Annotated in this window: 200 protein-coding genes, 1 tRNA gene and 1 pseudogene (2 of these 202 only partly in view); 116 read left to right on the top strand and 86 right to left on the bottom strand. The window is 41.9% G+C overall.

Annotated features, from left to right (window positions below):
• The 10 genes from tatA to H1A14_RS01190 form a co-directional block, all read left to right on the top strand.
• Nucleotides 1-141: the 3' portion of a twin-arginine translocase TatA/TatE family subunit gene (tatA, locus tag H1A14_RS01235; protein ID WP_194774380.1), read on the top strand. 63 nt of this gene lie to the left of the window's left edge; the window shows 141 of its 204 coding nt (coding positions 64-204); its start codon lies off the left edge, out of view; its stop codon occupies nucleotides 139-141.
• An 11-nt stretch (nucleotides 142-152) separates the two neighbouring features.
• Nucleotides 153-1,580, top strand: a complete 1,428-nt coding sequence (gene gatA / locus H1A14_RS01230; RefSeq protein WP_194774379.1) for an Asp-tRNA(Asn)/Glu-tRNA(Gln) amidotransferase subunit GatA — start codon at nucleotides 153-155, stop codon at nucleotides 1,578-1,580.
• A gap of 7 nt (nucleotides 1,581-1,587) precedes the next feature.
• A complete protein-coding gene (locus tag H1A14_RS01225) occupies nucleotides 1,588-3,030 on the top strand; it encodes a lytic transglycosylase domain-containing protein (protein ID WP_194774378.1) in 1,443 nt (480 codons plus the stop codon).
• Nucleotides 3,031-3,104: 74 nt separating this feature from the next.
• Entirely contained in the window at nucleotides 3,105-4,214 is a 1,110-nt protein-coding gene (locus H1A14_RS01220; protein WP_194774377.1) for a DUF4837 family protein, read from the top strand.
• 24 nt (nucleotides 4,215-4,238) lie between these two features.
• Entirely contained in the window at nucleotides 4,239-6,503 is a 2,265-nt protein-coding gene (locus tag H1A14_RS01215; protein WP_194774376.1) for an NADP-dependent malic enzyme, read from the top strand.
• A 3-nt stretch (nucleotides 6,504-6,506) separates the two neighbouring features.
• Nucleotides 6,507-7,106: a Holliday junction branch migration protein RuvA gene (gene ruvA, locus H1A14_RS01210; protein WP_194774375.1), complete on the top strand. Its 600-nt coding sequence runs from the start codon at nucleotides 6,507-6,509 to the stop codon at nucleotides 7,104-7,106.
• Nucleotides 7,107-7,182: 76 nt separating this feature from the next.
• Nucleotides 7,183-14,298 (top strand): T9SS outer membrane translocon Sov/SprA, encoded by a 7,116-nt coding sequence (gene sov / locus H1A14_RS01205; RefSeq protein ID WP_194774374.1) that lies wholly within the window; start codon nucleotides 7,183-7,185, stop codon nucleotides 14,296-14,298.
• 57 nt (nucleotides 14,299-14,355) lie between these two features.
• On the top strand, nucleotides 14,356-14,733 hold the full coding sequence (gcvH, locus tag H1A14_RS01200) for a glycine cleavage system protein GcvH (protein WP_194774373.1): 378 nt from the start codon (nucleotides 14,356-14,358) through the stop codon (nucleotides 14,731-14,733).
• Between the two features lie 7 nt (nucleotides 14,734-14,740).
• Nucleotides 14,741-15,127 carry a VanZ family protein gene (locus H1A14_RS01195; protein ID WP_317174838.1) on the top strand — a complete coding sequence of 129 codons (387 nt, stop codon included), beginning with the start codon at nucleotides 14,741-14,743 and terminating at the stop codon, nucleotides 15,125-15,127.
• Between the two features lie 59 nt (nucleotides 15,128-15,186).
• On the top strand, nucleotides 15,187-15,861 hold the full coding sequence (locus tag H1A14_RS01190; RefSeq protein ID WP_194774372.1) for an energy transducer TonB: 675 nt from the start codon (nucleotides 15,187-15,189) through the stop codon (nucleotides 15,859-15,861).
• A 221-nt stretch (nucleotides 15,862-16,082) separates the two neighbouring features.
• On the opposite strand, the gene H1A14_RS01185 is transcribed toward H1A14_RS01190, so the two are convergent.
• Nucleotides 16,083-16,226: a hypothetical protein gene (locus H1A14_RS01185; protein ID WP_194774371.1), complete on the bottom strand. Its 144-nt coding sequence runs from the start codon at nucleotides 16,224-16,226 to the stop codon at nucleotides 16,083-16,085.
• A gap of 303 nt (nucleotides 16,227-16,529) precedes the next feature.
• Between H1A14_RS01185 and H1A14_RS01180 the strand changes: the two genes are divergently transcribed.
• A complete protein-coding gene (locus tag H1A14_RS01180; RefSeq protein WP_194774370.1) occupies nucleotides 16,530-17,195 on the top strand; it encodes an energy transducer TonB in 666 nt (221 codons plus the stop codon).
• 10 nt (nucleotides 17,196-17,205) lie between these two features.
• On the opposite strand, the gene H1A14_RS01175 is transcribed toward H1A14_RS01180, so the two are convergent.
• The 3 genes from H1A14_RS01175 to H1A14_RS01165 are packed head-to-tail and all read right to left on the bottom strand — an operon-like array spanning nucleotide 17,206 to nucleotide 22,601.
• Nucleotides 17,206-18,084, bottom strand: a complete 879-nt coding sequence (locus H1A14_RS01175) for a YicC/YloC family endoribonuclease (RefSeq protein WP_194774369.1) — start codon at nucleotides 18,082-18,084, stop codon at nucleotides 17,206-17,208.
• A 24-nt stretch (nucleotides 18,085-18,108) separates the two neighbouring features.
• Entirely contained in the window at nucleotides 18,109-21,528 is a 3,420-nt protein-coding gene (locus H1A14_RS01170; RefSeq protein WP_194774368.1) for a TolB-like translocation protein, read from the bottom strand.
• Nucleotides 21,529-21,548: 20 nt separating this feature from the next.
• The gene (locus tag H1A14_RS01165) at nucleotides 21,549-22,601 is read right to left on the bottom strand and encodes an NAD(P)/FAD-dependent oxidoreductase (protein WP_194774367.1); all 1,053 of its coding nucleotides are present in this window, start codon (nucleotides 22,599-22,601) and stop codon (nucleotides 21,549-21,551) included.
• A 58-nt stretch (nucleotides 22,602-22,659) separates the two neighbouring features.
• Here H1A14_RS01165 and H1A14_RS01160 point away from each other — a divergent pair, with 58 nt between their 5' ends.
• From H1A14_RS01160 to H1A14_RS01140, 5 genes are read left to right on the top strand one after another with little or no spacing between them, the layout of a single operon-like run.
• A complete protein-coding gene (locus tag H1A14_RS01160) occupies nucleotides 22,660-23,313 on the top strand; it encodes an MBL fold metallo-hydrolase (protein ID WP_194774366.1) in 654 nt (217 codons plus the stop codon).
• On the top strand, nucleotides 23,310-24,005 hold the full coding sequence (gene pssA, locus H1A14_RS01155) for a CDP-diacylglycerol--serine O-phosphatidyltransferase (protein ID WP_194774365.1): 696 nt from the start codon (nucleotides 23,310-23,312) through the stop codon (nucleotides 24,003-24,005). Before H1A14_RS01160 ends, pssA begins: the two co-directional genes overlap by 4 nt.
• Entirely contained in the window at nucleotides 23,998-27,264 is a 3,267-nt protein-coding gene (porU, locus tag H1A14_RS01150) for a type IX secretion system sortase PorU (protein WP_194774364.1), read from the top strand. The genes pssA and porU overlap by 8 nt, the downstream gene beginning before the upstream one ends.
• Nucleotides 27,261-28,493: a type IX secretion system outer membrane channel protein PorV gene (gene porV / locus H1A14_RS01145; protein ID WP_194774363.1), complete on the top strand. Its 1,233-nt coding sequence runs from the start codon at nucleotides 27,261-27,263 to the stop codon at nucleotides 28,491-28,493. Before porU ends, porV begins: the two co-directional genes overlap by 4 nt.
• A complete protein-coding gene (locus H1A14_RS01140) occupies nucleotides 28,493-29,758 on the top strand; it encodes a M16 family metallopeptidase (protein WP_228527486.1) in 1,266 nt (421 codons plus the stop codon). Before porV ends, H1A14_RS01140 begins: the two co-directional genes overlap by 1 nt.
• Here the strand turns inward: H1A14_RS01140 and H1A14_RS01135 are convergent.
• Together H1A14_RS01135 and H1A14_RS01130 are read right to left on the bottom strand one after the other, a co-directional pair.
• Complete coding sequence (locus tag H1A14_RS01135; RefSeq protein ID WP_194774362.1) at nucleotides 29,736-30,701, bottom strand: glycosyltransferase; 966 nt, start codon at nucleotides 30,699-30,701, stop codon at nucleotides 29,736-29,738. The genes H1A14_RS01140 and H1A14_RS01135 overlap by 23 nt on opposite strands.
• A gap of 16 nt (nucleotides 30,702-30,717) precedes the next feature.
• Nucleotides 30,718-31,629 carry a GNAT family N-acetyltransferase gene (locus H1A14_RS01130; protein ID WP_194774361.1) on the bottom strand — a complete coding sequence of 304 codons (912 nt, stop codon included), beginning with the start codon at nucleotides 31,627-31,629 and terminating at the stop codon, nucleotides 30,718-30,720.
• A 358-nt stretch (nucleotides 31,630-31,987) separates the two neighbouring features.
• On the opposite strand from H1A14_RS01130, the gene H1A14_RS01125 reads away from it, so the two are divergent.
• The gene (locus tag H1A14_RS01125) at nucleotides 31,988-32,620 is read left to right on the top strand and encodes an IMPACT family protein (protein WP_194774360.1); all 633 of its coding nucleotides are present in this window, start codon (nucleotides 31,988-31,990) and stop codon (nucleotides 32,618-32,620) included.
• Here the strand turns inward: H1A14_RS01125 and H1A14_RS01120 are convergent.
• From H1A14_RS01120 to H1A14_RS01110, 3 genes are read right to left on the bottom strand one after another with little or no spacing between them, the layout of a single operon-like run.
• On the bottom strand, nucleotides 32,571-33,182 hold the full coding sequence (locus H1A14_RS01120; protein WP_194774359.1) for a 3'-5' exonuclease: 612 nt from the start codon (nucleotides 33,180-33,182) through the stop codon (nucleotides 32,571-32,573). The two genes, H1A14_RS01125 and H1A14_RS01120, sit on opposite strands and share 50 nt — an antisense overlap.
• Nucleotides 33,179-34,660 (bottom strand): Na+/H+ antiporter NhaC, encoded by a 1,482-nt coding sequence (nhaC, locus tag H1A14_RS01115; RefSeq protein WP_194774358.1) that lies wholly within the window; start codon nucleotides 34,658-34,660, stop codon nucleotides 33,179-33,181. The genes H1A14_RS01120 and nhaC overlap by 4 nt, the downstream gene beginning before the upstream one ends.
• Before the next feature lie 51 nt (nucleotides 34,661-34,711).
• Nucleotides 34,712-35,836, bottom strand: a complete 1,125-nt coding sequence (locus H1A14_RS01110; RefSeq protein ID WP_194774357.1) for an NAD(P)/FAD-dependent oxidoreductase — start codon at nucleotides 35,834-35,836, stop codon at nucleotides 34,712-34,714.
• A gap of 102 nt (nucleotides 35,837-35,938) precedes the next feature.
• On the opposite strand from H1A14_RS01110, the gene H1A14_RS01105 reads away from it, so the two are divergent.
• Both H1A14_RS01105 and H1A14_RS01100 read left to right on the top strand, forming a co-directional pair.
• Nucleotides 35,939-36,418, top strand: a complete 480-nt coding sequence (locus H1A14_RS01105) for an Mpo1 family 2-hydroxy fatty acid dioxygenase (protein WP_194774850.1) — start codon at nucleotides 35,939-35,941, stop codon at nucleotides 36,416-36,418.
• Between the two features lie 84 nt (nucleotides 36,419-36,502).
• Entirely contained in the window at nucleotides 36,503-38,521 is a 2,019-nt protein-coding gene (locus H1A14_RS01100; RefSeq protein ID WP_194774356.1) for a cation:proton antiporter domain-containing protein, read from the top strand.
• On the opposite strand, the gene H1A14_RS01095 is transcribed toward H1A14_RS01100, so the two are convergent.
• Entirely contained in the window at nucleotides 38,518-40,800 is a 2,283-nt protein-coding gene (locus H1A14_RS01095) for a patatin-like phospholipase family protein (RefSeq protein ID WP_194774355.1), read from the bottom strand. The two genes, H1A14_RS01100 and H1A14_RS01095, sit on opposite strands and share 4 nt — an antisense overlap.
• Before the next feature lie 159 nt (nucleotides 40,801-40,959).
• On the opposite strand from H1A14_RS01095, the gene H1A14_RS01090 reads away from it, so the two are divergent.
• Nucleotides 40,960-41,478, top strand: a complete 519-nt coding sequence (locus H1A14_RS01090) for a DUF4494 domain-containing protein (protein ID WP_194774354.1) — start codon at nucleotides 40,960-40,962, stop codon at nucleotides 41,476-41,478.
• 44 nt (nucleotides 41,479-41,522) lie between these two features.
• Here H1A14_RS01090 and H1A14_RS01085 read toward each other — a convergent pair whose 3' ends face one another.
• Nucleotides 41,523-42,113: an HD domain-containing protein gene (locus tag H1A14_RS01085; protein WP_194774353.1), complete on the bottom strand. Its 591-nt coding sequence runs from the start codon at nucleotides 42,111-42,113 to the stop codon at nucleotides 41,523-41,525.
• A gap of 92 nt (nucleotides 42,114-42,205) precedes the next feature.
• On the opposite strand from H1A14_RS01085, the gene H1A14_RS01080 reads away from it, so the two are divergent.
• The 15 genes from H1A14_RS01080 (at nucleotide 42,206) to H1A14_RS01010 (ending at nucleotide 61,285) form a co-directional block, all read left to right on the top strand.
• Entirely contained in the window at nucleotides 42,206-43,561 is a 1,356-nt protein-coding gene (locus H1A14_RS01080; protein ID WP_317174848.1) for a sugar porter family MFS transporter, read from the top strand.
• Complete coding sequence (locus tag H1A14_RS01075) at nucleotides 43,554-44,438, top strand: carbohydrate kinase family protein (protein ID WP_194774351.1); 885 nt, start codon at nucleotides 43,554-43,556, stop codon at nucleotides 44,436-44,438. The genes H1A14_RS01080 and H1A14_RS01075 overlap by 8 nt, the downstream gene beginning before the upstream one ends.
• Before the next feature lie 176 nt (nucleotides 44,439-44,614).
• A complete protein-coding gene (locus tag H1A14_RS01070) occupies nucleotides 44,615-45,463 on the top strand; it encodes a UDP-2,3-diacylglucosamine diphosphatase (protein WP_194774350.1) in 849 nt (282 codons plus the stop codon).
• A gap of 5 nt (nucleotides 45,464-45,468) precedes the next feature.
• Nucleotides 45,469-46,590 carry a glycosyltransferase family protein gene (locus tag H1A14_RS01065; RefSeq protein ID WP_194774349.1) on the top strand — a complete coding sequence of 374 codons (1,122 nt, stop codon included), beginning with the start codon at nucleotides 45,469-45,471 and terminating at the stop codon, nucleotides 46,588-46,590.
• 251 nt (nucleotides 46,591-46,841) lie between these two features.
• Nucleotides 46,842-49,511, top strand: coding sequence for an MGH1-like glycoside hydrolase domain-containing protein (locus tag H1A14_RS01060; RefSeq protein ID WP_194774348.1), 2,670 nt, complete (start codon nucleotides 46,842-46,844; stop codon nucleotides 49,509-49,511).
• Nucleotides 49,486-50,085 carry a ribonuclease HII gene (locus tag H1A14_RS01055; RefSeq protein ID WP_194774347.1) on the top strand — a complete coding sequence of 200 codons (600 nt, stop codon included), beginning with the start codon at nucleotides 49,486-49,488 and terminating at the stop codon, nucleotides 50,083-50,085. The genes H1A14_RS01060 and H1A14_RS01055 overlap by 26 nt, the downstream gene beginning before the upstream one ends.
• Nucleotides 50,086-50,331: 246 nt before the next feature.
• The gene (locus tag H1A14_RS01050; RefSeq protein WP_194774346.1) at nucleotides 50,332-51,756 is read left to right on the top strand and encodes a circularly permuted type 2 ATP-grasp protein; all 1,425 of its coding nucleotides are present in this window, start codon (nucleotides 50,332-50,334) and stop codon (nucleotides 51,754-51,756) included.
• A 14-nt stretch (nucleotides 51,757-51,770) separates the two neighbouring features.
• Nucleotides 51,771-52,754: an alpha-E domain-containing protein gene (locus H1A14_RS01045; RefSeq protein ID WP_194774345.1), complete on the top strand. Its 984-nt coding sequence runs from the start codon at nucleotides 51,771-51,773 to the stop codon at nucleotides 52,752-52,754.
• Entirely contained in the window at nucleotides 52,751-53,503 is a 753-nt protein-coding gene (locus H1A14_RS01040) for a peptidase (protein WP_194774344.1), read from the top strand. Before H1A14_RS01045 ends, H1A14_RS01040 begins: the two co-directional genes overlap by 4 nt.
• Nucleotides 53,500-54,357 carry a transglutaminase family protein gene (locus H1A14_RS01035; RefSeq protein WP_228527485.1) on the top strand — a complete coding sequence of 286 codons (858 nt, stop codon included), beginning with the start codon at nucleotides 53,500-53,502 and terminating at the stop codon, nucleotides 54,355-54,357. Before H1A14_RS01040 ends, H1A14_RS01035 begins: the two co-directional genes overlap by 4 nt.
• 167 nt (nucleotides 54,358-54,524) lie before the next feature.
• Nucleotides 54,525-55,784: a metallophosphoesterase gene (locus H1A14_RS01030; RefSeq protein WP_194774343.1), complete on the top strand. Its 1,260-nt coding sequence runs from the start codon at nucleotides 54,525-54,527 to the stop codon at nucleotides 55,782-55,784.
• A gap of 447 nt (nucleotides 55,785-56,231) precedes the next feature.
• On the top strand, nucleotides 56,232-57,275 hold the full coding sequence (locus H1A14_RS01025) for an alpha/beta hydrolase (RefSeq protein WP_194774342.1): 1,044 nt from the start codon (nucleotides 56,232-56,234) through the stop codon (nucleotides 57,273-57,275).
• 11 nt (nucleotides 57,276-57,286) lie between these two features.
• On the top strand, nucleotides 57,287-58,897 hold the full coding sequence (locus H1A14_RS01020; RefSeq protein WP_194774341.1) for an amidohydrolase family protein: 1,611 nt from the start codon (nucleotides 57,287-57,289) through the stop codon (nucleotides 58,895-58,897).
• A 159-nt stretch (nucleotides 58,898-59,056) separates the two neighbouring features.
• Nucleotides 59,057-60,409 (top strand): hypothetical protein, encoded by a 1,353-nt coding sequence (locus H1A14_RS01015; protein WP_194774340.1) that lies wholly within the window; start codon nucleotides 59,057-59,059, stop codon nucleotides 60,407-60,409.
• A 393-nt stretch (nucleotides 60,410-60,802) separates the two neighbouring features.
• Nucleotides 60,803-61,285: a YybH family protein gene (locus H1A14_RS01010; protein ID WP_194774339.1), complete on the top strand. Its 483-nt coding sequence runs from the start codon at nucleotides 60,803-60,805 to the stop codon at nucleotides 61,283-61,285.
• A gap of 6 nt (nucleotides 61,286-61,291) precedes the next feature.
• Here H1A14_RS01010 and H1A14_RS01005 read toward each other — a convergent pair whose 3' ends face one another.
• From H1A14_RS01005 to H1A14_RS00990, 4 genes are all read right to left on the bottom strand, one after another.
• Nucleotides 61,292-61,513, bottom strand: coding sequence for a hypothetical protein (locus H1A14_RS01005; RefSeq protein ID WP_194774338.1), 222 nt, complete (start codon nucleotides 61,511-61,513; stop codon nucleotides 61,292-61,294).
• A 74-nt stretch (nucleotides 61,514-61,587) separates the two neighbouring features.
• Nucleotides 61,588-62,016 (bottom strand): DUF4174 domain-containing protein, encoded by a 429-nt coding sequence (locus H1A14_RS01000; RefSeq protein ID WP_194774337.1) that lies wholly within the window; start codon nucleotides 62,014-62,016, stop codon nucleotides 61,588-61,590.
• Between the two features lie 99 nt (nucleotides 62,017-62,115).
• Nucleotides 62,116-64,176: a methionine--tRNA ligase gene (gene metG / locus H1A14_RS00995; RefSeq protein ID WP_194774336.1), complete on the bottom strand. Its 2,061-nt coding sequence runs from the start codon at nucleotides 64,174-64,176 to the stop codon at nucleotides 62,116-62,118.
• A 117-nt stretch (nucleotides 64,177-64,293) separates the two neighbouring features.
• Nucleotides 64,294-65,109 carry a mechanosensitive ion channel family protein gene (locus H1A14_RS00990; RefSeq protein ID WP_194774335.1) on the bottom strand — a complete coding sequence of 272 codons (816 nt, stop codon included), beginning with the start codon at nucleotides 65,107-65,109 and terminating at the stop codon, nucleotides 64,294-64,296.
• Nucleotides 65,110-65,326: 217 nt separating this feature from the next.
• On the opposite strand from H1A14_RS00990, the gene proC reads away from it, so the two are divergent.
• A complete protein-coding gene (proC, locus tag H1A14_RS00985; RefSeq protein ID WP_194774334.1) occupies nucleotides 65,327-66,127 on the top strand; it encodes a pyrroline-5-carboxylate reductase in 801 nt (266 codons plus the stop codon).
• Nucleotides 66,128-66,154: 27 nt separating this feature from the next.
• Here proC and H1A14_RS00980 read toward each other — a convergent pair whose 3' ends face one another.
• Nucleotides 66,155-66,649: a hypothetical protein gene (locus tag H1A14_RS00980; protein ID WP_194774333.1), complete on the bottom strand. Its 495-nt coding sequence runs from the start codon at nucleotides 66,647-66,649 to the stop codon at nucleotides 66,155-66,157.
• 61 nt (nucleotides 66,650-66,710) lie between these two features.
• Nucleotides 66,711-67,289 (bottom strand): hypothetical protein, encoded by a 579-nt coding sequence (locus H1A14_RS00975; RefSeq protein WP_194774332.1) that lies wholly within the window; start codon nucleotides 67,287-67,289, stop codon nucleotides 66,711-66,713.
• A 271-nt stretch (nucleotides 67,290-67,560) separates the two neighbouring features.
• Here H1A14_RS00975 and H1A14_RS00970 point away from each other — a divergent pair, with 271 nt between their 5' ends.
• Nucleotides 67,561-68,133, top strand: a complete 573-nt coding sequence (locus H1A14_RS00970) for a hypothetical protein (protein WP_194774331.1) — start codon at nucleotides 67,561-67,563, stop codon at nucleotides 68,131-68,133.
• A gap of 2 nt (nucleotides 68,134-68,135) precedes the next feature.
• On the opposite strand, the gene H1A14_RS00965 is transcribed toward H1A14_RS00970, so the two are convergent.
• Entirely contained in the window at nucleotides 68,136-69,785 is a 1,650-nt protein-coding gene (locus H1A14_RS00965; protein ID WP_194774330.1) for a M28 family metallopeptidase, read from the bottom strand.
• A 307-nt stretch (nucleotides 69,786-70,092) separates the two neighbouring features.
• Between H1A14_RS00965 and H1A14_RS00960 the strand changes: the two genes are divergently transcribed.
• From H1A14_RS00960 to H1A14_RS00940, 5 genes are all read left to right on the top strand, one after another.
• Nucleotides 70,093-71,136 (top strand): alpha/beta hydrolase, encoded by a 1,044-nt coding sequence (locus tag H1A14_RS00960; protein WP_194774329.1) that lies wholly within the window; start codon nucleotides 70,093-70,095, stop codon nucleotides 71,134-71,136.
• A gap of 558 nt (nucleotides 71,137-71,694) precedes the next feature.
• Entirely contained in the window at nucleotides 71,695-72,618 is a 924-nt protein-coding gene (locus H1A14_RS00955; protein ID WP_194774328.1) for a universal stress protein, read from the top strand.
• Between the two features lie 64 nt (nucleotides 72,619-72,682).
• Nucleotides 72,683-73,231: an RNA polymerase sigma factor gene (locus H1A14_RS00950; RefSeq protein WP_194774327.1), complete on the top strand. Its 549-nt coding sequence runs from the start codon at nucleotides 72,683-72,685 to the stop codon at nucleotides 73,229-73,231.
• Between the two features lie 39 nt (nucleotides 73,232-73,270).
• Complete coding sequence (locus H1A14_RS00945) at nucleotides 73,271-73,636, top strand: hypothetical protein (protein WP_194774326.1); 366 nt, start codon at nucleotides 73,271-73,273, stop codon at nucleotides 73,634-73,636.
• 13 nt (nucleotides 73,637-73,649) lie between these two features.
• Complete coding sequence (locus H1A14_RS00940; RefSeq protein ID WP_194774325.1) at nucleotides 73,650-74,423, top strand: hypothetical protein; 774 nt, start codon at nucleotides 73,650-73,652, stop codon at nucleotides 74,421-74,423.
• Nucleotides 74,424-74,456: 33 nt separating this feature from the next.
• Here the strand turns inward: H1A14_RS00940 and xseB are convergent, their stop codons facing one another.
• From xseB to H1A14_RS00925, 3 genes are read right to left on the bottom strand one after another with little or no spacing between them, the layout of a single operon-like run.
• Nucleotides 74,457-74,663, bottom strand: coding sequence for an exodeoxyribonuclease VII small subunit (gene xseB / locus H1A14_RS00935; protein ID WP_194774324.1), 207 nt, complete (start codon nucleotides 74,661-74,663; stop codon nucleotides 74,457-74,459).
• Nucleotides 74,660-75,973 (bottom strand): exodeoxyribonuclease VII large subunit, encoded by a 1,314-nt coding sequence (xseA, locus tag H1A14_RS00930; RefSeq protein WP_228527484.1) that lies wholly within the window; start codon nucleotides 75,971-75,973, stop codon nucleotides 74,660-74,662. Before xseA ends, xseB begins: the two co-directional genes overlap by 4 nt.
• 23 nt (nucleotides 75,974-75,996) lie before the next feature.
• Nucleotides 75,997-76,629 (bottom strand): TetR/AcrR family transcriptional regulator, encoded by a 633-nt coding sequence (locus tag H1A14_RS00925; protein WP_194774323.1) that lies wholly within the window; start codon nucleotides 76,627-76,629, stop codon nucleotides 75,997-75,999.
• A gap of 171 nt (nucleotides 76,630-76,800) precedes the next feature.
• Between H1A14_RS00925 and ligA the strand changes: the two genes are divergently transcribed.
• From ligA to dapA, 3 genes are read left to right on the top strand one after another with little or no spacing between them, the layout of a single operon-like run.
• Nucleotides 76,801-79,257, top strand: coding sequence for an NAD-dependent DNA ligase LigA (gene ligA, locus H1A14_RS00920; RefSeq protein WP_194774322.1), 2,457 nt, complete (start codon nucleotides 76,801-76,803; stop codon nucleotides 79,255-79,257).
• A gap of 10 nt (nucleotides 79,258-79,267) precedes the next feature.
• On the top strand, nucleotides 79,268-79,786 hold the full coding sequence (locus H1A14_RS00915; protein ID WP_194774321.1) for a DUF6913 domain-containing protein: 519 nt from the start codon (nucleotides 79,268-79,270) through the stop codon (nucleotides 79,784-79,786).
• Nucleotides 79,773-80,633 (top strand): 4-hydroxy-tetrahydrodipicolinate synthase, encoded by an 861-nt coding sequence (gene dapA / locus H1A14_RS00910; RefSeq protein WP_194774320.1) that lies wholly within the window; start codon nucleotides 79,773-79,775, stop codon nucleotides 80,631-80,633. Before H1A14_RS00915 ends, dapA begins: the two co-directional genes overlap by 14 nt.
• Nucleotides 80,634-80,666: 33 nt before the next feature.
• On the opposite strand, the gene H1A14_RS00905 is transcribed toward dapA, so the two are convergent.
• Nucleotides 80,667-80,843 (bottom strand): histone H1, encoded by a 177-nt coding sequence (locus tag H1A14_RS00905; protein WP_194774319.1) that lies wholly within the window; start codon nucleotides 80,841-80,843, stop codon nucleotides 80,667-80,669.
• 98 nt (nucleotides 80,844-80,941) lie between these two features.
• Complete coding sequence (locus tag H1A14_RS00900; protein WP_194774318.1) at nucleotides 80,942-82,192, bottom strand: aminotransferase class I/II-fold pyridoxal phosphate-dependent enzyme; 1,251 nt, start codon at nucleotides 82,190-82,192, stop codon at nucleotides 80,942-80,944.
• Between the two features lie 192 nt (nucleotides 82,193-82,384).
• Here H1A14_RS00900 and accC point away from each other — a divergent pair, with 192 nt between their 5' ends.
• Genes accC through H1A14_RS00885 form a run of 3 tightly spaced genes read left to right on the top strand, consistent with a single transcriptional unit; the run spans nucleotide 82,385 to nucleotide 85,756 of the window.
• Nucleotides 82,385-83,884 carry an acetyl-CoA carboxylase biotin carboxylase subunit gene (accC, locus tag H1A14_RS00895; RefSeq protein WP_194774317.1) on the top strand — a complete coding sequence of 500 codons (1,500 nt, stop codon included), beginning with the start codon at nucleotides 82,385-82,387 and terminating at the stop codon, nucleotides 83,882-83,884.
• Entirely contained in the window at nucleotides 83,884-85,191 is a 1,308-nt protein-coding gene (locus H1A14_RS00890) for a DUF1015 domain-containing protein (protein WP_194774316.1), read from the top strand. Before accC ends, H1A14_RS00890 begins: the two co-directional genes overlap by 1 nt.
• A complete protein-coding gene (locus H1A14_RS00885) occupies nucleotides 85,178-85,756 on the top strand; it encodes a Maf family nucleotide pyrophosphatase (protein ID WP_194774315.1) in 579 nt (192 codons plus the stop codon). The genes H1A14_RS00890 and H1A14_RS00885 overlap by 14 nt, the downstream gene beginning before the upstream one ends.
• Nucleotides 85,757-85,770: 14 nt before the next feature.
• Here H1A14_RS00885 and H1A14_RS00880 read toward each other — a convergent pair whose 3' ends face one another.
• From H1A14_RS00880 to sdaAB, 3 genes are read right to left on the bottom strand one after another with little or no spacing between them, the layout of a single operon-like run.
• A complete protein-coding gene (locus tag H1A14_RS00880) occupies nucleotides 85,771-87,078 on the bottom strand; it encodes an efflux RND transporter periplasmic adaptor subunit (protein ID WP_194774314.1) in 1,308 nt (435 codons plus the stop codon).
• 7 nt (nucleotides 87,079-87,085) lie between these two features.
• Nucleotides 87,086-88,435 (bottom strand): TolC family protein, encoded by a 1,350-nt coding sequence (locus tag H1A14_RS00875; RefSeq protein ID WP_194774313.1) that lies wholly within the window; start codon nucleotides 88,433-88,435, stop codon nucleotides 87,086-87,088.
• 2 nt (nucleotides 88,436-88,437) lie between these two features.
• Nucleotides 88,438-89,115: an L-serine ammonia-lyase, iron-sulfur-dependent subunit beta gene (gene sdaAB, locus H1A14_RS00870; RefSeq protein WP_194774312.1), complete on the bottom strand. Its 678-nt coding sequence runs from the start codon at nucleotides 89,113-89,115 to the stop codon at nucleotides 88,438-88,440.
• A gap of 168 nt (nucleotides 89,116-89,283) precedes the next feature.
• On the opposite strand from sdaAB, the gene H1A14_RS00865 reads away from it, so the two are divergent.
• Together H1A14_RS00865 and H1A14_RS00860 are read left to right on the top strand one after the other, a co-directional pair.
• A complete protein-coding gene (locus tag H1A14_RS00865) occupies nucleotides 89,284-90,105 on the top strand; it encodes an aminotransferase class IV (protein ID WP_194774311.1) in 822 nt (273 codons plus the stop codon).
• Nucleotides 90,106-90,183: 78 nt separating this feature from the next.
• Nucleotides 90,184-90,978 (top strand): thymidylate synthase, encoded by a 795-nt coding sequence (locus H1A14_RS00860; RefSeq protein ID WP_194774310.1) that lies wholly within the window; start codon nucleotides 90,184-90,186, stop codon nucleotides 90,976-90,978.
• A 31-nt stretch (nucleotides 90,979-91,009) separates the two neighbouring features.
• Here the strand turns inward: H1A14_RS00860 and H1A14_RS00855 are convergent, their stop codons facing one another.
• Together H1A14_RS00855 and H1A14_RS00850 are read right to left on the bottom strand one after the other, a co-directional pair.
• On the bottom strand, nucleotides 91,010-91,357 hold the full coding sequence (locus H1A14_RS00855; protein ID WP_228527483.1) for a hypothetical protein: 348 nt from the start codon (nucleotides 91,355-91,357) through the stop codon (nucleotides 91,010-91,012).
• 86 nt (nucleotides 91,358-91,443) lie between these two features.
• Nucleotides 91,444-92,232 (bottom strand): class I SAM-dependent methyltransferase, encoded by a 789-nt coding sequence (locus H1A14_RS00850; RefSeq protein WP_194774309.1) that lies wholly within the window; start codon nucleotides 92,230-92,232, stop codon nucleotides 91,444-91,446.
• A 49-nt stretch (nucleotides 92,233-92,281) separates the two neighbouring features.
• Here H1A14_RS00850 and H1A14_RS00845 point away from each other — a divergent pair, with 49 nt between their 5' ends.
• Together H1A14_RS00845 and rlmB are read left to right on the top strand one after the other, a co-directional pair.
• On the top strand, nucleotides 92,282-93,532 hold the full coding sequence (locus H1A14_RS00845) for a GWxTD domain-containing protein (protein WP_194774308.1): 1,251 nt from the start codon (nucleotides 92,282-92,284) through the stop codon (nucleotides 93,530-93,532).
• Complete coding sequence (rlmB, locus tag H1A14_RS00840; RefSeq protein ID WP_194774307.1) at nucleotides 93,505-94,278, top strand: 23S rRNA (guanosine(2251)-2'-O)-methyltransferase RlmB; 774 nt, start codon at nucleotides 93,505-93,507, stop codon at nucleotides 94,276-94,278. Before H1A14_RS00845 ends, rlmB begins: the two co-directional genes overlap by 28 nt.
• 1,370 nt (nucleotides 94,279-95,648) lie before the next feature.
• Here the strand turns inward: rlmB and H1A14_RS00835 are convergent.
• The 6 genes from H1A14_RS00835 to H1A14_RS00810 form a co-directional block, all read right to left on the bottom strand.
• Complete coding sequence (locus H1A14_RS00835; RefSeq protein WP_194774306.1) at nucleotides 95,649-95,975, bottom strand: hypothetical protein; 327 nt, start codon at nucleotides 95,973-95,975, stop codon at nucleotides 95,649-95,651.
• Nucleotides 95,960-96,340, bottom strand: a complete 381-nt coding sequence (locus H1A14_RS00830; RefSeq protein ID WP_194774305.1) for a hypothetical protein — start codon at nucleotides 96,338-96,340, stop codon at nucleotides 95,960-95,962. Before H1A14_RS00830 ends, H1A14_RS00835 begins: the two co-directional genes overlap by 16 nt.
• 36 nt (nucleotides 96,341-96,376) lie before the next feature.
• Nucleotides 96,377-97,084: a hypothetical protein gene (locus H1A14_RS00825; protein ID WP_194774304.1), complete on the bottom strand. Its 708-nt coding sequence runs from the start codon at nucleotides 97,082-97,084 to the stop codon at nucleotides 96,377-96,379.
• Between the two features lie 93 nt (nucleotides 97,085-97,177).
• Nucleotides 97,178-97,606, bottom strand: a complete 429-nt coding sequence (locus tag H1A14_RS00820; protein WP_194774303.1) for a hypothetical protein — start codon at nucleotides 97,604-97,606, stop codon at nucleotides 97,178-97,180.
• A gap of 328 nt (nucleotides 97,607-97,934) precedes the next feature.
• Nucleotides 97,935-98,615 (bottom strand): hypothetical protein, encoded by a 681-nt coding sequence (locus tag H1A14_RS00815; protein WP_194774302.1) that lies wholly within the window; start codon nucleotides 98,613-98,615, stop codon nucleotides 97,935-97,937.
• Nucleotides 98,616-98,638: 23 nt separating this feature from the next.
• Complete coding sequence (locus tag H1A14_RS00810; RefSeq protein ID WP_262893952.1) at nucleotides 98,639-98,857, bottom strand: hypothetical protein; 219 nt, start codon at nucleotides 98,855-98,857, stop codon at nucleotides 98,639-98,641.
• A gap of 319 nt (nucleotides 98,858-99,176) precedes the next feature.
• On the opposite strand from H1A14_RS00810, the pseudogene H1A14_RS23320 reads away from it, so the two are divergent.
• The 5 genes and pseudogenes from H1A14_RS23320 to H1A14_RS00790 all read left to right on the top strand — a co-directional run.
• A pseudogene (locus H1A14_RS23320) lies at nucleotides 99,177-99,302 on the top strand (helix-turn-helix transcriptional regulator); the annotation flags it as partial.
• Complete coding sequence (locus H1A14_RS23315) at nucleotides 99,303-99,467, top strand: hypothetical protein (protein ID WP_317174837.1); 165 nt, start codon at nucleotides 99,303-99,305, stop codon at nucleotides 99,465-99,467.
• A gap of 10 nt (nucleotides 99,468-99,477) precedes the next feature.
• Complete coding sequence (locus tag H1A14_RS00800) at nucleotides 99,478-99,696, top strand: DUF2683 family protein (RefSeq protein ID WP_194774301.1); 219 nt, start codon at nucleotides 99,478-99,480, stop codon at nucleotides 99,694-99,696.
• Nucleotides 99,693-99,959 carry a Txe/YoeB family addiction module toxin gene (locus tag H1A14_RS00795; RefSeq protein WP_194774300.1) on the top strand — a complete coding sequence of 89 codons (267 nt, stop codon included), beginning with the start codon at nucleotides 99,693-99,695 and terminating at the stop codon, nucleotides 99,957-99,959. The genes H1A14_RS00800 and H1A14_RS00795 overlap by 4 nt, the downstream gene beginning before the upstream one ends.
• A 6-nt stretch (nucleotides 99,960-99,965) precedes the next feature.
• Entirely contained in the window at nucleotides 99,966-100,154 is a 189-nt protein-coding gene (locus H1A14_RS00790; protein WP_194774299.1) for a hypothetical protein, read from the top strand.
• 176 nt (nucleotides 100,155-100,330) lie between these two features.
• On the opposite strand, the gene H1A14_RS00785 is transcribed toward H1A14_RS00790, so the two are convergent.
• Together H1A14_RS00785 and H1A14_RS00780 are read right to left on the bottom strand one after the other, a co-directional pair.
• Nucleotides 100,331-101,449, bottom strand: coding sequence for a DUF4221 family protein (locus H1A14_RS00785; RefSeq protein WP_228527549.1), 1,119 nt, complete (start codon nucleotides 101,447-101,449; stop codon nucleotides 100,331-100,333).
• 110 nt (nucleotides 101,450-101,559) lie between these two features.
• Complete coding sequence (locus H1A14_RS00780) at nucleotides 101,560-101,772, bottom strand: hypothetical protein (protein ID WP_194774297.1); 213 nt, start codon at nucleotides 101,770-101,772, stop codon at nucleotides 101,560-101,562.
• Nucleotides 101,773-101,882: 110 nt separating this feature from the next.
• On the opposite strand from H1A14_RS00780, the gene H1A14_RS00775 reads away from it, so the two are divergent.
• Nucleotides 101,883-102,191: a hypothetical protein gene (locus H1A14_RS00775; protein WP_194774296.1), complete on the top strand. Its 309-nt coding sequence runs from the start codon at nucleotides 101,883-101,885 to the stop codon at nucleotides 102,189-102,191.
• Nucleotides 102,192-102,596: 405 nt separating this feature from the next.
• Here H1A14_RS00775 and H1A14_RS00770 read toward each other — a convergent pair whose 3' ends face one another.
• Complete coding sequence (locus tag H1A14_RS00770) at nucleotides 102,597-103,670, bottom strand: mannose-1-phosphate guanylyltransferase (RefSeq protein WP_194774295.1); 1,074 nt, start codon at nucleotides 103,668-103,670, stop codon at nucleotides 102,597-102,599.
• A gap of 8 nt (nucleotides 103,671-103,678) precedes the next feature.
• Complete coding sequence (locus tag H1A14_RS00765; protein ID WP_194774294.1) at nucleotides 103,679-104,644, bottom strand: KpsF/GutQ family sugar-phosphate isomerase; 966 nt, start codon at nucleotides 104,642-104,644, stop codon at nucleotides 103,679-103,681.
• Between the two features lie 99 nt (nucleotides 104,645-104,743).
• Here H1A14_RS00765 and recQ point away from each other — a divergent pair, with 99 nt between their 5' ends.
• The 4 genes from recQ to H1A14_RS00745 all read left to right on the top strand — a co-directional run bounded on the left by recQ (nucleotide 104,744) and on the right by H1A14_RS00745 (nucleotide 110,127).
• The gene (gene recQ / locus H1A14_RS00760) at nucleotides 104,744-106,921 is read left to right on the top strand and encodes a DNA helicase RecQ (RefSeq protein WP_194774293.1); all 2,178 of its coding nucleotides are present in this window, start codon (nucleotides 104,744-104,746) and stop codon (nucleotides 106,919-106,921) included.
• Nucleotides 106,922-106,936: 15 nt separating this feature from the next.
• Nucleotides 106,937-108,235 (top strand): phosphoribosylamine--glycine ligase, encoded by a 1,299-nt coding sequence (purD, locus tag H1A14_RS00755; protein ID WP_194774292.1) that lies wholly within the window; start codon nucleotides 106,937-106,939, stop codon nucleotides 108,233-108,235.
• Between the two features lie 142 nt (nucleotides 108,236-108,377).
• The gene (locus H1A14_RS00750; protein WP_228527482.1) at nucleotides 108,378-109,670 is read left to right on the top strand and encodes a PSP1 domain-containing protein; all 1,293 of its coding nucleotides are present in this window, start codon (nucleotides 108,378-108,380) and stop codon (nucleotides 109,668-109,670) included.
• Complete coding sequence (locus tag H1A14_RS00745; protein WP_194774290.1) at nucleotides 109,660-110,127, top strand: gliding motility lipoprotein GldH; 468 nt, start codon at nucleotides 109,660-109,662, stop codon at nucleotides 110,125-110,127. The genes H1A14_RS00750 and H1A14_RS00745 overlap by 11 nt, the downstream gene beginning before the upstream one ends.
• Before the next feature lie 3 nt (nucleotides 110,128-110,130).
• On the opposite strand, the gene H1A14_RS00740 is transcribed toward H1A14_RS00745, so the two are convergent.
• Both H1A14_RS00740 and H1A14_RS00735 read right to left on the bottom strand, forming a co-directional pair.
• Nucleotides 110,131-114,111, bottom strand: coding sequence for an AAA domain-containing protein (locus H1A14_RS00740; protein ID WP_194774289.1), 3,981 nt, complete (start codon nucleotides 114,109-114,111; stop codon nucleotides 110,131-110,133).
• A gap of 6 nt (nucleotides 114,112-114,117) precedes the next feature.
• Nucleotides 114,118-114,930: an SDR family oxidoreductase gene (locus H1A14_RS00735; protein WP_194774288.1), complete on the bottom strand. Its 813-nt coding sequence runs from the start codon at nucleotides 114,928-114,930 to the stop codon at nucleotides 114,118-114,120.
• 394 nt (nucleotides 114,931-115,324) lie between these two features.
• Between H1A14_RS00735 and rlmD the strand changes: the two genes are divergently transcribed.
• The 8 genes from rlmD to H1A14_RS00695 all read left to right on the top strand — a co-directional run bounded on the left by rlmD (nucleotide 115,325) and on the right by H1A14_RS00695 (nucleotide 124,214).
• A complete protein-coding gene (rlmD, locus tag H1A14_RS00730; protein WP_194774287.1) occupies nucleotides 115,325-116,731 on the top strand; it encodes a 23S rRNA (uracil(1939)-C(5))-methyltransferase RlmD in 1,407 nt (468 codons plus the stop codon).
• Nucleotides 116,728-117,105 carry a hypothetical protein gene (locus tag H1A14_RS00725; protein WP_194774286.1) on the top strand — a complete coding sequence of 126 codons (378 nt, stop codon included), beginning with the start codon at nucleotides 116,728-116,730 and terminating at the stop codon, nucleotides 117,103-117,105. Before rlmD ends, H1A14_RS00725 begins: the two co-directional genes overlap by 4 nt.
• Nucleotides 117,106-117,687: 582 nt before the next feature.
• The gene (locus H1A14_RS00720; protein ID WP_194774285.1) at nucleotides 117,688-118,638 is read left to right on the top strand and encodes an RraA family protein; all 951 of its coding nucleotides are present in this window, start codon (nucleotides 117,688-117,690) and stop codon (nucleotides 118,636-118,638) included.
• A gap of 37 nt (nucleotides 118,639-118,675) precedes the next feature.
• The gene (locus H1A14_RS00715; RefSeq protein WP_194774284.1) at nucleotides 118,676-119,953 is read left to right on the top strand and encodes a mandelate racemase/muconate lactonizing enzyme family protein; all 1,278 of its coding nucleotides are present in this window, start codon (nucleotides 118,676-118,678) and stop codon (nucleotides 119,951-119,953) included.
• Between the two features lie 150 nt (nucleotides 119,954-120,103).
• Nucleotides 120,104-121,036, top strand: coding sequence for an RraA family protein (locus H1A14_RS00710; RefSeq protein WP_194774283.1), 933 nt, complete (start codon nucleotides 120,104-120,106; stop codon nucleotides 121,034-121,036).
• Between the two features lie 49 nt (nucleotides 121,037-121,085).
• Nucleotides 121,086-122,570 carry a mandelate racemase/muconate lactonizing enzyme family protein gene (locus H1A14_RS00705; RefSeq protein ID WP_194774282.1) on the top strand — a complete coding sequence of 495 codons (1,485 nt, stop codon included), beginning with the start codon at nucleotides 121,086-121,088 and terminating at the stop codon, nucleotides 122,568-122,570.
• A 68-nt stretch (nucleotides 122,571-122,638) separates the two neighbouring features.
• Nucleotides 122,639-123,073, top strand: coding sequence for a nuclear transport factor 2 family protein (locus H1A14_RS00700; protein WP_194774281.1), 435 nt, complete (start codon nucleotides 122,639-122,641; stop codon nucleotides 123,071-123,073).
• Nucleotides 123,074-123,179: 106 nt separating this feature from the next.
• Entirely contained in the window at nucleotides 123,180-124,214 is a 1,035-nt protein-coding gene (locus H1A14_RS00695) for a bile acid:sodium symporter family protein (RefSeq protein ID WP_394355321.1), read from the top strand.
• Between the two features lie 49 nt (nucleotides 124,215-124,263).
• On the opposite strand, the gene thiL is transcribed toward H1A14_RS00695, so the two are convergent.
• Together thiL and mce are read right to left on the bottom strand one after the other, a co-directional pair.
• Nucleotides 124,264-125,292, bottom strand: coding sequence for a thiamine-phosphate kinase (gene thiL / locus H1A14_RS00690; RefSeq protein WP_194774279.1), 1,029 nt, complete (start codon nucleotides 125,290-125,292; stop codon nucleotides 124,264-124,266).
• Between the two features lie 39 nt (nucleotides 125,293-125,331).
• Entirely contained in the window at nucleotides 125,332-125,733 is a 402-nt protein-coding gene (gene mce, locus H1A14_RS00685; RefSeq protein ID WP_194774278.1) for a methylmalonyl-CoA epimerase, read from the bottom strand.
• Between the two features lie 92 nt (nucleotides 125,734-125,825).
• Between mce and H1A14_RS00680 the strand changes: the two genes are divergently transcribed.
• From H1A14_RS00680 to H1A14_RS00645, 8 genes are all read left to right on the top strand, one after another.
• Nucleotides 125,826-126,152 (top strand): HesB/IscA family protein, encoded by a 327-nt coding sequence (locus H1A14_RS00680; RefSeq protein ID WP_194774277.1) that lies wholly within the window; start codon nucleotides 125,826-125,828, stop codon nucleotides 126,150-126,152.
• A gap of 305 nt (nucleotides 126,153-126,457) precedes the next feature.
• Nucleotides 126,458-129,505 carry a SusC/RagA family TonB-linked outer membrane protein gene (locus H1A14_RS00675; protein ID WP_194774276.1) on the top strand — a complete coding sequence of 1,016 codons (3,048 nt, stop codon included), beginning with the start codon at nucleotides 126,458-126,460 and terminating at the stop codon, nucleotides 129,503-129,505.
• An 11-nt stretch (nucleotides 129,506-129,516) separates the two neighbouring features.
• Nucleotides 129,517-130,857, top strand: coding sequence for a RagB/SusD family nutrient uptake outer membrane protein (locus H1A14_RS00670; protein ID WP_194774275.1), 1,341 nt, complete (start codon nucleotides 129,517-129,519; stop codon nucleotides 130,855-130,857).
• 488 nt (nucleotides 130,858-131,345) lie between these two features.
• Entirely contained in the window at nucleotides 131,346-134,408 is a 3,063-nt protein-coding gene (locus H1A14_RS00665) for a SusC/RagA family TonB-linked outer membrane protein (protein WP_228527481.1), read from the top strand.
• 13 nt (nucleotides 134,409-134,421) lie between these two features.
• Nucleotides 134,422-135,795 (top strand): RagB/SusD family nutrient uptake outer membrane protein, encoded by a 1,374-nt coding sequence (locus H1A14_RS00660; protein ID WP_194774274.1) that lies wholly within the window; start codon nucleotides 134,422-134,424, stop codon nucleotides 135,793-135,795.
• 120 nt (nucleotides 135,796-135,915) lie between these two features.
• The gene (gcvT, locus tag H1A14_RS00655) at nucleotides 135,916-137,001 is read left to right on the top strand and encodes a glycine cleavage system aminomethyltransferase GcvT (RefSeq protein WP_194774273.1); all 1,086 of its coding nucleotides are present in this window, start codon (nucleotides 135,916-135,918) and stop codon (nucleotides 136,999-137,001) included.
• Between the two features lie 103 nt (nucleotides 137,002-137,104).
• The gene (locus H1A14_RS00650) at nucleotides 137,105-137,812 is read left to right on the top strand and encodes a 2-phosphosulfolactate phosphatase (RefSeq protein ID WP_194774272.1); all 708 of its coding nucleotides are present in this window, start codon (nucleotides 137,105-137,107) and stop codon (nucleotides 137,810-137,812) included.
• 63 nt (nucleotides 137,813-137,875) lie between these two features.
• Nucleotides 137,876-138,859: a D-alanine--D-alanine ligase gene (locus tag H1A14_RS00645; RefSeq protein ID WP_194774271.1), complete on the top strand. Its 984-nt coding sequence runs from the start codon at nucleotides 137,876-137,878 to the stop codon at nucleotides 138,857-138,859.
• Nucleotides 138,860-139,258: 399 nt separating this feature from the next.
• Here H1A14_RS00645 and mscL read toward each other — a convergent pair whose 3' ends face one another.
• A complete protein-coding gene (gene mscL, locus H1A14_RS00640) occupies nucleotides 139,259-139,675 on the bottom strand; it encodes a large-conductance mechanosensitive channel protein MscL (protein WP_194774270.1) in 417 nt (138 codons plus the stop codon).
• Between the two features lie 429 nt (nucleotides 139,676-140,104).
• On the opposite strand from mscL, the gene H1A14_RS00635 reads away from it, so the two are divergent.
• The gene (locus H1A14_RS00635) at nucleotides 140,105-142,558 is read left to right on the top strand and encodes a zinc-dependent metalloprotease (protein WP_194774269.1); all 2,454 of its coding nucleotides are present in this window, start codon (nucleotides 140,105-140,107) and stop codon (nucleotides 142,556-142,558) included.
• Here H1A14_RS00635 and H1A14_RS00630 read toward each other — a convergent pair.
• From H1A14_RS00630 to aspS, 7 genes are all read right to left on the bottom strand, one after another.
• Nucleotides 142,555-143,118 (bottom strand): DsrE family protein, encoded by a 564-nt coding sequence (locus H1A14_RS00630; RefSeq protein ID WP_228527480.1) that lies wholly within the window; start codon nucleotides 143,116-143,118, stop codon nucleotides 142,555-142,557. The two genes, H1A14_RS00635 and H1A14_RS00630, sit on opposite strands and share 4 nt — an antisense overlap.
• Before the next feature lie 201 nt (nucleotides 143,119-143,319).
• Nucleotides 143,320-143,402 (bottom strand) — tRNA-Leu (locus H1A14_RS00625).
• Nucleotides 143,403-143,473: 71 nt separating this feature from the next.
• Nucleotides 143,474-143,923, bottom strand: a complete 450-nt coding sequence (locus H1A14_RS00620) for a GNAT family N-acetyltransferase (RefSeq protein ID WP_194774268.1) — start codon at nucleotides 143,921-143,923, stop codon at nucleotides 143,474-143,476.
• Nucleotides 143,924-143,932: 9 nt separating this feature from the next.
• The gene (locus tag H1A14_RS00615) at nucleotides 143,933-144,394 is read right to left on the bottom strand and encodes a GNAT family N-acetyltransferase (RefSeq protein WP_194774267.1); all 462 of its coding nucleotides are present in this window, start codon (nucleotides 144,392-144,394) and stop codon (nucleotides 143,933-143,935) included.
• Nucleotides 144,395-144,459: 65 nt separating this feature from the next.
• Complete coding sequence (locus tag H1A14_RS00610; RefSeq protein ID WP_194774266.1) at nucleotides 144,460-144,954, bottom strand: Clp protease ClpB; 495 nt, start codon at nucleotides 144,952-144,954, stop codon at nucleotides 144,460-144,462.
• Between the two features lie 77 nt (nucleotides 144,955-145,031).
• On the bottom strand, nucleotides 145,032-145,406 hold the full coding sequence (locus H1A14_RS00605; protein ID WP_194774265.1) for a hypothetical protein: 375 nt from the start codon (nucleotides 145,404-145,406) through the stop codon (nucleotides 145,032-145,034).
• A 143-nt stretch (nucleotides 145,407-145,549) separates the two neighbouring features.
• Entirely contained in the window at nucleotides 145,550-147,304 is a 1,755-nt protein-coding gene (gene aspS, locus H1A14_RS00600; protein WP_194774264.1) for an aspartate--tRNA ligase, read from the bottom strand.
• A gap of 298 nt (nucleotides 147,305-147,602) precedes the next feature.
• On the opposite strand from aspS, the gene H1A14_RS00595 reads away from it, so the two are divergent.
• Nucleotides 147,603-148,883, top strand: coding sequence for a M23 family metallopeptidase (locus H1A14_RS00595; protein ID WP_194774263.1), 1,281 nt, complete (start codon nucleotides 147,603-147,605; stop codon nucleotides 148,881-148,883).
• A gap of 640 nt (nucleotides 148,884-149,523) precedes the next feature.
• Here the strand turns inward: H1A14_RS00595 and H1A14_RS00590 are convergent.
• Entirely contained in the window at nucleotides 149,524-152,241 is a 2,718-nt protein-coding gene (locus H1A14_RS00590) for an OmpA family protein (protein ID WP_194774262.1), read from the bottom strand.
• A gap of 978 nt (nucleotides 152,242-153,219) precedes the next feature.
• On the opposite strand from H1A14_RS00590, the gene H1A14_RS00585 reads away from it, so the two are divergent.
• The 3 genes from H1A14_RS00585 (at nucleotide 153,220) to H1A14_RS00575 (ending at nucleotide 157,187) form a co-directional block, all read left to right on the top strand.
• Nucleotides 153,220-154,641, top strand: a complete 1,422-nt coding sequence (locus H1A14_RS00585; RefSeq protein ID WP_194774842.1) for an aldehyde dehydrogenase family protein — start codon at nucleotides 153,220-153,222, stop codon at nucleotides 154,639-154,641.
• A 36-nt stretch (nucleotides 154,642-154,677) separates the two neighbouring features.
• Complete coding sequence (locus tag H1A14_RS00580; RefSeq protein WP_228527479.1) at nucleotides 154,678-155,775, top strand: P1 family peptidase; 1,098 nt, start codon at nucleotides 154,678-154,680, stop codon at nucleotides 155,773-155,775.
• 68 nt (nucleotides 155,776-155,843) lie between these two features.
• A complete protein-coding gene (locus H1A14_RS00575) occupies nucleotides 155,844-157,187 on the top strand; it encodes an NAD(P)/FAD-dependent oxidoreductase (RefSeq protein ID WP_194774260.1) in 1,344 nt (447 codons plus the stop codon).
• A 1,119-nt stretch (nucleotides 157,188-158,306) separates the two neighbouring features.
• Here H1A14_RS00575 and H1A14_RS00570 read toward each other — a convergent pair.
• Together H1A14_RS00570 and H1A14_RS00565 are read right to left on the bottom strand one after the other, a co-directional pair.
• Nucleotides 158,307-159,833: a P-loop NTPase family protein gene (locus H1A14_RS00570; RefSeq protein WP_194774259.1), complete on the bottom strand. Its 1,527-nt coding sequence runs from the start codon at nucleotides 159,831-159,833 to the stop codon at nucleotides 158,307-158,309.
• A 1-nt stretch (nucleotide 159,834) separates the two neighbouring features.
• Nucleotides 159,835-160,935, bottom strand: coding sequence for a vWA domain-containing protein (locus tag H1A14_RS00565; RefSeq protein ID WP_194774258.1), 1,101 nt, complete (start codon nucleotides 160,933-160,935; stop codon nucleotides 159,835-159,837).
• A 63-nt stretch (nucleotides 160,936-160,998) separates the two neighbouring features.
• Here H1A14_RS00565 and H1A14_RS00560 point away from each other — a divergent pair, with 63 nt between their 5' ends.
• Nucleotides 160,999-161,211 (top strand): hypothetical protein, encoded by a 213-nt coding sequence (locus H1A14_RS00560; protein WP_194774257.1) that lies wholly within the window; start codon nucleotides 160,999-161,001, stop codon nucleotides 161,209-161,211.
• Here the strand turns inward: H1A14_RS00560 and H1A14_RS00555 are convergent.
• The 3 genes from H1A14_RS00555 to dtd are packed head-to-tail and all read right to left on the bottom strand — an operon-like array spanning nucleotide 161,208 to nucleotide 163,632.
• A complete protein-coding gene (locus H1A14_RS00555) occupies nucleotides 161,208-161,546 on the bottom strand; it encodes a nucleotide pyrophosphohydrolase (RefSeq protein WP_194774256.1) in 339 nt (112 codons plus the stop codon). The two genes, H1A14_RS00560 and H1A14_RS00555, sit on opposite strands and share 4 nt — an antisense overlap.
• A 48-nt stretch (nucleotides 161,547-161,594) precedes the next feature.
• Nucleotides 161,595-163,163: an ATP-binding cassette domain-containing protein gene (locus tag H1A14_RS00550; protein ID WP_194774255.1), complete on the bottom strand. Its 1,569-nt coding sequence runs from the start codon at nucleotides 163,161-163,163 to the stop codon at nucleotides 161,595-161,597.
• Between the two features lie 16 nt (nucleotides 163,164-163,179).
• Nucleotides 163,180-163,632, bottom strand: coding sequence for a D-aminoacyl-tRNA deacylase (gene dtd, locus H1A14_RS00545; protein ID WP_194774254.1), 453 nt, complete (start codon nucleotides 163,630-163,632; stop codon nucleotides 163,180-163,182).
• A gap of 32 nt (nucleotides 163,633-163,664) precedes the next feature.
• Here dtd and H1A14_RS00540 point away from each other — a divergent pair, with 32 nt between their 5' ends.
• The gene (locus H1A14_RS00540; RefSeq protein ID WP_194774253.1) at nucleotides 163,665-164,864 is read left to right on the top strand and encodes a hypothetical protein; all 1,200 of its coding nucleotides are present in this window, start codon (nucleotides 163,665-163,667) and stop codon (nucleotides 164,862-164,864) included.
• Here the strand turns inward: H1A14_RS00540 and H1A14_RS00535 are convergent.
• The 4 genes from H1A14_RS00535 to H1A14_RS00520 all read right to left on the bottom strand — a co-directional run bounded on the left by H1A14_RS00535 (nucleotide 164,830) and on the right by H1A14_RS00520 (nucleotide 167,387).
• The gene (locus H1A14_RS00535; RefSeq protein WP_194774252.1) at nucleotides 164,830-165,549 is read right to left on the bottom strand and encodes an NAD-dependent epimerase/dehydratase family protein; all 720 of its coding nucleotides are present in this window, start codon (nucleotides 165,547-165,549) and stop codon (nucleotides 164,830-164,832) included. The two genes, H1A14_RS00540 and H1A14_RS00535, sit on opposite strands and share 35 nt — an antisense overlap.
• A gap of 230 nt (nucleotides 165,550-165,779) precedes the next feature.
• Nucleotides 165,780-166,403: a thioredoxin family protein gene (locus H1A14_RS00530; RefSeq protein WP_194774251.1), complete on the bottom strand. Its 624-nt coding sequence runs from the start codon at nucleotides 166,401-166,403 to the stop codon at nucleotides 165,780-165,782.
• A 33-nt stretch (nucleotides 166,404-166,436) separates the two neighbouring features.
• Complete coding sequence (locus H1A14_RS00525; RefSeq protein WP_194774250.1) at nucleotides 166,437-166,856, bottom strand: YkvA family protein; 420 nt, start codon at nucleotides 166,854-166,856, stop codon at nucleotides 166,437-166,439.
• A gap of 9 nt (nucleotides 166,857-166,865) precedes the next feature.
• Nucleotides 166,866-167,387: a DUF7935 family protein gene (locus H1A14_RS00520; RefSeq protein WP_194774249.1), complete on the bottom strand. Its 522-nt coding sequence runs from the start codon at nucleotides 167,385-167,387 to the stop codon at nucleotides 166,866-166,868.
• Nucleotides 167,388-167,501: 114 nt separating this feature from the next.
• Here H1A14_RS00520 and H1A14_RS00515 point away from each other — a divergent pair, with 114 nt between their 5' ends.
• On the top strand, nucleotides 167,502-167,825 hold the full coding sequence (locus H1A14_RS00515; protein ID WP_194774248.1) for a HesB/IscA family protein: 324 nt from the start codon (nucleotides 167,502-167,504) through the stop codon (nucleotides 167,823-167,825).
• Nucleotides 167,826-167,841: 16 nt separating this feature from the next.
• Here the strand turns inward: H1A14_RS00515 and H1A14_RS00510 are convergent, their stop codons facing one another.
• Genes H1A14_RS00510 through H1A14_RS00490 form a run of 5 tightly spaced genes read right to left on the bottom strand, consistent with a single transcriptional unit; the run spans nucleotide 167,842 to nucleotide 171,351 of the window.
• A complete protein-coding gene (locus tag H1A14_RS00510; RefSeq protein WP_194774247.1) occupies nucleotides 167,842-168,300 on the bottom strand; it encodes a DUF4268 domain-containing protein in 459 nt (152 codons plus the stop codon).
• Nucleotides 168,301-168,303: 3 nt separating this feature from the next.
• Nucleotides 168,304-169,167 (bottom strand): ChaN family lipoprotein, encoded by an 864-nt coding sequence (locus H1A14_RS00505; RefSeq protein ID WP_194774246.1) that lies wholly within the window; start codon nucleotides 169,165-169,167, stop codon nucleotides 168,304-168,306.
• Complete coding sequence (gene folB, locus H1A14_RS00500; RefSeq protein WP_194774245.1) at nucleotides 169,154-169,525, bottom strand: dihydroneopterin aldolase; 372 nt, start codon at nucleotides 169,523-169,525, stop codon at nucleotides 169,154-169,156. The genes H1A14_RS00505 and folB overlap by 14 nt, the downstream gene beginning before the upstream one ends.
• Nucleotides 169,525-170,439: a DivIVA domain-containing protein gene (locus H1A14_RS00495; protein ID WP_194774244.1), complete on the bottom strand. Its 915-nt coding sequence runs from the start codon at nucleotides 170,437-170,439 to the stop codon at nucleotides 169,525-169,527. The genes folB and H1A14_RS00495 overlap by 1 nt, the downstream gene beginning before the upstream one ends.
• A gap of 3 nt (nucleotides 170,440-170,442) precedes the next feature.
• Entirely contained in the window at nucleotides 170,443-171,351 is a 909-nt protein-coding gene (locus tag H1A14_RS00490) for a WD40 repeat domain-containing protein (protein WP_194774243.1), read from the bottom strand.
• 37 nt (nucleotides 171,352-171,388) lie between these two features.
• Between H1A14_RS00490 and H1A14_RS00485 the strand changes: the two genes are divergently transcribed.
• The gene (locus H1A14_RS00485; protein WP_194774242.1) at nucleotides 171,389-172,018 is read left to right on the top strand and encodes a 4'-phosphopantetheinyl transferase family protein; all 630 of its coding nucleotides are present in this window, start codon (nucleotides 171,389-171,391) and stop codon (nucleotides 172,016-172,018) included.
• Here the strand turns inward: H1A14_RS00485 and H1A14_RS00480 are convergent, their stop codons facing one another.
• Together H1A14_RS00480 and H1A14_RS00475 are read right to left on the bottom strand one after the other, a co-directional pair.
• Nucleotides 172,019-172,867, bottom strand: a complete 849-nt coding sequence (locus H1A14_RS00480; RefSeq protein ID WP_194774241.1) for a transglutaminase-like domain-containing protein — start codon at nucleotides 172,865-172,867, stop codon at nucleotides 172,019-172,021.
• Between the two features lie 252 nt (nucleotides 172,868-173,119).
• Nucleotides 173,120-174,748: an acyl-CoA carboxylase subunit beta gene (locus H1A14_RS00475; RefSeq protein ID WP_194774240.1), complete on the bottom strand. Its 1,629-nt coding sequence runs from the start codon at nucleotides 174,746-174,748 to the stop codon at nucleotides 173,120-173,122.
• A 220-nt stretch (nucleotides 174,749-174,968) separates the two neighbouring features.
• Between H1A14_RS00475 and H1A14_RS23285 the strand changes: the two genes are divergently transcribed.
• Nucleotides 174,969-175,094: a hypothetical protein gene (locus H1A14_RS23285; RefSeq protein ID WP_262893949.1), complete on the top strand. Its 126-nt coding sequence runs from the start codon at nucleotides 174,969-174,971 to the stop codon at nucleotides 175,092-175,094.
• A gap of 6 nt (nucleotides 175,095-175,100) precedes the next feature.
• Here H1A14_RS23285 and H1A14_RS00470 read toward each other — a convergent pair whose 3' ends face one another.
• Nucleotides 175,101-175,901 (bottom strand): N-acetylmuramoyl-L-alanine amidase family protein, encoded by an 801-nt coding sequence (locus H1A14_RS00470; RefSeq protein ID WP_194774239.1) that lies wholly within the window; start codon nucleotides 175,899-175,901, stop codon nucleotides 175,101-175,103.
• Nucleotides 175,902-175,963: 62 nt separating this feature from the next.
• Between H1A14_RS00470 and H1A14_RS00465 the strand changes: the two genes are divergently transcribed.
• A complete protein-coding gene (locus H1A14_RS00465) occupies nucleotides 175,964-178,726 on the top strand; it encodes a putative LPS assembly protein LptD (RefSeq protein ID WP_194774238.1) in 2,763 nt (920 codons plus the stop codon).
• On the opposite strand, the gene H1A14_RS00460 is transcribed toward H1A14_RS00465, so the two are convergent.
• The 3 genes from H1A14_RS00460 to H1A14_RS00450 form a co-directional block, all read right to left on the bottom strand.
• Nucleotides 178,723-179,940: an arginine deiminase gene (locus H1A14_RS00460; RefSeq protein ID WP_194774237.1), complete on the bottom strand. Its 1,218-nt coding sequence runs from the start codon at nucleotides 179,938-179,940 to the stop codon at nucleotides 178,723-178,725. The two genes, H1A14_RS00465 and H1A14_RS00460, sit on opposite strands and share 4 nt — an antisense overlap.
• Before the next feature lie 316 nt (nucleotides 179,941-180,256).
• Nucleotides 180,257-181,975: a lysine--tRNA ligase gene (gene lysS, locus H1A14_RS00455; RefSeq protein WP_194774236.1), complete on the bottom strand. Its 1,719-nt coding sequence runs from the start codon at nucleotides 181,973-181,975 to the stop codon at nucleotides 180,257-180,259.
• Nucleotides 181,976-182,055: 80 nt separating this feature from the next.
• Nucleotides 182,056-183,246 carry a proline dehydrogenase family protein gene (locus tag H1A14_RS00450; RefSeq protein WP_194774235.1) on the bottom strand — a complete coding sequence of 397 codons (1,191 nt, stop codon included), beginning with the start codon at nucleotides 183,244-183,246 and terminating at the stop codon, nucleotides 182,056-182,058.
• A 503-nt stretch (nucleotides 183,247-183,749) separates the two neighbouring features.
• Here H1A14_RS00450 and H1A14_RS00445 point away from each other — a divergent pair.
• From H1A14_RS00445 to H1A14_RS00430, 4 genes are all read left to right on the top strand, one after another.
• Nucleotides 183,750-184,889, top strand: coding sequence for an acyloxyacyl hydrolase (locus H1A14_RS00445; protein ID WP_194774234.1), 1,140 nt, complete (start codon nucleotides 183,750-183,752; stop codon nucleotides 184,887-184,889).
• A 518-nt stretch (nucleotides 184,890-185,407) separates the two neighbouring features.
• Nucleotides 185,408-186,547: a bifunctional 3-deoxy-7-phosphoheptulonate synthase/chorismate mutase type II gene (locus H1A14_RS00440; RefSeq protein WP_194774233.1), complete on the top strand. Its 1,140-nt coding sequence runs from the start codon at nucleotides 185,408-185,410 to the stop codon at nucleotides 186,545-186,547.
• A 130-nt stretch (nucleotides 186,548-186,677) separates the two neighbouring features.
• Nucleotides 186,678-188,459, top strand: a complete 1,782-nt coding sequence (locus tag H1A14_RS00435) for a glycoside hydrolase family 15 protein (RefSeq protein ID WP_194774232.1) — start codon at nucleotides 186,678-186,680, stop codon at nucleotides 188,457-188,459.
• A gap of 124 nt (nucleotides 188,460-188,583) precedes the next feature.
• Complete coding sequence (locus tag H1A14_RS00430) at nucleotides 188,584-189,087, top strand: UpxY family transcription antiterminator (protein ID WP_194774231.1); 504 nt, start codon at nucleotides 188,584-188,586, stop codon at nucleotides 189,085-189,087.
• A gap of 39 nt (nucleotides 189,088-189,126) precedes the next feature.
• On the opposite strand, the gene H1A14_RS00425 is transcribed toward H1A14_RS00430, so the two are convergent.
• From H1A14_RS00425 to rfbA, 4 genes are all read right to left on the bottom strand, one after another.
• The gene (locus H1A14_RS00425; RefSeq protein WP_194774230.1) at nucleotides 189,127-191,295 is read right to left on the bottom strand and encodes a bifunctional alpha,alpha-trehalose-phosphate synthase (UDP-forming)/trehalose-phosphatase; all 2,169 of its coding nucleotides are present in this window, start codon (nucleotides 191,293-191,295) and stop codon (nucleotides 189,127-189,129) included.
• A 218-nt stretch (nucleotides 191,296-191,513) separates the two neighbouring features.
• Nucleotides 191,514-191,885, bottom strand: coding sequence for a hypothetical protein (locus H1A14_RS00420; RefSeq protein WP_194774229.1), 372 nt, complete (start codon nucleotides 191,883-191,885; stop codon nucleotides 191,514-191,516).
• On the bottom strand, nucleotides 191,882-194,311 hold the full coding sequence (locus H1A14_RS00415) for a penicillin acylase family protein (RefSeq protein ID WP_194774228.1): 2,430 nt from the start codon (nucleotides 194,309-194,311) through the stop codon (nucleotides 191,882-191,884). Before H1A14_RS00415 ends, H1A14_RS00420 begins: the two co-directional genes overlap by 4 nt.
• A gap of 135 nt (nucleotides 194,312-194,446) precedes the next feature.
• Nucleotides 194,447-195,307, bottom strand: coding sequence for a glucose-1-phosphate thymidylyltransferase RfbA (gene rfbA, locus H1A14_RS00410; protein ID WP_194774227.1), 861 nt, complete (start codon nucleotides 195,305-195,307; stop codon nucleotides 194,447-194,449).
• A gap of 144 nt (nucleotides 195,308-195,451) precedes the next feature.
• Here rfbA and H1A14_RS00405 point away from each other — a divergent pair, with 144 nt between their 5' ends.
• Complete coding sequence (locus H1A14_RS00405; protein ID WP_194774226.1) at nucleotides 195,452-195,781, top strand: YbjQ family protein; 330 nt, start codon at nucleotides 195,452-195,454, stop codon at nucleotides 195,779-195,781.
• A 1-nt stretch (nucleotide 195,782) separates the two neighbouring features.
• Here the strand turns inward: H1A14_RS00405 and H1A14_RS00400 are convergent, their stop codons facing one another.
• From H1A14_RS00400 to H1A14_RS00390, 3 genes are all read right to left on the bottom strand, one after another.
• Nucleotides 195,783-196,019, bottom strand: coding sequence for a (2Fe-2S) ferredoxin domain-containing protein (locus H1A14_RS00400; protein WP_194774225.1), 237 nt, complete (start codon nucleotides 196,017-196,019; stop codon nucleotides 195,783-195,785).
• A 5-nt stretch (nucleotides 196,020-196,024) separates the two neighbouring features.
• A complete protein-coding gene (locus tag H1A14_RS00395) occupies nucleotides 196,025-197,278 on the bottom strand; it encodes a DUF819 family protein (protein WP_194774224.1) in 1,254 nt (417 codons plus the stop codon).
• An 84-nt stretch (nucleotides 197,279-197,362) separates the two neighbouring features.
• Nucleotides 197,363-197,995, bottom strand: coding sequence for an NUDIX hydrolase (locus H1A14_RS00390; protein WP_194774223.1), 633 nt, complete (start codon nucleotides 197,993-197,995; stop codon nucleotides 197,363-197,365).
• A 357-nt stretch (nucleotides 197,996-198,352) separates the two neighbouring features.
• Between H1A14_RS00390 and aceK the strand changes: the two genes are divergently transcribed.
• Complete coding sequence (gene aceK / locus H1A14_RS00385; protein WP_194774222.1) at nucleotides 198,353-200,080, top strand: bifunctional isocitrate dehydrogenase kinase/phosphatase; 1,728 nt, start codon at nucleotides 198,353-198,355, stop codon at nucleotides 200,078-200,080.
• Nucleotides 200,081-200,167: 87 nt separating this feature from the next.
• On the opposite strand, the gene H1A14_RS00380 is transcribed toward aceK, so the two are convergent.
• Nucleotides 200,168-200,743 (bottom strand): hypothetical protein, encoded by a 576-nt coding sequence (locus H1A14_RS00380; protein WP_194774221.1) that lies wholly within the window; start codon nucleotides 200,741-200,743, stop codon nucleotides 200,168-200,170.
• Between the two features lie 644 nt (nucleotides 200,744-201,387).
• On the opposite strand from H1A14_RS00380, the gene H1A14_RS00375 reads away from it, so the two are divergent.
• The 9 genes from H1A14_RS00375 (at nucleotide 201,388) to H1A14_RS00335 (ending at nucleotide 213,346) form a co-directional block, all read left to right on the top strand.
• Nucleotides 201,388-202,194: a helix-turn-helix domain-containing protein gene (locus H1A14_RS00375; protein ID WP_228527478.1), complete on the top strand. Its 807-nt coding sequence runs from the start codon at nucleotides 201,388-201,390 to the stop codon at nucleotides 202,192-202,194.
• A gap of 120 nt (nucleotides 202,195-202,314) precedes the next feature.
• A complete protein-coding gene (locus H1A14_RS00370; protein ID WP_228527477.1) occupies nucleotides 202,315-204,426 on the top strand; it encodes an alkyl/aryl-sulfatase in 2,112 nt (703 codons plus the stop codon).
• A gap of 316 nt (nucleotides 204,427-204,742) precedes the next feature.
• Complete coding sequence (locus tag H1A14_RS00365) at nucleotides 204,743-205,990, top strand: BamA/TamA family outer membrane protein (RefSeq protein ID WP_194774219.1); 1,248 nt, start codon at nucleotides 204,743-204,745, stop codon at nucleotides 205,988-205,990.
• 151 nt (nucleotides 205,991-206,141) lie between these two features.
• Nucleotides 206,142-206,927, top strand: coding sequence for a DUF2490 domain-containing protein (locus H1A14_RS00360; protein ID WP_228527476.1), 786 nt, complete (start codon nucleotides 206,142-206,144; stop codon nucleotides 206,925-206,927).
• A 167-nt stretch (nucleotides 206,928-207,094) separates the two neighbouring features.
• Nucleotides 207,095-208,261: a helix-turn-helix domain-containing protein gene (locus H1A14_RS00355; RefSeq protein ID WP_194774218.1), complete on the top strand. Its 1,167-nt coding sequence runs from the start codon at nucleotides 207,095-207,097 to the stop codon at nucleotides 208,259-208,261.
• A 342-nt stretch (nucleotides 208,262-208,603) separates the two neighbouring features.
• Nucleotides 208,604-210,388 carry an alkyl sulfatase dimerization domain-containing protein gene (locus H1A14_RS00350; protein ID WP_194774217.1) on the top strand — a complete coding sequence of 595 codons (1,785 nt, stop codon included), beginning with the start codon at nucleotides 208,604-208,606 and terminating at the stop codon, nucleotides 210,386-210,388.
• A gap of 90 nt (nucleotides 210,389-210,478) precedes the next feature.
• Entirely contained in the window at nucleotides 210,479-211,873 is a 1,395-nt protein-coding gene (locus H1A14_RS00345) for a DUF1254 domain-containing protein (RefSeq protein WP_194774216.1), read from the top strand.
• 443 nt (nucleotides 211,874-212,316) lie between these two features.
• Nucleotides 212,317-212,475: a hypothetical protein gene (locus tag H1A14_RS00340; protein WP_194774215.1), complete on the top strand. Its 159-nt coding sequence runs from the start codon at nucleotides 212,317-212,319 to the stop codon at nucleotides 212,473-212,475.
• 253 nt (nucleotides 212,476-212,728) lie between these two features.
• Nucleotides 212,729-213,346: a hypothetical protein gene (locus tag H1A14_RS00335; RefSeq protein ID WP_194774214.1), complete on the top strand. Its 618-nt coding sequence runs from the start codon at nucleotides 212,729-212,731 to the stop codon at nucleotides 213,344-213,346.
• A gap of 87 nt (nucleotides 213,347-213,433) precedes the next feature.
• Here the strand turns inward: H1A14_RS00335 and rpmA are convergent, their stop codons facing one another.
• Nucleotides 213,434-213,694: a 50S ribosomal protein L27 gene (rpmA, locus tag H1A14_RS00330; RefSeq protein ID WP_194774213.1), complete on the bottom strand. Its 261-nt coding sequence runs from the start codon at nucleotides 213,692-213,694 to the stop codon at nucleotides 213,434-213,436.
• A gap of 33 nt (nucleotides 213,695-213,727) precedes the next feature.
• The gene (rplU, locus tag H1A14_RS00325) at nucleotides 213,728-214,039 is read right to left on the bottom strand and encodes a 50S ribosomal protein L21 (protein ID WP_194774212.1); all 312 of its coding nucleotides are present in this window, start codon (nucleotides 214,037-214,039) and stop codon (nucleotides 213,728-213,730) included.
• A gap of 895 nt (nucleotides 214,040-214,934) precedes the next feature.
• On the opposite strand from rplU, the gene H1A14_RS00320 reads away from it, so the two are divergent.
• The 4 genes from H1A14_RS00320 (at nucleotide 214,935) to H1A14_RS00305 (ending at nucleotide 219,747) form a co-directional block, all read left to right on the top strand.
• The gene (locus tag H1A14_RS00320) at nucleotides 214,935-215,915 is read left to right on the top strand and encodes a ribonucleotide-diphosphate reductase subunit beta (protein WP_194774211.1); all 981 of its coding nucleotides are present in this window, start codon (nucleotides 214,935-214,937) and stop codon (nucleotides 215,913-215,915) included.
• A gap of 37 nt (nucleotides 215,916-215,952) precedes the next feature.
• Nucleotides 215,953-218,355, top strand: a complete 2,403-nt coding sequence (locus tag H1A14_RS00315) for a ribonucleoside-diphosphate reductase subunit alpha (RefSeq protein WP_194774210.1) — start codon at nucleotides 215,953-215,955, stop codon at nucleotides 218,353-218,355.
• Between the two features lie 290 nt (nucleotides 218,356-218,645).
• Entirely contained in the window at nucleotides 218,646-219,254 is a 609-nt protein-coding gene (locus H1A14_RS00310) for a hypothetical protein (protein WP_194774209.1), read from the top strand.
• A 1-nt stretch (nucleotide 219,255) separates the two neighbouring features.
• Nucleotides 219,256-219,747 (top strand): DUF1569 domain-containing protein, encoded by a 492-nt coding sequence (locus tag H1A14_RS00305; RefSeq protein WP_194774208.1) that lies wholly within the window; start codon nucleotides 219,256-219,258, stop codon nucleotides 219,745-219,747.
• On the opposite strand, the gene H1A14_RS00300 is transcribed toward H1A14_RS00305, so the two are convergent.
• On the bottom strand, nucleotides 219,744-221,537 hold the full coding sequence (locus H1A14_RS00300) for an ABC transporter ATP-binding protein (RefSeq protein ID WP_194774207.1): 1,794 nt from the start codon (nucleotides 221,535-221,537) through the stop codon (nucleotides 219,744-219,746). The two genes, H1A14_RS00305 and H1A14_RS00300, sit on opposite strands and share 4 nt — an antisense overlap.
• A gap of 144 nt (nucleotides 221,538-221,681) precedes the next feature.
• Here H1A14_RS00300 and H1A14_RS00295 point away from each other — a divergent pair, with 144 nt between their 5' ends.
• The 7 genes from H1A14_RS00295 to coaE all read left to right on the top strand — a co-directional run bounded on the left by H1A14_RS00295 (nucleotide 221,682) and on the right by coaE (nucleotide 226,842).
• Complete coding sequence (locus H1A14_RS00295; RefSeq protein ID WP_194774206.1) at nucleotides 221,682-222,782, top strand: Glu/Leu/Phe/Val family dehydrogenase; 1,101 nt, start codon at nucleotides 221,682-221,684, stop codon at nucleotides 222,780-222,782.
• 118 nt (nucleotides 222,783-222,900) lie between these two features.
• Nucleotides 222,901-224,085 (top strand): transcription antitermination factor NusB, encoded by a 1,185-nt coding sequence (gene nusB / locus H1A14_RS00290; RefSeq protein WP_194774205.1) that lies wholly within the window; start codon nucleotides 222,901-222,903, stop codon nucleotides 224,083-224,085.
• A gap of 11 nt (nucleotides 224,086-224,096) precedes the next feature.
• Complete coding sequence (locus H1A14_RS00285; RefSeq protein ID WP_194774204.1) at nucleotides 224,097-224,399, top strand: YtxH domain-containing protein; 303 nt, start codon at nucleotides 224,097-224,099, stop codon at nucleotides 224,397-224,399.
• Nucleotides 224,400-224,410: 11 nt separating this feature from the next.
• Nucleotides 224,411-224,953, top strand: coding sequence for a DUF1573 domain-containing protein (locus H1A14_RS00280; protein WP_194774203.1), 543 nt, complete (start codon nucleotides 224,411-224,413; stop codon nucleotides 224,951-224,953).
• 2 nt (nucleotides 224,954-224,955) lie between these two features.
• Entirely contained in the window at nucleotides 224,956-225,273 is a 318-nt protein-coding gene (gene yajC / locus H1A14_RS00275) for a preprotein translocase subunit YajC (protein WP_194774202.1), read from the top strand.
• Nucleotides 225,274-225,284: 11 nt separating this feature from the next.
• Complete coding sequence (locus H1A14_RS00270; RefSeq protein WP_194774201.1) at nucleotides 225,285-226,256, top strand: YbbR-like domain-containing protein; 972 nt, start codon at nucleotides 225,285-225,287, stop codon at nucleotides 226,254-226,256.
• A complete protein-coding gene (gene coaE / locus H1A14_RS00265) occupies nucleotides 226,243-226,842 on the top strand; it encodes a dephospho-CoA kinase (protein WP_194774200.1) in 600 nt (199 codons plus the stop codon). The genes H1A14_RS00270 and coaE overlap by 14 nt, the downstream gene beginning before the upstream one ends.
• A 22-nt stretch (nucleotides 226,843-226,864) precedes the next feature.
• Here the strand turns inward: coaE and H1A14_RS00260 are convergent, their stop codons facing one another.
• Together H1A14_RS00260 and H1A14_RS00255 are read right to left on the bottom strand one after the other, a co-directional pair.
• A complete protein-coding gene (locus tag H1A14_RS00260; protein WP_194774199.1) occupies nucleotides 226,865-227,107 on the bottom strand; it encodes a hypothetical protein in 243 nt (80 codons plus the stop codon).
• A complete protein-coding gene (locus tag H1A14_RS00255) occupies nucleotides 227,088-228,086 on the bottom strand; it encodes a tetratricopeptide repeat protein (RefSeq protein ID WP_228527475.1) in 999 nt (332 codons plus the stop codon). The genes H1A14_RS00260 and H1A14_RS00255 overlap by 20 nt, the downstream gene beginning before the upstream one ends.
• A 181-nt stretch (nucleotides 228,087-228,267) precedes the next feature.
• Between H1A14_RS00255 and H1A14_RS00250 the strand changes: the two genes are divergently transcribed.
• Entirely contained in the window at nucleotides 228,268-228,762 is a 495-nt protein-coding gene (locus tag H1A14_RS00250; protein ID WP_194774198.1) for a C40 family peptidase, read from the top strand.
• Nucleotides 228,763-228,853: 91 nt separating this feature from the next.
• On the opposite strand, the gene H1A14_RS00245 is transcribed toward H1A14_RS00250, so the two are convergent.
• The gene (locus tag H1A14_RS00245; protein WP_194774197.1) at nucleotides 228,854-229,477 is read right to left on the bottom strand and encodes an HmuY family protein; all 624 of its coding nucleotides are present in this window, start codon (nucleotides 229,475-229,477) and stop codon (nucleotides 228,854-228,856) included.
• 26 nt (nucleotides 229,478-229,503) lie between these two features.
• Nucleotides 229,504-230,686, bottom strand: partial view of a TonB-dependent receptor plug domain-containing protein gene (locus H1A14_RS00240; protein ID WP_194774196.1) — the 3' portion only. It continues 1,133 nt past the right edge of the window; the window shows 1,183 of its 2,316 coding nt (coding positions 1,134-2,316); its start codon lies beyond the right edge, outside the window; it ends in the stop codon at nucleotides 229,504-229,506.

The raw sequence follows: 230,686 nt of genomic DNA, 5'->3' as shown, positions 1-230,686 counted from the left end.
ATCATTCTCCTATTTGGCGCAAAAAGAATCCCTGAATTGGCGAGAGGATTGGGAAGAGGCATCAGAGAGTTTAGAGATGCTACCAAAGAAATTCAGGAAGATTTGGAAGAGGGTATGAAAGAAAAGAAGAAAAAAGACTAAAAATTCAGAAATTGACAAAGTACCGATCATTTGACGACATCAAGAAATCGCTTGAAAATAAGGAAACGAACTGTCAAGCGATAGTCGAATATTATCTCCAAAACATACAGACGAAGGCGCATCTCAACGCCTTCGTCGAAGTTTATGAGCTTTCCGCCAAACAACAAGCTGAGCGCATAGACCAAAAATTACATTCAGGAAGTGCCGGTAAACTTGCCGGGATGGTGGTTGCCATTAAAGATGTGCTTTGTTACGAAGGACATGGGGCCAACGCTTCCAGTAAAATATTGTCAGGTTTTGAATCTCAATTTTCTGCTACTGCAGTTCAAAAGCTGGTGGATGAGGATGCGATTATCATAGGCCGCCTTAACTGTGATGAATTCGGTATGGGTTCCTCCAACGAGAATTCCGCCCACGGAAAAGTACTGAACGCCATCGACGAAACCCGGGTTCCCGGTGGTTCATCAGGGGGGTCTGCTGTAGCCGTTCAGGCTAACTTATGTACCGTTTCTTTGGGTACCGATACCGGCGGTTCTGTAAGGCAACCGGCTGCTTTCACCGGATTGGTTGGGGTAAAGCCCACTTATTCCAGAGTTTCCCGGTATGGTTTGATTGCCTATGCCTCTTCATTTGATACCATTGGTATTTTTTCTACCAATGTCAAAGACAATGCCCTCGTCATGGAGGTTATCGCAGGTCCCGACGAATTTGACAGCACTGTATCCAGAAAGCCGGTTCCCAATTACTCTGAATTGCTTCATTTTGGCAAGCCTGTTAAAATCGCCTATCTCAAAGAAACATTGGATTCGGAGGCTTTGCAACCCGAGATCAAAAAGCACACCATGGATATTCTTCAAAAACTAAAAAATGAAGGCCATGAAGTGGAACAGGTAAGCTTCCCACTATTGGATTATGTGCTTCCCACTTACTACATATTGACCACTGCTGAGGCAAGTTCCAACCTATCAAGGTTTGACGGGGTCAAATACGGGTACAGAACCCCCAATGCCCACAATTTGGAAAGCATGTATAAGCTGACCCGATCTGAGGGATTCGGAGAAGAAGTAAAGAGAAGGATCATGCTGGGGACTTTTGTATTGAGTGCGAGTTATTATGATGCTTATTTTACCAAAGCCCAAAAAGTAAGGCGCCTGATCAAGGAATTTACGGAGGATTTGTTGGACAAATATGATTACATCATTATGCCAACGACACCAAGTACAGCGTTTAAGTTTGGAGAGCATTCCAATGATCCCGTAGCCATGTACCTGGAGGATTTATTCACGGTTCAGGCCTCTGTATCAGGAGTTCCTGCTATTTCTGTCCCAAACGGCACAGACAAAGACGGATTACCCATCGGTCTTCAGATCATGGCCAATTCGTTTAAAGAGGCAGAACTGTATGCCTTTGCTGATTACATTACCAAACACGTAAATTAAACCCCAAATGAAAACCCCACTGCGAATCAAAAATTTTTTCTTGTCTCTTGCCTTTATGGGTTTGACAGGAACGGTTTTAAGTCAGGATTTGGCGGATTTTGTCAGTTGGGAGAATGAATTGGAAACTTTGATTCCAATTTATGATTTTGAATATATTCCGGATTTCACTTATGCTGAGGTCGAAGCCAGGGTGAAGCAAATGGATTCCGACATGAGTTTTGAGCTCAATGAACGGATTTTTGCCTTTATCAATTATTTTGTGGTCAGAAACCGTTCTTATTCTAAAATGGTTTTGGCCAGAAAAGACACCTATTTTCCCATATTTGAAGAAAATCTGGCAAAACATGAAGTGCCGGATGATCTAAAGTTTTTGGCCATCATTGAGTCAGGACTCAATCCATCCGCCCGTTCAAGGGTAGGCGCCATGGGTTTGTGGCAGTTTATGCCTGCTACCGGAAAGGTATATAATCTTCATGTCACCAAAGAGATGGATTACCGGATGGACCCTGAATTGTCTACTGAAGCTGCCGTCAAATACCTAAAGTCCCTTTATCGTATGTTTGGAGATTGGGAATTGGCTATGGCAGCATACAACTGTGGCCCCGGGAATGTTCGCAAGGCTATCAGAAGGTCTGGCGGAAAGAAGACTTTCTGGGAAATATATGATTACCTGCCTAGGGAAACCAGAAGTTACGTGCCACAATTTCAGGCCATGATGTATGTGTTTCGATATGCAGATGAACATAACCTCATATTGGAAGAGGCCACTTTTCCGATTCGCCATGAGAGAATAAGATTTGATCAGGAAGTAGATCTTGAACGTCTAGCGGAGATTTCAGGCATGTGCATCGAAGACCTTGAGTACCTCAACCCTGCAATTATCAACAGAAAAATTCCAGTCTCTCACCAACAATATGCTCTTCGGGTTCCACTGAAAAAAGCGGCTTTTTTAACTGAAAATATGGACTGGATCACTGATTCCTTGAACATCACCATAGCCAAACCCCTACTGGCAAAAGATGAGATCAAAGCACCAGAACCTATCAAAGAATTTCCCAAAAGTAGCCAATCCAACAAAATCACCTATCGTGTGCAAAGTGGGGATGTTTTGGGAACTATTGCCAGAAAGCATGGCACCACAGTCAATAACCTGATGGCATGGAATGACCTAAGTTCCAATATGATCAAAGTAGGTCAGACTTTGGTCATTTACACCGACCAAAGGGCTGCAACTCACTCAAACAGTCTCGCCTCTAATGAACAGCCTTCTACCGCGTCCAGTGAAACAGCGGCAGTGGAAAACAGTCAAAAAATATACACCGTTCAGCCTGGAGATTCTCTTTGGCTGATCAGCCGAAAACTAAGTGGTGTAACAATCGATCAAATCAAAAAACTGAACAATCTGAACGATAACCGGATAAAACCTGGGCAAAAACTGATTATAGGATAAACTAATTTTTTAATCAAAATTCAAAAAGTTTTCCTAATATTGCCTAAATTGTCAGTTTCAAAACCATCCATATCATGTCAATAAAAAAGCAAAATCTCCCCTTTCTATTTCTTCTTTTGTTTTCTTTCTTTCTGGTTTCCTGCGAAGAGGAGAACGGAGAATCCGCCTCATCCACAAAACCTAAAGCGAGAGGTGCCATTGGTGAAATTGTTCTTGCCATTGATTCCGCAAAATGGAATGGTCCGGTAGGTGAGACTTTAAAAGATATATTTCAGGATGATGTCAAAGGAATTATCCGTGATGAGTCTATCTTTAGTATTCGCCGGGTAGACCCAAGGGCCATGACACGGATTCTTCGCATGGCGACCAACATTGTATTTGTCACTACATTTGACGACAAAAAACCAGGTAGCCAGAACATCAATGCACAATTCAGTGCAGATGCCAAAGAAAAAGCCAGAAATGATCAAAGCCTCTACATGTTACGGAGTGAGGACGAGTTTGCGCGAGGCCAGGAAGTGGTTTATCTGTTTGGCAACACCGAAGAAGAATTGATTGCCAATCTGGAAAAGAATAAAAGTAAAATTCAGAATCTCTTTCAAGTCAGAGAGCGGGAGAGACTTTCCAAAGTCATCCTCAATAGAAAAAACAGCGCAGCAAGGGTTATGGCAAGAGAAAAATTTGGCATTGAGCTCCTCATACCTGCTTCCTATCAACTGGCAAAGGAAGATGATGACTTCATGTGGCTGAGACAACCCACTCCTTCTTCCCAAAAACCTGACTTAAGCATCTTTGTCTACATGACAGATTACAATTCCGAAGAGCAGGTTTTTCCTGAATCCATCATTAGTTTACGCAATTCCATCACAAAAAAACACATTTTTGGGGACCCCGGCCGACCCGATTCTTTTATTGTCATAGAAAATCAAATCCCTCCAGTATTCAATAATTTCAATATTGATGGTAAATTTGCCGTCGAAATGAGGGGCTCATGGAGAACCAACTCTTTGAGTATGGGGGGATCTTTTATTTCCTATGTGGTCATTGATTCGGAAGCCGGCAAACTTTATTTCTTGGATGGCTTTGTATATTACCCCAATGAGTCCCATCGAGAATCATTAAGAGAAATTGAAACCATTTTACTTGCTACTGATATCACCCCAGATTTGGATGTAGCGAGCTGAAAAGATTAACATTTAACCTAAACTATGGCGATTAAAATCAGAAAAGAAGATGCCTTGAATTACCATTCCCAAGGATCACCGGGAAAAATCGAGGTAATTCCCACCAAACCTTTATCAAGTCAGCTTGACCTTGCCTTGGCCTATTCCCCGGGAGTAGCCGAACCTTGCATGGAGATCTATGCAGATAAAGAAAATGTTTACAAATATACTGCGAAAGCCAATTTGGTGGCTGTGATTTCTAACGGGACCGCAGTATTGGGCCTAGGAGATATCGGTCCTGAGGCTTCGAAACCAGTCATGGAGGGAAAAGGAGTCCTTTTTAAAAAATTCGCCGGAATCGATGTGTTTGATATCGAAATCAATGAAAAAGATCCGGACAAGCTGATACAAATCATCAAATCATTGGAACCCACTTTTGGTGGGATCAACCTCGAGGACATCAAAGCCCCTGAATGCTTTATCATCGAGCAGACGCTGAAAAGGGAGATGGATATTCCGGTCATGCACGACGATCAGCATGGAACAGCCATCATTTCTGGTGCAGCCCTGTTGAATGCCTTGGAAATTGTAGGAAAAAGACCTCAGGATATAAAATTGGTCGTCAATGGAGCAGGTGCTTCCGCTTTGGCTTGTACAAGATTTTACTTGTCATTAGGGGTTAGGAAAGAAAACATCGTCATGTGTGACAAAGAAGGTGCTATTAGGGCCGACCGCGAAATTCTAGATGATTTAAAGAGGGAATTTGCCACTTCCGGAGAATGCCGCACACTTACTGATGCCTTGACTGGAGCAGATGTGTTTTTGGGACTTTCCGCAGCGAATGTAGTTACTCAGGATCAATTGAGGCTAATGGCTCCAAATCCCATTGTTTTTGCCTTGGCCAATCCTGATCCGGAAATTTCTTACGAACTGGCCATGGCTGCAAGAAAGGACATCATCATGGCTACCGGGCGCTCCGACCATCCCAACCAAGTCAACAATGTTCTTGGTTTTCCTTATATTTTCCGAGGGGCTTTGGATGTCAGAGCCACTTCAATCAATGAATCCATGAAACTGGCCGCCGCTGAAGCCATAGCCAAATTGGCCAAAGAACCCGTTCCGGAAATTGTCAATAAAGCCTATGGAGATGATAAACTGGGTTTCGGTAGGTTCTATTTAATTCCCAAACCTCTTGATCCCCGTTTGATTACCACCATTGCCCCTGCCGTAGCCAAGGCAGCAATGGAATCTGGCGTAGCCAAGCATCCGATCATGGATTGGGAAGCTTATGAACTCGAGCTACAGGAAAGAATTGGCATTGATCAAAGGCTTATGTCCCGCGTCATTTCCAGGGCGAAGAAAAACCCTAAAAGAGTGGTATTTGCTGAGGCAGACAACATCAAAATACTCAAAGCAGCGCAGATCATTCAAGACGAGAAGATTGCCATCCCTATCTTGCTTGGCAACAGGGAAAAAATCCTGAAACTGGTAGCTGAAAATTCCCTTGACCTACCGGAAATCAACATCATAGACCCATTTGTAGAAAAGGAAAAAGTAAAACAGTTTGGGGAAATCCTTTACAAGGAACGTCAAAGAAAAGGTGTAACACCACAAGAAGGAGAAAAACTCATGCGGGACCGGAATTATTTTGGTGCCATGATGGTCGAATTGGGTGAGGCAGACGCGCTTATCTCAGGGCTGACCAAAGATTACCCCAAGACCATTCTACCTTCCCTTCATGTCATCGGTGTCAAAGAGGGTGTGAATAGAGTTGCTGGTATGTACATCATGAATACGGACAAAGGACCTTACTTCTTCTCTGATACTACTGTCAACGTCAACCCAACTGCCGATCAATTGGTTGAGATCATAGAACTTACCGCCAATGGGGTTAAGTTTTTTGACATAGAGCCCACCATTGCAGTCCTCTCCTATTCCAACTTCGGAAGTGCCAAAGGAGACATCCCTTCCAAAATGGAATTGGCCACGGCCAAAGCCAAAGCTAAATTCCCTGAGCTGGTGATAGAAGGAGAAATGCAGGCAAATGTCGCCATAAATGAAGAAATACAGAAGGAAAGTTATCCTTTCAGTGCTTTGGTAAACAAAAAAGTAAACACCCTGATTTTCCCTGATCTGAGCGCTGGAAACATTGCCTATAAATTATTGTCCGAAATCGGAAATTCGGAAGCTATCGGTCCTATTCTCTTGGGAATGAACAAACCTGTGCATATATTACAACTTGGTAGTTCCATCCGTGAAATTGTCAATATGGTGGCTATCGCAGTCGTTGATGCACAAACCCAAGCTTAAATTATGATCGCATATTTGAAGGGTAAGTTGGTCCATAAAGACCCTACTTTTGTCATAGTAGATATTCATGGAATCGGTTACCAAGTCAAAATTTCCCTTACCACATATTCTAAAATCAAAGATGAGGAGCATATCATGCTCCTCACTTTTCTTCATATCAAGGAGGATGCACATACCCTTTACGGCTTTCATGATGAGAACGAAAGGAAGTTGTTTCTGCTTTTGATAGGTATCAGCGGAGTGGGTCCCAATACAGGCCTAATGATCCTGTCATCACTCAATGCCGGCGAATTGGAAAATGCCATCCTCTATGAAGACCACAATACCATACAGTCCGTCAAAGGAGTAGGTGCCAAAACCGCTCAAAGAATTGTCCTTGAACTAAAGGATAAAATTAAAAAAGACCATTTGTTGGAACCAAGTCAGGGGTCATCCGGCTTTCTGCATACCAACAATAAAATCAAAGAGGAAGCGTTGCAAGCATTGATTACATTAGGTTTTCCAAAGGCTACGGCCGAAAAAAATATACAGACCATTTTAAAGAAAATGGGAGACAATATTACCTTGGAGGCATTAATTAAGGCGTCGTTAAAATCATCCTAATTTAACAGCACGAGTGACAAGCTCAACTCATTCTTATTTTTCTCGGTTAATACTGAAGTACTTTTCATCATCCAAAATGGCTCTTTTGGTGGTGATTTTTTTTATATGCTATTCAAGTGGTGAGGCCCAGGTGGAAACAGACACCTTACCTCCAGTCCTTACAGACACCTTATCTGCCATCCGACTGGATACCTTGACCACCACCAAACTGGATTCCTTGTACAAAAGAAGGATGTTGCCTTCTTTTCTGCTCTGGGATAATTTCAATACCAATCCCCTTTTCCCCAATCAAAATCCACTCTTCAGACCAGTATCGCCATTCATTCTCCCCTCTCCCTATGAACAGCAGTTGGAAGTGGAAGTAGATTCAACTTTCAGGTTTAAAGTGCGCGACGAATTGGACACCTCGGCTTACCAGCCTGATTATTCCTATGATTTTGATGAGTTTTCCAGGATGCAGGAATTGCGTTTGAGACAGGAATACTGGCGCAACCGTTCGAGAGGAATGGACGGGGAAAGCGCTGTAAGCGGACGTGGGCTTTTGCCTCCCATGACAGTAAGTCCAACCTTTGACAGGATTTTCGGGGGAAGCGAGGTGGACATCGTTCCGACTGGTTTTGTCAACCTTGACTTTGGGGGCATTTACAGGAGAATAGATAACCCTACCCTACCCATTCGGCAGCAAAGAAACGGGGGGTTTAATTTTGATCAGCAGATCCAGATGAGTGTCAATGGTACCCTTGGTCAGAAAATGAGGATCGGAGCCAATTTTGACAGCAACAATTCCTTTGATTTTGAAAACCAGCTCAAAGTGGAGTATGCGGGTTTTGAAGAAGACATCATCAAAAGCATTGAAATCGGAAATGTGAGTATGCCTGTTCAAAACAGCCTGATCCAAGGTGCCCAAAATCTGTTTGGTGTCAAGACCCAGTTACAGTTTGGAAAATTATTCGTGACAGCGGTTGCCTCCACCCAAAGAGGTCGGAGGGATGAATTGGTCATAGAGGGTGGCGGTCAGGGGAGGCCTTTTGAAATCCAAGCCTCCGAATACGATGAAAACAGACATTTTTTTCTAGGCCACTTCTTTAGGGACAATTATGAAAGATGGCTGAGGGGTTTACCTCAGGTGTTGTCTGGGGTCAACATTACCCGGGTAGAAGTTTACATCATGAACAGGGCCAACAACACGGAAACCCTTAGGAACTTTGCGGCTTTTATGGATATGGGGGAAGGTCAAAGGATTTTCAAACCTGACAATCCGGCCATCGGAACGGGAGATCCCACAGCCCCAACCTATAATGAAGCCAATAACCTTTTTAGAAACTTAATTTCCAATCCCGCATTTAGGCCTTTTGATGGGGCTTCTTCGGCCATTGAATCAGACCTAAACCTGATTAAAGGGGTGGATTTTGAACAAATCAACGGGGCCAGAAGGCTTGCGCCAACTGAGTTTTTCTTTCATCGTGAATTGGGTTACATCTCCCTCACCCGTAAACTGCAAAATGATGAGGTGGTGGCTGTTTCTTTTGAATACACTTTTAATGGCAGGGCATATAAAGTGGGTGAACTTTCCGAAGACTATCAGAATAGACCGGAAGATGAGATTATCTTCTTGAAGATGCTGCGGCCTGCCAGAATCAATACCCGGATCCCAACTTGGGATTTGATGATGAAAAACGTCTATAATTTCAACGCCAACCAAATCCAGAGGGAAGGTTTCCAACTTCAGGTAATCTACCGGGACGACCGGACGGGCCTGGACAATCCCGCTTTGTTGGAAGGCCAGAATGTGAGAGATGTGCCATTGATCCGGCTTGTGGGACTGGATAACCTTAACCCACAAAATGATCCTGCACCTGATGGTAATTTTGATTTTGTGGAAGGTTTGACCATTTTTCCCGATAGAGGGATGCTCGTATTTCCTGTTTTGGAGCCCTTCGGAAGAACCTTGGAAAACTTTTTCGAGCCCAATGAAGCCAGCTTAGTTGATAAATTTGTTTTTGATACCTTGTATCGGACGACCAAGGCCGATGCCGAATTGGTGACAAGACTCAACAAGTATTTCCTCAAAGGCAGCTTTGTCTCAGGTTCAGCAAGCGAAATCCTATTACCGGGGCTGAATATTTCTGAGGGATCCGTTTTGGTACAGGCAGGCAACATCCCCCTTACGGAGGGGGTGGATTACACCGTCGACTACAACATAGGAAGGGTGGTGATCATCAACGAAGGAATCCTTCAGTCAGGCAAAAGGATTACCATCAGCTTTGAAAAAGCAGATTTGGTTTCCTTTCAGACCCGAAGTTTACTGGGTAGCCGCTTTGACTACATATTCAATGAAAACCTAGCCGTAGGCGGTACCTTTTTGTATCTCAACGAAAGGCCCAATATTACCAGAATTGCTACCGGCAGTGAAACCTTGCGAAATAGTTTGTGGGGGCTCGATGTCAACTATAGCGATGAGTCCCGCTTCCTAACCAAATTGGCAGATGCTTTACCCTTTACCAATACCAAAGAGAAATCCCTTGTACAGTTCAGCGGTGAATTTGCCCAGTTGCTCCCAGGATCTTCCAACCGAGTCAATGGAGAAGAAACATCTTACATCGATGACTTTGAGGCTGCCATCACCCCCTACGGAATGGGCGCTTTTCAAAACTGGAAACTTGGAGCCACACCAAGAACCGATAATGATCAATTTGATTTGAGTTCTATCACCGAGGATAGACTAGGTAATGCCTATAAAAGAGCGAAAGTGGCATGGTATAACATCGACAATATTTTTTACCGTCAGCAAGGTCCGGGGGTGCCAACTAATATCACGACTGAAGACCGTAGAAACCACTACGTGCGTAGTGTGATTCCTCAAGAGATTTTCCCTCAAAGAGACCGTGATGTGATCGTTACTCCTGAACCCCTTTTGGATGTGGCCTATTTCCCGCACGAACGGGGCATGTACAATTACAACCCGGGATTGAATCAGGAAGGGCTACTTCCTGACCCCAAAAGCAACTATGGGGCCATCACCAGGGCCATTACCTCTGAAGTGGATTTTGATAGAACCAACATAGAATACATCGAGTTCTGGTTGATGGATCCCTTTATCTCAGGGGTTAATGGACGGGTCTTGGATGGGATTTTTAATCAAAACAATACCACAGGAGGAAAATTAAGGTTCAATCTGGGAGATATTTCCGAAGACGTGATTCGTGATGGTCGCCATTCCTTTGAAAACGGTCTTCCAGCAGACGGAGATGCCTCCAATGCCTCCCAAAATGAATGGGGAAATATCCCAAGTCAACAGTTTCTTACACCTGCTTTTGACAATTCTGCCGAATCCAGAGAAAACCAAGATGTAGGTTTAGATGGTCTTTCCAGTGAGGCAGAGGCTGTTTTTTTTGCAGAAAGGTTTATCAATCGCTTAAATGTCAATGCTGGGGCATTGCAACAGATAGAAGAAGATCCCTCAGCAGATGATTTTCAATATTATCTTGATGAGCAGTTTGACCAAAATGACATTAAGATCCTGGAAAGATACAAGGGCTTCAATGGGATGGAAGGCAACTCACCGGTAACCTCCAACATCAACCTTCCCTTTACTCCCGCAGGTTCCACCATTCCCGACAATGAGGACCTAAACAACGACAACACCATCAATGAACTGGAAAGCTATTATGAATATGAAATAGATCTGCGCCCCTCTGAAATGGAAGTGGGTAGGAATTATATTGTAGACCGGGTCACTGCCAATGCCAATGGTGAGGAAGTCAACTGGTACCTTTTCAGGATACCTGTAAGAGAACCCGATAGAACGCAGGGAGATATTTCCGGTTTCAAATCCATCCGCTTTATGCGGACTTACCTGACTGATTTTGAGCAGCCGGTGGTATTGAGGATGGCGAAATTCCAATTGGTAGGCAGTCAGTGGCGGGTTTTTCTGGAATCTCTTTATGAGCGTGGGTTCTTTGAAATCCCTGAACCGGACAACTCCAACTTTACAGTAGGTGTAGTCAACATTGAGGAAAACGGGCAGGGTAGCAGCACGCAAAGCCCCTATGTTTTACCTCCAGGCATTGAAAGAGACCGGGACAATACCTCTACTGTAGAAAGGCGATTGAATGAGCAATCTATCAGACTTTGTGTAGATAACCTGGAGGCCAGAGATGCAAGGGCTGTATTTAGAAACACTTCCCAAGATCTGGTTCAATTTGGAAGACTGAAAATGTTTCTGCATGCCGACAGTCAGGATGCGGTAGATGGAGAAATTACAGCCTTTTTAAGAATGGGCACTGATTACACTGACAATTACTACGAAATTGAGGTGCCATTAAAGATCACGCCACCGGGCACCAGGGATCCCCGGCAGATTTGGCCACTGGAAAATGAAATAGACATTGCGATAGACGAAATTGTGGGTGTAAAATCAGAAAGGGACATCAATCAAGTACCCCAAAACCTGCCCTTCACCGTGCAAATCCGACAATACAATGTCACCGTAGTCGGTAGACCTGAATTGAGTTTTATTCAAGGCATGATGATTGGGATCCGAAATCCAGGGTCAACAGGTACCGCGAGCAAATCCATTTGTATCTGGGCCAATGAATTGAGGGTAACTGATTTTAAAAGAAGTTCAGGTTGGGCTGCCAATGCAAGGCTTAATGCCCAGATTGCGGATGTGGCCACTATTTCTACCTCCATCAGGCACAATACCTTCGGCTTTGGAGGACTGGAGACCCGGCTTTCTCAAAGGACCCGAGACGCCACTACCCAATATGATATTTCTGCCAATGTAGCTATGGACAAAATACTTCCTGAAGGTTTGGGAATCAGTATCCCTGTTTACTTGAGTATGGAAAATTCTTCCACCCGACCCCAGTTTGACCCCCTTAATGCAGATGTGCCTTTTGAGGTTGCCCTTACCAAGTTTCAGACCGCAGCAGAAAGGGAAGCCTATGAACAGTTGGTTCTGGATCAGGTCAGGCGGAGGAATATTGCTTTCAACAATGTAAGAAAACTGAGCCGTAATCCAGAGGCAAAAACCAAAATATACAGTCTGGAAAATTTTGCGGTTTCCTATGCCTACGGATCTGTCAGACAAAGTAACATCCGAACGGAGAGCTATGATTTTGAAACTTATCGAGGCAACATTACCTATAGTTTTCAACCCAACCCTGTCATATTGGAGCCATTCAAGGGGGTAGGTTTTTTGGATGGAAAGTATTTACAATTGATCAAGGATCTGAATTTTAATTTTTCACCCGCCAATGTCACCGCCAGGATCGATATGGACAGGCGGTTTTTGCGCTCTCAGTACCGTAATGATCAATTGACCACCTTGGGAGTAGACCCTCTTTTCCAAAAAAGTTTCTTCATCAACAGATTTTACAATCTCAGCTGGGACTTGACCAAAAGTCTGTCTGTAGATTTTGTGAGCAGGGTAAATGCAGTAGTAGATGAACCACAAGGGGACCTGGATACTGAAGCCAAGCGGGATTCGGTAAGGACCAATATTCGCAGATTAGGAAGGACAACGAACTACAACCATTCCCTTGTGGTCAATTATGCCATCCCTTTGGATAAATTACCCTTGACTGATTGGATCAAAGCAGATTTCAGGTACGAAGCCAGTTATGCTTGGTTGACAGGAGCTATAGGTCAGAAGGACACTTTGGGAAATGTCATCCAAAATACCCGCGACCGGACGGTCAATGGAAAGTTGGATTTTGTGCGGCTCTATAACAAAAACAAAAAGCTCAATGCGCTGAATGCACCGAGGAGGCCAACTATCCCCGGAAGAGGTGGGGCAAGCGACGCAGATACCATAGGTACGGGATTTGGAAATGATCTCCTGAAATTTGGAATGATGCTCAAGGAAGTCAACTTTAATTATGGGATAATTGAGGGTACTTTCCTGCCAGGATACATGCCCAATACCCAAATGCTAGGACTAGACAGAAGTTTTCTAAATCCAAGCTTTGGCTTTATTTTTGGAAGCCAAAGCAATGACCTTAGGTTTGGGTTGGCTAACCAAGGCCTTATCGCACCAAGCCCAGAATTGACCCAGTCCTATCGTCAGAACCGGTCAGTTTCCTTAAACATCAACGGCATCCTGGAACCCATCAAGGATTTTAGGATAACTCTCGAAATGAGGAAAAGGGAAACAGGTGAATTTAGTGAGATTTTTAGACGGGAGTCATTGGAAAGTGATGATTATATATCAGTAAATCCCAATAGAATGGGGCTTTACGGTATCACCTTCAATATGATCAGAACCGCCTTTGCCCGGGATGATGCGGATAATAATTCACCCTTATTTCAGAACTTTGAACAATACCGCCAAACCATACAAACCCGTTTGGAGACTGAAAATCCCGGTGGAGATTTCAACATCAACGGACAAACAGTTTTGATTCCAGCCTTTATTGCAGCCTATACAGGAAGGTCGCCTGATGAAGTCAACCTGAATCCTTTTCCCCGTTTTCCCTTACCCAATTGGAGGGTTGAATACAAAGGACTCGCCAGGCTCAAAGGACTTCAGGATGTATTTTCAGTGATCAACCTCACGCACAATTATACATCCACCTATGATGTGACCAATTTCTCCAATTCATTGCTATATCAAGATGGTTTGGAATTGTTTAATCGGATTCAGGATATTCCAAGTGCGTCACTTACCGATGAATTCGGGGCTTTCATCCCTGTTTTTGTGCTCAATCAAGTGGTGATGTCGGAACGATTTGCTCCACTGATAGGTGTAGACATCGTGACCAAAGAAAGAATGAGCATTACTTTCAATTACAATACCGAGAGAAACGTGGGTCTCAATTTTTCGAATGCTCAGGTGACAGAACAGAGTAGCCAGAATTTTGTCTTTGACCTTGGTTATACCAAAGCCGGAGTAAAATTGCCTTTTAAAATTCAAGGAAGACAGGAGGTCCTTGAAAATGACCTTCAAATCAGACTAGCGACCAGTGTCTTGGACACCCGGACCGTTCAACGCAAAATAGAAGAAGTCAACACGGTAACCAATGGTAACCTGAGCATACAACTGCGCCCCACTATAGGATATATAATCAATAAAAACCTCAATCTTCAGATTTATTTTGACCGAACGATCAACGACCCAAGGATTTCCACCTCTTTCAAAAGAGCATCAACGGCCTTTGGAGGTCAATTGAGATTTAATTTAGGTCAATAGTTTTATCCTTAGATGAAAGCTTGTATTTTTGGTCAGCTTTAAAACAAACATTAGAATATGGATTTCCCAAATGAATTAAAATACACCCAAGATCATGAATGGGTAAAGATAGAAGGTAACATTGCCACCATTGGAATCACTGAATTTGCCCAAAAGGAATTGGGAGATATAGTTTATGTGGAGGTGGAAACAGTCGGTGAAAACATAGATAGCGGCGAAGTATTTGGTACAGTGGAGGCAGTCAAAACCGTTTCGGATTTATTTATGCCTATCAGTGGTGAAATTGTAGAATTCAATGAAGAACTCGAAGCATCCCCTGAATTGGTCAATGAGGATCCGTATGGCCAAGGTTGGATGATCAAAGTAAAATTCGATGGGGACTTGCCTGCTGAACTGCTCACTGCTGAAGCCTATTCAGAATTGGTAGGGGCCTAAGGTGTAGGTGAAAAAAACGGTTTTAGCTCTGGCCTGGACCGGAATTCTCCTGTATGCGATGCTTAAGCCTGGCAATGAAATTCCGGATTTCCCGATCTTTGAAGGTTTGGATAAAATAATCCATTTTATCTTGTTTTTTGCACTTACTTTTCTTTGGGCCAGGGTGTTGATAAAAAATAATCCAGAAAACCCGGAATTTTTAAAATTATTTACTACTTTCTTAGTTTTTGGATTTATTTTTGCTATCTTAGTAGAATGGATACAGCAATATGTTCCTTATCGAACTTTTGATGCTTGGGATATTGTTGCTAATGTATTGGGAGGTGCCTGCGGAATTATCTGCTATTATCTCGTAGACAAGCAAAAATCTGCTTGTATAAGTAAAAATAAATAGTTAGAATTGTTACTTAGATTAAGAATTTACGTTAACCTATTATACAAATCAAATTAACCATGGAAGCTAAGAAAACACCAAAAGCTGATCTATCCAAGAGGACAGGAATGTTCATGAATCTTGGGTTATTGGTCAGTGTTGGACTGGTTCTATTTGCTTTTGAGTACAAGTCTTACGATGATCGCGCTCTGAAAGATTTAGGAACAGTCAATGATGATTTTGAGGAGTTGTTGGATATTCCGATTACGGAACAGCCACCACCACCTCCCCCACCTATTGAGCAACCCATCATTCAGGAAATCCCTGATGAAGTTGAAATTGAAGAAAAAATCGAGGTGAATTTCGATGTGGACGTTCAAGAAGAGACGGTCATCAAAGAGGTTGTAATTTCTGATGCTCCTGTAGAAGAAAAAGCTGATGAAATATTTGATGTGGTTGAAAACATGCCTAACCCTCCGGGAGGAATGGAAGGTTGGAACAATTACCTCAGAAAAAACCTGAAGTATCCTACCCAAGCTAGGCGTATGGGTATTGAGGGGACTGTATACGTGGTCTTTGTAGTGAACACTGACGGATCCATTCAAGATGTCGATATCCTCAGAGGTATCGGTGGCGGGTGTGATGAAGAAGCCATGCGTGTAGTTAGGGAAGCTCCGAAATGGGAACCCGGTAAGCAAAGAGGTAAGCCTGTAAGGGTGAAAATGAGATTGCCTATCCGATTTAAATTGAGTTAATATTTGAATTGAAATATATAAGGGGGATTTTATCCCCCTTTTTTTTGCTTAATAGTTTTTTGATTCTATCCTTATTAAATCCTTGATTATCCATGAACTTCAGTGAAATCATTATCCTTGGAATCAATTGTCCCTTGAGAATGCTCTTCCCTTACATTTGAAAGGTCTAAACCTGAATAGCATTAGGCACAACATAAACATGCGATGATTTTTCAGGGATCTTAGCCATTGCCATTTCGTTCAATCTGATCACAATTGAATGTCTCCAAACGTAACCGAAACATCACTCTTAAGGAAAGGATTTTCATTTCTATGTCGATGTTCCTATAAGGGATGGAATAATTTTGTTTCTTAGGGTTAGGCATTCATTGAAAGTTTTTTTACAGGTTTTCAGCCTGATTTGTTCCCTTTCGCCTTCGCACTTTTTTTCAGCTTGGAGCCTGTCCTAAGTTACATATTCATTCCGTATTCCCTATTTTCAATTTTGGGCTTTGATGCCTTTCCCTTTCCCTTTTAAGCTTTCATCTTCGAGCTCATCCCTGTTTCAACCAACTTTTCAGCTTTCAATCCATCGCTTTCAAAAATATTACCTATTAAATTAGTTTAATTGGTTGTATTTGATTACCTTAATGTTTAGTAGATTGATTTCAACTAAAAACAATTCGCATATGGAAACCAAGAAAAATAAAAATCAGGATGTTTACCGATTTAGCAGACTATTTTTTCATATCGGTTTATTTGTGAGTACCCTGTTGGTGCTATTGGCATTTGAATACAAATCAGTGCTTCAAACTGAATTAAAATACTTTGATGGGGCAAATCATTTGATAGATGATTTTTTGATTCAGCCAATTGAATTTTCTACGCCTCCTCCTAAGCCTCAAAAACCTATTGCTGTGAAGCAAGTACCAGATGACATTGTCGTGGATCCTGACATCCCCATCATTGATCAGATCGAAATTTTGGATATAAATACGTCCTTTGTTCCCGATGTGGTTCCGATTATAGAAAAGGCAGATGAAATTATTGATTTTGCCGAAGTCAGTCCTATGCCTGTAGGTGGCATGGAAGCTTGGCACCGGTACCTCCAAAAAAACCTTAAATATCCCAATCAAGCCAAAAAAGCAGGCATTGAAGGAACGGTTTATGTGGTCTTTGTCATCAACAAAGATGGTTCAATTCAGGATATTGAAATACTCAGGGGTATTGGGGGAGGTTGTGATGAAGAAACCTTACGGGTGATCAATGCAGCTCCGAATTGGACACCTGGCCGACAAAGAGGGCAAACTGTTCGGGTAAGGATGCGACTTCCGGTAAGATTTAAATTACAATAAGGGACTTTGATTAGAGAATATTGAGGCTTTGTTCCTTGATTTGCTCCAGTTCATCCTTCATCAAGATGACGTGCCTCTGAATACCGGCATCATTGGCTTTAGAGCCGATGGTGTTGATTTCCCTACCCAACTCCTGTCCGATGAAACCCATTTTTTTACCTTCATTGGAAGCAGCCTTTAAACTCTTCTCCATGTAATCCAAGTGGGTGGAGAGCCTTACGATCTCTTCCGTGATATCCAGTTTTTCAAAATAATAGATCAATTCCTGCTCAAATCGATTTTCATCAAAATCATTTTCTTTCAGAAAATCTGAGAAATTATTTCTGATTCGTTCTTTAATCCGTGTTTTTCGTACTGGTTCTTCTTCTTTGACCCTTTCTAGACTATTCCTGATAACTGATAGGTTTTCTTCAAACTTCGTATAAAGCTTTCTCCCCTCATCCGTACGAAAATCATCGCAGGCTTTCAAAGCTTTTACCAATACTGGTTTCAACTTTTCCCAAGCCTCATCATCTCCTTGTTTTTCACTTACCGAATTGGTCACATTTGGTGACTGAAGTGCCAGTTTAAATATCTCAGAAGAAGTGGCCTGTACAGCACCAGCCATCTCACTGTATTTCTCAAAATAAGACTTAAAAAGTGCCTCATCAATTTGAACCGGGAGCTCAGCGGAAGATTTTCGACTAAATTCTATGGATAGGTGTACTTTTCCACGTTCCAGCTTTTCGCTGACAAGATTCCTTATTTCAATTTCCTTGTCGGAAAATTGTCTGGGTGAACGCAGCGTTAAATCCAAAAATTTTGAGTTGAGTGTTTTGACCTCTACGGCAATTTCATAGACGTCATCTTCGTAATGGGCTATTCCGTAGCCGGTCATGGATTTGATCATGGGGTGGGTTCTTTCAGTTCTCAATTAGAAATTGTACCCCAAAGTTACGTAAAATCTCAAGTCTTCTGTGGTATAGTTCCGAATAGGTCTGGCGACATCAAATTTCACGTAGTAGTTGAACAACACCGTTCTCAATCCACCGCCATAACTTTGCAACCAAGGATTATTAAAATTATTGAGGGTTATGACAAAGGGTGAACCCTCTGTATTGATTACTTCCGTATTTTGGTCATTTACCCTTTCCCATGGGGCTGAATCTGTCCAAGAGGATCCAGCATCATAAAACCCAATCAACTGGAAATTTTTGACAAAATTAGAGGCAATATTTCCTCTGGAAAGGTAAGAGAAAAGCGGTATTCTTAATTCCGCTGTAAAAGTAACCACATTGCTACCTCTGATTTCATCATAGTCATATCCCCTAAGGTCAACAAATTCCGCAAATAAGATATTGGAATTTTCTACGCCCGCGGCATTCCTGACTGGGGAGGCTTCCGGACGATTGGAAGGGGGTTGATAAAATTGATTGAAGAGCCAATTGTCCATGCCTCCTACCAAATAATTTTGGGGATTTCTACCAAAGAAACTTCCAGCAAAAACCCGGGTAGCCAGGGTAATGCTCTTATGGATTTTCTGGTAATTTCTCATATCAAGGTAAAAATTACTAAAAGATCTTTCCCCACGATTTAAACCTTGGTAATGCTGCAATCCCATTTTTCCTTTGAAGCCCTGCTGCATGTAAAGTCCCAATAGGTTTGTTTTATCCACCACCACTTCTGCCCTACCCCCTACATAATTCACATCGAATCGATTTTGTTCTTCTACCGTTCCTCTTAGAATAGAATCAGGATTAAGGTTGAAATACTGCGTTTTGGCTACAAATGGTGCCAAAGAAACCCTGGTATGTACAGTAAGCGGATAGGAAACTTCCGCTTGGGTTTTTGTCAACACATACCTTTGGAAATTAAGGTCACCTTCAGAGAGCTGCAGAACCCTTCTGTCGAACCTTCCCCTGAAATCAAGGCGGTATTTCAAATATTCATATTCAAAGAAAATATCACTCCCAGATCGAAAATCGAGGGTAGTCATGATACCACCCTTAATGGAGTGATTGTCCAAAAGATCGGTCATTTCACCATTCAGCCGAATACCGAATCCCCGTAGAGGATCCACTAGAAATGAAGTATTGAGGCTACTGGTAATGAACTGTGGCATATAACTTCTAGGGGGAGACACTCTTTTCTGCATGCTCTGCCTTCTAAAGGCATCAAGAATATTGCTCCTGCCAGAGGCAGCCTGAAGCGTACTCCTTTCCTGGGTAACAGGTGGAATAGTGTCAAAGACATAATTGTCAGTATCGATGCCACCTTTTCTTTCATACCTTAGATTTTCTGTATTTATAGCTCCTGTAAGTTCCCTTCCAGTAAGACTCTTAGGTGGCGGTATGGTATCAAATACCGATTTAACTTCTTCTTTTGGCTTTGCAGTTACTTCACTTGGAGCGGTTTCAGCCTGTTGAGGCAATTGACCGGTTCTAAGCAAATCATCCAGATTTAACCTTAAAGTGGTATCTACTCTCACGTCCGGAGATGTGGTTGTTTGGGGTCTGGGGATTTCCACCTTTTGTGTCTCAAGCTCCAATCTTCTCGTGGATATTCGTTCACTTAAATCTTTGACCTGAGACAATTGTACCCGTGGTGTGCCGGGTGTAAACTGGTCAACATTGGGGAAACTTTCCATAGCCAATTTCGCCTGTATCCCGTCCCGAAATGAAAATGCCCACATGTTGCGACTTGGTGCATAGTCGAATGCTTCAAGGCTCTTGTTAAAAGCAGAGACCTGACTGGATACGTTGCTCCCCAAATTATACCGCATAACGTTCATGATACCACTTTGATCGCTGAAATAAAGTAGGATATTAGCGTTCATCACCCTAGGGCTGAAATTTTTGCTGTTGCTGTTGGTCAACCGGGTGGTGACTGTAGAATCACCCACATCCAACCTGAAAAGGTTGTAATATTGAGGCAATTCTCGAATGTCCACCACATTCGTCAGAACACTATCTGGAAGTTCTTTAAAATTGGACGCATAGATAATTGTAGAATCATTTAAAAACACAGGTGTGATGTTATCGAAAATATCATTGGTGAGCCTTTTCCCCTGCCCTCTAACATTTAAGGTATAGATATCTCTTCTGCCATTTGCTATGGCCGATAAAACCATATTTCTGCCATTGGGGGCAAAATCCAAATCCATAATCTGGGTAATGTTTCTCAAAAAAATCCTGTCTTGACTACTTCCGTCAATAGCTCTTAACCTTAAAGTAGTCACTCCCCTTGTAAATGTCCCTATAGCCAGATTGAGCGTGTCTTTCCATGCAATTATGGGTGTCGAAAAATTTTCTCTTTGGTCATCCGATCTGTATCCTCCTTTGTAAATAGTCCTTTCCTTTTCTGTCGCTAATTCCCGCACTATTATTCGAAATTTGCCACCATCATTGATGACATAGGCCAGGTGTTTGCTGTCCGGACTGAATTTTACATCATTGATCTTACCAATCCTGTTTTTCGAAGTAGATGTGATGACTTTTTCATCATTGATATCTTTAAAGGTGGTCAAAACCTGGTTGTTTATCCCCGTATAATATGCCCTCCACTGTTCCACAAAGGTTTTGAAATTCAGTCCAATGGTATTGGCAATGCTATTTTCCTCATTTCTATTGATTCGACTAAGGTTGAGGATACTGGATATATATCTTTTTCCATATTTTTCTACAATGAAATTCCATATGGATTGACCCAACATGGCAGCTTCTTCTTCTTTTAGATTGTATAGTTTTGGATTTTTGTTTTCTTTCAAATAATGTCTCACATAATCATCCATTTCCATACTCCAGCCTGAGGCCATGTATTGAGCGGCACCTTCCAAAAACCAATATGGAAAGCTATTGATGAGGTTGGATTGAAAGGCATCTGTAATTGAGGTACCATACACCATCTCCTCTAGGATGGCCTTTGAGGTACCGTAGATCAATTCTCTTTTAAATGTTTCCCAATCACCCGTGTAAGGCACCTCAGCCAATAATTTGGAAAAAAAAGTTTGTCCGTCTATGGTGAAACTGTCTTTGTTCAAATTCAGGTTACTTTCCAACAATTCTTCTCTTGAATTATAGATGAAAATCTTGGGCTTGGTATAGGCTACATAACCAATCAGTTGGGAAAGCCGCTCAAATTCCGCTTCCAAAAAGTCAATGGCCATTCTGGCATTGGCTTGACCGCTGCCATAATAATACACCTCAAAGTTGTTTGAGCTATAAAAAGACCAGTCCATGACTTGATGCTGGATCCTGTTTTTCCCAAACCGCTCCCGGTCAAATTGTCCAAAAACCTGTTGGTTTATAAACATCAGCAAAACTGCTGAAAACAAAACAAGTAGCTTTAACTTCATTCGTTTCGGTAATCTTTCACCTAAATATAACTAAAAAAACGTTTTACATTAACATCCAAAGGGGGTTCCTTATCATTTGTCAGGAGTTCTGTCATTACTTTTGAGTAGTAAGGAGCCAAAGAAACGCCTTTGGCGCCAAAACCATTGAATAAGTAAACGTTTTCATGCTTCGGATGTTTCCCGAGAAAGGGTTTTCTATCTTTTGTAGCGGGGCGAATGCCAAATTCATGCTGGATTAACTTATAATCCTTGTTTTTGATGAGTTTATGGTGTTTTTCCAGTATTTCCATTTTTGCTTTTTCGGATATGCCCTTTTCCAGATCATGCCAGCTGTAAGTGGAGCCAACTTTTACATTCCCATCTGGTAGGGATATTCTGAATACACCCCTATTGATGATTTCGTATGGGGTAAACGACTGTTCAATGGTCAATATTTCACCTTTGACAGGGGCAAAAGGCAAACCATCAAAAAACCCTGACTTCATTGCCCCCAAGCCATTGGCGTAAATTAAGGATTTTGCCCGTATATCGCCATAAGCTACGTATCCTCTTTCAAAATTCAAATTCCGTTCTTCAAACTTTTTCTCTGAAAGCATATTTTTTTGGAGCAACCATTTTGAATAGGTATCTAGGAGTGTATTGAGGTCCAAAAAACCTGAATTTTTCAAAAGGACTCCACCGAAATCATTTTGCACTTCTTCAAAAAGAGGCCGGTCCACAATTTTTTCAATGTAGGGCTCAAAGCCCTTGTCCCCACTGAATCCCATCCATTCGTTAAGCTCTTCCACATTTAGAAATGGTCTGTAAATCGGTCTTTTGTGTAAAAACTGTACCCCTAGCAACTTTTCCAATCCTTCATAAAAGGGCTCAATTACAGGAAACAATTGATCGGCATTCCAGGTCTTGACCATTTTTTTCCCGGTGATCGGATTGTAAAGTCCCGCGGCTACCCGGCTGCTTTTGTTTTCAGCTGGCATGTCGATAAGGTGAACTGTATAGCCCCCTGTGATTAACTGATGGGAAAGTACAGTTCCAGCTAATCCCTGTCCTACAAGCAAAAAATCTACTTCCATGCCCAAATTTAAATTCTTTTGTTGTTATTTTGATGCTTCATTCAAACGAATATATAACATGCTCCGAATCAAGTCCTTTACTTTTAATCCCTTTATGGAAAATACTTTTGTGTTATTTGATGAAAGTAAAGAGGCGCTGATCATCGACCCGGGTTGTTATGAAAAGGAAGAGACCAAAATACTCACGGATTTTATATTGGCAGAAGCCCTTAAGCCTGTCAAATTAATCAATACCCATTGCCACATTGACCATGTATTGGGCAATGCGTTTGTAAAATCTCATTTCAAGTTACCACTCTGGATGCATGCTTTTGAAGTCCCTGTGTTAAAGTCGGTATCAAGTTATGCCTCCAATTATGGATTCCCTGCCTACCAAGACAGTGAGCCTGACTTTTTTTTTAAAGATGGCGATACTTTGAAATTTGGAAATACGACACTTGAGATCCTATGGGTGCCTGGTCATGCCCCGGGACATGTGGTTTTGTATGATGCTGACAGCTTGTCCTGCATTTGTGGTGACACTTTGTTTCAGGGAAGCATAGGTCGCACTGATCTGCCAGGTGGGAATCATGAAACCTTGATAAAAGCCATTAAGGAAAAACTTTTGACATTACCAGAGGAAGTGACCCTGTATCCTGGACATGGAGCTGAAACCACAGTAGGTGCTGAAAAAAAATTTAATCCTTTTGTAGGAGAAAGGGCAAGATTTTGACCATCAAACAACACATCCCCAATTTTTTGACCTGCCTTAATCTGTTGGCTGGGATGATCGGTATATACTATGTGCTTGAGGGTGCCCTACATTGGGGCGCGTATTTTATCATCATCGCTGCCGTGTTTGATTTTCTGGATGGCTTTGTGGCTCGCATTCTAAAAGTTCATTCTGAAATCGGGAAACAATTAGACTCTCTGGCGGATTTAGTGACCTTTGGGGTTTTGCCTTCTTTTATTCTATTTAAAATGTTGGAACAAACTCAGTTGTGGGAATGGTTGCCATTCTTTGGTCTATTCATAGGCATCCAATCTGCACTGAGGTTGGCCAAATTCAATGTGGATACCCGGCAGACGGACCGATTCATCGGTTTGCCCACGCCGGCCAATGCCATGCTGATCTCTACTCTTCCATTTTTGGGTAACGCCATGCCTTTGGTAGGGCAATGGCTTTCAAATCCTTGGTTTTTGCTTGGGCTGACTTTGGTTTTGGGATTGCTTTTGACAGCTGAATTGCCTTTATTGGCCCTGAAATTCAAAGATTATTCCCTCAAAAACAACCTCTTCCGGTTTGCCGTTATTGCCATAGGATTAATGTGCCTGATCATATGGGGTCTAGGAGGGATCCCTTTTCTTATCTTGGCCTATATCCTATTGTCTTTGTTGGAAGGGTTGGTTGTGAAAAATGCTTGAAAAAAATCAAATAGTCATATGGGGATGCTTGATCCTGCTTTTCTTTGGGGCTAGGGCTGAAATCCTAGCACAGGAACAGACTTTCGCTTTCCCAGTGACTGAGGAGGGAGTCTACAAAATCACACTCAACCAAGCCCAACAAATGGGTGCTTCCAACCTTCAGCAAATCAAAATCTTGGGTTATCCCGGCCCATTGCCACAGATTTTATCCGAGTCATCATTTGAATTATTGGAAATCCCTACTCAAATTATACAGAATGAATTGTTTGTTTATCTTACTGGACCTCATACTGCTCAATTCCTAGAAGGTGAACTTATCTACAAACACCATCCATATACAGATACCCTTCATTATTTAATCCAAGTTGAAAATCCATTGAAAAGGGTGTTACCTATTGAAAATGAAGGATTTGAAACCTATCCTAGCCTACTTTACAGGCTTCAATTTCATAAAAATGAAGAATTCAACCTGCTTAACTCCGGAAGAAGGTGGTTTGGGGACAGGATGGGCAATGGCGAAAGAACCAGCCTGACGTTTCAAAAAAGTCATGGGGCCTCGAGGGATTTTTACCTACAGGTTCAGTTGATGGCCCAGTCCTTGGCTTCCAATACTTTTACCAGCAGATTAAATGGGATACAGTTGGCCCAAACTGACATCCCTCCCATTCCCAACAGTACTTATGGAGTCAAAGGAAGGGAAGCTTTGTATGAACAAAAAGGACTTCTTTCTGAAGATTCAGAAAGTTTCAGATTTAAACTCGATTACAGTACAGGCAATTCCAATGGTTATGGTTATTTGGATCATTTGATCATAGGTGAAGGATTTGAGGCAGCTGATCTACCTCAGGGAATCTATTATAATTTATCAGATTTACCTGTAAACATACAGGCGCATGAGGAATTAAAGATCTGGGATATCAGTGATTTTTTCGAGGTCAAAGAGCTGAACCAAAATCAAGGCCATGGCTTAATGATTGAAAAAATTGCAGTTTTCGATCCCAATTCAGTACCAGCTGTTAATTCCATCCAATCGATTAACCTTGGTCTCCGCCAACAAATCCCTTCCGCACAGTTGCTGATTGTCACGGCAAGCAGTCTAAAAAGTCAGGCTACCAGATTGGCCCAACACAAGCAGTCCTTAGGACTTAATACTGCGGTGGTGACACCCGAAGAAATTTATCCTGCATTTGGATATGGAAATCGGGATGTAGTGGCCATCCGTAATTTTATAGCGCAATGCAGGCTACAGAACCCTTCCCTTGAAAATGTGCTGTTCTTCGGCAAAGGCACCTATGATTTCAAAGGACTTAGTGGTGGCAGGCCGAATTTATTGCCCACTTACGCTTCCAGAAACAGTCTAAATCCTTTGACCACTTTCAGCTCGGATGATTTTTTTGGCTTTGTACAATTGGGAGAAGGGGATTGGGAGGAATCCAATGAAGGAGACCATGAATTGAGCTTGGGGATAGGACGCTTGCCGGTCATCAACCTTTCAGAAGCAGCCATCGTGGTAGACAAAATCATTCAGTATGAAAATTTAGAAGTTTTTGAGGAGGACTGGAACAAAAGACTATTGCTCTTTGCGGATGATGGAGATAATAACATCCACCTCAATGATGCCGAAACCCATGCGGACTATCTAAAAAGCCAGCATCCTGAATTGGTTGTCGATAAACTTTATTTGGATGCTTTTGAACAAGTTACCGGGTCTTCCGGACAAACTTCCCCTGAAGCAAAAGCTGCTTTTACACAACATATAGAGGAGGGAACCTTACTGATCAATTACATCGGTCATGGTAACGAAACCACCCTCACAGCTGAAAGGGTCTTTACGGTGGCAGACATAGGGGATTGGTCGCCCAATAAAAAATTACCATTATTTGTGACAGCTACCTGTGAATTTGGTAGGCAAGACAGTCCCTTTCTGAGATCAGGTGCGGAAGAATTACTCATAGTTCCACAAAAAGGGGCGATTGCTGTACTTACCACAGGCAGACCTGTTTTTAGCAGTGTGAATTTTACTTTAAATAAAGCTTTTATAGAAGCCGTATTCAAAAAAGAAGAAGGACAATATCTTTCTTTGGGGGAAATTTTCAAGCAAACCAAAAACAATAGCCTAAGAGGTGTATTGAACAGAAATTTTTCACTCATAGGAGATCCAAGCCTTCGATTGCCATTGCCTGAGTTGAAAATGGAGGCACTGGAAATCAACGATTTAACTTTAGAAATTGAAAGTGATACACTTAAGGCATTGCAGCAGGTATTGATCAAAGGTGCCGTAAAGGATCCTGTGACAGAATTGACAGTGGATCGATTTAATGGGAGTTATGAATTGACTATCCTGGATAAAGCAGGTGAAGTGCGGACCTTAGGTGATGAAAGCAATCCTGCTACTTTTAAGGTAAATGACATCGTACTTTTCCGGGGTCAGGGCACGATAGACAAAGGGATTTTTGAGTCAGAAGCCTTTATTCCCCAAAACATAAATTATACCTTCGGAGAGGGTACTATAAGGATAACTGGCATAGCCGAAAATCAGAAATCCGAGGCATTGGGAGCTCAATTGATTACCATTGGTGGAACTGCACCTAACGTTGTAAAAGACACTCTAGGCCCTGAAATAAGGGTTTTTGTCAATGACAGTATCCAATCGATAAAAAAAATTAACACCCGAACAGCCACTCTGATTGTCAAACTTCGGGATGAAAGCGGCATCAATGTTTCCGGCAACAATTTAGGACAGGATCTTAGCCTTCAGGTTAATGAGGACCAACTCCACATTCTAAACAGGGCCTATACCGCTTTGGACAATGGGTATCGGAATGGCATAGTAATTGTAAAAGTCGAAAACTTAGTAGAAGGGCCCAATCAATTGACGGTTCAGGCCTGGGATAATGTGGGGAATGGAAATCATCATACAATTGAAATCATCGTGGAAGGCAGCCTTACTGCCAGCATCACCCATCACGTGGTTTACCCTAATCCCAGTTCGACAAACAGTACATTTAAATTCACCCATAACAGGCCCGGCGAAAACCTAATTGTACAGCTGCGTGTTTTTTCTTTGGCTGGCAGTGAAATATATAGTTCCAGTAGACGTTATGCAAATGCCCAAACCGAAATTGGGGATTTTGTATGGAATTATTTTGATCACAAAACCAAATTTCCAGTCAAAGGAACGTATATTTACCAATTAGAGCTTATTTCTGAGTCTGATGGCACATTTGATCAAAAAAGCGGCAAACTAATTATTCAATGAAAGTTCATCCTATCATCTCAAAAGGTTCATTTTTTCTGGTAGCACTTACCTGCATCGGACTTACAACCAAAGCACAGAACTCTTCCATCATTTCGGGCCAAGACCCAAACAGGAGAGTCATCACCACAGCAGTCCCTTTTTTAAATTTTGCTCCTGACAGTAGACATTCGGCGATGGGTGATGTAGGAGTAGCGACCACTCCCGATGCCAATTCAGCGCATTGGAATGCAGGAAAGCTAGCATTTATTGACGGAGAAATGGGTTTCTCCCTATCCTATTCACCTTGGCTCGGCAACTTGGTCAACGACATGTCACTGAACTACTTGACCGGTTACAAAAGAATAGATGATGTATCCGCCTTTGGAGTAGATCTTAGGTACTTTAATTTAGGCAATATTGTTGAAACAGGCCTTTTGGGCCAAGAACTTGGGGTATTTACTCCCCGAGAAATCGCCATTGGAGGAACGTATTCGAGAAAATTATCGGAAACACTCGGTTTGGGTATTTCAGCTAGATTCATTCACTCCAACCTCTCCGGTAACCTCAGCAGTGCTAGCGGCAATGAAAGTAGACCAGGCATCAGTGTAGGTACTGATGTGGGGATTTATTATAGAAATGAAATCCTATTGGGAGGAAAAGAAGCGTATTGGTCTTGGGGAGCCACCATCACCAACATTGGTCCAAAAATCACCTACAACAGTGCCGAAGACCTCGATTTTATCCCTACTAATTTCCGCTTGGGAACTGCCTTGCAGATCAATCTTGATGATTTCAACACGCTTACTTTTGCTTTCGATGTCAATAAATTAATGGTACCTACTCCTCCTATTTGGGAATTGAATGAGGATGGTAGCCTCGCCACAGACGATAACGGAAACCCCATTATCGCTCCAGGAGGAGGAAGAGACCCAAATAGGGCATTGATCAACGGTATGTTTACCTCATTTTTCGATGCCCCAGGTGGATTCCAGGAAGAACTTCAGGAATTTATGCTTTCATTTGGTGCCGAATATGATTACAACGACATATTTGCCCTAAGGGGTGGTTATTTCTATGAAAATCCTAATAAAGGAGGAAGAAGGTATTTTACCATGGGAGTAGGCTTAAAGGTACAGCGATTTGGATTCGATTTTTCTTATTTGGTTCCGCAAACCCAAAACCATCCTTTGGCAGAAACATTGCGAGTTTCACTAGCTTATAATATCCCAAGAGACCTCCGAAGAAGATAATGCCGGATAGATCCAAAGCCCCGGAATTTCAGATTCCAGATCACATTGACCTGATTCAACCCCGAAAGTGGACCCTAAAAAATGGGATTCCTCTTTATTATATACAAACTGACACCATCGAGGCCGTCAAGTTGGAGGTGATCTTTCAAACTCCCCTTAAAAAAATCCCTGAAGGAAAGGGGCTTGTTCCCTTCTTTACCCTTCACATGTTGCTGGAAGGTACCCATAACCTTCCATCCGAAGAATTAGACAACTTCTTTGACCATTATGCCTCAGAGGTGGAATTCATTTCCTCGTTTGAGCAGCATGGTTTATCCTTGTTGTGTACTGCAAAGCATTTTAAGGATGTACTTCCTGTCTTTAGGTCTCTTTTTACCGAGGCAGTGTTTCCCAAAAAAGAACTTGACACCAGAAAGGCTCAAAAAAAACTGAGTATTGCCCTCCAATTGGATAAAAACCCTGCAAGAGCCAATCAATTGATTCGGAAAGCGCTTTTCGGGTCTGATCACCCTTTCGGATTCATTGCAAGGGAAGAAGATGTGGATGAAGTTTCTGTTGAGGATTTGAAAACCTTTTATCAGGATAACTTTCTAAATCGTCCGGAGTTGTTTCTTACCGGCCCATTAGGTGATGATCAAGTAACTGAGATCATGAAGGCTTTTGAGGACTTACCTAATCTAGCCGCCCCGATTCATCTGCTTGATTATCAGTTTAATCCGAATGAAAAAATCACTGAAACAAGAGCTAAATCAGTTCAATCAACCATTCGGATCGGCCAGCACTTGATTTCTAAAAAACATCCTGACCACCACGGATTGATGGTTTTTAATACGATTTTAGGCGGCTATTTTGGAAGCCGGCTTATCAGAAACATTCGGGAAGACAAGGGACATACCTATGGCATCTACAGTAGTATAGGCAGCTTGAACCCAACCGATTATTGGCTGGTGATGGCTGATGTTCAAAAAGGCTTTGCTGAGGAGGTCATAGAGGAAGTTTACAAAGAAATAGATCGTTTAAAATCGGAAGCTGTTTCTCACGATGAGTTGGAAACTGTTCGGAATTATATGATTGGACACTTTTTGTCTTCCTTCAGCTCTCCATTTGATTTGATTTCAAGGTTCAAATCCATACACCAACATGGCTTGGATTATAGTTTTTATGAAGAACAGCTTCAGTACATCCGAAAATTTACCCCAGAAGATGTACTTAGGATCGGCCAACAATATTTTAAGGAGAATTTTATTGAAGTGGTTGTGGGCTAGGATCTTTTTTCATCCATGCATAGAAAAAAGAAAGGTCTATCCTGGATTTGGCCCACAACGTATATAGGACCAATTTTGGGTCACTGACTTCAATGGCATTTGCCAAAGCAATAAATTTAAGGGCTACAGCGAAATTGGCGGAAGCTAGGGCATGTTTCAATTCATGCATGACCCTGAACTGTAAGGCTTCGTTTTCCTCCTCTGTTTCATTCATTAGTTTGATTTTCATGCAAACTTTAAAGGTCGACGGTAACATCCTAGAAGTCTTTACCTGGTATTGTTGCTTTGAAAAAGCATTTTGATGCAATCTTTTTTTTACGCCTACAAATTCAGAATAAGCAAAAGGGTGGCTTCTTGCCAATCTTACCAGAATGTCAAAATCCTCATAGACCAAGGTCTCATCATACCCTCCCTCCAACTTCAACGTGGTGCTATCAAAAACCAATGTACTGGTACAGATACAGTTAAATCCCACCAATTCCCGATAAATAAATCCTTTGGGTACAATGTTGTTTTTCTTCCTTTCAGAAAACAGGCCCAAGGCCTCCCCTGTTTCATTGATAAGCATGGCTTGACTTGAATAGGCCTTTGCTTTTGGATTTTCAGAGAAGGAAGCCAATGCATGGTGAAGGTGCCCTTTTAGAAGGATGTCATCACAGGAAAAATCTATTATATATTTTCCTTTACTCAGTGCCAGGGCCTTATTGAAAACCTCACAGTAACTTTGGGATTGATCATAAAACATTTTGGTGATTTTAAAATGCTCTTTATGCAGCCAATACCATGTATTGATCACCTCCCTGCTCTTATCCTTACTGCCATTGTCCACTAAAAAAATTTCCAAGGGATAGAAATCGAGATTGATCAGGCTAGAAAGTGCATCATACACAAATTTTTCCTGGTTAAAACAAATGCATATGATCGAAACCAATGGGTTTTTCATGATACGGATAAATTATTTATCGATCAAAGTAAAATTTCCATGACAGTTTATTGGATTCGGAGTTGGCAAACTTACTTTTAAACCGCATCAAGTTATGGTTGATTTCAGTGGATAAGTCCGAAGAGCCCAAGTCAATGAAATCTACACCCAAATTTTCAGCCAGTTTTAAAACACCAAACATCAAAGCATCACCGGAAAAAGAATGCTGACCCACAGGATTAATGGCAGGTAGGTAATAATATAAACTATTGGAAGTCAGTTTGACACAAAGTACATGGGCGAAAGGTTCCTTAACAGAGGCCAAAGTTATCAGGAAATGCCGGTCAGGATAAGTGCTGATTTGATGGATGAGTTGTTCCTCCTGCACTGAGTAGTCATGCTGTCTCAGTGCCCTCCATTTATGGATTTCCTGTAGAAAATTCAGGTTTTTAATTTGCCCTACCTGCAATTCCCAGCTTAGTTTCTTAAGCTTTCTACCGAATTTCAGTTGATGGTCTGCCACATATCCTTTGATGTATTTTCTGTCATGGATAAATTGATGCAAGAGGATCTGACTTAATTCAAAACCCATCCTATAAAGCACATAGTGAATCATTTCATCGTTTTCTTGATAAGGCTTTGGGGCTTGAACTAAGCTAAAACATCGAATTTTCAATAGGCTGAGTTCCTTTAGAATTAAATCCACAAAGTATTGAAAATACTCTGAGGAGACTTTTTTGTCAATCCAGAAACCGCCAAATGGGGCTGCTGGAAGGGAAATGGCCTCATCGTTTCTGATGGCTAAATACAAGGTGATTTTCAACTTTTTATCCTTGAATAATCTTGCACAATAATATTTATTCTCCTGATCAATCTTCTGATCATGCAAAAAGTAATCGTGCCCGCTCCAATGGGCTGGCTCCCAAAAAAAACTGTACTTCTTAGTCATTGAGGTCTATGGCTATTGCAGGTCGAAAATAAATAAAATGTATCAGCATCAACTGATATTTCACTTAAACTTAACATTGCTTCTAGATTATTCTCAAAAAATTCATATTGGCCAAGAAAATAAGGGGTTTTGGTAAAAAATTATGAATATTTGCTTCCCAATTGTCATTTGATCAATACATTCAGTGCTTACTAATTTTGAACCTACCTTATTTCAAAAAGCCGAGATCCAGACCTTTTTGGGAAAACGGTCAAAAAAGCCAAGAGAATAGGCATCTCACTTATTTGGGAGTATCTATATTAATTTCCTCATTTTTATATTTGCCTTAGGACTTACAGTTTTAACATTACCAAAAAAAATGGAAACGGACACCTATTTGACCCTCAAAAACAACTCAGAAAGCAGCCACAAAGAAAGAGGAAGTAAATTTTTAGGTTTTGCCTATCCAGTCAAAGATGAGGAGGACGTCAAAGAAAAACTTGGCCATCTGAGAAAAAAATACCACGATGCACACCACCACTGCTATGCCTACCTGCTTGGCAAAGACCATGTAGTTTATAGAGCCAATGATGATGGCGAGCCTAACCACTCAGCAGGCGATCCTATTTTAGGGCAAATCAAATCATTCGAACTGACTCAGGTATTGATTGTGGTGGTCAGGTATTTTGGGGGCACCAAATTGGGAGTGGGCGGATTGATACAGGCTTACAGACAGGCGGCACTTGAGACGATTTTGGCAAATGAAATTGTAGAAGCGGTAGAAACACTTCGTCTATCATTCAACTTCGAGTACCCGGATATGAATGAAATCATGAAAATCACCAAAGACGAAGGACTTGAAATTATTCAACAAAAATTCGAAATCACCTGTAGCATGACTCTGAATATTCGAAAAAGCTCAATGGAACAGATTAAAGCTCGGTTATCCAATATAGCCTCCGTTACTTTTTCAAATCATGGAGAAGTTCCTCCAGATAGCCTTCTGCTCTGAGTGCGTAGAAGACCTCGAGGCAGGCCCATGCATCAGTGGCAGCATAGACTTCCTGCTTTTTGCTCAGTTTTTCTGCCTCCCAATTGGAAACTTGTTCAGATTTGGAAATCCTGATTTTCAGTACCATTGCACTTAAATTTCTGACACCTACATTGTGAAATCCTATTTTTTTTAATTCTTCGTTGAGGTCAAAAAAAGCATTGGGATGAAATTGAGGTTTCAATTTTTTAAGTGCTTTCAAGTCATCCCTTACAGCCGCGCCGATTTTTACAATACTGCGGTCTTCCAGTATTTGCCGGATTTGCTCAGGAAAACCCATCTGATTGAGTCGAAAGAGAAAAGCTCTTTCCTCTGTGGCCAACTGAAGCAGTGCGACCTCATGAATCACTCCTTTTTTAAATGAAGGCCTTGTCTCAGTATCAAAACCGATGAACTTTTCTTTGCTTAGTTCTTTTACTGCCTCAAACAGTTGATTTGAGGTTTCAACCAATTCTATGGGACCTTCAAATTGTCCCAAAGGCAATTCGTTGACTTCCGGTTTGGTAATCCTTTTCTGAATCATACCGCAAGTTCTTTTTTGATTTCTTCCATTTCCTCTTGGGAATAGTAGTTGATTCCCAGGTTAAGATAGCCGAACAGGATCGTCATAAATGGACTGATGATGTTAAAAAAACAATAAGGTGCATAGGTCAGGGTGGCGACTCCAAGGACTGAGGCTTGCGTGGCTCCACAGGTATTCCATGGGATCAAGACGGAAGTCACCGTGGCACTGTCTTCGAGTGTCCGGCTGAGATTTTCGCCCTTCAGTCCCTTTTTCTGATAAATATCTGCAAACATTCTTCCGGGAACCAAAATGGCCAAATATTGGTCAGACGTGGTGACGTTGAAAAACATACAAGTTGCCGCAGTGGAAGCAATCAGAGAACCAACAGAATGGACTTTACGGATGATGGCCTGGGCAATGACTTTCAGCATGCCACTTTCCTCCATTATTCCCCCAAACACCATCGCACAAATAATCAGCCAGATGGTATTCAGCATGCCTCTCATTCCACCGGTCACCAACAATTCATTGACCACATCATTGGAAGTAATTATGCTTGTTTCCCCATAAAGGGATTGCATGACCACCATAAATGCATTGTAAGCAAATCCTTTCCCCGTATTTCCTGCTAGTCTTTGAATGATTTCCGGTTGAAAAATGATCGCAAACAACCCTCCCAACAAGGCCCCTGTCAAAAGGGCAGGTACGGCTGGGACTTTTTTGAAAATCATGACCAAAACCACAAGAGGAACCAAAAACAACCAGCCATTGATCTCGAAATTTTCAACGATAATGGAAGAAATTTCTTTGACTTGAACCACAGAACCTACCGCCCCACTGACAAACCCCCATACTCCAAAAATAAGCAGAGCAATAATGATGGAAGGTATGGTAGTTTTGGCCATGTGCCGAATATGTGTGAAAAGATCGGTTCCAGCCATGGCTGGCGCAAGATTGGTAGTATCGGACAAGGGTGACATTTTATCCCCGAAATAAGCGCCCGAGATGATGGCCCCTGCAATGATCCCTTCTTCAAAACCCAAGGCCTTACCTATTCCCAATAGTGCTACGCCCACCGTAGCTACCGTAGTCCAGCTACTGCCGGTGGCAATAGAAACTATTGCACTTACGATACAGGCAGCAATCAGGAATATGGTAGGATTCAGGATCTGAAGTCCATAATAAATCATGGCAGGTACTATGCCACTCAATAACCAGGTACCTGCCAGCGCACCAATCAAAAGAAGGATCAAAATACTGGACATAGCCGAACTTATGCTATTGACTATGCCATCCTGAAGGTGTTCCCATTTGATGTTCAAACGGAAAACAGCGACCAAGCCTGCCACCGCCGATGAAATGATCAGTACCATTTGATTGGAACCTGATAAGCCATCAGTACCGAAAACATTGATGTTGATGGCCAATAAGGCAATGAGGAAGACGATTGGAAATAAAGCTTCTGTAAGCGTAGGCGTACGGTGTTTAGAACCCATGGGTTGTTATCAAAAGATTAAGTAAAATCCGAATTTAGTAATAATTTTTATTTAAAGGGAATCAAATTCCTTTACAAGCTCTTTGGCTACCTGCCAACCTACCGCAACACCCATTCCTCCTAAGCGCACAGCCACCCCCACATTTGGTTTGATCATTTTAACAATTGGAATTTTGCTTTCTCCAAAAGCCATAATACCGGACCAATCCATCTCAAACGCTACCGACTTGCCCGGAAAAATCACTGTATCAGCGAGTTGAATCAGATATTCTTTGATCTTGGATGAAATCCCAAACGCCGTAGTGGACTCTCCGCTAAAATCCACATTTCTACCCCCACCCAACAAAAGTCTGCCATCAATATTTCGGAAGTAAACATAACCTCTGTCAAGATGAAATGTACCTTGCCATGGGAAATTATCTATGGGCTTGCTCAACATAATCATTCCCCTGCCTGGATTTAAATTCAATTCTGGAATCAGGGAATTTGCAAAGGCATTGGTACAGATGGCCATGGCCTCTGCACAAAAAGAAACTTGTCCTTGGGATGAGTTAGCATTTACCTTCACTTCAATAGGTTCCTTGCTCAATTCCACCACCTCTGCCCCAGTTAGTATTTTCACCTGCGCAGCCTGACATTTTTCCCATAATACCTGGATAAATCTGCCAGGATCCAATTGGCCTTCAAACCTGTTGGCTACCATGGATAGAACAGAAGGGCCAAACCCAAATCTTTCCTTCCTTTTTTCAAGGCCAAAAACAGGCTCTTTAAATATCGGCAGTAGCAATTCATTAATCCTGGGAATTTCCTTTAGGTATTTTATTTCTTCATCCCTCAACAGTTCAAATCCACCATGTATTTGAAAATCCAAGGCCTCCTTTCCAAAAATTGCCTTGATCTCCTTCAAGCCCTCAAATCTCCGCCAAACCAGATTCAAAACCTCACTTTCTGTCATATGAATAAGGTCATCGGCGATTTCCGATAAGCTACCAAAACAAGCAAAACCAGCGTTTTTAGTACTTGCTCCACTGGGAAAAAGGCCCCTTTCCAAAACCAATACACTATTTTTCGGAAACTTGGCTTTGTACTGCAGGGCTGTGGACAGCCCGACTATGCCTGCGCCTATCACTAAAAAATCGACTTCCCGAAAGTTCTTTTTTTCCCAATAGCTTAGCATCTTTTTTAAGTTATTCGATAAAATTTCGGGTCTATTTACTAAATTATCCGCTGAATCCGAAGACAAACGCTTTAGAAATCTTTGAAAATAGGACATACCGCCATGAGGAAAATTGACCAACTATTGGCAGAATACGGGGTTAGCCATCAGAATCCCACCAATAAAACCATCCACTGGATCTGTGTTCCGGCTATTTTTTTCAGCATCGTAGGTCTGGTATTCAGTATTCCACAAGGACCTTTGGTCGCATTAGAACCTGTAATGGGCAATTTGGCCAATTGGGCTACTTTGGCCTTGGCGATAGTTTTGGTTTATTATGCTTTCCTCTCCCCTCCATTGGCTTTAGGTATGTTTTTATTTGCTTCACTATGTTTGGCAATTGCAAACTTGATCCACATCCTGTCTCCCATTCCCTTATGGATAGTAAGTTTGGCCATTTTTGTGATTGCATGGATTTTTCAATTTTACGGACATAAAATCGAAGGAAAAAAACCTTCTTTCCTGAAAGACCTGCAATTTTTACTCATCGGCCCAGCCTGGCTGATGCATTTCATTTACAAGCGATTTGGTTTCGCTTATTAACTCCATCAATAATACATTCAGGTCTTTTGAATATCATGTTGTAATTTAGCCGAAAGTCTAACGAACAAAATTCCATCTAATTTTATGTTTTCCATGATCCTAGCAGTCGCTGAATTGCCTTTGTTATCCGATATCGTCGTGATCTTTGGGCTAGCCATGTTGGTGATCCTGCTTTTTATGCGGCTCAAATTGCCTACGATCATAGGATATTTATTTACTGGGGCCATTGCAGGTCCCTATGGATTACAGTTGGTAACAGCCTCTACCGCAGTGGATGTTTTGTCCGAGATTGGGGTAATCCTCCTTTTGTTTGTGATCGGAATGGAATTTTCATTGAAAAACCTGTTGGCCATCAAAAAAGCTGTTTTTATCGGAGGTTCTTTGCAGGTAGTATTGACCATTCTTGTTACCACAATTATCTCTTATTTCTTTGGATTCAATTGGAATATAGCGGTGTTTTTTGGCTTTTTGTTTGCCTTAAGTAGCACAGCAATCGTACTAAAATTACTACAGGAAGCGGGAGAAGTGAACACCATTTCAGGTAGGACAACTCTTGCCATCCTTATTTTTCAGGACGTGATCATTGTTCCATTGATGCTTTTTACCCCTATGCTGGCTGGTGAGACAGACAATATTGCACTTTCGCTTTTGTATCTTGCTTTAAAAGGAGGATTGGTCATACTATTGACCATTGTATTTGCCAAATACATCATTCCTGTATTGCTCTACAGGGTTGTCAAAACCAGAAATCAGGAACTGTTTTTGTTGAGTGTCATTGTCATCTGTTTTGCGGTGGCCTTCGTGACTTCCTTGTTGGGCTTGTCTCTTGGTTTGGGGGCATTTTTGGCTGGACTCATCATCAGTGAATCGGATTACAGCCACCATGCTACTGGCAAGATCCTTCCTTTCAGGGAAGTTTTCCTTAGCTTTTTCTTTGTATCTGTCGGGATGCTGTTTGATGTCACCTTCCTTATCAATCACCTAGTCATAATTATTGGATTGACTTTGCTGACTTTTATCGTGAAGTTCTCCATTATCACTTTTGCGGTCAGGTCCATACAATCCAGTCTGAAGGATGCTTTTGTGGTCGGCTTTTCAATCTTTCAAGTCGGTGAATTTTCATTGTTGCTAGCCAAAGAAGGTTTACGGTATGATTTACTGGACAACAACACGTATCAATATTTCTTGGCTATCTCCATTCTTACCATGGCTGTGACTCCATTTGTCATCAAAAAAAGAGAAAGCCTTTCCTACAAAATGCTGAACCTCCCCCTACCGGATAAACTAAAACCCAAAGTAAAGGATAGTCAGACTTCAGAATTGATCAACTTGGATAAAGATGAACCCAGTGACCACTTGGTCATCATCGGCTATGGCTTGAATGGACGGAATCTTGCGAAAGCTGCCAAAAAGGCAAACATTCAGTATGTCATTATAGAAATGAATCCTGAAACTGTCAGGGAGGAATCTGCTAATGGAGAACCTATCATTTATGGTGATGCAGCCAATGAGACTGTCTTAGAAGCGGTGAATATCCACAAAGCTAGGGTAGCGGTGATCGCCATTTCAAACAATGATGCCACCAAAGGAATCATTGCTCAAATTCGGCATTTTACAAAGAACACCTACATCATCGTCAGAACTCGATATGTCAATGAGATGGAGGCCAACAAGAAGCTTGGGGCAGATGAAGTCATTCCGGAAGAATTTGAAACCAGTATAGAAATTTTCACCAGGGTATTGAGCAAATACCTGGTTCCTAAAGACGAAATCATGGAGTTCACTGAGGAAGTTAGATCCGGGAACTATGGAATGTTCAGGTCGACGTCTTCTGATGGTAAAGACAAGTTTCATTTAGATATTCCAGAAATCAATTTTGTGAGCTTCAAAATTGAAAGAGACATTGGGCCATATATAGAAAAACCCTTGAAAGATATCCACCTTAGACAAGAGACCGGAGTCAACATTGTGGCGATCAAAAGAAACGGAGTGATTTTTTCTGATATTCATGGACATACCAAATTGAAACTTGGCGACATTGTCTATGTGGTAGGCAATCAGGAGGCCCTCAATCAATTTGAAGCCTCCGTAGGTGTAGACTAGTGCTCATGGCTGAAAAGATCCATCAACTTCTGCATGGATCGTCTGTTTGGCTTGCTATTGATATTATCTAGAATGCTTCTTTTCTCCTTGGCAGTCAACCGCCAGTTTAGGGAGGCCCGCTGTATTTCTAAATCCATTACATTTAAGTTCACCTCTCCAGTGTCGGAATCGGATTCAAGATAATCACGGGTATCGTATTCAAACTCAACCCTTGCCAATGGTACTCCTATCGCATCATGCATGAAATTATAAAGAATTTCATTGTCTAAGGTCTGAACCTTATCCCAGTTTGCATAAATGTTCTTGAGTGGAGTAACTATCTTTTCTATTAAAGTGGGTGGCGATTTCTCTTCGATTTCTGTAAACTTTTCTGAATCCCTTATGGTGATCAAAATCACTCCTGAGGTATTTGCTTTGATCCAATCCCTAAATATGTACATAAACCTGCTGGCATCCTTTACTCCGAAATTATCGGACAAACCCGCATCCATGACTTCCATTTGAGGATTGGAGGGCAGTTGAATATTAGGTGTGATAAATGGAAAGGTAGCACCCATTCGAAGGGCACTGATAAACCTAAGGTTGTCTGCATCATGCTCGTCAAAAAAACGTTTGAAGTCAATGGCTTGGCTTTTCTCACTGCTCCCCAGATATCGGTGGATAGAAATACCCATATAACTCATAGAATGTGGGCTGATGAATAATTTTCGACCATCATTGACTATCATCGGGGTGATTGGAAGCATGGGAATCAATGCGTTCCTTTCAGGTTCTTCATAGGCTTTCAGGGGTTTGTCCAAAACCCCCTTGGTATTGAGGTTGAGTTGATTTTCGAATGCAAAGCCCCTGTCCTGAAGATACCTTCTCCCATTGTATTCAAAATACTGGTTCCGGATCAATAAATCATTGACCAAAAGTGTGAATATAATGGGATTGAGGTTATCGGAAGAAATCTGGTCAAGGTAGGTCTTGGAAGTCAGGTCAATGGAGCTATCAGACTGGGCCTGCAAATACAATTCCCTAAAAAAAGCAGCCCCTATCAAGCCTCCCGATGCCCCAGAAATCAATTGGGTGTGGTTGAAAAATTTTCCTTCTGTGGCTATATGGGCCTGTTGAAGCACATTCATGGTCCAAAGGGCCGCCCGCTGCCCACCCCCACTTGTGGTAATGATAACCATTTTTGGAGCCTGTGTTTTGGGGAATTTACCTCTCCAATTGTCCAAGATAGATTTGGTGTTCCGATAATCCTCCAACACGGTATCTGGATGAAGCAATTCATTGAGACGGTTAATGGTATAGATAGCCGGTTCCCTCTCATAATCCAATCCAAAGGCACTATGGGGTCTATTTAAAAAACGGGAACTGGAGACCAGGTTGAATAGGATCAAAGCCAAAAAAACCAATGGCGTGGCCCATTCTCTCAACCAAAAACTGACAGCTCCTACCCCCATTGTTAGAATGGCAAGCAGAAGTGTAGCGCTCATGGCGGCTGGAAATTGCAAAAACACCTTTTCCCTGAAAAATCCCAAGGTCAGTATAAAAATGATCAAGACCATTTGAATCAAAAAAAGATTCAAGTGATTTTGATCAAATACCTTCAGCAACTGATGCCTTTCAAACCGTGATAGATCTTGCCTTACGGGATGCACTTTTAATTTCGCATCCAGATAATACAAAACATTGTCCCGGGTCCTTTTTCTTTCCTGGTACCTTTTGACCACATTGACCCGAGATATCCGGGTCTTCCTCAACTGCTTATCAACCGAATCTGCAAAAAGAATGAAAATATCCTTATTGCTGTATCCAAAATAAAGAAACATCAGTAAGTAACTGATGATACTCCCCGCTGAGAATCCCAATACATATCTGAAAATCACCCAGCTGCTCTCATGGTCATTATCAAGCTGAAAACTGATGAAGGCGTAAAGGTAAATGATATAAAACAAGAGAGGGATTATCCCATTGTTGATGCAAAATTGCAAGAAAGGCCTCCTGACCACCGCCAGAAACTTAAACCGTGCTCCATCCATCATGTAGGTGGTCATGTGAAAGGCCATGGTAAAAACACATAGTCCCACCCCCATCAGGAAAAATCCCAACCAGGACACTTCATTGAGGTATTCGGGATCTAAAAACAGATACGGAATACCTAGCACCCTGCCAAATCCCTGCATGACTGTCACCGTCAACAGGACCCAAATCCCTACCAAGGCAATGTTTTTCCTGAGGTGAAGCAATAACAATTGAATTGGAAAACTAAAAAATATCTTATTCCACATAGGCTGTTTATTCGGGAATTAATATACGCCAATTTTACGGGAAGGATAACATTTTATCAAAAAAATCCAAACCTGGTTTTCCTGCAATTTTCAATAAAATCCATTGGGCCTTTAGCCTTTTCACCTTACCTTCGTGACTCAAAATTAAAAGATGGATGTATGAGAGTTTGGTTTTTATGTAAGGTAAAATATGCCAAAGAAAATGAGCAGGGTTTGCTCAAAAATGTTTCTGAGCAGTATTTGATTGATGCCGTTTCATTTACCGAAGCTGAAGCCCGGATTTATGACATGTTGGGATCAGTGATCAGGGGTGATTTTCAGGTCACCAATATCAGCAAAAGCAACATCGTGGATGTATTTTTCTATGAGGATGTGGACATTTGGCACAAATGTAAAATCACCTATATCGTAGAGGATGCAGACAGTGGCAAAGAAAAAAAGGTCACGCAGTACATGTTGGTTACTGCCCATGATGTAAAGGAAGCCTTTGAAAGGATTTACGAGAGTCTGAACAACATGCTTGTGACCTTTAGGGTGCCGGACGTAAACGAAAGCCCAATTGTAGAGGTGTTTCCTTACGAAAAGGACGAAGAATTGAACCCGCCGATACCAGAGAATCTCAAACCTCTGAGTGAGGTGCAGGTATATGAAAATGAAGAAGAAGAAAGGGGTGAATAGCCCCTTTTTTATTTAGATAAGTCATTTCAAATAGTTCCCCGCCTTTACCGCAGCTGATGATAGATCACGAATTGAATCAATTCATCCAGCGGTATCTTGGCCCGTTCACTGCCGTCTGTAATGTCATCACGGCTTACCTGGGCTGCAAAACTTTTGTCTTTAAGCCTTTTTTTGACTCCCTTTACCTCCATGCCATCATATCCCGTGGGGCGCATCAAGGAATAAGCATGTACAAATCCTGACAATTCATCAAATGCATACAACATTTTATCCATTTCGGTTTGGGGTTCCACTCCAAAATAATCAGGACCATGACTGGCAATTGCCTGTATAATGGTCGGATCCAGTCTTCTTTCCTCCAATTCTTCAATGATAATGCGGCAGTGTTCATCGGGCCATTGATCCCAATCCGCATCATGGAGCAATCCCGCCAAAAACCATTTGTGTTGCTCCTCCACATCATAGCCTTTAGAGGATGCATATGTTTTCATGAGGTGGCCTACTTGCTTCATGTGAAAAATAAGCTTTTCATTTTTGACCCAATCCTGAAGCAATTCCATGGCAGAGGCTTCGCTCATGACATTTCCGGAATTTTCTTTAGATCCGAAGGTGCTTCTGTTCAATAAATGTGTCATAAAGGAAATAAATGGATGGTTGATCAGTAAGATAACAAAATAAAATAATTTTTATTCTTAGTCAAACTCCTTAGATTTAACGATTATACCCAATTCAACCTTCCATGAACAACAAATCTTATGTCATTTTTCTTTCCATTGTAGCGGCCCTTGGTGGTTTTCTTTTTGGATTTGATACTGCTGTGATTTCTGGTGCGGAACGTTACATACAGACCGTCTGGAACTTAAGTGACCTAGAACATGGACTGGCGATTGCCATAGCGTTGTATGGGACTGTAATAGGGGCATTGTTTGCCGGCATCCCAGCCAACAAATATGGCAGAAAAAACACCCTATTGTGGATAGGGATACTGTACTCTGTCTCCGCCTTGGGCTCAGCCATGGCACCGGAAGTCTACACATTTATGTTTTCAAGGTTTATCGGTGGACTGGGAGTAGGCGCCTCATCTGTTGTGGCCCCCATGTATATCAGTGAAATCGCACCCGCCAAGAATCGGGGGGTCTTGGTGGCCTTGTATCAATTCAACATTGTCTTCGGCATATTGATGGCCTATTTTTCCAATTACCTGATTGAAATGGGCTCTTTTCAGGAAAGTTGGCGCTGGATGCTGGGTGTAGAAGCTATTCCTGCTTTGATTTACACAGCTTTAAGCATTAAATTACCGAAAAGTCCAAGATGGCTGATTGCCAAAAAAGATGATTTTGAGAATGCCCGAATCATTCTTACTCGAACAGACCCTGAAGGAGTGGACGAGGCAATAAGGCTTGCCATGGAGGAAAAGAAACTCATGAAAGTAGCCGTGGGATTTGGTGCTCTTTTTCACAAAAAGTACTTCAAGATCACGGCAATGGCCATCTTGATAGCCTTGTTTAACCAGCTTTCTGGCATCAACGCCATCATTTACTTTGCCCCAAGGATATTTGAAATGGCCGGAATCAGTACAGAAAATGCCCTACTTTCCACGATTGGCATTGGCGCGATAAACTTGGTGGCCACCATGTTTGGACTATATCTTATTGACAAGGCGGGTAGGAAAACCCTGATGTACATTGGATCAATTGGCTACATCATTTCCCTGAGCCTGATTTCCTATACCTTTTTTGGAGGAGGGATTCCCACCTCGGTGCTCCCTTATTTTGTCTTTTTCTTCATTGCCTCTCATGCCATCGGACAAGGTTCTGTCATCTGGGTGTTTATTTCAGAAATTTTTCCCAATGAACTCCGGGCTTTTGGTCAATCTTTGGGCTGCTTTACCCATTGGATCTTGGCTGCAGTCATCACCAATGTGTTTCCGTTCTTTGCAAATACTTTTGGTCCAAGCAGTATTTTTGCCTTTTTCGGGGTGATGATGATCCTACAGCTGCTGTGGGTAATCTTTAAAATGCCCGAGACCAAGGGAAGGTCCCTGGAAGAGATTCAACAGGATTTAAAGAAAAGCCATGCTTAAAAAAGTCATCTGTTACGGCGAAATGCTTTGGGACTGCTTTCCTAACAGGGAGGTACCAGGAGGTGCCCCTATGAACGTAGCCCTTCACCTTTCTCAGCTGGGACTGAGTGTAAAAATGATTTCATCGGTTGGAAATGATGCTAAGGGAAGTCAATTGCTTGACTTTATCCGTACATTCCCTGTTGACCTCAGCTTGATACAAAAAGATCCCCAACACCCAACCGGAACCGTGATTGTCAATGACCTGGATCCACAAAATGTGAAATACGAAATCGTTTCCCCTTCAGCCTGGGACAATATTCAGTGGAATCCTGGGCTACAAGAAGCGGTGAGTGAGGCAGATGCGCTGATTTTTGGCAGCTTGGCAGCAAGGTGTGAAACAAGTAGAGAAACACTTCATCACCTGTTGGATACTGACACTTTGAAAATTTTCGACATCAATTTGAGGCCACCCTTTGTGGACATGGATCATCTAAAACCTTTAATAGAAAAAGCAAACATTCTGAAAATCAATGAAGATGAGTTAGACTGGATGGCCGAACACATAGGCCTTAAAGGCTCATGGGAACATATTGCTGAAAAAGTATCGCAACAGTTTGATTTGGCGATGGTCTGCGTGACCTTAGGCAGTAAAGGGGCATTTATTTACAAAAAAGGTGAAATTACCATGCATAGTGGTTTTAAGGTAAAAGTGAAAGATACTGTAGGAGCTGGGGATGCCTTTTTGGGTGGCTTCGTATATGGCTATCTCAATGAAAAGAAGCCCAAAGAGCTTCTGGATTTTGCCTGCGGGTTGGGTGCTTTGGTGGCCAGTAAATCAGGCGGCACGCCTACCTACCACCAAGAGGACATCCATAACATCATTGAAGGTAGATAATTTTTTGTTTTTAAAAGATAAATTTGAAAAAACACCCTTTTTAGGGTCAAATTCCTGTACAATATTAAGGGATTGTGAAGTCATTCCATTCAAAATTGAAAAGAATATTATTTTGTTAATATAGCGTTCATTGCCAATTCATACTGCCGGCTTATCTTTAAAACAAAACTGGTAGATTGAAAACTCACTTCAAAACCATCGTCATTTCAGACGTCCACCTGGGCACCAAAGGTTCAAAAGCCAAAGAAGTAGCCCACTTTCTCAAACAGTATCAATGTGAAAATCTCATCCTCAACGGGGATATCATTGATGGCTGGCAATTGAAAAAATCAGGTTCTTGGAAAAGAAAACACACCCGTTTTTTCAACCGTATCCTCAAAATGATTGACCGGGACAACACAAAGGTCTACTACCTTCGCGGCAACCATGATGATTTTCTGGATCAGATCCTTCCCCTTCAGATCGGTAATCTCTCCATCCTCAATGACATGGTCTATGAGAGCCATGGCAAGAAATTCTTTATCGCACATGGAGATGTCTTTGACAGCATCACCACCAACTTACGTTGGATTGCCTATTTGGGTGATGTGGGCTATACTTTTCTCCTTTGGCTCAACAGACAGGTGAACTACCACAGAAGAAAACGTGGGCTTCCTTACTATTCCCTGTCCCAATATGTAAAGGGAAAGGTGAAATCAGCCGTCTCTTACGTGGACAAATACGAGGAAGAACTGGCGAAAATGGCAAGAGCCAAGGGTTGTGATGGCATCATATGCGGACACATCCATAAAGCCGAAAATCGGGATATTGATGGAATCACCTATCTCAATTCCGGAGATTGGGTGGAAACCATGAGTGCCCTTGCTGAAGATTTTGAAGGCAACTGGCAACTCATATACTACAATGAAATCGATTTTGCCAAAAGGAATACAGACCTGCCTACTGAAGAATTTCCGAGAGAACTGAGAACTGTAGCTTTTAGAAAGCTTGATGATGACTTGGACCTACCCCCTTTTAGATTTTAATCCCCATGAAATTTCTGTTTATCGTGCAGGGGGAAGGCCGTGGACACATGACCCAGGCCATCTCCATGTTTCAGCGGCTCAGCAACCAAGGCCATGAGGTCTTGGCGGTGGTCTTAGGCAAAAGCCAAAGAAGGCAGATTCCTGAATTTGTCCACCGGGAAATCCAATGTCCCATCTACCTGATGGAAAGTCCCAATTTTGTAGCGGACCAAAACCAGAAATCAATACAGATCCGTAAAACCATCTTCCACAACCTGCGGCAGATGCGGAAATTCAAAAAAAGCCTGGACCATATCCATCGATTGGTGCTGCACCATGAACCGGATATCATCTTAAATTTTTATGACCTTTTGGGGGGAATTTATAATGCCCTTTATCGGCCAAAAGCAAAATTTTGGGTAATAGGGCATCAATACCTGATCAAGCACCCCGATTTTATCTTCGCTTCCGGAAGACCTGTTCAAAAAATTCTGTTTATCCTGAATACCCATTTATCGGCCTTGGGTGCAAGCAAGTGGCTGGCCTTGTCTTTTCGTCCCATGGCTACTACAAAAGATAAAAAACTCTTGGTTTTGCCTCCCCTCCTCAGAAAACAAGTCAAACAGCTCTGTCCCAGTGAAGGAGACTTTTACCTCTCCTATGCGGTCAATGCAGGTTATGGGGAAGAAATTCTAAAGTATGCCAGCCTTTATCCCGATTTAAAAGTTGAAGCCTTTTGGGATCATCCAGACCACAAATTGTCCTACAGTCCGATTCCCAACCTCACTTTTCACCCCATTGACGACGTTTTGTTTCTTCAAAAAATGGCGACGTGCAAAGGATTGGTAACCACAGCTGGTTTTGAGTCCATCTGTGAAGCGCTTTATCTCGGAAAGCAAGCCATGATGATCCCTGTCAAAGGCCAGTACGAACAGGCTTGCAATGCTTTGGATGCAGAGGTTTCCGGTGCAGGAATTTCAAATGATAGCTTTGATTTTTGTTTTTTCGAATCATTTTTAAATGAAAACAGGACGATAGATAACGTATTTAAGGATTGGGAAGGACAATTTGAGTTGTTACTTGGAACAGCCATACAAAAAGAAATCCAAGAAACCGGAGTCTTGCAAAAAAGTGTTTCTTTCTCCTAAAACATAAGTTTTTTTCTTTTTGAACTTATTTACTAAGGAAATAGCCTTATTTTTAGAAACAAAAGTTCGTTTTTTAAGGGATTCCACCAGTCCAATTTCAAAATTGCAATCACCCGAATTCCACAAGAATAAACCAATGCAATCGTTTCCGTAAACTTTTTTCATGTTTTTGTAAATCAAAATTGGTTTTAGAAAGTTTAACTTCTGATAAATATTGTAAATTCGGAATTGCTTAACCCCGATTATTGAAGATGAACGTAGAAAGAGAAAGGCTTAAGGAAGACCGTGATTGGGTCAAACATTGGAAAAAATGGGGCCCTTATCTTACCGAACGACAATGGGGAACGGTCCGTGAAGACTATAGCCCTGACGGTTCGGCCTGGGAAAATGTGACGCATGATGACGCTCGCAGCAAGGCTTACCGCTGGGGAGAAGAAGGAATAGGTGGGATCAGTGACCACAAACAAAAGCTCTGCATAGCTTGGGCCTTTTGGAATGGGAAAGACGAAATGATCAAAGAAAGGCTTTTTGGTCTTACCGGCAATCAGGGAAACCATGGGGAAGACGTCAAAGAAGTTTATTTTTACTTAGACGCCACACCCACACATAGCTACATGAAGATGCTTTACAAGTATCCCCAGACTGCATTCCCTTACAAAGAGCTGGTCAGAGAAAATGCGCGCAGAGGCAAAAACGACCCAGAATATGAATTGATCGACACTGGGGTTTTTGACAAGAATGCCTATTTTGATATTTTCCTTGAATATGCCAAAAACGACACAGAAGACATAGTAGGGAAAGCCACCATCCATAACAGAGGCAAAAAAGACGCTCCTCTCTGGGTAATGCCAACGGTATGGTTCAGAAAGACTTGGTTTACTGGGCACGAACCTTTCATGCCTCAACTTACCCAAACTGGAGAAAATACCATCAATGCTTTTTCCCCTAAATCAGGGAACTACCACTTTACTTTTGATGGAAAGCCCGAACTGCTTTTTTGTGACAATGAGACCAATCGGGAAAGATTATATCACATTGAGAATCAAAAAAAATATTTTAAAGATGCTATCAATGATTTCGTTGTTCACGGTAGCAAAAACAACCTGAATCCCAATGGTCTTGGCACCAAATCAGCAGCCTTGTATCAACTGAATGTCCCTGCTGAAGGAAGTGTGGAAGTCACCTTCCGGATGAGACACCAAAGTAACGGTGCTCCATTGGAAGATTGTAATGAAATCATCCAAAAAAGAATTCAGGATGCGGATGAGTTCTATGCTGAAATGCAGGATAGGGTAGATGACAAAGACCTAAAAAACATTCAAAGACAGGCGTATGCCGGTATGCTTTGGAGCAAACAGTTTTACTATTACAATGTCGAAAGATGGCTGGAAGGTGACCCCGGGAGATATGTCCCCCCTGTTTCAAGAAAAAAAGGCAGAAACAACAACTGGAGGCACCTTCAAAATTATGACATCATATCCATGCCAGATAAGTGGGAGTATCCCTGGTATGCGGCCTGGGATCTGGCATTTCATTGTATTCCACTAGCCAGACTGGACCCGGACTTTGCGAAGGAACAGCTTTTGGTATTACTCAATGAGTGGTACATGCACCCTAATGGGCAAATCCCAGCTTATGAATGGAATTTCAATGACGTAAATCCTCCTGTGCATGCTTATGCGGTACAAAGGGTCTATCAAATTGACAAAAAGATGAACGGGGGAAAAGGAGATCAGGAATTTCTTGAACGCTCACTCCATAAATTAATGCTCAATTTTACCTGGTGGGTCAACCAAAAAGACAATGATGGCAAAAACATCTTTGAGGGAGGCTTTCTTGGATTGGATAACATCAGTGTGTTTGACAGAAGCCATGCTGCAAAATACAGTGGTAAACTGGAACAAGCAGATGCCACCTCATGGATGGCCATGTTTTCCCTGAACATGTTGAGAATCTCCCTAGACTTATGTGAATACAACAAGGTTTATCAGTTTACTGCCACTAAGTTTCTGGAGCATTTCCTGTATATAGCCGGAGCTATGTCCAATATTTCAGGAGAAAACATCAGCCTATGGGACGATGAGGAGAATTTTTTCTATGACATTTTCCATCTCAACGGACATGAACCTAAAATGATGAAAGTCAATTCCATTGTGGGTATCATTCCATTGTTTGCTGTGGAACCCATTCGAGAGGAGTTGTTTGAATCGCTGCCGGAATTTAAAAAAAGGCTGGACTTTTTTCTTAAAGAAAAGCCTAAATTGGCTGCCTTGGTTTCATCCTGGATTCAACCTGGCCATGAAAAGCGCAGGTTGTTTTCACTGCTTAGGGGGCACAGGATGAAAAGTATATTGAAAAAAATGCTCGATGAGAGTGAATTCTTGAGTGAATTCGGTGTAAGGTCACTGTCTAAGTATCACGAAAAAAACCCTTACAGCATGAAAATGAACGGGGATACCTACACCGTTAAATACACACCGGCGGAATCCAGTACCAGGATGTTCGGTGGAAATTCCAACTGGAGAGGTCCTATATGGTTTCCCATTAATTATTTGATCATTGAATCCCTTAAAAAGTTTGACTTTTATTATGGGGGAGATTTTTCCATTGAATATCCCACTGGCTCTGGCAAATATGTCACCATCGATATCATAGCTAGAGAGTTGTCGATGCGATGCATCAATATTTTCAAAAAAGACCAGCAAGGTAGGCGACCAGTCTATGCGGATTGTGAAAAGTTCCAGGAAGACCCTCATTTTAAGGACTATATCCTTTTCTATGAGTACTTTGATGGTAATAATGGAAGAGGCTGCGGGGCATCACATCAGACCGGCTGGACGGGCTTGGTGGCAGAAATGATCCATAAATACTACAAAAAACCGGTAGAAAAAGAACATGCTGCTACCCTATTTAGAACTTGATAGACTTGAAGCGGGGTGCGATGAGGTTGGCAGGGGCTGTCTATGTGGGCCTGTGGTGGCTGCAGCAGTCATTTTGCCATCGGATTATGCCAATGAGTTCATCAATGACTCCAAAAAACTAAGCAAGGAGAACAGAATATGGTTGGCGGAAGAAATTAAAAAGCATGCACTTAGCTGGGCAGTCGCACAAAGCGAAGTTGCAGAAATCGACCGGATCAACATTTTAAATGCATCGTTTCTGGCCATGGAAAGGGCTGTTTTGAGTCTTACCGTTAATCCAGAACACTTACTTATTGATGGTAACCGATTCAAGAGTAACCTTAAAATTCCATTTGATTGCATCATCAAAGGAGACAGCAAAATTGCCTCCATCGCAGCTGCTTCAATCTTGGCCAAAGTTCACCGGGATACCATCATGAGTTCTTTGGCAATTAAATATCCTGGATATGGTTGGGAAAGGAACGTGGGCTATCCTACTAAGGAACACCGAAGGGCACTTATGCAAATGGGCGTTACCCCTATCCATAGAAAAAGTTTTAAATTGATTCCCAAACAGTTGGGATTGAACTTCTAAAGTGATTGTTTTTAACCCTCTCATTACTCAATCCACCATGAAAATAATCCGAATTTTTCTATTTTTGAGGTATTTTTTGGTAAATTGAGAATTAAAATAAACCTAGATTCCGGAAGTAGAATTATTTTGAATCAAGAATGCCTAAATTTTGAGGCTTTCCTAACCAAAATCTTGATTTGAAATTCCGGCATTATTTTACTAATTTAAAGAGGTTAGTTTTTAAACAATAAATTGAAGAATCCCCCTATGCAAATTACCAATTATAATATTGAGGGTAACTATGATGAAATGTATTCAGCCGATGGCAGCTGCAGGCCCCACTATGAAAAATTCCAGGCATTTTTAAATAAGGTTCCCAAAAGAAAGCTGGCTCAACTTCAATTTTCGGCCAATAAAACCCAAATGGCCATGGGCATGACTTTCAATGTTTATCATGATAAGCAAGGAGTAGAAAAAATACTACACCTGGACATTATTCCCAGAATCATTCCATCAGATGAATGGCAAAAAGTAGAGGCAGGTTTGAAGCAACGCATCTATGCCTTAAATCTATTTCTTCAAGACATTTACAATGAAGGAAAAATTCTCAAAGACAAGGTCATACCATCTGATCTGATCCTTAAAAGCAAGGATTACCTAAAACCCTGCATAGGTCTGACTCCACCCAAAAACATTTGGTGCCACATTACCGGAACTGATTTGGTCAAGGACAAAGACGGGGAATATTATGTGCTTGAGGATAATCTGCGCTGTCCTTCTGGGGTTTCTTATATGCTGGAAAGCCGGGAAATCATCAAAAGAGCGCATCCAGATTTATTCAATACGCTTGGAGTAAGACCTGTATCGGATTATCCAACCAAACTGCTCAACATGTTGCAGTTTCTGTCTGACAAATCAAAACCGGTTATCGGAGTGCTTACCCCAGGAGTCTACAACTCAGCTTATTTTGAACATTCTTATCTGGCTCAGCAAATGGGTGTAGAATTGGTCATCGGCATGGATCTGATGGTCAAGAATAAGAAGGTTTACATGCAAACTACCAAAGGGCTTGAAAAGATAGATGTGCTTTACAGAAGGATCGATGATACTTTTATGGATCCAATGGCATTTAATCCCAATTCCATGTTAGGGGTCCCAGGTATTTTGGAAGCCTACAAGGCCGGCAACATTGCCATAGCCAATGCACCCGGAACAGGTGTGGCAGATGACAAAGCAGTCTATGCCTATGTGCCCAGGATCATCAAATATTACATGGACGAGGAGCCTATACTATCTAATGTCCCTACCTATTTGTGCAGGGAAGAGGATGACAGGAAGTATGTATTGGAAAATATTGAGCATTTGGTGGTCAAAGAAACCAATGCTGCTGGTGGATACGGTATGCTTATTGGTCCGAAAGCTGATAAAGAAGAACATACCAAATTCAGACAACTCGTCAAGTCCAATCCTGACAATTACATTGCACAGCCTACCCTGTCACTTTCCACCGTGCCCACCATTACCGATAATGCGATAGAAGGCAGGCATGTGGATCTTCGCCCCTATATTTTGTATGGTGAAGACATTGAAGTGATTCCTGGTGCTTTGACCAGGGTCGCCCTAAAGAAAGGTTCTTTGGTGGTCAACAGTTCCCAAGGCGGGGGCAGCAAAGACACCTGGGTTTTGTATTAATCAAATCAAACAACATGCTAAGTAGAGTCGCAAATTCCATATATTGGCTAGGTAGGTATTCCGAGAGAGCTGAAAACTATGCCCGATTTATAGATGTCAATTTTAACCTGATGCTAGATCTCCCACAAGATTTGAAAGAACAGTGGGAACCGTTGATACAGGCCACAGGGGATTATCCGGTTTTTGTCAATAAATACGGTCTGGATTTTGACCGGAAAAATGTCATCTATTTTCTGGCCTTCGATGAAGACAATCCAAATTCCGTGCTTTCTTCCGTGACTAATGCCAGAGAAAATGCCAGAATTATCAGGGAAAATCTAAGCAAAGAAACGTGGGAAAAGCTCAACGAAACCTATCTGTTTGTAAAAGAAGGGAAGGATAAAAAAATATGGAAAAAAGAAGATCCTAGGGCGTTTTTCGAAAGGGTAAAAAGCGCTATACTCCTTCTTTATGGTTTGGCCGATAGTACAGTTGCCAGGACAGAAGGTTGGTATTTTAGACAGTTGGGCCAGTTTCTGGAACGAGCCGACAAAACCAGCAGGATGTTGGATGTCAAATACCACATTCTTCTGCCTTCTCCTCAGGAAGTCGGGTCACCACTGGATTTTCTTCACTGGATGGCCCTTCTGAAATCTGTCACTGCCTTCAATACTTACAGAAGGCTTTATGGCAACATTGACCCTTCCAGCGTAGTGGAATTTTTGGTGTTGAACAAGTATTTTCCCCGGTCGGTTTTCTATTGTTTGAAAGCAGCAGAAGAGTGCCTGTTTAAGATTTCGGGGTCCAATGGGCAGGGTTTCAGCAACAGCGCAGAAAAGGCAATGGGTGAATTGAGGTCAAGGTTGGAATATGATGACGTGGAAGATGTGATCAAATCAGGCCTGCATGAATACTTAGATGATCTCCAATTCAAATTAAATCAGATTTCTAATCATATAGACACCAATTTTTTCCAAATAAAGGATAATTTTGAGCATCAAATTAATTATCAGGGATGACATTTTGTTTAGGAATCAAAACTAAATCCGGCATCGTAGGCTTGTCGGATACGAGAATAGTAACGGGAAATGAAACCACAACTGCCAAAAAAGTATATATTGTCAATAAGGAAAAGCACTCCTTTTTCATCATGACTTCAGGACTCAGATCTGTCCGGGATAAAGCGATTACCTACTTTACCGAAGTCATTGAGAAACAAGATCATACCTTTGATAAATTATATAAAGCAGTCAATGAGTTTGGGGCTCAGGTCAAAAGGGTGGCCAATGAAGATCAGGAATACCTGGAAAAGGCCGGTTTATCCTATAACCTTCACTCCATCATTGGAGGGCAGTTGGAGGAAGATGATGAACCCAAAATCTATTTGCTTTATCCCCAAGGCAACTGGATAGAGGTCAGAGAGGGAACTCCCTTTGTGATCATTGGAAACACAGGCTTTGGCAATCCTGTCCTTAGACGGTCACTGAAATTCGATGAAAGCCTTGATTTCGCCATTAAAAGTGCCTTTTTGGCTTTTGATGCCACACGCATTTCTGCTAATGATGTCGATTTCCCTATTGATGTGGTGGTAATGAAAAACGACTCCTATCACATGATTGAAACCAGATTTAGCCAAAAAGAACTGGAACACATCTCTGAATTCTGGAATTCCAGACTTAAGACTGCCATACATGATTTACCAGCCGCGGTGCTGAACAAAGCCTTTCAGGAGAAAGATCCGCAGTTAAGTTTGGAAATAAAAGAATGATACGCCTCAAAATTGCTCACCTTACAAGATATACCTACAGTCACCCTGTTGTTCTCAATCCCCACCTGATCTTCTTACAGCCTACAGCGGGTTTGTCCTTGAAAATCGAGGCTTATGAACTGGACATCGCTCCTGAACCTGAGGATTGCCAAATACGGTTCAGTATTGAAAACAATCCATTTCACCTTACTTGGTTTAAGGGTGAAACAACCCAATTAGAGATCAGAACGGACATGGTGCTGTTGATTGAGCCCTTTAACCCTTTTTCTTTTATCCTGAATTTGGATTTTGTTAAAGCTTTTTCAGACCCTAGTGCCAAAAAAGACCGATATGGTCCAGATGACCTCAAGTTGTTACAGCCCTACCTGACTTACGATATAAAACAGGAATTATGTGCTTTTATCGAAAACATCAAAAAGAAAAGCGGAAATCCAATTTCTTTTTTGGTCGAGGTGGTAGCTTCTATTCACCAGCACTATGACCATACCATCCGGTATGAGGAAAACCTTTGGACTCCGGAACATACCTTTGAGCGTAAGCAGGGATCGTGTAGGGATCTGTCATGGATGCTTGCACAAATGTTACGTTCTATTGGTTTAGCCACCAGATTTGTGAGTGGCTATGCATTTAATCCAGAACTGGCCGAAGGGCATGACCTGCACGCTTGGGTAGATGTGTACTTACCCGGCCCAGGGTGGGTCGGCATAGACCCCAGTTTGGGCCTCTTGGTGGATCACCATTATATTCCCTTGGCCTCCAGTGCCATACCCTCACATACCTTGCCTGTAAGAGGCAGCTTCGGTGGCAAGGCTACCTCAGATTTACATACTGAAGTCTTTATTGAAATCCTGTGATCGAAGCAGTGGGATTCTTTGTTTTTCAGCTAAGGATCCAGCACAAATAATCACATTTATAGAACTTTTTTTTTGCTATTCCGGTAAATGAAGGAAACCTTCATTTTATTGGCTAAAGGTACCCAATAGGGACCGAATCCGTTGATATAACTCTTAACAGCAACTAAATGAATTCACTGGGTCTGCTTTTCTTTATCGCCATATTTCTACTCTTTTCTTTTTTCCTCCATTACTACACCTTCCAAGCCCTCAAAACAATCACAGAAGCCTGGCCAGCGGTTCCCAAAAATATGACGATCCTAGGATATTGGTTGCTGATGTGCGGTATCACGGGTTGGGTTTTGTGGACGATCTTCAGGATCAGGAATGAAGGCAAAATATCAGTGGAATCCCAGTTTGCGCTCAATGCTTTGCTTACCCTTACGGTAACCCAGGTGACGGTCATTCTGTTTTTGTTGGGTGAGGATATTTTCAGAACACTTTCGGCGACCTTTAACCTGGTAACTGGAAACGAGAATTCCCAAAACCGGTATATGCCAGATCGAAGGAAATTCATCAGCCAATTGGCCATTGGAGTTGCTGCCATTCCCTTTTTTGGGTTCATATACGGCATCGTCCGAGGGAAATACAATTTTAAAGTCCTAAGAGAAACGCTTTATTTCGAGGACCTTCCTGAAGCCTTCGATGGATTTACCATCACCCAGATTTCCGATATCCACTCAGGGAGTTTCAGAAACCTTTCAGAAGTACAGAAAGGCATAGACCTGGCCATTCAGCAGCAGTCGGATCTCTATGTATTCACTGGAGACCTTGTCAACCATAAGGCCGATGAGATTGGTCCCCTGTTATCCATGTTTGACAAAATAAAGGCACCCTTTGGTCAGTTTTCCATTTTGGGAAACCACGATTACGGAGATTATGTTTCCTGGCCAAATAAAGCAGCAAAGGAAAAAAATTTCCAAGAATTGAAAGCGCAACACCAAAGGTTAGGGTACAAGTTGCTTTTGGATGAAAGTACCACATTGGAAAAAAACGGTCAAAAGATCCATCTACTTGGAGTGGAAAATTGGGGCGTGGGATTTCAGTCCAAAGGAGATTTGGAGAAGGCGCTGTTCGGTGTGCCTAAGGAAGGATTTAAAATATTGCTATCCCATGACCCATCCCATTGGGAGGTGGAAGTAAAAAAACACCCCTCCAAGATCCACCTGACCCTTTCTGGCCATACCCACGGCATGCAATTTGGGATTGAAACCCCAGTTTTTCGCTGGAGTCCTGTCCAATATCGGTATCCCAATTGGGCTGGCCTAGCCCATGAGGCAGGTCGCTATTTGTATGTCAACCGTGGGTTTGGGTTTCATGCATTTTCCGGTAGAGTGGGCATCTGGCCAGAAATCACCGTTTTGAAACTGAAGAAAAAAGGTAATTAAGCGGCGGAAAAGCCTATTTTCGTAATCAAAGGCTATGTGGTCTCTGTGTCCTATGTGGTTAACCTTTTTTCCCAACAGATAATAGAAAATTAAATTTGGAATTTTAACTGTTTGTTTAACCAGATGGTGGCATAGTTCATAGAAGTTTTTTCCTATCCTTTAAATGACCGAATTAAGAAAAAATTCAAAGCCTTTGGCAATTGCTACCATCGATTTTTCCAATATCAATAACTTGGTGATCTCTTTGCCCTATGTATTAAACCTTTTCAAAATAATTGATTCTCACGCTTTTTTTCACGATATTTAATCCTTACTCGGGTCTTATTTTCTTCCATTTCTTTTTGACCCACTTTTGCATTACCTGTGTGGTAAGGGTACTTGATCAAGCCGAAAAAGTCATGTCTTTGAGATTTAAGTCAACTCATTTTTACATTTTCCCCAAAAAAAATGGTCACACATCATATCATTACCAACCGAAACATCAGCCAAAAAGGTGGCAAAGGTTATGTCAAAGTAAACGAAAATGAATATATCAAAATAGATGGAGATGAAGAAGCAAATCTAAATCTCCGGTATGGTACGGTTACTTTCGATCCCAAAAAAACCAAAAGACTTTCTGACTTTAAAATCAACATCTATGCAGACCCGGATGATGAGACCTTAGAAAAACTAAAAGAAGACGGGAAGTTAACTGATAAACAGGCCCTTGGTTCCACAAAGGTTTTTGGGGAATTGTATGCAGAAGGATTGAAAGCCAAAGAAAGAGAGGATATTTTAGTATTCGTTCATGGCTATCGGTCCGATTTGGAAACTTCCTTATGGACTTTGGGCGAATTGCATAAAAAGTATGTTGAACCGGAGGATTCCCCAATTTGCCATTTGGTACTTTTTACCTGGCCTGCAAGGAGAAAAGTCCTGCGGTACAGATCTGATGCCTATGATGCAGTCCAATCCGGTTATGCTATGGCCCGGTCCTATGCGAGTCTTAAAGACTTCTTTCGACAAAAGTTAGTCAAAGAAAAGCAAATCATGTGTGAGCAAAAAATTCACTTGCTTTGCCACAGCATGGGCAATCGGGTATTGGAGGCCATGCTAAAAGGTCTCGCCGATATCCAAGTAGAAATCAACTCTCTCTTTGGAGAAATCATTTTGGTGGGGGCCGATGTCGATTATGATGCATTGGAAAGGCCCAAACCGCTATACAGACTGATCGATTTTGGGGAAAGGATTCACGTATATTATCACAACAAAGACCAGGCATTGGGTTTTTCAGAAATGACTAAAAATGCCTTTAACCGATTAGGCAGATGGGGTGCCAAAAATTCAATCGGAATTCCGGATGATGTCTATCAGGCAGATGTCAGCGACATTGCAGACAATCCCACTGTCGTACAGAATGTAGTCAATCATTGGTATTATTATAATTCTCCTGCTGTGGTCAGGGATATCAAAGAAGTATTGAACGGCCAGGTTTCTGTTTTCACTTTCTAATTCAATCTACCATGAAATATGCGGACCTTCATTGCCACAACCACATGCGGGCCTATTTTTGGTCTCAGGGAAGGGAACCCCATTTCCGAAGGAACAATTTGGATAATGCTTGGACAGTGATCTCATCCAACCTTAGAAGCCAATCCAAGGCAGGGATGGCCGCTGCCTACAGTCAGTGTGACCTGGTCAAGGCTTGGAACGGAGGGGTCAGGCTCACGTTTAATAGCCTATATCCCATTGAGAAAGGCTTTTTCGTTAGTCCTGAAAGTCCATCGGATGGAAAAAGTATGTTCTTGAGAGAGGTGATAAGAAAAGTGACGCACCATAGGCTTCCATTGAGAACCATCCTACAGATGGTCTATATGCGCATTCCGGATAGGCTAGTCAAAAAATTTCAGGATTTGGATTATGACTATTGGGAAGCGATTCAAGAGGAGGTAGAGTTTTTGGATAAAACTAATGGAGTAGAAGTTTCTAACCAGATTTATACACCTGGTTTTCTGAGGCGGGCTGTGGAAAGTAGAAGCAACCGGCGGAGACTTCGTCCCTTGTCTCTGAATGCAACAGGCATATACCGCATCCCAAAAAACCTCCGAGAACTGGAAACCTCTTTGGAAAAGGAAGAAATAACCATGGTCATGACTATAGAAGGAGCCCATGCATTAGGTACTGATCAAGCATCACTACCGATAGAGAAATTTTTGAAACGGGTAGACTTTATCAAAAAAGATTGGCCCTTTCCTATCTTTTTCATCACTTTTGCCCACCACTTTAATAATTTCCTTTGCGGTCATGCCCACAGCATCCCTGACATCGGGAAATGGTTGCTCAACCAGGATAATGGTAAAAATGATGGCTTCAATGAAAATGGTTGGAAGGTGATAAGAAGATTTCTGTCATTGAATCAGGATAACCAAAGAGATGATAGCCTTGGCTATAGAATTCTCATTGATGTCAAACACATGAGTGCACTCGCAAGGAAAGAGTTTTATGAAGAAATTGTCCTAAAGTGTTACAAAAATGGCGATGTTATTCCTGTAATTGCCAGCCACTGCGGTTTCTCTGGAAAATTCTCCTTGGATGATCACATCCAAAACTTTGACCTTGAAAATGACAGTTACTTCGATGTCAGTGGAAACTTCAATGCATGGAACATCAACATGTGTCAGGAAGATGTCCGGATAATTTTTAAAACCAGGGGTTTGTTTGGACTTTCCTTTGACCAAAGAATCATGGGAATTCCCAAAAAGGAAGACCCAAATGCCTCCCGAAACAACATCCGTTGCCTTTGGGACAACATCAAATACATCGTCAAGACCATCTATGAGGATACATCTGTACCTGCTTCGGAAAAAAGTGAGATTTGGGATTGCATCATGATCGGGACAGACTTCGAAGGATTGATCGACCCTGTGACTCCCTACCCCACTGTACTGGAATTTTGTGAGTTCGAGATTGATCTCGTAGACACCATCAATGAAAACCGATCCCATGTCCCCGGTGAAAACCAATTCCTTGCTTTTTTGGAATCACCAGAGGACACCTTAAAATTGGTCAGAAAACTTTGTTACGACAATGCCGAAAAGTTTGTAAAAAAACATTATTTCAAAACCTTCAGGTAAGAAAAGTAATTGATATCCAATCTTCTAATTGAAATGGATTGCGGAATCTTTATGGCTGATTGATACCCCTAAATTTATTCTACTTCTATATATAAACACTGGTTAATTGTTTAAATTACGGCGATTTATCATCACCAATTACCCCTCGTTTCTTCATTCATGCCAAGGCTAATAATACTCCTTTTTCTGTGGTTGTTTTTGCCACTGTTCGCTTTTGCACAGCATCCGTATATCGGAATTCAAAATAGCCAAAGAAAAGGATTGATCAGTGCCAGAATGAACCCTGCAGAACTCAACAATTTAGAGAGGGAAATTGAAGTTCAGTTTTTTGGCTCCAATTCAATATTCATTAATAATACACTGACTTTCAGGGAAATATTAGGTGCAAAAAGTAACCTTTGGGAGACACTAAGAACGAATTCCAGTGGGCTTGTAAGTGGCAATACTGAAATATCTGTTTTGCTCCCATCTGTCGGTTTCAAAAAAGACAAGTGGTCTTTTGGATTGGTTTCACAAATTCAAACCGGCGCTTCCCTGATCAATATCAATTCTGACTTGGGTGAATATACCATAGATAAAAACTTGTCCCTGATCAGTTTCAGTGGAACATACAACAACCCTTTTAACCAAAGAGTAAACGGCGCAACCTGGATGGAGACCGGAATTGTCTTAGGCAGAGAATTGATCAACAACCCATCCACCAAATTATCCATAGGTGCCAATTTTAAACTTCTTTTCCCAGCCAATTTCACCAATCTTGGCGTTGGAAATTTTCGTGGCACCCTGAACGTGGAAAGGAATGAAGTTGAATTGACCGATGCTCAGGGCTTTGTAAGTTTTTCCTACAATCAAAACGTGGTGGATATCAGAAATCTTACAGTCAATTATAGAAATATATCCATTGGAAATTTAAATGGGTTTGGCCTTGATTTAGGAATCAATTGGCAGTTGAAGAACAACGATAAGGTTTGGTTCAATTCAGGTCTCTCACTTAGGGATTTGGGAGAAATGACTTTTACAAGAAACCAAATTGAAAGGTCTTACTTGTTGACCATTCCAGAAGATTCAGGATTTCGACTTGACCTATTGGAATCAAACTTAAGAGGCATTGAGGAAGCTTTTATGGAGAGTGGATTTTTTAGACAGACCAGTAATCGGGAAGGTGTAAATGCTGTTCTGCCTACAGTTTTGGCATCTTATGCTGATTTTAAAGTAACCAAAAATGTTTTTTTAAGTGTTTACGGACAAAAATTCCTGCAAAACAGAGAAAACAACCTGCAGGTGCCAGCCATAAGTATGGTGGCCCTAACTCCCAGTATAATTTTTGGATCTTTTGAAACCTATGTTCCTTTGGCATTTCGTGATTTTTCTGGCTTTACCGCCGGGATAGGATTTAGGTATGCCGGCTTTTTTGTTGGATCTCAATCCGCTGTGAGTGGCTTGATCGCACGTTCCAAAACAGCCGATGTCCATTTTGGTTTAAGTTGGGGATTTGGCAAAAGATTAAAATAACCCAGTGAAAACTGTTTTCTGGATTTCTAACCCTCATTTCATTTGGGAAGAAGTAAATTTCTGTATGATGGCACCAAAAATCATCCCAAAAGCTGATTTATATCAGGATCAATATAGTCATACTTTCATACCTTCATTGTGTTAGAATTTAGACCCAGTTTAATCGAAACCTAACAACTTACCGATTTTTGAAAGCATGATTGCGAGTAAGGACCCAGTAGGTTATGAAGGTGATTTTTTAATACCATTTTTTATCAAAGGTCTTGGCTTTTAGGATCAGCCAAGGCCTTTTTCAGTTTTTTGATAGTTCATTTCCAGGAGAGGGTTCAATTCGGTAAATTGGTTGACTGACAGAAGTCAGGTCAATTTTAATCCGACATGCAAACTCACATTATGGATAATTCAACAGCCAAAAATCCTCAGGAAATACCTCAATTATTTGTAGCGGCATGGAATGCTAAAAATGCCAAATCACTGGCGGAATTATTCGAAGAAAATGCCGAGTTTATCAATGTGACAGGACTCTGGTGGCATGATAGGGCTTCCATTCAAAAAGCCCATCAATATGGCTTCGAAAAGATATTTAAACTATCCAGTCTTCAATTGATCAGAACCAAACTCACGATTTTGAATGAAGACCTTGCCATCGTTCATGCAAGGATGAAATTAGAAGGGCAAACCTCCACCAAAGAAGTTCCAAAGCCAGGGGTGAGAAAAAACATATTCACATTTGTAGTAAGGAAACAAAAAATTACAGGAAACTGGTTGGTAGTGGCTTCTCAAAATACAGACATCATTCCCAACATGGAAACGCTAGTCAATGACCAAGCTGGAAGTCTAATTCCAACAGATTACAGCAAAGAAGCAGGAAACTGATTTATTTCAAGATACCTTGAGCAAAGTATATACCTGTTTTTTGCAGCAGGACAGGCAAGGCCTTACGTTGGCTTTTTTGGTTAGTGCTCTTGTTAGTGCTTCTTTATGGTTATTGAAAGGACCAAGGTATTCACGCTCAAGCATGTCAGGAATCAAGTCACATTCACGTTCGTGAATTTCGTAAAAACCATCAGGATTTTTCAAGGTACTGAGATAAAAGAATTTCATAGGGACTCATTTATTTTATGTTTAAAATTAGACATAAGTTGCGTTCAAAAAAATACCCAATTCTTGGTATTTTTTCACTTTTTTTCGATCCCCTTCCCGTCTTTCATCTCTTGAATTCGCATCGGCATTTGGTCTATGGTCTTGAAAATCAAATCAAAATCAATCAATTGATCCTTTGAAAGCTTGACGCCGCCATCTTTTCCAATCAACACCCATTTTAATCTGTTCTCTTTTCCAAACTTTATCTTTATCTCGTCTTGATAGTCTTTGGTAAACTGATGAGAGACATTTGAATAAAGTTGGTCTGAAAAAATAAAATAGGCAATGTCTCTTTCCTCTATGCCTTTCAGTACATTTTCTTCGAGAAAATCTGGATGTATCCGCTTATCTGGATCGAAGTACAAAACAATTCTTTTTTCCCACCTCATGTCCTCCAAGGTATTTATATTGGGAGTACCTTGAAGGAAAATGGAAAGTAAAAGTAGACGAAAAAACAGGTTCATACCTAACGAACTAACATTGACTGAAAAAGTTATAGAAATCCCTGCTTTCCAGAATTAAGATCAGAAAGCAGGTTTTCTTTAAAGTGAAAGATTTTGGGATTAGCTTATCACAGCCCCAGTTGAAGTGGCCAAATGAGGTTCTAATAACCTGAAAGACCCATCTTTGTCCTCTGCCATCAAGATCATTCCTTCCGAATCAATCCCCATCATTTTTCTGGGAGCCAAATTGATTAACATCACCACTTCTTTGCCTATGAGCTCTTGAGGTTCGAAATGTTCTGCAATTCCACTCAGAACCGTTTTCTTCCCCAACCCCGTTTCTACCATCAACTTAAGCAGTTTCTTTGATTTGGGAAGTTTCTCAGCTGTTAAGACTTTTACTACCCTCATATCCAACTTTGCAAAATCGTCATAGCTGATGAGTTCCTTCATTGGCATGACCGGTGTATTGTTGGCCTCATTGTTTTTTTTGGTTTCCAGCAGTTTATTTACCTGTGCGGCGACCACTTCATCTTCGATTTTTTCAAAAAGCAGACTTGCTTCATTTATACTGTGACCTGCTTGGATCAAATCAGCTTTTCCAGCTTCACCCCATTTCAATTGGTCAAGGTGGAGCATATCAAACAAACGCTGTGAAGTAAATGGGAGAAACGGTTCTGAAACGATGGCCAGGTTAGCTGCAATGTTCAGGGCTATATTCAATATGGTACCTGTTCTTGCCTGATCAGTCTTGATCGTTTTCCATGGTTCGGTATCCGCAAGGTATTTGTTTCCAAGCCTTGCCATTTCAATTACCAATGCCAAAGCCTCCCGAATTCTAAATTTCTCAATGGAAGCCTCGATTTTTTCGGGAAATGTTTTCAAGCTTTCCATCACGTCTACATCCACTTGGTAACAATCTCCAAGGGGAGGCACTACTCCATGAAAAAATTTGTGGGTCAATACCATGGCCCTATTGACAAAGTTTCCATAGATGGCCACCAATTCGGAATTGTTATGGGATTGGAAATCTTTCCAAGTAAAATCATTGTCCTTTGTTTCAGGTGCATTTGCTGTCAAGACGTATCTCAGGACATCCTGTTTTCCCGGAAATTCCTCCAAGTATTCATGCAGCCAAACTGCCCAATTTCTTGAAGTTGAAATTTTGTCCCCTTCCAAATTTAAAAATTCATTGGCAGGGACATTGTCCGGCAAAACATATTCTCCATGCGTTTTGAGAATGGCAGGAAAGATGATGCAATGGAAAACAATGTTGTCTTTGCCAATGAAATGAACAAGCTTGGTATCCTTATCTTTCCAATAAGGCTCCCAGTCAATCCCTTTTTCGGCAGCCCATTCCTTGGTAGAAGAAATGTAACCGATAGGGGCATCAAACCAAACATACAACACTTTTCCTTCTGCTCCCGGTATAGGGACAGGCACCCCCCACTCCATGTCACGGGTCATGGACCTGGCTTGAAGGCCATCGCCCGCCTCCAGCCAACTTCTACATTGACCTAAAACATTGTTTTTCCAATCGTCTTTATGGTCTTCCAAAATCCATTTTTTCAGGAATTCCGTATAACTCGCCAGATCCAAAAACCAATGCTTGGTGGTTTTGAGTACCGGTGAATTTCCACTTAACTTGGATTTTGGATTGATCAAGTCAGTGGGACTTAAGCTGGTTCCACAGCGCTCGCACTGATCTCCATAAGCATGTTCATAGCCACATTTCGGACAAGTTCCCTCTATGTACCTATCGGCTAGAAACTGCTGTGCCTCTTCATCATAATACTGCTCGGTGTCCTGCTCAATAAATTCACCTTTGTCATAAAGGTTCTTAAAAAATCCTCCCGCCGTCTCATGGTGAATCGGGGCTGAGGTCCTGGAATAATGATCAAAACTGATTCCAAATTCCTCGAAACTTGCCTTCATCATTTCATGATACCGATCCACGATTTCCTGGGGACTCACCCCTTCTTTTTGTGCTTTTATGGTAATGGCCACCCCATGTTCGTCAGAACCACAAATGTAAATCACATCCTTATTTTGGGATCTTAAGTAACGTACATAAATATCTGAGGGAATGTAACACCCAGCCAAGTGGCCAATGTGAACAGGTCCATTGGCATAGGGCAAGGCAGAGGTAACGGTATATCTTTTGAATTCTTTTTTACTCATAGGGCACAAAGATAAGGAAAATTGGTTTTGACAAGAAAACTGGGGTGGTAATATAAAAAGCGATCTACATAAAAGTGAAATCGACTTTGCTAAAGCTGAAAGGGGATTGATTCAAAGTCAACCTGTTGTGATTCCAGCTTCTTTTAATGCTTGTAAAACCAAAACAATGGCATTGGATTTCACCAAATGATCTGGGGTTCTTCTGTCAAAAGTATCTACCCAAAAATGGATGATGACATTGACTTTATTGCCTGCCAAGCCCCCCACAAACAAGCTTGGTGCACGGCTACCGTCCAATACGCCTGCGATATTGACGATGGCTTTTTCCATAATGGCCATGGCTTGGAAACAATCATCCTGCTGGCTCAGGATTACAGTAAATTCATGCCTCAAATAACCATCTATAGTGAAATTGGTCAGGGGATTTTTGACTATGATGCTGTTGGGAAGATAGATGTCCTTTCCGTCCGGTGTTTTTAACAATGTGTCTCTAAGATTTAGGGCCTTTATCCGTCCCCTTAAGCCCGCAATCTCAATGGTATCCCCCACCCTAAATGGCCTTTTAAAGGCCAATAAAATACCTGCAAGGAAGTTTTCGCCAATGTCTTTTAGCGCAAAGCCCACGATAAAAGCAGTAAGTCCAGCTCCTGCAAGCATGCCTGATACGAGATTGGTCCAACCAAATACCCTGAAAATCAACATCAATCCCATTAAAAAAATGATGAATCGAAATACGCCTCCTATAAAGCTGGCCAATAAAGGATCTTGAAGCCTTCTGCCCAATTTTTTGTTGGAGATTTGATTGACTCTGTTCCCGATAAACCAGAAAATCACCAATAAAATGGTTGCCACGACCATTTTGAATAAGATCACCACAAAGAGACTGTAATCCTCAAGTAATTGATCTTTAATAACTTCGAACTGTTCAAGCATTGTTTATACGTTTTTTATTCTGGTTATTTTAACCCTACATGTTTGGGTTTCCCCTTCAAAAATTGGTGATAAATGATTCAGAAGGTATCTAATTTTGCACAAGTTACAAATAAATGAAGGGTAGGTCAATGTATTAATTGCTTCTCTTATTCTTAATTAACCATGTGATTTATTTAACTTTAGGCAACCATTCAAGCATTTGATTAAACAAACCTTCATGATTCATCAAAAAATAGCCATTCTGGGATGTGGTAATTTAGGTACCTCTATAGCCCATGGCCTGTTGGAGTCCGAAAATTTTGAACCCAATAACCTTACCCTGACCAGAAGAAACCCAAACAGCCTGTATGAATTGCAACCTCTAGGTGTAAAGGTGCTCACAGACAATGTATTGGCCGCTATGGAAGCCGATATCCTGATCTTAGGGGTAAAACCCTATAATGTCAACCATATCCTGAAGGAGATCAAATCGGTCTTGAAACCGGATAAACAAATCATCGTTTCCTTGGCTACAGGCGTTACTTTGGAAGAAATGTATGAGGTATTGGATAAAAAAACAACCTTATACAGGGCCATGCCAAACATCGCCGCTGATATCAAAGAATCGGTCACCTGTATCTGTGGAAGCAACAGCACACCGGAAATAGATGAAAGCATCAAGAAATTATTCAATAGTGTGGGCTTTTCCATCACCATTGATGAAAGTCTCATGGAGGCAGCGACCGTATTGGGTGCATGCGGAATTGCCTATGTGTTGCGTTTTATGCGGGCCATGATACAGGGTGGTATTCAGATCGGTTTTGATGCCAAAACCGCAAATCTCATTGTGAATCAAACAGTAAAAGGTGCGGCTGAATTGATGATCCAAAAACAAATGCATCCCGAGGAAGCCATCGACAAAGTGACCACCCCAAAAGGATGCACCATTGTAGGATTGAATGAAATGGAGCACCAAGGATTCAGTGCCGCTATGGTAAGGGGCGTCCTGGCCTCTTATGAGAAGATAGAAAAGAAATAGGAAGCACACATCCCTGATTTAAAGGTGTCAAAAGGCATAACCAAAAGACACCTGTGGCCAGAAAGGAAAAAAGTTGCTGGAATCGAAAATCGGTGTGATTCCTGCACGGAACATAAACCCACCATCCCTAGGCTCTAGTCTGTAACCTAAACTCATTGTCCCTATAAACGTAGACCCACGGTTGGCTTCACTGATGGGGCCTACATTGGTCCGGTCTGCGGCAGCAACAAACGTGGTGCCTATTCCTACCTCAAACAAATGCTTGTCTTTGCCCAAAAGGTAATTCAATACAACTGGAACGGTGGTCAGATTGGTGCCGTCCACAGCCAAATAACTCAATCCTACCCTTCCCCCAAGTCCTGTATAGCTTTGATTGAACCGGGTATCATAGTTGAAAGAGTACAACAAGCCGTTTCCCAATAGCTCCACAAATACTCCCTGGCTTCTGGTTCTTTCAGGTGCTTGGGCAAATAAGGTGGTTTGGATAAATAAAACAGCTAGAAATGTAAATGATCTTATCATAATTAAGAATTCTGAAAAAAAGAAATAAATTAATTTCCTCAAATATGAAGAAACAAACTATTCAAAAGGCGTAGCCAAATTTAATGCCTCCAAACAGCGGCCAAAAACCATTGCTGTTGAAAATGGGGTTAAGGTTGAAACCCCAGGTAAAACCGCCATCCGTTGGCACTTTTCGATAGCCAAAATTAAGGGTACCCATCAAGTTAGGAGATCCTTCTATCGGTAAAATAAATTCTGTCCGGTCACTTCTTGAGGTAAAGGTGCTGGTGCACTCCCACATTCCTGTTACCGAATTGTATTCCCCGGATTGACAATAGGAATAGGTGCTGGACTTAAAGGCTACAAAAGTAGCTCCCCCACCAATTTCAAAATAGTGTGGTCCATTACCCATCAATTTATTGATCTGGACAGGAAGTGAAAAGAAAGAATCCCCTCCTGAAACAGCATATCCACCTGCCCCAATCCGCATCCCCCAAGAATCTATCTTGGTTTTATCAAATCTAAAATCATAATTGAAGGAATAAGGAAGTCCTGGTCCCCCTAGTTCTACATAGACTGCATTAGTGGGTAATTTTCCTTCTTGGGCAAAAAGCTGAAGGGTCAAAACAAACAAGCAGGTAAAAAGAAGGCTTGATTTCATAAAATAAATTTTAAGTCTAAAATGGTTACGCAAATATGACAACTAAGTTTGTTTTTTGTAGGGTTGTATCGGAAAAAAATTTTAAGGTGTGATTTTAATTCCATACGCTTACCATTTTTCTCTTTTGGAAAATGAGGTTCAGCCTTATGATTTTTTAAAAACCTGTTTTTAACGGGAACCGGAAATAAACAAAAGATAAACCGAAGGTTTTTAATGGCAAAAAAAAATCAATTTTTTCAGGAAGGCTCCCTTTTAATTTCGTTATTAGAGTATGGGTTCTGGAATGGTTAAATTTGGGTTTATCGCCCTGCTGGTGTATGTGGCATGTGTGGGCTGTGATGATTTATTTGATCTTGAAGAGCTGAAAAATTGTCCTCCTCCTTTGGCGGCGGAGGTAACCGGACTTTCTCAGGTATTCTATGAGCCTTTCGAAAACCGAAATTATTCCACCGAAATGGACACAGTACCGATAAATGCTTTTCGGTTCAATGTGGAAATAGAGCTCGACGATACCGATTTTGACGAAGCATTTTTTATTGGCCAAGGTTTTTCGACCGACTGTCCCGTTTATTTCAACTTTCAAAACCTGTCATTGATTCAGGTCATTCTGACAGAACCTTTCGAAGATCTTGCCAAGGGCACAGACATTTCATTTTTATTGATTTTGCCAGATGGTACTCAGTTGAGTAGGTTTCGGGATTTCAGCAAAACCGACAAATTCATCACTACAAGATTGAACAAAAATATTTCAGGGCTCCAACAATTGCACACCGAAACCATACTTTTTTTTAGAAATGGAGAAAGGGTGGAAATTGCTTCAACATCTCCTGTTTTGAAAAATTGACCTTATCTCTCCATATACGCAGCCCTAATGGATTTGAATTCGGAATTATCTTTCCATCCAGGCCAAGCACTTGAATTGGCAAGCTGCAGCCCTACTTGATACAATACCTGAACGTCCTCCACGGCACCATCTAAATTCCATCGTTGCGGATCATATTCATCTGAGGGTTTATGGTAATATTTAAATACATAGTCCTCCTGTAAAGATTTTCCAAACTCCTTTCCTTCCTCAAAATGATCAACTCCTGTATTGGTATACAGAGCAGGAATCCCAACTTTGGCAAAATTAAAATGGTCAGACCTGAAATAATATCCTGATGAAGGTGTGGGTTCAGGAGATGCATATCTTCCTACTTTTTTCAATTCTTCCTCCAAGATCTCCTCCAATTCTGATTGCCCTATTCCAACAATGACCATGTCATTCATTTTTCCATAAGGATTGATCCCATCCATGTTGATGTTTGCCACCGTTTTTTCTTTTGGGAAAACAGGGTTTTGTGCATAATAAGCAGAACCCCACAATCCCTGTTCCTCAGCGGTGACAGCAAGAAAGACAACCGTCCTTTCCGGAGCAGGTCCATCTTTAAAGACGCGGGCCAATTCCAACAATGCCGCCGTACCACTGGCATTGTCCAAAGCGCCATTGTAGATGGTATCACCCTTTTCATCCGGCTTGCCTATGCCGAGGTGATCCCAATGTGCGGTGTAAATAATGTACTCATCGGGTCTATTTTCTCCTTTTACCATGCCGATAATATTTTGAGAAACATCATAGGTAGCTTCCACTTGTACCGTTGTGCTGGCTTTCATGTCTAAAGGGACACCCTGAAAATCAGATTTACGGGCTTTTGCCAAGAGCTCTCTCTCATTTAAACCAGCCATTTCAAATATTTTGTTGGCCACTGGCAGTGTTACCCATCCTTCGATAGCAAGCTTGTAGGGAGGATTTGACCTGTCATCCAAAAAAAGTTTGGAAGCATTCCAATTGTTTTGAACCACATTGAATCCATAGCCGGCAGGAATGGTATTGTGGACGATCAGGCAACCAAGTGCCCCTTGTCTAGCGGCCTCCTCATATTTATAAGTCCACCTTCCATAATAGGTCATGGTATTGCCTTTGAAGAGGGAAATATCCTCCGTACCAAACCCCGGATCATTGACCAGTACCACCACTATTTTGTCCTTTACATCCAGGTTTTTATAATCATTCCAGTCGTATTCCGGAGCCACGATACCAAAGCCTGCAAAGACCATATCAACCTCATCTATGGAGATGACGGAATCGGGGCGCTGTGTCCAGATTACATAGTCCTTAAGTCCATCCAAGTCCAAATTTCCCCTGGAATGACTAATCTGCATCTTTTCTGAGGGGAAGGTAGAAATTGAAACCAAAGGCACTTCCTGGTAAAAACTGTTCCCATTGCCTGGTGCCAAACCAATAGACCTAAATTCCTTTTCCAGATAGTCTAAGGTCTTTTTTTCCCCTTCTGTAAAAGGCATTCTGCCTTCAAAATCATCCGAAGCCAAAATCTGGATGTGCCTTTCCAAATTTTTCATTTCCACCTTTATCACTCCATCTTCTTCAGGATTTTTTTGACAGGAAATAAATAATAGGCAAAAAACTGCAAGCATGGTGACAAATAAGTTCTTCATAGGTGGATGACGGTTTGGGTTGAAGATTGAATATATAAATTTCTCATGGATAAAAACAATGCTTTGGACTTAGTTATTCATCTAGGTCTAGTTAATCCTAATGGACAAACAAAAAAGAAAATGAAGTACCATAAATGCTATTTTTCTCTTTATCAGAATTATGGTCATGGTTAGGCTTCGTGGAATGGATTCATCCCATCTGCAACTAAAAAAAGCTGAAGTCGTTTATTTTTATGTTTTATTAACAAGGTTTTCCATTGATTGCTAAGTGTAAACAAGTTAGTTTTACTTGGTTTTTTAAAAGTATATGTTGAAAAGATTACTTCTTGTTTTGATGTCCCTTTCCATCATTTTGGTTGTGGTGTATATGCTCGGTCCAAAAGTGGATGTCCCGGATCTCAATGGTACTTACCCCACCATCCCTACTCGTATGGCAGATTTGGAAGCCTACGTCAGCCAAAAAGAAGATTCGGTGAAATTCTTGAAGTCCGACAATGAGGCCAAAATCGTTTGGTTTGATTCATTGAACAAAAGTAAGACCCCTTATGCTATTGTCTACATCCACGGTTTCGGAGCCTCTGAAAAAGAGGGAGATCCTGTACACAGGCAATTGGCCGCCTATTTTGGCGCCAATCTTTATCTTTCCCGGCTTCCCGAACATGGTTTAGAAAGGCCGGATTCTTTTAGATTTCTGAGCTCACAAAGGCTAGCTGAGGCAGCTAGAGAAGCCTACATGATTGGAAAATCACTAGGTGACAGTGTGATCATCATCGGCACCTCAATGGGCGGTGCCTTGGCCACATTGGTGGCATCAGAAAGGCCAGATGCCAAGGCGGTGATATTGTATTCTCCCGCGATAAGAGACAGAAATGACCAACTCAGACAACTATTTGCCCCTTGGGGATTGGATTTATTTAAGTTTTCTATCAAAAATGAAGATAAAGTGATCTTCGAAAAAAGAGAGGGAGAGAAAGCAAAATACTGGTCCGAATATTACCATGTGAATGCTTATGTAAGCTTAGGAACACTATTAAAAGCAGTAATGAAACCTGCCACATACCAGAAAATCCATCAGCCATATTTTTTGGGATACTATTATGCAGATGAAACAAACCAGGATGACGTAGTTTCTGTACCTGCTATGCTGGAAATGTATGAGGAGGTACAGACACCAGAAAACCTCAAAGTAAAAATTGCTTACCCGGAATCAAAAAATCATGTCATTGCCTCCCGAATTACCTCTGAAGATTGGGAGAGTGTTTGTGAGGATACCAAAAATTTTTTAGAGAACATCGCAGGCGTCTCCCCAAAACGAAATAAGGTGCAGATGGATGTTAATATGATGGATTAAAAAAGAGTCCGGATCTTAGAGTGTTACAAACCTCCTTATAGACAAGATTTGAGCTGCCCGAATTCCGCAACCTTCCACTGTTATCCTGCTTCTTAAGAAACGAGGTCCTTCATGATAGTAACCAAAAAGGATGAGGCCTGGTTTTGGCAAAAGGCTTCACTCGGCATTTATGTAATTTGTGAAGTTTGAACATGTCGGCGATCCGAACTCAATGCAAATATACGAAATTAGAATTGGATTGTTTTTCCATTTATAAAATTAGGGTAGATTCATGTCTTTCGCTATTTTTAAAGAGATGTTACTCCATTTTAAGGTTATTACCTTATGTCACCTTATATTTGGAATCAGTACCATTTGTATTAAAAATTATTTCGACAATGTCCTGTTTTAAAGTAAATTTCTCAAGACAGGAAACATTTTCAAAATAAGTCTATATAAATTCAAAATAATAAACTACCCGATTTCAAAATTCCATATAATCACAGAATAAAATTTTATTTTATTTATCTATACTGACTTTTATCTCTTAATTTTGCATTGAATTTATCGTTTGACAACATGTATCAGATCAAGAAAATAATAGTTTGCTTAGACCTTTCCGATTTGGATCAAACCTTGGTCAATTTTGCCTCCTTTATTGCCAATATCAATCAGACCAAAAAAATATATTTTACCAATGTGATCAGAAATCTGAATATCCCAAAGGATATTTTGGAGGAGTTTCCCAACCTCGTGAGTCAAATGGTAGAAGAAAGGCAAAACCAAATGAAAGCCATAGTAGATAGGGTTTTCGTCAACAAACAAAAAACTGAATTGGCTTATGTGGTCAAGGAAGGCAATCTGTCTAAAAAAATCCTAAAATTGGCTCAGGAGAAGTCAGTGGATATGATCATTGTGGGAAGAAAAGTCCAATTGCCTGGGACAGGAGTGGTTTCCCATCGCTTGGCAAGAAGAGCAAGCTGTTCACTGCTGATCGTACCAGAAGGAAGTAAACCAAGTGTAGATACGCTTTTGGTTCCAAGTGATTTTTCAGACTATTCCAAAGATGCCATGGAAGAAGCGATCATGATCGCAGAAAAATACGGTAGCAAATCTAAAATTGTTTGTCAGAATGTGTTCACCATACCTACCGGATATCACTTTACAGGTAAAAGTTATGAGGAGTTTGCCAGCATCATGAAGCTCCATGCCGAAATCAATTACAAAAAATTTATTCGGAAAATAGACACTAAAAATATCCAGATTAAGCCTGTCTACACCCGTGATGAGGATGAAGATCCTGTGGAGGATATTTTATCGATGGCTGATGAAATAAAAGCCGATGGCATCATCATTGGCGCCAAAGGCAGAACTGCAGCCACTGCCTTGTTTATAGGAAGCATGGCTGAGCGGCTTATCCAGCTGAATGACAGATTTCCAATGCTGGTTACCAGACCAAAAGGTAAAAATGCAGGGATTTTAGACTATATTCTTGAAATATAGGTAAAAACGAATTTCTTGAACCTAATCATTAAACCTCTTAACTTAATTCTTGTCTAATGAATCAATGATCCCATTGCAAGACCTTGAGCTTTTGGAAATGATACAACAACCCAAGTCAAAAGAAAAGGGTTACAGATTGTTGATAGAAGCATATCAAAAAAGGGTTTACGGGTTGGTTAGAAAAATGGTGATCATCCACGAAGATGCGGATGATATCACGCAAAACACCTTTATCAAGGCCTTCAAAAACATCCACCAATTTAATGGGAATAGTGGCCTCTTTACCTGGTTATATAGAATTGCCACCAACGAAAGCCTCAATTTTTTGGAAAAAAAGAAAAGGAGGTTTTTTCTATCCATAGATGATCATCATGAAACCATGACCCAATATCTGGGCAGGTCCAACCACATTACCGGGGATGAAATCGAAAAAAAATTGCTCCATGCCCTTCTTAAGCTACCCGAAAAGCAAAGACTGGTTTTTAACCTCAAATATTTTGAAGACCTGTCTTATGATGAAATGAGTAAAATAACAGATACAAGCATTGGTGCACTTAAGGCCAGTTATCACCATGCTGTAAAAAAATTGGAAAAAGAACTGACTGTAGAATAAACCTTTACGGTTGGCAATTGTCTAAAAAGATAGAAACGTATGAAAAATATTCCCAAAAATATTGAATTCAAAACTCCAGAGGGATATTTCGAGGCTTTACCTGATCGAATCCTAAAGAAGAGAGCACGTAGTGTTAAATTGACCGTATTGAGTAGGTTTGCTGCTGCAGCAGTGGTTGTTTTAGGTGCTTTCCTTTTACTTTTTAACTTGGGAAATCCTGATCAGCAAGATTTTGAGGCAAATTTGGACAATCAGGTTGAGTTGTACATCAGCAGTGGCTACTGGCAGGCAGAAGATGTGTTGTCTTTGAGCGATGACCCAGATGCTTTGCTTGATATGATTCTGGCCAATGAATGGGTAAATTATGAATCAGAAGTTGACGCTGTGGAATTCTGGGAATTTTAAAAATATGACACCTATGAAAAAGTTATTGATAATCATCCTATCCCTTCAAATAATTGCCCCAGTTTGGGCACAAAGAGACGGCAGGCCTCGCTTTGACCGAGAAAAATTTGAATCTGCCCGAATTGCCTTTATCAGCCAAAGGCTTAACCTGAAACCTGACCAAGCCGTTGAATTCTGGCCTTTGTTCAACCAACACAGTGAACGAAGGGAAGCCAGTATGAAAAGTCTCGCTGAGATTTCAAGAACCAATACGGAAAATCTCTCTGATGAAAAGGCGAAAGAACTAATCAACAAACGGTTCACCATTCAGCAGGAAATGTTGGAAAATGAAAAGTTCTTTATGAACAAAATTACGGATGTGATCACGCCTCAGCAAGCCCTAAAACTGGTTGACATCAACAGGGATTTTGCAAGAGAGGTATACCGCATGCAACCCCGAGGAGGCAGAGAAAGGATACAAGGCAGTCCTTCCGGACAGCTTGTTCCTCAAGACACCATTTTACTCCCAACTCCCGAACGCCAGTTTCAATCTCAATTCGGTAACTTGGCTCAACTTGAAAACAATGTCATCAAAACACCCAACGGCAGCGTCATCATGTCAAAACCCCTTTCTATAGAGGGGCAAGCACACCTTAAATCAGATCAACTGCCCGATCTGCTCAATTATCTGAACCTTCAGGATTACCAAAATAAATCCCAGCAAAATACCGAAAACAAAGATTTTCTTCGCCATTTAGAATTTGTCGATCCTGTTCCGAACAACTTTATCCCAAAACCGGGTAACTGATCAAAAAGCTTCATTGATAAAATTCACAGGCGATCAGCCCTCCCCTTCTCCGAAGGCCTGAGAAATTTCTTCCTCCGTTTGTCTAAGTTGGGCCTTGCAGTATTTGATCAAGTCGGCGGCCTCTTTGACCATATCAGACAACTCATCGATCCCTTTATCGTTCTTTTCCAATTCATCTACGATAGCAATGATCCGCTCCAAAGACTTGTCATAGCTTGGTTTGATTTCTTTTTTACTCATTTTTTACTAATTATTTTGATTTCACTGTTGATCACATGGGATTTGGTAAAAGTTACCATTTCACCCCCCACCCGTGGGGTTTGCAAATGAATGGATTTGCCATCAAACTCAGTTCTTGTATATCCTCTTTCCAAAATTGTTTCAGGATCTAAGTCTTTGATACTTTTGGTTAGGTTTTCCAATCGATTTCTTTCCACAAGCAACAAGTGTCGCCAGTTTTTAATCCCGATTTTACCAAGTTGTACCAATTGATTTTCCTTCCACCTTAGGTTGGTTTTGGCCATTCCCCTTACTTGATGTTGGTAATTGTCTATCATCTGATGGGCTTGGTTAAGCTTTATCCTAAAAAAGTTTTTGACAAAACTTTCTTTATCCTGAATGAAGCTTTGCTCAACTTGAATAATTTGATGGGTAATTTTCTCGAGTCTTCGATGCAAAAATTCCAATTCACTTTCAAAATCACGAAATCCAGATAGGATAAATTCAGCCACGGCAGTCGGCGTTTTCATCCGTGTGTGGGCTACAAGATCAGCCACTGACTCATCACGTTCATGGCCTATACCTGTCACCACTGGCAATATGCTTAAGGCGATGGCTCTACTAAGATCATAATCATCAAAACAGTCCATGTCAATTTGTGCGCCTCCTCCCCTGATGATCACGAGAAGGTCAAAGGGTTTCGTCTGATGGTCTGCTTCTACCTGTTCTATGGCACGGATGATACTATCCACGGCATCATCCCCCTGCATTGCAGCTGGATATAGTCTCCAATTTACTTTGAAACCGAATACATTTTGTTCCAGTTGATTGACAAAATCCCCATATCCAGCAGCAGAGGCTGAGCTGATAACGGCTACTTTTTGTGGGACCATTGAAAGTGGAAACTGCTTATTCATCTCCAACAGTCCCTCAGCAGTAAGTTTTTCAATGACCTCCTGTTTCTTCCTTGCCCTTTCCCCTATGGTGTAGTTGGGATCGATGTCTTTTACGACCAGACTTATGCCATACACTTCATGGAATTGCACGTTGACTTGTGCCAATATCTTCATGCCTTGGCGAATCCCTTGGCCAGTGATTGAAAAAAACCTGCTGGCTATGCCTCTATAGGTATATGACCAGATGTTGGCCCTCATTTTTGCCAATACCTGTCTGTCTGCTTTTTCTACCAGATCAAGGTACACGTGGCCTTTGGCAGAATCCCTGAATTCACCAATCTCTGCCACTATCCAATAAGTGGGTTCCAGTTGGGCATCCAAGGTTTGGGCAATGTGTTGATTAAGCTCTAAAAGTGAAAGTGTTTTTTGCATCATAAATTAAAATGGTCAGGCAAACTTCAAACATTCATGAGTTGGGTGCGTGCTTCCTCCGTTAAAATACCTTTATAAATGATAGAAATGGCCTGATCATATACTTCTGTGGGATTGGCCATAATCTGTCCGGAAATTTCCCTCGGAAACTGAGATAGAAAATCGGGATCAATCAGGTTTTGGATGGCAGCGGTATAGAGGAGCACGACCATATTTTTATTTACTTGTGTGTCAATGTATCCCTGGTCAATTCCATCTTGTATCAGTCTTTGAAACCTAAGATAGGCTGCATCACGAATGTAGGCCTGCAAGCTGTCCCATACCTGCGGGGCATGGTCTCTCAAATCTTTCAGTAATTCAGGATTGATGTGGGCTAACCCTTTTCCCACTACTTTCAACATGGCCTTTAGCTTTCCTGAATAAGTCATCTGGGGATGGCTTAAAATGTCCTCCGCCTGGGATGAAAGCCTTGTTTTTAGAATCTCAAAAGAAGATTCCAAGAGCACCATTTTATTGGAAAAATGTTTGTATAAGGTTTTCTTACTGATTCCCAACTTTTGGGCAATTTCATCCATAGTGGTGTTTTTGAACCCATTTTTTAAAAATAAGGCAAACGATGTTTCCAGTATTTTACCCTCAATATCTACTTTGCTTTTCATATGTACCGGATTGTATAACAAATATAGGGAATCAAAAAGAATAGTCCTTAAATCCGAGAAAGCAGTTTGGATCTGCTCCATTTTTCGGACAAAAAGACTAGATTTGGAAAAAAGAAAACCGATTGCACTAGGTTTTCCATCTTCATCATCACCCTAAGGAAATTGATTGGAATGAACTCCAAAACTGAAGCCCAAAAGAGAATTGCTGAACTTACTGAGCAGATCAATTACCACAACCAATTGTATTATCAGGAAGATACCAGCGAAATTTCGGATTTTGAATTCGACCAGCTTTTGAATGAATTGATTCAGCTGGAAACCGAATATCCGGATTTGTTGCGTCCTGAAAGTCCCAGTCAGCGGGTAGGTGGTACGATTACAAAGGTATTCGAGACTGCTGAACATGAACAGCGCATGTTGTCTTTGGGCAATACTTATTCTGAATCGGAATTGATTGCATTTGATGAGCGGGTGGCGAAGGGCCTAGGCCATCGGGATTATACTTACTTCTGTGAATTAAAGTTTGATGGTGTAGCCATCAGCTTGGTATATGAGAATGGCCGATTGATAAGGGCCGTCACAAGAGGAGATGGTTTTAAGGGGGATGTGGTTACAGAAAATGTCAAAACAATTCGCAACATCCCTCTTTATATCAAAGGGGAAGAAATTCCAGAGCGGTTTGAGGCAAGAGGAGAAATTTTTCTTCCCAAAAAAGAATTTGATAAGATCAATGCCGAAAGGGAAAAAAGCGGTGATCCCCTATTGGCCAATCCCAGAAATGCTGCTTCAGGGACCCTTAAGATGCAAGACAGCAGTGTGGTTGCCAAAAGAAGACTGAATTGCTATTTCTATCAGTTGATTGGGGATGAAAATCTGGTAAGCCGACATGACCAAGCCATCCATCAACTGGAAAAGTGGGGTTTCAATGTGTCCCAAACCTATAAAAACTGTACTGATATACAATCTGTCCTGTCTTTTATAGAATCCTGGAGAGAAAAAAGACACCATTTGCCATTGGATACTGACGGGGTTGTGTTGAAAGTCAATGATTACCAACAGCGGGAAATATTGGGCTTCACTGCCAAGATACCTCGATGGGCAATTGCCTACAAATACAAGGCAGAAAGTGCGCTCTCTACCATCAGAAACATTACTTTTCAGGTTGGACGGACTGGTGCCATCACACCTGTGGCCAATCTTTCACCGGTGCAGCTTGCAGGTACCACCGTCAAGAGAGCCTCCCTTCACAACGCCAATGAAATCCTTCGACTGGATTTACATGAAGGGGATCAAGTTTTTGTGGAGAAAGGTGGAGAAATCATCCCTAAAATAACCGGAGTTTCTTTGGAAAACCGCAAACCGAACGCTAAACCTTTTTCTTACATCACCCACTGTCCTGAATGTCATACCCACCTGAACAGAAAAGAAGGCGAAGCGAAGCATTATTGCCCCAATGCAATGGGATGTCCTCCGCAACTGTTGGGAAGAATTGAGCATTTCGTTCACAAACGAGCCATGGATATTGATTCTCTGGGAACTGAACGCATCAGGGCTTTGATCAATCAAGGTTATGTGAAAGATCCAGCTGATATCTATGACTTGGAGTCTAAACAAGATAAACTACTTGGGCTTGAAATCAATGATGACCAATACACCAAAGACCAAAATGGCTCCTTGTATGTTACCCTAAGGAAAGCACTTTTTGCACTGACAGAAGGGATTTCATTGAGTGCCATTGACCGATTTTTAGAAGACACAGAGGGACTCGAGCAACAGGAAAGACTACAAGCCTTTAAAAACTATCTGAAGAAATTTCAAACAAAATCCGATGTAAACCTGGCTTACATTGCACGTTTTGAAGATTGGTTGCAAAAAGCAACTTGGGATACCATTGAAGATTATGTGCCAGTGGCCCCAGTTCTCTTGGTGTGGATTAAAGATTTGGAAGTAGAACAATTGGTGAAACTTTGTAAAGAAAAAAACAGCGTCCACAACATCGTTTTGGAATTTGATTTCACCCTAACTGAACAACAGACCGAGAAGCTCAAAAAACTCAAAGGCAATACTTTTCAAGAAGGGGTCATCAGCAACATGATGGAAGGTATTAAAACCTCAAAAAACCAACCTTTCGAAAAAGTATTGTTTGCATTAGGCATCCGAAACATTGGTGAAAATACAGCCAAGTTGTTGGCTGAACAGTTCGGATCCATTGATGCGCTCGCTGCAAGCTCAATAGAGGAATTGCTGGAAATTAACGGGGTTGGTGAAACCCTGGCGCAGAGTCTTCAGGATTTTTTTTCGGACCCTAAAAATCAGGAACTGATTTCCCGGCTAAAAGGTCACGGACTTCATTTTAAAAAAGAGAAAAAAGAAAGCCAACAAGAAAGTCAAAAGCTTACCGGCCTTAAGATCCTGGCATCCGGTAAATTAAACCATTTCAAAAGAGATGAAATCATAGACTTTGTGGAATCCCATGGAGGCACTTACCTAAAATCAGTGTCCAAAAATCTGGATTTCATCATAGAAGGAGAAGATATGGGGCCAAGTAAGAAGGAAAAGGCACAAAAATTAGGGATAAAAATGATTGATGAACAGGCATTTTTGAACCTGCTCAATCATCATGGCTAAAACCTGAATTATGAATTGGATAAAAAAATATTTCATCAATTACCAAATCAGGCATACTCCGGCAAACTCTTCAAAGGCTGATGAAGTAGATTTCTCAGCAGTAAGAGAAATAACGCTGATAGCAGACTCTGAACAGGACATGCTGGACACTAAGTCGCTTTGTTATGACTTGTGGGGTAAGGAAATAAAAATCAATGACCGTTTTTTCAGTTTGAAGAGAGGCAAAGTTATTCTGGAAAAAGAGTTAACTCCCTCAGATTTTTCCTTCTTTGGCCATGCCAACATACGCATTAGGACTTTATTGGATCAGAAACCCAGCCTTATTCTCGTCAGTTCTGAAAATTTAAATCCATATTTACAATTTATATTACATTTACAATCTAAAATTTATAGAGTTGGGTTTTATTCAAGTTCAAACAGCCCATTCTTGGACCTTATGTTAAACCATGATCCTCAGCTTGACAAAAAGGGGAATATGGCCAATATGATCCAATACATCAAGAAGATCCATTATCATGAAAAAACTTAAAGGTACAGGAGTAGCCTTAATTACTCCGCTTTTGGAGGACAAAAGCATTGATTTTGAAGCTTTGAAAAAAATCGTGGATTTTGTTTCCGATGGAGGGGTGGATTATCTCGTCGTAATGGGGACTACCGGTGAAAGTGCCACACTGAATAAAGCGGAAAAAGTCAAGGTTCTTCAAGCAGTCAGTTCCTACAACAAATTAGGTCTTCCCATAGTCTATGGAATCGGGGGTAATGACACCCATGCATTATTGGAAGAAATCAATTCCACAGATTTGCAATCTGTTGACGCCATTTTATCAGTTAGCCCCTACTACAACAAACCGGCACAGTCGGGGATCATTGCCCACTTTGAATCCATTGCCAATGCTTCTCCAGTACCCATTATGCTATATAACATACCGGGTCGAACCATGTCAAACATGAGTGCCCAAACGACCCTGACATTGGCAAATCATCCTAATATCATAGGAATGAAAGAAGCAAGCGGAAATATGGAGCAATGCATGCAGATAGTGGCCCACAAACCCAAAGAATTCTTGCTGATTTCAGGGGATGACATGTTGACCAGTGCCATGAGAGCCATTGGCTGTGAGGGAGTGATCTCGGTGTTGGCCAATGCCTATCCAGATATCATAAAAGAAATCATTCACGGCAATGCAGAAGCTTCCATGAAAGCCACATTTAGACTGTTGGAAATCAATTCTTTGATGTATGAAGAAAGCAATCCTGTAGGCATCAAGTATTTGATGTCACAAATGGGACTTTGTCGTGGAGAGGTTAGACTTCCGCTCATTGAAGCCAGTAGTGGACTTCAAGAAAAAATAAAAGCGGCAGCCTCAAGGGTATAAAAAAAGGTGGCTTTAAAAACCACCTTTTTATTATTAGCCTTCATTTTTAATGTCCTGAACTTCTTTTCGGATATCCTGAGCTAAGTTCTTAAGGTCTTGCATGCCTTTTCTCACTCTAGTTCCTGCGGCTTGGTTTTTCTTGTCATAGAATTTTTCAAAGTCGCCTTCTAATCCCATTACAAGATCTTTGATTTCACTAAATCTGTTCATAGTAAAAATTAATTTTTAGGTTGATGATAAGTTTAATTCTTCGTTCAATATAGCTAAAATGTTTATAAAACAACAATATAGGCCTGTTTTTTGATAAATTATTCTCCGAAAGAGGTAGCCAATTCACTGGTTTTATAGATTCCAGAGGTCAATTTATCTTTGATGGCTTCGAAGGCAGAAATGGTTTCTGCCACATCTTCCAAAGTATGTACCGCAGTTGGGATCAATCTAAGAATAATCATTCCTTTCGGCACGACAGGGTAAATAACCACTGAACAAAAAATATTGTAATTCTCTCTGAGGTCTTTGCTGAGTGTTGCAGCTTCTCCAACTGTACCATTAAGCACCACTGGGGTCACCGGGGAGTTGCTTTTCCCTATACTGAAGCCTTTTTCCTTCAGCCCATTCTGCAGTGCATTGACGATTTTCCATAGATTGGCTTTCAATTCCGGCCTTGATCTAAGCAACTCTAGCCGCTTCAATCCGCCTTCCACCAATAGCATTGGTAGCGCCTTGGCGAAGATTTGGGAGCGCATGTTGTATTTTAAATAGTGGATCACTTTTTCATCCCCTGCCACAAATGCACCAATGCTAGCCATTGATTTGGCGAAAGTAGAAAAATAAAGGTCTATTTGATCCTGAACCCCTTGTGCTTCTGCTGAACCGGCTCCCGTAGCGCCCATGGTACCGAAACCGTGCGCATCATCCACTAGGATCCTGAACTGGAATTTTTCTTTCAGTTTTACAATTTCCGCAAGCCTGCCCATGTCACCGGTCATGCCAAAAACTCCTTCTGTGATCAAAAGGATGCCACCACCTGTTTCATCAGCCAATCTGGTTGCTCTCTGTAATTGCTTTTCGCAGTTTTCAATATCATTGTGAGGAAACACGAAACGCTTGCCAATGTGCATCCTAAGTGCATCGATGATGCAGGCATGGCATTCGCTGTCATATACTACCACATCCTTACGGTCAAGCAAGGAATCAATGACGGACATGATCCCTTGATAGCCATAGTTTAGTAAATAGGCTTTCTCTTTTTGCACAAAGGCTGCCAGTTCATTTTCCAGTTGTTCGTGAAGGTCTGTATTACCCGACATCATCCTGGCCCCCATGGGATATGCTGCTCCCCATTTGCGAGCAGCGTCTTCATCTGCTTTTCTGATTTCGGGGTGATTGGCAAGTCCCAAGTAGTTGTTGAGACTCCATGTGAGTACCTCTTTACCTTTAAACTTCATCCTTGGAGCTATCTCTCCTTCTAATTTGGGGAACATGAAATACCCCTCTGACAACTCTGAGTGCTTACCCAACGGTCCTAGGTTGGTGTGCAATTTCTCGAATATATCCAAAGCCTTCTGTAGTTTAGTGATACGTTTTTCTATAATTGAACATTACAATAAAACCCCCAAAACTAATACATTTTGGACTACCTTGCAAAAAAGGACCCTCTTTTAAGATATTCTTTCCATAGTTCATTTAAATTTATTTACTTCGTGACGGAGCTATTTTTTGTTCTCCTACTCAAGTTTTGATATGACCACATGCCTGAAATAAAAAAAATACTAGTTGCAAACAGGGGAGAAATCAGCCTCAGAATCATGCGATCCGCAAAAGAAATGGGCATCAAAACAGTTGCTGTTTTCAGTGAAGCTGACCGGTTCTCTCCCCATGTTCGATTCGCAGATGAAGCAGTTTGTATCGGTCCTCCGCCATCGTCCTCTTCTTATCTACTAGGAGAAAAAATTATCGAAGAGGCAAAAAACCTGGGTGCAGACGCCATCCATCCAGGCTATGGTTTTTTATCTGAAAATGCTTCCTTTGCCCAAAAAGTACAGGATGCAGGTTTGATATTTATTGGACCCTCTCCATTCTCTATTGAAGTTATGGGAGATAAGTTATCCGCTAAACAAGCAGTAAAGGATTTTGGGGTGCCTTTGGTCCCTGGAACCGACGAGCCCATCACGTCTATCCCTGAGGCCAAAAAAATAGCCCTTGAAATCGGCTATCCTATTTTAATTAAAGCGAGTGCTGGTGGTGGTGGAAAAGGGATGCGTATTGTTGAATCTGAGGAAGATTTTGAGGAACAGATGCAACGGGCGGTCAGTGAAGCCCAATCAGCTTTTGGCAACGGATCAGTATTTATCGAGAAGTTCATCACCTCACCCAAGCACATAGAAATTCAAATCTTGGGAGACCAGCACGGTAACCTGGTTTATCTTTTCGAAAGAGAGTGCTCGATCCAAAGGAGGCATCAGAAAGTGGTAGAAGAGGCCCCTTCCGCAACTTTGACCCCTGAAATTAGGGAGGCCATGGGAAAAGCTGCTGTAGGAGTTGCTAAAGCCTGCGACTATTACGGAGCGGGAACTGTGGAATTCATCGTTGATAATCAACTGAATTTTTATTTTCTTGAAATGAATACCCGGCTTCAGGTCGAACATCCGGTGACAGAAATGATCACCGGGAAGGACCTGGTCAAAGAGCAGATCCTCATTGCTTCCGGAAAGCCACTTTCCTTCGGTCAGGATGACCTGCAAATAAATGGACATGCCATAGAAATAAGGGTATATGCTGAAAACCCAAAAAACAATTTTCTGCCTGATATCGGCAAGCTCAGTACGTATATTAGGCCTCAGGGTCCAGGAGTAAGGGTGGATGATGCTTTCGAAAAAGGCATGGATATACCCATTTATTATGATCCAATGATCGCCAAGTTAATTACCTTTGCAGAAAGCAGGGAAAAAGCCATTGCCAGAATGATTAGGGCCATTGACGAATACCAAATTACCGGAATTGAAACTACCCTTTCTTTTTGTCGTTTTGTGTTGCAGCATGAGGAATTTATTTCGGGGAAATTCGACACCAAATTTGTGGAAACCTTTTTTGAACCTAAAAAGTTAAATATTAAGCTGACGCAAGAAGAAACCTCCATCACAGCTGCCTTGGGTGTGATGATATTTGAAAAATCCAGAAAGAATCACCAGGAAAATAAAGAAAAAAAGCTGGCAGCAGCCAACTCCAACTGGAATAAGCGCAAACATTAATGGCAGAAATTTTACCCTTGAAAGCTTGGAGATACCATCCGGACTATCAAGAAATTATCGAAGAACTTACTTCCCCTCTCTTTGATGTGGTCTCAAACAGGCAAAGAGAAGCTTTATATCAAAATCCACTCAATAGCATTCACCTATCTGTACCCAAAGGTGAGTTTCCTGCCCAAGAAGCATTTGAAACTTTAGAGAAATGGAAACAAGAAAAAATTTTGGTACAAGATCCTTTGCCTGGAATTTACATCTATTACCAATATTTCCGCTTACCGGGAAGTGAAAAAGAATTTTGCAGAAAAGGCTTTATTGCCCATATCAAGGCTTATGACTGGGATGAAAACCAAATCTATAGACATGAAAACACCTTGGTCAATGCCGTGAATGACCGGATAGAGCTCCTGGAAAAAACGAAAATGCAGGCAAGCCCAACGCATGGTTTGTATCATGATGAGGCATTTGAATTGGAAAAGTACATGGATGCTGCTATAGAGCAACCTTTGTACGACTTGGAGGATTACCAGGGCATCAGAGAGGTTTTGGCCGTTATCCATGACGCCAAAATCATCCACAAATTCATGAAGTTGATTCAAAGTCAAAGCATAATCCTTGCAGACGGACACCACAGGTATGAAGGAGCCATTGCTTACCGTAAAAAAATGACAGACGCAAATCCCTCCCATCATGGAGGGGAAGGATACAACTACCACATGATGTACCTAACCAATGCAGCAGCCAAAGATTTGCGTATTCTACCCACTCACAGGCTTTTCTGTGATATCCAAATTTCGAGAGAAGAACTGCTGGAAAAAATCGAACCTTACTTTTTCATTAGACCGCTCAACGACCCCGATGAAATCGGAGAATTGATTCTTCATAAATCTTGGGCATTTGGCCTGGTGTTTAAGGATGCAGCCTTCAAAATTCGGCTAAAACCAGAGCGATTGGAAGAATTTGAGGGTAATTTTCCTGATGTAATCAAACGCTTGGATTTGAGTGTATTGCATCATTTTTTCATCGAAAAGATCCTGGGAATACCCCCTGAAGTGCAGAGGCTTTCCGAGCACATCATTTATGAAAGAAATTTGAGCAGATGTCTTTCTAAAGTATCTGAAGGAACTGCATCCTTTGCCATCATCACCAAGGAAGTGAGTATGGAAGCCGTGTTGCAGGTTTGTAAGAGTGGCTATACCATGCCGCAAAAATCTACCTATTTCTATCCAAAAGCCATTTCAGGTTTGATTTTTGGGTCTATTGCTGAAGAAGATTTCGAGTTCCCTTACGATTTGTTCCATGAATTTCTTTAGGCCACAGTACCAACTTATTTTGGCTTCTAAATCACCCAGACGGCAGGAATTGTTAAAGGGATTGGGTTTGGAATTCAGGGTTATGACCAAAGAGGTAGCAGAAACTTACCCTGAACACCTCGAATTGAAAGAGGTAGCCTCATTCTTGGCTGAAAAGAAAGCGGAAGCCTTCAGACCAGATTTAATGGAAAATGAGCTTTTGATTTGTGCTGATACCACTGTATTGGATGGCCAGAAGATTTTGAATAAGCCTGAAAACAAGGAAGAGGCCATCCACATGTTGACTCAATTGTCAGGCAAATCCCATGAAGTAATTACCGGAGTTTGCATGATGAATTTGACCAAAAAGGTTGTTTTTTCGGACACCACGAAAGTTCACTTCAGACCACTAGAAGTTGAAGAAATCGATTTTTATGTAAACACTTTTAGCCCTTATGACAAAGCTGGGGCCTATGGTATTCAGGAATGGATCGGATACATTGCTGTAGAGCGTCTTGAAGGCTCCTTTTACACTGTTATGGGCCTACCTGTTCACCTCATCTATGAAAAGCTTAAGCGATGGTGACATTCGATTTCATATCATCTTGAAGCTATACTGGCATCTTTGCCGGCTTTTACCAATTTATTGTCTTCCAGTTGTTTGCTGACTACAAAATAGGGTCCGGATATTATCTTTTGACCTTCCGTGATACCTTCCAAGATTTCAATATTGTCAAAATCCGAAATACCAGTCTTTACAGCCACCTGTTTGGCCCGATCTCCTTCCAATACAAATACCAACTCTTTGGGTTTGGTGCTGCCATCAGCTATGGTGTCTCTCATGCTTTCCCTAGTCGTCACTGCGGCCAATGGGACTGAAAGCACATTTTCTTTTTTCTCGGTAATGATTTCTACAGAAGCAGTCATTCCGGGCCTAAAAGGGAATCTGTTGGTTTCTGTTATCAGATTTTCATATGAAGAATTTAAAACCCGAATCCTTACTTCAAATTCCGTAACCGCATCTTGAGAAGCCTTTTCGTTGGCAGAGTTGGCTATGGAAGTGACTACTCCGGTGAACTTTTGACCAGTGAAAGCATAAGAATCCACATCAATGATGGTCGTATCACCCAAACTGATTCGAACGATATCATTTTCGTTCACATTGACCCTGACCTCCATCCTGGAAAGGTCTGCAATCCGGAGCATTTCCGTTCCTGCCATCTGCTGGGTTCCCACTACCCGCTCGCCTTGCTCTACCAAAAGCTTGGAGACTATACCTGATACAGGGGAATAGACATTCGTAAGCCTGAGATTTTCTGCTGCTTCATTGACTGACGCCTGGGAGCTTTTGACCACAAATTCAGCAGCCAAAACGGATTGTTTGGCAGCATCCAGATCATTGTCGGCAGTTTGGAAGTTGGCTTTGATTTGTTCAAAATCGGCATCAGAAATGACTTTGTCCTTATAGAGTTTTTCGTTACGGTTGTATTCAAGCTCTGCCCTGACAAATTGTGCCTCAGCTCTTTTTAAATTGGCCTTGGATTGGGCTAGGTTAGCCATTTGTTGATTCAGGTTGGCCCTACTTCTGTCCAATGCGGAAATAAAATTATCAGGTCGGATTTTGACCAAAAGATCATCAATTTTTACACTATCCCCTTCCATAACATTCAACTCTATGATTTCGCCAGCCACATCAGGGCTCAATTTTACCTCAATTTCAGGTTGAACGATACCAGATGAACTTACCTTTTCAATGATGGTAGTAGATTTAGCTTCCGCCATCTCTACTTCAAGTTCCTTTTCCCCGCCAATCCATCCGGCTGATTTTCCTACGATAATAAAAAGGATCAGGACACCGACGATACCCAAAAGTATGTAAATTAGTTTGTTCGATTTTTTCTTAGCCATGGTATAGTTATAGAGTAATGTTATTGCCTAAATAGAAGTCCAGAACTTTTACTGCAAAGATGTAATTGTACTTGGCACTGACTAGATCTGCTTGTGCGTTGAAGAGATTGTTCTGGGCAACTTGAAAATCAACTGAATTGATCGCTCCCACATCAAAACGTTGCTGTGACATCCGGAAAGCTTCTTCCAGAGAAGAGACCCTTTTTTGATTGGATAAATAGGTTTGTCTTTGGGCAAGAGCGGTGGTATATGCCGTTTCAATGTCATTTCTCAGTTGGTTTTTGACATCTTCTTTTTGGATCAAAGCCTGTTGCTTCTGTACCCTTGCACGCTGAACCCCTGCCACATTTCTGAAGTTGGAGAAAATGGGAATATTTAGCTGCAGGTTCAATGTTTGAGAAAGGTTTCGGTCAATCTGAGTGAAAAACGGGGGTATTTCACCAGTTAGGAAATCCGGTTGATCTACAAAGTTGGAAAAAAGGTTGCCACTTATCCCCAAAGTTGGGTAAAATGCCCCTTTAGCAATATCAATTCCCAAATCTGCGCTTTCCATGGAAAAGTCCGCCGATTTAATTTCCGGCATAATTTCCAAGGCAAAAGCAAATATTTCATCCACCTGCTCCTCCGGTAAAAAGTAATTGGAAGGGTCGAGATCGGGCACTACCACATCAAGAGAAGGATCAAATGGCACCTGCATGGCTTGTGCCAGGTTCAGCTTGGCAATCCTAAGAGAATTGTCCGCATTGACCACTTCAAGCTCACTGGTGGCCAATTGTGCTTCTAAATCCAATTGCTCTGCCATGGCAAGAGATCCTGCCTCCACCAATCTTTTTGTTCTATCTGATTGTTCTGTCACAGTTTGAAGCTGAGAATTGGCTACATTGAGTTGCTCTTTGGAAAAAACAACATTGATAAACAGGTTTATGGTATTTAAGATAATGTCATTTTCAGTTGCTTCCACATCCAGTGCTGCTGCCTGAATGTCGGTTTTGGCTTGCTTGATACTGTTGGAAATTTGCCTGCCATTATATATTGGCATGCTGGTATTTGCAAAAAGGTTGATGTTTCCAATCCTCCGGTTTTCAAACAAATTGGTCACAGGGTTAATGGATCTTCCCCATCTGAATCCAGAAGATGCCCCTGTAGAAAAGGAAGGAATTTGCTGGCCCCTATTTTCCAATAAAGTAATCTCTGCCGTGGAAAGATTCAATCGGCTTCTTTGCAGATTCAGGTTGTTTTCAAGCGCAATTTCGATAGTGGTTTCCAAATCCAAGGCAGTATATGGATACTCTTGAGCGGATACCTGGGAAAAAAGGCCGCAAAAAAGCAGGCAAAGGCAATAATAAACTTTTCTCATAATTACATATCAATATCTGGGATGTATATCAATTCCTTGATCCAAGGAAGACTTTTTAGGTATTCTAAGGTGATTGGCTGCAGGCCTGAATCCATTTCAATCACATGGCAAGCCTCGTCATGCTTTCCTTTTCGGGAAACTGACATCGTAGCAATATTGGTTTTTTCTTGAGCGATCACACTGGAAATGAATGCTATCGCACCGGATGCATCTGCAGCCTTAATGATCAATGTATGCGCATTTGCAGAAAAATCAGCATTGAACCCATCCACAGTGGAAATGTTGATCAAGCCACCTCCCAAACTCTCACCGATGACTTCTATTTTCCTTTTTCCACGGCTTAATTGAAGTTTGATGGTATTGGGATGGTAGACAGAGGCATTGCCAATGGACTTAAAACTATAATTTAGTCCTTTCTCTTTGGCCAAATCCATGGATGTTTTGATTCGTGGATCATCTGTTTTCATGTCCAAAAGACCGCCTATGATCGCTTTATCACTTCCATGTCCTTCATAAGTTCTTGCAAATGAATTGTAAAAGGTGATGACCGCTTCATCAGGTTGACCACCCAAAATCCGAATGGCAGCCCTAGCAATCCTCACCACTCCAGCGGTATGGGATGAAGAGGGACCAATCATTATGGGACCGATCATATCAAAAACACTACTTTTGCTTGCCATGGATCAACCAATTTTCCAATTTCCATGCTAAACTACAAATCCCTGTTAAATAAAAAGCAAAGTGTGGAATTAAAACCTTTGAATTTCTTCCTAGTGGGATAATTTTAATTATTTTTAACAGAAATAAATTCAGACAAAAACAATTTATGTTCATAATTGAACAAAAACATGTCCGATAACAAGACAAAGTATTGGGTGAAAGCCTCAAACGGAATCTTTCAAGAAGAATTCTTAGATTGGGCCAATAGAGGCATGTTTTTCGGAGATGGGCTTTTTGAAACCATGGTTTTTCATCAAGGAGCGATTCTCTTTAGAGATGCCCATCAGGAAAGGTTGTTAGAGGGTTTGTCCATCCTTAAAATAAGTTCTCAGCACCTTAGTGACATACAGGATTTGGAATCATTCCTCTTACAATCCTGTGGTACAGAGTCAACTCTCAGGGTGCGGTGGAATGTATATCGGAAGGGTTTGGGCAAGTATACTCCCGATTCTCCTCATTGCGATGAAACAGTATGGACTGAAGCATTTCTTCCAGCACCTGCCATCAAAGCAACAGCCTACATTCACCCGCGAATCAGGTTGGCCTCCTCCTCATGGAGTCACTGCAAAACCCTCAATGCCTTACCCTATGTGCTTGCCAATTTGGACCGAAGGGAGAAGGGCTTTGATGAGGTTTTGCTCCTCGACGACAAGGGAAGACTTTCTGAGGCAGGGAGTAGCAACCTCTTCTGGAAAATAGGGGAATCATTTTTCACCCCGAGTCTGGATTGCAATGGCATCGCCGGCGTCAGTCGAAGAACAATCATAGAACACTTGCAAAAATTGAAGATGGATTTGACAGAAGGTGAATTCCAGCCCTCAGTGCTTCAGGATGCCGACCAGGTTTTTACTTCCAATGTTTCCGGGGTCAGTTATATAGGCCAACTTGAGGGACAAGAATTTGACACCCAAGCCATTGAGTCCATTGCATCACTTTTTGTTGCCCAATGACCCATTGATTTTGCTCTTTCTCTTTCAAAAAATTCTCTTTAAACCTTATATTGCCATCTCATTTCAAATCCCTTCATCATGAAACAATACCATCAACTCATGCAGCACATCCTCGACCATGGCGTCCGCAAAGAGGACAGGACCGGAACAGGAACCATCAGTGTTTTTGGGTATCAGATGCGTTTTGACCTGCAGGAGGGTTTCCCTTTGGTGACAACCAAAAAATGTCACCTCAGGTCAATCATCCACGAGTTGTTGTGGTTTTTGAATGGGGATTCCAATATCAAATACCTCAACGAAAACAAAGTAAGCATCTGGGATGAGTGGGCAGATGAAAATGGGGATTTAGGCCCTGTATATGGCTACCAATGGCGACACTGGCCAGATGGAAAGGGAGGTGAAATCGATCAGATCAAAAATCTAATCCATCAAATCAAAAACAAACCGGACAGTCGAAGGCTTATCGTATCCGCATGGAATGTGGCTGATGTAGATCAAATGGCCCTGCCGCCTTGCCACAGTATTTTTCAGTTTTATGTAGCTGAGGGAAAACTTTCCTGCCAGCTATATCAAAGAAGTGCGGATGTTTTTCTTGGTGTACCCTTTAACATTGCCTCTTATGCTTTATTCACCATGATGGTAGCACAAGTCTGTGATCTGCAACCCGGCGAGTTTATCCATACCTTTGGAGATGCCCACCTGTACAGCAACCACCTGGAGCAGACCCATTTACAACTTTCAAGAGACTTTAGGCCTCTGCCTATCATGCGGATCAATCCTGAAGTCAAAGATATTTTTGGGTTTAAATACGAGGATTTTGAACTGCTCAATTATGACCCACATCCGCACATCAAGGCAGCTGTTGCCGTTTGATCTGATGGTGAGGTAGAAAAAAGAGAATGGGTTACGGATTGGTCAAAAGTCGGTAAATTAAAATCAATAAGGCAATTCCCACAATAGTCGTGTAGATCAGTTTGTTGTATTTCGCCAGCCAGTTGGGTAAAAATATATCAAAGTTGTCTTTTTGAGAATCTGAATACTTCCTGGCCACCAAGGTAATTGGGCAGACGGACTTAAATATCAATAGGATCAATCCCTCCATCACCAACAATCCAATACAAATCCATACCCATATATCGATTTGATTGCTGACCACTGCATACAGAAGATAAAAAATAACGACATTGAAAAAAAGCCAAACCAAGGTATGGATGGATTTGATCAAAATCAATTTGCCTTGTGCATGCATCATTCCATGTTTAGGTTTGCTTAAACCAACGAAATTTTAGCTTCCATCATAACGAATTGTAAGGGTAAGATAAATCCATTTACACTATCTTATAGCCCCTTCGCCTTTTTGTGCAAAACGAAAAAATGATCGAGTCCTTTATCGGGATGGTCTACCAATACATAATCTTCATGAGAAATATCAGTCACTGCACTTCCCCCTTTTTTGTGGAGCAAGTTCCTGTTGATGCGGTTCAAAACCTCATAAGGCAGGCGCAACCAAGAGGCTGGCAGTCTATGCTGAAGGTCAAACAGATCAAAGCGGGTAAATTTTCTGACGGAATTTCTGTTTGCCTCATGATACGCCCATACTTTATCATTACCGCCGATGCCTTTGGCTTCCACTTGATCAAATATACCTTCACATAGTTTGATCAGTTCTTTGGCCGTATACTCTCTGATGTGCCATGGATTGCGGGTGAGGGTATGGCGGATGTTGGGCGTACTGATGATAGCCAGCCCTCCTGGTTTCATTACCCTGTAAATTTCCTCCAAAAAAAACTTGTCCTCTTGGATATGCTCAATGACCTGAAAACTGACTACCGAATCAAAAGTCTCATCTTTAATTTCTGAAAGTGGAGGTATGTGCGCCTGTTTAAATTGCGCCAAAGGATATTTAGCCCTTAATTTATGTAAAATGGCATCGATTTTGTCCAACCCGTAAAATGATTGAACCAGAGGCAGCAGCACTTCTACCCCACGTCCTTCACCACAACCTATTTCCAGCAAGTCTCCCTTTACGAATGATTTGGCAGCGTAGTAGGCTTTCAAAAGCCTTTGATGGATGGGATTGTCACTGACCAACTTATCCGATGCAATTTCCGTAGTATAGGTAGCCATTTAAAATTTTATTATTTTCGGCAAAATTAAGGTTAATTTTTAAAACCAAATGATGATAAGAATAAAGATCGACAAATTGGTCTACATAATTGCGGCATTTATGCTGCTTACCGCAGTTCCATCAATGGGGCAAAATACACCAAGCTTGGAAAACATCAATCAGGCACTTAGGTATTCCCGATATTCAAGGATCTCTCCCAAAATCATTCCTGTCAGCCGCGGAGACAGAGATTTTAGGCTTCAAATGGTGGTGGAGAAGATCGAAGAGGATCCTGATTTCAATGATTACGAGTTTTATTATGCCATTCTTTACAGTTTTTCAGAAGAAATCGGGGAGGTCAATCTGATCAGATTGAATGAATCTGACCTAAGGTTTGATACTGATCGACACTATTATTTTGAAAAGAACATCCAAATTCCCGAGGATCGAAAAACTGCATTTGCTTTAATGAAAGTCAAAGATATCCGTCAAGGGGATGAATATTATTTCCACACAGATTTGATCAGTCCATTTGTAGAGACCCTTCCAGAATTTGGTGCATATTTTGGCAATGATGTTCCTTTTGATCAGAATTTTCTCAATTCTGGTGATGCCTTGATTTTCAAGGGTGGAAGAAATGTAAGTCTGCATCACTTTTATTATCCCCAGCAATTCAATGTACCTCTTCCACCTATGGAAACCAAACCTGCTGCAGTGCCTAGAGAGATCACAGTGGAAGATGAGGGCAGTTTTTTGATTAATGTCCCGAAAACATTTGAAAAAGAAGGATATTATTTTATTCAAGCGGATACGACCAAAAGCACAGGTATGGTTGTCAAAACTACTTCAGAAGCCTATCCTAGAGTAAAGGATTGGGAACAGATGATAGAAATGGTTGTCTATATCTCAACCCGAAAAGAACATGAAACCCTGATGAATGCAGAGGACAAGAAGAAGGCCTTGGACCAATACTGGATCAGTGTAACCAAAGATGAGGCAACTTCCAAAGAACTTATCCGGGAATACTTCCGGCAGATTGAATTTGCCAATATCCTTTTCACCGACTTCAGGGATGGATGGAAAACAGATCGAGGAATGGTGTATACGGTTATGGGCCCACCTTTAGAGGTTTATTTTCAAATGGAAAGGGAAATCTGGATTTATCCTGTGATGGACAGTAATTCGAAATTAACCTTTACCTTTGCCAGGGTAAGAAACATTTTTACCAGCGATTATTATACCCTCAACCGGTCTAGGGCCTACCAGCCTGAATGGTTTAAAAAAATCACAACATGGAGAAGCGGAAGGATGGTTTTCTGATCGACAAAAGCGAACAGGAAAAGGACTTTATCTTTGGAACCCGGGCAGTCATGGAAGCACTGAAAGCCCAAAAAGACTTGGATAAAATTCTGGTTAATAAGGAACTTAACAATGAATTGATCAAGGAACTGTTGGGAATGGCCAAGCAGGAAAACGTACCTGTAGTCCGTGTCCCAGAGGCCAAATTGAACAGGATCACCCGTAAAAACCACCAAGGGGTGGTCGCCCACATGTCTGCCATACAGTATGCCTCTCTAGACCATGTGATCGAAAGCTGTTTTTCCAAGGGCATCTCTCCTTTGGTGATGGTGCTTGACAGGATTACCGATGTCAGGAATTTCGGAGCCATTGCCAGGTCTGCTGAATGCGCCGGAGTACATGCGCTTATTATCCCGGAAAAAGGAGCCGCTCAGATCAATTCCGATGCGGTGAAAACTTCTGCAGGAGCCTTAAACCACCTGCCGGTATGCAGGGTCAAAAACCTTTACTACACCGTTAAAGACCTGAAAAAAATGGGTCTCAATGTGGTGAGTGTGACCGAGAAGACCGATAGAGAAATGTATCAGGCGGATTTCACCCTGCCTACCGCACTGGTGCTTGGGTCAGAAGAAGACGGGATTTCCAATGAATTGATGGGCATCAGCGATGAATTTGTTAAAATCCCATTAAGCGGGCAGATAGAAAGCCTCAATGTGTCTGTAGCTGCGGGGGTAATGATATATGAGGCTTTGAGGCAGAGGAAGTGATTTTTTTTTCGCTTGAAGTTTGACATATCGGTGGAAATTTAATCAAAGAGCTATTTGGGCGACGATGCTAGTCGGAGGTGTAGCATGTATATCCTTACGAATTGAATTATTGCTTTTTCATGTGGGTACCTTGTTGTGGTTTAACATATCTTGTTTCCTCTGCTCTTTTGGCTTGATCCACCCACCTTACGGTCGGCAGGAAAGAACCTCTGCCAGCCGCGCAGCAGTCTGGAAAAAATCAAGCCGGGAAAAATCCTTCCGCACGCATGGCCAGCCTACCCTCGGTTTTCCAGCCACCCACCGCGCAACTATATTGACCGAACAAAGCTATTTTTCAAAGAAAGATTTAGATTTTACTTCTATCCGCGTTTATTAATAACCCCAGGGGGGTTAAATATTTGTAGCCATGGGCAAGCGAAGCGCAGCCCTTGGTCAAAGCACCGCCCCCACCCCCAGTTTCGGCCCAAAAATCTCCCTCTGGAAAACCATCGGCTTGCCGAAACCAAGGAAAAAACAGCCACCTCAGCGTCAATAGTAGGTGAATCTATCGATTAAAAATCCATTCTTTAGGCTTACAACATACCCCCATCAACCTGGCTATTTCAAATGGCCTTTTTACAATCTTGTTGCTCAAAGTCTACCAAAAATATCCAGGAGTAGTCTGGAGACTAGTTCCATGGGTTTTTAATTACTGTCTCGTTTTTGGTGGATACCATAATTTGGATTGACTTAACCTGTTTCCTCTGTTCTTTTGGCTTGATCCAAAAGAACCCCTGCCGGCCGCGCAGCAGGCTGGAAAAGATCAAGGCTGTAAATCAGCTTTTAAATTGGTTAGTATTCCACCTCACATCAGAAATACATCCCAATTTAATTTTTGTCCGGGGATGGGGAGCTAAAAATGAGTGGATCTCCTTGAGGAGCTAACTCATTTTCTTAACGCTCCCCATCCCCTACCAAAAACCAGCTGCTTTAAGGCCGGGGTTTTTGCTTTCAAATTCTACTTTCTAATGCCTTTGGCTTGGATATGACTGCTTTGAGCTTTCAGCTTCTGGCTTCTTGCCATTCCCTGATATCCTGTTTATCTGTTCTCCAGTTTATCTGTTACTCTGTTAAACCGTTTAGCTGCTTTCAATTTTGAGCTTGTTCCCCCTCGGTTTTCCGGCAGGCCACCTCACAGGGAATTGGGCACCTGGCCATTTCAAATGGCCTTTTTACAATTTTGTCGTTGAAAGTCTAATGAAACATTCAGGTGTAGTCAGTAGACTATTCCTACCGAGAGCAAATTACCTCTAAATTATGCGTATGTCCTCTCCCAACCTCAAGGGGGCAAGCAATTTGGTTTTCCTCAATTAAGTTTTATTCCTGACCTCCTACTCCAAAAAGTCCTTGATGGCGGCTTCCACCAAGAGGCTCAATTTGGGAGCGAAGGATGAGATATCACAAGCCTCTGCCCTTTTGAAGTCCTCACTATATTTTCCCAAATCCTCGGTCAGCATACTTCTTTGGTTCTTGTACACCGTATTTCCCTGACTATCAAAAATATAAACATAGAAATGCATATAAAAGACTGAGTAAAACAATTTCATATCCATGTCTTTTTTATAGGAGTGTGATATGGAATATTCCATGCAGGGCAAAACCACAAAACCATCACCGCTCCCCAAACCGGAAAAATGCTCCTTTACGAAAGTCTCCATGTTTTTGGAACTCCCCCCCTGTATTGAAAAAAAATATATGGATCAAAAATATTCTTCCCACCAGGAACCAATTCTACGCTAAGATTTAAGCCATCAAAGGTGGAATATACTGTTTGTAAAAAACTTTCGGTGTACAGACCACGGAAGGCAAAAGGTTGAAAACCATTTTCCTGATGATCCACCAACAACAAATCTTTCAGGTACAGGGTTTGGTTTTGGTATTTTTGTTCCGTAATAGGTTTGTACTTATCAAAAACATCCCTTTCCCAGGCATTGTACACCTCATTCCGCTTATCAGTATATGCCGTTCTGCATCCACCGATGCCTACTACAACCACCAAAACATAAAACAGATAGTTTCTCATCAGCATACAAATCCTTTAGCTTACTCCTGTATAAATTCAATCACTTATGTATTCCCGCAGCGCCTCCCTAATCATCTCTTCAAAATGTGCTTCGGTCACGCGGTCTTCAATGGGAAATGCAAGGGCTTCTTCCCATTCCCAGATGCTTTCTGATTTGGCATTTATTCCGGACTGATCCTTATAAATTAGCTCCATTTTATCATTAAAAACAAAAACTATACAAAACACAAAATAATCAATATTTACCGCCCCTGGGCCATTAAAGCTCCTTGCGTTATGAATTAGCCTGAAAAGAATGGCCGGAATAATATAATGTTTTCCTTCCTCCTTGTCCATCTCAGAGGCAAATTCAAAAATGTTATTTTCAATTCGTTTCGTCCAATTATGCTTGTCTTCCAGTATGATTTCGGGCCTCACAATATTCTTATTTTCAGGGTTTATTTTAAAGTTGATATTGGCCTTTATCATCCCGTTTGCAATCAGGTTTAAAATACTATCTTCCTGAACTTCTCTCATTTTATTGCCTCTAAATCTTGAAGATGTCCATGTTTTGGCAATTAGATAATTGCTGATTATTAAAGTATCTCCGCTGTACTTTTCCTTTTTAACAGGGTTAAACTTATAATATCCAACATCCCTCGAGGCATATACCACTGTTCTATCCGTTGGCAAGGGGACTCCACATGAAAAAATCATAGAAGCTAAAATTAATAGGAACAGCTGATTCAATCTAAAATGCTGCATAGAACAATGATTTAAAGAAGTAAAAATGCGCTTTATAGTTAAAATACCCCCTCCAATTTTGTCTATTATATGTCAAGGATGAGTTCATGGCAATTATTCAATGTATTCCCGCAACACCTCCCTGATCATCTCCTCAAAATGTGCTTCGGTTACACGATCCTCTATGGGAAAAGCCAAGGCCTCTTCCCAGTGCCAGATGCTTTCAGATTTGGCTCTTATACCAGCCTGATACTTGTAAACCAATTCCATTTTGTCATTGAAAATGTAAATAGTAAAAAACACATGATATCTGATTAGGATTTCTCCAGGCCCGTTAAAACTTCCCGCACTATGGATTGTTCTATAAAGTATTGCGGGTATAACATTTAGTGTTCCTTCCATTTTATCCATTTTCGAAAGGAATTCAAAAACATTGTTTTCTACCCTTTTGGTCCAGTCATACTTTTCCCTTAAAATTATTTCGGGAATAAGGATGTTTGTGTTTTCGGCATTAGTATTTACGTTGATATTTGCTTTTTTCATTCCATTCAAAATTAAGTTTAAAACACTATCTTCCTGAATTTCTCTTAATTTATTGCCTCTAAATCTTGAAGATGTCCATGTATTTGCAATTAAAAAATTATTGAGTACTAAGGTGTCCCCTTTGTACTTTTCTTTTAAAATCGCCCTGTTTTTAAAATTCCCCAAATCTTTAGAGGAATATACCACTGTTCTATCCGTTGGCAAGGGGACTCCACATGAAAAAATCATAGAAGCTAAAATTAATAGGAACAACTGATTCAATCTAAAATGCTGCATAGAACAACGATTTAAAGAAGTACGAATGGGCCTTATAATTGAAATATCCCCTTCAATTTTGTCTATTATAAATCAAGGATGAGTTCATGGCGTACTCCATTCCATATAATCCTGTACTATAAGCCAATTTTCGTCTTAAAATTTGAGAGGCATCTAATCTTCGAAACTTTGGGGAAATTTTCTCCAACATATCCCCACTCATCAACTCATATTGCATATATCCTAATGTAGCCCCAACACCAAATCCTGTCATGTGGTTGAAAAAGTCGGCATTGGTAAAATATTTACGGTCGGTATAGGCAAATCTGGCAGCCACATTTTGAGCTCCATAGCTTAGCGCTTTCCTTGCTCTTGAAGATAATCCCTTTTCAGCAAAAAAACCGTCCAACTTATCAGCACCTGGATTAAATTTCCATTTGGTACCCATTGCCCGATAAAGCTGCCTACCGGTAATCGATGACAGGCCACCCCCAACAAAATGTTGGGCCACACCATATCCCGAACTTAAATCCCCAGCACCATAACCTGCAATCACATTCGCAGTACCTCCCATTAAAATCCCCAAACCTAAACCTCCTTCTCCTTTGGTGGTGCAGCTCATTGAGGCTATCGGCCCAAAGACTACTTTCTCATAAGCCCTGATATTGCCATCCTCATCCTTGCCACTGGTGCTACTCGATATCATGCCCCGGCTTTGCAGTTCCCTAAAAGCCAGATAGGCTTCTTCCTTCATGCCGTCCAAGTCTTCCAGACAGATCAGTTTATTGTTAAATCAAATTGGCCATAATTGTACAAGCTACCCTCCGTCACCCTGGTAAAATGCTTCTTGTCTTCTTCGGAGATAAACTTGGCCACCAGGATGCCTTTGTGTTTATCCCCTTCCATTTTGACGCAAAACTCTATCTGGTCGCCACTGCCGGCACTGCAGTTGTTGCTGAAGCAGGTCCAGCTGTTGGTCTTGGGGTAGAGCCGCAGGCTGGGCGTTTTATCCTCGTTCCAGGTGCAGTGCAGCCGATGGTTCTTGTCGGGTTTTAATCCGTAGTGGTCGAGTACCTAGGATAGCGCAAGCCGGGATTTGATCTCCCTGATGTCCATAACAAAAAACTTTTAATCTTTTTAATGTGTATAATCAGACATAAATCTATAAAATCACCCTTTTACACAAAACAACTTTCAACTTTTTTAATGCATCTTTTTAACGTATTTTTGGGTTATCAATGCATAATCATCCATTTAAAGGTGTAATCATGACTAAAATAGGTGACAGGATAGCGCAGCTACGCAAGCAAAACGGCTGGTCGCAAACAGAATTTCCAAAAAAATTGGAGCTTCAAGAGAGGCTATTGGCAAGTATGAACGCAACGAAGCCTTACCCTCGGTAGAGACGGCAAAGAAAATCGCCGATGCATTCAGCGTAACGGTGGATTACCTTGTAGACGAAACTGCCCGGCCTACTTTTGATAAACTCACCGAGAGAAGACTTCAGGATATTGAAGCACTTGCACCGGAAGACAGGAGCCATTTGATGGCCTTGATGGATGCTTTTCTAAGGGATGCCAAAACGAAAAAAGCTTACGCTTCGTAAATTTGACGACATGAACAATACTATAATTATCCATACCGAAAACAAGGAGCAGGAAAACGCCCTCAAGGCTTTTGCCAAAGCGCTTAAAATGAAGTTTGAAGTAGTCAAAGAAAAGCCATATGATCCTGAGTTTGTAGCCAAGATTGAAAAGAGCCAGCAGGAATTTGAAGATGGCAACTTTACCGGGATTGAAAAGAAAGACCTGAAAAGCTTCCTTGGCATAGAATGACCTACCAACTGGAATTCTCCGGACAGGCAATCAAAGACATTGATTTCCACAAAAAAACCGGCAACAAGGCCTTGCTCAAAAAGCTCTTCCAACTCCTGGAAGAACTGACTGAGCACCCCACATCAGGCACCGGTAAACCGGAACAGCTAAAGCACAACCTCGCAGGCTTCTGGTCAAGAAGGATCAGCCAGGAGCACAGGCTTGTTTACAAAATCATGGAAAATGAAACCGTACGGATTTATTCTGCCAAGGGCCACTATTGACGAAGAATGCGCTGCAATTGCAAGATGTGGCCGGACATTTCTTCAAAAGGCAAAGATAAGTCTGGTGGGGCAAGGGTCATCACCTATACCAAAATAGTGGAAAGTTTTGTCTATCTGCTTGCCATTTACAGTAGGTGGAAAAAGGAAAATATCTCCAAAAAAGAACTGCAAAAACTGCTGCTAAATCTGCGATGAAAGAACATTTGTCAGCCCGCTTCATGGATTATCTGGAAGATAGCCCCATACGGGAAAGCCTTCCCAAGGACCCAAAAGAAGTTATCCTCTCATTAAGGTATTTCTCATTTGAATTATTTTGACAGGAGGAAATAGTGAAAATGAAAAAGATTTTTAAAAGAAGATCAGGCTTGATGTTAATTAATCTGCTCATCATCAACTAAATTGAATAAAACATACCTGAATACATCATCAGTATAATCTCTTTCAAAATGATTGTTTGCGGATAAGTAAAGTCCATCTTCACCAATGAAATAATTAGAAAAGGTATATACCTCATTTTTTTCAAAGAGATGTTCTCCCAAAATATTCAAATCTTTGTCCAAAATCATTACGCCCATAGTTGGCCTTGACCAATTTAAGGTTCTTAGTACTTCTACAGATTCTTCATCATCCAATTCAAAACCTGGATGAAAAAAACGATAGAAAACATCTCTAAAAGGATCATAAATCAAAACAGCATATTTGTCAAAAGTCAATCGATTGATCAAACCCTGGTTGACCCCCGAAGGAATTTCATTTACACAATCAAACCGCCTAATATATCTGGATCTTACCTCCTTCGTCTCAATGACTTTGCGGGAAGAAATATCAAATACTTGAATTTGATGATCAAATATAGAGGCTAGATAAAGTTTATTTCCTCGCTGCGTCCAGGTAAGGTCACTCATCTTTTTTCCATTCCGCCAATAATCATCAGGATAAAAAACGTCATACCAATCAATTTCATCCTTTATAAAATCATAACTGTATAACAATTGGTGTTTTTCTATGTCTTTTGGATCCATTCCATGGTGATTCATAAAGTAGGGTTGCAGGCCAAAAATCTTATGTTTGCTCTGAATGAGTGGTCTTTGTAAATCACTTGTCAAAAAAGTAATTGGAATGGTTGTGTTTTCTACTTTTTTCTTTAATAGAACTTTACCATCAAAATTTATCAATCCTATTGCAGGAGAACTAAATGTAATCCAAATTGAATCTTTTCCAGTCAATGTTCCCCCGGACAGTCCCCCTACACCATGTGGTCCATCAAAATCCAGAGGAACTTCCCGGACAAGATCACCATTTGAAAAATCAAGGAACTGGAATTTTTTCACCAAATGATTGTATAAAAATAAATACTTGCCTGAATCAGACTCAATCAACTGAACTATAGAAGGATTTCCAAATACCAATTCATGGGGATTTAATTCGATTTCTTTGACTTTGATTAATTTGATATGATTCTCCTTTTCCGGGTTTTTACAACAAAACATTAAAAATAATAGCCCAAATAATATTTTTTTTTTCATAGTTTTTCCTTAGATAAAAATAAGGAAGAGAAATTGTTTAAAATCTCTCTTCCCCAATTTTGAACCAAATTTACTTAATTCTGTTCTTCTGATTCACATAAACAAGGTGTTTCAAATACCAACACTTTACATCCATCTGCAGGGCTTCCCGGACTATCATACCATTCGCACAGACTCGAAGAAGATGCCAATGCTGCATTGGAATTTTCCTTTGAAAACATGCCAATTCCCACTAAAAGAAATAAAGCCAACATTAAGAATAAGCTAATTTTAATAGTTTTTTTCATGATTTAATATTTTAGGTTAGGATTAAAAAAAAAACTGAAATCCTAATTTTATGTCTTATATTTAGTTATGAAACTAAAATTTCTAATAGGAAGGAAATAACAAAAAAGCCATGACAGTCTATCCAAATTCAATCCTTATCGTCTTTGTGCTTGTTCTGGTTGCATTCCCATTTCGGATTTCTGCACAGGATGGGCCTCAAATGTTCAAAGCAAGGAATACGGTTTATCTTGAAATAGGAGGAAATGCAGGTCAATATGCTTTCAACTATGGTTATTTATTTCATCAAAAGAAAGCATTAAAGTTGATAGGAAGTGTTACTTTCACTTTGGGCAGATCCGTTAGCGGGCTCCACGATTTGGAATCCTGCTTTGCCTCTGGAAATTTCCGCCATACTGGGAAAAAGCAGGCATCACCTTGAGCTTGGTCTTGGTATAACCCCATTTTTGCAAGCCGAAATAAATTCATCTTTTGAATCAGGCGTTTTGGTTCAAACAAAAGGTCCCAATCATTTAGCAGCAATACTTCCTGTAAGAATCGGGTATCGGTATCAAAAACCGGATGGGGGTTTGTTTTTTAGAGTAGGATACACGCCATTTTTCAAACTTCAAAAGAATGCTGAAGAAGGACCTATGTTCCAAGCTATCCATGCTGGATTGGGCTTAGGGTGGAGTTTTTAAAGATGGAATAGTTTAAGGATTTCCGACTTACATCAAGAGAATTTTATATTCCTTTGATTTTGGTACTTCATCGTTTCTAAACCAATTCCTAAATGAAAAGAAACGGTCCCTTTAAGGTAAAAGCCAATTATTTTAAAATAAAAAAATCAAACAAAATCCTCCCCTTTTATTTTTGCATCTTTGACAAATTCCCTGAATTTTTTTTCAGAATCCAGTTTGCAGATCAAAAGCACATTATCGGTTTCATTGACCAGAAAATTTTCCAGTCCGTCGATGACCACCAGTTTTTCAGGAGAGACCTTGATATAAGAATCTTTGGTATTGTATAAAAGGGCATTGGCCTCTATCACATTGTTATTGCTGTCCTTTTTTTGGATTTCATGTAGACTCTGCCAAGAACCCATATCCGCCCAACCAAAATCACCCAGGACCACATAGACATTTTCTGATTTTTCCATGACACCATAATCAATGGAGATATTTTTGAACATGGAATAAGCGCGGCGGAGAAAGGGTTCTTCCTCCTCTGAATAGAAAAAAGGTGCGCCTTCTTCAAAAACCTCCGCGATATCCGGCATGTATTGTTCGAAAGCCTTGATCACACTACCGTTTTTCCATACAAAAATTCCTGAATTCCACACAAAATCACCACTTTCCAGAAAAGTCTTGGCCAGTTTGATGTTGGGTTTCTCGGTAAAGGTTTTGACCTTTTTGGCTTGGCTTTTCGGGTCATTGATGTATTGAATATACCCATAGCCAGTTTCAGGCCTGTTGGGTGTAATCCCTATCGTAATCAGTCGTCCGGGTTCTTCCGCTGCATTGAGGGCATTGTTCATTCTGGCCATAAAAGTGGAATCATTGATGATCAGGTGATCAGAAGGGGTCACAATGATCTTTGCTTCCGGATCTGCTTTTTGAATCCTGTAGCTGGCGTAAGCGATACTGGCAGCTGTATTCCGTCGGAGAGGTTCGGATAGGATTTGTTCGGGCTTTAAATCTGGCAATTGATCCATGACCAATTGAAGGTATTTGAAATTGGTGACCACACACACCTTATCTGGACCTGAAATCTGCAAAAACCTATCGTAAGTCATCTGTAACAGGGTTCTGCCCGTGCCTAAAATATCTAAAAATTGTTTGGGATTGTTGTTTCTGCTGTAAGGCCAAAAACGGGAGCCAATGCCACCGGCCAAAATTACGATATAGGGTTTTTCCTGCATGATTCGATTTAGACGATTCCTTCCTTCATTAAATCATGGATATGAATCAAACCCTTTGTTTCTTTTCCGTCCATGGCAACCAATTGTGTGATATTGTATTCCTTCATGATGTTTAAAGCCCTGATGGCATATTCAGATTGATCAATGGTCTTCGGGTTGGCCGTCATGATTTCAGCAGCCCTTATCTTACTGAGGTCTGGCTCTTTTTGAAGCATCCGTCTTAAATCTCCATCGGTAATGATCCCAATCAATTCATCACTTTGATCCAATACCATGGTAGCTCCCAATCTTTTCCCACTTATCTCCATGATGACTTCAGAAAGCTTGGCGTCGAATTTTACAATGGGAACCATATCAGACACCACATCTACTACCCTAAGATACAATTGTTTTCCCAAAGCACCACCAGGATGGTACTTTGCAAAATCATCACTGGTGAATCCTCTGGATTCCAGTAAACAAACCGCAAGGGCATCTCCCATGGCCATATGGGCTGTTGTACTGGTCGTTGGTGCTAAATTGTTGGGACAAGCTTCTTCTTTGATGGTACAATTCAGCACAAAGTCAGCATGTTTGGCCAGATAACTATCCGTGTTGCTGACCATGGCAATCAATCTGGAACCTAGTCTTTTCAATAAGGGTACGAGAACCTTGACTTCAGGAGTGTTGCCGCTTTTGGAGATACAGATCACCATGTCTTCCTGCTGAATCATTCCAAGGTCACCATGAATTGCATCCGCCGCATGCATAAAAAGTGCTGGGGTCCCAGTGGAATTCATAGTAGACACGATTTTGTTGGCTATAATGGCGCTTTTACCCACTCCTGTGATTACCACCCTACCTTTGGAATTTAAAATGGCCTCAACACAAGCAGCAAAATCATCATCTATGAAATTAACTAAATTTTGAATGGCTTCTGCCTCTGTTTTGAGAACTTTGATAGCACTTAATTTAATATTTTTTGCTAACTTCAATTTTGCGGTAGTTAATTATTAAATTTGTTACAAAGGTAAAAAAGAAATCCTTTAAAGTTTAATGAATGGCCGAGTGCAACTCATTAAAAAGATTCAAAAGTGGATAAATTAGCAAAAGAAAACCTTAAGGAAATCTTTGGATTCAATCAGTTCAGAGGAACCCAAGAAGCCATTGTCAAAAACATATTAGCCGGTCACAATACTTTTGTCATCATGCCAACCGGTGCGGGTAAATCACTTTGTTACCAACTGCCTGCCGTAAGCAGTGAAGGAACAGCCATCGTCATATCTCCTTTGATTGCCCTGATGAAAAATCAGGTGGACCAATTGAATGCATTTGGCATCAATGCCTACTTTCTCAATTCCACCCTGAACAAGTCAGAAATCACCAAGGTAAAAAAAGAAGTCAGTTCGGGGAAGACAAAATTACTCTATGTGGCACCAGAATCACTGACCAAGGAAGAAAACGTTGCCTTTTTGAAAAGCGCCAACATCAGTTTTGTTGCCATAGATGAAGCACATTGTATTTCAGAATGGGGCCATGATTTCAGACCCGAATACCGCAAAATAAAAGCCATCATAGCCCAGATTGGGACCAAATTGCCAGTCATTGCCTTGACTGCCACCGCCACGCCGAAAGTGCAGCAGGACATTCAGCGCAATCTCCAAATGGAGGAGGCGGATTTGTTCAAGTCTTCTTTCAATCGCCCAAACCTATACTACGAGGTAAGGCCAAAAGTAAAGAATGAAACGAAGAAACAAATCATCAAATTCATCAAAACCCACAAAGGAAAATCGGGCATCATCTATTGTCTCAGCAGGAAGAAGGTAGAAGAAATCGCTGAACTGTTGAAGGTCAACGGTGTCAAAGCGGCCCCCTACCATGCTGGACTTGATTCCAATGTAAGGATCAAAAATCAGGATGATTTTCTCAATGAAGAGTTAGATGTCATCGTTGCTACGATTGCTTTTGGGATGGGCATTGACAAGCCTGATGTAAGGTATGTCATCCATTATGATGTACCCAAATCACTCGAAGGTTACTACCAAGAAACCGGAAGGGCTGGAAGAGACGGGCTTGAGGGGCATTGTGTCATGTTTTATAAATTCGATGATATCATCAAGCTTGAAAAATTCAATAAAGACAAACCTGTAAATGAACGCGAAAATGCCAAAATTCTTTTAGAAGAAATGGCGGCTTATGCCGAAAGCTCTATGTGCCGTCGGAGGGTTTTGCTTCATTATTTTGGTGAGTTTATGGACAAAGACTGTGGATTTTGTGACAACTGCAAAAAACCCAAAGAAAAATTTGAAGCCAAGGAAGACATCCTGATCGTTTTGGAAGCCATCAAAGAAACCAATCAAAGGTTCAAATTGGACCATATCGTTTCGGTGATCCGAGGAGAAAAAAATGAATACATAGAAAGCTACAAGCATGATCAGCTTCCCGTTTTTGGCAAAGGAAAACAGGAAGAAGAAAGACACTGGAAGACCATCATCAGGCAAACCATGATCATCGGCCTTCTTGAGAAAGACATTGAAAACTACGGCGTCATAAAATTAAGCGATCGTACCGAAGAATACCTTCAGGAACCGTATTCAGTCACATTAAGTAAAGATCACGATTTTGAGGAGATGATCGAAAATGAAAGCAGTGAAGACCCTGTAAATGGGGCTAAAGCCTATGATGAGCGTTTGTTTGAAATGCTCAAGGTGGAGAGAAAAAAGGTCGCTAAGACCAAAGGACTTCCCCCTTATGTGATCTTTCAGGATCCCTCTCTGGAAGAAATGGCTACAGTTTATCCCACTACGAGGGATGAATTAGCCCAGATTAATGGGGTTGGAATGGGAAAAGTCGTTAAATTTGGAGCACCTTTTCTCAAACTTATCGAGAATTATGTAGAAGAAAATGATATCATCACTGCCTCCGACGTGGTGGTGAAAAGCTCAGGTACCCGATCAAAGGTTAAAATATCCATCATCCAGCAAGTAGATAGGAAAATCGACCTGGATGAAATTGCCAACAACCTAAATATGGAAATGACAGAGTTGCTGCAAGAAATTGAACAGATCATCTACAGCGGTACCAAGCTGAACATCAACTACTACATAGAAAACATCATGGACGAAGAGCGGGAGGACATGCTCCATGAATACTTTATGACAGCCGAGTCAGACAACATCAAAGTCGCTTTGAAAGAGTTAGAAGACGAGGATTTCGCGGAGGAGGAGATCAGGGTTTACCGCATTAAATTCATCTCCGAACACGCCAATTAAAACCGAACCCAATCAATGAATATATTACTTCTTGGAAGTGGAGGACGCGAACATGCTTTCGCGTGGAAAATTGCCAATAGCCCAAAATGTACACAGCTTTTTGTAGCACCTGGAAATGCAGGCACTTTACAAATAGCCACCAATGTAGAAGACTTGGCGGTTACTGATTTTGAAGGGATCAAAAGATTCGTTCTGGATCATTCAATTGATATGTTGGTGGTAGGTCCAGAAGAACCTTTAGTTAAGGGCATAGTAGATTTTTTTGAGAAATTCCCGGAAACCCGAAACCTTCCCATCATAGGCCCTAGCCAAACAGGTGCAACTCTGGAAGGGAGTAAGGATTTTTCCAAACGATTTATGAAAAGGCATGGGATTCCCACAGCGGCATCTGAAACTTTCACTGCTCAATCAATCAATGAGGGGCTGGTTTTTATCAAGTCACAGCCAACTCCCATTGTGCTCAAAGCTGATGGTTTGGCAGCAGGTAAAGGTGTGTTGATCTGCGAAACCCATGCAGAAGCAGAAAAAAATTTCAAGGCAATGTTGCTGGATGAAAAATTCGGGGAAGCTTCCAAGAAAGTGGTGGTTGAAGCTTTTTTGGATGGTATCGAACTATCAGTCTTTGTAGCAACTGATGGAGAAAGTTATAAAATATTGCCAGAAGCAAAAGATTACAAAAGAATCGGTGAGAAAGACCAAGGTCTGAATACCGGAGGGATGGGTGCGGTCAGTCCTGTACCTTTTGCCACCACTTCTTTTATGAAAAAGGTGGAGGAAAAAGTAGTTAAACCAACCGTCAAGGGTTTGAAGGAAGAGAAAATCAAATACACGGGATTTCTTTTCATCGGATTGATGAATGTGGATGGCGATCCATTTGTCATAGAATACAATGTAAGGATGGGAGACCCTGAAACCCAAGCCGTGCTTCCCCGGATCAAAAGTGATTTTGTTGACCTACTATATGCCATGGGTACCGGCCGCTTATCAAACTACCAAATTGAATTGGAAAGCTTCAGCACTTCCACAGTGGTCATGGTGGCGGGAGGTTATCCCGATGTATATGAAAAAGGGAATCCTATCGAGGGACTTAACACCGCTCAAAAAGACAAAGTGCTTACTTTCCATGCGGGTACTAAAATGGAAAAAAACGGTCAAGTAACCACCCAAGGAGGAAGGGTTTTGGGAATTACGGGAATGGGCAACAATCTCGAGGAAGCATTGGATAAAACTTATGCAAGAACCAGGGAAATCTGCTGGAAAGATGTCTATTTCAGGAAAGACATTGGGCAGGATCTATTGAATTTTGGTAAATGATACCAAAAAATTTCACGAAGAACCGAAAGTTGGTTCTCTAAATATAAATTTTATGTCAGGATGTAATAGCTGCTCTACACAGAGTGGATCAAGCGGAGGCTGTCAAAATAATGGTACATGCGGTACCAGCGATTGTAATAAAATGAATGCTTTTGACTGGTTGGCCCACATGAAGATTCCAGCCGTCGATAAGTTTGATATCGTAGAGGTAAAATTCAAAGGAGGCAGAAAGGATTATTTCCGCAATGTGGATTTCATAACGCTAAACACCGGAGACCCAGTCGTGGTAGATGTCCCCAATGGTCACCATATAGGTTATGTTTCTCTGCAAGGTGAACTCGTTCGCTTACAGATGCAAAAGAGAAAGATCAAAGATGATGATAACATACTGAGGATTTACAGGCTCGCCAACCAGAAAGACCTTGAGAAATGGGAGGAAGCCAGAAATAGAGAAATCCCTACGCTTTACCGCACCAAACAGATCATTGACGAGCAGGGTTTGCAAATGAAGCTTTCGGACGTTGAATATCAAGCTGACAATTCAAAAGCTACCTTTTACTATTCTGCAGATGATAGGGTGGATTTCAGAGAGCTGATAAAAGTCCTGGCCTCAGAGTTCAGAATCCGGGTGGAGATGAGGCAAATCAGTCTCAGACAGGAAGCTGGAAGGCTTGGTGGGATTGGGGTCTGTGGTAGGGAACTTTGTTGTTCTACCTGGATACATGATTTCAAAAGTGTAAGTACTTCAGCAGCCCGGTATCAAAATCTTTCCCTAAACCCGAGTAAACTTTCCGGCCAATGCGGTCGCCTCAAATGCTGTCTCAATTATGAACTTGATACGTACATGAGTGCATTGGAGGACATCCCCAATGTGGAAAAACCCATAGAGACTGAAGCTGGACTGGCCAAACTTGAGAAAACAGATATATTCCGAAAACTGATGTGGTTCAGTTACAACAATGAAAACAACTGGCATTCGATAGATTGTGAGCGGGTGAGTGAAATGTTGGAGTTGAATAAAAAGGGCATAAAACCTTTTAATCTAAAGCACAATAAGGCTTTTGAAGACGTAGAAGTGGAAACCAAGACCAACAGAGACCTTGAAATATTAGACAAAAAATTCAGTACCAGCAAGAAAAAGAAAAGGAAACCACGGCCCAAAAACAGGGCAAGAACAGAAAACCAGCCCCTTAAAACCGACCAAAAGCCAACGGCCAATGTCAGCCCAAATAACCAGGCAACAAGAAATCAAAAACAGGGTGGTAAGTTCAAGAAACCTCAGCCCCAAAAACAGAACCAAAACCAAAATAGGCAGTCTGAAAATACCGCTCAAGGAGATAAAAAACCATCAGGCAGAAACAGGGGGCCTAGAAGAAAACCAGGGCCTAGGAATCCAGCCAAGGACGGCCAAAATAAAGGAAAAAATGAAGAGTAAAATAAAGCAGGTTTCCCTAATTTTGTCAGCGCTTTTTTTGGGATTGTCAGCTTGTGACGACAGCAGAGTGTATGAATCCTACCAAAGTTTGCCCGGGATGAATTGGCACGAATCAGATACCGTATCTTTCGCGCTGAGCACACTACCGGATCAAACTTTATCCGGGACCATTGGCATCAAGTACAATGGTGACTATGAATTCCACAACCTTTATGTCAAATATTTGTTGACCGATAGCCTTGGCAACTTATTGCAAAATGAATTGATTAATGTGGGTTTGTTTGATTCTAAATCCGGCAAGCCGCTGGGGAAGGGGTTTGGCAATACCTACACCCAATTTGACAGCATTCCATTTTTAGCAAATGGCACCGGGGGCCTTGAGGTACATTTCATTCAATATATGCGGGTAAATCAATTGAAAGGCATAGAGTCGGTTGGGATTAAAATCAACAAGTAGATTTCACATCCGCTTAGACTGCTCCAACTTGGTTTGTAGTAAATCCTCCTTGTCCAACCAAAACTGTCTACTGTAAAGAAAAAGCACAGGCCAGCCCTTACTTTTTAAAAGTCTGGGATGGTAGACAAAAGCTTCCTTGATGCTTTTAGCTGCATATAGCCGCTGATCATCGGTAAGCAAGGCAGCGGTGTATTTGCCATGATCCAAAAGCTCCAGGTCCATGGCTTTGGAAAGTCGGCTAATTCGCACATCATGACTCCCGTAAGTACCCGTCAGTTGGTTGCTAAGGGACCATTGTAAATCAAACCCGGTCGGCTTTTCTTCCTTAATACCTATTTCTTTGCCTTGACATATTTCTTCCACATAGCGAATGTAATCCCTCAGACAAAGGATTCCTTCGTTCTTCAATTGTTGGGGATTGAAATCAGTAGGTTTTAGGCTGGTAACCAATACCACTCTTCTTTTTGCCCTAGTTACAGCCACATTGAGCCTATTTCTTCCACCTTTTTGGCTCAATAGCCCAAAATTAGCCACAAACCGGCCCGTTTTGTTCTTGGCATAACCCGTGGAAAAAATGACTGTGTCAAATTCATCTCCCTGCACATTTTCAATATTTCTGACTTTGATCAGATCTATTTCTTTGGCAAATTTTTGGGAAACCCCCTCTTGGATCAACTCCATTTGGAAATAATTGAAAGTTACTATACCAACAGTTTCCTGAGGAAAGGCTTTAAGTGTCGCTTCCAGAATATCCCAAACCTTCTGGGCTTCAGTTTCATTTTTTTGATGCTCCCAAACACCATCCACATGAAATAACCGATAAGCAGCTTTGTGGTCAGTCAATGAAGAGAGTTCCGGAAGCATAGAAAGTCTACCTTGATAAAACTGTTCATTGGAAAACTGTATCAGATCCAGAGATCTGCTTCGGTAATGTCCTTCCAGAAAAAAAGATTTAAAATAGGCTGCACAAAGGTTCAACAGTGATTCGGTTTCAAAGGGCATGCCCTCGTCTTCTGTCTCCAGCCTGACTTGATAAAGGTCAAATGGGGGCAATTGTTGACTGTCTCCTGCGATCACCACCTGCTTTCCTCTAAGCATGGCTGGAAGGCCTCTTTCAACAAAACATTGAGAAGATTCATCAAAAATCACCAAATCAAAAATATCTTCCATAGGAAAAAGTGCGGAAACGGTTTCCGGAGAAGCGAGCCAACAAGGCAAAAGCTTGAATATTTCAGTCTGGTAATTTTCTACGAGTTTTTTTATACTCCAAAGCCTTTTCTTTTTCTGCGTTTGATGGGCAAGTTCCCTGTAACTAACCTGGTTTTTAAGTCTATTAAACTCAAGCCCTTGATAGGTTTTTTCCCTTAATCTGACCTCGGCAATGTACCTGCTAAGTTTGAGTTTCTCTTCTACAGCCTGGTGTAGTTCCTCCAATATTGATTTCATTTTTGGCGTACTTACCATCTGAAGAATAGGGTATTTGGATTCAATGTGCTCGATCCAGCTAAGGGTCAACCCTGCCAAAAACATCTCTTTCAATGTCTCAAAGGTCCTGCCGGGATAATCTTCCAAAAGGCGGTGCATTACTTCCAAGTCTACCTCCCTCAGTCTTTCCTTGAGTTGGTCATAAGCCACCAAGTCAGGAAAATCACTGTTGAGGTTTTTTTGTATTTCAAGTAACCTTTCTGATTCAAAATTGTCCATGAGGTGCTTGATTTGGATGGAACTGAAATAAAGCTTCCAATCCCCCATCCTTCTCCCCATTTCTTCGTGTGATGCAATTAGTTTTTCCAGCTCCCCACTGAAATTTTCAAAAGATTCCGAACTGTTGATCAGCTGAAAAGCCACCGTATCCAGTTCTTTGATCAATAGTCTTGATTTGGCCACCTCCATTTGCTGAATGGCAAAATGATGGAAAACTTTAAAATCAAAAGGCTTCGCCGGCAAATCCAACCATTTTTTGCTTTTTAATAAGCTGTATTGATGGTTTAGATTTAGGCGGTTTTCAAGTTTTCCCATCAGATGTCGCAGGTCTTCCTGGTCGTTTTGAAGACCGTTCTTTTCCAGCATGTCCCACACCTTTTGGAATTTTTGTCTCTCCAAGTTAAGCATCAATGATTTGAACCAAGAATCTTTGATTTGAAGGACTTGTATAACCTTTTGATAGTTTTCTTCGACTTCACTGTCTGCAGAACTCCACTCAATCCCTTCCTCTCCCAACAATTTTTTGATGGTGTCAAATTTACTACCCAGCCATAACAAATCGATTTTTGAGGTTTTTACCCCTATCAGTTCTTTTAACTTGAAAAAATTATCTTCATTGTGGATCCATTTTTTCAGTTTCTTTAAACGTACTCTTTGTTCCGGATTGGTATTGATCATGGAAAAATTAAAGGAATCCGGCAATAAACCCTTAAAATCACTTTTAAAATTCAGTTTCCAGCGATTGATCTCATCTAAAGTATCTTTCATCCTCCGGATTGCTCCAACCTGAAAATTGGAAAAATTGACCCTGTGGAGCCAAAAGGATTCAGAATGATGGAATTTTTCGTGGTAAACAGCAAATTCTTCGAAATCTCTTAAAAAGTCTTGTAAGTTATCCCAATGGTAAGATTTGTAATAATGATGTAAGTCTACCATGTCATCTTTGATAGAGCCAGTCACATAAAGTTCCTTTACTGGGGTGCCGCATTCCTTTTGATCAAAAAGGGCTTCTCTGAAATCCTCAAGGGTGTCAGCCATGCCATCAATTCTCCTGCTTAATTGACTATAATCCCTCTCCAGTTGTATGACACTTAAACTTCGGTTTAACTCCCTATATGTTTCAATGGCTTGAATCTGATGTGATATTTTCAAAAAAAGTGCTTTTCTGTCCATTCTAAAATCATGAACCATGGCCAAGAAGGATGAAAACCCTTGTTGTTTGAGTCTAGAAAACACCACGTCCAAAGCAGCCTTTTTTTGGGAAACAACCAAAACCTTTTTGCCACGGGAAGCATAATCCGCAACCAGGTTACAGATCAGTTGTGACTTTCCGGTTCCAGGGGGGCCTTCTACTACACATGACTCTCCTCTCCTTACTGCTTTCATCACTTCCTCCTGACTTGCGTCCAAGGAAAAAGTAGCGTACATGTTGTCTTCTCTTGGTAATAAAACTCCTTCCTCATCTGGAGAAAACCGGTTGGCGAAAAAATCCTCCAAGTTCCCTTCATGTTTGATTTTTTCCATCAAATCCTCATAATCCTGAATCAAAAATGAGCTTTTTTGAGAAAATTGACCCAAGACAGCATAGGGCTTGAGTTTTAACATCCCTTGATTCCAGCTTTTTTCATCTTCCACTCTGCCGGAATCTTCAAACGAAACCAATTTGTCTTCAAAGAGCTCCTGATTGAAGTTAAGATCAATACCCTTTTTAAGGTAGGCATACAAATCCGTCCTAAATCCCGTGGGGTCCTTGCTGAAATCTTCCAAGGATTGTTCTAGCCAATCCTTGTCGAGTGAAACCTGATGGGCATGGGCATACGCCAGTAAAAAAGCCTTATTGAGTAGGGGTAAGTAGCCTTGATTTTTACTGATCAGCCATTGGTTATCCTGCAAAACCAGACCCACAGGAAAAAATATCAAGGGGCACTTTATCAATGCACCATTGGCAAGTTTACCTTCTATAAAAGGCCAGCCGACAAATAAGGTATGTTCACCAGTTTCCTCTGCAGCCAGTTTTACCTTTTGTTGAAGCCTTCTGAGCTTTTGGGAGATGGCATTTACATTCTTGTCTCTGGGATCTAAATGCGGAACCAAGGGAATCTTTTTCTTCCTCCCCAACAACTCGGTGATGTAAACAAATGCTTTGTGATGGTTTAAAAAATCAAACTCTTTCAGATCCAACATTTGAGTGGTGATCAGCTTTGGCAGGTAAATGGACCTATTTCTGCTAGATAGATCAATTAGCCTGTCCAGGTAAACCTGAAAGATTTTTTGCAACATAGATGACTATTTAAATGGGGAATCTTTTTCTTTGGCCATGGTTTTGTAAACTAAATTATCCATCAACCCAGGGACCCATTTATTTAAGAATACGGCCATTTTTCCTTGTCCAGTCAGTACAAGATCTCTTTTTCTTTTGAGCGTAGCTTTTAATATTGCTTTTGCCACCGCTTCAGCAGTCATCATGGAAGCTTCTTCCCGAGGAGACTCGCCTTGTATGGAGCCGTCCGCCTTCAAGGCATTGTTCCGGATATTTGAAGCTGTAAATCCTGGACAGGCAACCAAGACATGGACCCCCTTTTTCATCACTTCTGTGCGCAGGGATTCCAAAAATCCGTTCATTGCATATTTACTGGCCGTATAGGCTGTCCTGGCAGGGGTACCCCTGTAGCCATTGATAGAGGAAACCCCAATAATTGAACCTTTGTTGTGTTCTATTTCTGGCAGGCAATATTTGGTGGCATATACGGTTCCCCAGAAATTGGTATCCATGACCTGTCTAAATACATCCAGGCTCAAGTCTTTAAAAAGGGCTCTCATGGAAATACCGGCGTTGTTGATCAAAATGTCAATACGGCCAAAATGTTTTAGCACCAATTTGGCCATTTCTTGATTGTCTTCCTCTTTACCGGCATCAGCCCTGACCCCATAAGCATCAATCCCTTCACTTTGTAATATCAATAGACTTTGGTCGATTTTGATTTGGGATCTACCGGTGATGGCTATCTTGGCGCCTTCCTTGCCAAAAACCATGGCACAGGCCTCCCCTATTCCAGAAGTAGCACCGGTTATCAACACAACTTTTCCTTTTAATTTCACGGTATTTTGGATGAATAATCAACTAAATATAAAAATTTAACATCAGGTCTTCTTCTAATTTAGGTGATTCTGCTGATTTTTTTTAAATCTTACATTAATAATTGCAATTAAACATAGGGTAATGTGGCTCATTTTAAGATTTTCCCGAAGCCCACAAAGACACATCTCTTTGTTTTTTTTGAAATATCTAAAAGTGATTGGTCATTGTGTAGGCTTGTTGGGAGCATTCAATGCTTCAATATCACTTTTACTTAGAATTTAGGCGTCCTTCCACTTTACAATTTTTAGCCCACTCAAATTCGTATTTAGTAAATTAGAATTATTGGACAAATAAACAGGTTTGTTTTTGATCTCTGAAAGGCTTGTAAGCTGATTTTTCTTAATTTTGCACCCTATGTCGAGAAAGATGAAGCATAAGGTGATCGAAAACCTTAGAATCGAAAAAATAGCCACAGAAGGAAAAAGCCTCGGGTATCATGAAGGAAAGGTAGTCTTTGTTGCAAATGTTGCCCCTGGAGATCTAATCGATGTTCGGATTACCAAAGGTCGGAATTCCTTTATGGAAGGCGAGGCAGTACGAATTATTGAATACAGTGAAAACAGAACCACCCCGTTTTGCGAGCATTTCGGCACATGTGGCGGCTGTAAATGGCAACATTTACCTTACGAACTTCAAAAGGATTTTAAGCGTCAACAGGTAATCGACCAGTTTGAGCGTATCGCCAAAGTGGACATACCGGAAGTGATGCCCATCATCGGATCCCACAAGACGCAATACTACAGAAACAAGCTTGATTTCACTTTTTCCAACAACCGTTGGCTTACCCGAGAGGAGATTGATTCGGGTGCGGATTTCGAGCGAAATGCTTTGGGGTTTCATATTCCGAAAATGTTTGATAAAATCGTGGACATCAACCATTGTTACCTTCAGGGCAACCACTCAAACGAGATCAGAAATGCATTGAGAAAATTTGCTTTGGATCAAGGCATATCCTTCTATGACATCCGTAATCAGGTCGGGGTTCTTCGCAACCTGATCATCAGAACAAGCAGCACAGGAGAGATCATGGTGATCGTGCAGTTTGGGGAGAACGATCAGGAGGCCATACATCTGGTAATGTCCCATATCAACGCTCTTTTCCCAGACCTTACCTCTCTTCTTTATATCATCAATCTGAAGAAAAATGAAACCATATCCGACCAGGAAGTCATTACCTTTGCCGGGCAGGATTATATCGATGAAGAAATGGATGGACTGAAGTTCAGAATCAGTGCCAAATCCTTTTACCAGACCAATTCAGAGCAAGCCTATGAACTTTACAAAGTGGCCCGTGATTTCGCAGATTTGCAGGGAAATGAAGTGGTCTATGATCTATACACCGGTACCGGTACCATTGCCAATTTTATTTCCAAAAGTGCCCGGCAAGTGATCGGCATTGAATATGTACCAGAAGCCATAGCAGATGCCAGACTCAATGCCTCTATCAATGGGATTACAAATACCCTTTTTTACTCTGGGGATATGAAGGACGTCCTGAATGATGATTTTATGCTACAACATGAGGCACCTGATGTGATCATCACAGACCCTCCAAGGGCGGGGATGCACGAGGATGTGGTCAACATGCTGTTGCGTTTAGATGCTCCAAAAATAGTTTATGTCAGCTGCAATCCTGCAACCCAAGCTAGGGATACCGCTTTGCTTTCCGAAAAGTATCATGTAGAGAAAATTCAGCCAGTAGACATGTTTCCGCATACTTATCATGTAGAGAATGTAATCTTATTAACCAAAAAACCATGATTTCAGATTTCAATGATCCAGAATTGGATGGAAAATACCTAGGAACCATTACCAAAGATTTTATCAAGGTATCTGATCTTCTCAAAGAGGCCGCTTATCAGATCATTTCCAGAAAATTCTCCAAATATCCCATTTTCCCTATTTCAAAAGAGGAACAACCCATCGGTAACCTTTTTTTGGGGCGGACGGAAAAAGATTTGGATTGGAATTATTACATCACTTACCTGGATGAGTTTGTTCAACGTAAGTTGATCGCTGAGGGTGCCTTGGAGGATTTTCAAAAGTCTTACAAGGACCCGGATGAATTCTGTTGCCTTTTTGTCATAGATCAAGCATTCACCAGTTTTGTTTATGTTCCTTACCCCAATGATTAGACTTTGGACAGCATTTCAAAAATCGAATAGCTTAAGCAAAGATTTTTTTCTTGGAGTGGTGATTTATAGTGGTTTACTAGTCCTTTATTGTCAATTGAACTATTTCAAGGAAAAATCCCGATTTTGAGTTTTTTTAAATATGTCATTTTTACACGAATTCAAGGTAATAATACGAATTTTGGATGATTTCAGCTTGAATTTTAAAAAATGCTGCCAACAAAAGCAGTCTTTAATTTTGGTAATTCTTCAAGTAAAAACGCTTTTTCAGACAATAATTTTTTAACTTAGGATATGATAGAATTTCAAATAAAGCCTTGTACTGCCTTGAGCATTAGTTGCAACCGATTTCAGTAATTGACCTGAATCATGCGGACAGAATTAAATGTATTTTATACATTTTTTCCTAAAGCCATTTTTAAAATATTAAAGGCAACTGAAGAATTGGAGTAAAGCCCATTTCATTGATTCTGGATTTTTTTTGCCACTTGTGTAAGTTGAGGTAGGTTTGAAAGAAAAAATAGTACAATTTGAAAATGCAGTCACTATATTCCTAAAAGTATTTAACCATTGACCCATATACCTATGAACCAAAATCTAAAACCTATTTTAAGTTGCCTGATTCTTTTTTTCTTTTTTTTCAACTTTCAAACTGGCATCTCACAACAAATTTCAAAAGAAGAAATGCTCTTTCTCACTGCGGAGTGGCAGGGGGAAAGATTTGAGGACGGAAGGCCCAAAGTTTCGGATGACCTGATCGAAAGAATGAAATTGGTCACACATGAAGAAGCATGGGCTGTCATGAATGGAGCTGGCTATAAATATCAATATGCTGAGGGCTGGCAGATCATCAATCCCGACAGTGTACTGGTTGGAAGGGCTGTTACCGCCACATTTACCCCAGGTAGACCTGATATCCACAAAGCCATAGATGACAGAGGAAAAAGTGAAGGGAAGAAAGGCCAAAATGTATGGCCTGTTGATGTTTTGGTACAAGGCGATGTCTATGTGGCCGACCAGTTTGGTATCCATGTAGGAGGACCCACCATAGGTGATAATGTAGCCAATGCGATCTATGCCAAATCCGGAAACGGGATTGTTTATGATGGTGCAGTGAGGGATATCGTCGGATTAAAAGAATTGGGTGGATTTACCTCTTTTTTCACCAGCTACCATCCCTCACACCACAATCAGAGAGGTGATCTGAATACCATGCTGATCGGTATCAACCGGCCGACAAGAATCAGACAAGTCACCGTAATGGCTGGAGATGTAGTATTAGGTCGAGATGGAGCCGTCTCCTTTATCCCTCCACATTTGGCAGAGAAAGTAGTGGTTACTTCCGAAATTGTCCGATTGAGAGACATGTTTGGGCATGAACGGATCAGAGCCGGAGTATACACGGCAGGTCAGATCGATACAAGGTGGGCTGAAGACATTGAGCGGGATTTCTCCAGTTGGTTGAATGAGCACATTGACGAATTGCCGGTACCCAAGGAACAAATTCAGGAAATCCTTAAAACCAGAACCTGGTAAAATTTTATAACGCTAACATATACCTAAAAACCTAACTATGAAAAATCTAAATTCACGAAGAAATTTTTTACAGAAAGGGCTGGTAGCCGGAATTACAGGAGGTGCGCTTTTGAGCACCTTCGGCAACGGGCTACAAGCAGCCGTCGACCGACAAAATCCCTACTCCAATCCCGCCGACCTTAAAATCACCGATGTGAAATGTGGTTTTGTAAGAGGAGCATTGTATGTCAAAATATACACCAACCAGGATGTTTGGGGTTGTGGGGAAGCTGTGGATGCCATTCATGGTACTTACCATTTGGTCATGCGGATGGGAAACCAACTTAGAGGTCAGAATCCACTAAACCCCAATCGATTGGCTGAGCAGATTCGGAAAGGAGCATTTTTTGGAGGTGCTCAATCAGGAGTATTTGTAGCGGTGCTGACTGCCATTGAAACCGCCCTTTGGGACATCACCGGGAAAGTTTTTGGCGTACCGGTATATCAGTTGTTGGGAGGAAAATTCCGTGATAAAATAAGGGTTTATTGTGACACAGCACTTTATACTTCTCGAAACCCAAGTCCTCAAGATTATGCAGATGCAGCCAAAGGTGCCGTTGGTAGAGGTTACAATGCGGTCAAATTTGATGTGGATGATGGAAGAGATCCCAATAAATATGACCGGTTCAACTGGACGGCAAGTCCAGCAGAAATCGAAAGAATGTACAATGCCATCGCTGCTGTGCGAGAGGCTGTGGGTCCCCATATTGACATCTGCGTGGATATGCATGGAAGATATGATGCCGTCACCGGACTGAAAATGGCTAAAATGTACGAACCGCTCAATCTGATGTGGTTGGAAGAACCCATACCAGCCGACAATCCAGAAGTCTACAAATCGATTACTGAACAGACCACTACCCCAATTTGTGCCGGAGAAAATATTTATTTAGCCTATGGCTTCACCAGATTGCTTTCTGAATCTGCAGTTGATATCATCATGCCTGACATACAAAAAGCGGGTGGTTTGGGTGAAGCGCAAAGGATAGCCAATCTAGCCAATTTATACTACGTTCCTTTTTCACCACATATGGTCGCTTCCTTCTTGGGTGCCATGGCAAGCTGTCATGTCTGTGCCTCTGTTCCTAATTTCCAGGTTATGGAATGGCAGATTTATATGGACACGGATGACCTTTGGAAAGACATTGTCACCTACGATGGCCCCAGAACTGAAAACAGTTTTATCACCTTATCAGAAAAGCCTGGAATCGGTGTGGAAATCAATGAAGAAGGCATGCGAAAATATGCTGTAAAAGATGTACCATTCTTTGAATAAATTTTGTAAGTTGATCAATATCCCATAAAATAAATCAAGGATATTTTCTATCTTCCATACAAAATTTCTTTTAAAAAGAAAGTTGGCATTTTCGATCTGAGCCATTTAAGATCGGAATGCCAATTTTCTATATCCAAAAACCCAAGGTATATGAAAAAAGCAATCTTATTGTGCTTCTTGGTAACACTGTTACCAGGCCTGTTTTCGATGGCACAACAAATCAGCCCTAGCCCTGATCAAATTCAAAAGTTGACCGCTCAATGGGATGGCGAACGCTTTCCTGATGGAAGGCCAAAGGTCCCAGAAGCACTCCTCCAAAGGCTTGAAAAGGTTTCAATGGAAGAAGCATGGGGTTATCTCAGAAACAAAGGGTATCACAACCAGTATGAAAATGAGTGGATCATGATTCATGACAACAGGGTGATGACTGGAAGGGCATTGACAGCACAGTACATGCCTTTGAGACAGGATGTCAATGATCTGGTAAAGGACATTGGAAAGCAAGAAGGCAGAGTGCAAGCCGGAGGTACCAATTCCTGGCCCATAGATGCTTTGCAGGAGGGTGATATTTATGTAGCTGACGGTTATGGCAAAATAGTAGATGGTACACTGATCGGGGACAATTTAGGCAATGCCATCTATGCCAAATCAAAGAAAGGAGTGATCTTCTACGGCTCGGTCAGGGATATGGCTGGGCTAAGTGCTATTGAAGGTTTTAACGGCTGGGTCAAAGGGCATGACCCCTCCTACATCCAACAAATGATGCTCACCACCATCAACTATCCGGTCAGGATCGGACGCGCCATTGTACTCCCTGGAGATGCTGTTTTAGCCAATAAATATGGAGTGATCTTCATTCCTTCCTTCTTATTGGCCGATTTGGTCATCAACGCCGAATTCATTATGTTAAGAGATCAATTCGGAATTCAAAGACTCAAAGAAGGCAAGTATTCCGCAGGTGAGATTGATACCAAGTGGAATGAAACCATCGTCAAGGATTTTTTGGATTGGGTAAATAAAAAAACCGATTTGCCCATGAGTCGCGAGGAGCTAAATCTCTTCTTAAAAGATAGAAATTGGTAAACAGATACCAGAAAAATGTGTAAAACAAAAAGACCCAAAACCATTCACCATGAAAAACACACTCCAGGACATCATCTCCAAAAACAAAGTAAGAGAAGCCCAATATGCTGCTGAAAGGCAAGCTGAAATAGATAGACCTACCACCAAAGCCGACCGTAGGGATTTTTTAAAAAAGACTGCTCTAGGTGGTTTATCACTCACCGCAATGATGGGATTGACGCTTGAGGACACCTTGGCCCAGACGACATCTAAAGTACAAAAGGCTTCTGCTCCTTCCGATCTGAAAATCACCGATCTCCGTTACTGTCTTACAGCGGTCATGGGTGGCACAGCCATCATCAAAATTTACACCAACCAAGGCATATATGGCCTGGGGGAAGTGAGGGATGGCGCTGATCCCAAGTATGCCTTGATGTTGAAAAGTCGAATACTCGGTGAAAACCCATGTAACGTAGAGCGTATTTTTAAAATCATCAAGCAATTTGGCGGTCCTGCAAGGCAGGCGGGTGGAGTTTGTGCGGTAGAAATGGCGCTTTGGGACCTTTGTGGAAAAGCGTACAATGTGCCCGCATGGCAATTGCTGGGAGGCAGATACAGAGATAACGTTCGATTATATGCCGATACCCCGGAAGGAAAAGACCCTGAAGACCAAAAACGCCTGATCAAATACCGAACTGAAACCCAAGGATACAATTGGCTCAAAATGGATGTTTCCATCAATGAAATCAAAGATATCCCGGGAGCCTTGGTCAACAAAGAAATTTTAAAAGGAAGCTCGAGTCAATGGCAAGGAGGCTATATGTCTTATGCCAATACCGCCCATCCATTCACTGGCATACAAATCACGGAAAAAGGTTTGGATGAACTGGCTAAAATTGTCCACAATGTAAGGGAAATGGTGGGTTATGAAATACCCATCTCAACAGATCACTATGGCCATATTGATCTTAACAACTGCATCAGATTGGGAAAAGCCTTGGACAAATACCGGCTTGCCTGGCTGGAGGACATGGTGCCGTGGCAGATGACCCAACAGCACAAGACGATTACCGATGCCTTAGAAACACCTACTACAACCGGAGAAGATATTTATTTGCTTCAAAATTTTAAGGATCTAATCGACAATCATGCGGTGGACATCGTTCACCCTGATTTGGCTTCCTCAGGTGGCTTACTTGAAACAAAAAGAATCGGCGATTATGCAGAGGAAAATGGCATAGCCATGGCCATGCATCAAGCAGGAACACCTGTTTCGTTTATGGCCAATGTCCATTGTGCCGCAGCGACACAGAATTTTCTTTCTTTGGAACACCATTCGGTGGATGTCCCTTGGTGGGAGGATTTGGTGGTTACCACGGATGGAAAGAAAATGATTGACATGGGCTACGCCCCTGTGCCCCTGACCTCACCTGGACTGGGTATCGATCTGAATGAAGAGGTACTCAAGGAACACCTGCATAGGAGAGACGGCAGCTTCTTTGCACCGACTACAGAATGGGATCAAAAAAGCTCCCACGACAGAACTTACAGCTAAATCCCAACGTGGAATACCGGAAACTTGGCCAGCACCAAGTTTCCGGAATCCCTAATTCAAAAAACTCTATGAAAAGCAGCCTATTAATTTTCATCATTTTGACCTTTTTTGCACCATTGACTGATTTCAATGATACAGAAAAAGAAGAGGTCGCTAAGGCGGTAAATGAATTCACCCAGGCAGTGGTCAATGCGGATGAAGCAAAATTCAATGCATTGTTGTCTGAGGATCTGGTATTTGGGCATTCCAATGGAAGTGTTCAGGATAAAAAAGCCTTTATTCAGGAGATTGTAAGCTTAAAGCCTTTTGACTATCAAAGTGTGGAAGTCCATGAACAAGAAATCCAGATTTCAGGAAAAGTCGGGGTGGTGCGTCACATTTATGCCGCCAAGGCCAAAAACCAATCCAATCAAACAGTAGACATCAGAATTGGTGTCATGATGGTTTGGGTCAAAAATAAATCCAAATGGCAGTTGCTTTCCAGGCAGGCATACAAACTATAAATAACCCTTAGCCATTTAAATTTCAAACCTCATTATCCCCAGTCTTTTGAAACAAGTTTCCTATAAATTTTTGCTGTTATCTGCGATTCCGGTTTTAGTTTTAGCCGTGTTGTTTTATTTCATAGATCTCGTACACCTTGTCGGCCCTTCATTGATCCTGTTCTTTATCTTATTGGGAATAGGATTCAGGGGATTCGACAAGCTTAAGGGTTTTACCTACACCATGATGATTTTTGGAGTGGTGGTAGCTGCCATGTTTTATCCCGGTCCATTTCAGGAAATAGGAGGTTTTAAATTAAGTGGGTTAATTGTGCCTTTGTTGCAGATTATCATGTTTGGCATGGGCACCTCTATGAGCCTAAGGGATTTCGGTGGGGTCATTAAAATGCCAAAAGGCGTGTTGATTGGGGTGCTTTGCCAATTTACCATCATGCCCATCATAGGTTACACCCTCGCCAAATTAAGTGGGTTCCCACCTGAGATAGCCGCTGGTCTGATTTTGATCGGCTCCTCCCCCAGTGGAATGGCTTCCAATGTAATGAGCTTTCTGGCTAATGCAAATTTGGCCCTCTCCATCACCATCACCGCGGTTACCACCATGCTGGCGCCATTTATTACGCCCGTCCTGATGGGATTGCTGGCTGGGGAATTCGTGGAAGTGAATGTATGGGGTATGGTTTTGGACATCATCAAAATTGTCATTGTTCCTATCGGTGCCGGTTTACTTTTTAACAGATTTTTGGGCGGAAAAGCCAAGTGGCTGGATGATGCCATGCCTCTGGTATCCATGATTGGAATTGCTGTCATCATCGCGATTATAACTGCCGCTGGAAGGGATAACCTCTTGACAATTGGCCCGATATTGATTGTATTGGTAATCTTTCACAACCTCAGTGGATACACTTTGGGATATTGGGCTGGGAAACTGTTTAGAATGGATGAAAGGGATTGCCGAACCATCGCCTTTGAGGTGGGCATGCAAAATGCTGGGCTGGCTTCAGGATTGGCCAAAGAAATGGGGAAAATAGCTACTGTAGGATTGGCCGCTGCGGTATTTGGACCGTTTATGAACATCACAGGATCTATATTGGCTTCTTATTGGCATCGCAAACCACCCAAAGATGAAGAAATTGAGAAATAACAATTGTAACACTAGTTATAATCTGTCTGCAGGATCTTGGTGTATTTTCTTAAAAATGTTTCCAACCCTGGGCTTTTAATTCCACCGCTGTACCGCTTTTGGTTACCAGAAATTTTCCCTCCTCTGCTTTGGTGACATGTCCAATAAAATGGACATCAGGATGCTTTTCCAGTTTAGGATAATCTTTTGGTGCTATGGTAAAAAGCAATTCATAGTCCTCCCCCCCATTCAATACACAGGTAATCGGATCCAGGCCAAGTTCCAATGCCGTATCATAGGTTTCCTTATCAATCGGCAATTTATCCTCATAAATAGTCACTCCCACCTCAGATGCTTTACAGAGGTGAAAAAGTTCCGAAGCAAGCCCATCTGAAATGTCTATCATGCTCGTGGGAACAAGGCCAATTTCCTTGAACTCATGAATGATATCCATCCGTGCATCGGGTTTTAGTTGTCGTCGGGTGACGTATGGATATTTATCCAATTGCGGTTTCATGTTCGGATTGGCCAGATAAACCTGTTTTTCTCTTTCTAAAATCTGTAAACCAACCAAAGCAGCACCTAAATCTCCTGTCGCACAAATGATGTCGTTTACTTTGGCGCCAGATCTGTAGGCTAAAGTTTCTTTTTGACCTTCCCCGATCGCCGTGATGGAAATCACCAAGCCTGAACGTGAAGCGGTCGTATCACCACCGATAAGATCAACCCCATAATGCTCACAGGCTACAGAAACCCCTGCATAAAGGGCATCTACGGCCTCAACAGAAAACCGATTGGATAAGGCAAGGCTTACAGTGATTTGTTTAGGAATCGCATTCATCGCCGCTACATCTGATACATTGACAGCTACCGCTTTGAAACCCAAGTGATGTAAAGGGGCATATGCGAGGTCAAAATGCACCCCCTCCAACAGCATATCTGTGGTAACCACCTTTACATGGTCTCCAGCTGCCAATACAGCTGCATCATCACCTATTCCCAATAAGGTACTGGACTGTTTGACATTAACCCCTCTTTTTAGATGTTCGATCAATCCAAACTCTCCCAAATCACTGATTTCGGTTCTCTTTTCTGCCATATTTTTGTAGTCGTTTTTAAATAAGGTGCAAGGGCACCTTCAATCTTTATCCTGACACAGCTCTACCAAAACGCCATTGGTGGATCTTGGATGCAAAAATACAACTAATTTATGATCTGCCCCTTCCTTGGGAATTTCATTTAGGATTTCAAAACCATTTGCTTTTAACCTTTCCACTTCGGATCTAATATCTTCCACATCAAAGGCGATATGATGAATTCCTTCTCCCCTTCTCTCCATAAACTTAGCTATTGGACTATTTTCACTTGAAGCTTCCAACAGTTCAATTTTGGTTTCTCCAACTTGAAAAAAGGAAGTCAAAACACCCTCAGAACCAACTTCCTCTTCTTTGTAGGAAGCTTTTCCCAACAATCTTTCAAAAAGTGCATTGGATTGTTTTAGGTTTTTGACCGCAATCCCTAAGTGTTCAATTTTTCTCATGCCAGAATTTTGTATATTTGTATGTGAATCATTTCGAAGGTAAGCATGTTTTGCCTTTACTTAAAACAGGAAATATAAATTATCCCGAAAATATGATAATAGTATCAGATAAAGCAAAGGAACGAATTTTGGAATTGCGTCAGGAAGAAGGCAGGACCGAAAGAGAAAACATCCGCGTTTCTGTCAAAGGCGGAGGATGCTCAGGATTGATGTATGAATTGGGTTTTGATGCCAATACAATCGACAGCGATCATGTTTTTGAAGACAAAGGTGTTAAGATCATTGTTGACCGAAAAAGCCTTTTGTACTTAGCTGGAACAACACTTGAATTTTCAGATGGATTGAACGGCAAAGGTTTTCAGTTTGTCAATCCCAATGCCTCACGAACTTGTGGATGCGGAGAGAGTTTTTCAGTCTAATCAGGCAATTCTTCCATTGACAACTTACTTCTAGCTGCACTGATTTAGTTATCAGTGCATTTTTTTTTTGAAATCGGACACCGTAAAAAAAATATACAACATTATTCCATAAACAAAGTACCGTATTTAATAAATTTTTGAGTTATTCAAATAATCATAAATCGAATCCTATTGTCTTGTTTTTAAACTATTAATTCAAATTTATTTTCTGTTTGACTTTTTATTTTTTCAAATTAACAGTAATTTAAAATCTTCAAAAAACCTACCTATTTCATTTAATTACCATTTTAAAATCAAAAACGCTTATGATGAAAAATTTACTAGGTGCAATTTTGCTTGTATTTATGTTCAGCAATTTATCCATTGCACAAACTCAGACCGTTACAGGTACGGTGATATCGGCCGAAGACAATATGCCTCTGCCAGGTGTCAATGTAAGGGTGCAAGGTTCTACTACAGGAGCTATCACAGATTTGGATGGTCAATACTCCATTCAAGCCGCTCCGGATCAAACTTTGATTTTCTCTTTTGTTGGCTTCAATACTCAAGAAGCTTTAGTAGGAAACAGAACCAGGGTGGACATTACCATGGAACTTGATGCCAAAACGCTCAGTGAAGTGGTGGTTGTAGGATATGGAACTACAAACCGAAGAGACCTTACCGGTTCAGTAGGTAGTGTGAGGGGAGAGGACATTGCCCGCCTGCCCATGGCAAGTATCGACAATGCCCTGCAGGGAAGAGCTGCCGGGGTATTTGTACAGTCCCCATCAGGAACTCCCGGTGCGGGCATCACCATGCAGATCAGAGGAAACACTTCTCTTTCGGCATCGAGTGAACCTCTGTATGTCATTGATGGTATTCCAATTATTTCTGAGGACCTTTCAGGTCTATTTTCAGGTGGTCAGGCGACCAACTCACTTGCAGACATCAACCCTGCTGATATCGAGTCCATTGAGATCTTGAAGGATGCATCAGCAGCAGCTATCTACGGTTCAAGAGGTGCCAATGGTGTGGTCTTGATCACGACAAAAAGAGGGAAAGCCGGAGAGGCAAAAATCGACATCAATGGTTTCTATGGTGTGCAGAATGTTACCAATAAAATAGATATGCACAACTCATCGGAATTTTTAAGACTGATGGATGATGCTGCCTTTCAGGACAACAGAGACCTTGGAACCAATTATGGTGAGAATTATGTGACCAATATATGGGGATTTGACCCAGATGATCCCAGTCTTCAAAATACAAGGTGGTATGATGAGATTTTCAAAGAAGCCCCCATACAAAGCTATGATATCTCGGTTTCAGGCGGCAATGATAAAACGCAATATTATTCATCTCTTGCCTATTTTAATCAGGAGGGTGTACAGATCGGAACTGGATTTGAAAGAATCAGTGCCAGACTCAATTTAGATACACGGGTCAATGATTGGTTGAAAGTGGGAACTAACATGTCCTTGAATAGAACCATTCAGGACAGGACCATCAATGACAACTCTTTATACGGGGTCGTAATCAATACATTGGCTGGCGATCCACTGATGCCGGTGAGAGAAGAAGATGGAGCCTATGCAGATCCATTTGATTATTTTGGCTGGTGGATGTTGGACAATCCTGTATTGATTGCTGAAAATTATTACAGATTTACGAGAACCAACCGAGCCCTGGCCACTGTTTATGCAGACATCCAATTGGCTAAAGGACTCAGTTTCAGAAGTACGATGTCGATAGATTACACTGATCTGGAGGACGAATCCTACACTCCAATCATTTCAAGGGAATCCATCAATGGTAATTTCAACGGTCAAGGTACCTATGGCAATACGCAGGATTTTACTTGGCTTGCGGAAAATTATTTGACCTACACCACATCATTCGGGGATGGAAAGCACAATGTAAATGCCGTTTTGGGTAACTCATATCAGGCATCCAACAGAAATTTTGCCTCAATTGTAGCCCAGGGTTTTCCAAGTGATCAGTTTACGAAACTGGCAGTCGCGGCTCAAGTTACTGCCGGATCCACTTCGGGTACCAATTGGGGACTGACTTCATATTTCTTCAGAGGAAATTATTCCTATGCGGATAAATTCCTGTTCACTTTTACAGGCAGGGCAGACGGTTCTTCCAGATTCGGTGACAACTTCCGTTTTGGGTTTTTCCCATCAGGATCGGTAGCTTATCGTTTAAGTGAGGAAGGGTTCATGCAAGACCAATCCTTGATCTCTGATCTTAAAGTCAGGGCCAGCTATGGCGTAACAGGTAATCAGGATGGAATTGGAAACTTCGCCTCCAGGGGATTGTTTGGAGTGGGAGCTTACCGTCAGACGCCATCCTTGGTCCCTACCCAATTGAGCAACAGCAACCTTACTTGGGAAAGTACGGTTCAGAGCAACGTGGGAATTGACTTTGGATTCCTTGGGGACAGAATTACTTTGACCGCCGACTATTTCGTCAAAACAACGGAAGACTTATTGCTCAACAGGTTGATCCCCGGTGTCTCAGGATTCAAATTTGTGACTGAAAATATTGGCCGTGTAGAAAACAGGGGATTGGAACTGGCATTGGGTGGAACCATACTTACAGGTCCTTTAAACTGGACTTCCTCATTCAACATTTCATGGATCAGAAACAAAGTATTGGAACTGGAGGTGGATGATCAGATCTTAAGTGATTCCCACATCTTATCTACAGGACATCCTATCGGCACATTTTTCCTCATAGACCATGAAGGAGTCGACCCACAAACTGGCAATATGAACTGGGTTGATTTGAATGGAGATGGGGCGATCAATTCTGCCGACCGGAGAATTGTAGGGAATGCCCAGCCGGATTATTTCGGAGGATGGGACAACAGATTGAACTACAAAGGTTTTGATCTAAATTTATTTTTTCAGTTTACTGTTGGCAATGACATTTTCAACCATTCCAGAGCATCTTACGAGAATTTGGGATGGAGTAGGATCGGTCCCGGTTTCCCTTTACCTGATGGCAACAACCATACCTTAGCTGACAGAAGATGGAGAGAGCCAGGAGATATCACTGATATTCCAAGGGCTTCTTTGAACAACCTGAACTGGAGGGAATATTCTTCAAGATGGTTGGAAGATGGTTCTTTCCTCCGACTGAAATTGTTGACTCTTGGATATAATTTTCCACAAACCATTGTTTCCAACATTGGAATCAGAAGTTTGAGGGTATTTGTACAAGGCCAGAACCTGTTTACAATCACCAATTATACAGGTTTGGATCCAGAGGTCAGTCAGAATGCAAGAGATCCGAGACTGGCCGGATCAGATTTCGGTACCATGCCGCAACTTAGGAGTTATTCACTTGGATTTAACATCGGCCTTTAAAATCAGCAATCATGAAAAAAATATTCATCTTATTTGTATCATTTCTAACCGTCTCCTCCTGCAATATTCTGGAGCCGGATCCATTGACCTCTTTGGATGCCAATGAGGCGCTCGTGGACGGCGCTTCTGCCAATGCAATTTTGTTGGGGGCTTATTCCAGAATGCAGAACATTTATTACTACGGTCTGGAATATGTCCTTAACAATGATTTGATCGCAGACAATGCAGTATATCAAGGCTTCTTTGACAACCAATTGGAAATAGACCAAAGAGCCGTACCATTCACCAATCTGTTTGTAACCCAGGCTTGGCCCAATATTTACAGGGTCATAAGTATTGCCAATCTTTTGATCAGTGAGGCACCTGGAATTGAGGATCCATTGTTTTCCAATAGAGACCGGGTCATTGGTGAAGCGCATGCCATCAGGGCTTTGGCTTACTTCGATTTGCTTAGGCTATACGGTGAATTTTACGATCCCAGTTCTAGGTTTGGATTGCCTTTGTTCCTCGAGCCAATTGAAAACAATGATTTCAATTTGATTCCCAATTTACCCAGAAGCACTGTGGCTGAGACTTACAATCAGATTCTGAGTGACTTAAATGAGGGAATTTCAAGGTTGGAAGGATTCAATGATCGCGGAAGAGTAAATTTCTGGGCGGCATTGAGCCTAAGGGCGAGAATATCCCTGTATCAGGAAAACTATACTCAAGCATTTCAGGATGCTGATCGGGTGATCAGTGAAGGGCCTTTTTCACTGTTGGACAATGTATTTGATATTTATGAGGCAACAGAACCTACTGCAGAATCCATCTTTGAGGTGGAATACAATGATCAGGACCAAAGCAGTTTCAACACCTACATCATCAGAAGGGATGAATACAATGTAGACACTGATCTTTTGGAGGCCTTCGAAGAAGGTGATGATCGCGCTGAACTTTTCTCTTTCAGCAGAAATGCCAATCGATCTTCCAAATACCCTGACAACACCAATGCAAACAATGCCAAGGTTTTTCGATTGGCAGAACTTTACTTTATCCGTTCTGAAGCTGCTGTATTCAGAGATAACAACCCCAATGCAGGAACTGAAGATTTAAATATGATCAGGTCAAGAGCAGGATTGGGTGATTTGGGTAATTTTGCAAGCATCAATGATTATATCGATGCCTTGTTACAGGAAAGAAGGGTTGAATTGAATTATGAAGGACACAGATTCTATGATTTGGTTCGGTTTGATAAAATCGATGAAGTGTTGGGCATGCCTGATTTCCGGAAGGTGTTTCCTATTCCAAGGGATGAATTACAGGTTTCCGATGGCATATTGGAACAAAACCCAGGTTATGAAGGGATTTGATAGCTAATTATCTTGAAATTTTACAAACTGGGCTATTTCTAAACGGAATAGCCCAGTTTAATTTTAAGCTTAACTTTCAACCAATATAACAACTTAAAAAAGTCTTGTTTTTTTTAATTCTGTGTATTATCAATCTAATAACAACTATTAATCGATTTTTTTTTGATAACCGAATTTTTAAAAATCTCCGTGTTTTTGGAAAATACAGGTTCAAATTTTGGCCATTTTTAAAAATTAATATGCAGAATTTTACCGTTGTTTAAAATTTTAAACAGAATAAAGCCATATTTGCGGACAGGAATTAATTCTGAAGAGTTAATTTTATTTCGAAAAAAGTCCGTTAACAACCTTGTTTAGTTTTAAACACTAAAAATAATTATATAAAAAATTGTTTTTTTTGCCTGAATAAAATCGTTAATTGCCCGCTCTTAACAATAACCCACCGATAATAAAAATTTTCCAATTCAATCAACTAACCAAATAAGCTTATGATGAGAAGTTTACTGGGTGCAATGCTATTGCTCGTAATGTACAGCAATACACTATTTGCCCAAAGTCAATCCGTGTCTGGAACAGTGTTATCTGTCGAAGACAACCTTCCCCTGCCTGGGGTCAATGTTAGGGTAAAAGGAACCAACCGTGGTTCTATCACTGACCTTGATGGTAGATATTCCATATCTGCCACACCTGAGGAAACTTTGGTGTTTTCTTTTGTAGGTTTCCTTAATCAGGAAATCCTTATAGGTAACCGATCCAACATCGATGTTACCCTTCAAGTAGATGCCAAAACCTTGGGCGAGGTAATCGTGGTAGGTTATGGTACCATCACCAAAGGTGACTTGACAGGAAATGTGGCCTCTCTAAAAGGATCTGAAATCCAAAACATGCCTACCCCGAATTTTCAAGAAGCCCTTCAAGGAAGAATGGCTGGGGTATTTGTGGAATCTTCCAGTGGAAAAGTGGGAGAAGGTGTTAAAGTTAGGGTACGGGGTACCACGTCCATTTCAGGTGGAAATGATCCACTATATGTCATTGATGGTATCCCCATCAACGATGGAGATAACAGTGGGTCAGCCTTGGGTTCCAGCAACCCGCTCACTGACATCAATTTCAATGATATTGAGTCTTTTGAAGTATTGAAGGACGCTTCTGCTGCAGCCATTTACGGTTCTCGGGGTGCCAATGGGGTGGTTTTGATCACCACCAAATCAGGTGCCAGTGGAAAAACCAAATTCAATGTTGGCCTCCAAAGAGGTGTCAGCAGCCCTACAAGAAAGAGAGAATTCTTGAACTCAGCGGAATTTGTAGAGCTGATGAGAGAATCGGGGTACAATGTCGACCTTAGGAATGGTTTTGATCCCATCAATAACCCGGGTGATTATGCAGGCTCCGATTTGCAATTCGTGGAAAGCAGATTGGATCGTTATTCTGGATGGTCTGATTGGAGAACATTAGAAACTGATACAGATTGGCAGGACTTGGCTTTCAATCCTGATGCTGGCGTTACCAACTTCAATTTCTCTGCGGCTGGAGGAGATGCCAAAACCAGATTTTTCTTTAGTGCTGCTTATGATAAGCAGGACGGTATCATGATCAGAAATGACTTGGAACGGATTACTACCAGATTAAACTTGGACCACAATGTTTCTGATAGATTTACCATAGGAACTACCTTCAGTTTGGCCAGAACCGAAACCAATAGGCTTTCCGATGACAATCAATTCAACAACCCTATTCAGTTGGTGGCTTTGGCTCCCATTACTCCTGTAAGGGATTTGAATGGACAATTGTATGACCGTCCTACAGCTACCTATTACAATAACTTGATTGATTCAGAAAATGCCCAATGGCAAAACACATCCTTTAGGAACATCAATAGCATTTATGGTGAACTTAAAATCACAAAGGATTTAAGGTTCAGAAGTGAATTTGGTGTGGATATCTTGAATCAAAATGAAGAACAGTTCTTCGGATCAAGAACCAATTTAGGGCTTTCTACCCAAGGTTTTGGTCGATCTTCCTGGGTAAGGATTTTCAATTACAATACCAACAATTACTTTACTTACAGTAAGGTAATTGGTGACCGTCACAACATTGAGGCGGTAGGCGGTATGGCCTTCCAGAAATTTACGAGAAACTTTACCAATGTAGAGGGCCAAGAATTTCCACTTGATGCTTTGAGAACATTGGCTTCGGCTGCAGAAATCACTGGAGGTACTTCCACGCTTACCTTCTCTTCTATATTGTCGTATTTTGCCAGGGTCAATTACAAACTGGACAATAAGTACCTCATGACATTGAGCGGAAGAGTGGATGGTTCTTCAAGGTTTGGGGACAACAACAAATACGGTTTCTTCCCTGCAGCTTCAGTTGGATGGATGGTGTCAGAAGAAGGCTTCCTGAGCGGAAGTTCAACCTTGAGTCTTTTGAAATTGAGGACCTCCTATGGTTTGACAGGTAATGACCGGATTGGTGATTTCGATCACTTAGGACTGTATGGATCCGCTGCCTATGCCCTGATTCCCGGTTTGAGACCAACTCAAATCCCCAATCCGGATTTAGGATGGGAAGTGACCAATCAATTCAATATCGGTGTTGAATTTGGAATATTGAATGACAGAATCACAGGTGAGATTGACTATTATGACAAAAACACTTCTGACCTTTTGTTGAACGTTCCTGTACCATCTACCACTGGATTTGATATTCAAAGACAAAACATTGGTAGGATGCAGAACTATGGATTTGAATTTATCATCAACTCTACCAATGTCATCAAACAAGATTTCTCTTGGACGACTTCTTTGAACTTTGCCCGTAACATCAACAGGGTAAGAGACCTTGGTGGTCAGGAATCAATTCCCCCTTCATCTTCCAGGTTCCTGAATGGAATTTTCTTGGATCAATCCATCGGGGTATTTTACGGTGCGAATTATGCTGGTGTAGATCCTGCTAACGGTGATGCACTTTGGTATGCCAATGCAGAATTGACTGAAACCACCAACAACTTCAACGATGCAGAAAGAATGGTTGTAGGTGATCCCAATCCAAAATTTATAGGAGGCATTACCAATACCTTGACCTTTAAGAACTTCGATTTGAATTTCCTATTTCAAGGTGTTTATGGCAATGACATCTTCGACGGAGGTGGAGGATTCTTTGCGGCCAATGGAGACTGGTTTGATAACTCTACCAGAGATCAGATGGCCAGATGGCAAAATCCTGGTGACATCACAGCCGTCCCCCAGGCCAGATTGGGAGAATGTAATGGTTGCCAAGCTTCTAGCAGATACCTGTCAGACGGCAGTTATTTGAGGCTGAGGACTTTAACTATAGGCTATACCATTCCAACACCAGTATTGGAAAGAATGAAACTTTCTTCAGCCAGAATTTATCTGACTGGCTTGAATTTGTTGACTTTCACCAATTACAGAGGCTGGGATCCGGAAGTAAATGCTGATTACATCGCCAGCAATGTTTTCCAAGGCAATGATTTCTATTCAGCCCCTCAGGCGAAAACCTATTCCATCGGTATAAATGTTGGATTCTAAACTGAAAATCACAATGAAGAAATATATAATTACAGGATTTATAGCACTGACAGCCTTGTTAAGCGGTTGTGGAGACCAACTGTTTCTCACTCCTGCACAGAGCATTGACCAAGATTTGGCCTTGTCAGATGATGCCAATATAAAAAGTGTCTTGATAGGTGGCTACGCTGAACTCCGGACGGCAAGCATGTACGGGGGAAGAATTCACCTTTATTCCGAAATGCTGGGAGCAAATAGGGAAATTCGTTGGGAAGGTACATTCAACCAGCCAAGGGAAATCTTCAATAAGGCCATTTTTGTCAACAATTCCTTTATCACTGCCACTTGGGCTTCAGCTTATCGTGTCATCAACATTACCAACAATGTGTTGGATGCCATAGATGTGGTGGATGAAGCAGATAGAGACAGGGTAAGAGGCGAAGCGTTGTTTTTGAGAGGAACGGCCTATTTTGAGTTGATCAAATTATTTGCGTTGCCTTATACTGCTGGCAATACCAATTCAAATTTGGGTGTACCACTTGTCCTAACCCCTACCCGTGCAGTCAGTGAAGAGAGCTTTGTGGTTAGAAATACGGTAGAGGAAGTATACCAACAACTCATCAGTGACCTTACCACTGCTGAAGGATTGCTACCCAACACCAATGGTTTTTTTGCCAGCAAGTATGTGACGGCTGCTCAATTGTCAAGGGTCTATTTGCAGATGGAAAGATTTGCGGAAGCGAGAGATGCGGCCAATAGAGCCATCGAGATTTCTGCCCCGGCGGGTAAACAGCTGGTGATGTCAGGATTTTTGGATGCCTTCAATACCGAAGCGGATTCCCCGGAAGATCTATTTGCCATTCAGGTAAATACCCAGGATCCGACCAATGAAATGTTTACTTACTATTCTTTACCGGAATTTGGTGCTAGAGGTGGAGATGTTGCGGTTTTGGATGCCCATTTAAACATCTATGAAGCTGACGATGAAAGGTTGGATCAGTTTTTTGAAGGTGCAGGAGAATTGAGAACTGCCAAGTGGAGAGATCAATTCAGAAATGTGAAAGTATTCAGATTAGCTGAAATGTACCTAACTAGAGCCGAGACCAATTTCAGATTGGGAACAGCAATAGGTGCCACACCTGTGGCAGACATTAATAGAATACGGGAAAGGGTGGATCTTCCTGCAAAAAACGCGGTAACGCTGGAAGAGATTATTGCAGAAAGAAAAGCTGAATTGGCTCATGAAGGCCATAGCATTCATGATATCAAAAGGTTGAAAGGAAGCGTTTTGGACAACAACAACAGCAATGTCTATAATTTTGATGATCCCAGAATGGTTTTCCCAATTCCTCAAAGAGAAATGGATGCCAATCCAAACCTGATACAAAACCCAGGTTACGGTGGGTAATTAGAAACAAATCCATAAGCAGAGACCGCCCCGCAAAGGCGGTCTTTTTTTTGGGTCGGTTCGTTATCTTGATTAGCTTTTGTTAACTTTGATTTTAAGAAAACAAACCCAACCAAAAAAATGCTGAAAAAAGTTGCGTTGCATGATGTGCACCTTGCCTTAGGGGCAAAGATGATGGCCTTTGCAGGATATGATATGCCTGTGAGGTACAGTTCAGATCTGGAAGAACACAAAACTGTTCGGGAGCGTGTAGGTATTTTTGACGTTTCCCATATGGGCGAGTTTTTCGTCTCAGGACCCAATGCTTTGGAATTGATTCAAAAAGTCACTTCCAATGATGCTTCCAAATTGGTGGTGGGACAAGCCCAGTATTCCTGTTTCCCCAATGAAACGGGTGGCATCGTAGATGATCTCCTTGTTTACAAAATGGAGGATCAGAAATACATGCTAGTGGTCAATGCGTCCAATATCAGGAAAGATTGGAATTGGATCAATCAACACAATGATTTTGGAGCAACCCTTGAGGATCAGTCGGATGATTATTCCCTTTTTGCCGTACAAGGTCCTAAAGCAACCGACGTACTTCAAAAATTGACCTCAATTGAATTGGATAAAATCAAATTTTACCATTTTGCCGTAGCTGATTTGACAGGGGTTGATGAAGTCATCCTCTCCTGTACAGGTTATACCGGAGCTGGAGGGTTTGAAGTTTATGTAAAAAATGAGCATGCTCGGCAAGTTTGGGATGCGATTTTTGAAGCCGGAAAAGAATTTGATATCAAACCGATTGGCCTAGGAGCAAGAGATACCTTACGTTTGGAAATGGGTTATTGTCTTTATGGCAATGACATCACCGATGAAACCTCCCCTATTGAAGCCGGTTTGGGATGGATCACCAAATTCACCAAGCCTTTCATCAACCATGAGCAACTTTTACAACAAAAAGAAAATGGTGTGGAGAAAAGACTGGTAGGCTTTATCCTTAGAGAAAAAGGCATACCTAGGGCGCATTATACCATCGTAAATATGGAAGGCATACCTATTGGCGAAGTTACCTCGGGTACTATTTCACCCAGTATGGGGATCGGTATAGGTTTAGGCTATGTAAAAAGCGAATATGCCAAACCGGGGACCCATATCGGAATCACCGTAAGAAATAAAAATCTTGAAGCCATCATAGAAAAATTGCCCTTATTGAAGCTATAAAAGTACATTTCCATAATAATCCAATATTTCACTTTAATCGATATTAAGAAGTTCGAAATCAAGCCCTTTGCATGTGCTTTGGGTAGATCTTTTTGAAATAAGTATGAGAAAAATTGAAATCTGTTTAAGTCCTGATTTGATACACCGCTACAGCCTCGAAAATAAAATTGTAGTAGTAGTTGATATTTTCAGGGCCACATCTACCATGGTGACCGCATTGGGCAATGGGGTCAACAGTATTCTGCCAGTTGAAGATTTAGAAACCTGCCGAGCGTTGAAGCAAAAAGGTTATACCATAGCAGGAGAAAGAAACGGCCTACCCGCTGAAGGATTTGAACTGGGCAATTCTCCATTGAGTTACCTGAACGGGGCTTTTCAAGGTCATCAAATCGCCATGACCACCACCAATGGTACCTTGGCTATCGAAAAAAGCAAAAAAGGAGCCTCTGAAGTGTTGATTGGTGCTTTCCTAAACTTACAGACTACTACTGACTTCATTCTTGAACATAAAGAAGATGTGGTAATTTTATGTGCAGGCTGGAAAGGTAAATTTAACTTGGAGGACTCTTTATATGCAGGCGCTTTGGCATCAAAACTCTCCGAGCACTTTGACAGAGACTGTGATGCAGTGATCGGTATGAGCGACTTGTACCTTCAACATAGAAACAACCTGCGGCCCTTCCTCAACCAAGCATCCCATGCCAAGCGTTTGCAAAATCACCACATAGAGGCTGATATCGATTTTTGCCTGGAATTAGACGTTTTTGACGTCTTGGGAAGGTTAAAAAATGATTTGTTGGTCAGATTTTGAAAGGCAAGAATTTCCTCCTTGAAAATCAAAAAATAAAAGCATTTCATTTTACCTTTGCGGGATATGAGAAGAAAAATTGCATTGGTAACCGGTGGATTTACAGGTGAGTCCGTGGTTTCCTTAAAAAGTGCCGCTGTGGTGGAAAAGTTTATCGATCAATCCCGCTATGAGTTATTTAAGGTCATCATCAGCAAGGGAAACTGGCACCATATCAATGGAAAAGGGGACCAAATTCCCGTGGACCTCAATGACTTTTCTATCCTCGTGGATGGACAAAAAATCAGCTTTGACGGTGTATTCAATATTCTCCACGGGTCACCTGGAGAAGATGGCAAGCTAGCTGGATATTTTGATATGATCGGGCTGCCTTACACCACCTGTGATGCATTGACCTCCGCCATTACGATGAATAAAGGATATACCAAAGCGATTGTACAGGAGATTCCTGAATTGCATGTAGCCAAATCCTTGCAGCTTTTTGCCAATACACCTGCAAATCACCAGGAAATTCTTGAAAAGCTGCGCCTTCCCTATTTTGTCAAACCCAACAATGGAGGAAGTAGCATTGGAATGAGCAAAGTAAAAAGTGAACAAGATCTACAAGATGCCTTAGATCAAGCCTTTAGGGAGGACAATCAGGTGTTGGTAGAAGAATTTGTTTCTGGCAGGGAGTTTTCAATAGGCGTTTTTAAATCCAAAGGAAAAATAACGGTGTTGCCTGCTACGGAAATCGTTAGCTCCAAGGAATTTTTTGATTTTGAAGCAAAATATACCCCGGGAGTCACGGAAGAAATTACCCCAGGTAGAATGGATGAGAGAGAAGTAAACCGAGTGAGCAAAATTGCAAAGTCCGTCTATGAAAAACTCAATTGTAAAGGGGCTGTCAGGATGGATTATTTCTTGGAAAAGGATACCGGAAATTTTTATTTTATCGAGATCAATACTGTCCCTGGGCAAACCGAAACCAGCTTGATTTCCCAACAAGTAAAAGCCATTGGAAAGCCAATACAAGAATTCTACACAGAGTTGATTGAAGAAATGTTTTGAATTTTAATTGGTAGCGGTAAAAGAGATAAAAAAAACGGCAATAGCCGTTTTTTTTATCTCTTTTACCTGGGTGGATTGCTAATCCCTAGATCAATATCTGTACATATCTATAATAAATATCTTATTCTACTGGTTTCAAATGATAGCTTGATAAGCAATAGGATAAAAGATGTACATGTATGTACGGAATAATGCCAGTAAAATGGTAATTCAATATTATTCTCGCCACCAAACTGAAATGTCCAGTACATCCCTGTCCGTCTACAGGCGGGCTTGCCCGAATACTCGCGTGCCTGCCCTACGACCAGGCGGGGGACTTCCGACTTCGGACTTCCAACCCGTTTCAAGAAGAATACAGGGTTAGTGGCAAAACGAATAACCAATATGATGTATTTTCAATTATTTTGTTTTCAATAAATCTCTTATTTCAGTCAACAACACTTCTTCATTAGTAGGGGCAGGCGGAGCGGCTGGTGCAGCTTCTTCTTTTCTCTTTAGGTTATTGATACCCTTGATAGCTAAGAAAATAACGAAGGCGATAATGAGAAAATCTACCACCACTTTGATAAAAGCACCATAGTTGATGGAAACTTCGGGTATTTCAGTACCTGAAGCATCCACATAGGCATCCTGAAGTATCATCCTTAAATCTGCAAAATCCATTCCTCCAAGTAACAAACCAATTGGAGGCATGACAATATCAGCCACAAAGGAGGTGACAATTCTTCCAAATGCACCACCTATAATGACTGCTACAGCCAAGTCAACTACATTGCCTTTAACCGCAAATTCTTTAAATTCTTTGATAAAACCCATATATTATTTTGTTAGAAACCATTTCAAAGATATAAAAAAAACAAATAAATAAAATTTTTGGGGATTAATTCTTGGATATTTCTGAAAGAATCTTTCACCATGACGTTTTTACAAAAATCTCCAAATTACAGGATGATCGAATTGTAAAAAACGAACCTGTTGACGCAAAATCCTCTATGCTTTGTCTCACAGAATTCAACTGATTTAGTTTGTTTTAAGGCAAATTAGTTTAGGCCAGCAAAGCATCCCCTCTTATTGGTGAAGTAAAAGTTATCGGTCATCGGTCAATTGCGAAGGGAATTCAAAATGCAGAAAATTTTTTACCAGTATTATCAAACTAGAAAACCATCATTCAAAAATATTACATCATCGGTTCTTCTATAAAGCCCAATTTACTTAATTTGAAAAAGTTTGCACCAACTCCTCCTTATGAAGAATACATTTACCTTTTGTTGTCTATTGCTTTGTTTTCATGGCTTACTTGCACAATCCGAAAAAGAACAAAACCGGGAATACAAGGAGGGATTTATTTCCCTTTTTGTAGACGAACCTCAAGGCAAGATTTTTCTAGAAATCGATCGGCTGGATCAGGAATTTCTTTATGTCAATTCCTTGATCACAGGTGTAGGTTCCAATGACATCGGACTGGATCGGGGTCAACTCGGTAACACCAGGGTGGTGGAATTCAGAAAGGCAGGAAGCAAAATATTGCTTTTCCATAAAAACCTGGATTTTAGAGCAGTTACAGATAATCCCGATGAGGCCAAGTCCGTTCAGGAAGCCTTTGCTGAGTCAGTGCTGTGGGGATTTGACATCCAATCTCAGGATAATGGCAAGTTTTTGATTGAGGCCACTGGCTTTTTTCTTCAAGATGCCCATGATGTTTCGGGTGCCTTAGGAAGAAACAATCAAGGAAGTTACAAGCTAGATGGCAGCAGGTCTGCTTTGTATTTCCCAATGGTCAAGAATTTCCCAAAGAATACCGAGGTAGAAACGATCATCACGCTGACAGGAGATGCCAAGGGAGCTTATTTGAGATCTGTCACGCCAACTCCCCAGGCAGTCACGGTAAGGCAAAGACATTCTTTCATTGAATTGCCGGATGACCAATACAAGCCGAGGCAATTTGACCCAAGAGCGGGGTACTTTGGTATCACCTACATGGATTTCGCCACCCCTATAGACCAGGATATTGTCAAGCGATTTATTTCCCGCCATAGGTTGGAGAAAAAAAACCCTGAACTCATTCTTTCCGAACCTGTGGAACCGATCGTATATTACTTGGACCGCGGTACTCCGGAACCGGTGAGGTCTGCCTTGCTGGAAGGGGGTAATTGGTGGAAAGAAGCTTTCGAATTTGCAGGATTCAAGGATGCTTTTCGGGTAGAATTGCTTCCTGAGGGAGCTGACCCTTTGGATGTGAGATTCAACATGATTCAGTGGGTACACCGCTCTACCAGGGGGTGGTCTTATGGGGCCTCTGTCAGGGATCCCAGAACCGGAGAAATCATCAAAGGCCATGTTTCTTTAGGTTCATTGCGGGTCCGTCAGGACTACCTCATTGCCCAAGGTTTAATTCAGCCTTTTGAAGATGGCAAGCCAGCTGATCCCAGGATGTTGGAATTGGCCCTCGACAGATTGAGACAACTGTCCGCGCATGAAATCGGGCATACCTTAGGGATTTCCCATAGCTACGCCACTTCAGCAGGAGGCAGAACTTCGGTCATGGATTACCCCTATCCATTGATTAAAATGGATCGAAACGGAGAGCTGGATTTATCAGAGGCCTATGACCAAAAAATCGGGGAATGGGACAAATGGGCCATTAAATATGGGTATGCCCAGTTTGATGTGGATGAAAATGAAGCTGAAGCATTGAATAAAATTCTGGAGGACACCTATGCAGAGGGACTCGAATTCATCTCTGATCGGGATGCCCGAAGTACCTCAGGAAGTCATCCCAGGGCCCATTTATGGGACAATGGCGAATTGCCTTACGAAGAATTGGACCGCATGTTGGCCATTAGAAAAGAAAAACTGAAAACTTTTGGCTTAAATGCCATCCCTCAAGGATACCCTGTGGCCAGTTTGGAGGAGGTTTTGGTGCCCCTGTATCTCATGCACCGCTACCAAGTGGAAGCCACCTCCAAACTCATCGGCGGTGTGGACTACCGCTATCAGGTCAAGGGGGATAATCAGACCCCAATGTCTCCGGTACCCGCCGAGCAACAGATGGCAGCCCTTTCCCTGCTGATGAAAACCATAGCACCGGATCAATTGGAAATCCCCGCACATGTCCTTGCGCTCATCCCGCCAAAACCATTTGGTTTTAACAGGACGAGAGAAAGTTTTTCAAGCCAAAACGGACTCAATTTTGACCCCGTTGCTGCCGCCGAGAACATCATTGACCTCACCTTATCCCTTATTCTGGAACCCAGCAGGGCCAACAGGCTCTATCAGCAAAACTTAGCGGATGCCACTCTGCCCTCTTTTCAAAGAGTCCTTGAAGCACTCAATAACGGCATCATCAACAGCGATTGGGAAGAAGGTTACAGAGAGGCCTATAAATTGACTTCTGAGCGGATTTATGTGGAAAAACTGATTTCCCTCGCTAAGGATCAAAGTGCAGGCGGTACGGTAAGGGCAACGGCAAGGGGACAATTGAATAGGATGTTGAATGGTTTTCAGCCAATTGACAAAAACGTGAAAAAAGGTATTGAACAGGACATTGTAAAGGAAGACCACAGGGATTTCCTAAGTGGAAAAATTACTTCCTTTTTGAGACTTCCAGAAGAAATCCAACCCAACACACCTCAGCGGGTACCGGACGGGGCTCCTATTGGGAATTCAGATCTGATGTATTGTAACCATCTGGAACCCTAAAAACGAAGTAGCATGTAACCCTTGGGGACGTATTTGCTCAAGGTAGTCAACATGGACAAAGCCAGGGTAGCATTTTCATCAATATCGGTGGTTTGCATGTCCCTTGCCAAAAGGGATTGGCCACAGACATAAACCTCTGCACCAGCCTTCCTCAATTCATGGTAAACGGGGAGATTTGGATTAGGTACTCCAAAAAGTTCTGTGTATTTTCTGTCATTGAGAATAGAAAAAATAGCCTTCCCATGAATGGCTATTTTCACCTGAATGTTTTCACTAGGCACCCCCGCCAATCCATGTAAATTCATCATCCTCGCGATATTGTCCACCATGGCATTGATTGCTTTTGGATCCTCTTCACCACTCACCAAATCTATGATGATCTTATAGTTTTCTGAAGGATCAGGCATTTCTTCAGCCTCCGGAATTTCATAGATTCCTCCATAATTCTGCACAATTGGAAAATGGGCAATTTGCGCAGCGGATTCATGGAAAACTCCCATAATCAGAAAGAGAATGACAAACAAAATTTTTCCGGTGTAGAAGTGGTGATAGTGTTTCATGTTCTGGATTAGTTTTCATTTTCATTTGATATGCCCAACAATATCTGATATTTATCTGGAAAAACTGTTTTGGAAAATCCATTATGTGAAATGTACCCAGGCATTTTATAAACATGAATTGGGAAAAATATACCTCTGCTTGTAAGCAGTTATTGAATGCATAAGCCAAAAAAAAAGCCCCAAGGAAACCTTGGAGCTTTGTGCGCACGAGAAGACTCGAACTTCCATGCCCGGAGGGCACCACCCCCTCAAGATGGCGTGTCTACCAGTTTCACCACGTGCGCAGGCTGTGGGAATGCAAAAGTAGAAAGTAATTTTGTGCGATGCAAATCGGTTTTGAATTCAAGCCAAAAATTCAGGGCTTTAAGTCTTTTTCCATTAAAATCCGATAATTCTCTATTTTATCCCGTTTGAAGAGTTCTTTAATCATAAAGCCTCTATTCAGTCCAAAATGAATCATTTTGGTCAAATAATTTCTAGTCTTAAACTGGACTTTTTTGTAACCCTGCAAATACGCCCAGGTTTCCTGTTCATTGGCCAGCAAGGTGGCTATGCCCTTTCTTCTATGGGTAGCCAACACCCCTCCCATCCATGAATAAAATATCTCCTGATCGTCTTTTTGATAGCCAACCTTAAACCCCACTGCCACACCTTCAATTTCTGCTATCAAAATCAGGTGCGGCTTGCCCCTGAGGCGTTCTTCATAAATCTTTTCGGAATAGGGTTGGAAAAACTCAGGTACCTGTTGGCTTAAGGAGACGGCCTCCTCAATACTACCTTTTCTTATGGTGATTTTATCACTCATCAGAAGAATTTAAAGATCTATTTCCATTTTGATATCACAGCGGGCGTAAACCCCACACTCCGGAACCATTTCCCTAAAACCCAGTTTTCGGTAAAGATTTAAAGCCTTCTCCAATTTGGTGCTACTGTAAAGAATTACTTTTTTACCACCCATTTGCCGGGCTATATCCAGAATAGCCTCACCCAAAAACAAGCCTACTTTTTTCCCCTGCGCTTCGGGCTTGACACCCATTTTGACCATTTCAAAGACACCATCACCTTGTGGGGTAATCCCTACCGTACCCAGAATATTGTCACCTTCTTTGGCGAAAATAATTGCACCTCCTTTGTCAAGGATATGTTCTTGGGGATTTTCCAATTGTCGGATGTCAAAAGGCTCCAATTCAAAATATTTTTCCACCCATTCCTTGTTGATGGCTTCAAAGTACGGTTGGAGATCCGATGTATAAGTAACTAGGGTAAGTGCTTTCATATTTTGCCAGAAACAATTTCCGAATGAAAGTAAAAAGAATTTGGCAAAATGTGAAGCCTAAAATATCAGTTGTCTGACTCTTCTACCGCAAATTGGGCGCTAGGCCTTACTTTCTTATAATATAAGCGTCCCAAAATCAGTGTAGAAACAAAAAAGATCAGGGTCATCCATTCATAGGTTCTTTTTTCGGCAACCTTCCCTTCCACTTCTTCCTCTTTTTCCAAAATCACCCTTTTCAATTTTCCAATATCCTGTTCCTGCTTTTGGGCGATGAATTTGTAATCATCTTTTTGATAGGAGATTTCAGTAGTCTCTATGTTTTTCAGCAATTCCAGCTCTGCAATGATTTGATTGTCTTTTTGGATGATGCGCTCCATCCATTGATTTGTTTCCACCATATCTTTTTTGGTCCTATTGCCAAAAATACCGGATTTCTTCTCTTCAGAGGCCTGCCATTCCTGATGCAAGGTTTCTCTTTCCTGGACAAGTCGGTTTAATTTATGTTGGGCGGATAAACTTTGAGCGCTAAACAAAAAAAGGACTAACAATAACGTTTTCATGGTAGGGTTGGTTTTTCAACCATAAAACAAAATGCATGCCGAAGGAAGACTTAAATCAATAGGAAGTGTAAGGAAATTCAAAGTTTAAGCTTTTTGTTGGCTTTTCGCTTGAAGCTGCCTTTCTGCCTTTTGGTATTGGCATAGAAATTATATAAAAAGTTGATGGCCAAGGCGGTGACGCTTAAAGGCACAAAAAAAGAGGGCAGCATGGATTTGATGCCGATTAAGATAAGGAAAGTGGCAATAATTCCAATTTTGAATGTAGTATGACTTTCTGGATAGGTTCTTCCTACCATATACAAGCTGATCATTTCCAGAAACGCAACAGCTATCAATAAGTAAACAAGAATGGTCTGAAATGTGTACTCCCCTGTTATCAGGGCCCAGGCGGAAAAGCCTACAACCAATATAAAGCTCAGGGTATGCAGGGAGGTATTGTACTTTTCTTTCATGGCTATCGTGGGTAGATTGCTTGAATATAGCCTTTAAACCCAAAAAAAGCAAGTCAGAAAATACCAAAGCAATATTTCCTGACCTGCTTTTTACCCAAGAATGACACAACCTTTACAAAATTCAGGTTGCTTGGGTCAATTTATTATTTTTTGAGGTCCAATTTGATACTCAGTTCACCAAGCTGCTCTTCAGCTATGGTACTGGGCGAATCGATCATCACATCCCTTCCTGCATTGTTTTTTGGGAAAGCGATGTAATCTCTGATAGAATCTGACCCGCCAAATATGGCGCAAAGCCTATCAAATCCAAAAGCAATCCCTCCATGGGGAGGTGCTCCGTACTCAAAAGCCTCCATCAAAAAGCCGAACTGTTTCTGAGCTTCCTCATCCGAGAATCCCAAATGGGTGAACATCATTTTTTGGGTATTTCTATCATGGATTCGGATAGAACCACCACCGATCTCGACACCATTGATAACCAAATCATAGGCATTGGCCCTTACGGCACCCGGATCACTTTCCAGTAGGTCTATGTCCTCCGTTTTGGGAGAAGTGAAGGGATGGTGCATGGCATGATAGCGCTTACTTTCTTCATCCCATTCCAGCAATGGGAAATCCAACACCCATAGGGGTTTGAAAACCTGTCTGTCTCTCAAGCCCAGATCCTCTCCCATTTTCAACCGGAGTTCGGACAGCTGCTTTCTGGTAGAATTTTTGTCACCCGAAAGCACCAAAATCAAATCCCCAGGTTGGGCCTCCATGCGGTCTGCCCATGATTTGAGGTCTTCCTGGGAATAAAATTTATCCACGGAAGATTTGAAACTGCCATCTGCATTGCATTTGACATAGACCAGGCCTTTGGCACCAATCTGCGGACGCTTGACCCAATTGGTCAATTCGTCCAACTGCTTGCGGGTATATTCCCCCGCCCCTGTGGCACAGATGCCTACAACCAGTTCAGCTGCATCGAATACATTGAAGCCTTTGTTTTGGGCCAAATCATTCAATTCCGAGAACTTCATCCCAAACCTGAGATCCGGCTTGTCATTTCCATAATATTTCATGGCATCGGCAAATGACATGCGGGCCACTTCTTCCAATTCCACCCCTTTGACACTGGCAAATAGGTGTTTGACCAAACCTTCAAAAGTCTGGAGAATATCTTCTTGTTCCACAAAGGACATTTCGCAGTCTATCTGTGTAAATTCAGGTTGCCGGTCGGCCCGGAGGTCTTCATCCCTGAAACATTTCACAATCTGAAAATACCGGTCAAACCCACTGACCATCAACAGTTGCTTAAAGGTTTGTGGGGATTGCGGAAGGGCATAAAACTCCCCGGGATTTACCCTGCTGGGCACCACAAAATCACGGGCACCTTCTGGGGTGGATTTAATCAGCACCGGAGTCTCCACCTCTATGAAGTCCTTGGCATCCATGTATTTTCTGGTTTCCTGCATCATCCGGTGCCTGAGTTGCAGTTTTTCTCTGATCACCCCCCTTCTCAGGTCTAAATACCGGTACTTCATCCTCAGTTCCTCTCCCCCATCAGTATCATCCTCAATGATGAAGGGCGGCACTTTGGCAGGATTGAGAACTTCTATTGTTGAAACTTTGACTTCAATATCACCCGTAGACATTTTGGGATTTTTGGCGGTTCTTTCAATCACCTGCCCTGCAGCTTGTATCACAAACTCCCGACCCAAGCCTGCGGCTGTGTCTATCAGTTCTTTGTGACTGGACCCTTCTTCGAAAATAAGCTGGGTGACGCCATATCGGTCGCGCAAATCCACCCAGATCAGGCCTCCTTTGTTTCTGACCCGCTGTACCCAACCGGCAAGTGTGCAGTTTTTTCCGACGTCTCCGATCCTCAATTCTCCACAGGTATGTGTTCTCAACATGTTTTAAGGGTTTTTAATTAAAGTCAGCAAAGATAATGATTCATGCTCCAGATTGCTAGTTTGAAAAGTATAATAAATTCAATATTCATCCGAGTTTTTTAAAAAAAACACAATACCTAAATATCTTTATAAAATTTTCAATAAAGCTGACATCTCTTACAATAGTACAATTCATCAGTCGTTTTGAAAGTAGATTTGCACTTATAAGGGTAAAATGAAAAGAAAAAGTGACAGTTTCTTGGATATTAATGAAAAATCATATTTCTTTTGTACAAATTAGAACACGTAATAGCCTGAAATGAAAAAACCTTGGATTGCCGCTTGTACATTTGTGTTGGTATGTGCAGGATTTGGGTGGATGAATTACACCGCCAAACAAGCTGACCCTAAATTAAATGAAACTTTACACCTTGAATTGGAAGAGCCTGAGATTTTGCAGGCTAATTTTTTGTTCGGTATCAACGCCGATGGTTTTGACATCATTGAGGGCACTGTCGGAAAGAACCAAACCCTTTCCACCATTTTACAGCCCTTTAATGTCCCTTACCAGATCATTGATGAGATTGCCAAAAAATCCAAGGAAGTATTTGATGTCAGGAAAATAGCTTTCAATAAAAAGTACACCGTTTTCTCCAACAAAGACTCTTCTCAAGCCCAGTACTTGGTCTATGAACCCAATCCAGCGGAATATGTGGTTTTCAAATTGGATGACGGTGAAATCTACAAGGAAGAAAAGCCTGTAGAGATCAGGAAAAGAGAAATTGCCGGTACCATTACCCGCTCGCTGTATGTCAACATGGTGGAATTGGGCATCACACCGGATTTGATTGACCAGTTTGCCGACATCTACGGCTGGACCGTTGATTTTCAAAGGCTGCAGAAAGGCGACAGATTCAAAGTGATTTTTAACGAAAGGTGGGTGGATGATCAGATAGTCGGGGTAGAGGAAATTCAGTCTGCTTATTTTGAACACATGGGCGAAGGAAGTTACGCCATCCCCTTTGAACAAAACGGGGAAATGGCCTTTTTTGACCAGAACGGAAATAGCCACAAAAAAGCATTTTTAAGAGACCCTCTGAAGTATTCCAGAATCAGTTCGAGGTATAATTTGAATCGTTTTCACCCTGTGCAGAAAAGATACAAAGCTCATTTAGGTACTGATTACGCTGCTCCTACGGGGACTGAAATAAGGTCCGTTGGTGATGGCTATGTAGAAGCCGCAGGCTACACCAGCGGAAATGGCAACTACGTAAAAATCAAACACAACGGAACTTACTCAACGCAATATCTTCACATGTCAAAGATCGGTAACGGAGTCAAAAAAGGCACTCGGATCAAACAAGGACAGGTGATTGGCTACGTAGGTAGTACCGGTTTGGCCACAGGCCCTCACCTATGCTTCAGATTTTGGAAAAACGGCAAACAGGTAGACTGGTTGAAAGAAAAAATCCCGCCGTCTGACCCCATTCTTCAGGAAAATAAATTGGCTTATCAAAGTGTATTGGACGAAAAAATCCAGGTTTTGGCCAGTATCCACTATACGGAAGAACCTGAAACCTACCTGACCAAAGCAGACTGATCCTTCACAATTTGATCGTATTTTCCCAAATTATTACCCCGGTTATTTTTTAACCACATTAGGTACAATAGGTGACAAACGGGTTTTCCTAATAAAGACCAATAAAAAAGGAGAAGCTCTGCCACATGGATTTTGTTCTCTATTTTGGGGGAATTTAATTATTTCAACCTTCAAAACTATGTGGTCAATGTGCCCTATGTAGTAAAACATTTTGGAGCTACCAAGAGCATTGAAAATACCTTTCAAAGAAACAATTGTTTTACTCAGTTCGATCAATCATAAAATAAGTGAATGTATTGTGCCAAAAGCATATTTTTCCAAATTCAGCGTGAATTGGAATCTTCAATTTTTTAAAACTTTGTGGTCTATGTGCCCTATGTGGTTAAACATTTTGGAGCCAATCTGAGCATTGAAAACATCTTGCAAATAAACAATTGATTTTGTTTGTTTGACCACATAGCTACATTGTTCAATTAGGGGTTTTCTGATCAAAAAGACTGGCTTTTCTCATATATTTCAATCTATAATTGAGAAAATGGTACTGTTATTATTCTACGCGATTAGATGAAAAAACAAAACCCTCGGGAAATCCAAGGGTTTTGTTTTTGATATAACATCAAGATATGTCAGATGTAAGGTTTTACAGTTTAAGCAACCAAAAATCTCTGTTTACTCTTTTCATTTCCACTAAACTGGCTTCTGCGCTTTCGCTGTCCTGAAGCCTGTCTACATAGCTGTAGAAGGTTTTCTTTCCTTCTACATAAACAAAACCCAGATTGGGGAATTGCCTGCCCTCATTCATCCTTACAAAGCGCTCTGCATTCAATTGTTTTTTAAACATGCCACCTACGATGTAAAAGTTCCCTTCCTGGTCGGATTCAACTGAATCATCTTCTGATTTTTTAACAGGACCCAAGTTATTCTCGCTTGTGGTTCTTGGGGATTTGTTGATCAGCCTTAGCTCAGTTCTTCTGTTCAACTGATGCATTTCTCTGGTACAAGGCTCTTCAACACAATCATGAATGGGTCGGGTTTTTCCATACCACCTGTAGTTAAGCCTATTTTCATCTATCCCTCTCTTGATGAGGTAATCACGGACGACTTTGGCCCTGCGCTCTGATAAACCTTCATTGTAAGCCTCAGAGCCCCGGATATCCGTATGGCCTTCTATATCCAAGTGCATGCCTTCCAATTCTGTAAGCAAGAGCACTACCCTTTCAAGTTCTTTTTTGTGAACAAAACGTATGAATGATTTGTCGAAATCAAAATAGATGGTGGGAATACCCAAGTCATCCTGAAGCGCCTCCACGATGGCCATTTCGTCACACAGATCTATTCCCATCAACTGCTCGGGTATTTCGTAGTCCACATTGGGATCCGGAAATGCCTGTAAGACCAATTCACTTCTCCTATTGAGCTGATGATCATCCTCGGGACAGGGTACACCATCCCCACAATCATTGACCAGTTTTTCTTCTCCAAACCACTCGGCAGAAACCCTTCCTTTATCAATACCCATCTCGCTAAGGTAATCAGAAACTGCATCTGCCCTTCTATTACTCAAAGCAACGTTATAGGCATTGGAAGCCCTACTATCCGTATGCGATTTGACCATAAGGTCCAAAAACGAATAGTTGTTCATCAAATTAGCAAGGTTGTTTAAGGTCGGCTTGGCGTCATTTCTGATAAAGGACTTATCCAGATCATAATAAATAAGGTCTACAAAAACCGGCAACTTGTAAGGAATCCGAGCCAGCGTGTAATCTTTTCTCAAGGTATCTCCCTCCAGGGCTATGCTGGTCAGATCATTGTCTTTGATGGTAAAATATCCCTTTCGCTTCACCTCTAGATAAAAATCAGTTTCAGGGGCGATGTCCGCCATAATCTCACCATTTTCCCCCCTTAAGGTCTCAATCTCCTCGGTTTGGTCTCTTTCTCTCAAGGTGGTCAGGAAGTCCTCGCTAATGATATTTCCATCACAATCGATAATCCGGGCAATAAACTTCTTGTAAAGGTCTTCCACGCTATAGATATCGTCCAGTCCTTTCCCCTCAAATCTGTCAGAAGAAAGGTATCTTTTTCCATCCCTTGCCCATTTGAAAGCAAAATCATCCTGAGGAGAATTGATGGGCATGCCCATGTTGGTTACATTGCTGTAAGCACCACTCGACTCATCTGCAACGAAAATGTCATAACCTCCTAATCCGGGGTGCCCGGTGGAACTGAAATAGAATTTACCCTCATAGGGGAACGGGTCTCTTTCATCTCCCAACGTATTGATGCTAGGTCCAAGATTGACTGGCTCGCTGAAAGTCATTTCCTCATCAAAAGTGACATAGTACAAGTCATAGCCACCATAGCCGCCTGGCATATCGGAAGCAAAATAAAGTCTACCGTTGGCCTCATCCACGTAAGGATTGATCAGGCCATATTCAACAATTTTGTTAAGAGGAAAAGGATTGTAGTCAACAAGTTCCCCTGCTTCATTCACCGTGCTGTAATAGATCTCTGGGTTAAAATCGTAATATCCGATCTGAGACTGACCATAGTCCATCTCAGGATTGACCCTGTTTTTGCTTTTCAACCTTTTCCCATCTACCCGCTGAACGTCCCTTGTCACAGAATAAAAGACAATAGGCCTCTCCTTCATAAAGTAGAAGTCAGAAAAATTAAAGGTGTCAGGTATGGGTGATTTTACTTCACTGATTTCCCCTTCCTCACCTTGCTTATAGGTGATGAGGTAGTCCCTTCCTGTCCAATCGTATTTGTTTTTACTGAATTTATTGTTTCCGTCTATTCGGATCCAAGGCTTTGTACTTCCCGCTGCATCCCCGCGATCAGAGGTAAAATACTTTTGCTTATCATTGTCCATGGCCAACCCGAAATCTGAAAAAGCTGAATTGATGGTATCCAATGGAATAAGTTCTACATTTTTGGGATTATCATACCAATTTTGAAGCCGGTTTACGTCAAAGGCAGACAACAATGACCCGTCCAACTGGCTTTTCCCAGGACTTACTGCCTCCCTCAGTTCCTCCAAATTCCCCATTTGTTTGACGGCATTGAGGTAATTGGCATAATCTTCATTGGTGGATTCTTCAAATTCTACTGTCTTTTTCCACCATTCATGTGCTTTTTCGTAATCCTTAAGCATCTGAAAGGCTTCGGCAGCTTTTTTGGCAGTGGCATACCTTGCTCTTTTTTCAAAGGCCTCCACATAAATCTCTGAAGACTCCTTAAAATTGTTCATCCCATATTGCTTGTCCGCATACCGCAGCATGGCATTCTGGGCCAATAATGGAGAACTGAAGAGGGATATGAAAATAAAAGCAGCTAAAACTGTAAAAATCTTTTTCATGTTGGGACCAAATTTGGTTTTCATTCTTATAAAATTCGTTGCAATATTTCTTCTTTCAAACAAAGACTAGTCAGCCTTTCTTCAAAGGAAGTTGAATGGATATAAACGGAAATATCTGGTTGATATGGGTAGAATTCAGCTATAAATACTTGCTCCGGGGGTAACATGTTTGGCTATGTGAATTTAGAAATTTCTGAATGTACAAATGCCCTGATCTTTCCTTCAGAACATCTTGATTTTCTGTCATTTTTTAAATTACTAGGCGCGACATGACCCAAATCTCCGGCTTTGGTATTCCAAAAGTTAGGCTCTGACACGTGTAAAATAGTTATAAATATTAAAAATGAAAAACTTTTTTAATACTTGAATCCAAAAATAGAATTTTTTTATCAGGTTTAAACCATCTAAATTACAATACAATATTTCAAAGAATGGTCACCTTGCCAATTTATGTTAGGAAACATACAATATATTGCATTTCGGAAATATTTTTTTGTTGCTCAAATAAGAATCGATCTATTCATCAACTAAAAATAATTCCTAAATTTTTTTATGTTTTATTTAAAAAAATTTTTACCGGACTTAAAAAATTTATCTATTGTGTTAAACAATAGATCAAAGATTACATTAATACATAAAATCTACGCGCTTACTTAAACAAAAAAGAGGTTTTTCAACCTCTCCTTTTTTTAGATTTTCTCTCTTGTTTAATTTTTTGGATGTACCTTTTGATCAGGTTCAACCTTTGATTGTCTCCAAGCAGTTCATGGGGAACAATCCTTTCCAAACTCCACTGCATATTGTATTAATTTAATTGGTTTATAGAAATAAAACGTCAAAATATCGAATAAGTTTTAGATTAATCTAATTTTTGTTGAAAAATAGTCAGAAATGGATAAAACTTACCGAATTTTAAATTCTGTTTGGCTCACATTTTGGAAGTTGTAAATTGCCTAAAACTCAGAAAACATGGTTGAAATGGAAATGACCTCTTTGCGCTTAGAAGTAGATGAAACTTTTAACTTACAGAAAACATATGCCCTAGAAAGAAGAAATAGTTCGCATGAAGATCGGATCAGGCCTTTGCAGAAATTAAAGGACTGGATTCTTTCGCATAAAGAGGACATTGCAAAAGCGATGTACGCTGATTTCAGGAAACCTGGTCCAGAAGTAGAATTAACTGAAATATACATGGTCCTAGGGGAAATCAACCACGCCATCAAGCACCTTGAAGGTTGGATGAAACGCCAAAAGGTCAAAACCCCGCTGACCATGACTGGAAGCAAATCCTATATCTACCACGAACCCAAAGGGGTGAGTTTGATCATCGCCCCGTGGAATTATCCATTTAATCTGGCGCTTTGTCCCTTGGTTTCAGCCCTTGCCGCAGGCTGTACCGTCATACTAAAACCCTCTGAATTGACCCCACACACCTCTGCCCTGTTAAGGAGAATCATGGAAGAAATTTATGACAAAGAATTGGTGGCAGTGGTGGAAGGTGGCGTAGAGGCCGCCCAGTTGTTGCTAAAGAAACCTTTTGACCACATATTTTTTACAGGTAGCCCTACGGTCGGTAAAATAGTGATGAAAGCCGCATCGGAGCACCTGAGTTCAGTCACGTTGGAACTGGGTGGCAAAACCCCGGTGATTTTGGACCATGGATGTGACATCAAAGACGCCGCAGAAAAGATTTGTGCCGGAAAGTTCACCAATTGTGGTCAAACCTGTATCGCTCCTGATTATGTGCTTATTCCTGAATTCATGCTGGAAGAGTTTGTGAAGGTGATGGGAACGACCATTCAAAAAATGTACGGAAGCAAAAAGGGTATTGAGGCCAGTAAAGATTATGCCCGTGTGGTCAATGAAAAACACCTGGGAAGATTGCAGGACTTGTTGGCTGATGCAACCCTCAAAGGAGCAAAAGTCGTTTTTGGTGGACAGGTAATCGAGGCTGAAAATTACATGGAGCCCACTTTGCTCACCCAAGTGACGGAAGATATGGAGGTGATGAAGGAGGAGATCTTCGGACCTATTTTACCCATCCAAACCTACCAAAACCTAGAGGAAATCGTCCCAATCATTAATTCCAGACCAAAACCGCTTGCTTTGTACCTCTTTTCAGAATCCCAGTTTGTCATAGACCACATCCTTACCAATACCTCTTCCGGAGGGGTATGCATCAATGATTGTGCAGTCCATTTCTTCCAGAATGAGCTTCCCTTTGGAGGGGTAAATCACAGTGGATTTGGTAAATCTCATGGCTTTTATGGTTTCAGGGCATTTTCCAACGAAAAGGGCGTTTTCAAACAGAGGGTAGGTTTTACCTCCTTCAAGTCACTCTACCCTCCTTACGGATTCAAGGGTAAAAAATTGACTCAGGCCTTGATCAAATGGTTTTGAACGATGACACTTCAAAGATACCTGTTTCTATTCTGCATGATGAGTCACCTACTACATGAGGCCAATGCCCAACAACGACCAAGGGAAATGGGGGTTACCATAGGTGTACTTTCCACTGGTACCTTAAATTCCATCACAGACGTGCAAGGAGTCCAAGTGGGCCATCTGACAAAAATTGAAGGCAGTGAAATTCGAACCGGCGTTACGGCCATTCTTCCCCACGAAAACAATATCTTTCAACAGAAAGTACCTGCAGCCATTTATGTTGGAAATGGTTTTGGAAAGCTTGTGGGCAGTACGCAGGTAAATGAATTGGGGAATCTGGAAAGCCCTATCATCTTAACCAACACCCTTAGTGTGGCGCAGGGCATTGAGGGAGTTATCAATTATACATTGGGATTTCAGGAGAATCGGGATATCTTATCTGTTAATGCGGTAGTGGGCGAAACCAATGACGGATACCTCAATGACATTCAAGGCCGGCATGTAAACGCCTCAGACGTCCAACAAGCCATCCAAAATGCTGCTCCCGGCCCCCTTGAGGAAGGTAACGTAGGTGCAGGTACCGGCACGGTTTGTTTTGGGTTCAAAGGCGGAATCGGCACCTCCTCAAGAAAACTTCCGGATGAGTTGGGAGGATTTACTGTGGGCGTTTTGGTGCAAAGCAATTTTGGAGGTGTGCTTCAGATCAACGGCGTCAAAGTAGGAGAAGCGCTTGGGCAATATGCCTTCAAAGGACAACTGGAATCCGCAGACGGTTCTTGTATGATCGTGGTTGCCACCGATGCCCCTATAGATGCCAGAAACCTAAAAAGATTGGCCCAAAGGGCTTTTCTTGGTTTGGGAAAAACGGGAGGAATCGCCTCAAATGGTTCAGGGGATTATGTCATTGCTTTTAGCACCCACAAAGACTTGAGAATATCACATCGAGCTAAACCGCTGGAATTGCTGGATCAAAAAAACCTGAGAAATGAGGACATGAGTGCCTTGTTCCTTGCTGCCATTGAAGCCACGGAGGAAGCCATTGTCAATTCGCTTTTCGCAGCCACAGACATGAAAGGAAGATCCGGGCATGAAATTAATGCTTTGCCTCTAGAAGAAGTTTTGCCTTTGTTGATTCATACCAAACCTTAATGCATTTTAATTCCGTTAAACTTTTAAATTCTTTAGTTTTACAGTTCCTTCCAACTTTGTGAGAATCCATGAACGATCCAGAATTATATCCCATCCCTAATATTCAAGCTCCCAAATCCAAAAGGATAGTGGTTATCGGAGCGGGATTTGCAGGATTGAAACTGACCCGCAAGCTCGCCCACACCGATTATCAGGTCGTTTTGCTTGACAAAAACAATTACCACATGTTCCAGCCCTTGCTATACCAAGTGGCCACTGCGGCATTGTCCCCAAGTTCGGTTTCTTTTCCCTTACGGCGTATTTTTCATAAAACAGAGAATGTGGTTTTTCGTATGGCCGTAGTGAAAAAAATAGACAAAAAAAACCAAATCATCTACACCAATTTAGGTACCCTTGAATACGATATGCTGGTTTTGGCACAAGGGGCCAACACCAATTACTTTGGCAACCAAAACATCCAAAAGTTTTGTGCTCCGATGAAAACCACCTCGGAAGCACTTTATATCCGGAATAAAATCATCTCCAACTACGAAAGGGCCATCAACCTGCCCAATGAATCGGATAGAAAACCAGTCATGAATGTGGTAATTGTTGGGGGCGGAGCCACTGGAGTCGAACTAGCTGGGTCCATTGCCGAATTGAGAAACAAAGTTTTGCCAAAAGATTATCCCCAATTGAGTTTTGCAAACATGCGGGTGATCCTCATAGAGGCGGGCAATAGCCTTCTCAGTGGGCTTAGCCAGTCTTCAAGGGATAAAGCTTTGGTTTATCTCAAGCGATTGGGAGTGGAGGTGATGCTGAATACCATGGTGGAAGATTACGATGGCCTTACCGTGAAATTAAAAGAAAAGGATTCCATTCTTACCCTCACCTTACTCTGGGCAGCAGGCATCAAAGCCAACACTTTACAGGGACTTGAAGACAACCAAAGGGCACCCAATGGAAGGATCCTTGTAGATGAATACAACCGGTTGCTTGGGGAAGAAAATATGTATGCCGTAGGAGATCAATGCCTGCAAACTGAAGAAAAATATCCCAAAGGGCATCCTCAGGTAGCTCAGGTAGCCATTCAGCAGGCAGCCAATCTAGGAAATAATTTCAAAGCTGATTTAAAGCAAAAACCCAGAAAACCCTTTTCATACAAAGATTTGGGTTCGATGGCCACTGTGGGCAAAAGAATGGCTGTGGTTGACCTGCCATTTATCAGTTTTCAGGGGATGTTTGCCTGGCTTGTCTGGCTATTCGTCCACTTAATGGCCATTTTAGGGGTCAAAAACAAATTGATGATTTTTCTTACCTGGTCATGGCATTACCTATCCTTCGACCCAAGCCTCCGTTTATTGATCCGACCCAGGTATGTCAAAGATTTTAAGCGGCAGTGGATGTTGGAGGAAAAAGATTATGAGGATTAGGACGAGAAGCTGATTTTTAAACTCAAAGTTCGACGGTGAAAGTAGGGAAATGAGGATGGAATGAAGATTAAGGGAATTGGGAACTGAAAGACTCGGTTAAAGATTGGCTTTGGATATTTTTAAGGTTGTCAAAGTTGTCAAAATGGTTGTCAGGTTTTCTGCCTTTGGCCTGCTGAAAGCCTCGTAACTCGTAAATCGTACTTCGTAACTCCCAATTCATTATTCATTATTCATTATTCATCATTCTTTTTTTAGGATGGGATGAAGATTAAGGGAATTGGGAACTGACTCGGTAAAAGATTGGCTTTGGATATTTTTAAGGTGGTAAAAGTTTTCAAATGGTTGTCAGGTTTTCTGCCTTTGGCCTGCTGAAAGCCTCGTAACTCGTAAATCGTACTTCGTAACTCCCAATTCATTATTCATTATTCAACATTCTAAATTCATCATTCTTTTTTTAGGATGGAATGAAGACTAAGGGAATTGGGAACTGAAAGACTCGGTAAAAGATTCGCTTTGGATATTTTTAAGGTTGTCAAAGTTGTCAAAATGGTTGTCAGGTTTTCTGCCACTGGCATGCTGAAAGCCTCGTAACTCGTAAATCGTCCTTCATAACTTCATTATTCATTATTCAACATTCTAAATTCATCATTTTTTTTTTAAGGATGGAATGAAGACTAAGGGAATTGGGAACTGACTCGGTAAAAGATTGGCTTTGGATATTTTTAAGGTGGTAAAAGTTGTCAAATGGTTGTCAGGTTTTCTGCTGCTGGCCTGCTGAAAGCCTCGTAAATCGTCCTTCATAACTCCCAATTCATTATTCATTATTCATTATTCAACATTCTAAATTCATCATTCTTTTTTTGAGGATGGAATGAAGACTAAGGGAATTGGGGACTTAAAGACTCGGTAAAAGATTCGCTTTGGATATTTTTAAGGTTGTCAAAGTTGTCAAAATGGTTGTCAGGCTTTCTGCCTCTGGCATGCTGAAAACTCAGAAGTCGTAACTCGTAAATCGTAAATTATATTTCAGCATTCTTTTTAAGAATCATACTCGGTATTTATTTACATATAATCAGCCAAAAGCCTCGTAAATCGAAATTCCTATTTCCATATTGTCCCTCAATTGAAATCATCCTCTTCAAAATCATCCTCATCCGGCATTCCCATATCAAACATGCTACTGAATAAATCCTTGAATTGCATGCCGGTTTCAAGTAGTTTTTTGCTCAATTGACTGTATTCTGCCAAGCCGTGGAGCGCAAACTCCATGTAAAACTCTTTCTCTTTCTCAGGGAGACTCTTGATAAAGTCAGTGGCCAATTTTTCCAAACCGGGCACCTCATGCAGCCGCTGTTTGTAATCTTTGTCACTTTGGGAAGCCAAAATATCCAGGGTGTTGCCCTCACCAAACCAAGCCAAGGTCACTGTATAAGGATTGGCCTCTTTGTCTTTTTTCTTTTGCTCGGGTGAAGGGAAAAACTGGGTAAACATTGTTCTGATGGCTTTTCCAATCAGGTTGTAAGCTACTAGCCCCGCACCTTCCTGCTCGCCTTCATACACCAATTCAACTTTTCCGGTAATGGAAGGAATGATCCCGATCAGATCAGCTATCCTCACTACAGTATGTTCTTCATTGTTTTTGTAGATCCTGCGCTCTGCGGCACTGAGTAGGTTTTCATAAGCGGTAATGGTCAACCTAGCCGATACCCCACTCTTTTCATCCACATACTCACTGGACCTTGCTTCCACTGCCACCTGCTCAATCAAGTCTTTCATGATCGCGGGAACATGAATCCGGTTCAGAGGTTTGCCGTTTATCTTGGCTTCTTGCTCGGTAATTTTTTTACCGATCTCAATGTTTTTCGGATAGTGTGTGATGATCTGGGATTCAATTCTATCCTTCAATGGCGTCACGATGCTTCCCCTGTTGGTATAATCCTCAGGATTGGCAGTGAATACAAACTGAATATCCAAAGGAAGTCGCAACTTGAAGCCCCTGATTTGAATGTCCCCTTCCTGAAGGATATTGAATAAGGCGACCTGAATTCTGGCCTGTAAATCCGGCAATTCGTTGATGACAAAGATAGACCGGTGAGAACGGGGCACCAAACCGTAATGGATGACCTTTTCATCATTGTAGGAAAGCTTCATGGTAGCCGCCTTGATCGGATCCACATCACCGATCAAATCCGCCACTGATACGTCCGGAGTGGCCAGTTTTTCGGTATATCGATCGGACCGGTGCCACCATGTTATCGGAGTATCATCACCATGTTCGGCTATGAGCTCTTTGGCGAAGGTGGTGATGGGCTGCAGGGGATCATCATTCAGCTCTGAACCACTCACGACTGGAACATATTCATCCAGTAATCCTGTCATCAACCGGGCAATCCGCGTCTTCGCCTGTCCTCTGAGTCCGAGAAGGTTGATGTTGTGCATGGAGAGAATGGCCCTTTCGATATCGGGAATTACCGTATCCTCATAGCCCCAGATTCCTTCGAACACATTTTCCCCCGATTTGATTTTTTCGATCAGGTTGTGGCGAAGTTCCTCTTTGATACTTTTGGGTTCATAGCCAATGGCTTTAAGTTCTCCCAGTGTTTTTATTTGAATCAATTCTTTAGAAGTCAATTTTTTGTCATTCATGCTAAAAGCGTTTCGTTCTATTTCTTCTGTAATCCTCAAAAATCAGGTCGCCAAGGCCTTTTAAGCTGCTGTAATAGGCATTTCCATTGTTCACTTTGGTAAATTCTCTCACAAATTCCTTGAGATAGGGATCCGAAGCAATCATAAAGGTGGTGACAGGAATCTTCGTTCTTCTGCAACGGACAGCTAGTTTGAGGGTTTCGTTCATGATCTTGCTGTCAATGCCAAAGCTATTTTTGTAGTACTTGATCCCTACTTTCAGACAGGTTGGCTTCCCATCGGTGATCATGAAAATCTGTTTGTTGGGATTTTTTCTCCTTCTCAACAAATCCATGGCGAGTTCCAGCCCGGCGACGGTATTGGTATGATAAGGCCCTACCTGAAGGTAAGGCAGGTCTTTGATTTCAATCTGCCAGGCATCATTGCCAAAAACAATGATATCAAGGGTATCTTTGGGGTATCGGGTTTTGATCAATTCCGCCAAAGCCATGGCGACTTTTTTGGCCGGCGTGATGCGGTCTTCCCCATACAAAATCATGGAGTGGGAAATATCAATCATGAGCACCGTGGAAGTCTGACTTCTCATCTCGGTCTCCATCACCTCGAGGTCATCTTCGGTAAGCAGGTAATCCCCACTGAATCCGTGGTTGACTTGCGCATTTCTCAGGCTGTCCGTCAGGGCGATTTGGTCCAGATTATCCCCAAACTCATAGGGTCTCCTGTCCGTTCCCCGCTCCTCGCCTGGGCCTGAATGCGTGGTTTTGTGCTGTCCGGATTTGGCTTTTTTCAATTTTCCGAAAATTTCTTCCAACGCATTTTTCCTGATGGACTGTTCTGCTTTTCCGGTAATTTTAATTTCGCCTTTTTGGTTTTCTTCCGTCAGATAACCTTTGCTTTTGAGATCATCTATAAAATCCCCAATCCCGTATCCGGGCTGGGTCAGATTATGCCTTTTGTCTAAATTGGTCAACCAACTCAAAGCCTCAGCCACATCCCCACCAGTCATGGTCACCAGTTGAAGAAAAATATTCAACAGGTTTTCAAAGGTGTTTTTTTCAGGGTCCTGAGCAGGTACAAACTTGGTGAATCTAAAACCTTTCATATTGTAGTCGTAACAAGTTAAAGGCTAAATGGGTTTATAGTAATAGAACAAAACCTTACAATTATGAAAAATTATGCCCTGCCGGTTGCCTGGGTGACTGGCTTTCTCCTCATATTCGTTACCCTTACGCAGTTGCAAGCCAATACAGCATTGATCCTCTTTCTGTTTAGCATCTCCCCTATTTTGGTCATTTGGATGGTTTACAAGGTATTGGTGGCTGATGTTACGGTGGATAAAACCTTTGATGAACAGTGGTATTGCGATCGGGAAAATTAATCCTTTTTTTGATTCAATTTCTCATTGGACTTGTGCCGATCTTTGTCTCTGAGATTTTTTTTATCAAAGTTTTTTTCCAAAGCTTTGGTCAAATCAACCCCGGTCTGATTGGCTAGGCAAATCAATACCCAAAGGACATCGGCCATTTCATCATCCAAGTTCCTGTCTTTGTCACTTTCCTTAAAGGATTGCTCTCCATACTTCCTGGCCATAATCCGTGCCAATTCACCTACCTCCTCCATAAGAATGGTCATGTTGGTCAATTCATTGAAATACCTTACTCCAACGGTCTTGATCCATTGGTCAACTTTTTCCTGTGCGTTCGCGATGGTCATAATGTACTGGTTTCTTTTGATAAATTTTCACTAACCTACTGGCATTTATTAGATTTTCATTTTTAAGTCTCCTTCATCCGCTATCCGGTGAATTTTTCCTTCTTTGAGAGCAAGGCTTTTGTTTACGCACCTCGGGACATCGGTTGCGTAATGGCTGATATAAATGAGCGTCAAAGGCAATTGGAAGCATATGCGGTCTATGGTTTCTCTGAAATACAACCTTTGTCGCTCATCCATTCCCTGAGCTGCTTCATCCAGGATCAACAAGGGAGGCCATTTGATCAAAGCCCTCGTCAAGAGAATCAGCCGCTGGTTTTCCAAGGTAACCTGATTTAATCTTAAACTTGCCACATCCTGCAATTCAAAAGCCTTTAACCAGTCCATTGCCAAAGCATGCTGTTCTTTGCTTGGCCTTCTATAAAGGCCGATGGTGTCAAAAAAACCAGAAAGAACAACCTGAAGACAACTTTGATGGGTAGGAAAAAAACGGCTCAGTTCCGGCGCGACAAAACCAAGATTTTTCTTGATGTCCCAAATGCTTTCCCCTGTTCCTCTTTTCCGATCGAAAAGGAGGATATCATTGGCATAGGCTTGAGGGTGCTCCCCCATGATAAGACTCAGCAAAGTGGACTTACCTGCACCATTGGGCCCTTCAAGTGACCAGCGTTCTCCCGGAACTACCCTCCAATTGATCTCATGAAGGATCTTATGCTCTCCATACTGGACATTCACCTGATTCAACTCCAAAATGGTTTTAAACGAATGGGGTCTATACCTGACCAAAAGTCTATCCAGCAGATCAAAGGATCTGGAAAAGCCCTTTTTTAAAGAAAAATCGTGCTCCGGATAATTTTCTTTAAGAATTCTTTTTTTAAATCGAAATTTCCCAAGGACGCCCAGGTGGGTAATGAAAGTAGGTATTTCATCAATATTGGTGGTCATGATTACCTGAATGCCTGATTTGACTATTTCAAGTAGAATTTTATCAAAGCCACTTTTTGTTGCTGTATCCAATCCAGTCATAGGCTGATCCAAAAGCAGGATTTTTGGATTTTTTATCAGCGCCTCTGCCAAAGCAAGTCTACGGGTTTCACCATTGGATAGTTTGATTAGAGATGCTTCTGCCAACTCTTTCAATCGAAAAAGGTCCATTACAGTATCCGTGGACCATGGACCTTGATTTTTTACCGGTACCTCGCTTAGATACTCAAATACAGAGCGGGTAGCTTCTGAATCCATGGAATTGTAGCGCTGTTGGTAATAAAAATTCTGTTGGTTGGATTTGTCCTTGAATAGATACTTTTGAGACACGAAGGCCATCAGATCTCTGAAACTGTGGACCTCTCCTGCAGCCTGCTTATTAGCCAAATAAGAAGTAGCGAAAGGTCGTTCATAGGTCCCCTTGTTAAGCACCGTATGCCCCATCAGGGTTTCCAAAAAAGCAGTCTTTTGCACACCTGAATGACCCAAAATGGCCCAGTTTTCCCCTGTTTTCAGCTCAAAATCCATATCTTGAAAAACCACCCTACCCAAATGCTGCACACAGATCCCTTTCAAGCTGATCAATGTCGTTGATTCAGACTTTGCATTTTGAAAAAGTGGGTTGCTTTGGATCATGGATGGAAAATCTAAATCAGATTTTGTTTTTGGTGTCTATCAGAATGGTTACTGGACCATCATTGGTTAAGGTCACTTTCATGTCAGCGCCAAACTCTCCGCGTGCTATGGGTTTCCCCAGTTTTATCTCCAAAACCTCACCGAAACGCTCGTACAGTGGGATGGCTGTTGGCGGTTTCGCTGCTTTGATGTAGGATGGCCGGTTTCCTTTTTTGGTACTGGCATGTAAGGTAAACTGGCTGATCAATAAAATTTCCCCTCCCACTTCCAGAATGCTTTTGTTCATCACCCCTTGCTCGTCCGCGAAAATCCGCAGATTGACCACTTTGTTGGTTAACCACTCAATATCCTCCTCATCATCCGCTTCCTCGATGCCCAAGAGCACCAACAATCCCTGTTTAATTTCTCCTTTGATTTGCCCATTAATTTTGACGGCTGACTCCGAAACCCGCTGAATAACTGCTATCATTGTATGTGGTTTGTAATAAATCTTGAAGATAATTGAATTCGGAGAAGAAGAAGCATTTCTTTCCAGCGATTTTGGCTGCTTTGCTGACCCTTCTGGGTTTTGGCCTGATTTATCATTTTCAGCAACCGCTCAGCTATGAATTGAACCTGCTCTTTGATGGCAATGAATATGCCAAGGCTTATGCCTACTTCAAAGGTCAGACTCCGGAATATACGGTAAAATACCCATTTAACGTTCGGATTCTCGTACCATGGATGGCTTCCAAGATGCCATTTGACAGTGTCCAAGGTGATTTCTTGGCTGTCAATCTCATCTTTTCGGTTTTGTTTTCATTCTGTTGGTTTTTTGCTGCACCTATGGCTGGACTGGATAGATTGAAAACCTGGATAGCGTGGTTTTGGATTACATTTCATTGGGTTGGACTCCTCAAAGCAAACATCATGGACCCGATCAATGTGGATGTGCCTCTCTATTTGGTTCAGGTTCTGCTTTTCATCGCTTTCACGAAAGAAAAATGGATTTGGTTACTAATACTCGCTCCCTTAGGAACTCTCCAAAAAGAATCCATGCTCCCTACTTTGATGCTGCTCACCCTTTACCCTGGACTGGATAAATTGATCTGTGGGAATAAAAAAGCTTTTGGCTTATTGGTGGTTTCGGTCCTTTTGAGTTTCGGCGCATTCAAATGGGCCTCCGTTTATTTTGCAGAGCATAACGGTTCTCAAAATATTTTTTTAAATCTTATCACCACATTAGCATATAGAGTATCCCACCCTATATCATTTTTACGTTGGATGCTTGCTGTCACATTGGCCTTTGGTCCATTTATCTGGATATGGCTTTGGAAAGTTCAGAAAGGTCAATGGAAGTTGGATCCCATCCAAAAAATACTGCTTCCTATGGCCCCCTTGTATGTATTTTTCAGTTTTTTGGCAGGAGGAGACTTTACGCGTCTGGCTTTTTTGGGATCACCCTTTTTGATGTTGCTATTTCTCAGGGATGTTGAATTTACAGGCAGACAATGGCTGCTTGTTGGCTTACTTGCGCTCCCCGCCATGCGGCTTTGGGAATGGATTCCTGACGGCGGGAAAAATTTTGAAGCCTACAGCCGGTGGTATCCGGAATTTGCACCTTGGCCTTACCTTGCAATGTACCTGATATATACAGTAATGGTGGCCTTAGTCAGTAAAATTTACCTTAACCAAAAGCCTGCATCTCCACTGAAGAAATGATCTCTACCCCTTGGGATGACTTCTCAAGCGCTTGGTACAGCATTGCTTTGGCTACCTTGTGATCGTAAATGGGTTTGTATTTTTTGAATAAACCGGGTGCGGTGACCAAACGCATGACTACCTTTCCAATGTCCTCACCCAATCTGCTTTCTTTCCGATCACCGAGCAATATGGAGGGCTGAAAAATGCCCAAATAATCAAACCCGATTTTTTTTAGATCTTCTTCCACCTGGCCTTTGACCTGATTGTAAAAAATACTTGAACCAGCATCAGCCCCCAGCGAACTGACATACAAAAATTTCTTTGCTCCCAGTTCTTTGGCCCATTTGGCAAAATTGATCACATAATCATGGTCAATTTTGAAAAAAGCCTCCTTGGAACCCGCCTTCTTGATGGTCGTCCCTAGGGCACAAAAGGAATGCATAACATATGTTTTGTCTTTCAGGTGCTTGATCAGCCCGTGGTTGTCGCCCCCCAAATCACCCGACCGAAGCGATTCTTCCAGATGGGCTCCCCCAAAATTTTCGAAATCTACCTTGACCTGAATTAATTTATGGTTTTTGATGGAGAGTTCTCTTCTCGCCACCGAAATCACATAATCGTACTTACTTTCCAAAAACAGCTGATGGAGCAATTGGGTACCGATCAAACCGGACCCTCCTGAAACTATTGCAATGTTGATCATTTTGCTAAACTAATTTTTGATGATTGGGACAACTTATCTCAACTGAGTTTTGCCCAAACAAATTTAACCCTTTTGGCTAAGCAAAACAGCAATGTCAAATAAAACCCTATATGGACCATTTGGTATGATTTGGGCAGTATTTTTCCAGCCATCCCTTGCAAGAGGGCAGCGTTACCGGACAAAACAGACCCAATGGTACTTCTCAAGCGAAGCTTACCTCAAAATCAGCCTTAGGAACTGTGCCGCAACAAATTTAAAAACTCCGCCTCCAGGGCTTGGTTTTTATTTTTGGCGTACCAAAGGTGAACGGATTCAGCAAAAGCCTTTTTCTCCATCAACTCTGGATTGGCCTTGTAGACCTGATATTTTTCTTGAAGGAGCTGAGGTCTGGGCCCCCAAGTGAAAGCCACTGAAAGGTCCTTTTCCCGAATGGCAACCAATTTGGGAATGGAGCGAGTTCCATTGGTCAAGAAGGCTTCCATCAAATCGGGATTTTCATCCCTCAATATGAACTTGACTTTAATGAGAGGATTGGAACCAGCCAATTTAACCAGGTAAGGGATATTCTGTGCAGCATCCCCGCACCAGGCTTCCGTGAGGATAAGCCAAGTTTGCTTTTCACGAATTTGCTGAACCTGAGCTTGGGCTTCAATCGATACCTTTGCCGTTTTATCCCATCTGGACATCCGCTGCAGGTTGATGAAAGTATACCCCAACATGGCCTCAGAATGATTGGAGCCGGTGGTTCTTCCTTCAGCAAGCAAATTATAAATCAGCGTTTTGTATTGGGTGTAATCTAGGGCTTTTTCCAGTCTATCGTGGGTGATTAGACTTTCTTTAGAAATAATATGCATAAGATTTCTGGAATTGAAAAAGCATAACAGCAATCAAATGATCCTGGTTCTCTCCCACTCCAAAAATTTTTCTATATCAGTTTGAACACTTTTAAATACAGCCAAAATGACAGACAAATCATCCACATAGCCAATGACAGGGATAAAATCAGGAATCAGGTCAACCGGAGAAATAAAATAGACCAAAGCCAATACCAACAGTCCAAGGGAGCGGTTTGAAATCCCCTTGTATTCCCCTTTGGAATGGGCTTTCACCATCCTGATACAGATGTCTAGTTGTCCTCTGACCTGTTGAATAGTCGGATTTTGACCCAATGCAATTAATTTGACTTTGACCCTTTCCAGAAGATTTTTCAGCTTACTCTCACTGGAACGGATGGCTTCCACTTTTTCTTGAAACATGGCCTTGGCTTTATTGATATACTCTTGTGGGTTTTCGGTAAATTTTCCCATAAATGATGGCTAAAAGAAAATTTGAATTTCTGATTTCACTTTTTGCAAAGCAAAATTGATGCTATCATTTTTTTGTTCCAAGGAAAGTTGAAAAATCCGCTTGGCCAACTCGATTCCTCTGGCCTCATCATTGAGGTCCTGAAGGGAGCGGTTGACCAAAGTTACCACTTCCTCAATGGCGCTTTTGACTGCTTCCCAAGTTTCGCTGCTGAAATACACCTGCTGAGAAAGGTTGTGGTTGTATTCATCCCGCACATCATGGAGCAACAGCTGATGAAGCTCTTTGGCCGTATAGTCCGCATTATTTACTCTACGGACCAGATTGTTTGGCCTCACCCTTTCCAGCAACAGGCACAGCCTTTCGCCTGCTTGTAGTCGAATCGGCAAAATGGTGTCCGTGTTCTTGGTTTTCATTTGGATCAGTATTTTTTCCCTTTCTTTTTGCAGAAAAGAGATGACCACCAGGTACATACCATAAATAACCAGTCCCGCTGGCAGGACAATTTTCAAAAGATCGTACAAATATTCCATGCTGTTTACAAAATTTAATCCCGAATATCTTAAATATTGGTTGGGTTTGAAACAAAAATGTAATAAAGTAGGCGTAATTTTGAACCAAGAATCCCTAATTTACCTTAGGTACAGATGATTATCCCTATCAGCATCACCGAAAAGGCCGAAATAGAAATCAAAAACATCATGGCCCACAAAAATATCCCTGCCGATTATCACCTTCGCGTGGGTGTAAAGGGCGGAGGCTGTGGTGGAATGGCCTATGCCTTGGGTTTTGATAAGCCAAAAGAAGAAGATCAGCATTTTGAAATACAAGGCATTCCAGTTTTGATTGAGAAAAGACATTTCATGTTTTTGATGGGTATGCAGATCGATTTTTTTGAAAGCAATGAAGCCAGGGGATTTACATTTGTCAATCCCGAGCTCCCCAAAAGGCATGATGTGGAAGAGGGTTGAGCAAATGGGCATTTGATCAGCCCTCTTCAAAACCCGGCTTCACCTTAGACCAAAAATGATCCAATGCGATGATCCGGGGTTTTAAAAACGAGATGATTTCAGACCAATCTTCTTTTTTCATTACACTTGGGCCAGGTAGGATTTTTTCAATTTTTGAGATGGTTTTTCCCCATTCATCCACATCATGGAGCTTCCAGTCCCAGCTTTCCCCAAGGTCTTCGTGCAACATTTTCTTGAATGCCTCAAATTGCCCGAAAAACAATTCCTGTAATTCAATATCAGCATGGTTGATTTCAATACCGATGGACACAAAATCCGTTTCAGCTCTCATGCGGAAAAAAACCTGTTTGACGCCTGTTTTGTAATTTTGCCAATTGACCCTTCCTCCATCTGCCGAAGGGACAGGTTTCATGTACAGTCCAAAAGCAGTCCAAAACTCCTGTTTGATTTTGCTGAGTTCTGCACGCGAGTACATGGTTCAATAGCTTTTGTGGCTATCAGCCGGAAGCACGAGGATAAAATCAGCCATGTCTAAGTATTGGTCTTCCAGATGATGGATATCTTCCTGTAATACAGTAGTTAGGTTCAGGACCGAAGTTTCTGGGGAAAACTTATTGATGTACCAGTTGATACCTTCAAAATTTTTATTGTGATAGGCGCCGTTGATGTGCAGAATCACTTTTTCCTGATGTAGAAAGGGCAAAAGACTGTAGGCCATGGTGGCATCTTTCAATGCCTGCGCCTCTACCATAAAATCCACATTCATAGGCCCTCCATGCATCATGTCCTTCATGGCAACATAGGTGGGGAGTTCTTTATCGACTTGAATAGGCAAGGGAGGCAAAGCGTTTTTGGCCTCCAAAGAAAGTCCTTCCAAACTAACAAGCCCTTCTCGACTGACCAAAGAGGCATATTTTCTGGGTACATTGCTGGCTACAAAGGGAATGGGGGCATTTTTGGCAAACAGCATCAGAGGCTTATAATCCGTGGCATAGTTATTCCACAATTTAGCCTCTGATTCAAAGTTCTTGTCGGTCAACTTACCATCAAACCATTCATCCACATTCAACTGATCATCCCGCTCAAAAAACTCCCCAGCCAATACTACATCCACTCCGGACTCATGCAGTGATTTGAGGAGTTGAAGTTGCATCCAATGCCCCAGGCTGTTGTCATGCAGTTCTCCAAAAAGAATTAAATCAACTTTACCCGATGAATTCAATAGGTCTTCAAAATTTTGCTCTTGGCCAGTCTTATTGAAAATTTGGTAAGGAAGCAATTGGGCTTGGACAGAAAAATTACAGGCAAGCCATGTCACTATCAATAGGCTAATTCTCTTCATAATCCAATGGATAATTGACTTCGATGACCGAATAGTTTACAACTCCTCCTAAGGCCGGATTGTGTTTTTTGATCCGTATGCTGATCTCTTCTGCATGGGGATAAGCTACTAAAATGTCTTTGACCATCAAATGGGCTAGGTGCTCCAGCAACTTGACCGGTTCCTGCATGTGGGACTTGGCGATCTGATAGATTTTTGAATAATCCACCGTTGCCTTTAAATCATCCTCCAACATGGCTTTCCTGAAATCAGTTTCCACAGTAATGTCCACAGTAAACCGGTTTCCCAGCTTTTTCTCTTCGGAAAAATAGCCATGGTAAGCATGAAATTCTATCCCTTCCAGTGATACTTTTCCCATCAGTCCAATTGGTCAAAAAATGAACCGGATTGGTTTTTCTTTGGACTCTCCTCGGGCTTGGTATCCGGTGTGGTGCTTATTTTTTCCTCAGCTTTGGTATCATTGGATTCGCCAAGTTGATCTTTGGGCTTTTCCTCCGTTTTTTTCGGAGCTTGCCATTCGTATCCCGGTTTCACTTTTTCCTGAGGACTTTCACTTTCTGCAACGGAAGCTTCCGGGGAAATTTCCTGATTTTCCAGCGATGGATTTTCCGTTTCAGTTGGGATTTGAGGTTTTTCAACCGCTGGACTTTCTGAAGATTCAGGTTCCACATAAGCCCTTTCCACGGCAACCGAAAAAGACGACTGCCGACTTAATTCCTTAACCAATTTCGCATGGGCCTTCATATCAAGTTTTTTCAGTTCCAGGTGCGAATGTTCGATGTTATCCTGTATGTCTGCTGAAAGATTTTTGAGGTTCTTGACTACAATTTCACGTTGTGCCATCAGCATTTCATAATTTTCGATCAGAGATGCCACATCCTCTCTCAGATCCTCCATCACACCTTTGGCCTTGGCCTCGGCGGAATCTATGATGTTTCTGGATTTGTTTTTAGCCTCATTTTGCATGGCATCAGCATTCATCTGCGCTTCCTTGAGAATCAGATCTGCGGTTTTGGTAGCCTGTTCGATCATACTGGCCCCGGTATCTTCAGCTGTTTTTAGCGTTTTGAAAAGGGATTCCTCCACTTGCCTGAGCTTGTAGACTTCCTTTTCTGTTTGCTCCAGTTTCGATTTCAGTTCTTTTTTGTCATCCATCATCCGCTCCCATTCCTGGGAAAGCGAATTAAGGAATGAACTCACTTCATCCTTGTCATACCCTCTGAAGTTTTTTTCAAAAGTTTTCTGACGGATTTCTATTGGCGTAATTTTCATAATTTATAAGACAATGTCCCAGATAGAGATGGTTCTATCATCACTAATGGCAACAATTTTTTGATTAAATGAACTCCACAAAACTTTATTGATGGAGGTCCCGTGCCCGGCATGGCGGGATTTGTCGATGACCTTCAACAATTTGAAGGTTTGGGCATCCCAAATTTTAATGGATTTGTCCATACTGCAAGTTACAAAACACTTACCATCTTCCCGGTAATCCAGGTAGTTGATTGCATACATATGGGCCACTATTTGGTTCTTTTCCTGATAATCCATGCCATCCCAGAACAGCAACTTTGCATCCCTGCCTCCACTGACCAAAGTATTGCCATCTGGCGAGAAACCCAAAGCAAATACGGAATTTGTATGACCTTTCAAATTGGCCATGGGTTTGAAGGTATCAAGGTCAATGATTTTGACACTATGGTCACTCAAGCCCACAGCCAGTTGTTTTTTGGTAGGATGAATGGACATGACACGGACGCTTTTTTCAGCTATCTTCAGGTGTTTGAGCGGCGAACGTTGCTTGATATCCAAGATAGAGATGACGCCATCTGCAGTGCCAACTAACAGCAAATTGCCAAATACCTTGATATCAAAAATCGATTGGTTTGTGATTTTAAGCGACCACAATTCCTGAAAATTTTCAAGATCTATGGCATGAATTCCTTCGTAGTTGTGTCCGATATACAAGACATTATTGGCCTTGTCCACTGCTAAAGCATAAACTGAATGCGGGAGTTTAGCCACTAATTTGCCGTCTTTGGGTGCTTCCAAATCCCATGAAACCACCATTCCATCACCAGCCCCTGTATAAAAAAAACGGGGATCCGAGCCTTCGACCAAGGCATAGATGGAGTCATTGTGTCCGGTGAGGGTATGTAGTTTATTAACTTGAATATTTGACATATATTGCGGATGGATTCAGCACAGCCTCCTTTGCTCCATGCAGACAAAAATAGAAAAAATTAGTCCTTATTCAGCTTTAGCCATAAAGAATATTCAAGAATGTGGACAGGAGAATCTTGATTTTTTGAGTTTTAGGGAAAAATTATCGTTCGCTAATATCAGCCACCCAGAAAAAAAAAAGGAATGGAAAGGCGCCAGACTTGCAATTAAATCGGCTTTGGACGGCATCCAACTTCCCTACCCGGGTTTTTTCAAGGATGAACATGGAAAATCCCATCCCATGGATCATTATGGGTATGTTTCACTTACCCATACCCGGGGCATTGCTGCAGCCATTTTTCACAAGGAGATGCCGGTAGGGATAGATTTGGAACTCATCAGGGGTAAAGTGGTAAGGCTTGGTCCGAAATTTTTGAATCAAGGTGAAATTGATTTTTTGGGTAATGACCCATTGCTCACCACCATAGCCTGGTCCGCCAAAGAATCCATTTATAAGTGTCAGGGGAAAAAGGGGATCAGCCTGAGGCAACACATATTCTTATCTCCATTTACTAAAAGCGACCCTGTTATCAAAGGCAGGATTCAGGGTTCTGAAGATACTGATCACCATTATACCGTACAGGTACAAATTGAAAATGACATCATTCTGACCTACACCATTTGGTAATCACTCCTCTTCTTCCAAAATCGCCAGCAGGGCCCGTACCTCCTCGGATTTCTCCACATCCCCCAGCTTTTCAAAAGAAACAATCAGGCTTCTTAAGGTCCTCTTGATGATTTCCTCGTGGGAACATGGTTCAAAAAATTCCTTGACAGGCGTGATTTTCAGGTGTTCCAAGTAATTGTTGATGTCGCTTTTGGAAAAGATCAGGCCTTTGTTGAACCCATTGATATAAAAGGTTTGCTCTGAAGTGGCATAGGTCAGCACAAAAAGATTTGGAAGATTGACTCCATAGATAGGCAAACCCAGTTTTTGGGCCACCAAAAGGTATACGCAGCACAAACTGGTGGGATTGCCCTTTTTGGTCTCGATCACATTGTGGATCATGCTATTGGCTGGTGAATGGAAGTTTTTGGTGTTGGCAGAAAACCTCAATTTGCTGAAAAGCACATTGTTGATGATCCTGACCTGATCATAGGGTTGCAGGTCATTCTTGAAAGCGGTCCAGACCTCAAAGTAAATCTGATGCATTTCAGCATTGAGTTTTTCAAATTCAAGATCAGGGTATTGGTAGGTATTGATCAGCCACAAGCCCGAAAGCAGGTCCTTGTCCTCAGAGTTTTTCCATTCCACCAACCTCGCCTTGAGCAAGGAAAATTGAAGTTCATGGACCAACTCTTCTATTTCTTTTTGAATATCCGGATTGAAGCTGTTTTCCCACTGTTTTTCAAGGTAAGGAATCACCTCATTGCCCAGTGAAATGATTTTGTTTTTCACATGGTCCTTAACCTCCCTGTCTGTATCATCCAAGAGAGCAACCAAAGCGTTGAGTTCCTTTTCCGTGAGTTTCTCCATCTATCCTTCTTTTAGCACCTCGAAAGGTGAGCGTATTTTATTTCAGTTTACTTCAACAAGGTTTATCCAGTATCCAAGTTTGACACTTGGTGTAAATATCCCTTCGATATTCAATCCCCTCTGGATTTTTACTCCGTTGTGATAGTTTTTTAAAAAAACGGTTCTGTTACTGAATTAGGCAATATTAAGCGTTAAATAACAATACATAGAACGAAATCTAACGGCCAATAGCCGACCAAATTCCTATTTTTTTTAAGTTTGAATCACTCCCACATTGAATTTATCCTGTATGGGAGCTAAGTTGGCAGCCGCTATGCCCATACTGATCACTTTTCTGGTCTCTAGCGGATCTATCACACCGTCAACCCATAAGCGGGCTGCTGCATAGTAGGGACTCAGTTCCTCATTGTATTTGTCAGTGATCTCATCCAATAGTTTTTTTTCATCCTCATCCGAGATAACCTGCCCGGATTTCTTCAAAGAAGCCACTTTGATTTGCAAGAGTGTTTTTGCCGCCGATGCACCACTCATCACCGCCATCTGAGCACTTGGCCAGCTGAAAATCAAACGCGGATCATAGGCCTTCCCACACATGGCATAATTTCCAGCACCATAGGAATTCCCTAAAATGAAAGTGAACTTGGGTACCACAGAATTGGCCATGGCATTGACCATCTTGGCGCCATCTTTGATAATCCCGCCGTGTTCTGCCTTGCTGCCCACCATAAAACCACTCACATCCTGTAGAAACACCAAAGGGATTTTTCTTTGGTTACAATTCATGATAAAGCGGGCTGCCTTGTCTGCGGAATCTGAGTAAATCACGCCCCCCATCTGCATTTCACCTTTTTTGGTTTTGACGATCTTTCTCTGATTGGCCACGATACCGACGGCCCAGCCATCAACCCTGGCGGTACAACAGATCAAGGTTTTGCCATAATCTTTTTTGTATTCCTCAATTTCAGAGTCATCCACCAAGCACTTGAGTACTTCCAGCATGTCATAGGGTTTTACCCGGTCCGATGGGAAAATCCCTAACAAGTCAGATTCCTTGACCTTTGGCGGCAAAGATTCTTTCCGATCAAAACCGGCCTTTTCGGGTTCACCGATTTTATCAAAAATCTGACGGATAGCATCCAGACAGGCTTCATCTGAATCATATTTGTTGTCCGTCACTCCCGAAATCTCACAGTGGGTGGTGGCCCCTCCTAAAGTTTCATTGTCCACATTTTCTCCAATGGCAGCTTTGACCAAATAGGAACCGGCCAAAAAGATCGAACCTGTTTCGTTGACAATCAAAGCTTCGTCAGACATGATAGGCAGATAGGCCCCTCCTGCTACGCAACTTCCCATAATGGCCGCGACTTGAATGATTCCCATGGAGGACATCTTGGCATTGTTTCGGAACTGTCTGCCGAAATGCTCCTTATCCGGAAAAATTTTATTTTGCATGGGCAAAAAGACCCCTGCGCTGTCCACCAGATAGATAACGGGCAACCGATTTTCCATGGCTATTTCCTGGGCTCTGAGGTTTTTTTTCGCGGTCATGGGAAACCATGCCCCAGCTTTCACGGTGGCATCGTTGGCTACAATCATACACAGTCTGCCACTTACATGGGCCAGTCCCGTGATAACCCCAGCCGAAGGGCATCCCCCCTCCTCTTCATACATGCCATCGGCAGCAAATCCCCCGATTTCCAAAAACTCGCTGTCCTCATCAATCAAATACTGGATCCTTTCTCTTGCGGTGAGTTTTCCTTTTGCATGTTCTTTTTCGATGCGTTTGGTGCCTCCACCCAGCTTGACTTGCTCCCATTTTTTTTGCAGCCGATAAATCAGTTGTTTGTTGAGGTCTTCATTTTTATTGAATGCGATATCCATGGAGATTATTTGGGTTAGTTTTCTTGAAAAGCTAAAATAAGGGCAATGTGGTTCAAATCAAACCTGATTTAAAAAGGTACTGATAAAAAGGAACAAGGAAGCCTCTATTGGCTAAAAACTCATGTCTTACAAAAAGAGTTAAGGATTTTGGAATTTTCCTGTATATACGCAATTATGCCAGTAAAATTGTTATTGAATATAGTTATCGCAGGAAAATGAAATGTCCGGCACTTCAATGCCTGCCGACGATGCAGGGGACTTTCTATTTCTCACTTCCGACCCATTTGAAGTAGAATTTTGGGTTACTGGCAAAGAAGTGGATAACCATGATGATTTTTATGGCTAAAGAATTTCAAAGCGATTCTATTTCCTCTTTATACGCCTTGATGGCACGGAATATTCCTGAGGCCAAATAGGTTTGTCCGTTTTTGCTATTCAGGTATTTTTCTTCTGTAGGATTAGAAAGAAAGCCGGTTTCTATCAAAACACTGGGCATACTGGTGGTCCAAAGCACATAAAGCGGGGCCTGCTTCACTCCTCTGCTGTGGCGCTGTACCCTACTCCTGAAATCATCCTCAACTTTTTGTGCCAAAGAAAGGCTATTGGTGAAATAGGCTTTTTGCATCAGGTTAAACATCATATAGGACTCGGGTGAGGTAGGATCAAAACCCTCATAGTTTTCTTCATAGTCTTCTTCCAAAAGAATTACAGCATTTTCTCTTTTTACTATGTCAAAATTGGCCTCGAAATTTTTGGTACCCATCACAAAGGTCTCCGTTCCATAAGGTGTCTTGGAGGTCACTGCATTGCAATGGATGGAAACGAATAAATCCGCCTTGTTTCTGTTCGCTATATTCGCCCTTTCTTTCAGTTCTAAAAATACGTCGGTTTTGCGGGTGTAAATCACCTCGACACCAGGAAGGTTTTCTTCAATATACTGGCCTACCTGAAGTGCAATTTTCAGCGCTACATCCTTTTCACGGGAAATGGCACCAATGGTCCCCGGGTCTTTACCGCCATGTCCGGCATCAATGACGATCCTCCTTAATTTATATTCAGGAGCATGTTCCCCAGTTGGCACAAAACCCGCGAAAACGAGGGCCAAAGTAAGAATTGAAATTATTGGAATATTTTTTAACTTGCTTCGTTTCATAAACGTTAATAACCTTAACTTTACGCGAAATTTAAAAATTTTTGAATAAATAGAAATTATTGGTGCAGAATATTACATCCGTATTTCTTGCCATCATCTTATTGACAGTCATAAGCTTTGAAGGGTTTGGACAGCAGAGGAGAGAGCGAATTCCCGAAAGAAGGCTTATGGTGCCCGATACGCTTCTCAACCCTTCCACGCTCCCATTACCGTTAGACACCCTGCTGTTATCAGATTCTTTGCTGCTTCCAGGCACCGACACCGCAAAGGTTGTGCCCAAAAGTGACATAGAGTTTAAAGTCAATTACGCAGCAGACGACAGCATCGTTTCAGACTTTACCCAAAATAAAGTCTTTCTTTATAAAAATGCCTGGTTTGAATACGGCAATATCCGACTGGATGCAGATTATATCGCCATAGATTGGGAACTCAATGAACTCAAAGCTTCTGGCCTTGCCGATACCGCTGGGGTGGTACAGGGTGCACCTATTTTCAAAGAAGGCAATTCCACCTATGAAATCCGCAAAGAAATGCGGTATAATTTCAAAACCCAAAAAGCCATCATTTCTGATGTAGTCACCGAACAACAGGATGGATTATTGAGGGGTCAAACTGTCAAAAAGGATCAAGATGGCTCAGTTTACCTGTCCCATGGAATGTACACTACCTGCAACCTGGCGGAGCCTCATTGGCACATCTCCTCCAAAAAAATCAAATCCATAAGGGGCAAGCAGGTCGTTACAGGCCCATTTAACTTGTATTTCAACGGCATTCCTACTCCTTTGGGCCTGCCCATGGGCCTCTTACCTGACCAACCGGAGGAGAAAAATTCCGGCATTATCATTCCTTCTTATGGGGAAGAACAGATAAGGGGTTTCTTTCTAAGGGATTTTGGGTATTATTTTGCCTTCAGTGATTACCTGCATGCCAAGGTCACTGGAGACATATATTCAAAAGGCGGTTATGGTGCAAAAATGGCCTCCCTATACAAAAAAAGATACAGATTTGGAGGGGGCTTCAATATCGATTTTCAGGCCATCCGAAGCCCGGAGACAGAGGCAAATCCTTTGGATGTCAACTCGTTGCGGGTCATGTGGCAACATACTCCGGAAACAAGAGGAAATTCAAGATTTTCAGCCTCTTTGAACGCTGGAACATCCAGTTATTTCAACAACGTGGTCAACCCAAACAATTTTCTGACCAATGTCAATTCGGAATTCACCTCAAACATTGCCTACAGCAAGACTTTTGCAGGAACACCATTTAGCATGTCCGCAAACCTTAGGCATTCCCAAAGTATTCAGACCGGGGAAGTAAATCTGATGTTGCCTGAAGTTGCCATCAACATGAACCGGCAAAATCCTTTTAGAAACATGGATTTTGAACCTTTGAAAACCCTGAACATTGCCTATGACTTTAACATGCGGAACTCCATCGATAACAGAGTTACACTGGAGACTGGTGTTCAGAGTGATTTGATACAGGACAACCTTCCTCCAGGTACCCCTGAATTGATTGATTTTACATTTGCCAATCTTCCTCAATTGTTGAGAGATGCCGACAATGGTTTTCAACACAGGGTTCCCATTACATCTAACTTCACACTGTTTAAATTCTTTACAGGAACAGGTTCTGTGACCGTCACGGAACTATGGTATTTGGACCGGATCAATTATTTCTACAATCCTATCGAACAGCGGGTAGATCGGATCCGGGAAAATGGCTTTAACCGGGTCAATTACTTTACAAGTTCCTTCAGCATGACCACAAACATTTATGGATTTTACAAATTCAAGCCTAAATCCAAAATAGAAGCCATCCGACACCACATACAGCCCAACATTTCTTTCAATTTCAACCCTGATTTTTCCACTCCAGCATTTGGATATTTTCAGAATGTGCAGGTGGATGAGACGGGTAGAACACAGCTTTTTTCCAGACACCAGGGTTTTATTTTCGGGGGAGCACCTATAGGAGAAAGTCGGGCTATCGCGGTATCCATCAGAAATGTGTTTGAGGGCAAACTCCGGATAGAAAGTGATACCGCTGAGACCAAAACCAAAAAAATACCGCTTCTGGAAACCTTGAACATTCAGGGCAGCTACAATTTTGCGGCGGACTCTTTTAACCTCAGTAACATCAACATGAGTACTAGGACCGCTTTCTTTGACAAGAAAATCAATGTGGCCCTTTCTGCAAATCTTGATCCTTATGCTACCCAGGCCTTTACCAATCCAAATGACAATACCCCTAGGGTAAGAAGGGTAAATGACTTTGCATGGAGAAGAGGACAAGGAATAGGGGTAATCCGTAATGCAACCCTAAACCTAAACGGTAGTCTCAATCCTAGCCGATCTGAAAGAAATCCGGCCGAAGTACGGGATGACTTGACCAATGAATTTTTGAATCAAGGAGGCCAAATGAATGAATTTGTCCAGAATGAAATAGAAAGGGTGGTCAATGACCCTAGTCTCTACATTGACTGGTCTATTCCCTGGAACCTTAGTTTTGGGTACAACTTGAGCTACAACAAGGGATTTACCGGAAACACCAACATCACCCAAGCCGTCAACCTCAATGGTGACCTAAGCCTATCTGACAAGTGGAAGATTAATTTCAACTCTGGTTTTGACCTTTCTACCGGAAGAATCACCCAAAGTATGATTGGAATCGCCAGAGATCTGCATTGTTGGCAGATGAATGTGAACTGGGTGCCCTTTGGGCGCTTTACTTCTTACAACATAGACATCCGGGTGAAATCGAGTATCCTCCAAGACCTGAAAGTATCCAGAAGGAGGTCTTTCTTCGATAACCTGGGATTCTAAACTTTGGCCCTGCTCAATGGCATAGTCATGCACCTTGGGCCTCCCAAACCTCTGGATAGTTCTGAAGATGGAATTTCCAAAACTTCCACACCCATATTTCTTAAAGCCCTGTTGGTATGGATGTTCCGATTGTAAGAGATGACCCGTCGGGGACCTATGGCAAAAACATTGGCACCATCAAACCACTGTTCCCTCATGCTGTAATCTGGATTGCCATCCGCAGTGTGAAGTATTTCCAAATAAGGGATTTCTTTTTGTAGGACGGTTAGCAAGGATTCTTTGAGTACTGTCCTTCTGATATGGACTTTGTTTTCTGCATCTATTTCCTTTAGTGTGTACACAGAGGTCTGCAGGACTGAGTTCAATGCATCGGGATAAGTCAACACCAAGTTTTCATCCAAAATTGTAAATACTGTATCCAAGTGCATGAAATTCCTTTTTTCGGGTAGATGAACTTCATAAACGCGCTCTACGGTTCCGTTTGAGAGCAGGCTTTTGGCCACTTGATAAATGGCTTTGGCATCGGTTCTTTCTGAATTGCCCATGGCCACTGCCTTGCTGGAAAGGACAATGATATCGCCCCCTTCTATACTGGGAGGATTGTCATGGCCATCAAGGGGGTACAGCCGTTTCACTTGATCTTTGAACTCAGGGTGGTTTTCAAATACACTTCTCAGCAAGTCTGCCTCCCGCTGCCTTCCTTCCATTTTCATACTTGAAAAAACTACGCCACCAGGTGTGAGGGCCATAGGATCCCGTTGAAAATACAGGTTGGGACTGGGCGGTATCACAAACGTATAATCCATCAATTCCACGAGAGGCAATTTGGGAATTTTTCTTTTGAGTTCATGGACCTTGATTCCCGCGGTCAAGGCCGTGGCACATTCAGCCGTGGAAAATCTGCCCAATAGGTGCTCGGTAAGGTGGCTCAGCCCTCCCCTGGTCAACGCATCATTGATGAGCTTGAACAACAGTTTTTGATCAGAGAGCACTTCTATCAACAATTCATGAAGCCGATAAACCTTGGCTCCGGTGGTTTGTTTGATCAAATCCGTGAAAAAATCGTGCTCTTTTTGCATGGCTTCCAGATAAGGAACATCATCGAAGAGCAGCAGGTTTTTGTTATAAGGTGTGAGCCGATCTATTTCTTTTCCGGGTCTGTGCATCAAAACAGCCTTCAAAGTACCGAATTCGGAGTTTAAACGGAGATTCATAGGGTGATATAGTTTTCGTCTGAAATGTGATTTCCTATCTTAAACATGATCCAAAAATGTAATTTATGAAAAAAGCATTGATAACAATGCATTTAATTTAAACACATTTCCTAACAATCAACCCACAATTCTAAATTTTGATAGGATTGAAAAGCTAAAATTTAACAAAAACACACAGAAAACCTGAAAATCAGTATCAAATAATGCCCTAACTCAAAAAAACCGAAATCCGAGGCATTCCAAAATAGGGAAGATTCTCCCTTGAGGCCTTGCGGAAATTCAAAAAAAAAGCCGGGTCAAACCCGGCATTTCATTATCAGGAAACCCATTTTTCCACTTCTTCTTTGGTAGGATTGCTTACATCCAGTTTCAGTTTTTTTCTCCTTCCACATACATCGTTAAAGAGCTTGTTGACATCTTGCTCCTTAAGTTGTTCCAAGGTGTGAATGTTAAGGTCACGGATGACTGGGATCAGTCCTTCCGGGATACCTTCAGCCACAAAATCAGCATCTGAGGCAATTTTGACCTTTTTCTCCGGCCTCATCTGTGGGAAAAACAACACTTCCTGAATGGTGGACTTATTGGTCAGCAACATGGTAAGCCGGTCTATTCCTATACCCAGTCCACTTGTTGGGGGCATGCCATATTCCAAAGCCCTCAAAAAATCCTCATCCATGGCCATGGCCTCATCATCTCCTCTTGCGGCCAGTTTTAACTGTTCCTCGAAGCGCTCTCTTTGGTCTATGGGATCATTCAATTCCGTATAGGCATTGGCGATTTCCTTGCCGTTGACAAAGAGCTCAAATCTCTCTACCAGTCCTGGTTCTGACCGGTGTTTTTTGGCCAAAGGGGTCATTTCTATGGGATAATCCGTGATATAGGTGGGCTGGATCAGGTGATCTTCCACTTTTTCTCCAAAAATTTCATCGATCAGTTTTCCCCTGCCCATGCTGTCGTCCACAGATATACCCAAGTCTTTGCATACAGACCGGATTTCAGATTCGTTCATTTGGCTGACATCGATTCCTGCATATTCCTTAATGGACTCATACATGGTCAATCGGCGGTAGGGTCCTGCAAAGTCTATTTCCTGATCCCCTACTTTCACCACGGTGGTTTTATGAATGGTTTCAGTCACTTTTTCCAACAGCTCCTCCACCATTTCCATCATCCAGTTGTAATCTTTGTAGGCTACATAGATTTCCATGGAGGTAAATTCTGGGTTATGGGTCCGGTCCATGCCTTCATTTCGGAACATTTTACCGAATTCATAAACCCCGTCAAAACCCCCGACAATCAGTCGCTTCAGGTAAAGTTCATTGGCGATCCTAAGATACAGCGGCATGTCCAAGGTGTTGTGGTGGGTTTGAAATGGCCTAGCAGCCGCACCGCCATGGACAGCCTGAAGAATAGGGGTTTCCACTTCCAACCAGCCGTGGTCATCAAAATACCGCCTCATTTCAGAAATGATTTTGGCGCGGGTCACAAAGACTTTTTTGACTTCAGGATTTACCGTGAGGTCGACATAGCGCTGACGATACCGCATTTCTGGATCGGTAAAACCATCATATACATTCCCTTCCTCATCCCTTTTTACTACGGGAAGGGGCTTGACTGACTTTGAAAGCAAGGTTAGACTGGTGACATGAAGCGAAATCTCGCCTGTTTGGGTAGTAAAGATGTAGCCTTTCAGCCCGATAAAATCCCCGATGCCTAAAAGCTTCTTGAACACTGTATTGTAAAGCGTTTTGTCTTCGCCCGGACAGATGTCATCTCTTCTTAAATAGAGCTGAAGCCTGCCGGTAGCATCCTGGATTTCAGCAAAAGAAGCAGACCCCATGATCCGTTTGCCCATCAGCCGCCCTGCTATGGAGACATCTTTGTAGTCTGTTTTTCTGTTCTCGTAGTTTCTATGGATATCCGATGCGGTGACGTTAACCGAAAAGGGTTCAGCCGGATAGGGATTGATTCCCATTCCAATCAGGGCTTCGCGGTCTTTTCTTTTTTCTATTTCCTGTTCGCTCAACAATTGCATGTGCGTATCTTTTCTATGGTGATGGTAACTCTTTCAATCAGCCAAATGTAAGGGCTCTCTGTTGCTAAAGCCAAATTGCCTTAATTTGATTTGATCTGCTTTCTTCTGTTTATTTCTTTTTTTATTAGGTCAAACTCCCGACTGCTTTGACCGGCAATGCTCGTATTTTCTTCAGCCCTGCGGGAAAGGTAAGGCATTACTGCTTCCACAGGACCATAGGGAACGTATTTTACTACATTGTATCCTTCATGGGCCAAATTGTAGGAAATGTTGTCACTCATTCCATACAACTGGGCGAAATAGACTCTTTCATCATTGGTCTTCAGTCCATGAAGAGCCATCAATTCTGTTAAAATGATATTGCTCAATTCATTATGGGAACCACTGATCAGGTAGATCCTTTGTTTGTTATTTAGACAAAATTTCAAGGCCTCATTGTAATCATCATCAGTAGCTTGTTTGGAAGGCTGTATGGGATTGGGATAGCCTTTCTCTTCTGCCCTGTCCCTTTCTTTTTCCATGTATGCCCCGCGAACAAGCTTTGCCCCTAGGAAATAACCCTTGGACACTGCATCATGGTGAGCATCTTTAAGCCGACGCAGCATGTCATGCCGATACATTTGGTAAGTATTGTAAACAATACAGGTCTCCTTGTTGTATTTTGCCATGGCTTCATAAGCCATCTCATCGATCACATCCTGGAACCAAGATTCCTCTGCATCTACCAGAATGCCCACTTTATCCTCGTAAGCAGCCCTACAAAGGACATCTACCCTTTCCTTCAATTTTTCAAAAGACTTCTTTTCCTTATCATTAAGTGACTTACCGGCTTGGATCTTGGTCATGATGCGGTAATCTCCCAATCCAGTTACTTTGAAAACCGCAAAGGGCATGTCTGCATCTCCGGCAGCTCTTTTGATGGTTTCAAGGATTTCATTTTTGGTCCTTTCATAGCTTTCTTCGTTGCCTTTCCCCTCCACAGAATAATCCAAAATGCTTTTAATATTGAATTTCGACAATTCGTCCACCGATTTCTGGCAATCCGCTATGGTTTCTCCACCACAAAAATGGCCAAACATCGTAGCTTTTAAAGCCCCTTTTATAGGAAGTCGGAATTTGAAACCCAGTTCTGTTAATTTGATGCCCAGTTTCACTGCCATGTTGTTGTTCATGGTGGCAAAAATAAAATACATCTTTCTGAGCTCGGCATCTGACTTGGATGCAAAGGCCACTTCCAGGTTATCGAAAGAAATGTTGGGATTTACAGACATAGATTCAAATCAAGGTGCAAATATATCAAAAAAACCTCAGCAGGATAGATTTGTTTGGGGAATTGTCCCTGTTTGCAGACCACTCGGCATGAATCCACGACAATGGTTTTGCCCGATTTTTTTATTCCCTTCTGAAAGGAAGTTACTGCACCATGCTGTGACCTTCAATCAATTAAAAAAAATACATTTCTATTGATGGAAATAATAAGGTAACAAGATTCCTATTCATTTCAGGAATGTTCTGCATATTTTACCCATTCAATTAAATAAAGTGAAAAATTAAAAATTTCAAGAATTTTTTTGAAGTATTTCTAGTCGTTTTTAGATTTTGAAGTAAATTGCCTTAAAGAAACATTGGCATATTATTTTCCTTCTCGAATGCACGAAAAGGTTAATTCCAGTTGGGTTTAGAAAAACAAGCAATACCTTTTTATTCAGATCATTTTGTAATTATTAAACTTTCTTGGGGCTCTGTATCGGCCAAAAGAATTCAAGAAATCCTTATGAAAGTCTTATTTATTCTCGGCTTAATGGTTTGGTCTTCAGTAGCTTTGGCTTTCCAGATAGATAGCACCTACAAAGCAAAGCCTTCTCCTAAATTCGTAAAGTACCTCGATCTCAGTGTAGAGGGAGGGCCTATGTTGGGCAATGGGACTGATTTCGGGGAGCAACTCCGCAACAGTAGCTCCTACCTCGGGGTTGATGCCCGTTTAGGATTTAGAAGAGGTGCAGAATCACTCTATTCAAGAGTTTATCGTTATCCCACCTTTGGAGTCGGCTTCTATGCCTCAACTTTTCACAATGCAGATGTCGGCGAACCCAACGCCATCTATTTTTTCCTTCATATTCCTTTCGCCTATTCTCCTCAAAGCCGGGTGAAATTCAGCTATTTTGCCTCCTACGGTTTGTCTTACAATTTCAACCCATTTGATCCTGAAGACAATCCCTTGAATTTGTTTATTGGCTCTTACCGCAATGTTTATGCACACCTTGGCTTTAGGGCAGCTTACACCATCAGTCCCAAAACAGCCATTACTTCTACCTTTGGTTTCAAACATTTTTCTAATGGAGCATCGAGTTTACCTAACTCCGGGATCAATCTTTTTCCGCTTTCCATAGGCGTGACCACAATGCTCAATGACCACGACAAGGATTTTTCGGACAGATCTATTCCTAAACACACAAGGCGGGATGTTTTGCATATCCATGTTGCACCTGGTGTGAAAGAGTATTTTGTGGGGGATGTCAAACATTTCAAACTGGGTTCTGGGATTCATTACCTGAGGGAGTTTTCATATAAGCACCGAGCCGGATTGGGGTTGGAACATTTTTATTCAGCCAATGCATCAGAACGCGCTGATGACCCAAGCCAGTCGGATTTTCTGCGATACAATTCTTTTGCTGTCTTTGGTTCATGGGAATGGCTACTTACAGAAAATCTCTATGCCCCCATGGGTGTTGGGGCTTACCTTCACCGCAATGATTTCAATGGAGAGTGGAATTGGTTTTACCAAAGGGTAGGTTTACGGTATAGGTTTGCCAACAACATCTTTGCTGGACTTTCTATAAAAGCCCATAAAGGCCGGGCCGATTTCTTTGAGTGGACACTTGGCTATTCCATTTTCCAGAAAGGTCAAAGGTGAAAGTAGAGTGGACCTGACAGATGTCGGATGTGAAAATGGTAGAAAGTAATAGGTAAGAGGTGGTATGTGGGATGTAAATGGTAAGTATTGGAAGTGGGAAGTGGGAAGTTGGAAAACTTGATGGATGTGGGATGATAAAATGGTAAGGGGTTTAAAGGATAGGGGAAAAGCTAGAAGCTCAAAGCTGAAAGGTGAAAGCTTTGTAATTCTCCCAATTCATCATTCATAATTCTAAATTCATCATTCAAAACTCGTAATTCAATAATCATGGCCATTTGTATAAAAATCCCGGAGGGATTTAATACCGCAGGGTTATTAGCCCCGGGTGGCAACCCGGGTAGAATAGAATGCCGAATAGAAATAAAACCCTGAAGGGGTTTAAAAGATAGAGGAAAAGCTAGAAGCTCAAAGGTGAAAGATTCGTAACTCGTAACCCGCAATTCATCAATCATCATTCTCTTTAAACTGCCAAACCCAAGGTGGCATTTTTTTGTTCTAGATCCAAAACAGCTAAACCATTGAAATATCTACCTTTAAAATCCTGGAACCTTGAAACGGAATCACCTTTAATCATTTCAGGTCCATGCAGCATCGAAACCCCAGAACAACTGGATCAAACCGTTGCAGGCCTAGTGGCAGCAGGCATAAAAATCATACGTGGGGGAGTCTGGAAACCTAGAACCCGCCCTAACAGTTTTGAAGGGGTTGGGGCATTGGCCTTCCCATGGATCAAAAACGCCAAAGAGAAGTATGGCGTCAAATTTGCCATCGAGGTGGCTGCTCCGCAGCACGTAGAAACTGCGCTTCAACATGGAATCGATATGTTATGGATAGGCGCAAGATCTACTGCCAATCCATTTACGGTGCAGGATATTGCAGATGCCTTGAAAGGAGTTGACATACCGGTATGGGTGAAAAACCCCGTCAGCCCTGACCTATCCCTGTGGATCGGAGCACTTGAGCGGATTGAGCAAGCAGGAATAAAAAGAATCGGAGCCATACATAGAGGGTTTTCAAATTTCCATGACCAAAAATTTAGGAATTCACCCCTATGGCAAATCCCCATCGAATTAAAATCTCTTTTTCCTGACCTTCCATTGCTCAATGATCCTAGCCACATCTGTGGGGTCAGGTCACTAATCCCTTCCATCTCGCAAACTGCCTTAGACTTGAATTATGATGGATTAATCATAGAATCACATATAAATCCTGATCTTGCATGGTCCGATGCAGAACAACAGTTGACCCCTGCAAAGCTAAAAGAACTGCTCAGCCAACTGAAAACCAGAAAGGTAAGTATTGATGATCCTGTGGCGCTTTCCCATTTGGAAGAAATCCGAGAACAAATTGATGCCGTAGACAGAGAATTATTGGAGGTAATGGGGAGGAGAATGAGTTTGGTGGAAAAAGCAGGTTTGTACAAAAAAATCAACAATGTGGCCATCTTTCAAATAGAACGCTGGAAAAATGTCTTTAAAACCCGGCCTAATTGGGCCAAATCCATGGGACTTGATCCGGAGTTTGCCAAAGAACTCTACAAATTGGTCCATACTGCCTCTATCAAAAAACAGACGGAAGTAATGGAAGCTTCGGTAAAAGAAAAAGTGTCCGTGTATCCGCCAACCTTACAATTCGTTTCCCCTAAACCAAAAAATTAATCCCACGATTTCATTTAAACCTTCCTAAACATAGTAGGTGAATTTTTCCCCCTAAATAAAATTTTCTTACCTTGCAGGTTGACCCTGATAGCTGCACTATACTTTTTCCAAATTCAAATTTAATTGATGCATGAGCAAACACCTGTACCAAAGTGGCCTAATCGGCAACTGTGCCTATATTGCACACATTGAAAAATCCACCAACATCAGCTGGCTTTGCCTACCGCGTTTTGACAGCGACTTTATTTTCGGTGGCATGTTAGACCGGGAAAAGGGTGGGGTATTCACTGTATTGCCGGACCAAGAAACCTATGAGTCTGAACAGGAGTACCTAGAAAATACGAATATCCTGAAAACCAAAATTACTTATGGTCAAAATGCTTACGAGGTGACTGATTTTGCACCCCGGTTCTCCAATTTTGACCGCTATTACAAGCCTCTGATGCTGATCCGAAAGGTAGAAAGACTGAGCGGGTCACCAAAAATCAAAATCACATGCCAACCTGTAGCAGAAAGGGGTGAAATAAAATTGAGGCCCAGTTTTGGCAGCAACCACATCAGGTACATGGGTATAGACCAGGAAGTCAGACTGACCACTAACGCTTCTATCAATTATATCCAAGAAGAAAAAGCCTTTATGCTTCAGCGGCCGATCTATTTGGTATTTACCTATGGAAGACCACTCGAGGCCCCTGTAGAAAGTACTTCCGAAAGATTTTTACAATCCACCACCCAATATTGGCGGGAATGGGTCAAGTCCACCAGCATCATCAATTTCCATCAGGCCTTTGTGGTCCGTTCCGCCTTGGTTCTCAAAATCCACCAATACGAGGACACGGGTGCCATCATAGCCGCATCCACCACAAGTTTACCTGAATCTCCAGGTTCGACCAGAAACTGGGATTACCGGTATTGTTGGATCAGGGATAGCTATTATACTTTGAATGCCTTCAATCACATTGGGCACTTTGAGGAATTGGAAAAGTATTTCGAATACATCCAAAACCTGGCCACCGTGGTAAATGGCCGCTATCAGCCTTTGTATTCTATCACAGGAGCTTCTCTCCTGACCGAGGAGATCGCAGATTTGGCAGGCTACCAAGGCAATAAACCGGTCAGATTTGGAAACCAAGCCTACACCCACATTCAGAATGACCTCTACGGTCAGGTGTTGGTAAGTTTGTTGCCCCTTTATGCAGATAAGCGGTTTATTGAATCAGAAAAAAGCCATTCAGCCCCTTTGATTCACAACTTGCTGGCCAAAATTGAGGAGACCATGCATGAAAAAGATGCTGGTCTATGGGAATTCCGGAACTTACAACAGGAACACTGTTATACTTTCTTATTCCATTGGGCAGGGTCCTGCGCAGCGATTAAAATTTCAGATCGTTTACAGGATGAAGCAATGAAAGAAAAGGCCGTGTTTTTAAGGGATGAAGCCATTAAAAAAATCGAGTCCTGTTACATTCCTGACATGAAGGCTTACTCCCAAGCCATTGGTACCCGAAATATGGACGCCTCAACACTGCAACTGATCACGATGGGCTACTTTGGCCGAGACATAGAGAGGGCCAACAATCACCTCAAGATGTTGGAGAAAGACCTTTTGGCTAGGGATTATCTTTTCTACAGATACAAGCACATGGATGATTTTGGGATTCCCGAAACCACCTTTTTGATTTGTGCTTTCTGGTACATTGAAGCCTTGGCCTGTGTCAACCGAATTGATGAGGCTGTAGAGGGGTTTGAAACCTTGATTAAGTATTGTAACCACCTCAAGTTGTTTTCAGAGGATGTGGACCAGAAAACCGGGAGTCAATGGGGCAATTTCCCTCAAGCATACAGCCATGTTGGGTTAATGAACGCCGCCTTCAGAATTGGTAAAAAACTTGACATGCCGAACTTCCTTTAGTCTAAAAAACTGAGGTTTTCTTACATCAAAAAGAGCAAACAACCGCTTTGACCTGAACAATAGTAAGTAAACATTGAAAATGATTTTCAATGTTTATATTTTTACAAAACTTACACATACTTTGATGAGCATAAAAACCAATTGGTTTGTGATGTATACAGCCCCGAGAGCGGAAAAACGGGTGGCTGACAGGCTATCCGAAAAAGGGGTAAGTGTCTACCTGCCTATGATTGAAGAGCTCCGGCAGTGGAGCGACCGCAAAAAGAAGGTCAAAAGACCCCTATTCAATGGCTATTTGTTTGTCAATACCAGCAAGGACCGGCTTTGGGAATCCTTGCAGGTTCAGGGCGCAGTGAAGTTTGTAAACTTCTCAGGTGATCACGCTACAGTCAGGGAAGAAGAAATCGATGCCATCAAAAGAGTTGTCGAAACCGGTGTGTCGGTGGAAGTGTCATCCACTCAGATAGAACCTGGCGAACAAGTCCATATCATAGGAGGTCCGTTACAAGGCTTCGATGGTGAATGCATCAAAAAGGGAAATCAGGATTATTTTGTCATCCGGATCCCCAGCATCCATCAGACCGTACTGGTCAATGTACCAAGAAAATTCCTTGAAGTACTCTCTTAAAATTAAATCATTTTCGGTCCTTCCGCCTTATTGCTTATTTTAAATCAATTTTTTCAATAAGTACCTTACTTCCTTAGGTGATTTGATGTTGTAGTTGGCTTGCGTATAGCTGTAACCTACTCTGATGGTGAATGCCTTTTTCGGCATGGCTTTAAATGTATCCTCATCCGTCCAATCATCTCCAATGGCCAGTATAAAATCAAATTCCTCATCTTTCATAAAGGCAGAGGCCGCCCTTCCCTTATTGATGTCAGGTCTTTTGATTTCCAAAACCATATTGCCTTCCAAAACCTGAAGATTATGGCCACGGGCCATGTACTTGAGGTGAGAAAAGAGTTCCCTCATCCTGAGGTCACCCAGACCACTTTCCACTTTCCGGTAATGCCAAACCAAAGAATGGTGTTTTTCTTCAATAAACGCCCCAGGGGTACGCATGACGTAGTATTCCATCACCTGCTGAATATCTGGTTTCCAATCATTGTCTACCTCTGCATAGGCCTGCCAGGTTTTGTCATTTCTGGTTTTCAGCCATACGCCATGCTCTGCAATCATGTCCACTTTTTGTCCTTTGAACCATCGGCCCAGGGTTTCTTTATCCCTACCGCTGATGATCACTACTTGAGCCTTTTCACTCAAGCCTTCTACGATAGTTTTGAGTTCTTCATCCGGATAGGCATCTTCGGGCCGGGATTTGAAGCCCACCAAGGTACCGTCATAATCCAAGAAAATAATGGGTCTTTTGGCTTCCAGGAAAACCCGGTGAAGTTCGGCCATGACCTCGGCATCCACTTCTTTGGACATGAGCTCAGATTGCTTTTGTTTTACATGCGAAAGTCTGTCCATGAAAACTTTCACCCATTGGAAGATATCATACCGTTTGAGGCTCTCCTGCATGCTTGTCATCCGCTGCACCTGTTCCTTTTCTTTCATGGAAAGGGCTTCTTTGATGGCGTTGGCTACCCCTGACATGTCATTGGGATTGACTAGAATGGCCTCTTGAAGTTCCTTACTGGCCCCAGCCATTTCGGAAAGAATCAAAACTCCCTTTTGGTCGGTTTTACTTGCCACAAACTCTTTGCAGACCAGGTTCATCCCATCTCTAAGTGGAGTGACCAGGGCGATGTCAGAAAGGTTATAAAATGCTGAGAGTTCCTCAAATGGAAAGCTGCGGTAAAAGTAATGGACAGGTACCCAATTTAAGGTGGAATAATTGCTGTTGATCCGGCCGACCAAGGTGTCTATTTCTTCTTTCAGTTCTATGTATGACTTCACTTTGGCTCGGGAAGGCACTACGACCATGATCATGGATACTTTTCCGTGAAACTCGGGATGTTGCTTCAATAGGGTGTCAAAAGCAGTGATCCTTTGTGGTATTCCCTTGGAATAATCCAGGCGGTCAATGGTCAGCAAAAGTTTTTGTTTGCCGAGGGTATCCCGGTATTTTTTCACCAAATTTTGTGTCTTCTTGCTTTTGGCTGCTTTGGCAAATTTGTCATAGTCGATCCCCATCGGAAAGGAGTCCACATTGATGATTCTGTTATCAGCCTGGATATAGCCACTTTCGCTGGATAGACCCAACAACCTTCCCACCGCACTCAAAAAGTGCCGCATGTCATCGTAAGTATGGAATCCTAGCAAGTCAGAACCGCACATGCCTTCCAGGATTTCTTTTCTCCAGGGAAGCATCCGGATGATTTCATAGGAAGGAAAGGGAATGTGTTGGAAAAACGCAATGGTCGCCTGTGGCAGTTTCTCCCTTAACATCTGAGGCAAAAGCAACAACTGATAATCATGCACCCAAATGGTATCGTCCGGATTGGCTTTTTTTAAGATGGCCTCACAGAATTTTTCATTTACCCTTACATAAGCATTCCAGTGATTTTCATCATAATTGATGTACTGTGTGAAATAGTGGAAAGCCGGCCAAAGCGTCTCGTTGCTGAATCCTTCATAAAATTCTTCTATGTCTTTTTTATTCAGGAAAACAGGAGCCATTTTAAGCTCATGCAGTTCAAGAATGATCTCTGCCCTCTGCTCAGGGTCTTCCACATCATTGCCAGGCCACCCTATCCAGATGTTTTCCCCTTCTTTGTAAATGGAGCCCAAGCCTGTAGCCAAGCCTCCTGCACTGGGTTTGAATTCAAACTTGTTGTTTTTATGCCTCAAGCTCACAGGTAGCCTGTTGGAAACAATAATAGTTTTAGCCATTTTTCGAAGGATTAATGATTGTTTTGTAAAAGAGGTTAAAGAGCGGATGATAGGGACATATCACAGAAAGGAATTGCAAAACCTGCAATAATTAAAGATAGGAAAAAAATAGGTGCTGAGAAACAATATGGGCATTAAAGAAACCGGGAAGGGGAAGTTTTCTTCAAAGATCCTGATGGCCTGAAAATAAATCCATGGTTTTCTTGCTTAGGTAAAAATCAAACCTTATAATAACCAACTGGTTTGGTTTGGAACAATTTGCGGAACAGATTGCCAGTTAAAGCACTGAAACCTCCGATTAAAACCCCGATCAGGGCTGTCAACAACATGAGATAAATGCTGTTTTCTATTCCTATAATGCTGCCCATTTTTTCTGGAAGATCAGATCCTGAACGGACAGAAATCCACAACGGAACCAATAACCAAACCAAACCTACCGCACTCCCGGCTGCAAAAAAAGCAAGCCAAGCCCGTCCCCCAATGATAGCTGCCAATACGGTCAAAACCAACATCAAGCCCCAGAAAGGGAAAATTGGTCCCAAAAAGAGCGCTGCTACCAAACTAAATATAAATAATGAAGTAGATTTCATAGTTCTGGAATTAAAGTAGTTTTAAATAGCATACCCTCTTCCTCACCTGGCTTTCTCAAGTTGAAATTCAGGTACTCCCCGTTGGCCCATTTACGTATCATATTGCCATAAAATCTGCTGCCGGGATTCCCGGATTGTCCACCTGGGTAAATCCCAAAGGCAGTAACCTTATTGCCCAATTCCACGACCATCCTCCAACTTGCTCCATTTCGCTCACTCGTGGCATTGAGAATGCCCCTGCCTCCTCCTGTGGAAATGTTTTTGTAACTGAAAGATTCAAAATTGGGGACCAAATGCTGGATGCTGGTCTTTTTGTAATTGGCCCATTGATAGTTTTCTTCTTTGCCCTCCCAATCCCGGATAAATGTCACCATTTCAAGAAAAGAATTTCTCAACAAATCACCTGCAGTTTCCAATTCAGCTGTAGACGGGTCATTCCAAACCGGATGTTCCGGTTCATTTTTCAACAACTGAATGATTTGGTAGTCATTTGGAAATACCACCGGTTTACCTTCTGATTCCCACTTGCCCCACGCCGCCTTTTTGAAATTGTTCCACCACACATAGAACAAGGTAGGCGCTTCCTGATTGGGGTGGGTATGGAAATTCCATTTTTGGAGCTTCTCGATTAAATTTTTATGCTCCGGTGAAGTTAAAAGCGCTGAATCCAACAGCAACAATTCCATCATGGGATTTAAGGCCTCAGATGCCAGCAGGTAATAATTGTCAAACTGCAGGGCTTTCATGTCATCTACCGTAATGTCATTCATTTCCTTCAGGCGATTGTTGAGTCTGCGGTTTCTGAAATGCTCGAAACTGTTGTCAAAAACATAATAGGGGTAGGATGGATCAACGGAATGCTGGTTGGCCGAACTCACAAAGCCCCTGGCAGGATTGAGGGTTGCCGGGTTTTGTTCATTGGGAATAAAACCAGCCCATTCGAAAATGGGATTATTTCCGTCCATCAGGTACTTCCCCTGCTCCTTCCATTTCAGCGGAAACATCCCCTGTACTTTGATGGCGATGTCTCCCGACTTGCTGGCAAATACGAAATTCTGTGCCGGAGCAGTGAAATGATGGATGGCTTCCAAATAATCATCGTGGTTTTTCGCCTTATTCAAACCCAAAAAAGTAGCCTGTTCATTGGAGCCCAAGTGCCCGGTCCATTTCAGGGCAAAATTCAGTTTCTGGTTGTTGCTCCTGAAGTTTTTATCGAAGACTACAGGTCCGTGATGGGTATAAATGACGCTGTCAATAAAAGAAGCCTCATTTTTTACTTTGATCTCCTCTATGCGGATGGTACTCTGGATCCATTGGTCATTGTACAGGTACTCAGTCCTTTGAAAGTCTCTGAAAGTGATGGCGTACCAGTCTTGTACATCCCGGGTGGCATTGGTCACCCCCCAGGCAATGTCTTCATTGAAACCACTGATGATACCCAAGGCACCGGGTAGACAAACCCCCTTGACATGAAACTCCGGGGTACTCAGCTGCATGGCATACCATAGGGAAGGCATGTTCAAACCCAGGTGCGGGTCGTTGGCCAATATGGGGTAGCCCCTTCTGGTTTTCTTTCCGGCCACAGCCCAGTTATTGGATCCGATCCCGGGTTCTTTGGCAGGAAGCGGATCAAACAGAATGCTGGAATCAGGGTAGACCAAATTAGCCGGTTTATTGGTCTTGATGGGTTTAAAGTCCCATTTTTTGGTTGGCTCTATGACAGGGTCATTATCTAGGGGAAAATCGGGGAAGAGCTTGTTCATCAGCTCAGGTCCCAGCATCTGAACCAGGTTGGTGTATTCCAGGTCTTTGTTGTCCACCAACATATCAGCCATGTACATCAGCAGCAGGGAGGTCTTGTAAGGATTCCAGTATTCTGGACGGTAATTTAATATCTTGTACTCTACGGGAAGTCTGGCTAGGTTCAGTTGATCAATATACTGGTTGATCCCGTCAGCAAATGCCTCAACAAGCGCATAGGTTTCTGGATCATTGATCCGGATAAACTGCTCACCCATTTCTGCCCCATATCCCAACCCCTTTCTGCGCTGCATGCGGTCATACTCAATGGCCTGGCTGCCTACAATTTCAGATACCCTGCCTGCCGCAGCGAGGGTTTGGAACTCCATCTGCCACAACCGGTGCTGGGCAACCACATACCCCTGGGCCCTGAACAGGTCCAATTCATTCTGTGCATAAATGTGGGGAATCAGATTTTCGTCATAGACCACCTCAACAGGCTGTAACAGGTTTTCCAGATGGATTTCCTCTTTGGCCAGCGCATCCTCACTGTAGGCATTCTGCCAAAAACCATGGAATGGATCAAAAAGCTTTCCCAAAGGAGGAGCTTGCCCCAGATTAATAGAAAGGGCGATGGCCAAGCCCAGGGTAAAAATTAAAGCAAATAGAAAACCTAAGTAACGCATTAAGGGAGGTTGAATCGAAAATGATGGTTTGGATGATTTTGGTGATAATTTAAGGCAATTACTTAAATATTCAAGGAAATCTTTGGTATAATTTCCTGATACGTTGGATTATCCGTAAAATCCTCTCCAAAAGACTCAGTGCACAAGATTTTTCAGATATTCCCCATATCCACTCTTCCCGAGTTTTTGGGCCTGATCCAACAATTGTGTTTTGTCAATGAAGCCACTCCTAAAGGCAATTTCTTCAATACAGCCGATTTTCAGACCCTGTCTTTCTTCAATGACTTCTACAAACACCGCTGCCTGATTGAGCGACTTGTGGGTACCCGTGTCTAGCCAGGCCGTACCTCTGTTCAGAATGGCTACCTGAAGGGCCTTTTGCTTGAGGTATTCATTATTGATGTCGGTAATTTCCAGTTCACCTCTTGGGCTGGGCTTGATATTTTTGGCAATCTCTACCACCTGATTGTCATAAAAATAAAGTCCCGGTACCGCAAAGTTTGACTTGGGCGATTCGGGTTTTTCTTCAATGCTGAGGACCTGCATGTTTTGATCAAATTCCACCACCCCATACCGTTGGGGGTCATTGACATGGTAGGCAAACACCACCCCGCCTTCCGGATTGATATGCTGCTTGAGGGTGTCACTGAGGCCACTTCCATAGAAAATGTTGTCTCCAAGGATCAGGGCCACTTTGTCCGAACCGATAAATTGCTCCCCGATGATAAATGCCTGGGCCAAACCCTCCGGCCTTTCTTGGACTTCGTAGGAAAAAGTACAGCCCACCTGAGATCCGTCTCCCAGCAATTTCTGGAAAGCAGATTGGTCCTCCGGCGTGGTAATGATCAAAATTTCGCGGATACCGGCCATCATCAGGACCGACAAGGGATAATAGATCATGGGCTTGTCATAGACCGGCATGAGCTGCTTGCTTACCGCAATGGTCAAAGGATAAAGACGCGTGCCGGAACCCCCGGCCAATATGATTCCTTTCATAGATATTTAAAAACTGATTGAAAAGGCGAATTTAAAAATAAATACCCAAGAATGAAGGCTTTAGATGGGTTAAAAAAAAGAATTAAGCGCTTAGCGTTGACTAATCCACCCTCTTGATTTAAATTTAATCCTAAATTAAATAATATGATTCTGACTACTACACCTTCCATCGAGGGTTATACCATCACCGGATATTATGGCATCGTTACTGGCGAAACCATCATTGGTGCCAATATTTTTAAGGATTTTTTTGCCAGCATCACGGATATCGTAGGAGGTAGGTCATCTGCCTATGAAAAAGTACTCAAAGAAGCCAAAGCGACTGCCTTGGCCGAAATGGAACATCAGGCCAGGGCTTTTGGCGGTAATGCAGTAGTCGGGATTGATTTGGATTATGAAACCATTCGGGATGGCATGCTAATGGTCACAGCCAGTGGCACGGCAGTTATGATCGCAAAATCAAGTCTAGCTTAGGTCATTTAAGAAACCTGGGCAGCTGTTCCTTCTTGGCTTTTTTAAGGATTTTTTGGTCCATGACGACTACTGGACCGGTTTTGCAAAAATCCATGCACTTGGTTTTTACTATTTTGTATTGCCCCTTGTTTTCTTCATTGTTGATCAAGCGCTTCAGCTCTTTGGTCAACTCTTTACAGCCGGATTTTTTACAATCCGAACCTGTGCAGACAAAGATGAATTTTCTATGGTCAGCCATGGGAATTATAAGTGAAACACAAACTGTAAAAGCAACCCACAAAGGTAAGCACCATAGGTACCTACCGCATACCCGAGCACGGCCAACAATACACCTACAGGAGCGAGTGAGGGATTGAATGCCGCTGCTACGATAGGAGCTGAAGCCGCCCCGCCCACATTGGCCTGCGAGCCCACCGCCACATAGAAGAATGGGGCTTTGATCAGGAAGGCGACCACCAGCATGATGCCGATGTGCATGATCATCCAGACGATCCCGACCAAGAATAAGACGGGATTGTCAAAAATCGCCATCAGGTCCATCTGCATCCCGATGGTGGCTACCAGAACATACAGGAAAACACTGCCCAGCCGGGAAGCCCCTACCCCTTCCAGCTTTCTTGCCCGGGTAAAGGACAAAAACAGGCCAACAGTGGTGGCCACTACCACAATCCAAAAGAACGCATTGTCCAGAGAATATTGTTTCAAACCAGGAAAATTCTCCGCCACATAGGGAGCCACCGTGTCAGCCACCAAATGGGAAAAGCCTGTCACTGCAAATCCAATTCCAAGAATTTTGAAGGTGTCCGCTGTACTTGGAATCTTCATGATCCCTGCCCTGTATTTTTCTACCTTTTCCTGCAATTCAAGGATGGCCGAACTATCTGCCTTGAAGATTTTATCAATTCTATCCGGATTGACCGCCCAATAAAGCAGGACCGCCATCCACACATTGGCGACAATCACATCCACGGCGATCATCTGACTGAAGAGCCCCCCACTGGGATTGAACAGCTCAAACATGGCGGTTTGGTTGGCACCCCCTCCTATCCAACTACCCGCAATGGTCGACAGGCCCCTCCACACTTCGTCCGGACCTGTCCCGGACAAAAGATCCGGAAAGAAAAACGAAACAATCAACAAAGCCAAAGGCCCTCCCAAAACAATGCCGACAGTCCCTGCTAAAAACATGATCAGGGCTTTGGGACCGAGTTTAAGGATTCCTTTGAAATCAATGCCCAAGGTCAGCAATACCAGAGAGGTAGGCAAAAGGTACCGGGAGGCCATAAAGTACAGACCGGAATATTCTCCGGAAATCAAGCCGAAGGAATTCAGCAGTGCTGGAATAAAATAACAAAGCAAAATGGAAGGAATGACCCTGTAAAATTTTTTGAAGTAGGGATTTTGACTGGCAGCAGTACCGAAAACAAGGGCCAAAATGGCCATCAGAATACCAAAAACTACCGCATCATTGGTGATCAGGGGAATGTTTTCTTCCATGAACAGTTGGGTTTATGAATTGCATAAATACCACAAAAGCGACAAATCCACAAATCCTATGCTGTCCGGAAAAGGCCTTTGCACTCAGCTTTTGTCCCATAAGACCATCAATTCGCTCAGGATCATGGCTGTGGCCCCCCATACCACTTCTTGCTCAATGTCAAAATATGGCGCTTGCAGTTCGTACTTACCTCTTACTTTAAGTTTGGTGGATTTTCGGATTCCTGGATTCATCAAATCATTAAAATCACAATGGATGATCCGGTCTACCTCCAAGGGATCCGGTCGGAAAACCGGAGTTTCTCTCATGATCCCGATGTAAGGAAAAACCGAGAAATTGCTGGGTGGAATGAATAAATTGGAAAGTGTACCGATGATTTCCACTTTTCTGGCATCTATGCCTATTTCTTCCTCTGCCTCACGGAGGGCAGTGTGGGAAAGTGATTCGTCGGTTTTCTCCCATTTTCCACCTGGAAGGGAAATCTGACCTCCATGAACCCCATCATAGGCGGGCCTTTTGATAAAAGGTACTGCCACCCCATGCTCGTAGGGATAAAGCAAAAGCAATACAGCTCCCTTGCGCGCCAACCCTCCCTCCTGAAAAGAAAACCTGGATTCATCAACAGGCCTTGGTGCCATCAGGATCTGACCCTCCCTACCCGGTAGCGGCTGGGAGAGTTTTATGCGAAGCTTTGCAATGATTTCGTCAAGGTGCATAGAACCAAAATAATGTTAATGAAATCAATGCATATATAAGAGAAAAGGTTCGCACAATGTGCGAACCTTTTCTGCTCTATTTATCAAACCTATTAAACCTATTGATGCAAATTTCTTTGAATCGAAATCCACGTCGGAAAGGTAAAAAATATTTTCTAAACTGCAAACAAACGTTTGCGGAAAATAAATATGAAATTTCGGTTTCCAAATCTTATCTACTTTTAAAACTTTGGTTTAAGCTAATCAAACCTTAGTTTTTGGTGTTTTTAACAGCTGATTTTTTTTGAAAACTTTTCCTTTTGATGCCAGCTTTTTGTTGTCCATGATCCTTTTTTTTACCTTCGACAAATTCCTCCTATGCAACCCGACCTTATTTCCAAAACCGTCCATACCCTAGCTTCCGGATTTCAGACCTACATGTCCTCCTTCAACATGCTGACCCTTTTAGCACCAAAATTTTTTAGGGAAAGGGATTGGAAGGGAATGCAGATGAATCACCGGCAAAGATTAAGGCTTTACAAAGATCAGATAAAAGCAACCAAAGTACTGGTGGAACAACTATTGGATGAAAAAGTCGGGGATGGAATTTTATGGCATGAAATCAAAGAAATTTATACCGCAACCATTTCTGAAAGGAAAGACAAAGAGCTTGCGGAAACCTTTTTCAACTCAGTGATCAGGAAAGTAAATCCAAACGTACAATACAGCGATGCGCAGATGTACATTCATGAAGGGTTTACTGCCTGCGAGCTTTATCCTGAAAAGGACCTTTACCGGGAGTATCCCCCGGATTGGGGACTTCACCGCATCATGCGTCAAATTTTGACAGATTTTGACTTCGGTGTTCCTTACATGGACCGTGAAAAAGACATTGAATACCTGGTCAGGGGAGTTCAGGAAGTGGTCCTGAGTAGGTATCAAACAGACCAAGATACCACCACCCAAGTCCTAAAAAATGTTTTTTACAGGAACAAAGCCGCTTATCTGATCGGAAGAACCTACCTGAGGGGGAAATGGATGCCCTTTATCATTCCCTTTATGAATGGTCCAAAGGGCGTATTTGCCGATACCCTAATTTTTGACCCTAACCTCATGAGCGGGATCTTTAGCTTTACCAGATCCTACTTTATGGTAGAAACAGCCATACCTTCTCAGATCGTGGCTTTTCTCAATTCTGTGATCCGTCACAAACAGATCCACGAACTCTACAATGCCATTGGTTTCAACAAACATGGCAAAACGGAATTTTACCGGGAATTTCTCAACCACCTGGACAGCAGTGAGGATCAGTTTGTAGTGGCAGAAGGAATCATGGGGATGGTCATGACGGTTTTTACATTGCCTTCTTACAACATCGTTTTTAAACTGATCAAAGACCATTTTGATCCGCCCAAAAACATGACCCGACAGGAGGTGAGGGAAAAATACAAGTTGGTATCCCTGCATGACCGGGTGGGCAGGATGGCAGATACCCATGAGTTCGAAAATTTCCAACTTCCTTTGGATCGCATCCATCCTGAACTTATGGATGAATTGAGAAGAACCACCAACTCCCTATTGAAGATCCAGGATGGAATGTTGATCATCGAGCACTTGTACACCGAGCGCCGGATGATTCCGCTGAATATCTTCCTTTCGATGTGTAATCTGGAAGATGCCAAGATTGCTGTAGAGGAATATGGTAATGCCATCCTTCAACTGGCTCAGGCCAATATCTTTCCCGGAGATATGATGACCAAAAATTTCGGGGTCACCCGACAGAAAAGGGTGGTTTTCTATGACTATGATGAAATTGAATTTCTTACCGACATGAATTTCCGGGAAAAGCCAAAACCAAGCTCCTATGAACAAATCTATGCGGCCGAACCCTGGTACGACATTGCCAAAAATGATGTTTTTCCGGAGGACTTCAAACGCTTTATGATTGGCAGACAGGATGTGAAAGAATACTTTTTCGAGGTGCACCAAAACCTCTTTGATGCCGCACATTGGCGGAGCATTCAGGATAAAATCAAAAAGGGAGAGTTGATCCACGCTTTTCCATATCCAGAAAACATGCGGTTTAGAAAAGGGGAAGCAACCTGACAAAGGTGGAATTATAGTACTTCAAAGTGATTTACTAATTCCTAATCCCTACATCCAAGAATTAAAGACTTCAAGGCGCAAGACAAATCAGACCAATTCATCCATACCTTTTCCATATTTCCTAATGACACTAATGATTTTACTAACTGGCACGTCCAATGGCTTTAACTTGGATTGATGTATTAATTTAAGCTCACCTGCCTTAGCATCTGGAGGCTCAGGAAAAAAAACCATACTCAATCCATCGGCTCCTTTCTTAATTTCAATTCCAATTTTCCAATCCCCATCTTCCCCCATCAAAACTGCATTCCAATGTTTTTCTTCTACTCCAAAAGCTTCATTGGCGCGGGATTTCATCATGGTATATCCTGGTATGATTAACGAAAACCCCTCATCAAGGGCATTCAAAAATAGCTTCACCATTTTTCTTTCGGCCAAATATCCAAAAAAATAACAAATCAATAGGATAGAAAGCAGGCTAATCAAAGTAAGAACTCCAATACCCATTATTCTTTCATCTGGAAAGCTCTCCTTAATTGGCAAAATTGCTTTTTGAACAATATGGATTGCTTTTTCAAATACGAAAATCAAAAGAATGATGGGTGCCATGAATAAAAGAATCCCTTTTAATACCCGCTTGATTATCACTTTTTTCCAATCCATGATTAAATTTGAAAATAGAAGACCGTATATGATTGCCCCAGATAACCTGTTCTCTAATTTGAGGCGAGCAAAATTAATTTAATATTCCGTTAACTTAATAGAAAAGTCAAAGTTGTTGCAAAGAGCTGCAGAATTTTGGCAAACTATTGAAAAACAGAAGAACAGGTTTGATTCAATTCCTATTTTTACTACCATATCAATTATTTTTGATCTTTATAATATTTCAAGAATCCATGTTGCAGAAAAAATTAGGTTATATTTGGTAACATGGATTGTCCAATTTGATTTGGTTTAGTATGGAAATTACCCTAGTAAATCTTTTCTTCCTTTTTTCGATGTTTATTGGTTCTTTGGTGGGTTTGATATTGATTTTTTTTGGCTTCAAAACAAATCGGCACAACATCCTTCTTGGCATCAATTTTTTATTACTCACCTTTACTTCTTTTATCGTCTGGTTACTTACTTCTGGATCTTTCGTTCAATTTCCATTTTTTTATAGGACTGGAAATTTGGCTGGATTCCTGTTTATGCCTTTGATGTATCTATATATCCGAACAGTTTTAACTGATCGGGGATTTAATTGGAAAGATTTTATTCATATACTGCCTGCTTTTATTTTTTTTGTAGATTTTTGGCCGGTATATATGCTTGATAATGAGGAAAAAATTCTATTGATTCAATCTGAAATTTCCAATCCAGCCTTGTATACCAGTTATACCCAAAGCCGTTTTTTTCCTTCCGATTTCTATAATCCCCTTAGGTCGGTCATTTTAGCTTTTTATTGGATTCTTTCGGTTATCTTGGTAAGGTCAAAAAACAAAAATTACGATAAAGACGGATTTGCTAAAGAATGGTTTGTCTGGATTAAGATCTTTCTGGGGTTGGAATTATTGGTTTTTTTTCCCTTCTTATTATTTTTCTGGGCCATAGATCCTCTGTCCAATTTTTTTTTGATTCATTTGACCATTGTCATTCTTAACCTGATTACAGGTTTTGCCCTTGTTTTTTTTCCAAAGATTCTTTATGGTTTGGATGAGGAAAAATTTGTAAAACAAAAAATTAAGAATAAAACAGTGAAGATTGAAAACCCTTCTGACCAAAAGGCAAAAGAAATTGAATCCAAACTTGTTGAGATTTTGGATCGGGATAAAAAATTTCTCCAACATGGTTACTCCATTCATGCACTGGCTGTAGATACAGACATCCCTGTTTATTTGTTGACACAGTATATCAACCATCATCTCAAGACTAATTTTTCTGATTTGATCAACCGAAAAAGGATTGAGGAATCCTGTCATTTGATCGCATCGGGAAAGGTTGAACATCTTTCCTTATTGGGTCTTGCTGAATTGTCAGGCTTCAATAACCGCAATTCTTTTACCCTTGCTTTTCAAAAATTCAAAAATGTTTCCCCTTCCATGTATATCAAGTCTTTAAAAAGAAAAGCCTGAAATTTATCTCGCCAATTTTGTTGAAAGATTGGCATGTAGTAGTGTCTAAACTGAAAATACTTTTAGTCTCATAAGTACATTTATAGAATATTTAAAAGTAAATAATTTATAAAAAAAATTATGGACATAAAACCTGTTTATAAAACCTTAATGATTCCAGTTTTTTTGGTGATAGTAGCCAGCCAAATCAGTTGTACCAATCAGAATTCCGAATCTTCAGTTGATGATTTAAGTGTCAGTGACCACTTTGATCCCAAAGGAAAGGCTCCATCCGAGTACACCAAGAAAATCTTCGACGAAGCGAGGAACTCTCTTCCCTTTTCCGACACGCGTGATTTTGAAGAGAACAAAAAGGGTTTCATCGCAGCGATGACAGAGCGTCAGATCATGTCCGCCCAGGGACATGTCGCTTGGGACATGGATGCTTACAACTTTATCGATGAAAAGGAGCAGTTCAGCAGTATTCATCCCTCCCTGCACCGCATGGCTAAACTCAATCAGAACTACGGGCTTTACGAGGTCACTCCGGGCATCTATCAGGTGAGGGGCATCGATCTGTCACAGATAACCTTCATCCGTGGAAAAAAAGGATGGATTGCATATGACGTTTTGGTTAGCGCAGAGACAGCACGTGCTGCTTGGAAGCTGTTTCAGGAGCATGTTGGTGAGGGTTTGCCGATCTCAACGGTCATCTATTCCCACAACCACGGCGACCATTGGGGAGGCGTGCGGGGATTGGTCTCTGATGAGGACGTGCGATCCGGAAAGGTTCAGGTGATCGCGCCCGATGGTTTCATGCAACACCTGGTTTCTGAGCTTGTATTTGCCGGTAACGTGATGAACCGGCGACTTTTCTACCAATACGGCTTGCTATTACCGCGAAACCCGTATGGCTTTGTAAGCCAAGGCCTCGGCCATGGCGTGTCTCTCGGTTCCGTTGGTCTTATTGCTCCCACCAAACTGATCACGAAGCCTATCGAGGAAGTGATGGTAGACGGCGTTCGCATGATTTTCCAATTGACTCCGGACACAGAAGCACCCGCAGAGATGAATACCTACATGCCAGACTTGAAAGCTCTGTGGATGGCGGAAAACGTGCAGCATGGAATGCACAATATCTACACGCTACGCGGTGCACCGGTACGCGATGCCCTAAGGTGGTCGAAATACATTAATGAGTCGCTATATCTTTTCGGAGACAAGGCCGAAGTAATGTTTTCCTCTCATCACTGGCCTCGCTGGGGCAATGAACGCATCCGGGAAGTATTGCGCGACACCCGCGATGCATATGCGCACCTGAATAATCAGGTTCTCCATCATGCCAATCAGGGTGTGACCATCAATCAGATCCACAACGTTTACGCACCTCCGCAAAGTCTTCAAAAAGCGGCATGGCATACCCGTGACTATCATGGCTCCGCCGAAAACAACGCCCGTGGGGTTATACAGCGTTTTCTGGGTTATTGGGATAGTAATCCTACCAACCTGATCCCGCTTTCGCCTGAAGAATCCGCTCCCTTGTATGTTGAAATGATGGGAGGTTCCAAGAAAATATTGGACAAGGGCGAGCAACTGATCGCCGATGGCAAATACAAGCATGCCACCGAGATACTGAACCGACTAGTCCAGGCTGAGCCGGACAATCAGGAAGGAAAAGATCTTTTGGCTGATGCATTTGAGCAGATAGGCTACCAGCAGGAGAATCCGGGTCTTCGCAACAGCTTCCTTGCTGCTGCCTATGAATTAAGGAATGACATTCCGGGATCCGCGATTCCAAGCTCCAGTAGCCCTGATGTGATCCGAGTCATGACCACAGGTCAGTTTCTCGACTTCCTCGCGATCCGGATGGATGGCCGAAAAACCCAAGGCATGAAGTATGGTATCAATCTTATCACTCCGGACAATGGCGAGAAATTCGCCGTTGAATTAAGCAACGAAACCCTGACCAACATCCAAGGTTATCTGTTACCGAATCCGGACCTTACGATTACCATCAATCGAAAAGACCTAGAGAAGGCAATGATGGGAGTTCAGACTTTGGCGGATATGATCAAGGACGGAACTGCAAAGACCGAAGGCGATCCTTCGATTCTTGCCAAGATAGGTTCCGCAATGGTCAACTTTGATCCACGGTTTCCGATTATGCCAGGTACCCGTATTCGTGGATCTCAGGATTTTCCTGCCACAGATGCTTATTCGGCTGAAGGTTTAAGACGTAATACACCGGAATAGAATTGCATTGACATGCAAGATTAGGCAAAGGTTATAAAGCACATGCGAACACGATCCTTGATAAAATATGGAATCAAAGCCATTGCCAAAAAACACTTTGGCAATGGCTTGAAACCAAGTGTTTTCGGTTATTTCCCATGAATGTCTAGATAAGTATTTGAAAATGGATTTACCATTTATTGGAGAAGGATCAATGTCACTTTACTATTTGAAAAAGTACTTGCCATGATTTGCTAAATGCAGGTAAGTAGAGAGAAAACTTGGTACCCACTTCTATTACATTAGATCAGTTAAATTTAGTTTATCCAAAAAAATTATGAAAAAGACACATACTGTTATTTGGATTTTGGCCTTCTTATTTTTTACCCCCTTGAGCTTAATAGCCCAAGGTGAAATGGATTCCTGGGAAGAAAGCGGCAATAAAGAGAAAAAAGAAAAGAAAGTGGATATAGCCTTTTTGCCGGTGATAGCTGCCAACCCAACGGTTGGGGTTTTGTTTGGCGTATTGCCGGGGCTAAATTGGAACATGGGCAATGAGGCTGATACAAGAAACTCTACTGCCTTGATAGGTCTGTACTATACCACCTTGAATCAGCTTTTCACTTCCGTTCGTGCAAATGCCTTTACCAAAGAGGATAAATTCAATCTGTTGACTGACATCCGTTTTAACCTCAATGCGCAACCCACTTATGGCTTGGGCTCAATATTGGATAAGAGCACCTTGGTAGGAGGAAATGATACACCTTCAGACAATCCCTATCCGCCCTTTCAAGAGCAGGAGATGATGTATTTTAATAATTTCAGGTTTTACCAAACCGTACAGAAACGTCACAAGCAGACGAACCTGTTTTATGGCATAGGGTATCACTTAGATATCTTTTGGGCAATAGATGATAGGCAACTTGACCTTGATGCTATTCCCCAGAGAGTTACCCATCATTACAGATATCAAGAGTTGAAAGGAATCAGTACTGAAAAATATTCCCAATCAGGTCTTTCTGCCAACGCCACCTTTGATAGTCGGGATAACGTAGTAAACCCCTATGAAGGGCAATTGGCTGCTATTTCATTAAGGGCATTTCCGGAGTTCTTGGGAAGTACCACCAATGCCTCCCAATTATGGATGGAATACCGTACTTATGTGAATCTTGATAAATCCCGGCCCCGTAATGTATTGGCATTTTGGACCTATGGATGGTTTGTTACCAGTGGTACCTCACCTTACCTTGCTTTACCTGCGATTGGCTGGGATATGTTTGCCAGGTCAGGTAGGCCCTTTACCCAGGGTAGAATCAGGGGTGAAGATCTTATGTATGCAGAAACTGAATGGCGGTTTCCCTTACAAAGAGAAAAAGAAAAGTGGGGCGGAGTATTGTTTCTGAATACCTCTACCGCAAGCAGCAGAACTGAAAACATCAATGCTTTCAGTAATTTTGTCTTTGGCTATGGCGGAGGTTTGAGATTCATGATCAATGAGAAAAAGAGGGTTAATTTGGGTCTTGATTATGGTTTTGGCGCAAATGGTGCGCAAGGGTTGTTTGTGAATCTAAATGAATACTTTTAACAAGTCATAGACTTTAGAAATTGAGATAAGAATTAGATTGATTAAGGGGGAAAAGGTGAAAAACAGACCAAGGTCAAGGTACATTGCGTATTGTTGGATTTCTTTGTCAAAGCAGATCAACAATCATGCAGCGGCGATGAAACTACAAAACTTGAACAATACCATAATGAACTGGAGGCTGTTTTTCCCTTTTTTTGTTTTGTTGATGTCCAATTTGGAGATCCAGGCCCAATCCAACCGACCCCAATGGTGGTATACTTATAACCATACGGGCAGGCTTTCCGACAGGTGGGGTTATGCTTTTGACCTCAATCACCGCAGCAATGGGGTAGTTCCCTTCAATTCCACTTTGTCTGCAGCGAGGGTTGGCATGACTTACCACACCCATTCTGGTTTCAGGTTTACCGCAGGGTATGCTTGGTTTGGTACTTATGTGTCAGAAAAGTTCAGGATATGGCTACATGAAAACAGGATTTACGAGCAGGCCCAGTATACGCATAGTAGTTCCAAACATAATTTCGTACATAGGATACGCATAGAACATCGATGGCGGGAGCAGTTTACGGACATCAATTCGGAAGCAATCACCGTTTTTCTTACCAATAGATATCGTTACCTGTTTCAAATGGACGGTCCCATTCGAAGGGGACCTGAAAGAACTACCACATTAAGGTGGCAGGCTGCCAATGAATTTTTTATCCACAACAAGGAGAACGTGGGCTATATGCTTTTTGACCAGAACAGGACTTTGGCAGGAGTGATGGTCTCTCCAAAAGGAAACCTGAGCATGGCAGTCCTTTACCAATTTATTTTGCTCCAGCAGCCTTTGCTCCGTGAGCTTCAGACCATCCATTCGTTCAGAATTACCCTTTTTCATCAATTGGATTTAAGAAGGATTAAAAAGGATGATGCCTATGACGTTCCGGTGGTGGATTGAGCCGAATTGGATACTTAGGCAGATTCCAAACATATACCTGACCAATAGTTGAGACATTTTTAAATTGCTCAATATTTTTTTGTGTAGATTTTTATGGATTCAGGTAATTAAGCCTAAATTTAGATGAAGTAGTCATGTGATAATGACCTGCCTATTCTTGAAACTCCATGGAAATCAATTTTGATTTTATCACTTTTGTTCATTTGGCTGCAGTGGTGGTAGGAATTGTATCCTCAGTGGTAATCCTATATTTCGGTTTTCGGACCAATTCTGTCAATCAACCTTTGGGCTTTGGACAGCTAAGCATATCTCTGGGAATTTTTGTGAGTTTCTCACTAGTTTCCCAATTGATTGTCCATTGGCCTTTTTTATACAGATTGGGAAATGTTTTTGTACTGATTTTTATTCCAATGCCTTATTTATACACTGTTTTCTACACCCAAAAACGGCTATGGAGGTGGTATGATTTGTTGCATTTGATTCCGCTATTGATTTATCTGGCGGATTACTGGGACACATTATCTCTTTCTTCAGCTCAAAAGACAGAATTGATCCTTCAGGAGATCAATGATTTGGACCTCTTGGGAAAATTTAACCAAGGTAGGTTTATTGGTCCGGGTTTTCACCAGGAATTTCGGACAGTACTTTTCAGTTTTTATTGGGTGGCACAGGTTATTATTTTAGTCAGATGGGTAAGAAAACAATCAATTTTGACTCATGAAAACAAGGTTTGGAAAAATTGGATGATTTTTTTTCTGTTTTGCCAGTTTTTCATGTGGTTTCCCTTTTACCTTACCATTTTTTGGTTGGATAAATTGACTACCTACCACATCGTCAATTCGTTTTCCGTTGGCTGGGTGATGCTGTCAAGTCTTTCTCTTTTCTTTTTCCCTTCTTTGCTTTATGGGAAGCCTTTTGAAGGAGGAAATAGGATATCAAAGTTCACCAAAGCCCTTAAGAAAACCTCAATATCTGAGGGAGATGAAAAAAAATTAGAGGAAGTCTTGCGGTCGATAGAAACACACATGGATGACAATAGGCTATTTTTGAAATCGGGATACACTATCAATGATTTTTCTAAGGATATCCATTTTCCCGTCTATCAGATTTCAAAATGCTTGAATACCTTCAAGGGGTTGGGATTTTTGGATTATATCAACCAAAAGCGTGTGCTTTTTTGCGTTAAAAAATTTGAAAATGGAGAATGGTCAAATTACAAAATGGAAGCCATCGCCAGTGAATGCGGCTTTAACAACCGCAATTCTTTCACCAATGCTTTCAAAAAATTTCTTGGAACCTCCCCATCCGAGTACAGAGAAAACATCAAACATTGACATCGGTTTTTCAAGGGATTATTTGGGAATCAACCGTAATTCAATTTATGGTTTTCATTTGTTGATAATTTTTGGAGTAACCCATTAACTTTTTTACTACCAAATAATTAGGTTTCGCCATTCTTGATTGAATACATGCCAGTACATTTAGCCTTCCGCGATGACCTTAAGTACTTTTGAGTTGGGTCACTTATATAAACTATCTATTTAATGAGAGATTTCTCTTTAAAATTTTTTCCCCCTTGTCGAAAATGGCAGGCATACAATAAAAATTATATCCAAAAACAACCAATGAAAAAACACATTCTTTTATCACTGATAATAGCAGCAGGCCTAATAACTATGCTGAAGGCGCAATCAAACCTCAATTACCCCGGCAGGTACATGGGCCGTGAGGAAGTCAAACAGATAACTGCCCCAAATGGCGCTGTAGCCGATGCCGGCTTCGCGCAGACCTTGCAATTGATATATCCGCAACCTACTATAGAAAAAGCTTCAAAGGGAATTTGGGTTCTTGGCGGGTATTCTATTACCAATGTGGTAGTGATTGATTCGGATGAGGGATTGATCATTATCGATTCCGGCGATTCGAAAGAAGAGGGGATTAAACTTAGGGAAGTTATTAGGGAAAACATCAGTAAAAAACCCATCATTGCAGCCATTTATACCCACTCGCACTACTGCATGGGCACAGGCGTGATGGTTGATGATCCAAAAACTGCAATCATTATTGGTCACAAAAGGCTCAACGAAACAGTTCAAAATAATTTTATGTCGGGAGGTGCCATTGCACAGATTCCTGAATTGGGGCCGGTTTTGACAGCAAGGCAGTTGATCCAATTCAGTAATTTTCTTCCTGATACAGGCGCTGATGGCCTGCTGGGTCAAAGGTACCGCATCAAAGAAAACGCCTACTTACCCGCTAACAAAATCGTCGATAATGGGGAAATAGTAAAGATTGGAGGTATTGATTTTCAGTTTTTTACAGAAAACAGGTCGGATGACCATAGCTTGACCATTTATCTGCCAAAGCAAAAAGCGGTCATGAATAACTTCTATTGGCCGGGAACCCCTAACCTATACAGTATCAGAGGCGCTTCCTACAGAGATCCTAGGGAATGGAGAAACGGTCTTCAGGTAATCAGGGATTTGAAACCAGAAGTGATGATGAATACCCACGCCAAAACGGTTCAGGGTAGCAAAGAAGTTTTTGATGCCATTTCAAATTATATGGACATGGTGACCTTGGTGTATGACCAATCGCTCAGAGGAATTTTGCATGGATTGGGTCCTGATGAATTACGCTATTTTGTCTATCAGCCCAAACACCTGGCAGCTTTTCCCAACAATGCACAGGCTTACGGTGAAGTCCCTTGGTTTACGCCGGCGGTATTTTACCACCAAATGGGTTGGTTTGACAGAAACCTCTCTACCCTGCACAAACTGCCTCCTGTAGAAGAAGCACAAAGGACAGTGGCGCTAATGGGAGGAAGAAAAAAAGTGTTGCAGGCAGCCAAGGCTTCATATGCCAAACGTGAACTGGCCTGGGCAGCACAACTTGGAAATTACCTGTTTACTATTGACTCTAAAGACACCGAAGCCAGAAAATTACTGGCCGATGTATACAGGGCTATGGGCCAAACTTCCTTGAGTGTAATAGGCCGTTCCTTTTTCTTAAGTGAAGCGCGTGCACTCGAAGGAGAAGAGCAGATTCCTAGGGTAGTGCCACCTAAGCCGGGTATTATTGCTGCCAAACCTACGTTTTTTGTGGACATGTACAGGGTGCGGATTGATCCAAAAAAATCAGAAAATACCGAGAAGATGTTGGTATTCAATTTCTCTAACGGCACCTCTGCAGGCCTGCATGTACGCAGGGGCATAGCGGAATTTGTTCCTAACCCGGCCAACCACTACAGGCCGGCGGATTTAACCTGTACAGTGGATACCAAAACATGGGCTGATCTCTATCTCAACGCTACCACTTTGGATGATGCTTCAAAAAGCGGCGGGGTTAAAATGACCAAAGGAAGTATGGAAGATTTAAAGACCGTGGTGGATTTCTTTGACAAGTTTGATCCATCCAGAAACTACACCATTCCAACTACCAATGCGGATGAACAATTTTAAGCTTCGATTAATAAAAACATTTATTTATAGATTCCTCAGGGATCATTTCAAGATTTCATAAAAAGCAATAATCATTTAAAATTAGAAACGATGAAAAATAAATTGTTGCTTGGCTTAGGCATTATTGCTTTTGCCATTGGCTGCCAAAGTCCGAAAACTGAAGTTACACCCGAAGAAGCCCGGGCCATCGCCAAAGAGGCTTATCTTTACGGCTTCCCGCTTGTGGACAATATGCGTGTGCAGTACACCTATTTCGTTGATAAAGGCCATGCGAACTATAAAGGACCTTACAACACGCTCGTCAATATTCCTCGGGTATTCACACCTGATGACAGAGCGATCCAGACACCTAATTCTGACACCCCGTATTCTTGGATCGGCTTGGATCTGCGGGCAGAACCTATCGTGTTTACTGTACCGCCCATCGCTCCTGAGCGTTACTGGAGCTTACAGTTGATTGACCTTTATACGCACAATTTCGATATTCCCGGGAGCCGTACGGATGGTAACAATGGAGGTAATTTTCTTGTCGCCGGACCAAACTGGCAAGGCGAAAAACCTGATGGTATTACACGGGTGATCCGTTGCGAGACCGAAATCGCCTCCGCCCAGTTTCGAACACAACTCTTCAATCCGGACGACCTCGAAAACGTCAAGAAGATTCAGGAAAAGTATATTGCTCAGCCCTTATCAGCATTTCTTAAAAATCCGGCCCCTAAAGCCTCATCGGTCATAGACTTTCCCCAACCGCTTACGCCTGACTCACAGAGAACATCTCTCGATTTCTTTTCAATGTTGAACTTTTACCTACAGTTCTGCCCAACCCATCCATCGGAAGTGGCATTAATGGAACGATTCGAAAAGATCGGGATTGGTACAGGTAAAACTTTTCATGCAGAGAAACTATCGTCTGAAATAAAGGAGGCGATTGAGGCCGGCATTACCGATGCCTGGACTGATTTCCAAGGGTTGCGGGAACGGTTCAACAGAGGTGAGATGACGTCCGGTGACGCACTTGGTACCCGCGAGCATCTCCAGAACAATTACCTCTACCGGATGGGTGCAGCGGTGATCGGGATCTATGGACTTTCGAAAGAAGAAGCGATCTATCTGCCTTACTTCACGGACATTGATGGGCAGAATCTGGACGGCTCCCATCAGTACAACTTGCGTTTTGAGAAGGGTCAGATGCCACCCGTTAACTCTTTCTGGTCGCTTACTATGTACGATTCTCCAGCCAGCCTATTGGTTCACAATCCCATCGATCGCTACCTATTGAACTCGACCATGCTGTCGCAATTCAAAATAGATGAAGATGGTGGTCTAACGCTTTATATTCAGCATGAATCACCCGGCAAAGACAAGGAACCCAATTGGCTTCCTGCACCAAAAGGGGCCTTCTTGCTGTTTAACCGACTTTATTGGCCTAAGCCGGAAGCGCTTGACGGTACTTGGAAACAAGCTCCATTGGTTCGGGTGAGATGATCGCTTTTTTCAGAGATCCTTTAATTTGTTATTCTTAGAATTAACCAATCCCAAATTAGTCCTTTGAGATAATTCAAGACTTATTTTTGTGTATATGGGGAGTAATTATTTCCAAGAGGGGAGAAAGAGTAGCAATGGAAATAGGTACCTCTTCAAACATTGTATTTTGGCATAGGAATTTAGAACGTGGAAAAGGTTTTTTCATCAATGGATTTAAGTCCAATCATTACCCCGATTTCATACTTCAAACCAAATCAGGAAAGACTATCTTGATTGAGACGAAAGGAGAACATTTGGATGGGTCCGACAGTGAGGCAAAATGTCGCCTTGGAAATGAATGGGAAAAACAAGCAGGAAATGACTTTGCGTACTTCATGGTCTTTGACAAAAAAGAAATTAAAGGAGCTTTTACATTAGATAAAGCCTAAGATTTAATTAGCGCTATGAAATTGAATCATCTTGCCAAAGCCATCCAAAAAAGTAACTTTAGCCACCTGATCGATTTCCACGGTAGTTTCCATCAGGGAGTTTTTGGCTTTGATCAGGTCGTCTTTTTGTTCGGTGCAATCGGAAAGCAGCTCATTGAAGTGCTCAACAGATAATTATTCCGTTTTAATGTCTTTTAATTATAGTAGCGTTTTCTGGATTTTTGAAGACTTGAAAAATGAATATTTCTGTTTATGCCAAGATTATATGAATCTTGGCATAAACAGAAAGCATTTGGCCCTACTTGTATTTTTTATCAGTTTGAATATCCATTCCTTTGGTATGGGTTTCAATATGTTAAGTATGACGATCTTAAAAAACCAATACAGTAATATCAAAAACTTCTAAAATTAAAAATTTAGCAAATCAATGAAAAAAGCAATTATAGTTACATCCTTTGTGTTTTGTTCTTTGGCTCAATTGATGGCTCAAGGCATTGAAATTACCCCAATAACCGGCTACACCTTCCAGTCAGGATTTAACATTGCCGGGGGCAGGGCCTTCTTGCAGGACGGGCAAAATTGGGGAGGAATGATTGGGTTTCCCATAAATAAAGCCACTGAAATTGAAGTTGCTTACAATTATATGGGAACCAGAGCAGTGGCAAGATCTACGAATTTGCGAGAAAATGTCGATACGAAAGCCCAAGTTCATTATGCCACTATCGGTCTCAACAGACTTTTTCCTACTTCAGAAAAAATGACACTATTTACAGGAGCGAAATTCGGAACAGGTACATTGGCATTTCCTGAGAGCAATTTCAGAAATATCACAAAATTCACCGTAGGCTTTCAGGGAGGAATGAAATTTTATGCTTCAGATAGGGTGGGGTTACGATTACAGGCAAATCTTATGATGCCTATCATAGGAGTGGGAAGTAGCCTGTGGTGGAGCCCAGGAGGAGGAACTGCGGTAGGTGTATCGGGCTGGTCCCCCATAGCTCAGTTTGGATTCACCGGCGGGTTAATTTTTAGGTTACAAGACTAAAAGTTGATCAAAAGCAGGGAAAAAATCAGCAATAAAACAAAAAAGGCCCGTTTCAAATGAAACGGGCCTTTTTTGTATTGAGCTTTCTTAGGCTTCAGCAGGAACTACATTGACATAAGACTTGCCATCAAATTTCTTCTTGAATTCCACTTTGCCATCGGATAATGCAAACAAAGTATGGTCTTTTCCAACACCTACATTGTTACCTGGATGGTGTTTGGTACCTCTTTGTCTTACCAAAATGTTACCGGCGATTACTACTTCGCCTCCGAATTTCTTAACGCCTAATCTCTTACTGTGAGATTCTCTTCCGTTTCTGGAACTACCGACACCTTTCTTGTGAGCCATAACTTTAGATTTTTGTGGTTTCCTTGGATAACCTTATAATACAATATTTTCGATGAGCACCTTGGTGAACTCTTGTCTGTGACCGTTTTTCTTCTTGTAACCTTTTCTTCTTTTCTTCTTAAAGACGATTACTTTGTCACCTTTTACATGATCCAGAATCTTTCCGGATATCTTGGCTCCCTCTAACAAAGGAGCACCCACTGATACAGTACCGTTATCGTCCAACAACAATACCTGATCAAATTCAACGGAAGCGCCAGCCTCGCCCTGCATTTTTGGTGCATAGACAAACTGATCTTGAGTTACTTTGAACTGCTTACCTGCTATGTTAACTATTGCGTACATGAGTGTTTATAAAACTTTTTATCGAAATTGAGGTGCAAATATAGGAAGAGTTTTCGAATGAAAAAAATAAAACACCGGCACAAATGAATACCTTAAACAAAATTATATGAACACTAAAGCTTTGAAGTCCCCCTATTCTGCAGCTAACAAAATCAATACGCCTTATTGTTCCGTCCAATTTTCTTCCAAACTCCCACTCTACGAGTTATTAAAACCCAATACTAAAACAGCTGCTCGAAATTAAATTTCAGCCACTTGCAAGAAGCAGAAAACCTCCCCCTCATTGCTCCTCCTATGTTGCAATAATTTTCAGCGCGGACATAGGTTGGCACAGAAAGCAATGGGGGTAATTGACTTGATCGGACCGTTTAGTTGCATTCAATTCCTTGTTCCTTTGTGACTCTTTAGTGAATTTCCGCAGCTTCGCGTGAAATTCATTTTCAAGTTGGATTCGAACAACAATCAACAATCAACTTGTTGATTTGTCTAAAAATATTGATTTTCAATTACTTATATATGAAGGAAAAAGCCGGTAGTTTTAATGTTATTTTTTGACCACAATTCAATTTCTAATTGAATCGTGGTCCTTGAAAAAAAATTAAAATTTTTCAAAAAAAGTTGAAAGCCCTGAAAGTAGCTTAAAAACACAAGTATAACTTTACTTGATATACTATAAGTATTTCATTTATAATTATTTATAATACACTTGAATTTCGGTCAAAAATTTACTTCAAGCCCTAATTGAAGGGTTTTATATTTAAAATTTGTTATTCATATTTGTTCACAGGCTCCTGTTGTAAAAAACAGAAAATCCCTATCGAAAGGCCGATCGAAAATCAGTTTTTAAACCTTTAATTAAGCCCGTTAAAGGTATCACAAATAAAATAACAGTATAATGCAACAAGTAGAACCTATCCTTAGAGAGAACAAAAACCGATTTGTACTTTTTCCCATTCAACATGATGACATTTGGGAGTATTACAAGAAGGCAGAGGCGAGTTTTTGGACCGCAGAAGAAATTGATCTTAGTCAAGACCTGAAAGACTGGAAAAACCTGTCAGATGGTGAACGTCATTTTATTTCACATGTACTGGCCTTCTTCGCTGCAAGTGATGGTATCGTCAATGAAAATCTAGCCGAACACTTTGTTTCAGAAGTACAATATACGGAGGCCAAGTTTTTCTATGGGTTTCAGATCGCCATGGAAAACATCCACTCGGAAACCTACAGCTTGCTGATCGATACCTATATTAAAGATGCGGTAGAAAGAGACAAAATGCTGAATGCGGTAGAACATATTGACTGCATCAAGAAAAAAGCCGATTGGGCCTTGCGTTGGATTGACAATGGCAACTTCCAAGAGAGGCTTGTTGCATTTGCTGCGGTGGAGGGTATTTTCTTTTCCGGTTCCTTCTGCTCTATTTTCTGGCTGAAGAAAAGAGGGCTGATGCCGGGATTGACCTTTTCCAATGAATTGATTTCCCGTGATGAAGGGCTTCATTGTGACTTTGCCTGTCACCTATATACCAGGCATGTGGTACAACCCCTGCCAAAAGAAACCGTCACCATGATCATCAAAGATGCGGTAGAAATCGAAAAGGAATTTGTAACCGACGCAATCCCTGTCCGACTGATCGGAATGAATTCTGATCTGATGTGCCAGTACATAGAATTTGTGGCAGACCGTCTGTTGATGGAACTGGGCTGTGACAAGGTCTGGAACAGCACCAATCCTTTTGATTTTATGGACATGATTTCCTTGCAGGGCAAGACCAACTTCTTCGAAAAGAGGGTAGGCGATTACCAGAAAGCCGGCGTCATGAAATCCAAAGAAATTTCAGAATCCCCCAAATTCTCCATAGGAGAAGACTTCTAAATCATCTTTCCACCACCTTTAATCCAGTAAATACAGCATGTTAGTAATAAAAAGAGACGGACGCCGGGAATCAGTCAGATTCGATAAAATCACCTCAAGGATAGAAAACCTGTGCTATGAATTGGATGGGCGCTATATCCATCCCATAGAAGTAGCCAAAAAAGTGATTGATGGGCTTTATGACGGAGTGACCACCACTGAACTGGACAACCTTGCTGCTGAAGTATGTGCTTCACTTACCGTTCAGCATCCGGATTATGCCATATTGGCCGCCAGAATCGCCATCTCCAACCTTCACAAAACCACCAGTCAGTCATTTTCCAATACAATGAAAAGGCTGTACACTTACATCAACCCGGTTACGGGTGACAATGCAGCCCTGATTGCCCCTGATGTATATGGTGTCATCAAAAAATATGCTGCCAAACTTGACGAAGTCATAGATTACAACAGAGACTTTGACTACGATTACTTTGGGTTCAAAACCTTAGAAAAAAGCTACCTCATCAAACTGGACAACAAAGTGGTGGAAAGACCCCAGCACATGCTGATGCGGGTGGCTGTAGGCATCCATAAGGAGGACATAGAAGCGGCTATTGAGACGTACCACCTCCTTTCCCAAAAGTGGTTTACCCATGCCACTCCCACCCTCTTCAATGCCGGCACACCCAAGCCACAGCTTTCTTCCTGTTTCTTGCTCACCATGAAGGATGACAGCATAGATGGGATTTATGACACCTTGAAGCAATGTGCCAAAATCTCCCAGTCAGCCGGTGGCATCGGTTTATCCATTCACCACGTGCGGGCCAAAGGTTCCTATATCCGGGGTACTAATGGGGTATCGAACGGTATTGTACCTATGTTGAGAAACTTTGACATGACCGCCAGGTATGTGGATCAGGGAGGAGGAAAGCGCAAAGGCAGCTTTGCCATCTATCTGGAGCCTTGGCATGCAGATATCAAAGACTTCTTAGATCTGAAGAAAAACCACGGAAAAGAGGAACTGAGAGCCCGCGATTTGTTTTATGCACTTTGGATTTCCGATCTGTTCATGAAACGCGTGGAAGCCAATGAAAAATGGTCCCTGTTCTGTCCCAATGAAGCGCCTGGACTCGCGGACTGCCATGGAGAAGAATTCGAAAGACTGTACGAAAAATACGAAAAAGAAGGCCGGGCAAGGGAAACCATCAAAGCACAGGACCTCTGGTTTGAGATACTGGAATCACAAATCGAGACAGGTACCCCCTACATGCTGTATAAAGATGCAGCCAATGGCAAATCAAATCAGCAAAATCTGGGTACCATCAAGTCCTCCAACCTTTGCACAGAAATCATAGAGTACACTGCTCCAGATGAGGTGGCTGTATGTAACCTTGCTTCCCTAGCCCTTCCCAAATTTGTAGAAACCGGTAAGGATGGCAAACGCTACTTCAATCACCAGAAATTGTATGACATTACTAAAGTGGCTACCCGCAACCTGAACAAAGTCATAGACGTCAACTACTATCCAGTAGAAGAGGCGCGAAGATCCAACTTCAGACACCGTCCCATCGGATTGGGGATTCAAGGACTTGCTGATGCTTTTATCATGCTCAGAATGCCATTTGAATCCGAGGAAGCCAAAGGACTCAACGAAGACATTTTCGAAACCATCTACTTTGCCGCCATGGAAACCTCCATGGAGCTGGCTAAAATAGACGGCACCTATGAAACCTATGAAGGCAGCCCTGTATCCAAAGGAAAATTCCAGTTTGATCTATGGGGAAAAACTCCAAAATCAGGCCGTTGGAATTGGACCGAATTGAAAGAAAAAGTAGCTAAGTACGGGGTAAGAAACTCACTTCTTGTCGCTCCGATGCCTACTGCATCTACATCCCAGATCCTTGGCAACAATGAGTGCTTTGAACCATATACTTCCAACATTTACACCAGAAGGACCTTGTCAGGTGAATTTATTGTGGTCAACAAACACCTGATGAAAGACCTGATCAGACAGGGACTTTGGAACGAAAACATGAAAAACAGGTTGGTGGCTGCCAATGGATCAGTGCAGGGTTTTCCCGAAATTCCCCAAAATATCAAGGACCTTTACAAAACAGTTTGGGAAATCTCTCAGAAAACGATCATAGACCTAGCGGCAGACCGGGGTGCTTACATTTGTCAATCTCAGAGCATGAACGTATTTATGCAGGAGCCCAATTTTGGTAAATTGACCTCCATGCACTTTTATGCCTGGAAAAAAGGATTGAAAACAGGCATGTATTACCTGAGGTCCAAAGCTGCTACCAGTGCCATTCAGTTTACTGTGGACAAAAACAACCTGGAAAGCAACCCTGCCGCCAAAGCTGCAGCTCCAGAGGTAGTTTCCAAAAACCAAAAACAAGAAGCCATCAGCTGTTCTCTGGACAATCCAGATGAATGTGAAGCTTGTGGTAGTTGATATTTAATGATAGAGTTCGTTTGATTGTGAAAATCGCCTGGAATTTCCAGGCGATTTTTTTATTTTAAAGCTTTTATCGAACAACATCCGCCGATTCCAGTATTTAAGTGGCATGCACTTGTAGGAACACTACAATACTAGATTAATAAAAATAATCCTTTTAGATGTGTAAAAAGTATAATTTAATTATTTATATATTAGGTTTATCAAAACATATTAACCAATAATCTACTTTAAAAATAGTAGGAAAATTCAAAATATTGGGATAATTTGGCGTCCCTTTAATAACCATGAGAAAACTATTCCTGATCCTGTCCACCTTGATATTCTTGACCTCTGGCCTTAATGCCCAGGGTTGGTTTGAAGGAGAGCGTCTATATAAACCGTTTAAGGTGGATTTGGGCATTAATATGACCTTTCCTACCGATCCCAATCTCACATTGGGTGGCGGGATGTTTGTTGCTCCAAAATATGGCATCAATGACAATTTACATGTGGGCATCCATCTAGGCAGCAATATTTTGGGAGAAGGTGATTTTATCTTTCAAAATACCAAAGCCACGGTTCAGGCCCAAGCCATATCCAACCTGTCGCTGACTACGGAATATTATTTTACTTTCGAAAAAGTCAGACCTTTGGTAGGGTTGAGCGGAGGCATGTACAGGAGAAGTGACCTCGAAATCATAGACGAAGTCAATGGAACCGTCATCTCCAAAACGGGCTCAAGGATTGGCTACGGGCTCGCTCCTAAAATCGGAATCAATACAGGCATTTTCAGAATGGATTTGACTTATCATTATACCGGTAAATCTATTACCAATTTTGTTTCGATAGGACTTGGGATACAGTTTGGAGGCGGAAGGCTCACACCGGGAAATCCCCAAGCAAGCCAATTCTGACATGAAGACAAATGATTTTATCCAAGAAACCCTTGCTGAAGGACTTGATCGATTGACCGTCGACCACAAAGCCCTTTTCGGACTCATGGGTCCTCAACACATGGTCGAACATCTCATCCTGACTTTTAAACTTTCTGTTGGAAGAATTGCTTATCCAGAGGTAAATCCCACCGCAGAGGCGCTGCTTTTTAAACAAAGACTTTTGTATACAGATGCGGAGATGCGCAGAGGAATCAAACATCCCCATTCCAATGACACATTGCCTGCTTTGAGGTTTGAGCACTTGGAACAAGCAAAAGCAGCCCTTGGTAAAGCTTGGGAAGAATTTAAAAATTATTACTCAACAAATCCCACAGCTCAGCATACTCATCCTCTTTTTGGGCACTTGAACCATAGTGAATGGTTGCGCTTTCACGATAAACACATCCGACATCACTTCCGTCAGTTTGGATTGATCAAAGAAAGTACCTCTATCAAAAAACAATCAAGTTAATCTTCCTCTATGGCCTCATTGGCCTGGGTCTGTTTTTCGTATAATTCTGCGTAGGTCCCTTTGAGCGAAAGTAACGCTTCATGGCTGCCTTGTTCGACTATCTTTCCATCATCTAAAATGATAATTTTATCAGCCAATTTTGCAGAAGATACCCTATGGGAAATGATAATGGAAGTCTTGTTCAACATGATGACTTTGAGGGAATTCAAAATCGCGTTTTCCGTTTTGGTGTCCACAGCAGATAAACAATCATCGAGCAAAAGGATCTTGGGTTCTTTGGAAATGGCACGGGCTATAGAAACCCGTTGCTTTTGACCTCCTGATAATGTAATGCCGCGTTCACCTAATTTGGTTTCAAATCCATTAGGGAATTCGATGATGTTGTCATAAACATCAGCATCCTTAGCTGCTTTTTCGACAACCCCCTCTCCCACCTCATCAAGGCCAAAGGCGATGTTGTTGGCTATGGTATCGCTGAAGAGGAAGACATCTTGGGGAACATAACCGATTTGTTTCCTAAGTGAGGAAATGTCATAAGCTTTGATGTCCCTTCCATCAATGAGAATCTCTCCAGAACTTGCATCATACATGCGCATCAGGAGGTTGGCGATGGTGGACTTGCCGGAACCCGTAGTCCCGATTATGGCTAAAGCCTCGCCGCCTTGCAATTCAAAAGAAACCTTTTTCAATGCCTGCACTCCAGAATCAGGGTATACAAAGGAGAGATTTTTCACGGTAATTTCCCCTTTGATTGCCATTTCAAGTGATTCTATGCTTACAATGTCATTTTTTTCATCCAAAAATTCATTGATTCGGGTCTGAGAGGCAGCAGCTCTCTGTATGATACTGGTCACCCATCCCAGAGAAGTTACCGGCCAGGTCAACATGTTCACATACAGAATAAATTCAGCAATGACACCATACCCAATGGCACCGTCAATTACCTGACGGCCACCTACATACACCGTGATGATGGTACTGATTCCGATCAAAGCCAAAATGACCGGAAAAAAAAGTGATTGAACCACTGTCAGCCGAATTGATTTTCTTTTGTAGTCCTCGCTAGCGGTTTTAAAATTATGGACACTGTCATTTTCTCTTACAAAGGCCTTAAGCACACGAATACCGGAAAAAGCCTCCTGAATATAGGTGCTTAAACCAGATAGGCTTCTTTGAATTTTCTCAGACCGCTCATTGATCAAGTTATTGACAAAATAAATACTTAGGGAAAGTACAGGCAGAGGCAAAAGGGAATATAGGGTCAGTTCTACATTGACTGAGAGCATGTAACCAATGACCAATGGAAACAAAATTATCAGATTGATCCCGTACATGATGGCAGGTCCCAGATACATCCTAACCCTGCTGACATCTTCCGTGATTCGAGCCATCAAATCCCCGGTACTGTTTCTTCGGTAAAAACTAAGTGGGAGATTTTGGTAATGCTCGAATATTTCATTTTTCATGTCATATTCTATTAGCCTTGACATGATGATGATGGTCTGTCGGATAAGGAAAAGGAAAAAACCTCTCAGCAAGGCCATGACCAAAATCAAAATACCAAAAACAAAGATAAATCCGAGGAATACAGACCTTGCTTCGCCGGCCTGTCCGGTGCCCTCATAAAACTGGTAAAAGCTAAAACTTTCCACCACATAATTGATGGCAATTCTGACGAGTTGAGCAGGAATAATTACGAAAATATTGGATATGATCGTAAAAATGATTCCCAAAATGAGGTAACCCTTATATTTGTATAAATATTTATTTAAGCGCCAAAGGGACTTCACGAAATAAAAGCTTTTAATTTACTTGATAAGTTCTAGAATACTCTCTTAATTACATTAGCAAAGCCTGAGAAAAATATTTAATTTTGCGGAGGCGTTATCATGCATACAACCCAAATATAACACAATCTAAACTTCTAAGTTCACATGGTAGAGATTAAAACGGAGGAAAAAGTAAAAGAAGGATCCATCTATGGACAAATTACTTCTTTGGGCCATGAGCAGTTGGTCATCTGTTACGATGAGCCCACAGGCTTGAAAGCCCTTGTTGGCATCCACAATACGGTACTTGGTCCGGCTTTGGGAGGCACCAGGATGTGGAACTATGCATCAGAGGCAGAAGCCATCACAGATGTACTGCGCCTTTCCAGAGGAATGACCTTCAAGGCGGCCATTACAGGTCTAAATATCGGTGGTGGAAAAGCGGTCATTATTGGGGATCCCTCTTTGAAATCAGAGGCGTATTTGAGGAGGTTTGGCAGGTTCATTGACAGCCTTGGAGGCCGTTACATAACAGCCGAAGATGTCAACATGAGTACCCGGGACATGGAATACATTTCCATGGAAACCGATTATGTCACAGGCTTGCCGGAAGTAAGAGGCGGAGGCGGAGATCCATCACCCGTGACTGCTTATGGTACTTATTTGGGGATGAAATCAGCGGCTAAAAAAGCCTATGGGAGTGATTCCCTGAAAGGAAAAAAAATTCTGGTTCAGGGTGTCGGACAAGTAGGTAAACATTTGGTAAGCCACCTGACCAAAGAAGGCGCACTGGTTTTGATCACCGATATTTTTGAAGATAGGCTTAAGGCTGTTTCCAAGGAATTTGGAGCGACAGTAGTAGATCCTCAAGACATTTATGACTTGCAAATGGACATCTACGCACCCTGTGCTTTAGGAGCCACAGTCAACGATGACACGATAGATAGGCTTACCTGCGATATCATTGCCGGGGCTGCCAACAACCAATTGAAAGATGAAGAGAAACACGGCCGGATGTTGCTTGAAAAAGGCATCATTTATGCCCCTGATTTCCTGATCAACGCCGGCGGACTGATCAATGTCTATGCTGAGTTTTTGGGAGGATACAACAGAGACCTGGCTTATCTTGAAGCAGAAAAAATTTATGATACTTGTAGTGCTATTTTAGACAAGTCCAGTAAAGAAAACATACCCGCTCAAGAGGCTGCCATAGCCATGGCCTGGCACAGGATCCAATCTATGGGTAAGGTTAAACTTTCGTATTAAACTGAAAATTTCCGGCATCCATGTTTATGGGTACCGGAAATTATTAAACACTTAATCTTTGGAAGGCATTACTTCCTAGGTCGAAAAACACTATATTTACGTTCTTTATTTTCAGGTAATGTTAAACAGAAGAATTTTAAGGGTCAAAGCTTTTCAAAATCTTTATGCCTACGAGCAATGCAAAGGCTCAAACTTGCAACTTGCAAAGGATTTTATTCAAGAATCCTTTCTACCCGATCTCAATACCATGGAGGTTCAGGACAAACCTCAACTTAAAAAGGATGCACAGGAAGCCATAGCTCTTTTTTTGGACAATCTCAACAACAAAAGGCTTGTCAGTAAAACAGATCACTCCCCTAAGATCAAAAAAACGGCCCTTGATGCCCTTAACAAATTTCATGAGGCCAATGAAAAAGACCTGAACTTCATGAGCAAGAACATGATCGCTACAGCGGAGAGAATTCCACAGCTTTACTTGTACGCAATTGAACTCCTTATTGCCTTCAGTGGACATGTTGAAAGCGAACTGCTGAGAAAAAAGAAACTTAATAAATCCGTTACAGAAGGCCAAATTGGCGAAGCTAACTTAGCCAATAACCAAGTTCTTCAAACCATCAAAAATTCACCTTCTTACCAAAACGAACTCATTAGACAACATGTCAGTCTGGATGAACTCGAATTGGAAATCAGAGAATGGTATCGGGATTATATCAGGCCCTTTGAGCTATATCAAGCCTATATGCAGGAGGATCGGCCCGATTTGGAAAAAGACCAGGAGATTCTGGAACAGCTTTTAAAAAAGGTCATTTTCAAAAATGAGGTCATTCTGAATTTCTTTGAAGAAAAAGACCTCAATTGGACAGAAAATAAGTCCGTAGTCAGAAGTTTGGCATCAAAAGTGTTGAAAAATGCAGGTGAGTCTATAGGTCAATCACCCTTCGAATTACCACAAATTGCGATCAACTGGGATGAAGACAAGGAATTTTTCCAAAATATCTTTAACTTCACCATTGAGAATGATGAGGCCAACAGGTCTCTCATCGCTGCCAAGACCAAAAACTGGGACATCGATCGGATTGCAGGGACAGATAAGATCATTATGTCCATGGCACTCACGGAAATGAAGCATTTTCCAAGTATCCCTGTTAAGGTAAGTATCAATGAGTACATTGATATTTCCAAAACTTACAGCACCCCAAAAAGTAAACAATTTGTGAACGGCCTTTTGGATGTTTTATCCAAAGAACTAACAGAAAGCGGAGAAATCCGTAAGAGTGGTAGAGGCCTTTTAGACAACAAATAAAAAAAATTATCATGAGCAAGAACAGCAATTCCCTATTGGCATTTGTATTCGGAGCCGGTTTAGGCGCAACATTGGGCATTTTATTCGCCCCGGATTCAGGAAATAACACCAGAGATAAACTGACTTTCCAACTTTCAAAATACCGAGAAGAGTTGGAGGAACTGATCAAAGACTTGATGGATGGAAAGAACCTACCTGTTAATCAAGCAAAATCTGAAGGGCATAAAGTCATTTCTGAGGCCAAAAATAAGGCGGAAAACCTTTTGACAGATGTCAACAAATTAATTGAACAAATCAACAGAGAAAACAACTAAAATTTAGTAAAATGAAGTATTTCAGAAGTTTACCTGCCATTGCCCTTGCAGGATCTCTATTCATCTTTGGATGTGAAAGCAAAAGTGCTGACAATAACTCCAAGATTACAGAATTGGAAGAAAAAATAGCAGAATTGGAGAAAAAGCAAGTCAATCTTCCTTCCAATACACAGAGCGTTCAGCCAGCCGACCCTACCTCATTGGGCGCATTTGAATTTGAGGAAATGGAACACAGCTTCGGCACCATCACAGAAGGTGAAGTCATTGAGCACGTCTTCAATTTTACCAACACGGGGCAAGCTCCTTTGGTCATTTCAAACATCAATGCTTCTTGTGGATGTACAAGTCCTGACTGGACCAAAACACCTATTAAACCAGGAGAAGCTGGATACGTGAAGGTTGTGTTCAATTCCACGGCCAAAGTAGGCACACAAGCACCCACTGTTTCCATCAATGCCAACACTTCTCCCAATGTGACCCGATTGAGACTCAAGGGTGTGGTCAACAAGAAATCCGGAGAAAGCGGTCCAAATTTAGGTCCTGTAAAAAAATAAAAATGACTTTGAATGTTATCCTAGCACAAGCCGGAGTAGACGGCAGTGGGATCATGGGACAGGTTTTCCTGTTTGGATCCATCATCCTGATCATGTACTTCTTTATGATCCGACCCCAACAAAAAAAGCAAAAGGATGCCAAAAATTTCGTGGAAGCCATCAAGAAGGGGGACAATGTGGTCACTATCGGCGGGCTACATGGAAAGGTCCAAAGCCTCGAAGGGGACACCGTTATATTGGAACTGGACAGGGGTTTGAAAGTGAAAGTGGAAAAATCAGCCCTATCACTTGACTTCACAAAAAAAACCGTGGGTAAATAAACAGAAACAACTTGAGTAAATTCTCTCAATTTTTCAAAAATCTTAACGAACAGAAAGTTTCAAATTTCAAAGTGGTGGCCTTTTGCGTTTTAGCAGCCACCACTTTTTGGGTTTTAAATGCACTGAACAAAGACAATTACATCACTCTAATCAACTATCCCATAGAATTTTCTTACGATAAAGAAGCCTTTATGGCAGTTGAGGAGTTGCCTGAATACATCAGGGTTTCGGTAGGTGGAAACGGATGGGATTTGCTCAAAAAATCCCTGAACATGGATATGTCTCCTTTCACCCTGGAGTTGGAAAATCCTGACAGGCAAAATTACTTGGTCACCAGGAATCTGGAAAGGCCATTGGCCGAAATGATTGCCCCTACCCAGCTCAACAATATTCTCATAGACAGCCTTCATTTCAGAATTGATAAAGTGGTATCCAGTCGGGTAAATGTCGTAGTGGATACGTCTTCTTTGTCTTTGTCCAAAAACCACCGCATCATTTCAAACATTGAGGTAGACCCTAGCACCGTGTTGGTAAAAGGTCCTATATCCATCATTGAAAAACTGGAAGGAAATTTACGGTTGGCATTGGAGGAAGACAAAATCAGCGACAACTATGAAAAGCTGCTTCCTTTAAGTGTTCCCAGGGAATTCAGTGATTTTCTCACCCTCGAAGAACAAAGCGTATTGGTCAGTTTTGAGGTGACTGAATTCTTGGAAGGCAACAAAAGACTTTCTTTGACAAAATTAAACTTTCCGGAAAAGGTCAGGTTGGCAGATGAGGTAAACAGTGTCATGCTCACCTATATAGTAGATGAAAGATACATAGAGGACCTTAAAACGCTGGAACTTGAAGGCATCCTCAACTACACTTTCCGAAACAAGAATGACAGCACGATCACTGTTTTACTGAACAACCAGCCAAAATTTCTTGAGTCCATCAAGATTGAACCTGAAAGATTCAGATTGATCTATGACACCGAGTAAACCGAAACTGATTGGCCTAACAGGCGGAATTGGTTCCGGAAAAACTACGGTGGCCAAGATTTTTTCCTGCTTGGATATTCCCGTTTACTACGCAGATGACCGCGCCAAATCTTTGATGATCACTGACCCTAAGCTGAAAAGTGAAATCGAGTCCAATTTTGGTAAAGAATCTTATTTTTCAGATGGTCAATTGAACCGTTCCTTCTTGGCAAATCAGGTTTTTTCGGATCCTGAGAAGACCAAACAGATCAATGCGCTGATCCATCCTGCTGTCAGAAAAGACTTTGAAAATTGGGTCAATACCCAAAGTGCGCCATATGTGCTCAAAGAAGCCGCATTACTTTTTGAAACGGGTAGTTTCAAAGACCTTGACAAAACCATTTTAGTGAGTTCCCCACTTAAGATCAGAGTAGCTAGAATCTTGATAAGAGATCCTGGAAGATCAGAAGCACAGGTAAATGAGATCATTAACCTGCAGCTTCCAGATGAGGAAAAAATCAAATGGGCCGATTATACCATCAAGAACACCGACAACAAGCTGTTGATCCCTCAGGTATTAAAAATCCACGGTGAACTGACTAAATAGCATTTGGAAATGGATGCCATGTCTAAAGGTTAAAATTGATCTGATCCAAGTAGAACTTCATACGGGTATGGTTGTGGTTTAAATAATCAATTTTATCGATTTTGTCCAACTTGTGATTGTAAAAAACCTCAATGTATTCATTTTCTAAGAGGTATAGATTTACCTTATGGGTATAATACCGTATACCCACTACAAAGGTCCCCTCAGTGTAGAGTTTGTTGATCTTTTTGTGCAAAGGCAAATTTCTAAACTCCTCTCTTCCCATCTTTTAACTTTTGCAGGGCCACTTCTGATGCGATATATCCAAATGCAGACCAATAGCCTGTATCCAATACTTTCTGGAAAATTTCCATCGCTTTTTCTTCTTGGCCTTTTTCCAGGTAATAATTTCCAAGACCATAGCCTTGAGTCACAAACTGAAGCTGCTGATCGGCTTCATTGGCTGCAGTATTCAACAGGCCATTTGGCTCAAGCTCACCTTTGTAAAGTGAAATTCTTTTGAAATAAGCGTCATTTTCAATGATTTCCATTTCTGGCTTGACCATTTGGAGTAATTCCATAGCCTGTTCCCCTTTACCGAGTTTTTGAAGGGTCATGTAATACCAGTCCACAGTCGCCACTACCAGATCATCATTGTCCGATACTTCCAAGCAGTTTTGGTAGGCCTTCAAGGCCAATTCGTATTCCCCTTTTAGATAATGGGCCAAACCTAAATGGTACCAAACATTAAACTGAACCGTTGACAGAGGGATATTGAGCCGGTTCGGAATGCCATCCTCCTCCACCTCCAAGGGTTGGTCTTTCATTAGCTCTGCGGCTTTGTTGAAGTCAGCAATGGCCTCATCAAACTCCCTTAGTGTAATGTAGCGATGACCCCGGTGACGTAACAACTGATAGCCTTCGGGAAATTGCTCCAAGGCCTCCGTATAAGTTTGAACGGCTTGTTGGTGAAGACCAAGATAGGCTTCTCTCCTACCCTTCCAGATATAGTTATACAGGCTTGGATCTGATGAATAGGCGGATATCGCTTCCTCCAGATTGATCAGCTGCTTTTCCTGAGCAACTGAATCTATCTCAGCGTACAAAGAATCTCCCAAAAGGCTCATGGTCTGAAAGTATTCATCACTCTTTGGCAATTCCAGACTTTCGGTAGTCGATACCTGTTCCCCTTTTTCTCCACAGTTCAGAAGAAAGAAAGAAAAAACCCACATCATACGGGCAGCTATTTTTCCAAGTTTTGCCATGAATTCTGAATACAACAACGGTTGGGTGACTTTAGGTCAATTTAGGCAGAAAAACCGGAAAGGATCGGCAGGTTTTCGTTTTCAACTCAAAGGTTGAAATTTACTTGGGTTATTGCCAGGAACAATTTGCATAGAAATCTTATCCTGTGTATAATTGAACAAACAATTCCGATTTTAATCCATGATGCTTAAAGTTAATAAATTTAACCTTGTCAAATACCTTTATTTTTTAATTTTCTTCAGCTTACTACTTGGATTTTCCTCCTGCTCTTCCTCCAAAAATATCCGGAATCTCAATGTTCAACAGGTAATCGAAACAGCCCAATCCTATCGGGGAACGCCTTACCGATATGGGGGAACGACGCGATCAGGGATAGATTGCTCTGCCCTTGTCTATCATTCCTTTGCCAGCGTAGGGGTGACCTTGCCCCGTACTTCTGCCGATCAGAGTAAAATTGGAAAAAGGATTTCCCGTAATCACCTCAGAGAAGGCGATGTCATCTTCTTTGCGACAGCCAAAAGAGGTAAAAAAGTCACCCATGCCGGTATCGTGACCAGTACAAGAGGAAAAGGGGTCAGTTTTATCCATGCCTCCACCTCCCTTGGCGTCACCGAAGACAATATCAACACCGATTATTGGTCTAAGGCTTATCTTTTTGCAAGAAGGGTGTTTTGATCGGTTTGACCAATGGAAATGACGTAGTAAAAAAAATGTGGCAAACCCGGAGGCAGGATTTGCCACAGAAAATAATTTTTTATCCTTGTCCTCAAAAAGTATTGCTGCCATCGGGCTGTAATACATATCTGAAAGTATAATGGGCAGACGGAGAAGCCATCGGGTCAACAGATGAAAGCGGTGGATTGTTCTTGTAATAACTCAAAATCTCCACCTTCACCATATTTCCTCTGTTGGTTTGGAAAACCAAAACCCTGCCCGGAATAGGGCTTACAATATTGGTGGCCGGATTATAATTGTACCAGCCATTTCCGCTTCCAGTGGGGATAGCAAGACCATTTTCTCCATCAGACTGCAAATTGATGGAAGCCGGAATCTGTTCCATTTCATCAAAAATCCCCTGAACCACAGCTCCCTTTGCCTCTCCGGGCCCGCTTATCCCGCTGTTCACAAGGATGGTCGTCCCTTTGAAGGCCACATCCCAATCCGCCTCCACACTGCCCACCAATCCGTTGCTCTCGAAACTAAAGTACTGAAAAGGCCTTTCCTCAGTCACGGTTCCGGTAGTCCTGTCTATCACATCATTGGGAGCTGCCAGGTTTTCTACTGTTACCGCTTCGAGTTCAACCACTGGATGGACTTCCGCATCATCGTTACAAGCCACTGACATGGCCACAGCCAAACTCAGGCATACATATTTAATTGAATTTTTCATTTTGATTGAATTTATGGAATTAGAATTTATGGAAACATTTGGTGAAAGGGCAGGCGCATCCCTGCGAAAAAAGTACGTCCCGGATTTAAGGGATCATGGATGTTCATTTGGTTGGTCAGGTTCAATCCGCCTGTCTCCAGCAGTATCCCATTTTGGAAGGTTTTTGATAAGGTAAGGTTCCAGCTTAGGATGCCTGGGGCATATTCTGAAGGGTCATCCAAGATCAAGTTGCCGTTCACATCTCCAAAGCCGAAAGTACCCCTGTAAATTCCCCTGAGGGCAAGACTGATCCCGGTGTTTACTTCAGAATAATTGAGCTTGATATTTCCGCTGTGCCTGCTACGGTTAAAAAGGCCTCCATAGTCTGACCTTGTAACACGCCTGGTCCGGTTGGATTCATCTCTTTTGAAAATGGTCCCCTGATCGATCCTATCAAGAACATCCAAATCCCTTGTGTCCAAAAACATATAACCCAAGGAGACCTGAAAGGCAGCACCCAACCTGTGGGTGACATCCACTTCAGCGCCTTGGGTGACTACCCTGGCCACATTAAAATAGGAAAAGGCATTTTGTCCGGATGTCAGCCTTGCAACAGGGGCTGTTTCGATGAGGTTGCTGATCTGGTTTCTGAACAGGTTGGCCTGTACCAAAAAATCCTTGCTAGGATTCCACCTGAACCCCGTATTCAATGCCCAGGAATGCTCTGCCTCCAAAGTCCCAAATCCAGATGGATCCAAAAGCACCTGATTGACCAAACCTTGTTCCTGTAAGCGGCTGATGCCTTCCTGAACCAGATTGGCCCCGAAAACATAGTAACCAGCTGAGGCATTGTTGAAATTGAGCAATAACTGTCTGAAATCGGGGGCTTTAAAACCTGCGCCTACCGAGGCCTGCCAGCTGAAGGCATCACTGAACGTATAAAGTGCAGATACCTTAGGGCTCAGCCTCCCTCCATACTGACTGTGAAGGTCAGCCCGGATTCCGGAGACCATATTCCATTTTTCCTGAGGTTCCCATTGGTGCTGAATAAAAAGGTAGGCTGCGTCAAAACGGTTCAAGTCATTATAACGTGTGGCTTCTACTGTTTCGATCAAGTGGCCGGCCCCAAGTGTAAACAGGTTGTTGGGATTAAACTGATAATCAGATTGGAATTCGGTCCTGTGATAAAACTGCCTGAATTCCTGTAGGTCCAGCAATGAGCCGTCCTCC

This window comes from Pararhodonellum marinum (assembly GCF_015354735.1).
In the GTDB taxonomy this organism is placed as follows: Bacteria; Bacteroidota; Bacteroidia; order Cytophagales; family Cyclobacteriaceae; genus Pararhodonellum; species Pararhodonellum marinum.
The sequence above is the reverse complement of the archived record's forward strand: the minus strand, read 5'-3'. Positions and strand labels throughout refer to the sequence as shown.

What these genes read in the sequence shown, in the direction of transcription:
- H1A14_RS01135 (WP_194774362.1), bottom strand. Translation starts at nt 30,701, where the DNA reads ATGAAAAACCCATTGGTTTCGATCATATGCATTTGTTTTAACCAGGAA.
- sdaAB (WP_194774312.1), bottom strand. Translation starts at nt 89,115, where the DNA reads ATGGCAAGCAAAAGTAGTGTTTTTGATATGATCGGTCCCATAATGATT.
- H1A14_RS00250 (WP_194774198.1), top strand. Translation starts at nt 228,268, where the DNA reads ATGATGCTTAAAGTTAATAAATTTAACCTTGTCAAATACCTTTATTTT.
- H1A14_RS01055 (WP_194774347.1), top strand. Translation starts at nt 49,486, where the DNA reads ATGCTGCTACCCTATTTAGAACTTGATAGACTTGAAGCGGGGTGCGAT.
- H1A14_RS01125 (WP_194774360.1), top strand. Translation starts at nt 31,988, where the DNA reads ATGGAAACGGACACCTATTTGACCCTCAAAAACAACTCAGAAAGCAGC.
- H1A14_RS00445 (WP_194774234.1), top strand. Translation starts at nt 183,750, where the DNA reads ATGAAAGTCTTATTTATTCTCGGCTTAATGGTTTGGTCTTCAGTAGCT.
- H1A14_RS00740 (WP_194774289.1), bottom strand. Translation starts at nt 114,111, where the DNA reads ATGTTGCAAAAAATCTTTCAGGTTTACCTGGACAGGCTAATTGATCTA.
- purD (WP_194774292.1), top strand. Translation starts at nt 106,937, where the DNA reads ATGAATATATTACTTCTTGGAAGTGGAGGACGCGAACATGCTTTCGCG.
- H1A14_RS01220 (WP_194774377.1), top strand. Translation starts at nt 3,105, where the DNA reads ATGTCAATAAAAAAGCAAAATCTCCCCTTTCTATTTCTTCTTTTGTTT.
- H1A14_RS00615 (WP_194774267.1), bottom strand. Translation starts at nt 144,394, where the DNA reads ATGAAAGCACTTACCCTAGTTACTTATACATCGGATCTCCAACCGTAC.
- lysS (WP_194774236.1), bottom strand. Translation starts at nt 181,975, where the DNA reads ATGCAATTGTTGAGCGAACAGGAAATAGAAAAAAGAAAAGACCGCGAA.
- H1A14_RS00560 (WP_194774257.1), top strand. Translation starts at nt 160,999, where the DNA reads ATGAAAAATTATGCCCTGCCGGTTGCCTGGGTGACTGGCTTTCTCCTC.
- ligA (WP_194774322.1), top strand. Translation starts at nt 76,801, where the DNA reads ATGAACTCCAAAACTGAAGCCCAAAAGAGAATTGCTGAACTTACTGAG.
- H1A14_RS00380 (WP_194774221.1), bottom strand. Translation starts at nt 200,743, where the DNA reads ATGGATTGGAAAAAAGTGATAATCAAGCGGGTATTAAAAGGGATTCTT.
- H1A14_RS00845 (WP_194774308.1), top strand. Translation starts at nt 92,282, where the DNA reads ATGATGATAAGAATAAAGATCGACAAATTGGTCTACATAATTGCGGCA.
- H1A14_RS00945 (WP_194774326.1), top strand. Translation starts at nt 73,271, where the DNA reads ATGAAAAATATTCCCAAAAATATTGAATTCAAAACTCCAGAGGGATAT.
- H1A14_RS00280 (WP_194774203.1), top strand. Translation starts at nt 224,411, where the DNA reads ATGAAGTATTTCAGAAGTTTACCTGCCATTGCCCTTGCAGGATCTCTA.
- gcvT (WP_194774273.1), top strand. Translation starts at nt 135,916, where the DNA reads ATGCTGAAAAAAGTTGCGTTGCATGATGTGCACCTTGCCTTAGGGGCA.
- aceK (WP_194774222.1), top strand. Translation starts at nt 198,353, where the DNA reads ATGCAACCCGACCTTATTTCCAAAACCGTCCATACCCTAGCTTCCGGA.
- H1A14_RS00390 (WP_194774223.1), bottom strand. Translation starts at nt 197,995, where the DNA reads ATGCACCTTGACGAAATCATTGCAAAGCTTCGCATAAAACTCTCCCAG.
- H1A14_RS00310 (WP_194774209.1), top strand. Translation starts at nt 218,646, where the DNA reads ATGAGAAAACTATTCCTGATCCTGTCCACCTTGATATTCTTGACCTCT.
- H1A14_RS00835 (WP_194774306.1), bottom strand. Translation starts at nt 95,975, where the DNA reads ATGGAGACTTTCGTAAAGGAGCATTTTTCCGGTTTGGGGAGCGGTGAT.
- H1A14_RS00295 (WP_194774206.1), top strand. Translation starts at nt 221,682, where the DNA reads ATGGTAGAGATTAAAACGGAGGAAAAAGTAAAAGAAGGATCCATCTAT.
- porV (WP_194774363.1), top strand. Translation starts at nt 27,261, where the DNA reads ATGAAAGTTCATCCTATCATCTCAAAAGGTTCATTTTTTCTGGTAGCA.
- H1A14_RS00860 (WP_194774310.1), top strand. Translation starts at nt 90,184, where the DNA reads ATGAAACAATACCATCAACTCATGCAGCACATCCTCGACCATGGCGTC.
- H1A14_RS00965 (WP_194774330.1), bottom strand. Translation starts at nt 69,785, where the DNA reads ATGAAGAACTTATTTGTCACCATGCTTGCAGTTTTTTGCCTATTATTT.
- H1A14_RS01130 (WP_194774361.1), bottom strand. Translation starts at nt 31,629, where the DNA reads ATGACTAAGAAGTACAGTTTTTTTTGGGAGCCAGCCCATTGGAGCGGG.
- H1A14_RS00960 (WP_194774329.1), top strand. Translation starts at nt 70,093, where the DNA reads ATGTTGAAAAGATTACTTCTTGTTTTGATGTCCCTTTCCATCATTTTG.
- H1A14_RS00535 (WP_194774252.1), bottom strand. Translation starts at nt 165,549, where the DNA reads ATGATCAACATTGCAATAGTTTCAGGAGGGTCCGGTTTGATCGGTACC.
- H1A14_RS00850 (WP_194774309.1), bottom strand. Translation starts at nt 92,232, where the DNA reads ATGGCTACCTATACTACGGAAATTGCATCGGATAAGTTGGTCAGTGAC.
- H1A14_RS00415 (WP_194774228.1), bottom strand. Translation starts at nt 194,311, where the DNA reads ATGCGTTACTTAGGTTTTCTATTTGCTTTAATTTTTACCCTGGGCTTG.
- H1A14_RS00450 (WP_194774235.1), bottom strand. Translation starts at nt 183,246, where the DNA reads ATGTCTGTAAATCCCAACATTTCTTTCGATAACCTGGAAGTGGCCTTT.
- H1A14_RS00815 (WP_194774302.1), bottom strand. Translation starts at nt 98,615, where the DNA reads ATGAAGGAAGAAGCCTATCTGGCTTTTAGGGAACTGCAAAGCCGGGGC.
- H1A14_RS00520 (WP_194774249.1), bottom strand. Translation starts at nt 167,387, where the DNA reads ATGGAATATTTGTACGATCTTTTGAAAATTGTCCTGCCAGCGGGACTG.
- H1A14_RS00710 (WP_194774283.1), top strand. Translation starts at nt 120,104, where the DNA reads ATGAAAAAAGCAATCTTATTGTGCTTCTTGGTAACACTGTTACCAGGC.
- H1A14_RS00555 (WP_194774256.1), bottom strand. Translation starts at nt 161,546, where the DNA reads ATGACCATCGCGAACGCACAGGAAAAAGTTGACCAATGGATCAAGACC.
- H1A14_RS00940 (WP_194774325.1), top strand. Translation starts at nt 73,650, where the DNA reads ATGAAAAAGTTATTGATAATCATCCTATCCCTTCAAATAATTGCCCCA.
- H1A14_RS00955 (WP_194774328.1), top strand. Translation starts at nt 71,695, where the DNA reads ATGTATCAGATCAAGAAAATAATAGTTTGCTTAGACCTTTCCGATTTG.
- H1A14_RS00675 (WP_194774276.1), top strand. Translation starts at nt 126,458, where the DNA reads ATGATGAAAAATTTACTAGGTGCAATTTTGCTTGTATTTATGTTCAGC.
- H1A14_RS00470 (WP_194774239.1), bottom strand. Translation starts at nt 175,901, where the DNA reads ATGAAACGAAGCAAGTTAAAAAATATTCCAATAATTTCAATTCTTACT.
- H1A14_RS01020 (WP_194774341.1), top strand. Translation starts at nt 57,287, where the DNA reads ATGAAATATGCGGACCTTCATTGCCACAACCACATGCGGGCCTATTTT.
- H1A14_RS01090 (WP_194774354.1), top strand. Translation starts at nt 40,960, where the DNA reads ATGAGAGTTTGGTTTTTATGTAAGGTAAAATATGCCAAAGAAAATGAG.
- H1A14_RS00905 (WP_194774319.1), bottom strand. Translation starts at nt 80,843, where the DNA reads ATGAACAGATTTAGTGAAATCAAAGATCTTGTAATGGGATTAGAAGGC.
- metG (WP_194774336.1), bottom strand. Translation starts at nt 64,176, where the DNA reads ATGAGTAAAAAAGAATTCAAAAGATATACCGTTACCTCTGCCTTGCCC.
- H1A14_RS01035 (WP_228527485.1), top strand. Translation starts at nt 53,500, where the DNA reads ATGATACGCCTCAAAATTGCTCACCTTACAAGATATACCTACAGTCAC.
- xseB (WP_194774324.1), bottom strand. Translation starts at nt 74,663, where the DNA reads ATGAGTAAAAAAGAAATCAAACCAAGCTATGACAAGTCTTTGGAGCGG.
- accC (WP_194774317.1), top strand. Translation starts at nt 82,385, where the DNA reads ATGCCTGAAATAAAAAAAATACTAGTTGCAAACAGGGGAGAAATCAGC.
- H1A14_RS00880 (WP_194774314.1), bottom strand. Translation starts at nt 87,078, where the DNA reads ATGGCTAAGAAAAAATCGAACAAACTAATTTACATACTTTTGGGTATC.
- H1A14_RS01005 (WP_194774338.1), bottom strand. Translation starts at nt 61,513, where the DNA reads ATGAAATTCTTTTATCTCAGTACCTTGAAAAATCCTGATGGTTTTTAC.
- H1A14_RS00660 (WP_194774274.1), top strand. Translation starts at nt 134,422, where the DNA reads ATGAAGAAATATATAATTACAGGATTTATAGCACTGACAGCCTTGTTA.
- H1A14_RS00320 (WP_194774211.1), top strand. Translation starts at nt 214,935, where the DNA reads ATGCAACAAGTAGAACCTATCCTTAGAGAGAACAAAAACCGATTTGTA.
- H1A14_RS00375 (WP_228527478.1), top strand. Translation starts at nt 201,388, where the DNA reads ATGCTTGATAATGAGGAAAAAATTCTATTGATTCAATCTGAAATTTCC.
- ruvA (WP_194774375.1), top strand. Translation starts at nt 6,507, where the DNA reads ATGATCGCATATTTGAAGGGTAAGTTGGTCCATAAAGACCCTACTTTT.
- rlmB (WP_194774307.1), top strand. Translation starts at nt 93,505, where the DNA reads ATGGAGAAGCGGAAGGATGGTTTTCTGATCGACAAAAGCGAACAGGAA.
- H1A14_RS00715 (WP_194774284.1), top strand. Translation starts at nt 118,676, where the DNA reads ATGAAAAATCTAAATTCACGAAGAAATTTTTTACAGAAAGGGCTGGTA.
- H1A14_RS00875 (WP_194774313.1), bottom strand. Translation starts at nt 88,435, where the DNA reads ATGAGAAAAGTTTATTATTGCCTTTGCCTGCTTTTTTGCGGCCTTTTT.
- dtd (WP_194774254.1), bottom strand. Translation starts at nt 163,632, where the DNA reads ATGATAGCAGTTATTCAGCGGGTTTCGGAGTCAGCCGTCAAAATTAAT.
- H1A14_RS00315 (WP_194774210.1), top strand. Translation starts at nt 215,953, where the DNA reads ATGTTAGTAATAAAAAGAGACGGACGCCGGGAATCAGTCAGATTCGAT.
- H1A14_RS00605 (WP_194774265.1), bottom strand. Translation starts at nt 145,406, where the DNA reads ATGAAAGAAAAGTACAATACCTCCCTGCATACCCTGAGCTTTATATTG.
- H1A14_RS00365 (WP_194774219.1), top strand. Translation starts at nt 204,743, where the DNA reads ATGAAAAAGACACATACTGTTATTTGGATTTTGGCCTTCTTATTTTTT.
- H1A14_RS01010 (WP_194774339.1), top strand. Translation starts at nt 60,803, where the DNA reads ATGGATAATTCAACAGCCAAAAATCCTCAGGAAATACCTCAATTATTT.
- H1A14_RS00425 (WP_194774230.1), bottom strand. Translation starts at nt 191,295, where the DNA reads ATGGCTAAAACTATTATTGTTTCCAACAGGCTACCTGTGAGCTTGAGG.
- H1A14_RS01075 (WP_194774351.1), top strand. Translation starts at nt 43,554, where the DNA reads ATGCTTAAAAAAGTCATCTGTTACGGCGAAATGCTTTGGGACTGCTTT.
- H1A14_RS00420 (WP_194774229.1), bottom strand. Translation starts at nt 191,885, where the DNA reads ATGAAATCTACTTCATTATTTATATTTAGTTTGGTAGCAGCGCTCTTT.
- H1A14_RS00700 (WP_194774281.1), top strand. Translation starts at nt 122,639, where the DNA reads ATGAAAAGCAGCCTATTAATTTTCATCATTTTGACCTTTTTTGCACCA.
- aspS (WP_194774264.1), bottom strand. Translation starts at nt 147,304, where the DNA reads ATGTTGAGAACACATACCTGTGGAGAATTGAGGATCGGAGACGTCGGA.
- dapA (WP_194774320.1), top strand. Translation starts at nt 79,773, where the DNA reads ATGAAAAAACTTAAAGGTACAGGAGTAGCCTTAATTACTCCGCTTTTG.
- H1A14_RS00340 (WP_194774215.1), top strand. Translation starts at nt 212,317, where the DNA reads ATGAAATTGAATCATCTTGCCAAAGCCATCCAAAAAAGTAACTTTAGC.
- H1A14_RS00865 (WP_194774311.1), top strand. Translation starts at nt 89,284, where the DNA reads ATGTCCGATAACAAGACAAAGTATTGGGTGAAAGCCTCAAACGGAATC.
- coaE (WP_194774200.1), top strand. Translation starts at nt 226,243, where the DNA reads ATGACACCGAGTAAACCGAAACTGATTGGCCTAACAGGCGGAATTGGT.
- H1A14_RS00480 (WP_194774241.1), bottom strand. Translation starts at nt 172,867, where the DNA reads ATGGAGAAACTCACGGAAAAGGAACTCAACGCTTTGGTTGCTCTCTTG.
- H1A14_RS00575 (WP_194774260.1), top strand. Translation starts at nt 155,844, where the DNA reads ATGAACGATCCAGAATTATATCCCATCCCTAATATTCAAGCTCCCAAA.
- H1A14_RS00775 (WP_194774296.1), top strand. Translation starts at nt 101,883, where the DNA reads ATGACAGTCTATCCAAATTCAATCCTTATCGTCTTTGTGCTTGTTCTG.
- H1A14_RS00595 (WP_194774263.1), top strand. Translation starts at nt 147,603, where the DNA reads ATGAAAAAACCTTGGATTGCCGCTTGTACATTTGTGTTGGTATGTGCA.
- H1A14_RS00620 (WP_194774268.1), bottom strand. Translation starts at nt 143,923, where the DNA reads ATGAGTGATAAAATCACCATAAGAAAAGGTAGTATTGAGGAGGCCGTC.
- thiL (WP_194774279.1), bottom strand. Translation starts at nt 125,292, where the DNA reads ATGGCAGAAAAGAGAACCGAAATCAGTGATTTGGGAGAGTTTGGATTG.
- H1A14_RS01060 (WP_194774348.1), top strand. Translation starts at nt 46,842, where the DNA reads ATGAACGTAGAAAGAGAAAGGCTTAAGGAAGACCGTGATTGGGTCAAA.
- mce (WP_194774278.1), bottom strand. Translation starts at nt 125,733, where the DNA reads ATGAGAAAAATTGAACACTTAGGGATTGCGGTCAAAAACCTAAAACAA.
- H1A14_RS01110 (WP_194774357.1), bottom strand. Translation starts at nt 35,836, where the DNA reads ATGCTAAGCTATTGGGAAAAAAAGAACTTTCGGGAAGTCGATTTTTTA.
- H1A14_RS00970 (WP_194774331.1), top strand. Translation starts at nt 67,561, where the DNA reads ATGGGTTCTGGAATGGTTAAATTTGGGTTTATCGCCCTGCTGGTGTAT.
- H1A14_RS00370 (WP_228527477.1), top strand. Translation starts at nt 202,315, where the DNA reads ATGGACATAAAACCTGTTTATAAAACCTTAATGATTCCAGTTTTTTTG.
- H1A14_RS00830 (WP_194774305.1), bottom strand. Translation starts at nt 96,340, where the DNA reads ATGAGAAACTATCTGTTTTATGTTTTGGTGGTTGTAGTAGGCATCGGT.
- H1A14_RS01170 (WP_194774368.1), bottom strand. Translation starts at nt 21,528, where the DNA reads ATGAAGTTAAAGCTACTTGTTTTGTTTTCAGCAGTTTTGCTGATGTTT.
- H1A14_RS00400 (WP_194774225.1), bottom strand. Translation starts at nt 196,019, where the DNA reads ATGGCTGACCATAGAAAATTCATCTTTGTCTGCACAGGTTCGGATTGT.
- H1A14_RS01175 (WP_194774369.1), bottom strand. Translation starts at nt 18,084, where the DNA reads ATGATCAAATCCATGACCGGCTACGGAATAGCCCATTACGAAGATGAC.
- rfbA (WP_194774227.1), bottom strand. Translation starts at nt 195,307, where the DNA reads ATGAAAGGAATCATATTGGCCGGGGGTTCCGGCACGCGTCTTTATCCT.
- H1A14_RS00825 (WP_194774304.1), bottom strand. Translation starts at nt 97,084, where the DNA reads ATGCAGCATTTTAGATTGAATCAGCTGTTCCTATTAATTTTAGCTTCT.
- H1A14_RS00530 (WP_194774251.1), bottom strand. Translation starts at nt 166,403, where the DNA reads ATGCATATTATTTCTAAAGAAAGTCTAATCACCCACGATAGACTGGAA.
- H1A14_RS01065 (WP_194774349.1), top strand. Translation starts at nt 45,469, where the DNA reads ATGAAATTTCTGTTTATCGTGCAGGGGGAAGGCCGTGGACACATGACC.
- H1A14_RS00585 (WP_194774842.1), top strand. Translation starts at nt 153,220, where the DNA reads ATGGAAATGACCTCTTTGCGCTTAGAAGTAGATGAAACTTTTAACTTA.
- H1A14_RS00435 (WP_194774232.1), top strand. Translation starts at nt 186,678, where the DNA reads ATGAGCAAACACCTGTACCAAAGTGGCCTAATCGGCAACTGTGCCTAT.
- H1A14_RS00745 (WP_194774290.1), top strand. Translation starts at nt 109,660, where the DNA reads ATGAAGAGTAAAATAAAGCAGGTTTCCCTAATTTTGTCAGCGCTTTTT.
- H1A14_RS00590 (WP_194774262.1), bottom strand. Translation starts at nt 152,241, where the DNA reads ATGAAAAAGATTTTTACAGTTTTAGCTGCTTTTATTTTCATATCCCTC.
- H1A14_RS00550 (WP_194774255.1), bottom strand. Translation starts at nt 163,163, where the DNA reads ATGATCCAAAGCAACCCACTTTTTCAAAATGCAAAGTCTGAATCAACG.
- H1A14_RS01100 (WP_194774356.1), top strand. Translation starts at nt 36,503, where the DNA reads ATGTTTTCCATGATCCTAGCAGTCGCTGAATTGCCTTTGTTATCCGAT.
- H1A14_RS00515 (WP_194774248.1), top strand. Translation starts at nt 167,502, where the DNA reads ATGATTATCCCTATCAGCATCACCGAAAAGGCCGAAATAGAAATCAAA.
- H1A14_RS00885 (WP_194774315.1), top strand. Translation starts at nt 85,178, where the DNA reads ATGAATTTCTTTAGGCCACAGTACCAACTTATTTTGGCTTCTAAATCA.
- H1A14_RS00475 (WP_194774240.1), bottom strand. Translation starts at nt 174,748, where the DNA reads ATGGATATCGCATTCAATAAAAATGAAGACCTCAACAAACAACTGATT.
- H1A14_RS00430 (WP_194774231.1), top strand. Translation starts at nt 188,584, where the DNA reads ATGAGCATAAAAACCAATTGGTTTGTGATGTATACAGCCCCGAGAGCG.
- H1A14_RS01165 (WP_194774367.1), bottom strand. Translation starts at nt 22,601, where the DNA reads ATGGAAGTAGATTTTTTGCTTGTAGGACAGGGATTAGCTGGAACTGTA.
- H1A14_RS00635 (WP_194774269.1), top strand. Translation starts at nt 140,105, where the DNA reads ATGAAGAATACATTTACCTTTTGTTGTCTATTGCTTTGTTTTCATGGC.
- H1A14_RS00925 (WP_194774323.1), bottom strand. Translation starts at nt 76,629, where the DNA reads ATGAAAAGCAAAGTAGATATTGAGGGTAAAATACTGGAAACATCGTTT.
- H1A14_RS01045 (WP_194774345.1), top strand. Translation starts at nt 51,771, where the DNA reads ATGCTAAGTAGAGTCGCAAATTCCATATATTGGCTAGGTAGGTATTCC.
- H1A14_RS00345 (WP_194774216.1), top strand. Translation starts at nt 210,479, where the DNA reads ATGAAAAATAAATTGTTGCTTGGCTTAGGCATTATTGCTTTTGCCATT.
- H1A14_RS00680 (WP_194774277.1), top strand. Translation starts at nt 125,826, where the DNA reads ATGATAATAGTATCAGATAAAGCAAAGGAACGAATTTTGGAATTGCGT.
- H1A14_RS00510 (WP_194774247.1), bottom strand. Translation starts at nt 168,300, where the DNA reads ATGTACTCGCGTGCAGAACTCAGCAAAATCAAACAGGAGTTTTGGACT.
- H1A14_RS00395 (WP_194774224.1), bottom strand. Translation starts at nt 197,278, where the DNA reads ATGGAAGAAAACATTCCCCTGATCACCAATGATGCGGTAGTTTTTGGT.
- H1A14_RS00750 (WP_228527482.1), top strand. Translation starts at nt 108,378, where the DNA reads ATGAATGCTTTTGACTGGTTGGCCCACATGAAGATTCCAGCCGTCGAT.
- H1A14_RS01085 (WP_194774353.1), bottom strand. Translation starts at nt 42,113, where the DNA reads ATGACACATTTATTGAACAGAAGCACCTTCGGATCTAAAGAAAATTCC.
- H1A14_RS00770 (WP_194774295.1), bottom strand. Translation starts at nt 103,670, where the DNA reads ATGCAGGAAAAACCCTATATCGTAATTTTGGCCGGTGGCATTGGCTCC.
- H1A14_RS00630 (WP_228527480.1), bottom strand. Translation starts at nt 143,118, where the DNA reads ATGAAACACTATCACCACTTCTACACCGGAAAAATTTTGTTTGTCATT.
- H1A14_RS00460 (WP_194774237.1), bottom strand. Translation starts at nt 179,940, where the DNA reads ATGAATCTCCGTTTAAACTCCGAATTCGGTACTTTGAAGGCTGTTTTG.
- H1A14_RS00260 (WP_194774199.1), bottom strand. Translation starts at nt 227,107, where the DNA reads ATGGGAAGAGAGGAGTTTAGAAATTTGCCTTTGCACAAAAAGATCAAC.
- H1A14_RS01160 (WP_194774366.1), top strand. Translation starts at nt 22,660, where the DNA reads ATGCTCCGAATCAAGTCCTTTACTTTTAATCCCTTTATGGAAAATACT.
- H1A14_RS00975 (WP_194774332.1), bottom strand. Translation starts at nt 67,289, where the DNA reads ATGAAATCAAGCCTTCTTTTTACCTGCTTGTTTGTTTTGACCCTTCAG.
- H1A14_RS01000 (WP_194774337.1), bottom strand. Translation starts at nt 62,016, where the DNA reads ATGAACCTGTTTTTTCGTCTACTTTTACTTTCCATTTTCCTTCAAGGT.
- H1A14_RS01030 (WP_194774343.1), top strand. Translation starts at nt 54,525, where the DNA reads ATGAATTCACTGGGTCTGCTTTTCTTTATCGCCATATTTCTACTCTTT.
- H1A14_RS00665 (WP_228527481.1), top strand. Translation starts at nt 131,346, where the DNA reads ATGATGAGAAGTTTACTGGGTGCAATGCTATTGCTCGTAATGTACAGC.
- H1A14_RS00505 (WP_194774246.1), bottom strand. Translation starts at nt 169,167, where the DNA reads ATGAAGAGAATTAGCCTATTGATAGTGACATGGCTTGCCTGTAATTTT.
- H1A14_RS01015 (WP_194774340.1), top strand. Translation starts at nt 59,057, where the DNA reads ATGCCAAGGCTAATAATACTCCTTTTTCTGTGGTTGTTTTTGCCACTG.
- H1A14_RS00780 (WP_194774297.1), bottom strand. Translation starts at nt 101,772, where the DNA reads ATGAAAAAAACTATTAAAATTAGCTTATTCTTAATGTTGGCTTTATTT.
- H1A14_RS00305 (WP_194774208.1), top strand. Translation starts at nt 219,256, where the DNA reads ATGAAGACAAATGATTTTATCCAAGAAACCCTTGCTGAAGGACTTGAT.
- H1A14_RS00800 (WP_194774301.1), top strand. Translation starts at nt 99,478, where the DNA reads ATGAACAATACTATAATTATCCATACCGAAAACAAGGAGCAGGAAAAC.
- proC (WP_194774334.1), top strand. Translation starts at nt 65,327, where the DNA reads ATGATTCATCAAAAAATAGCCATTCTGGGATGTGGTAATTTAGGTACC.
- H1A14_RS01190 (WP_194774372.1), top strand. Translation starts at nt 15,187, where the DNA reads ATGGAAGCTAAGAAAACACCAAAAGCTGATCTATCCAAGAGGACAGGA.
- H1A14_RS00980 (WP_194774333.1), bottom strand. Translation starts at nt 66,649, where the DNA reads ATGATAAGATCATTTACATTTCTAGCTGTTTTATTTATCCAAACCACC.
- H1A14_RS00670 (WP_194774275.1), top strand. Translation starts at nt 129,517, where the DNA reads ATGAAAAAAATATTCATCTTATTTGTATCATTTCTAACCGTCTCCTCC.
- H1A14_RS00335 (WP_194774214.1), top strand. Translation starts at nt 212,729, where the DNA reads ATGAAAAAAGCAATTATAGTTACATCCTTTGTGTTTTGTTCTTTGGCT.
- H1A14_RS00570 (WP_194774259.1), bottom strand. Translation starts at nt 159,833, where the DNA reads ATGAATGACAAAAAATTGACTTCTAAAGAATTGATTCAAATAAAAACA.
- H1A14_RS01105 (WP_194774850.1), top strand. Translation starts at nt 35,939, where the DNA reads ATGAGGAAAATTGACCAACTATTGGCAGAATACGGGGTTAGCCATCAG.
- H1A14_RS00285 (WP_194774204.1), top strand. Translation starts at nt 224,097, where the DNA reads ATGAGCAAGAACAGCAATTCCCTATTGGCATTTGTATTCGGAGCCGGT.
- H1A14_RS00525 (WP_194774250.1), bottom strand. Translation starts at nt 166,856, where the DNA reads ATGGGAAAATTTACCGAAAACCCACAAGAGTATATCAATAAAGCCAAG.
- yajC (WP_194774202.1), top strand. Translation starts at nt 224,956, where the DNA reads ATGACTTTGAATGTTATCCTAGCACAAGCCGGAGTAGACGGCAGTGGG.
- H1A14_RS00645 (WP_194774271.1), top strand. Translation starts at nt 137,876, where the DNA reads ATGAGAAGAAAAATTGCATTGGTAACCGGTGGATTTACAGGTGAGTCC.
- H1A14_RS01225 (WP_194774378.1), top strand. Translation starts at nt 1,588, where the DNA reads ATGAAAACCCCACTGCGAATCAAAAATTTTTTCTTGTCTCTTGCCTTT.
- H1A14_RS00915 (WP_194774321.1), top strand. Translation starts at nt 79,268, where the DNA reads ATGAATTGGATAAAAAAATATTTCATCAATTACCAAATCAGGCATACT.
- H1A14_RS00255 (WP_228527475.1), bottom strand. Translation starts at nt 228,086, where the DNA reads ATGGCAAAACTTGGAAAAATAGCTGCCCGTATGATGTGGGTTTTTTCT.
- H1A14_RS00610 (WP_194774266.1), bottom strand. Translation starts at nt 144,954, where the DNA reads ATGAAAACGTTATTGTTAGTCCTTTTTTTGTTTAGCGCTCAAAGTTTA.
- porU (WP_194774364.1), top strand. Translation starts at nt 23,998, where the DNA reads ATGCTTGAAAAAAATCAAATAGTCATATGGGGATGCTTGATCCTGCTT.
- H1A14_RS00565 (WP_194774258.1), bottom strand. Translation starts at nt 160,935, where the DNA reads ATGAAAGGTTTTAGATTCACCAAGTTTGTACCTGCTCAGGACCCTGAA.
- H1A14_RS01215 (WP_194774376.1), top strand. Translation starts at nt 4,239, where the DNA reads ATGGCGATTAAAATCAGAAAAGAAGATGCCTTGAATTACCATTCCCAA.
- rpmA (WP_194774213.1), bottom strand. Translation starts at nt 213,694, where the DNA reads ATGGCTCACAAGAAAGGTGTCGGTAGTTCCAGAAACGGAAGAGAATCT.
- H1A14_RS23285 (WP_262893949.1), top strand. Translation starts at nt 174,969, where the DNA reads ATGTCCGGCACTTCAATGCCTGCCGACGATGCAGGGGACTTTCTATTT.
- H1A14_RS00495 (WP_194774244.1), bottom strand. Translation starts at nt 170,439, where the DNA reads ATGAAAATTACGCCAATAGAAATCCGTCAGAAAACTTTTGAAAAAAAC.
- rlmD (WP_194774287.1), top strand. Translation starts at nt 115,325, where the DNA reads ATGTCGAGAAAGATGAAGCATAAGGTGATCGAAAACCTTAGAATCGAA.
- H1A14_RS00350 (WP_194774217.1), top strand. Translation starts at nt 208,604, where the DNA reads ATGCTGAAGGCGCAATCAAACCTCAATTACCCCGGCAGGTACATGGGC.
- H1A14_RS01185 (WP_194774371.1), bottom strand. Translation starts at nt 16,226, where the DNA reads ATGCCTAACCCTAAGAAACAAAATTATTCCATCCCTTATAGGAACATC.
- H1A14_RS01180 (WP_194774370.1), top strand. Translation starts at nt 16,530, where the DNA reads ATGGAAACCAAGAAAAATAAAAATCAGGATGTTTACCGATTTAGCAGA.
- H1A14_RS01025 (WP_194774342.1), top strand. Translation starts at nt 56,232, where the DNA reads ATGGTCACACATCATATCATTACCAACCGAAACATCAGCCAAAAAGGT.
- H1A14_RS00485 (WP_194774242.1), top strand. Translation starts at nt 171,389, where the DNA reads ATGCAGACAAAAATAGAAAAAATTAGTCCTTATTCAGCTTTAGCCATA.
- H1A14_RS00725 (WP_194774286.1), top strand. Translation starts at nt 116,728, where the DNA reads ATGATTTCAGATTTCAATGATCCAGAATTGGATGGAAAATACCTAGGA.
- H1A14_RS00720 (WP_194774285.1), top strand. Translation starts at nt 117,688, where the DNA reads ATGAACCAAAATCTAAAACCTATTTTAAGTTGCCTGATTCTTTTTTTC.
- H1A14_RS00820 (WP_194774303.1), bottom strand. Translation starts at nt 97,606, where the DNA reads ATGAAAAAAGCAAATATCAACGTAAATACTAATGCCGAAAACACAAAC.
- gcvH (WP_194774373.1), top strand. Translation starts at nt 14,356, where the DNA reads ATGGATTTCCCAAATGAATTAAAATACACCCAAGATCATGAATGGGTA.
- H1A14_RS00785 (WP_228527549.1), bottom strand. Translation starts at nt 101,449, where the DNA reads ATGTTTTGTTGTAAAAACCCGGAAAAGGAGAATCATATCAAATTAATC.
- H1A14_RS00795 (WP_194774300.1), top strand. Translation starts at nt 99,693, where the DNA reads ATGACCTACCAACTGGAATTCTCCGGACAGGCAATCAAAGACATTGAT.
- H1A14_RS01120 (WP_194774359.1), bottom strand. Translation starts at nt 33,182, where the DNA reads ATGATTCAGAAAAGGATTACCAAACCGGAAGTCAACGAATTGCCTTTG.
- sov (WP_194774374.1), top strand. Translation starts at nt 7,183, where the DNA reads ATGGCTCTTTTGGTGGTGATTTTTTTTATATGCTATTCAAGTGGTGAG.
- H1A14_RS00950 (WP_194774327.1), top strand. Translation starts at nt 72,683, where the DNA reads ATGATCCCATTGCAAGACCTTGAGCTTTTGGAAATGATACAACAACCC.
- H1A14_RS01140 (WP_228527486.1), top strand. Translation starts at nt 28,493, where the DNA reads ATGCCGGATAGATCCAAAGCCCCGGAATTTCAGATTCCAGATCACATT.
- nusB (WP_194774205.1), top strand. Translation starts at nt 222,901, where the DNA reads ATGTTAAACAGAAGAATTTTAAGGGTCAAAGCTTTTCAAAATCTTTAT.
- folB (WP_194774245.1), bottom strand. Translation starts at nt 169,525, where the DNA reads ATGGGAAAAGTATCACTGGAAGGGATAGAATTTCATGCTTACCATGGC.
- H1A14_RS00890 (WP_194774316.1), top strand. Translation starts at nt 83,884, where the DNA reads ATGGCAGAAATTTTACCCTTGAAAGCTTGGAGATACCATCCGGACTAT.
- nhaC (WP_194774358.1), bottom strand. Translation starts at nt 34,660, where the DNA reads ATGGGTTCTAAACACCGTACGCCTACGCTTACAGAAGCTTTATTTCCA.
- H1A14_RS00405 (WP_194774226.1), top strand. Translation starts at nt 195,452, where the DNA reads ATGATTCTGACTACTACACCTTCCATCGAGGGTTATACCATCACCGGA.
- H1A14_RS00790 (WP_194774299.1), top strand. Translation starts at nt 99,966, where the DNA reads ATGCGCTGCAATTGCAAGATGTGGCCGGACATTTCTTCAAAAGGCAAA.
- H1A14_RS00245 (WP_194774197.1), bottom strand. Translation starts at nt 229,477, where the DNA reads ATGAAAAATTCAATTAAATATGTATGCCTGAGTTTGGCTGTGGCCATG.
- mscL (WP_194774270.1), bottom strand. Translation starts at nt 139,675, where the DNA reads ATGGGTTTTATCAAAGAATTTAAAGAATTTGCGGTTAAAGGCAATGTA.
- H1A14_RS00990 (WP_194774335.1), bottom strand. Translation starts at nt 65,109, where the DNA reads ATGCTTGAACAGTTCGAAGTTATTAAAGATCAATTACTTGAGGATTAC.
- H1A14_RS00855 (WP_228527483.1), bottom strand. Translation starts at nt 91,357, where the DNA reads ATGATGCATGCACAAGGCAAATTGATTTTGATCAAATCCATCCATACC.
- H1A14_RS00650 (WP_194774272.1), top strand. Translation starts at nt 137,105, where the DNA reads ATGAGAAAAATTGAAATCTGTTTAAGTCCTGATTTGATACACCGCTAC.
- H1A14_RS01050 (WP_194774346.1), top strand. Translation starts at nt 50,332, where the DNA reads ATGCAAATTACCAATTATAATATTGAGGGTAACTATGATGAAATGTAT.
- H1A14_RS00580 (WP_228527479.1), top strand. Translation starts at nt 154,678, where the DNA reads ATGATGAGTCACCTACTACATGAGGCCAATGCCCAACAACGACCAAGG.
- xseA (WP_228527484.1), bottom strand. Translation starts at nt 75,973, where the DNA reads ATGATGCAAAAAACACTTTCACTTTTAGAGCTTAATCAACACATTGCC.
- H1A14_RS00705 (WP_194774282.1), top strand. Translation starts at nt 121,086, where the DNA reads ATGAAAAACACACTCCAGGACATCATCTCCAAAAACAAAGTAAGAGAA.
- H1A14_RS01040 (WP_194774344.1), top strand. Translation starts at nt 52,751, where the DNA reads ATGACATTTTGTTTAGGAATCAAAACTAAATCCGGCATCGTAGGCTTG.
- H1A14_RS00490 (WP_194774243.1), bottom strand. Translation starts at nt 171,351, where the DNA reads ATGTCAAATATTCAAGTTAATAAACTACATACCCTCACCGGACACAAT.
- H1A14_RS00355 (WP_194774218.1), top strand. Translation starts at nt 207,095, where the DNA reads ATGGAAATCAATTTTGATTTTATCACTTTTGTTCATTTGGCTGCAGTG.
- H1A14_RS01095 (WP_194774355.1), bottom strand. Translation starts at nt 40,800, where the DNA reads ATGTGGAATAAGATATTTTTTAGTTTTCCAATTCAATTGTTATTGCTT.
- rplU (WP_194774212.1), bottom strand. Translation starts at nt 214,039, where the DNA reads ATGTACGCAATAGTTAACATAGCAGGTAAGCAGTTCAAAGTAACTCAA.